The sequence below is a fragment of the Sulfitobacter sp. CB2047 genome, assembly GCF_000735125.2.
In the GTDB taxonomy this organism is placed as follows: Bacteria; Pseudomonadota; Alphaproteobacteria; order Rhodobacterales; family Rhodobacteraceae; genus Sulfitobacter; species Sulfitobacter pontiacus.
In genome coordinates this window covers 227,303-457,988 of the sequence record NZ_CP072613.1, presented here as the reverse complement: position 1 = coordinate 457,988, position 230,686 = coordinate 227,303, and the positions used below count along the sequence as shown (strand labels likewise).

The 230,686-nt window shown below is 59.0% G+C and carries 207 protein-coding genes, 4 tRNA genes, 3 rRNA genes and 2 pseudogenes (1 of these 216 only partly in view); 144 read left to right on the top strand and 72 right to left on the bottom strand.

Going from position 1 to position 230,686, the window contains the following annotated elements; all coding sequences use genetic code 11:
- Positions 1–68: 68 nt before the first annotated feature.
- From IV89_RS02180 to IV89_RS02165, 4 genes are all read right to left on the bottom strand, one after another.
- Positions 69–218 (bottom strand): hypothetical protein, encoded by a 150-nt coding sequence (locus IV89_RS02180; protein WP_005850628.1) that lies wholly within the window; start codon positions 216–218, stop codon positions 69–71.
- Positions 219–513: 295 nt separating this feature from the next.
- Positions 514–2,184: a sensor histidine kinase gene (locus tag IV89_RS02175; RefSeq protein WP_235183730.1), complete on the bottom strand. Its 1,671-nt coding sequence runs from the start codon at positions 2,182–2,184 to the stop codon at positions 514–516.
- 53 nt (positions 2,185–2,237) lie between these two features.
- The gene (locus IV89_RS02170; protein WP_005850631.1) at positions 2,238–2,795 is read right to left on the bottom strand and encodes an RNA polymerase sigma factor; all 558 of its coding nucleotides are present in this window, start codon (positions 2,793–2,795) and stop codon (positions 2,238–2,240) included.
- Entirely contained in the window at positions 2,792–2,947 is a 156-nt protein-coding gene (locus tag IV89_RS02165) for a NepR family anti-sigma factor (protein WP_005850632.1), read from the bottom strand. Before IV89_RS02165 ends, IV89_RS02170 begins: the two co-directional genes overlap by 4 nt.
- A gap of 108 nt (positions 2,948–3,055) precedes the next feature.
- Between IV89_RS02165 and IV89_RS02160 the strand changes: the two genes are divergently transcribed.
- The 3 genes from IV89_RS02160 (at position 3,056) to IV89_RS02150 (ending at position 4,691) form a co-directional block, all read left to right on the top strand.
- Positions 3,056–3,865 carry a response regulator gene (locus IV89_RS02160; RefSeq protein ID WP_005850634.1) on the top strand — a complete coding sequence of 270 codons (810 nt, stop codon included), beginning with the start codon at positions 3,056–3,058 and terminating at the stop codon, positions 3,863–3,865.
- A 146-nt stretch (positions 3,866–4,011) separates the two neighbouring features.
- Positions 4,012–4,314, top strand: coding sequence for a DUF883 domain-containing protein (locus IV89_RS02155; protein ID WP_235183729.1), 303 nt, complete (start codon positions 4,012–4,014; stop codon positions 4,312–4,314).
- An 11-nt stretch (positions 4,315–4,325) separates the two neighbouring features.
- A complete protein-coding gene (locus IV89_RS02150) occupies positions 4,326–4,691 on the top strand; it encodes a hypothetical protein (RefSeq protein WP_235183728.1) in 366 nt (121 codons plus the stop codon).
- Here the strand turns inward: IV89_RS02150 and IV89_RS02145 are convergent.
- Positions 4,654–5,010, bottom strand: a complete 357-nt coding sequence (locus IV89_RS02145; RefSeq protein ID WP_037942510.1) for a hypothetical protein — start codon at positions 5,008–5,010, stop codon at positions 4,654–4,656. The genes IV89_RS02150 and IV89_RS02145 overlap by 38 nt on opposite strands.
- Before the next feature lie 83 nt (positions 5,011–5,093).
- On the opposite strand from IV89_RS02145, the gene IV89_RS02140 reads away from it, so the two are divergent.
- Entirely contained in the window at positions 5,094–5,822 is a 729-nt protein-coding gene (locus tag IV89_RS02140; protein ID WP_005850638.1) for a Crp/Fnr family transcriptional regulator, read from the top strand.
- A gap of 3 nt (positions 5,823–5,825) precedes the next feature.
- Here IV89_RS02140 and IV89_RS02135 read toward each other — a convergent pair whose 3' ends face one another.
- Both IV89_RS02135 and IV89_RS02130 read right to left on the bottom strand, forming a co-directional pair.
- A complete protein-coding gene (locus tag IV89_RS02135) occupies positions 5,826–6,752 on the bottom strand; it encodes a YihY/virulence factor BrkB family protein (RefSeq protein WP_005850639.1) in 927 nt (308 codons plus the stop codon).
- A gap of 53 nt (positions 6,753–6,805) precedes the next feature.
- On the bottom strand, positions 6,806–7,657 hold the full coding sequence (locus IV89_RS02130) for a formate/nitrite transporter family protein (protein ID WP_009825653.1): 852 nt from the start codon (positions 7,655–7,657) through the stop codon (positions 6,806–6,808).
- Positions 7,658–7,777: 120 nt separating this feature from the next.
- On the opposite strand from IV89_RS02130, the gene IV89_RS02125 reads away from it, so the two are divergent.
- Positions 7,778–9,028 carry an aminotransferase class V-fold PLP-dependent enzyme gene (locus tag IV89_RS02125; protein ID WP_037942508.1) on the top strand — a complete coding sequence of 417 codons (1,251 nt, stop codon included), beginning with the start codon at positions 7,778–7,780 and terminating at the stop codon, positions 9,026–9,028.
- Positions 9,029–9,128: 100 nt separating this feature from the next.
- On the top strand, positions 9,129–10,409 hold the full coding sequence (locus tag IV89_RS02120; RefSeq protein WP_037942506.1) for an acetylornithine deacetylase/succinyl-diaminopimelate desuccinylase family protein: 1,281 nt from the start codon (positions 9,129–9,131) through the stop codon (positions 10,407–10,409).
- Between the two features lie 5 nt (positions 10,410–10,414).
- On the opposite strand, the gene IV89_RS02115 is transcribed toward IV89_RS02120, so the two are convergent.
- Complete coding sequence (locus IV89_RS02115) at positions 10,415–11,686, bottom strand: Hsp70 family protein (protein ID WP_051843884.1); 1,272 nt, start codon at positions 11,684–11,686, stop codon at positions 10,415–10,417.
- A gap of 142 nt (positions 11,687–11,828) precedes the next feature.
- On the opposite strand from IV89_RS02115, the gene IV89_RS02110 reads away from it, so the two are divergent.
- Positions 11,829–13,307, top strand: coding sequence for an ABC transporter substrate-binding protein (locus IV89_RS02110; protein ID WP_037942504.1), 1,479 nt, complete (start codon positions 11,829–11,831; stop codon positions 13,305–13,307).
- Between the two features lie 70 nt (positions 13,308–13,377).
- Here IV89_RS02110 and IV89_RS02105 read toward each other — a convergent pair whose 3' ends face one another.
- Entirely contained in the window at positions 13,378–15,129 is a 1,752-nt protein-coding gene (locus IV89_RS02105) for an ATP-binding cassette domain-containing protein (RefSeq protein WP_037942867.1), read from the bottom strand.
- 122 nt (positions 15,130–15,251) lie between these two features.
- Positions 15,252–16,460, bottom strand: a complete 1,209-nt coding sequence (locus tag IV89_RS02100; RefSeq protein ID WP_235183727.1) for an O-antigen ligase family protein — start codon at positions 16,458–16,460, stop codon at positions 15,252–15,254.
- Between the two features lie 305 nt (positions 16,461–16,765).
- Between IV89_RS02100 and IV89_RS02095 the strand changes: the two genes are divergently transcribed.
- Positions 16,766–18,808, top strand: coding sequence for a hypothetical protein (locus IV89_RS02095; protein ID WP_240558214.1), 2,043 nt, complete (start codon positions 16,766–16,768; stop codon positions 18,806–18,808).
- Here IV89_RS02095 and IV89_RS02090 read toward each other — a convergent pair.
- The 4 genes from IV89_RS02090 to IV89_RS02075 are packed head-to-tail and all read right to left on the bottom strand — an operon-like array spanning position 18,780 to position 23,648.
- On the bottom strand, positions 18,780–19,871 hold the full coding sequence (locus IV89_RS02090) for an acyltransferase (protein WP_037942501.1): 1,092 nt from the start codon (positions 19,869–19,871) through the stop codon (positions 18,780–18,782). The two genes, IV89_RS02095 and IV89_RS02090, sit on opposite strands and share 29 nt — an antisense overlap.
- Before the next feature lie 57 nt (positions 19,872–19,928).
- Positions 19,929–21,338, bottom strand: a complete 1,410-nt coding sequence (locus IV89_RS02085) for an oligosaccharide flippase family protein (RefSeq protein WP_235183725.1) — start codon at positions 21,336–21,338, stop codon at positions 19,929–19,931.
- Positions 21,339–21,365: 27 nt separating this feature from the next.
- The gene (locus IV89_RS02080) at positions 21,366–22,283 is read right to left on the bottom strand and encodes a glycosyltransferase family A protein (RefSeq protein ID WP_037942498.1); all 918 of its coding nucleotides are present in this window, start codon (positions 22,281–22,283) and stop codon (positions 21,366–21,368) included.
- A 48-nt stretch (positions 22,284–22,331) separates the two neighbouring features.
- Positions 22,332–23,648, bottom strand: a complete 1,317-nt coding sequence (locus IV89_RS02075; RefSeq protein WP_235183724.1) for an HlyD family type I secretion periplasmic adaptor subunit — start codon at positions 23,646–23,648, stop codon at positions 22,332–22,334.
- Positions 23,649–24,217: 569 nt separating this feature from the next.
- Between IV89_RS02075 and IV89_RS02070 the strand changes: the two genes are divergently transcribed.
- Entirely contained in the window at positions 24,218–27,487 is a 3,270-nt protein-coding gene (locus tag IV89_RS02070) for a Hint domain-containing protein (protein WP_037942496.1), read from the top strand.
- A gap of 98 nt (positions 27,488–27,585) precedes the next feature.
- On the opposite strand, the gene IV89_RS02065 is transcribed toward IV89_RS02070, so the two are convergent.
- Positions 27,586–28,029 carry a hypothetical protein gene (locus IV89_RS02065; protein WP_037942494.1) on the bottom strand — a complete coding sequence of 148 codons (444 nt, stop codon included), beginning with the start codon at positions 28,027–28,029 and terminating at the stop codon, positions 27,586–27,588.
- Between the two features lie 172 nt (positions 28,030–28,201).
- Between IV89_RS02065 and IV89_RS02060 the strand changes: the two genes are divergently transcribed.
- The 4 genes from IV89_RS02060 (at position 28,202) to IV89_RS02045 (ending at position 32,608) form a co-directional block, all read left to right on the top strand.
- Complete coding sequence (locus tag IV89_RS02060; RefSeq protein ID WP_037942865.1) at positions 28,202–29,149, top strand: ABC transporter permease; 948 nt, start codon at positions 28,202–28,204, stop codon at positions 29,147–29,149.
- On the top strand, positions 29,146–29,961 hold the full coding sequence (locus tag IV89_RS02055) for an ABC transporter permease (protein ID WP_037942493.1): 816 nt from the start codon (positions 29,146–29,148) through the stop codon (positions 29,959–29,961). The genes IV89_RS02060 and IV89_RS02055 overlap by 4 nt, the downstream gene beginning before the upstream one ends.
- The gene (locus IV89_RS02050; protein WP_037942490.1) at positions 29,958–31,544 is read left to right on the top strand and encodes an ABC transporter ATP-binding protein; all 1,587 of its coding nucleotides are present in this window, start codon (positions 29,958–29,960) and stop codon (positions 31,542–31,544) included. The genes IV89_RS02055 and IV89_RS02050 overlap by 4 nt, the downstream gene beginning before the upstream one ends.
- 68 nt (positions 31,545–31,612) lie before the next feature.
- The gene (locus IV89_RS02045; protein ID WP_037942487.1) at positions 31,613–32,608 is read left to right on the top strand and encodes a P1 family peptidase; all 996 of its coding nucleotides are present in this window, start codon (positions 31,613–31,615) and stop codon (positions 32,606–32,608) included.
- 62 nt (positions 32,609–32,670) lie between these two features.
- On the opposite strand, the gene IV89_RS02040 is transcribed toward IV89_RS02045, so the two are convergent.
- The 4 genes from IV89_RS02040 to IV89_RS02025 form a co-directional block, all read right to left on the bottom strand.
- On the bottom strand, positions 32,671–33,153 hold the full coding sequence (locus tag IV89_RS02040) for a hypothetical protein (protein WP_005850674.1): 483 nt from the start codon (positions 33,151–33,153) through the stop codon (positions 32,671–32,673).
- 91 nt (positions 33,154–33,244) lie between these two features.
- Positions 33,245–33,949: a fumarylacetoacetate hydrolase family protein gene (locus IV89_RS02035; protein ID WP_037942484.1), complete on the bottom strand. Its 705-nt coding sequence runs from the start codon at positions 33,947–33,949 to the stop codon at positions 33,245–33,247.
- A gap of 159 nt (positions 33,950–34,108) precedes the next feature.
- Positions 34,109–35,620 carry a heme biosynthesis HemY N-terminal domain-containing protein gene (locus tag IV89_RS02030; protein ID WP_037942483.1) on the bottom strand — a complete coding sequence of 504 codons (1,512 nt, stop codon included), beginning with the start codon at positions 35,618–35,620 and terminating at the stop codon, positions 34,109–34,111.
- Between the two features lie 12 nt (positions 35,621–35,632).
- A complete protein-coding gene (locus tag IV89_RS02025) occupies positions 35,633–36,532 on the bottom strand; it encodes a mitofilin family membrane protein (protein ID WP_037942864.1) in 900 nt (299 codons plus the stop codon).
- Between IV89_RS02025 and IV89_RS02020 the strand changes: the two genes are divergently transcribed.
- Positions 36,513–37,235 carry a hypothetical protein gene (locus tag IV89_RS02020; RefSeq protein WP_235183723.1) on the top strand — a complete coding sequence of 241 codons (723 nt, stop codon included), beginning with the start codon at positions 36,513–36,515 and terminating at the stop codon, positions 37,233–37,235. The genes IV89_RS02025 and IV89_RS02020 overlap by 20 nt on opposite strands.
- On the opposite strand, the gene IV89_RS02015 is transcribed toward IV89_RS02020, so the two are convergent.
- Positions 37,227–37,928, bottom strand: a complete 702-nt coding sequence (locus IV89_RS02015) for a uroporphyrinogen-III synthase (RefSeq protein ID WP_235183722.1) — start codon at positions 37,926–37,928, stop codon at positions 37,227–37,229. The two genes, IV89_RS02020 and IV89_RS02015, sit on opposite strands and share 9 nt — an antisense overlap.
- 80 nt (positions 37,929–38,008) lie before the next feature.
- Here IV89_RS02015 and tsaD point away from each other — a divergent pair, with 80 nt between their 5' ends.
- The 4 genes from tsaD to IV89_RS01995 are packed head-to-tail and all read left to right on the top strand — an operon-like array spanning position 38,009 to position 40,737.
- On the top strand, positions 38,009–39,094 hold the full coding sequence (gene tsaD, locus IV89_RS02010) for a tRNA (adenosine(37)-N6)-threonylcarbamoyltransferase complex transferase subunit TsaD (RefSeq protein ID WP_037942479.1): 1,086 nt from the start codon (positions 38,009–38,011) through the stop codon (positions 39,092–39,094).
- Positions 39,091–40,044, top strand: a complete 954-nt coding sequence (locus tag IV89_RS02005; protein WP_037942477.1) for an NAD(P)H-dependent glycerol-3-phosphate dehydrogenase — start codon at positions 39,091–39,093, stop codon at positions 40,042–40,044. Before tsaD ends, IV89_RS02005 begins: the two co-directional genes overlap by 4 nt.
- A gap of 1 nt (position 40,045) precedes the next feature.
- Positions 40,046–40,318 (top strand): YciI family protein, encoded by a 273-nt coding sequence (locus tag IV89_RS02000; RefSeq protein WP_005850688.1) that lies wholly within the window; start codon positions 40,046–40,048, stop codon positions 40,316–40,318.
- On the top strand, positions 40,318–40,737 hold the full coding sequence (locus IV89_RS01995; RefSeq protein ID WP_037942475.1) for an EVE domain-containing protein: 420 nt from the start codon (positions 40,318–40,320) through the stop codon (positions 40,735–40,737). The genes IV89_RS02000 and IV89_RS01995 overlap by 1 nt, the downstream gene beginning before the upstream one ends.
- A gap of 86 nt (positions 40,738–40,823) precedes the next feature.
- On the opposite strand, the gene IV89_RS01990 is transcribed toward IV89_RS01995, so the two are convergent.
- Complete coding sequence (locus IV89_RS01990) at positions 40,824–41,165, bottom strand: DUF2853 family protein (protein WP_005850691.1); 342 nt, start codon at positions 41,163–41,165, stop codon at positions 40,824–40,826.
- A gap of 187 nt (positions 41,166–41,352) precedes the next feature.
- Here IV89_RS01990 and IV89_RS01985 point away from each other — a divergent pair, with 187 nt between their 5' ends.
- Entirely contained in the window at positions 41,353–42,702 is a 1,350-nt protein-coding gene (locus IV89_RS01985) for a cytochrome c peroxidase (protein WP_037942474.1), read from the top strand.
- On the opposite strand, the gene IV89_RS01980 is transcribed toward IV89_RS01985, so the two are convergent.
- Entirely contained in the window at positions 42,703–44,202 is a 1,500-nt protein-coding gene (locus tag IV89_RS01980; protein ID WP_037942473.1) for a CRTAC1 family protein, read from the bottom strand.
- An 11-nt stretch (positions 44,203–44,213) separates the two neighbouring features.
- Entirely contained in the window at positions 44,214–45,440 is a 1,227-nt protein-coding gene (locus IV89_RS01975) for an ROK family protein (RefSeq protein ID WP_037942862.1), read from the bottom strand.
- Positions 45,441–45,702: 262 nt separating this feature from the next.
- Here IV89_RS01975 and xylF point away from each other — a divergent pair, with 262 nt between their 5' ends.
- The 6 genes from xylF (at position 45,703) to IV89_RS01945 (ending at position 52,406) form a co-directional block, all read left to right on the top strand.
- Positions 45,703–46,725, top strand: coding sequence for a D-xylose ABC transporter substrate-binding protein (gene xylF, locus IV89_RS01970; RefSeq protein ID WP_037942471.1), 1,023 nt, complete (start codon positions 45,703–45,705; stop codon positions 46,723–46,725).
- A 118-nt stretch (positions 46,726–46,843) separates the two neighbouring features.
- Positions 46,844–48,163: a sugar ABC transporter permease gene (locus IV89_RS01965; RefSeq protein ID WP_037942469.1), complete on the top strand. Its 1,320-nt coding sequence runs from the start codon at positions 46,844–46,846 to the stop codon at positions 48,161–48,163.
- Positions 48,160–48,903: an ATP-binding cassette domain-containing protein gene (locus IV89_RS01960; RefSeq protein WP_005850705.1), complete on the top strand. Its 744-nt coding sequence runs from the start codon at positions 48,160–48,162 to the stop codon at positions 48,901–48,903. The genes IV89_RS01965 and IV89_RS01960 overlap by 4 nt, the downstream gene beginning before the upstream one ends.
- A 21-nt stretch (positions 48,904–48,924) precedes the next feature.
- Positions 48,925–50,358, top strand: a complete 1,434-nt coding sequence (gene xylB / locus IV89_RS01955; RefSeq protein WP_037942467.1) for a xylulokinase — start codon at positions 48,925–48,927, stop codon at positions 50,356–50,358.
- A gap of 19 nt (positions 50,359–50,377) precedes the next feature.
- Positions 50,378–51,676, top strand: a complete 1,299-nt coding sequence (gene xylA, locus IV89_RS01950) for a xylose isomerase (protein WP_037942465.1) — start codon at positions 50,378–50,380, stop codon at positions 51,674–51,676.
- A gap of 52 nt (positions 51,677–51,728) precedes the next feature.
- Entirely contained in the window at positions 51,729–52,406 is a 678-nt protein-coding gene (locus tag IV89_RS01945; RefSeq protein WP_037942463.1) for a DUF1045 domain-containing protein, read from the top strand.
- A gap of 63 nt (positions 52,407–52,469) precedes the next feature.
- Here the strand turns inward: IV89_RS01945 and ahcY are convergent, their stop codons facing one another.
- Positions 52,470–53,858 (bottom strand): adenosylhomocysteinase, encoded by a 1,389-nt coding sequence (ahcY, locus tag IV89_RS01940; RefSeq protein WP_005850713.1) that lies wholly within the window; start codon positions 53,856–53,858, stop codon positions 52,470–52,472.
- A 108-nt stretch (positions 53,859–53,966) separates the two neighbouring features.
- A complete protein-coding gene (locus tag IV89_RS01935) occupies positions 53,967–54,269 on the bottom strand; it encodes a hypothetical protein (protein ID WP_005850714.1) in 303 nt (100 codons plus the stop codon).
- A gap of 71 nt (positions 54,270–54,340) precedes the next feature.
- Between IV89_RS01935 and IV89_RS01930 the strand changes: the two genes are divergently transcribed.
- Together IV89_RS01930 and IV89_RS01925 are read left to right on the top strand one after the other, a co-directional pair.
- The gene (locus IV89_RS01930) at positions 54,341–54,934 is read left to right on the top strand and encodes an HD family hydrolase (protein WP_037942460.1); all 594 of its coding nucleotides are present in this window, start codon (positions 54,341–54,343) and stop codon (positions 54,932–54,934) included.
- Positions 54,934–55,419: a GNAT family N-acetyltransferase gene (locus IV89_RS01925; protein WP_037942458.1), complete on the top strand. Its 486-nt coding sequence runs from the start codon at positions 54,934–54,936 to the stop codon at positions 55,417–55,419. Before IV89_RS01930 ends, IV89_RS01925 begins: the two co-directional genes overlap by 1 nt.
- A gap of 4 nt (positions 55,420–55,423) precedes the next feature.
- Here the strand turns inward: IV89_RS01925 and IV89_RS01920 are convergent, their stop codons facing one another.
- On the bottom strand, positions 55,424–55,978 hold the full coding sequence (locus IV89_RS01920) for an ActR/PrrA/RegA family redox response regulator transcription factor (protein ID WP_037942457.1): 555 nt from the start codon (positions 55,976–55,978) through the stop codon (positions 55,424–55,426).
- A gap of 75 nt (positions 55,979–56,053) precedes the next feature.
- Entirely contained in the window at positions 56,054–56,674 is a 621-nt protein-coding gene (locus IV89_RS01915) for an SCO family protein (protein WP_181358622.1), read from the bottom strand.
- A 99-nt stretch (positions 56,675–56,773) separates the two neighbouring features.
- Between IV89_RS01915 and IV89_RS01910 the strand changes: the two genes are divergently transcribed.
- From IV89_RS01910 to trxA, 8 genes are all read left to right on the top strand, one after another.
- Positions 56,774–58,171 (top strand): ActS/PrrB/RegB family redox-sensitive histidine kinase, encoded by a 1,398-nt coding sequence (locus IV89_RS01910; RefSeq protein ID WP_037942455.1) that lies wholly within the window; start codon positions 56,774–56,776, stop codon positions 58,169–58,171.
- A gap of 133 nt (positions 58,172–58,304) precedes the next feature.
- Complete coding sequence (locus IV89_RS01905; RefSeq protein WP_037942454.1) at positions 58,305–59,816, top strand: PAS-domain containing protein; 1,512 nt, start codon at positions 58,305–58,307, stop codon at positions 59,814–59,816.
- 51 nt (positions 59,817–59,867) lie between these two features.
- Positions 59,868–60,338, top strand: a complete 471-nt coding sequence (gene tsaE, locus IV89_RS01900; protein WP_005850727.1) for a tRNA (adenosine(37)-N6)-threonylcarbamoyltransferase complex ATPase subunit type 1 TsaE — start codon at positions 59,868–59,870, stop codon at positions 60,336–60,338.
- Positions 60,326–61,339: a phosphotransferase gene (locus tag IV89_RS01895; RefSeq protein WP_037942453.1), complete on the top strand. Its 1,014-nt coding sequence runs from the start codon at positions 60,326–60,328 to the stop codon at positions 61,337–61,339. The genes tsaE and IV89_RS01895 overlap by 13 nt, the downstream gene beginning before the upstream one ends.
- On the top strand, positions 61,315–62,007 hold the full coding sequence (locus tag IV89_RS01890; protein WP_037942451.1) for a nucleotidyltransferase family protein: 693 nt from the start codon (positions 61,315–61,317) through the stop codon (positions 62,005–62,007). Before IV89_RS01895 ends, IV89_RS01890 begins: the two co-directional genes overlap by 25 nt.
- Positions 62,000–64,963 (top strand): double-strand break repair protein AddB, encoded by a 2,964-nt coding sequence (gene addB / locus IV89_RS01885; protein WP_037942449.1) that lies wholly within the window; start codon positions 62,000–62,002, stop codon positions 64,961–64,963. Before IV89_RS01890 ends, addB begins: the two co-directional genes overlap by 8 nt.
- Positions 64,960–68,337 carry a double-strand break repair helicase AddA gene (gene addA / locus IV89_RS01880; RefSeq protein ID WP_037942447.1) on the top strand — a complete coding sequence of 1,126 codons (3,378 nt, stop codon included), beginning with the start codon at positions 64,960–64,962 and terminating at the stop codon, positions 68,335–68,337. The genes addB and addA overlap by 4 nt, the downstream gene beginning before the upstream one ends.
- Positions 68,338–68,374: 37 nt before the next feature.
- Positions 68,375–68,695: a thioredoxin gene (trxA, locus tag IV89_RS01875; RefSeq protein WP_005850739.1), complete on the top strand. Its 321-nt coding sequence runs from the start codon at positions 68,375–68,377 to the stop codon at positions 68,693–68,695.
- Between the two features lie 36 nt (positions 68,696–68,731).
- On the opposite strand, the gene IV89_RS01870 is transcribed toward trxA, so the two are convergent.
- Positions 68,732–69,697, bottom strand: coding sequence for a phosphotransferase (locus IV89_RS01870; protein WP_037942446.1), 966 nt, complete (start codon positions 69,695–69,697; stop codon positions 68,732–68,734).
- 74 nt (positions 69,698–69,771) lie between these two features.
- Between IV89_RS01870 and hslV the strand changes: the two genes are divergently transcribed.
- Genes hslV through IV89_RS01855 form a run of 3 tightly spaced genes read left to right on the top strand, consistent with a single transcriptional unit; the run spans position 69,772 to position 72,901 of the window.
- The gene (hslV, locus tag IV89_RS01865; RefSeq protein ID WP_005850743.1) at positions 69,772–70,329 is read left to right on the top strand and encodes an ATP-dependent protease subunit HslV; all 558 of its coding nucleotides are present in this window, start codon (positions 69,772–69,774) and stop codon (positions 70,327–70,329) included.
- Complete coding sequence (gene hslU / locus IV89_RS01860; protein WP_037942445.1) at positions 70,326–71,633, top strand: ATP-dependent protease ATPase subunit HslU; 1,308 nt, start codon at positions 70,326–70,328, stop codon at positions 71,631–71,633. The genes hslV and hslU overlap by 4 nt, the downstream gene beginning before the upstream one ends.
- A 38-nt stretch (positions 71,634–71,671) precedes the next feature.
- Entirely contained in the window at positions 71,672–72,901 is a 1,230-nt protein-coding gene (locus IV89_RS01855) for an MFS transporter (protein WP_037942444.1), read from the top strand.
- Here the strand turns inward: IV89_RS01855 and IV89_RS01850 are convergent.
- The 3 genes from IV89_RS01850 to IV89_RS01840 are packed head-to-tail and all read right to left on the bottom strand — an operon-like array spanning position 72,898 to position 75,187.
- Positions 72,898–73,497 carry a Smr/MutS family protein gene (locus tag IV89_RS01850; RefSeq protein WP_005850748.1) on the bottom strand — a complete coding sequence of 200 codons (600 nt, stop codon included), beginning with the start codon at positions 73,495–73,497 and terminating at the stop codon, positions 72,898–72,900. The two genes, IV89_RS01855 and IV89_RS01850, sit on opposite strands and share 4 nt — an antisense overlap.
- A complete protein-coding gene (locus IV89_RS01845; protein ID WP_037942861.1) occupies positions 73,494–74,489 on the bottom strand; it encodes an MltA domain-containing protein in 996 nt (331 codons plus the stop codon). The genes IV89_RS01850 and IV89_RS01845 overlap by 4 nt, the downstream gene beginning before the upstream one ends.
- A gap of 38 nt (positions 74,490–74,527) precedes the next feature.
- Entirely contained in the window at positions 74,528–75,187 is a 660-nt protein-coding gene (locus IV89_RS01840) for a Tim44/TimA family putative adaptor protein (RefSeq protein ID WP_005850752.1), read from the bottom strand.
- A gap of 102 nt (positions 75,188–75,289) precedes the next feature.
- Between IV89_RS01840 and IV89_RS01835 the strand changes: the two genes are divergently transcribed.
- Positions 75,290–75,784, top strand: a complete 495-nt coding sequence (locus tag IV89_RS01835; RefSeq protein WP_009825706.1) for an FxsA family protein — start codon at positions 75,290–75,292, stop codon at positions 75,782–75,784.
- Between the two features lie 117 nt (positions 75,785–75,901).
- A complete protein-coding gene (secB, locus tag IV89_RS01830) occupies positions 75,902–76,393 on the top strand; it encodes a protein-export chaperone SecB (protein ID WP_005850756.1) in 492 nt (163 codons plus the stop codon).
- On the opposite strand, the gene dnaQ is transcribed toward secB, so the two are convergent.
- The 4 genes from dnaQ to IV89_RS01810 are packed head-to-tail and all read right to left on the bottom strand — an operon-like array spanning position 76,390 to position 79,088.
- Entirely contained in the window at positions 76,390–77,076 is a 687-nt protein-coding gene (gene dnaQ / locus IV89_RS01825) for a DNA polymerase III subunit epsilon (RefSeq protein ID WP_037942441.1), read from the bottom strand. The two genes, secB and dnaQ, sit on opposite strands and share 4 nt — an antisense overlap.
- Positions 77,069–77,659, bottom strand: coding sequence for a dephospho-CoA kinase (gene coaE / locus IV89_RS01820; RefSeq protein WP_005850759.1), 591 nt, complete (start codon positions 77,657–77,659; stop codon positions 77,069–77,071). Before coaE ends, dnaQ begins: the two co-directional genes overlap by 8 nt.
- Positions 77,659–78,492, bottom strand: a complete 834-nt coding sequence (locus tag IV89_RS01815) for a shikimate dehydrogenase (RefSeq protein ID WP_037942438.1) — start codon at positions 78,490–78,492, stop codon at positions 77,659–77,661. Before IV89_RS01815 ends, coaE begins: the two co-directional genes overlap by 1 nt.
- A complete protein-coding gene (locus IV89_RS01810) occupies positions 78,489–79,088 on the bottom strand; it encodes a Maf family nucleotide pyrophosphatase (protein ID WP_037942436.1) in 600 nt (199 codons plus the stop codon). Before IV89_RS01810 ends, IV89_RS01815 begins: the two co-directional genes overlap by 4 nt.
- A gap of 404 nt (positions 79,089–79,492) precedes the next feature.
- Between IV89_RS01810 and IV89_RS01805 the strand changes: the two genes are divergently transcribed.
- From IV89_RS01805 to IV89_RS01775, 7 genes are all read left to right on the top strand, one after another.
- Positions 79,493–79,942, top strand: a complete 450-nt coding sequence (locus tag IV89_RS01805; RefSeq protein WP_037942434.1) for a CopD family protein — start codon at positions 79,493–79,495, stop codon at positions 79,940–79,942.
- Between the two features lie 123 nt (positions 79,943–80,065).
- Positions 80,066–81,337, top strand: a complete 1,272-nt coding sequence (rho, locus tag IV89_RS01800) for a transcription termination factor Rho (protein ID WP_005850767.1) — start codon at positions 80,066–80,068, stop codon at positions 81,335–81,337.
- 30 nt (positions 81,338–81,367) lie between these two features.
- Positions 81,368–82,654, top strand: coding sequence for a tRNA uridine-5-carboxymethylaminomethyl(34) synthesis GTPase MnmE (gene mnmE / locus IV89_RS01795; RefSeq protein WP_037942431.1), 1,287 nt, complete (start codon positions 81,368–81,370; stop codon positions 82,652–82,654).
- A 14-nt stretch (positions 82,655–82,668) separates the two neighbouring features.
- Entirely contained in the window at positions 82,669–84,531 is a 1,863-nt protein-coding gene (gene mnmG, locus IV89_RS01790) for a tRNA uridine-5-carboxymethylaminomethyl(34) synthesis enzyme MnmG (RefSeq protein ID WP_037942429.1), read from the top strand.
- Positions 84,528–85,136: a 16S rRNA (guanine(527)-N(7))-methyltransferase RsmG gene (gene rsmG / locus IV89_RS01785; RefSeq protein ID WP_037942426.1), complete on the top strand. Its 609-nt coding sequence runs from the start codon at positions 84,528–84,530 to the stop codon at positions 85,134–85,136. The genes mnmG and rsmG overlap by 4 nt, the downstream gene beginning before the upstream one ends.
- Positions 85,129–85,929, top strand: coding sequence for a ParA family protein (locus tag IV89_RS01780; RefSeq protein ID WP_005850775.1), 801 nt, complete (start codon positions 85,129–85,131; stop codon positions 85,927–85,929). The genes rsmG and IV89_RS01780 overlap by 8 nt, the downstream gene beginning before the upstream one ends.
- A 15-nt stretch (positions 85,930–85,944) precedes the next feature.
- Entirely contained in the window at positions 85,945–86,832 is an 888-nt protein-coding gene (locus tag IV89_RS01775; protein WP_037942423.1) for a ParB/RepB/Spo0J family partition protein, read from the top strand.
- Here the strand turns inward: IV89_RS01775 and hemW are convergent.
- Genes hemW through rph form a run of 3 tightly spaced genes read right to left on the bottom strand, consistent with a single transcriptional unit; the run spans position 86,829 to position 89,300 of the window.
- Entirely contained in the window at positions 86,829–87,986 is a 1,158-nt protein-coding gene (gene hemW / locus IV89_RS01770; RefSeq protein ID WP_037942420.1) for a radical SAM family heme chaperone HemW, read from the bottom strand. The two genes, IV89_RS01775 and hemW, sit on opposite strands and share 4 nt — an antisense overlap.
- The gene (gene rdgB, locus IV89_RS01765; RefSeq protein ID WP_037942418.1) at positions 87,979–88,590 is read right to left on the bottom strand and encodes an RdgB/HAM1 family non-canonical purine NTP pyrophosphatase; all 612 of its coding nucleotides are present in this window, start codon (positions 88,588–88,590) and stop codon (positions 87,979–87,981) included. Before rdgB ends, hemW begins: the two co-directional genes overlap by 8 nt.
- Entirely contained in the window at positions 88,587–89,300 is a 714-nt protein-coding gene (gene rph / locus IV89_RS01760; RefSeq protein WP_037942417.1) for a ribonuclease PH, read from the bottom strand. Before rph ends, rdgB begins: the two co-directional genes overlap by 4 nt.
- Positions 89,301–89,430: 130 nt before the next feature.
- Here rph and hrcA point away from each other — a divergent pair, with 130 nt between their 5' ends.
- Together hrcA and IV89_RS01750 are read left to right on the top strand one after the other, a co-directional pair.
- Positions 89,431–90,465, top strand: a complete 1,035-nt coding sequence (gene hrcA / locus IV89_RS01755) for a heat-inducible transcriptional repressor HrcA (RefSeq protein ID WP_005850786.1) — start codon at positions 89,431–89,433, stop codon at positions 90,463–90,465.
- Positions 90,466–90,474: 9 nt separating this feature from the next.
- Entirely contained in the window at positions 90,475–91,038 is a 564-nt protein-coding gene (locus IV89_RS01750) for a nucleotide exchange factor GrpE (protein ID WP_005850788.1), read from the top strand.
- Positions 91,039–91,100: 62 nt separating this feature from the next.
- On the opposite strand, the gene mutS is transcribed toward IV89_RS01750, so the two are convergent.
- The gene (gene mutS, locus IV89_RS01745; protein ID WP_037942414.1) at positions 91,101–93,722 is read right to left on the bottom strand and encodes a DNA mismatch repair protein MutS; all 2,622 of its coding nucleotides are present in this window, start codon (positions 93,720–93,722) and stop codon (positions 91,101–91,103) included.
- A 201-nt stretch (positions 93,723–93,923) separates the two neighbouring features.
- Here mutS and IV89_RS01740 point away from each other — a divergent pair, with 201 nt between their 5' ends.
- Together IV89_RS01740 and IV89_RS01735 are read left to right on the top strand one after the other, a co-directional pair.
- Complete coding sequence (locus IV89_RS01740; RefSeq protein ID WP_037942411.1) at positions 93,924–96,182, top strand: NADP-dependent malic enzyme; 2,259 nt, start codon at positions 93,924–93,926, stop codon at positions 96,180–96,182.
- Positions 96,179–97,057 carry a ribokinase gene (locus IV89_RS01735; RefSeq protein ID WP_037942409.1) on the top strand — a complete coding sequence of 293 codons (879 nt, stop codon included), beginning with the start codon at positions 96,179–96,181 and terminating at the stop codon, positions 97,055–97,057. Before IV89_RS01740 ends, IV89_RS01735 begins: the two co-directional genes overlap by 4 nt.
- A gap of 26 nt (positions 97,058–97,083) precedes the next feature.
- Here the strand turns inward: IV89_RS01735 and msrA are convergent, their stop codons facing one another.
- Positions 97,084–97,749 carry a peptide-methionine (S)-S-oxide reductase MsrA gene (msrA, locus tag IV89_RS01730; protein WP_037942406.1) on the bottom strand — a complete coding sequence of 222 codons (666 nt, stop codon included), beginning with the start codon at positions 97,747–97,749 and terminating at the stop codon, positions 97,084–97,086.
- A 152-nt stretch (positions 97,750–97,901) separates the two neighbouring features.
- Here msrA and IV89_RS01725 point away from each other — a divergent pair, with 152 nt between their 5' ends.
- The 3 genes from IV89_RS01725 (at position 97,902) to IV89_RS01715 (ending at position 100,005) form a co-directional block, all read left to right on the top strand.
- Positions 97,902–98,810, top strand: a complete 909-nt coding sequence (locus IV89_RS01725) for a D-amino acid aminotransferase (RefSeq protein ID WP_037942404.1) — start codon at positions 97,902–97,904, stop codon at positions 98,808–98,810.
- Positions 98,810–99,502: a hypothetical protein gene (locus IV89_RS01720; RefSeq protein ID WP_037942401.1), complete on the top strand. Its 693-nt coding sequence runs from the start codon at positions 98,810–98,812 to the stop codon at positions 99,500–99,502. Before IV89_RS01725 ends, IV89_RS01720 begins: the two co-directional genes overlap by 1 nt.
- An 89-nt stretch (positions 99,503–99,591) precedes the next feature.
- Positions 99,592–100,005: a hypothetical protein gene (locus tag IV89_RS01715; RefSeq protein ID WP_005850801.1), complete on the top strand. Its 414-nt coding sequence runs from the start codon at positions 99,592–99,594 to the stop codon at positions 100,003–100,005.
- A gap of 59 nt (positions 100,006–100,064) precedes the next feature.
- On the opposite strand, the gene IV89_RS01710 is transcribed toward IV89_RS01715, so the two are convergent.
- The gene (locus tag IV89_RS01710) at positions 100,065–101,285 is read right to left on the bottom strand and encodes an argininosuccinate synthase (protein ID WP_005850804.1); all 1,221 of its coding nucleotides are present in this window, start codon (positions 101,283–101,285) and stop codon (positions 100,065–100,067) included.
- A 125-nt stretch (positions 101,286–101,410) separates the two neighbouring features.
- On the opposite strand from IV89_RS01710, the gene ilvA reads away from it, so the two are divergent.
- Positions 101,411–102,643, top strand: coding sequence for a threonine ammonia-lyase IlvA (gene ilvA / locus IV89_RS01705; protein WP_037942860.1), 1,233 nt, complete (start codon positions 101,411–101,413; stop codon positions 102,641–102,643).
- Here the strand turns inward: ilvA and IV89_RS01700 are convergent.
- Entirely contained in the window at positions 102,606–103,214 is a 609-nt protein-coding gene (locus tag IV89_RS01700; protein ID WP_235183721.1) for an Hpt domain-containing protein, read from the bottom strand. The two genes, ilvA and IV89_RS01700, sit on opposite strands and share 38 nt — an antisense overlap.
- Here IV89_RS01700 and IV89_RS01695 point away from each other — a divergent pair.
- Positions 103,116–104,363 (top strand): annotated as a pseudogene (locus IV89_RS01695) (SpoIIE family protein phosphatase); the annotation flags it as partial. The gene IV89_RS01700 and the pseudogene IV89_RS01695 sit on opposite strands and share 99 nt — an antisense overlap.
- 11 nt (positions 104,364–104,374) lie before the next feature.
- On the opposite strand, the gene IV89_RS01690 reads toward IV89_RS01695, so the two are convergent.
- Positions 104,375–104,821, bottom strand: coding sequence for an NUDIX domain-containing protein (locus tag IV89_RS01690; protein WP_081858756.1), 447 nt, complete (start codon positions 104,819–104,821; stop codon positions 104,375–104,377).
- A gap of 78 nt (positions 104,822–104,899) precedes the next feature.
- On the opposite strand from IV89_RS01690, the gene IV89_RS01685 reads away from it, so the two are divergent.
- From IV89_RS01685 to IV89_RS01650, 8 genes are all read left to right on the top strand, one after another.
- Entirely contained in the window at positions 104,900–105,886 is a 987-nt protein-coding gene (locus tag IV89_RS01685; protein ID WP_037942394.1) for an Hsp33 family molecular chaperone HslO, read from the top strand.
- Positions 105,876–106,472 (top strand): CoA pyrophosphatase, encoded by a 597-nt coding sequence (locus IV89_RS01680; protein ID WP_009825734.1) that lies wholly within the window; start codon positions 105,876–105,878, stop codon positions 106,470–106,472. Before IV89_RS01685 ends, IV89_RS01680 begins: the two co-directional genes overlap by 11 nt.
- Positions 106,451–107,635: a CCA tRNA nucleotidyltransferase gene (locus tag IV89_RS01675; RefSeq protein WP_037942393.1), complete on the top strand. Its 1,185-nt coding sequence runs from the start codon at positions 106,451–106,453 to the stop codon at positions 107,633–107,635. The genes IV89_RS01680 and IV89_RS01675 overlap by 22 nt, the downstream gene beginning before the upstream one ends.
- A gap of 69 nt (positions 107,636–107,704) precedes the next feature.
- Positions 107,705–109,546 carry an ABC transporter ATP-binding protein gene (locus IV89_RS01670; RefSeq protein ID WP_037942390.1) on the top strand — a complete coding sequence of 614 codons (1,842 nt, stop codon included), beginning with the start codon at positions 107,705–107,707 and terminating at the stop codon, positions 109,544–109,546.
- Positions 109,546–111,372: an ABC transporter ATP-binding protein gene (locus IV89_RS01665; protein ID WP_037942388.1), complete on the top strand. Its 1,827-nt coding sequence runs from the start codon at positions 109,546–109,548 to the stop codon at positions 111,370–111,372. Before IV89_RS01670 ends, IV89_RS01665 begins: the two co-directional genes overlap by 1 nt.
- A gap of 38 nt (positions 111,373–111,410) precedes the next feature.
- Positions 111,411–112,649: a class I SAM-dependent RNA methyltransferase gene (locus IV89_RS01660; protein ID WP_037942387.1), complete on the top strand. Its 1,239-nt coding sequence runs from the start codon at positions 111,411–111,413 to the stop codon at positions 112,647–112,649.
- 9 nt (positions 112,650–112,658) lie between these two features.
- Complete coding sequence (locus tag IV89_RS01655; protein WP_009825739.1) at positions 112,659–113,450, top strand: ion transporter; 792 nt, start codon at positions 112,659–112,661, stop codon at positions 113,448–113,450.
- Positions 113,451–113,535: 85 nt separating this feature from the next.
- On the top strand, positions 113,536–114,033 hold the full coding sequence (locus tag IV89_RS01650) for a L,D-transpeptidase family protein (protein WP_005850826.1): 498 nt from the start codon (positions 113,536–113,538) through the stop codon (positions 114,031–114,033).
- Positions 114,034–114,065: 32 nt separating this feature from the next.
- On the opposite strand, the gene IV89_RS01645 is transcribed toward IV89_RS01650, so the two are convergent.
- The gene (locus IV89_RS01645; protein ID WP_037942386.1) at positions 114,066–114,575 is read right to left on the bottom strand and encodes a CAP domain-containing protein; all 510 of its coding nucleotides are present in this window, start codon (positions 114,573–114,575) and stop codon (positions 114,066–114,068) included.
- A gap of 171 nt (positions 114,576–114,746) precedes the next feature.
- Here IV89_RS01645 and IV89_RS01640 point away from each other — a divergent pair, with 171 nt between their 5' ends.
- A complete protein-coding gene (locus tag IV89_RS01640; RefSeq protein ID WP_037942384.1) occupies positions 114,747–115,352 on the top strand; it encodes a L,D-transpeptidase in 606 nt (201 codons plus the stop codon).
- 140 nt (positions 115,353–115,492) lie between these two features.
- Positions 115,493–115,675, top strand: coding sequence for a hypothetical protein (locus IV89_RS01635; RefSeq protein ID WP_005850832.1), 183 nt, complete (start codon positions 115,493–115,495; stop codon positions 115,673–115,675).
- A gap of 154 nt (positions 115,676–115,829) precedes the next feature.
- On the opposite strand, the gene hemH is transcribed toward IV89_RS01635, so the two are convergent.
- Positions 115,830–116,876: a ferrochelatase gene (gene hemH, locus IV89_RS01630; protein ID WP_037942382.1), complete on the bottom strand. Its 1,047-nt coding sequence runs from the start codon at positions 116,874–116,876 to the stop codon at positions 115,830–115,832.
- Between the two features lie 52 nt (positions 116,877–116,928).
- Complete coding sequence (locus tag IV89_RS01625; protein ID WP_037942380.1) at positions 116,929–117,747, bottom strand: hypothetical protein; 819 nt, start codon at positions 117,745–117,747, stop codon at positions 116,929–116,931.
- Positions 117,748–117,764: 17 nt separating this feature from the next.
- Between IV89_RS01625 and IV89_RS01620 the strand changes: the two genes are divergently transcribed.
- The 4 genes from IV89_RS01620 to IV89_RS01605 are packed head-to-tail and all read left to right on the top strand — an operon-like array spanning position 117,765 to position 120,064.
- Complete coding sequence (locus IV89_RS01620) at positions 117,765–118,493, top strand: ComF family protein (RefSeq protein ID WP_037942379.1); 729 nt, start codon at positions 117,765–117,767, stop codon at positions 118,491–118,493.
- A 36-nt stretch (positions 118,494–118,529) separates the two neighbouring features.
- Positions 118,530–118,787 carry a glutaredoxin 3 gene (gene grxC, locus IV89_RS01615; RefSeq protein WP_005850844.1) on the top strand — a complete coding sequence of 86 codons (258 nt, stop codon included), beginning with the start codon at positions 118,530–118,532 and terminating at the stop codon, positions 118,785–118,787.
- On the top strand, positions 118,787–119,617 hold the full coding sequence (locus tag IV89_RS01610) for a carbon-nitrogen hydrolase family protein (protein ID WP_037942377.1): 831 nt from the start codon (positions 118,787–118,789) through the stop codon (positions 119,615–119,617). Before grxC ends, IV89_RS01610 begins: the two co-directional genes overlap by 1 nt.
- A 9-nt stretch (positions 119,618–119,626) precedes the next feature.
- Positions 119,627–120,064, top strand: a complete 438-nt coding sequence (locus tag IV89_RS01605) for a MarR family transcriptional regulator (RefSeq protein WP_005850847.1) — start codon at positions 119,627–119,629, stop codon at positions 120,062–120,064.
- A 12-nt stretch (positions 120,065–120,076) separates the two neighbouring features.
- Here IV89_RS01605 and ubiG read toward each other — a convergent pair whose 3' ends face one another.
- Positions 120,077–120,823: a bifunctional 2-polyprenyl-6-hydroxyphenol methylase/3-demethylubiquinol 3-O-methyltransferase UbiG gene (gene ubiG / locus IV89_RS01600; RefSeq protein WP_009825745.1), complete on the bottom strand. Its 747-nt coding sequence runs from the start codon at positions 120,821–120,823 to the stop codon at positions 120,077–120,079.
- A gap of 48 nt (positions 120,824–120,871) precedes the next feature.
- Between ubiG and pip the strand changes: the two genes are divergently transcribed.
- From pip to infB, 6 genes are all read left to right on the top strand, one after another.
- Positions 120,872–121,843 (top strand): prolyl aminopeptidase, encoded by a 972-nt coding sequence (gene pip / locus IV89_RS01595; RefSeq protein WP_037942374.1) that lies wholly within the window; start codon positions 120,872–120,874, stop codon positions 121,841–121,843.
- Complete coding sequence (locus tag IV89_RS01590; RefSeq protein ID WP_037942372.1) at positions 121,840–122,688, top strand: ABC transporter substrate-binding protein; 849 nt, start codon at positions 121,840–121,842, stop codon at positions 122,686–122,688. Before pip ends, IV89_RS01590 begins: the two co-directional genes overlap by 4 nt.
- A gap of 162 nt (positions 122,689–122,850) precedes the next feature.
- Positions 122,851–123,429, top strand: a complete 579-nt coding sequence (rimP, locus tag IV89_RS01585; RefSeq protein ID WP_005850854.1) for a ribosome maturation factor RimP — start codon at positions 122,851–122,853, stop codon at positions 123,427–123,429.
- A complete protein-coding gene (gene nusA / locus IV89_RS01580; protein WP_037942370.1) occupies positions 123,430–125,058 on the top strand; it encodes a transcription termination factor NusA in 1,629 nt (542 codons plus the stop codon).
- A gap of 22 nt (positions 125,059–125,080) precedes the next feature.
- Complete coding sequence (locus IV89_RS01575) at positions 125,081–125,701, top strand: RNA-binding protein (RefSeq protein ID WP_005850857.1); 621 nt, start codon at positions 125,081–125,083, stop codon at positions 125,699–125,701.
- Between the two features lie 9 nt (positions 125,702–125,710).
- Positions 125,711–128,194, top strand: coding sequence for a translation initiation factor IF-2 (gene infB, locus IV89_RS01570; protein WP_005850858.1), 2,484 nt, complete (start codon positions 125,711–125,713; stop codon positions 128,192–128,194).
- A 1-nt stretch (position 128,195) separates the two neighbouring features.
- Here infB and IV89_RS01565 read toward each other — a convergent pair whose 3' ends face one another.
- The 6 genes from IV89_RS01565 to IV89_RS01545 form a co-directional block, all read right to left on the bottom strand.
- Positions 128,196–129,002: a metallophosphoesterase gene (locus tag IV89_RS01565; protein ID WP_037942368.1), complete on the bottom strand. Its 807-nt coding sequence runs from the start codon at positions 129,000–129,002 to the stop codon at positions 128,196–128,198.
- Positions 128,999–129,922 carry a diacylglycerol kinase family protein gene (locus IV89_RS01560; RefSeq protein ID WP_037942367.1) on the bottom strand — a complete coding sequence of 308 codons (924 nt, stop codon included), beginning with the start codon at positions 129,920–129,922 and terminating at the stop codon, positions 128,999–129,001. Before IV89_RS01560 ends, IV89_RS01565 begins: the two co-directional genes overlap by 4 nt.
- A gap of 74 nt (positions 129,923–129,996) precedes the next feature.
- A complete protein-coding gene (locus tag IV89_RS18625) occupies positions 129,997–130,131 on the bottom strand; it encodes a hypothetical protein (protein ID WP_005850863.1) in 135 nt (44 codons plus the stop codon).
- Positions 130,132–130,257: 126 nt separating this feature from the next.
- A complete protein-coding gene (gene mutT, locus IV89_RS01555) occupies positions 130,258–130,656 on the bottom strand; it encodes an 8-oxo-dGTP diphosphatase MutT (RefSeq protein WP_005850865.1) in 399 nt (132 codons plus the stop codon).
- The gene (gene argJ / locus IV89_RS01550; RefSeq protein ID WP_037942365.1) at positions 130,653–131,879 is read right to left on the bottom strand and encodes a bifunctional glutamate N-acetyltransferase/amino-acid acetyltransferase ArgJ; all 1,227 of its coding nucleotides are present in this window, start codon (positions 131,877–131,879) and stop codon (positions 130,653–130,655) included. The genes mutT and argJ overlap by 4 nt, the downstream gene beginning before the upstream one ends.
- Before the next feature lie 3 nt (positions 131,880–131,882).
- On the bottom strand, positions 131,883–132,761 hold the full coding sequence (locus IV89_RS01545) for a peptidylprolyl isomerase (RefSeq protein ID WP_037942362.1): 879 nt from the start codon (positions 132,759–132,761) through the stop codon (positions 131,883–131,885).
- Positions 132,762–132,937: 176 nt separating this feature from the next.
- On the opposite strand from IV89_RS01545, the gene secA reads away from it, so the two are divergent.
- The gene (secA, locus tag IV89_RS01540; RefSeq protein WP_037942361.1) at positions 132,938–135,667 is read left to right on the top strand and encodes a preprotein translocase subunit SecA; all 2,730 of its coding nucleotides are present in this window, start codon (positions 132,938–132,940) and stop codon (positions 135,665–135,667) included.
- A gap of 110 nt (positions 135,668–135,777) precedes the next feature.
- Positions 135,778–136,047: a hypothetical protein gene (locus tag IV89_RS01535; protein WP_005850873.1), complete on the top strand. Its 270-nt coding sequence runs from the start codon at positions 135,778–135,780 to the stop codon at positions 136,045–136,047.
- A 35-nt stretch (positions 136,048–136,082) separates the two neighbouring features.
- On the opposite strand, the gene IV89_RS01530 is transcribed toward IV89_RS01535, so the two are convergent.
- Together IV89_RS01530 and IV89_RS01525 are read right to left on the bottom strand one after the other, a co-directional pair.
- Positions 136,083–136,751, bottom strand: coding sequence for a sugar transferase (locus IV89_RS01530; protein WP_037942358.1), 669 nt, complete (start codon positions 136,749–136,751; stop codon positions 136,083–136,085).
- A 102-nt stretch (positions 136,752–136,853) separates the two neighbouring features.
- Positions 136,854–137,588 (bottom strand): metallophosphoesterase, encoded by a 735-nt coding sequence (locus IV89_RS01525; protein ID WP_037942357.1) that lies wholly within the window; start codon positions 137,586–137,588, stop codon positions 136,854–136,856.
- Positions 137,589–137,732: 144 nt separating this feature from the next.
- Between IV89_RS01525 and IV89_RS01520 the strand changes: the two genes are divergently transcribed.
- The 7 genes from IV89_RS01520 (at position 137,733) to IV89_RS01490 (ending at position 145,644) form a co-directional block, all read left to right on the top strand.
- Positions 137,733–139,850 (top strand): YjbH domain-containing protein, encoded by a 2,118-nt coding sequence (locus IV89_RS01520; RefSeq protein WP_081858754.1) that lies wholly within the window; start codon positions 137,733–137,735, stop codon positions 139,848–139,850.
- The gene (locus IV89_RS01515; RefSeq protein ID WP_037942354.1) at positions 139,847–140,506 is read left to right on the top strand and encodes a YjbF family lipoprotein; all 660 of its coding nucleotides are present in this window, start codon (positions 139,847–139,849) and stop codon (positions 140,504–140,506) included. Before IV89_RS01520 ends, IV89_RS01515 begins: the two co-directional genes overlap by 4 nt.
- A 172-nt stretch (positions 140,507–140,678) precedes the next feature.
- A complete protein-coding gene (locus tag IV89_RS01510) occupies positions 140,679–141,923 on the top strand; it encodes a polysaccharide biosynthesis/export family protein (protein ID WP_037942352.1) in 1,245 nt (414 codons plus the stop codon).
- 166 nt (positions 141,924–142,089) lie between these two features.
- Positions 142,090–143,040, top strand: coding sequence for a glycosyltransferase family 2 protein (locus IV89_RS01505; RefSeq protein WP_037942349.1), 951 nt, complete (start codon positions 142,090–142,092; stop codon positions 143,038–143,040).
- A complete protein-coding gene (locus IV89_RS01500) occupies positions 143,040–143,444 on the top strand; it encodes a GtrA family protein (protein ID WP_037942347.1) in 405 nt (134 codons plus the stop codon). Before IV89_RS01505 ends, IV89_RS01500 begins: the two co-directional genes overlap by 1 nt.
- On the top strand, positions 143,441–144,214 hold the full coding sequence (locus tag IV89_RS01495) for a methyltransferase domain-containing protein (protein WP_037942343.1): 774 nt from the start codon (positions 143,441–143,443) through the stop codon (positions 144,212–144,214). Before IV89_RS01500 ends, IV89_RS01495 begins: the two co-directional genes overlap by 4 nt.
- A 26-nt stretch (positions 144,215–144,240) precedes the next feature.
- Positions 144,241–145,644: a hypothetical protein gene (locus tag IV89_RS01490; RefSeq protein ID WP_235183719.1), complete on the top strand. Its 1,404-nt coding sequence runs from the start codon at positions 144,241–144,243 to the stop codon at positions 145,642–145,644.
- Here IV89_RS01490 and idi read toward each other — a convergent pair.
- Positions 145,641–146,159 (bottom strand): isopentenyl-diphosphate delta-isomerase, encoded by a 519-nt coding sequence (gene idi / locus IV89_RS01485; RefSeq protein ID WP_037942340.1) that lies wholly within the window; start codon positions 146,157–146,159, stop codon positions 145,641–145,643. The two genes, IV89_RS01490 and idi, sit on opposite strands and share 4 nt — an antisense overlap.
- Before the next feature lie 241 nt (positions 146,160–146,400).
- On the opposite strand from idi, the gene IV89_RS01480 reads away from it, so the two are divergent.
- On the top strand, positions 146,401–147,792 hold the full coding sequence (locus tag IV89_RS01480; RefSeq protein WP_037942339.1) for a DUF2793 domain-containing protein: 1,392 nt from the start codon (positions 146,401–146,403) through the stop codon (positions 147,790–147,792).
- A gap of 114 nt (positions 147,793–147,906) precedes the next feature.
- A complete protein-coding gene (locus IV89_RS01475) occupies positions 147,907–150,396 on the top strand; it encodes a hypothetical protein (RefSeq protein ID WP_037942337.1) in 2,490 nt (829 codons plus the stop codon).
- 25 nt (positions 150,397–150,421) lie between these two features.
- On the opposite strand, the gene IV89_RS01470 is transcribed toward IV89_RS01475, so the two are convergent.
- From IV89_RS01470 to IV89_RS01455, 4 genes are read right to left on the bottom strand one after another with little or no spacing between them, the layout of a single operon-like run.
- A complete protein-coding gene (locus tag IV89_RS01470; RefSeq protein WP_009825770.1) occupies positions 150,422–151,186 on the bottom strand; it encodes an ABC transporter permease in 765 nt (254 codons plus the stop codon).
- Positions 151,187–151,215: 29 nt separating this feature from the next.
- Positions 151,216–152,118: a sulfotransferase gene (locus tag IV89_RS01465; protein ID WP_037942333.1), complete on the bottom strand. Its 903-nt coding sequence runs from the start codon at positions 152,116–152,118 to the stop codon at positions 151,216–151,218.
- A gap of 24 nt (positions 152,119–152,142) precedes the next feature.
- Positions 152,143–152,799 (bottom strand): ABC transporter ATP-binding protein, encoded by a 657-nt coding sequence (locus IV89_RS01460; RefSeq protein WP_005850904.1) that lies wholly within the window; start codon positions 152,797–152,799, stop codon positions 152,143–152,145.
- An 8-nt stretch (positions 152,800–152,807) separates the two neighbouring features.
- A complete protein-coding gene (locus tag IV89_RS01455; RefSeq protein WP_051843873.1) occupies positions 152,808–154,139 on the bottom strand; it encodes a capsule biosynthesis protein in 1,332 nt (443 codons plus the stop codon).
- Positions 154,140–154,230: 91 nt separating this feature from the next.
- Here IV89_RS01455 and IV89_RS01450 point away from each other — a divergent pair, with 91 nt between their 5' ends.
- Complete coding sequence (locus IV89_RS01450) at positions 154,231–155,154, top strand: glycosyltransferase family 2 protein (RefSeq protein WP_037942332.1); 924 nt, start codon at positions 154,231–154,233, stop codon at positions 155,152–155,154.
- 7 nt (positions 155,155–155,161) lie between these two features.
- Here the strand turns inward: IV89_RS01450 and IV89_RS01445 are convergent, their stop codons facing one another.
- The 3 genes from IV89_RS01445 to IV89_RS01435 are packed head-to-tail and all read right to left on the bottom strand — an operon-like array spanning position 155,162 to position 159,074.
- Positions 155,162–155,923, bottom strand: a complete 762-nt coding sequence (locus IV89_RS01445; protein ID WP_081858753.1) for a sulfotransferase family 2 domain-containing protein — start codon at positions 155,921–155,923, stop codon at positions 155,162–155,164.
- Entirely contained in the window at positions 155,920–156,654 is a 735-nt protein-coding gene (locus IV89_RS01440) for a CatB-related O-acetyltransferase (protein ID WP_037942327.1), read from the bottom strand. The genes IV89_RS01445 and IV89_RS01440 overlap by 4 nt, the downstream gene beginning before the upstream one ends.
- On the bottom strand, positions 156,651–159,074 hold the full coding sequence (locus IV89_RS01435) for a glycosyltransferase (RefSeq protein WP_107277657.1): 2,424 nt from the start codon (positions 159,072–159,074) through the stop codon (positions 156,651–156,653). Before IV89_RS01435 ends, IV89_RS01440 begins: the two co-directional genes overlap by 4 nt.
- A gap of 197 nt (positions 159,075–159,271) precedes the next feature.
- On the opposite strand from IV89_RS01435, the gene IV89_RS01430 reads away from it, so the two are divergent.
- Together IV89_RS01430 and IV89_RS01425 are read left to right on the top strand one after the other, a co-directional pair.
- Positions 159,272–159,901, top strand: a complete 630-nt coding sequence (locus tag IV89_RS01430) for an acyltransferase (protein ID WP_037942323.1) — start codon at positions 159,272–159,274, stop codon at positions 159,899–159,901.
- A 135-nt stretch (positions 159,902–160,036) separates the two neighbouring features.
- A tRNA-Arg gene (locus tag IV89_RS01425) sits at positions 160,037–160,113 on the top strand.
- A 16-nt stretch (positions 160,114–160,129) separates the two neighbouring features.
- Here the strand turns inward: IV89_RS01425 and selD are convergent.
- A complete protein-coding gene (gene selD / locus IV89_RS01420; protein ID WP_037942321.1) occupies positions 160,130–162,298 on the bottom strand; it encodes a selenide, water dikinase SelD in 2,169 nt (722 codons plus the stop codon).
- Positions 162,299–162,448: 150 nt separating this feature from the next.
- On the opposite strand from selD, the gene IV89_RS01415 reads away from it, so the two are divergent.
- The 17 genes from IV89_RS01415 to IV89_RS01335 all read left to right on the top strand — a co-directional run bounded on the left by IV89_RS01415 (position 162,449) and on the right by IV89_RS01335 (position 184,547).
- Positions 162,449–163,678, top strand: coding sequence for a DNA repair exonuclease (locus IV89_RS01415; protein ID WP_235183718.1), 1,230 nt, complete (start codon positions 162,449–162,451; stop codon positions 163,676–163,678).
- On the top strand, positions 163,675–167,112 hold the full coding sequence (locus IV89_RS01410; protein WP_037942320.1) for a YhaN family protein: 3,438 nt from the start codon (positions 163,675–163,677) through the stop codon (positions 167,110–167,112). The genes IV89_RS01415 and IV89_RS01410 overlap by 4 nt, the downstream gene beginning before the upstream one ends.
- 643 nt (positions 167,113–167,755) lie before the next feature.
- A 16S ribosomal RNA gene (locus IV89_RS01405) occupies positions 167,756–169,215 on the top strand.
- A 246-nt stretch (positions 169,216–169,461) separates the two neighbouring features.
- Positions 169,462–169,537, top strand: a tRNA-Ala gene (locus IV89_RS01400).
- Between the two features lie 100 nt (positions 169,538–169,637).
- Positions 169,638–169,714, top strand: a tRNA-Ile gene (locus tag IV89_RS01395).
- Between the two features lie 603 nt (positions 169,715–170,317).
- Positions 170,318–173,183 (top strand): 23S ribosomal RNA (locus IV89_RS01390).
- Between the two features lie 183 nt (positions 173,184–173,366).
- Positions 173,367–173,481: ribosomal RNA gene (rrf, locus tag IV89_RS01385) — 5S ribosomal RNA — on the top strand.
- Together the 16S, 23S and 5S rRNA genes with 3 tRNA genes alongside form the textbook arrangement of a ribosomal RNA operon.
- Before the next feature lie 69 nt (positions 173,482–173,550).
- Positions 173,551–173,627, top strand: a tRNA-Met gene (locus tag IV89_RS01380).
- A gap of 141 nt (positions 173,628–173,768) precedes the next feature.
- Positions 173,769–174,347, top strand: coding sequence for a hypothetical protein (locus IV89_RS01375; protein WP_037942240.1), 579 nt, complete (start codon positions 173,769–173,771; stop codon positions 174,345–174,347).
- Positions 174,319–175,761 (top strand): DNA polymerase Y family protein, encoded by a 1,443-nt coding sequence (locus tag IV89_RS01370; protein WP_235183714.1) that lies wholly within the window; start codon positions 174,319–174,321, stop codon positions 175,759–175,761. The genes IV89_RS01375 and IV89_RS01370 overlap by 29 nt, the downstream gene beginning before the upstream one ends.
- Complete coding sequence (locus tag IV89_RS01365; protein ID WP_081858751.1) at positions 175,758–179,021, top strand: error-prone DNA polymerase; 3,264 nt, start codon at positions 175,758–175,760, stop codon at positions 179,019–179,021. The genes IV89_RS01370 and IV89_RS01365 overlap by 4 nt, the downstream gene beginning before the upstream one ends.
- 197 nt (positions 179,022–179,218) lie before the next feature.
- On the top strand, positions 179,219–180,208 hold the full coding sequence (locus IV89_RS01360) for a DctP family TRAP transporter solute-binding subunit (protein ID WP_009824080.1): 990 nt from the start codon (positions 179,219–179,221) through the stop codon (positions 180,206–180,208).
- A gap of 14 nt (positions 180,209–180,222) precedes the next feature.
- The gene (locus IV89_RS01355; protein ID WP_005848253.1) at positions 180,223–180,579 is read left to right on the top strand and encodes a cupin domain-containing protein; all 357 of its coding nucleotides are present in this window, start codon (positions 180,223–180,225) and stop codon (positions 180,577–180,579) included.
- Complete coding sequence (locus tag IV89_RS01350) at positions 180,576–181,049, top strand: TRAP transporter small permease (RefSeq protein ID WP_009824081.1); 474 nt, start codon at positions 180,576–180,578, stop codon at positions 181,047–181,049. The genes IV89_RS01355 and IV89_RS01350 overlap by 4 nt, the downstream gene beginning before the upstream one ends.
- Complete coding sequence (locus IV89_RS01345) at positions 181,046–182,329, top strand: TRAP transporter large permease (protein ID WP_037942236.1); 1,284 nt, start codon at positions 181,046–181,048, stop codon at positions 182,327–182,329. The genes IV89_RS01350 and IV89_RS01345 overlap by 4 nt, the downstream gene beginning before the upstream one ends.
- A 29-nt stretch (positions 182,330–182,358) precedes the next feature.
- A complete protein-coding gene (locus tag IV89_RS01340) occupies positions 182,359–183,603 on the top strand; it encodes a Zn-dependent hydrolase (RefSeq protein WP_037942234.1) in 1,245 nt (414 codons plus the stop codon).
- Positions 183,600–184,547, top strand: a complete 948-nt coding sequence (locus tag IV89_RS01335; RefSeq protein WP_037942233.1) for an ornithine cyclodeaminase family protein — start codon at positions 183,600–183,602, stop codon at positions 184,545–184,547. The genes IV89_RS01340 and IV89_RS01335 overlap by 4 nt, the downstream gene beginning before the upstream one ends.
- Here IV89_RS01335 and IV89_RS01330 read toward each other — a convergent pair.
- Positions 184,529–185,461: a LysR family transcriptional regulator gene (locus IV89_RS01330; protein ID WP_037942232.1), complete on the bottom strand. Its 933-nt coding sequence runs from the start codon at positions 185,459–185,461 to the stop codon at positions 184,529–184,531. The two genes, IV89_RS01335 and IV89_RS01330, sit on opposite strands and share 19 nt — an antisense overlap.
- A gap of 167 nt (positions 185,462–185,628) precedes the next feature.
- On the opposite strand from IV89_RS01330, the gene IV89_RS01325 reads away from it, so the two are divergent.
- The 10 genes and pseudogenes from IV89_RS01325 (at position 185,629) to IV89_RS01280 (ending at position 193,706) form a co-directional block, all read left to right on the top strand.
- A complete protein-coding gene (locus tag IV89_RS01325; protein ID WP_081858750.1) occupies positions 185,629–185,973 on the top strand; it encodes a RidA family protein in 345 nt (114 codons plus the stop codon).
- A 106-nt stretch (positions 185,974–186,079) separates the two neighbouring features.
- Positions 186,080–186,694 carry an RraA family protein gene (locus IV89_RS01320; protein ID WP_037942230.1) on the top strand — a complete coding sequence of 205 codons (615 nt, stop codon included), beginning with the start codon at positions 186,080–186,082 and terminating at the stop codon, positions 186,692–186,694.
- A gap of 54 nt (positions 186,695–186,748) precedes the next feature.
- Positions 186,749–188,281, top strand: coding sequence for an ABC transporter substrate-binding protein (locus IV89_RS01315; RefSeq protein ID WP_051843867.1), 1,533 nt, complete (start codon positions 186,749–186,751; stop codon positions 188,279–188,281).
- A 70-nt stretch (positions 188,282–188,351) separates the two neighbouring features.
- On the top strand, positions 188,352–189,272 hold the full coding sequence (locus IV89_RS01310; RefSeq protein WP_037942226.1) for an ABC transporter permease: 921 nt from the start codon (positions 188,352–188,354) through the stop codon (positions 189,270–189,272).
- The gene (locus IV89_RS01305; protein WP_037942224.1) at positions 189,272–190,144 is read left to right on the top strand and encodes an ABC transporter permease; all 873 of its coding nucleotides are present in this window, start codon (positions 189,272–189,274) and stop codon (positions 190,142–190,144) included. The genes IV89_RS01310 and IV89_RS01305 overlap by 1 nt, the downstream gene beginning before the upstream one ends.
- Before the next feature lie 5 nt (positions 190,145–190,149).
- Complete coding sequence (locus tag IV89_RS01300) at positions 190,150–191,124, top strand: ABC transporter ATP-binding protein (protein WP_037942222.1); 975 nt, start codon at positions 190,150–190,152, stop codon at positions 191,122–191,124.
- Positions 191,121–192,071, top strand: coding sequence for an oligopeptide/dipeptide ABC transporter ATP-binding protein (locus IV89_RS01295; RefSeq protein WP_037942220.1), 951 nt, complete (start codon positions 191,121–191,123; stop codon positions 192,069–192,071). Before IV89_RS01300 ends, IV89_RS01295 begins: the two co-directional genes overlap by 4 nt.
- A gap of 140 nt (positions 192,072–192,211) precedes the next feature.
- Positions 192,212–192,463: pseudogene (locus IV89_RS01290) on the top strand (transposase); the annotation flags it as partial.
- A 227-nt stretch (positions 192,464–192,690) separates the two neighbouring features.
- Positions 192,691–193,161 (top strand): transposase, encoded by a 471-nt coding sequence (locus IV89_RS01285; RefSeq protein ID WP_308811047.1) that lies wholly within the window; start codon positions 192,691–192,693, stop codon positions 193,159–193,161.
- 284 nt (positions 193,162–193,445) lie between these two features.
- Positions 193,446–193,706 (top strand): hypothetical protein, encoded by a 261-nt coding sequence (locus IV89_RS01280; RefSeq protein WP_235183713.1) that lies wholly within the window; start codon positions 193,446–193,448, stop codon positions 193,704–193,706.
- A gap of 173 nt (positions 193,707–193,879) precedes the next feature.
- Here the strand turns inward: IV89_RS01280 and IV89_RS01275 are convergent, their stop codons facing one another.
- From IV89_RS01275 to IV89_RS01260, 4 genes are all read right to left on the bottom strand, one after another.
- Positions 193,880–194,473, bottom strand: coding sequence for a TetR/AcrR family transcriptional regulator (locus tag IV89_RS01275; protein ID WP_051843862.1), 594 nt, complete (start codon positions 194,471–194,473; stop codon positions 193,880–193,882).
- A gap of 27 nt (positions 194,474–194,500) precedes the next feature.
- Positions 194,501–196,240 (bottom strand): aldehyde dehydrogenase family protein, encoded by a 1,740-nt coding sequence (locus IV89_RS01270; RefSeq protein ID WP_037942216.1) that lies wholly within the window; start codon positions 196,238–196,240, stop codon positions 194,501–194,503.
- Positions 196,237–197,859, bottom strand: a complete 1,623-nt coding sequence (locus tag IV89_RS01265; protein WP_037942214.1) for a long-chain fatty acid--CoA ligase — start codon at positions 197,857–197,859, stop codon at positions 196,237–196,239. Before IV89_RS01265 ends, IV89_RS01270 begins: the two co-directional genes overlap by 4 nt.
- Positions 197,860–197,935: 76 nt before the next feature.
- Positions 197,936–199,663, bottom strand: coding sequence for a GMC family oxidoreductase N-terminal domain-containing protein (locus IV89_RS01260; RefSeq protein ID WP_235183712.1), 1,728 nt, complete (start codon positions 199,661–199,663; stop codon positions 197,936–197,938).
- Between the two features lie 452 nt (positions 199,664–200,115).
- On the opposite strand from IV89_RS01260, the gene IV89_RS01255 reads away from it, so the two are divergent.
- Positions 200,116–200,256 carry a hypothetical protein gene (locus IV89_RS01255; protein ID WP_160171649.1) on the top strand — a complete coding sequence of 47 codons (141 nt, stop codon included), beginning with the start codon at positions 200,116–200,118 and terminating at the stop codon, positions 200,254–200,256.
- Between the two features lie 319 nt (positions 200,257–200,575).
- Here IV89_RS01255 and IV89_RS01250 read toward each other — a convergent pair whose 3' ends face one another.
- Positions 200,576–200,890: a putative quinol monooxygenase gene (locus IV89_RS01250; RefSeq protein ID WP_037942212.1), complete on the bottom strand. Its 315-nt coding sequence runs from the start codon at positions 200,888–200,890 to the stop codon at positions 200,576–200,578.
- A gap of 336 nt (positions 200,891–201,226) precedes the next feature.
- Between IV89_RS01250 and IV89_RS01245 the strand changes: the two genes are divergently transcribed.
- The 6 genes from IV89_RS01245 (at position 201,227) to IV89_RS01220 (ending at position 208,210) form a co-directional block, all read left to right on the top strand.
- Positions 201,227–202,753: an acyl-CoA synthetase gene (locus IV89_RS01245; protein WP_037942210.1), complete on the top strand. Its 1,527-nt coding sequence runs from the start codon at positions 201,227–201,229 to the stop codon at positions 202,751–202,753.
- 73 nt (positions 202,754–202,826) lie between these two features.
- Complete coding sequence (locus IV89_RS01240; RefSeq protein WP_235183711.1) at positions 202,827–204,017, top strand: acyl-CoA dehydrogenase family protein; 1,191 nt, start codon at positions 202,827–202,829, stop codon at positions 204,015–204,017.
- A 52-nt stretch (positions 204,018–204,069) separates the two neighbouring features.
- Positions 204,070–205,047, top strand: a complete 978-nt coding sequence (locus IV89_RS01235) for a nitronate monooxygenase family protein (protein WP_037942205.1) — start codon at positions 204,070–204,072, stop codon at positions 205,045–205,047.
- Between the two features lie 31 nt (positions 205,048–205,078).
- A complete protein-coding gene (locus tag IV89_RS01230) occupies positions 205,079–205,816 on the top strand; it encodes an enoyl-CoA hydratase/isomerase family protein (protein WP_037942204.1) in 738 nt (245 codons plus the stop codon).
- Between the two features lie 42 nt (positions 205,817–205,858).
- A complete protein-coding gene (locus IV89_RS01225) occupies positions 205,859–207,064 on the top strand; it encodes an acyl-CoA dehydrogenase family protein (RefSeq protein WP_037942202.1) in 1,206 nt (401 codons plus the stop codon).
- Positions 207,065–207,076: 12 nt separating this feature from the next.
- Positions 207,077–208,210 carry an acyl-CoA dehydrogenase gene (locus IV89_RS01220; RefSeq protein WP_037942201.1) on the top strand — a complete coding sequence of 378 codons (1,134 nt, stop codon included), beginning with the start codon at positions 207,077–207,079 and terminating at the stop codon, positions 208,208–208,210.
- A 40-nt stretch (positions 208,211–208,250) separates the two neighbouring features.
- Here the strand turns inward: IV89_RS01220 and IV89_RS01215 are convergent, their stop codons facing one another.
- Positions 208,251–208,895, bottom strand: a complete 645-nt coding sequence (locus tag IV89_RS01215) for a TetR family transcriptional regulator (protein WP_037942199.1) — start codon at positions 208,893–208,895, stop codon at positions 208,251–208,253.
- A 398-nt stretch (positions 208,896–209,293) separates the two neighbouring features.
- Between IV89_RS01215 and IV89_RS01210 the strand changes: the two genes are divergently transcribed.
- The 18 genes from IV89_RS01210 to IV89_RS01125 all read left to right on the top strand — a co-directional run bounded on the left by IV89_RS01210 (position 209,294) and on the right by IV89_RS01125 (position 228,094).
- Entirely contained in the window at positions 209,294–210,862 is a 1,569-nt protein-coding gene (locus IV89_RS01210; protein WP_081858749.1) for a long-chain-fatty-acid--CoA ligase, read from the top strand.
- Positions 210,859–211,869: a phosphotransferase family protein gene (locus IV89_RS01205; protein ID WP_235183710.1), complete on the top strand. Its 1,011-nt coding sequence runs from the start codon at positions 210,859–210,861 to the stop codon at positions 211,867–211,869. Before IV89_RS01210 ends, IV89_RS01205 begins: the two co-directional genes overlap by 4 nt.
- Positions 211,866–212,261, top strand: a complete 396-nt coding sequence (locus IV89_RS01200) for a DUF6285 domain-containing protein (RefSeq protein WP_181358620.1) — start codon at positions 211,866–211,868, stop codon at positions 212,259–212,261. Before IV89_RS01205 ends, IV89_RS01200 begins: the two co-directional genes overlap by 4 nt.
- A gap of 46 nt (positions 212,262–212,307) precedes the next feature.
- Positions 212,308–213,639 carry an acyl-CoA dehydrogenase family protein gene (locus tag IV89_RS01195; RefSeq protein ID WP_037942191.1) on the top strand — a complete coding sequence of 444 codons (1,332 nt, stop codon included), beginning with the start codon at positions 212,308–212,310 and terminating at the stop codon, positions 213,637–213,639.
- Positions 213,639–214,490, top strand: coding sequence for a crotonase/enoyl-CoA hydratase family protein (locus IV89_RS01190; protein ID WP_037942189.1), 852 nt, complete (start codon positions 213,639–213,641; stop codon positions 214,488–214,490). Before IV89_RS01195 ends, IV89_RS01190 begins: the two co-directional genes overlap by 1 nt.
- A 36-nt stretch (positions 214,491–214,526) precedes the next feature.
- A complete protein-coding gene (locus IV89_RS01185) occupies positions 214,527–215,318 on the top strand; it encodes an enoyl-CoA hydratase-related protein (RefSeq protein ID WP_037942186.1) in 792 nt (263 codons plus the stop codon).
- Between the two features lie 38 nt (positions 215,319–215,356).
- Entirely contained in the window at positions 215,357–216,517 is a 1,161-nt protein-coding gene (locus tag IV89_RS01180) for an acetyl-CoA C-acetyltransferase (protein ID WP_037942185.1), read from the top strand.
- A 133-nt stretch (positions 216,518–216,650) separates the two neighbouring features.
- Positions 216,651–217,808: a C4-dicarboxylate TRAP transporter substrate-binding protein gene (locus IV89_RS01175; RefSeq protein WP_037942183.1), complete on the top strand. Its 1,158-nt coding sequence runs from the start codon at positions 216,651–216,653 to the stop codon at positions 217,806–217,808.
- Positions 217,809–217,883: 75 nt separating this feature from the next.
- Positions 217,884–218,432 (top strand): TRAP transporter small permease, encoded by a 549-nt coding sequence (locus IV89_RS01170; RefSeq protein ID WP_005848320.1) that lies wholly within the window; start codon positions 217,884–217,886, stop codon positions 218,430–218,432.
- On the top strand, positions 218,425–219,729 hold the full coding sequence (locus tag IV89_RS01165) for a TRAP transporter large permease (protein ID WP_005848322.1): 1,305 nt from the start codon (positions 218,425–218,427) through the stop codon (positions 219,727–219,729). The genes IV89_RS01170 and IV89_RS01165 overlap by 8 nt, the downstream gene beginning before the upstream one ends.
- A 233-nt stretch (positions 219,730–219,962) precedes the next feature.
- Positions 219,963–221,210, top strand: coding sequence for an acetyl-CoA C-acetyltransferase (locus IV89_RS01160; RefSeq protein ID WP_037942181.1), 1,248 nt, complete (start codon positions 219,963–219,965; stop codon positions 221,208–221,210).
- Positions 221,211–221,298: 88 nt separating this feature from the next.
- Positions 221,299–222,060 carry an SDR family oxidoreductase gene (locus IV89_RS01155; RefSeq protein ID WP_037942180.1) on the top strand — a complete coding sequence of 254 codons (762 nt, stop codon included), beginning with the start codon at positions 221,299–221,301 and terminating at the stop codon, positions 222,058–222,060.
- Positions 222,061–222,081: 21 nt separating this feature from the next.
- Positions 222,082–222,861 (top strand): SDR family NAD(P)-dependent oxidoreductase, encoded by a 780-nt coding sequence (locus tag IV89_RS01150; RefSeq protein ID WP_037942179.1) that lies wholly within the window; start codon positions 222,082–222,084, stop codon positions 222,859–222,861.
- Positions 222,862–222,967: 106 nt separating this feature from the next.
- Complete coding sequence (locus IV89_RS01145) at positions 222,968–223,792, top strand: enoyl-CoA hydratase-related protein (RefSeq protein WP_051843860.1); 825 nt, start codon at positions 222,968–222,970, stop codon at positions 223,790–223,792.
- Between the two features lie 51 nt (positions 223,793–223,843).
- The gene (locus tag IV89_RS01140; RefSeq protein WP_005848330.1) at positions 223,844–225,001 is read left to right on the top strand and encodes an acyl-CoA dehydrogenase family protein; all 1,158 of its coding nucleotides are present in this window, start codon (positions 223,844–223,846) and stop codon (positions 224,999–225,001) included.
- 9 nt (positions 225,002–225,010) lie between these two features.
- On the top strand, positions 225,011–226,099 hold the full coding sequence (locus IV89_RS01135) for a CaiB/BaiF CoA-transferase family protein (RefSeq protein WP_037942178.1): 1,089 nt from the start codon (positions 225,011–225,013) through the stop codon (positions 226,097–226,099).
- Positions 226,100–226,138: 39 nt separating this feature from the next.
- A complete protein-coding gene (locus IV89_RS01130) occupies positions 226,139–226,909 on the top strand; it encodes an SDR family NAD(P)-dependent oxidoreductase (protein WP_081858748.1) in 771 nt (256 codons plus the stop codon).
- A 156-nt stretch (positions 226,910–227,065) separates the two neighbouring features.
- Positions 227,066–228,094, top strand: a complete 1,029-nt coding sequence (locus tag IV89_RS01125; protein ID WP_037942260.1) for a phosphotransferase family protein — start codon at positions 227,066–227,068, stop codon at positions 228,092–228,094.
- Positions 228,095–228,276: 182 nt separating this feature from the next.
- On the opposite strand, the gene IV89_RS01120 is transcribed toward IV89_RS01125, so the two are convergent.
- Positions 228,277–228,915, bottom strand: a complete 639-nt coding sequence (locus tag IV89_RS01120; RefSeq protein WP_037942176.1) for a TetR/AcrR family transcriptional regulator — start codon at positions 228,913–228,915, stop codon at positions 228,277–228,279.
- A gap of 127 nt (positions 228,916–229,042) precedes the next feature.
- Between IV89_RS01120 and IV89_RS01115 the strand changes: the two genes are divergently transcribed.
- Both IV89_RS01115 and IV89_RS01110 read left to right on the top strand, forming a co-directional pair.
- Complete coding sequence (locus IV89_RS01115; RefSeq protein WP_200875463.1) at positions 229,043–229,984, top strand: phosphotransferase family protein; 942 nt, start codon at positions 229,043–229,045, stop codon at positions 229,982–229,984.
- A 60-nt stretch (positions 229,985–230,044) separates the two neighbouring features.
- Positions 230,045–230,686, top strand: the 5' portion of a protein-coding gene (locus tag IV89_RS01110) for an SDR family oxidoreductase (RefSeq protein ID WP_037942173.1). Its footprint extends 93 nt past the window's final position; only the first 642 of its 735 coding nucleotides appear in the window; it begins with the start codon at positions 230,045–230,047; its stop codon lies beyond the right edge, outside the window.

Here is a 230,686-nt window from a genome sequence, read left to right as displayed (position 1 = left end):
GGATGGCCCGCACTAAACCTTTGATTTTCGTTTTCTTGACGTGCGGATGGCCCGCACTAAACCTTTGATTATCGTTCGTCGTCGCGCCGGGAATGGCTATGCAATGACGATCTTTGGCGCTTTTTCTCTTCGCTGCCCCGTTGCGTGGTCAGCGAAACGATAGCGATTGCAGCCAAAGCGAGAATCAAAAATGAAGCGATAAACAAATCTGTCGTCATTGATGCCTCCTGTTCGCTTGTGTGGCTCGTTCAGGAGACTAACAGCCCACGGGTCACATGGTTCCACAGGCTGGAGGGCGCAATTGCTGCATTGCAGAGTTTGCGCGGCGCTTTGCTGAGACGGCGAATGTCGCCTGACATACGCGATCGGGACCACATCCATCGCGAAACCACCGAAAGTCCCATGAATCCCGCAGGTTGCACCCCAACAGGCCCCGCTGGCTGGGACGCGAAGGATTCACCGCCGACATACCGAAAATAAATTTAATTTTACCGAGTTTTCTGCGCCGAACCCTCAGTAATCGTAGACTTCTTTCGCCTGCAGCGGCACGTGGAATTCAACGCTCAGCGTATAGGTGCCCTCTTCATCGATGATCTCTACCTGCCCGTTCAACTGACGCGAGAACGCGTTGATCAACCGGGAGCCAAGGCCGGTCCCTGCTTCGGGATCAATATTGCCGGTGGTGTTCTTAACAAACAGCAATGCCATTTCCGGCTGGGTATGAGACAGGCTCACCTCGATATGTCCCTTTGCCTTGCCGTCGGCGGCGACATATTTCAGCGCATTGGTAATCGCCTCGGACACCAGCAACGTCAGCGGTGCGGCGTCGTCGGGGTCAAGCTGAACCGCCTCGTAGTTTTGCGACACCGTCACGCCAGAGCCGGACGGCAGACCTACGCTAAGGAGCTGGTTCACGATCTCATGCATGAGCGCGCCACCGTCGACGCGGGTCAGGTTGTCGTTCTGGTAAAGGCTTTTGTGCACCGTCGCGAGGCTGAGGATCCGGTCCTGCAAACGCTGCAGCACGCGTTTCGCATCCGATGTGGTCGCCTGACGGATCTGCATATTCATGATAGAAGAGATCAGCTGAAGGTTATTCTTCACCCGATGATGCACTTCTTTCAGCAGAATATTCTTTTGGCGCAGGTTGTCTTCTAGCGACGCTTCATCCCGCAGGATAGATTCCGCCATACCGACAAAAGCATGCTCCATATTCACGATCTCGGTCGGGACGACACCCCCCAAGGGCGTGCGCGGCAAGGTTCTGTTCAACGCGAAATGGCGCATCTGCCGACCAAGTTTGCGGATGTGTTTAATGGCCAGACGGTTCAGCGCCCAGAAGGCCACGACAAGGCTTGCCAGCCACATCGCCACCGGCAGCACGAAACTAAGCGTTGTCATCGCCCCCGCCTGAAGCAGCGGGGAATCCTCGGGCCAGACGCTCATGGCGTAGGCAACACCGGGGACGATGGGCAAAACGGCATAGACGCGGTCCTGCCCTTGCTGGTTGGTGTCATGGAAGACGCGACCAGACTGGCCCACATACCATTTCAACGCGGCAAAGGAGGGCAGCTCTTGCTCGGCCGCTTCAACACCATTTTTGGTCGTCAGGATGTCGCCCTGCGCGTTAAAGGTCAGCATCGCGATCGGCTGCGACCCTGTCTCGGGCACCGGTGCGTCGTTAAAAACCTTTTCGGGAATGGACAGGTTGATAAAGCCGATCAGCTCTTCTTCCACCTTAAGCGGGTTGGTGACGATCAGCACCGGTTCCTTGCTTTGTGCCGGCGTGCTGGTGACATTCGCCATGCGACTTTTGTGTTCGATCATCTTTTGAAATACAGGCCGGTCCGACACGTTTCCCGAAACGCCTGTCGACACGCAGTCCATCCGCCCGTCGTTTTGGATGAAGCTTGCGACTGTATAAAGGTCGGAGGATCGCTGATATTCCCGCATGAAGGCGCTGCATGACACATTGTCAGACTTGATCAGTTTGACCACGGACGCCAAAGCCGCCGCTGCGCCGAACGCTTCCTGAATGGTGCCGCTTTCCTTCGCCGACGCTTGCTCTGTAATGGCAAGCAGCGACAGTTCGGCATTCTCGAGGTTCTGCTCCGCAATCTCTCGCGTTTGCACAACGGCGATCAAACCGATGGGCAGCAACGCAAGCGATAGGAAAAGCAGCACGCGAAACGCGAGGCCCCGAAAGATATTTGTGGACAGAAACCCCGACGTCACGATCAGAAAGAAGACACTTTAGATGCCGAGATAACCGACATCGTCGCATCATCCGTCATTTCGAGGCTTTCGTCATCGCGCAGGCCCATCAGCTCAGCCAGTCGCGCACGGGCACGGTTCGTCCGACTTTTGATCGTACCGACGGCAACGCCACACATCTCGGCGGCTTCCTCGTAGGAAAAGCCTGATGCACCGACCAGCAGCAATGCTTCGCGCTGTTCGTCTTTCAGCAAACCCAGAGCTTTGCGGAAATCGGTCATTTGCATATGCCCGTCATGCGCCGGCTTTTCGGCAAGGCTTTCGGTGAACACACCATCCACATCAGCGACCTCGCGGTTGGCTTTACGACGGGAAGAATAATAGGTGTTCCGCAAAATTGTGAAGAGCCAGGCGCGCATATTTGTGCCGACTTCAAATTTTTCGATGTTGGTCCAGGCTTTGACCAGAGTATCCTGAACCATGTCATCCGCGACGGCACCGTTCCGGGTCAGGCTGATGGCAAAGGCGCGCATGGCGGGCAAATGCTCCACCAGTTGGTCGCGGGGATCAGAATTGCTCATCCTTTTTTACCAGCGTTTTTATCCTGTTCTTTCAACTGATTAAGCAGGTCTTTAAATTTATCGGGAATCCCTTCTTCCATCGTCTCGTCATAAACGCGGCGAAGATTTTCGTCGATAAAGCGCTCACGCTCGTCGTTTTGGCCTGATTGCATGAACAAGTTTCCTGCCTTCTTTAAATACTGTATTTATACATATGACACGGAACCAAACACAGCGTTAGGGGGTTTGGTTCCAGAAATATTTTAAAAGGACGACAATAAATGACGGATGTCACCGAAACACCAAGTGTCAGCGATGCGTTGGGTGAATGCCTTCCTTACCTGCGTCGCTACGCGCGCGCACTGACCGGCAGCCAGAACAGCGGCGACGCTTTTGCAGCTGCCTCGCTCGAAGCGATTTTGACGGACCGGTCGGTTCTGGATGGTGTAGACACCCGCACAGGTGTGTTCCGCGTTTTGTACGGCATCTGGGCCAGCGCCGGTGCGCCTGTCGAGGAAGGTGAAAGCGGCCCCCGCGCCAAGGCGCAAAAGCACCTCGCCAAACTGACCAACCACAGCCGCGAAGCGTTGCTGCTGCACACGATCGAAGGGTTCTCCTTTAAAGAAGTCGGCCAGATCATCGGTGTTGAAGAAGGCGAAGCCAGCGAGCTGGTGCAAATTGCCCGCCGCGAAATGGCAGATAGCGTGACCGGTTCGGTCATGATCATCGAGGACGAGGCGATCATCGCGATGGACATCGAATCTATCGTCGCCGAAATGGGCCACCGTGTGACCGGTGTTGCGCGCACGCGTGACGAAGCTGTCAAACTGGGCAAGGCGGATGTGCCCGACCTGATCCTCGCGGATATCCAGCTGGCCGATAACTCCTCCGGTATCGATGCCGTGAACGACCTGCTGCGCGATCTGGGTAACCGTCCGGTGATCTTCATCACCGCATTCCCCGAGCGCCTGCTGACTGGCGACAAGCCCGAACCCGCGTTCCTGATCTCCAAGCCCTACACGGTGGATCAGGTTGTATCGGCTGTTTCGCAAGCGATGTTCTTCTCGTCGACAGAAACGCTGCACAGCTAAACCGGCATATACGCAAACAATCGAGGCCGCGGTGGTTCCACCGTGGCCTTTTTTTATCGATCCTGTGGGACGCAAGCCACGCCTTTAAGGAACTTATATCTACAGGGCGCGTTTGGTTGGTGAACACATGAATAATGGAGACCACCATGGCCAAGGACGTAACCAACACAAGCAACCTGTCTGTCGATGATATCTCGGTCCAGCTGGCCGTTTTGAAAGACGACATCGCGTCGCTGACAAGCACGATGGCCGATCTGACCAAAGCCAAAAGCGCCGAAGCCGCCAACCAGGCGAAATCCACTGCGCAGGATCTGGCGAACTCCGGCCGTGACAAGGCATTGGAAGCGCAGCAAACAGCCGAAGACTTTGTACGCACACAACCAGCCGCCGCATTGGGTATCGCTGCCGGTGTCGGCTTTATCGCCGGTCTGTTCGCGACACGCCGCTAATGTTCGAATATGTGACGGATAGGGTTGCCCAGAAGGCAACCCGAACGGCGCAAACTGCCGCCATCGGCTTTGGCGCAATGCTCTGCCTGATTGTTGGCGGGGCGTTTCTTGCAGTCGCCGCGTGGCTGTTCTTGCTTACCATCACCACACCGCTGGTAGCCTGTCTGATTATGGGCAGCTTGTTTTTCGGTATGGGCCTCGTATTGATTGCAGCCCTGTCGATCCGGGCCCGTGCAATCCGGCGTCAGAAACGTGAAGCCGCCTTACGCGCACAGGCGATGCAACAGGCGCAAGCCACCGGCGGCGTCGGCGGAATCGCCGCGATCATCACGGCTTTCGTCAACGGTCTGAACGCAGGGAAGCAAGCGCGTCGCTAATGCCTTGTACCATGGTGTCATTGGTGAAAGGCCGGTCTACGACGGAATAGATGTAGGTGTCGGGAATGCTTTGACCTTCGCCGTATAGAACATAGGCGACATCTTTCGTGGGCAGGTCTGCGGCAAAGAGTTCCGACAGGTCATTCGACGTGCCGGACACAAGTGCCACGGCCTGAGACGAACAGCTGCGCAGTTCAGAGACAAAAGCGGAAAGGGTTTCGGACACAGACAATGCGGCGTCACCGAATGCCTGTTCCAGCATGTCGATCACATCCGCCCGAACGATCGGGTCAGTATCGAATACGAAAAAAGGAATCACATCGCGCCTTTCTAATCCCGCAAAGGTAGCAACATTTCCAAAGCGCCGCGTTAAACTATGACATACGAGTTAGGAATTTTTTCATGGGTATCGATTGCCGCTATTGTCCGCTTCACAAAAAGGACGCCTTTGTCACCATGACAAGGGAAGAGCTTGAGTTCATGCAGAAATTCAAGGTCGGTGAGCTTAGCGTCGACCCCGGCACGACAATCCTCATGCAGGGGTCCAACTCCCCCCAACTCTATACGGTGCTGTCCGGCATGGGCATCCGGCATAAGTCGCTGGATAATGGTGAACGCCAGGTCATTAACTTTGTCTTCCCCGGCGATTTCATGGGGCTTCAGGCCGGTATGCTTGGCGAAATGGGCCACAGCGTAGAGGCACGAACACATATGCGCATGTGCGTGTTCAACCGCTCGGATTTCTGGACCTTCTTCCGCAGCAATCCCAGCCGCGCGTTCGATATCACATGGCTCGCCGCGATAGAGGAGCATTTCCTTGGCGAAACGCTTGCCACTGTCGGCCAACGCACCGCGCTGCAAGCGGTGTCATGGGCAATGCTCAAGTTCTTTGAACGCGGGATGGGGCTGGGGTTGGTGACAAATAACACAATGACCCTGCCCTTCACGCAACGCGATCTGGCGGATGCTTTGGGTCTATCGCTTGTTCATACCAACAAAACCCTCGCGAAGCTGCGTGACCAGCAACTCGCGTCTTGGTCGGATCAGGTGCTGCAGGTCAACGACCTCGACAAGCTCGCCGACGTCGCCGAGACAGAGCGCAGCAAACCGGCCAAACGCCCCTTGATGTAGGCGCTATTCCTCGCTCACACTGACCAGATTATCCGCAACATAGGCCCCGCGTTTGCCAAGCGGCCGGTCACGGCCAATGGTGCTGTCAGGGCGTGTGCGCAGCTCAACCTGCGCGTTCCACGACGCCCCCATCAGCACCAGAAAACTGCTGATCCACAGCCAGACCAGCATGGCGATCACAGCGCCAATAGACCCGTAGACCTGATTGTAATTGCCGAAGTTCGCAACGTAATAGCTGAACCCGATCGACACCACCGCCCATGAAAACACCGCGAAAACGGCCCCCCATGTCAGCCAGCCGATGCGCGCCGCACGACGGTTCGGGCCAAAGCGGTACAGCACGCCAACACCAGCCAATAGCACCAAAATCGCGATGCTCCAGCGGATGATCTCGGCGACGAAATAGCCGAATACCCCCAGGGGGATGAACGACAGCACAATCGGTGCGATCACCACAGTGATCAGCGCAATCAGCCCCACCATCACCAAGGTAAAGGTCAGCATCAGCGCCCGCAGATAGTGTCGCGCGGCGTTGCGATTGCGTTCACTATACACGCTGTTCAGGCCGATCATCATCGCGCCCACACCTGCCCGCGCCGACCACATCGCCACCAGAACCGAAGCCGCACCAGCCCACCCCAGTTTGCCGGTGCTGGTTGTGACCAACGACACCACCTGATCATTGAGAATATCATAGACGTCATCGGGCAGCAGACCGCGCATGTCTTCCAGCTGGGCGATGACAACCACAGGGTCAGAGATCAGGCTCAGGATCGTGACCAGCGCGGCAAGGGCGGGAAACAGCGACAACATCGCATAAAAAGCGACCCCCGCCGCAATCAGCGAGACGTTCTTTTCAGAGATATCAACCAGCGCCGCTTTCAGCGCATCCCAGTACAGCTTTACGGTGCCCACCGATTTCTGTGTCAAAACCCTTGATCCTCGTTCCCCACGGCTGCGGCCCCTGCCACATCACATTTACGCTACTTTTCCTCTTCTACCTCATCGCGCACCTGACCCCAAGCGACGAGGGTAAAGATGATCGTTCCGCCAACAATGTTGCCCGCAAGCACCGGTAAGAAGAACTCGAACACCGCCGCCATCAGGCCAAGCTGGCCATCCAGTATCATCACCGCCATCTCGACCGACCCCGCAACGATATGCGCGAAATCCCCCGCGGCGATAAGCCAAGTGAACACAAGGATCAGGAAGAACGACGTCTCATCCGCCTGAGGCATCATCCAGACGATAAGCGCGACGATGACCCCCGCCGGAATGGCCCGCCAGAACCCCTGATAGGCGCCCATGCTGGTTGCGTGATGCGACAGGTCCAGAATGGCGGGCAGCACCTCGGGCGAAATCGCGGGCGTCCAGAGAAACAGCATCGCCGCGGCAAAGGCCCCCACCACATTCGCCGCCAGCACGATCCCCCACAGGCGGAACATACACATCAGCGAATGCCAGGTCTTGGCCCGCATGATCGGCAAAACGGTGGTGATGGTGTTTTCGGTAAACAGCTGCATCCGCCCCATGATCACCGCCAGAAAACCCAGCGAATAGCCCAGGTTCTCGATCAGGAAACGATGCGCGGTATCGGGCAGATAGGTCCGGAACACGGCCTCGCCCAGGACCGACAGGCTGATCATCACCCCCGCCGCGATCCCCGACCAGATCAACGACCGCTTGCTGCGCGCCAGCTCTTCCTCGCCCTCACGGCGGATCACTTCGTAGATCAGCTTGGGCGACAACGCCGTCGCTTCGCTGACCGATTTCTCCTCGGCTTGTGCGTCCTGTGGTTTCTTACGCGAAACCCTGCGTTGAATAAGAGGGGCCATTCCTGCGCTCCTGAAAACTACGAACAAATGGGGCCGAGCCCGCAAAATCTGATTGTGATCCAGCATCAAACTAGCGCAGAAACTGCATAAGCACAGAAAGTAACGCAGCAGGGCCGCATAATGTTCACAGAAAACCCGAAACTCATGACGGCAATCCGCGACCGCTTTGCCCATGTTGACAGCTGCCCGTTCCAGGGACCGCGCGTGTTTTTCGAAAACGCCGGCGGCGCGCTGACATTGAACGCGGTCGTCGAGACCTCGACCAAATTCGCCGCCATCCCCGACAATCAGGGGCGTGACAACCCAGCGTCCCATGCGCTGGTCGATATCATCAAACAGGCCCGCGCCGATATGGCGTTGTTCTTCAACGCGCCTGACGGGCAGTTCTTTGTCGGCGAAAGCGGAACAGAGCTGTCGTTCCGCCTGATCCGGACAGCCGTCATGGGCAGCGCCCCCGGTGCCGTTATAGGCTCCACCGTGGAACACCCCGCATCGCGCAGCGCGGCGCAACATTGGGCCGATGTGGCGGGCAAACCCTATATCAGCGTGCCCCACGATAACGCGACAGGTCAGGTAACGCCCGACGCCTACGCCGCTTTGATGACCCCCGAGGTACGGGTCGCCACGATCCTGCACACCTCCCCCGTGACGGGGATCGCCAATGATGTGGCGGGCATCAGCGCCGCGATCCGCGCCATCGCCCCCGACGCCTATATCTTTGTCGACGGCATCCAGCACGCCAGCCATGGGCATATCGACATCGCCAGCTATGACATCGACGGCTATGTCATCTCTCCGTACAAACTGTTCTCGCGCCACGGCTATGGCATTGCCTGGGCGTCAGAGCGTCTTACCGCGCTGCCGATCGAGACACTGGCGAACGGTCCCGCCGGGAATTGGGAAATGGGCACCCGTGACACGGGTGCCTATGCGACATTCTCGGATGTGGTGCGCTATTTCGACTGGCTCGGCAGCCAGGTGTCAGACGCCACAGCCCCCCGCGCGCGGATAGAGGCCGCCGCCGCTGCGATCCACGACCACGAACAACAGCTGACCAATGCGCTGCTGTTCGGCACGGGAAACCTCGCCGGATTGGCCGATCTGGCGGGGGTCACGATCCTGGGCGGCACCGACAACCCCGACCGCGAGGGGCTTGTGTCCTTCACGCTCGACACCCTGCCAGCGGCGGATATCGTGGCCCAACTCAACGCCCAAGGCATCCGGACCCATGTGCGCAAGGCGGATCACTACTCCGGCAACATCCTGACCCCGCTCGGGCTTGATGCCGCGGTGCGTGTGTCGCTTTGCCATTACAACTCCATGGACGAAGTTCGCGCCCTGCTCACGGCGATGAAAGACATCGCCGCATAAATGCCCGGTTGCGGCTTCATTTTGCAAAATAAACTCGAATCCGACGGGGCAACTGCAGACTTCGCTTGCCATATATGAACGCCCGTTCAAACATGGCGGTATGACAAGCACTCTCTCTACCGCCATTATCGCCAAGCGTGACGATCTGATCGCGCTGACCCAAGATCTGATCCGCATCCCGACGCTCAACCCGCCGGGTCAGGACTATCGGCTGATCTGCGAATACCTTGATACCCGCCTGCGCAAGCACGGGTTCGAGACGCAGCTGATCCGCGCCTTTGGCACCCCCGGCGATAGCGAGAAATACCCCCGTTGGAACATCATCGCCCGCCGCGAAGGGCGCAGGGCGGGCGAATGTGTCCACTTCAACAGCCACACCGATGTGGTCGAGGTCGGGGCCGGCTGGACGTTTGATCCATTCGGGGCCGAAATCTCGGACGGCAAGATTTACGGACGCGGCACCTGCGATATGAAAGGCGGGCTGGCGGCCTCTATCATCGCGGCCGAGACCTTTATCGAACAGCATCCCAATTTCAGCGGCGCAATCGAAATCTCCGGCACAGCGGACGAGGAATCCGGCGGCTACGGCGGTGTCGCCTATCTGGCCGAGCACGGGCATTTCAACCCGGACCGCGTTCAACATGTGATCATCCCCGAACCGCTGCAAAAAGACCGTATCTGTCTGGGGCATCGGGGCGGCTGGTGGGCCGAGATCGAAACCAAGGGCGAGATCGCCCATGGCTCCATGCCGTTTCTGGGCGATTGCGCCGTGCGCCACATGGGCGCAGTGCTCTCCGAGTTCGAAAACAAGCTGTTCCCCGCCATGGCCGCCCGTCACACAGACATGCCCGTGGTCCCCGAAGGGGCGCGTAGTTCAACCATGAACATCAATTCGATCCACGGTGGGCAAAAGGAAAACGACCCGGATTTCGACGGGCTACCGGCCCATTGCGTGCCAGACAGCTGCCGCATCACCATTGACCGGCGCTTTTTGCTGGAAGAACCGCTGGATCAGGTGCGCGGCGAAGTGCGCGCCCTGCTGGAAGGTCTGCGCGAAACGCGGGTCGATTTTGACTACGAGCTGACAGAGCTGAATTCGGTCCTGCCGTCGATGACCGACCGCGATGCGCCGGTCGTGCAAACTGTCGCCCATGCGATCGAGGATATCATGGGCAAAGCGCCTGAATACGTCGCCTCCCCCGGGTCATACGACCAGAAACACATCGACCGGATCGGCAAGCTCAAGAATTGCATCGCCTATGGCCCCGGCCTGCTAGAGCTGGCGCATAAGCCGGATGAATATATCGGCATCGACGATATGGTCGATAGCGCCTGCGTGATGGGGGCCGCGCTGGAGACGCTGCTACTTCCGAAAGACTAAGGCCCTCAGCCGTCAGCAAAGGCGTGTGGCGCGGCGATTGCCAGACCGTCGACGATCGCGGTCATCGCGGCCCCGCGGTGCAGTTCGGCCTGCGGAAATGCATCGCGCATGGCGCGGTCGATCACGCCCATCAGGCTGGACCCGCCGACAAAGATCAGCTTGGTCACGGCGTCGGGTTTTACCTCCGCCTGCGCCGTCAGATCAGTCGCAACCTGCGCGATCTCCGCTGCCATCTGCGCCAAACTTGCCGCCATCATCGCCGGTGGCAGTGGGACCGTCAGCCCGCGCTCCACGATCTTGAGGTCGATCTGCGGCGGGGCGCTGGCATCGGGGTCATTCGCCGCGATCTTGCCGGCCTCTACCGCGAAGGCCATATCGTGGCCCAGCTCATCCTCCAACACACGCTGCAGTCGGTTCAGCAGCTTCGGCTCTACCGCGTATTTCGCCAGATCCTCGACCGCGCGACGCTGTTCGCGGGTGTAAAGGAACGGGATTTTCTGCCACGTCGCCAAATCGGCAAAAACCGCATGAGGGGCGGCGTGGGTTTCATCCCCGAACACATGTTTGATCTGGCTGCCCATCCCCAGATGCGGCATCACATGCTGAAGGCTCAGCTCGCGGTCAAAGTCGGTCCCGCCAATGCGCACCCCTTTGCTGGCGAGGATATGAATGCCCGCGTCACCTTCCTGCCGGAAAAGGGTAAAATCAGACGTACCGCCCCCGATATCGACGATCAGCCCCAGATCGCCGGGTTCAAGCACAGCACGATTGGCTAGGGCCGCAGCCTCGGGTTCGGGCATGAAGCGGACCTGTTTGAACCCGGCTTGCATATAGCATTCGGTCAAATCCACCAACGCCTGCGCGTCCCGCGCCGGATCGGCGCTGTGGAACATCACAGGTCGCCCTGACAGCGCCCGATCAAACTGCTGGCCGGTGGCGCGCTCTGCCTTCGTCTTCAGCTCGGCCAGAAAGCGCGCCACGATGGCGATGAAATCCATGCGTTTGCCCAACAGAACCCGACTTTCGCGCATCAAGGGCGTGCCCAGCAGACTTTTGAGCGCACGCATATAGCGCCCGTCCTCCCCGCCGATCAGCGCCTCTTGGGCACCGCGACCATAGATGATCCGCTTTTCCTCATTATCGAAAAACAGCGCGGTCGGCAGCGTGTTCTGCCCCGCCTCGACGTTAATCAAATGCGGCACACCGTCTACTGCATAGCCCACGGCAGAGTTGGACGTTCCGAAATCGATACCCAAAGTGGGTGACATCGTAGCCATGGCGCGCCCCTTCAAAACCTCAAAAAACGGCGCATAAACCGCGCACAGGCTGGGTACAACCGATAATTGCGACAGCATCCCGACGCTGGTCAAACCTGACAGAACTGGTTAACATTTTCCTTATTGCCAACAGGAGACACCCATGGCCCATCTTCGCAAACTTATTCTAGGCACCTGCGCTGCCGCGCTGATGGCCACCGGCGTCGCCGCGAAAAACGACATCACCGTCGCGATGCAACTTGAGCCACCGCATCTGGACCCGACCAGCGCTGCGGCAGGGGCCATTGATCAGGTGCTCTATTCCAACGTTTTCGAAGGGCTGACCCGCTTTATGGGCGACGGATCGGTCGTGCCCGGGCTGGCGCAATCGTGGGAAATCTCTGACGATGGCCTGACCTATACGTTCAAACTGCAAAGCGGCGTGACCTTTCACGACGGAACGACGATGGATGCCGCCGACGTCAAATTCTCGCTTGACCGGATCAATGCCGAAGACAGCGCAAATGCCCAAAAGGCGCTGTTCGGCGCGATCTCGGAGGTGACAGTCGTCGACCCGTCGACCGTCGAAATCAAACTGTCAGAGCCGGACGGCAACCTGTTGTTCAACCTCGCCTGGGGCGACGCGGTGATCGTGGCACCCGAAAGCATCGACAATATCAAGCAACTGCCCATCGGCACCGGCGCGTTCAAATTCACCAGCTGGACCCAGGGCGACAATATCCGCATCGAGAAGAACCCGAACTACTGGGGGACCCCGGCCGCGCTGGATATCGCCACGTTCAAATTCATCTCTGACCCGACCGCCGCTTTCGCGTCGATGATGGCCGAAGATGTTGATGTATTCGCCGGCTTCCCCGCGCCCGAGAACCTGCCGCAATTCGAAGCGGACCCGCGGTTTCAAGTGCTTGTCGGTTCTACCGAGGGCGAAACTATTCTGGCGATGAACAATAAACAGCCGCCGTTTGATGACCCCAAGGTCCGCGCCGCCGTCGCCCATGTCATTGATCGCCAAGCCATTATTGACGGTGCGATGTTCGGATACGGCACGCCCATCGGTACGCATTTCGCGCCCCATAACCCGGCCTATGTCGATCAAACCGCGCTGAGCCTGCATGACATCGAAAAATCCAAAGCTTTACTGGCCGAAGCCGGCTTTGCCGACGGGTTCGAGACCACGCTGGACCTGCCGCCCCCCTCCTACGCCCGCCGCGGCGGAGAGATCATCGCCGCGCAGCTGGCCGAGGTTGGTATCACCGCCAAGATCAATAATGTCGAGTGGGCCCAATGGCTTGAAACTGTGTTCAAGGGAAAGAACTTCGGCATGACAATCGTAAGTCATACCGAACCGATGGATATCGGCATCTATGCCAACCCTGATTACTATTTCCAATATGACAATCCTGATTTTCAGGCTTTGATGACCAAGCTGAACACGACAACCGACCCGGAAGCACGCAACGCGTTGCTGGGCGAGGCGCAGACCATGATCGCCCAAGATCACGTCAACGGTTTCCTGTTCCAGCTGGCGTCACTGTCCGTTGCAAAGGCAGGTCTGACCGGCCTTTGGCGCAATGCCCCGACGCAGGCTGTCGACCTTACCGGTGTTTCCTGGGCCGAATAGGGCGACATTTGAAGAAAGCGATAGAAGGGGACTTGGGCCGTGCGCAATGCCCCTTTTTTATACCATAAGGTTACCCCCCGCTCGCCCGTGTTGTGCCATTGCCCGAGATCGGCAGCGTCTGAACCTTCGCCGCCACCCGCGTAGGGAAAGCGCGCCCGAAGATATCACTGGTCAAGCCGAACTGCCTTATCCGCCCCTCGGACAATACTAGCACTTTGTTCAACGCCGAAATTGCACAGGGCTGGCGCGCCGTGATCACCACCGTGCTACCCCGATCACGCATATGGCGTGCGACCTCTGCCACGATCTGTTCAGCATCGGGACAGCTGAAAAGCGACCGCAGCGGATCATCCATCACAACCAGCGCCGGATTGCAGACCAACGCCCGCGCCAGCCCGATCTGCTGTATCTGCCCTTGGGTTAACGAGGATCCCCCACCGCCGCGCACAACACTCATATACCCATCCGGAAGAGCCATAATGGCGTGGTGAACACGGGCCAGCTTTGCAGCGGCGATCACCTGTGCATCAGTGGTATCGGAGCGAAATCTGGAAATGTTGTCGAAAATCGTCGCGGGTAGAAGATCAATGGTATCGGGCAAATAGCCGATCGCAGGGCCAATCTGCGCGGAAGGCCATCGGGCCAGATTAACGGCATCAAACCGAACCTCACCGGTTGTAGGAGCCGCAACGCCAACGGCCAGTTTTGCCAATATGCTTTTGCCCGCATTTGGCCCGCCGAGCACGCACAGCCCATCCCCCGGTGACAGGTCAAAAGAGACATCCTTCAGCCCGTTTTCCGCCCGCCCCTCGATCCCGTGGGAAACAGCGGTGAAAGAAATCCGGCCCTTTGGTTCAGGCAATGCAACCCCCTCGCGTGCCGGGATATTCTGTGAAAAATGGCGGTGCAGATGGCGGTGCGCGGACCAACCGGATGCAATCCCCTGCCAGCCGCTGATCATCTGGTCGATAGGGGCCAGAACGCGCCCCGCCAAGATCGAAGCGGCCATAATCATCCCCGCCGAGATTTGGCCCTGAATGACCAATATGGCCCCGACTGTCAGGATCGAGGACTGCAACATCAGGCGGAACGATTTGCTGAATGATGCCAGCGCATCCGGCGGGGCATGCAGGCGCTGGTGCCACGCCAGACTGCTGCGCTGAAGCCCGCGCCAATATGTGGCAAGATCAACTTGCATACGCATGGCGCGCAGCGGCTCCGCCAGACGGCGACTGTGATAGGACATATCAGCGAGGATATGATCCTGATTTGCCGAGATGCTGATCGTGTTGCGCGTCAAATAGCGGCCCGTTGCCATCACGGCACAAGCCAACGCCACGCCGCCCAGAACCATCGCCCCCAACCAAGGATGAATGATGTATAGGGCCAACAAAAAGATCGGCACAAACGGCATATCACAGACACTTATGAACGCGGGACTAGACAGCAGACGTCTAAGGTGCCCCAGTTGTTGCAGGGGCTCCTGTGCGCTTGCCGGTACGTTGTTCTTTTCATCATTGCTGACCCAAGCCGCGAAACACTCAGCCCCAAGTGCCAGGTCCAAACGCACCGAAAGACGGGCCAAAAGCCGTTGCCGGATCAGGTCAAAAAGCCCGAAGAAACAATAGAGAAGCAGCACAATCCCGAAGAGCCCCATCAGCGTGACCACTGACCCGCTAGGCAAAACGCGGTCATATATCTGGATCATGTAAATCGATCCTGTGAGCAGCAGGATGTTGATCAACCCACTGACCACAAAAAGCAGCACAATCCCCCCAAGCTGTGATCGCAACGCGGCGGCATAGATGTTGTGCGTCTGCACGTTGCACTTCCCCCAAACCAATCAGTCGTCATGGCCGACATCCCCTTGCGGCCTGACTTCTGTGGTAGGGTGATTTCCTTTACAAAGTGGAAAAATCGGCAAATCCGAAAAGGATCAATATTTCAAATTGTACGTTCACTCTGCGGGGATCGCGGCTTCGCATCCAACATCCACAGTCCTGCCCCAAATATGAAGAATACGAAGCCATAGATGCTGCCCCAAATGTGCACCGTCGACAGCGTGAGGGTGAGCCCAGTAAAGCAGAGTATCCAGCCTAGCCGTAACGCCGCTAGGGTCCGATCCATGGTGAAATCTTTGCGCCCGACACGCCAGAGCGCATAGCCATAGCCGACTGTCAAAAAAGTAAACGCCGGCAATCCGAAACGCATCGCGATAAATAGCCAAAAATTGTCGATACTCGAGGTGTGCATCCAAACCGGCCTGATCCAATCGTTTAGCCCAAGTCCAAATACAGGCGCGCTCCAGACATTGGTCATGCCCCATTGGAAAATAGCAGACCGCCAGTAGGCGCTTTCGGCAGAAAATGTCGCATAGCTCATGAAAACTTGGATCGGGGTTCGATTGGAAAGCAAATCGATCACGACGTAAAAAATAACAAAACAAGTTGAGAGGATTAGCCATCGTCGCCCGATCCTGCGACATAGGAAGCTCCAGAAAATCAGCCCTATCTGCACGATTGCCGCCAGTAGCGCGCCGCTGGACAGCGATAGGAAACAGCTGGCGCAAATCACCGTCATAATCACAGACCGCAGACCCAAGCTGTGCCGTCCCGCCAGCCCAATAAAGTACAGGGACGTCGCGATTGTACAAAACAAGCCCCAGTGGATTGGATGCTCGAACGAAAGTTGCACCCGCTCCAGTCCCATGCGGCGATCAATCGCCAGATCCACCGGGGTCGTAAGCCCGGTCATCTTCCACAATTCAATGGGAACAGATGTCCCGCTTTGCGACTCTATCAAGGCCAGAGGGAAGCATAGCACGATCAGTCCTGTGAGGATCTTAACCACTGCGGCAAAGCTGTGTCTGTCTCGGATAAAGGCGCGCCCGATCAAATATCCGCCTAGAAACTCGACTCCGATTGAGCCTGCATTCTGGGTGGCTTCCACCGGGTTGTTGACCGCTAAGGCCAGCGAAACCCATAGAAAATGCATAAAGAACAGAACGTCTGTCAACAAAACACGCCCGTAGTGGCCGCAAAACAGGCGGAGACTTAGCGGAATAATCAGCACTGCTAATAGCGCCTTGGTCCCGGTCATATAGACCGACCCTAAATTGAAGCCGACGGGCACCAGCAGGAGCCCGAAATACACGAGCACAACCCGTGATACGGGCCGTTGATGGTATAGCCGTATGCGCTTGAGAGAGCGGTGCTGGTCCGTCGCGTATATATGGTTCACGTCCAAATCATATCTGTCCTTTCGTAAGAGGAATCGGCGGTACGACCACCATTGGGCTGAACATTTAATATTGCGTGAAGATTAACCCGCCCTCCGCCTCTTTCCCTGCGAATGCAACGGTTCAGCGAGGTTGATATGTATCGATGCCTACGAATTCTGATCGCAAGGTATGGACTATGCAGATGACACTCGGGCTGGGCATGAAACTGGGGCAAACGATGGCGGGGGCGCTGCCGCTAAAGATTTCGCCCGTCACGGAAATTCTTGCAGATGGTTGGCGGGCCGAGCACCGAGATATACCGTCGTTTTCCACCACTTCCGAGGCGCGGAATGTGACCGTGAACCGGCGCGGTTTTGATACGGCGGCGACGGCTGTCAGCAGGGCTTCGGTTGTGCAACTCACCAGCCGTGTCAGGCAGCCCTACCCAGATCATTCAAATTTGACTGACAAGACCGTCGCGTGTTCAGACTTCGTTTACGCGGGCGATACTATCAACGGTGCAATCAATCACAGCACAAGGCCAGCGCCCCGGCCTATTGCCATGTGGTTAAACCATGACCGTGAGAGGGTAGAAGATGATGCACATATACTAAGGCTGGCAGTTGCCCACGCATATGCCCAACAGGGGCAACCCGTCGCGGCGGTGCGGTTCATCGTCCGCGATACGCTTGGCAACGAAGCATCGCAGCTTGTGTCGTCGCAAAGCAGTCTTGGATTTGACGCGTCGGGGCTCCATGTTTCGCATTATGCAGCGACGGTTGATCTATCAGGCTTGGCCCAGGGGGATTTATTGACTGTAGATGCCACCATCTACCCATGGGTGGGGGAAGCCTTTTCCATCAGTGCCGACGCCGATGAATATCCGTCCCCCAACCTGACGACGCTTCGGATGCTGAACGACACGAGCGGCGGGTATGGGGCATGTTATGCCCAAGTCGATGGAACCACGGGCGACGATGCGACGGGTCTGGCTGCGTCTGCGCGCGCAGATGCCATTGCCGCCCCATTCGCGACAATCGCGGCCGCGGCCAACGCGATCAAGGAATTTAATGCCGCGCATTTTGGGCGGGTGGATGATGCGGGCGGTGGCACGATTTTACTCCCAGAGGGGGCGCATATCCTAACGCCTTTCAAGGCTGCCGGTCGCTCGGCACAGCTGCCCTTGTGTATCAGGGCTGAAGACCCGTCCAAACGGGATACCACGATCTTAACCGACGGTGGGGTCAATCGGTTCAACGGCATACCAACGCACCTCAAGATTTGTGATGTCACTTTGCAGAAAGGCGGGGCGAACACGGTGTTTCTGGACAGTGGCGCGGAGTCGGCAGACAATCTTTTGATAACAAAGAACTGTCTTTGGGACGCTAACGGTTTCGGCAGCTACGGCGCTTGGGTTTACCGGGTGGGGCGCTTTGTACAAATCAACTGCTCCGTCGTGCCCAACGAAGATCCACACCAGGGCAATTCCTTTTCGACCGAAGCAATCATGGTCACCGCGATCGGCTGCAAAAGCTGTGCCGGAACAATCACCTATCAGGCGCTCGGCTGTTCGGGGCTTGACGAATTCACACTCCGAGCACCGATTGGCAACCGGCCTGCCATGACCGGCACGTTTTTAGGGTGGAACACATTCAGCAATGGCAGCGCGACCAATGCAATCGTTTCCGTAAGCGCCGAGATCGGCGCGCGGGGCTTTGCGTTTGTAGGGAACATCGTGGAAAGCTGGGGGAGCTCCACAAATGCGGCGCTGCGATTGAACGCTGACAGCGATACAAATGCAGCCCAAAACATCGTTGTGCACAACAACACCATCGCGGGAGAACGTGCGAATTTGCTGTATCTGGACGGCACCGAGAACGTGGCGAAGTCGGGCTCTTTTCGGAACAATCTGTTCCACCGCATCAATACCAAAAGCGATGTATTTTCCGGCGAAACCTCCCTTACCGGCAACTGGCCAGCGCGGTACAAGGTTGGATGGTCGCATAATGTCGCAATCGCAGGGTCAAGTAATGAACCCGGCTATGGCCCGTCCTCGTGGCTGGGGGAACTGCCGTCGATCGGTGAGGTTTCACATATCGCCGCGCCTTGGGTCGACGACCGCTCTCACACCGGCAGCAACACAGGCAGCGGTGACTACCGCCCCGACGCACTGTCCGATCTGCCCAAAATATCACCCGCGCAGGCCCCCTATGGCAGCGACCTTGTGGGAAATACATTGGGCGATAGCGGCTTTATCGGCGCGGTGCTATCCTCCGCGTGATCAAAGACCCGCGCTGCCCCTCCCGCGCGAAGGTCAGCGCGGGTCGTTCAATCCAGTGCCAGGACGATACCGCGCAAAGCAACGTCAACGGCAAGGCCAGCGCAATGTTCAGCGCTGGCATCATGTCCCCCCACACCCAAACCACCAGCCCCTGCAGCGGCATCGCGTAAATATATATTCCGTATGAATAGTCTCCGACCCTATTGAACATCAGCAGGGGGCCTACCTTGCAATACCCTGCCCAGAGGCTGGTGTAGGTCACAGCCAGTGCAAGCATTGGAAAAGCGAAAACCGTAGCGTGCACGGCCCATGTCAGGACGATCAACCCAAGGACGAAGGGCCACCGCAAGGGGATATAATCGCGCCAGATCCAGCAGGACGCCCCGAAAACAAAGGGCAAGGACAGCAGCCGCGTTTGCTGTAGGCGCGGATGAATGAGGTCGCCGAGATACGGCGCGATTCCCCACGCGATCAGGTAAAGCGCCAACAGCACCGCCATCACCCGCCGGCGGGACAGGGCCCCGACAAGGCCGACGAACAGGATAAGCGCATAGCAGGCGACCTCATGCGCGAGCGTCCAAATCGACCCCTCTACGGTGGGATAGGGGTTCGTCGTGAACACGCCCGGCAAGGTATATTGCGGTTTAAACAAGAGTATATTTTGCACGATAAACTGCACCGTATCGGGATGAGACAGGTACGTACCCGCGTCTAACCGGCTGACCAGCGGCCCCATGATCAGCGCCACGATCAAGATGGACACGGCCAACCCCGGCAGCAGACGCGCGGCCCGCGCCATGACAAAGGACAAGGCAGACCCCTGCCGGTCGTAGCTGCCCGCGATGAAAAAGCCGGACAGGCCAAAGAACACAAAAACCGCCAGCTCCCCCAGCGAATAGCCAAGCGCTGTTTTCAAAGGCTCAACCGTGCCGCGCCCAAGCGCGAGCGGCCACGCGTGAGAGACCAACACCGCCACCGCCGCCAGAAAGCGAATGAGGTTAAAGTGGTTGTCCCGCCCGATGGCAAGCTCGGACAGGCGGGGCGGCTTGGCGCGTCTCTTCATGGTGAACGGCTGCCGTTGCTTTGGCCGCGGCATGTCACTTGTGCGGTCAAAGTCTTCTTATCGGTGCTGTATCGCCTTGGACTCCATCCCATCGGGTGCTCCTTTTGTGAAAATAATTCTGCGGACGTCAGGCAGCGCCATCGCCAGACCGGCCAGCAACAGACCGAAGCCTGCGGCCCGAACCCCCGTCGGTTGGTCCTGCGTGAAAACCGCCCAAGCCAATACCGCGACCATACAGATCAGCGGCGGGGCCAATGGCCGGAGCGGCACCCGTTGCACGCGGTGCATCCAAAGCAGCGCAATCATCAGCCCCGCGGCTTCGCCCAGTCCTGCGATATGCACCACATGGGGCAGGCTTGCGCCTTGCATAACGCTCCATGCCGCGAGGGGTAGGAACGTGATGCGCAACAGGTCCGTCAAAAGCTCGGTCTTGCGATACCCTTCGCCCAGCGCGACAATCGCACATCCGCCTTTGACCACCCGCAACGCCTGAACCGCCGTCAAGAGCGTCAGCAGGGGCAGCACAGCGCGGTATTTATCGCCCAGCACATGGTGTACGATGGAACCGCCAAGCAGGCAGACTGCCGTGACCATCACTGCGGCCAGCACGATATGGCTTTGGATCGTGGTGATCGCCCGGGCCCGAAATTCCGGGCGCGCGGCGCTAGCTGAAAGGCGGGGCAGAAACAGGCTCATCGTGCTACGCATCAGGACCAGCGACGGGGTCAGTGTCAGCGATACGGCCATGGAAAACAGGGCCAGCGCCTCTAGCCCCAGAAGACGCCCGACGATGGCGCGTTCGCCATTGAACACCAGAAACATCACCGCGCCGCTTGCCATGAGGGGCCAGCCGAACCGCATGCTTTGGACCATAATGGTCCGATCAAACCGCAGTCGATAAGGGCGTTTCGCAACTGCGTGAGACATGAGCGTGCCCAGCGCCATATGCACCAACACGGCAAAAAGCATGATGCGGAAGTCATCGAACATCCGCGATAGGGGCAGCAGCGCGGCCAAGGACCCCAGCGGCGGCAACAGCGCGATCCATATCGCGGCGCGATGTTTGTAGTGGCGGGCCTGGCGATAGACGTCCAGATGCATCCCCCCCTGTAACAGCGGCACCACAGAGATCAGCTGAAACGCCCATGTCAGCTGCTCCACCCCAAAGGAGCGGGCCAGAAGCGGCGCGAGAAGGAACAGCGCCACCGCCCCGATCATGCCACGTATCAGCGCCACACCATGCAGCGCGCTATGAAAATCCGCGTCATCCCCCTTGGGCGCATTGACGATCTGTTGTTGAAAGCCAAGCGCGGTCAGCATCTCTATCATGGCAAGCGCGAGCACGAGGCTTGTGCCGATCCCGAAATCTTCGAGGCTGATCAGACGCGACACCACCACCGTGCGCAGCAGCAAGATCGCGGCGGCGCAGGCGTTGCCGGACAGCAGAAAGCCAAAGGACCGGATCACGGGCCACCCCATGTCGCGCATCTGATGTCAGGGCAGGTCAATGCGGTTCCACCGGTGCAAAAGCCGTTCGGGGTCATGGCCCCGTAGCAGCGACAGCATCCGTCGCGCGCGGTAAAGCCGGATAGACGTCAGTCCGATCAACGCCATCACACGGTTGCACGCGCCCTTGATGCGGGGGCTGGTCGCGACCTCTGCCACAGCGCAGAGCGGAGACGGAATAAGCAGCAGCGCCTTTATCGCCCACCGGATCCGGCCGCCAGGGCCGGTACATCGCGCCCAGTCATGGGCAAGCTGCCTGTCCCATTTCAGCCGCAGGCCCGTCGCCGTATGCGGCGGGTGATAGACAAGCAGATCGGCGGCGAAGCCTATGCGATATCCGGCAAAGATGGCGCGCTGGCCCCAGTCGCGGTCCTCGGCATGGTGGAGGCCCTTGAACGGGCCGACCGCGTCGAACACCTTGCGATGCACGATCAGATTTCCCGTCCCCGTGAACCCCTGCTGCGCGATGTAGCGGTCCATCCGATAAGCAAAAACCGCTTGATATGCGGTCGCGGGGTCCAGCCTGCGCCCTTTACGATCGATACGGACATCACCGCCAAGGATCCTATGGGGGTCGCGCGCCATATGCGCGGCAATATGCGCCAGCCAATGCGCGTCGGGCAGGCAATCGGCGTCGAGAAAGGCAAGCACATCGCCCTGTGCCCGCGCCGCGCCAAAGTTACGTGCGGGGCCGGGGCCGGGGATCGGCTGGTGGATCAGGGATACCCATGGGTAATCGTTAACAACTCCTTGCGGTGACCGGGCGGAGCCATTGTCGACGACGATCACCTCGGCTGGCTTCCGCGTTCCGGCGTCCAGCGCGGCAAGGCAACGCGCAAGGGCGTTGTGTTGGTTGAGATGGGGGATCACGACAGTGATGCCGGGCGGGGCGGACGGTGTGTTCATCCCCTCTTAAGACGGGAAGATGGTAAAGATTTCGCTAACGTCGAGGTCTCAGGAGCCGCGGAACCCCCGGCGCAGCTGGCTGCTGATAGGCTCTGCCAGATAACTCAACACGGTCCTGTCTTTGGTCTTCAAAAACGCCTCTATCGGCATGCCGGGGACCAAACGGACGGAGGCTGGCAGACGGTCCAGCTCGGTACGGGGGATATCCAGAATGACCCGATAAAAGCTGTCGCCATTGCGCGGGTCCACCACCACTTGCGGAGAGATGCTGTAAACGCTGCCGGTCAGTTGCGGGGTCGTGTGCGGGTCAAAGGCGGTGAGCACGAGGGTGGCGGGCTGATCATAGCGTACCAGATTGATCGAGCGCGGATCGACCTGCACCTCGAATTCGAACTTTGACTGCTGCGGCACGATATCCATCAAGATCGCACCCGCCCCGACAACCGCGCCAACGGTCGTGGCGCGCAGTTCGTGCACCATCCCGTCGACGGGAGCCCGAAGGGCAATACGGTCAAGCTGCGCTTGGCGGGTGAGGATCGATAGGGTCAGTTCCTGAACTTCGGCAGTGACCTCGCGCAGTTGCAACGCGACCTGTTCCTGAAACCGGCGATCGGCTTGCAGGCTTTCCAGCTTGAGCGTCCAGCGTTGGTGGATCAACCGCGCCAGATCCGCCCGCCGCGCGGCAAGGTCACCGCGCAAACCGGCCCGCGTGGACTGTAGTTGCGACAAACGGACCTGCGGGGCCAGCCCCTTTTCAACCAAGCGCGTGAGGCTGCGCAGCTCTGTCGTGAGGATGGCAAGTTGTTGTTCCAGCGCAGAGATTTGACCGTTGAGGCCGGTGGCCTGGGTTTCGACATCGGCAAGATCACTGGCCATACGGGCGCGCATTCCCGCGCGCATCTGGGCCCGCGCCTCGAATATTGCGGCCTGCCCTGCCTGCGCTTGCGTCATATCCAGCGCGCCGATTTTTGCTGGCAGATCAATGGCATCGAAACGGGGGGCGGGGCTTTCGTCACGCTCTGCCTCCAGACGGGCGCGCAGGCCCGCTGCCTCGGCCAGACGGGCGCGCGCCATGCGCAGGTCAATTTGCAAGATCGTGGCATCAAATCGCGCCAAGACCTGCCCCGCCTTGACGATATCCCCGTTCTGAACCGGCAATTCCGCCAACACGCCGCCATCCACCGTCTGGATCACCTTGGGCTTACCCGCCACATCGATCTGCCCCGTCGCGATCACCGCCCCCGAAATCTGTGTTGTCGCGGCCCATCCCCCAAGCAGCGCAAACAAGCAGAACATCGCGGCCATCGCGGCACCGGTAATGTGCCAAAGGCCGGTCTTGGGCTCAGGGGGGGCATGATGTGGCACGGAAAGCTCCTTTGGTTGATGAACCCGGCGGGGATGCTGGGGTGCATTCACCTTCGACAGAGGCTTGAGGCGCTGCGGCGGCATTCATGCGGCGGAATTGAGGCGCGGAGTCTGCATGGCCGCGCGGTACACGGTCAGGGGCGCCCTGTTGCCCGATGGGTTTAAACCAAGACAGAGGTCAGCCCCGAGGGGGGGGAGACAGATAAACTCGATTATTTTCAGTAGACTAGGGCAAAACCTCTGCGGTCAACCTTCAGCAAGCCCCCTCTATGGCCGCTGCAAGTTCACGCCGCTTTTACCGTGCACTTCGGTCACACCTCTAAATACCCGGCATTTTAAACCATTTGATCACATCGCGGCGCATAGGCCCTGCCCCCGCGTTTCCGCGCTGTGCGCTTGGCGTTGAACCTTACCAGACTGTGTATTGTTTCGATCAAAAGCATAGAAACATGGCCACATTGTTTTTGTTTCCGGTCAAAGTGACGCCACATTGTCCCCGTACCCACAACAATACACAGGACGCGGGCCACAAGCCTGCCACCGGTTCAAAGATGTTGAGGGCTGTAACAATGGCAACCAGATTTAACGTTTTCTACCTTGGGAATGTCGGTCGTATCGATACGACCGAGGGAAACCAGATCAGCGAAAACGCAAGCTCGCTGGAGGGGGAAACCTTTGGGGGTGCCAACAGCCCGCTTTACAACAACATCAAATCCTTCTCTCCGGGGGCGCGGGGGTATGGAAATACTGCCCGCGGCACATACTCTACTGATAACAGTGGGGAAAACGGGTCTGATACCTTCCGCATCGACGATGGCAACAGCCAGAACTTTGACGCCATCGCGTCCTATGCCGCGACGCTGACCTACGCCGATGGTTCCCAGGCGACCGTGACGGCGATTGTCTTCCAATCCACCAACGGCGACCTGTTTCTTGCGCCGGCTGCCAGCTCCTCCGATTACCAATCCGCGCTTGAGGCGGGGCCCATCGACTCCATCACGTTCAACACTGTCTCATCAAACGAGTCGATGATGTACGCCAGCCGCGTCGATGCCGACTATGTTGCGCCGGATGGCACCGTTGATGGGACGTCGGGTGATGATTCCATGCGTGTGGGATCGACGGACGCGCAAGCGGACGAGGTGGACAACAGCGGCAACGCGGTAAAGCTGGGCGCAGGCAACGACAAAATCTCGGCCGGGTCGGGCGATGACACGATTTTGGGCGGCGCGGGAAATGACTATATCGCAGGCAATGACGGCGACGACCGCATCCACGGCGACGCCGACACCACCGAAGAAACCACGTTTTCCTGGGCCAACCAGAACATCGAGGACGGCGTTAGCGTCACGGGTGGCATCACCGGGGTCACCTCGTCCGGCAATATCCAGGTCACGATGTCCGTGGATCAGGGGGAGAACTTCCGCTCTGCCACGATGGAGCGGAACGACCCGCTGTATGACTACAACGAACTAAGCGACAGTTCGTCGATCCGTATCCTTGGCGGTGCGGCGGGGTCGGACCCGAATACCGCGAAGATGAGCATCGACTTCTCGTCGCTGGACAGCGGCGTGTCGGACGAGGTGAGCAATGTCACCTTCGGTATTTTCGACATCGATCAGGCCTATGGCTTCGTGGATGAAGTCATCGTGCGGGCCTATGACGCCGACGGCAATCTTATCCCTGTCAATCTGACGGCGGGCAATAGCGATACGCTGGATGTGAACGACGAAACCGGCCGTGCCATCAGCACGGATGCGGGGCGGGGCACGACCAATGCCAAGACGGGTTTCCTGCAGGTCGATATCGCGGGCCCCGTTTCGCGGATCGAGATCGAGTATAACAACCACGACCCCGATGATACCGGCCACGCGATCCGTGTTGGCGACCTCAAGATGTCGACCATCAGCGCGACCGATGCGGGCAATGATACGCTGGACGGTGGGGCTGGCAACGATACGATCTATGGCGACGGTGGGAATGATAGCCTTTCTGGTGGGGCGGACAATGACAGCCTGTCCGGCGGCAGCGGTGACGACCGGATCGAGGGTGGCACCGGCCACGATACGATCGCGGGCGGCACTGGCAATGATGCCATGTCGGGCGGGGATGACGCCGATCTGTTTGTCATGGAAGATGATTTCGGCACCGACAAAATCGCCGGTGGCGAAGGCGGCAAGGACTATGATGTCGTCACCTTCGACGCGCTAAGCAAAGGTGTCTCTGTCACCTATACCGGCACAGAGGCGGGCACCGCGACCGAAGGGCCCAACAGCGTTTCCTTCACCGAGATTGAAAAGCTGGTTCTGACCAATTCATCGGATTATGTGGATGCCAGCATTGGCGGAGTTGCGGTTGATACCGGTGCAGGCGATGACACGATCAAGGTTGGTGATGGTGCCTATGACATCGACGCCGGGACGGGCGACGACCGGATCATCCGCGAGGCGGGCACCACAGCGGACGACGCGAACTCCGTCATCGACGCGGGCGATGGCATCGATACCTATGTCGCGGGCAGCGGGCTGGGGGCGGATCACACCGTCGATCTTGCCGCCAGCCGGCTGGACCACGCAGGGAACGACCGTGGCGATCTGCTGAACTTTGAAAACGTCGCGCTCGAGAACTCTGCCGCGTCGGTCAAGGGCGACAGCAAAGACAACACCATCACCGCGCGCGGGACACAGGACAACAGCTTGTCCGGCGGCGACGGCGATGATTCAATCGACGGCGGCGGTGGCAATGACAATCTGCATGGCGACGCTGGCCGCGATACCCTGATCGGGGGCGACGGCAATGATACGCTGGACGGCGGTCAGGGCGACGACCAGCTGACAGGCGGCGACGGCGATGACGTATTCGTCTACTCCGGCGGTCACGACACGATCACCGATTTCAACGCGGGCAATACCGGCCCGCTGGATGACGACGACACCACCAATAATGACTTCATTGATCTAAGCGGCTATTACGACAAGATTTTCGATCTGCGCGCTGACTATGAAGACAATGGCATTCTGGATCAGTCCAACTTCGAGACCACGGATTACACCTATAATTCCAAGTTCGAGGATGGGTCGCTCAAGTTCATCGGCGTGCAGGCGCAGCACTTTACCTATGACAACACCGGCGTTGTCTGCTTTGGCAAAGGCACCGCCATCCGCACGCCGCGCGGGGATGTCTTGGTCGAAGACCTGCGTGTCGGCGATCTTGTCACCACAATGGACAACGGCCCGCAGAAAATACGCTGGATCAACACGCGGTCTTACGATGCCGGACAAATGCAAAAGGGATCACATCTGCATCCCGTGCTGATCAAACGTGGCACTTTCGGTGCCGAACGGGATCTCTTGGTCTCGCAGCAACATGGTGTTTTGGTCGGCCAGAGCGGCGATAGCTTTGCCCGCGCCAAACATCTTGCCGACGCGGCCAAAGGCGTGCGCATCGCCAAGGGCAAGAAATCGGTCACCTACGTTCACCTGATGTTCGACGACCATCAGGTGATCTTTGCCGAGAACGTCCCGTCGGAAAGCTTCTACCCCGGCCCGATGGCGCTGGACCAGATGAGCAAACCGCATCGCGCGGCATTCTCCAAGGTACTTCCCGCCTTGGGCACAGGGCGCGTCAACCGCGAAGAAGTCGCCAAGGTCTATGGCCCCACAGCACGCGTGTTCCTGAAAAAGAAACAGGTGTTGAACCAGCACGGCTTGCCTGCGCGCGGCAAGGGCAAGGCCCCCTCGCGCCTGATCCTGCAAGCAAGCGCTGATCTGGCCCGGCAACAGGCGACCAAGGCAATTCGGACCCGTAACACAGTGACAACGGCAGAAGCCCGCGCCTGACCCTAAAACGCGGTATAGTCAGTGTATCGTAGGGTGTATCGCACGAAAAAGGCGGGCGCATTTCTGCACCCGCCCGCAAAACCCTAAAGGGTTAAGTCTTATTTGTCGCCTGGCAGACCAGCAGCGGCCTCACCTACGGTGGCGTCAAGGTTCTGGTTACATACAACCATGAACTGTTCCATCGCGGCTTCGTCCATTGGCTCTGCTGTCATGTTGGATTCAGCAGTGTTACCACCGGTTGGTGCGTTGGCCGAGTTTTCGTCAACGATCGAGTCTGTTTCGGATTCGTCGTCAGTCGCTTCGGCAGCTGTTACTGTAGTTGTTGTGTCTTCGTCACGTTCGCTACCACCGATGGAACCGCCGTTCGCACCGTCGTCAATCTCTGCGATCGCAGCGGAAGCCACCATCATTTGGTCGTCTTTCGACAGCTCGTTAAATTCGGCGCATGTCATCGAAGGGCTGGCATGTGCGGCAGCAAATGCTGGTGCGGATACGGTACCCATAAGGGCGGCGATGGCGAGTGTTTTAAATGTATTGGTCATTGTTAAGCTCCTAATTTCTCGTTTCTGCATACCCAACCCCGGGCAGCGCGAATTGGTTCCCATGTCACAAAACTAATCGCTTCACCAAAAAGAGAGCGACGGGTAACCCGCTCGCCTTAAAAAGGTTTTTCTGCGCTGGACGCTGTTGATTTGCGCGCCTACCTTCGGCCGCATGATCCAGTACACGCTCAAACGTTTGCTTTCGCTCTGTATCAGCCTGGCTGTTGCGTCGCTGGTGATCTTTACCGTTATCGAAGTTGCCCCCGGTGACCCGGCCTCTTTTATGCTGGGGATGAATGCGCAGCCTGAAACGCTTGCCGCTTTGCGCAGTGAACTTGGGCTCGATGCATCGAAACCGGCGCGCTATCTGGCTTGGGTCGGCGGGCTGCTGCAGGGGGATTTCGGCACCTCCTATACCTACCGCACCCCCGTGTCCGAGATGATCGCCGCGCGGCTTTGGGTGTCCCTGCCGCTGGCGCTGTACGCGCTAGGGCTGTCCACGTTGATCGCCTTTCCCGCCGGGATCTATGCAGCGGCGCGGCGTGGCAAAGCCGGTGATATGGGGGTGATGGGGGCCACACAACTGGGGGTCGCGGTGCCCAATTTCTGGTTCGCGATGATCCTTGTGCTGATATTCGCCATCAACCTGCGCTGGTTCGCCGCCGGCGGTTTTATCGGCTGGGATCAGGGTGTGCTGACGGGGCTGCACGCCCTGACCCTGCCCGCCATCGCACTGGCCCTGCCCCAGGCGGCCATTCTGGCGCGGGTCATGCGGTCTGCGCTGCTGGATGTCTTGGGCGAAGACTATATGCGCAGCGCCCGCGCCAAAGGGCTGACCGAAAGACAAGCGCTGTGGCGGCACGGGTTACGCAATGCGCTGATCCCTGTGCTGACGATCATCGGGCTGCAGTTTTCGTTCCTGCTGGCGGGGTCGATCATCATTGAACAGGTGTTCTATCTGCCGGGGCTTGGACGGCTGGTGTTTCAATCCATTTCGGCGCGGGATCTGATCGTGGTGGAATCCGTGGTCATGCTGCTGGTCTTCTCGGTCATTGTGGTGAACTTCCTTGTGGATCTGGCCTATGCGGCGGTTGACCCGCGTCTGAGGGCGCGCGCATGAACCGGAACCTGATCCTTGGCGCGCTGCTGACCTCGGTCTTTCTGCTGTCCGCGCTTGTATCCTTTGTCTGGACGCCGTTTTCCCATACGGCGATGGATATCCCGAACAAGCTGCAAGGGGTCGGCGGCGCGCATCTGCTGGGCACCGATCACTTTGGCCGCGATATCCTGAGCATGATCATGGTCGGCGCGCGCACCTCTATCGCCGTGGCGCTGGTGGCGGTGGGCATCGGCATGGGCCTTGGCGTGCCGCTTGGTCTGTGGGCGGCAGCCAAACGCGGGTCGCTGGTGGACGAGATCATCATGCGCGGCAACGATCTGGTCTTTGCCTTCCCTTCACTGGTGATCGCGATCCTGATCACGGCGATCTTCGGGGCCAGCGCGGTGAACGCGATCATCGCCATCGGCATCTTCAACATTCCCGTCTTTGCGCGCATCACCCGTGGTGCCGCGCTTAGCCTGTGGGAGCGCGAGTTCATCCTCGCCGCGCGGGTCGCTGGTAAATCGGCGGCGCGGATCTCGGTCGAACATATCCTGCCCAATGTGACCAATCTGTTGATCGTGCAGGGGACGATCCAGTTCAGCCTCGGCATTCTGGCCGAGGCAGGGCTGTCCTATGTCGGGCTGGGCGCGCAGCCGCCGACGCCCTCTTGGGGCCGGATGCTGGCAGATGCGCAGACCATGGTCAGCATCGCACCGCATATGGCGCTGGTGCCGGGGTTCGCGATCATTCTGACGGTGCTGGGGCTGAACCTGATGGGCGACGGGCTGCGCGATGCGCTGGACCCGCGGTTGCGGGTGCGCCGGATATGAGCTTGCTTAGCATCACCAACCTGTCGGTGGCGATCCACCGGTTCAATATCCTGCAGGGTGTGACCCTCTCTGTCGACGCCGGAGAGATCGTGGCCGTCACCGGCGAAAGCGGCTCGGGCAAATCCATGACCGCGCTGGCGGCGATGCAACTGCTGCCCAAGGGGACGCAGGCGCGCGGTCATATCATGCTGGGCGATCAAGACCTGCTGGCCCTGCCTGAAGCCGAGCTTTGCGCGATCCGCGGCAATGACATCGGCATGGTGTTTCAGGAACCGATGACGGCGCTGAACCCGGTGCAGACCATCGGCCATCAAGTGGCGGAAACCATCCGTATCCACGACAAAACCGTGTCACGTCACGCCGCGGCCCGCCAAGCCGCCGAGACGCTTGAGCGGGTCGGCCTGCCAAATGACCGCTTTCCCCTGTCCAGCTACCCGCACGAGCTGTCGGGCGGGCAACGCCAACGGGTGGTGATCGCGATGGCGATCGCGCTGCGGCCGCGCTTGCTGATCGCCGATGAACCGACCACCGCGCTGGATGTCACGACCCAGGCGCAGATCCTTGATCTGCTGAAATCGCTAGCGCGGGATGACGGGATGGGGCTGCTGATGATCACCCATGATCTGGCGGTGGTCGCCGATATGGCCGACCGCATCATCGTCATGCGCAAGGGAGAGATCGTCGAACAGGGGCACACAAAGGCCCTGCTGCACACCATGCGCCACCCCTATACGCGGATGCTGTTTGCCGCCTCGACCCATGCGGTCGCCCTGCCTGCTGCCCCGCCTCCGCAACCGCTGCTAAAGGTGGAAAACGTGAGCCGCGATTACGCCCTGCCACGCAAGACGCTGTTCGGCAAACCGGGTCGGTTCCGCGCCGTCGATAACGTGTCCTTCACCCTGCAACGGGGCGAACGCCTGGGCCTCGTCGGTGAAAGCGGCTGCGGGAAATCGACCCTGACGCGGGCGCTTTTGGGTCTGGAACCGGTGCAATCGGGCAGTATCACGCTGGACGGTGCAGCGGTCTATAGCGGCAGCAAACCCGATCTTGCCGTACGGCGCAAAATGCAGGTGGTGTTCCAGGATCCCTTCGGCAGCTTCAACCCGCGCCACCGCGTGGACCGGTTGATCACCGAACCGTTCCACCTGCTGCCCGACCCGCCCAAGGGCCGCGCCCTCAGCGATGCCATCGCCGATGCGCTGACCGCCGTGGGGCTGTCGCCGGAAGATGCGACCAAATACATCCACGAATTTTCAGGCGGGCAGCGCCAGCGCATTGCCATCGCCCGCGCCCTGATCGTCCGCCCCGACCTCATCCTCTTTGACGAGGCGGTGAGCGCGCTCGATGTCTCGGTTCGGGCGCAGATCCTTGATCTTCTGGCCGCGCTTTGCAGCGCCTATGACCTGACCTATCTCTTTATCTCCCATGATCTGTCCGTGGTGCGCACGGTCACGGATCGGGTGCTGGTCATGAAATCGGGGCAGATCGTTGAACAAGGCACCACCGCCGACGTCTTTGATCGCCCGCAACACCCTTACACGCAAAAGCTCCTCGCCGCCGCGCCCCGTTTGCCGGATCTGTGATGCCCCTGCTTCATTTTGCCAAATAAACTCCCCGCGGAGCGTCCCGCACCAACCAAAGGCCCTGCCCTATGAAACCCGGACCCAGAAACCTGATCACCGATGTGCCCGGCCTTCGGGTGGGAAACGCGCAGGACGATGCGCTGAAATCCGGCACGACGGTGCTGCTGGCGGATGACCCCTTTACCGCCTCTGTCCATGTGATGGGCGGTGCCCCCGGCACGCGCGAGACGGATCTGCTCGCCCCCGATAAATCGGTCGCCGCGGTGGATGCGTTGGTGCTGTCGGGCGGGTCGGCCTATGGGCTGGATGCCTGTTCGGGCGTGGTGGACGGGCTGCGCGCGGCGGGGCGCGGGTTTCGGCTGGGCGATGCGACGATCCCGCTGGTGCCGGGGGCGATCCTGTTTGACCTGCTGAACGGCGGTGACAAGACCTGGGCAGAGAACCCCTACCGCGCCTTGGGCCGTGCGGCCTATGACGCCGCGGCTGAAGATTTCACGCTCGGCACCATCGGTGCGGGCACCGGCGCGCTGAGCGCGATGGTGAAAGGCGGGCTGGGGTCCGCGTCACTGCAACTGCCGGATGGCACAATGGTCGGCGCGTTGGTCGCGGCCAATCCGGTGGGGGCCGTCACCACGCCGGGTGACCGTCACTTCTACGCCGCCCCCTTCGAGGTGGATGCAGAGTTCGGCGGCATGGGCCCTGACCCGGCGACGGGGCTAGGGATGACGATGGAAAGCCGCAAGATGGCGTCGATGTCCCCGCGCGAAAATACGACGATCGCGATTGTCGCGACGGATGCGACCCTGACAAAGGCGCAATGCCAGCGGATGTCCGTTGCGGCCCATGACGGGATCGGGCGGGCTACGGTGCCTGCGCACACCCCCTATGACGGTGATCTGGTCTTTGGCCTGAGCACCGGCGCGCATGAGGTTGCCGAGAGCATTCTGCCGCTGATCGGCCATGCCGCGTCACTGTGTCTGGCGCGGGCAATTGCGCGGGCGGCCTATCACGCGACGCCGGCGGCGGGCGATCTGCTGCCCTGCTGGTCTGATCTGAACAGCTAAGGGCATAAAAAAGCCCGCGCTCCCCTCTGGAAACGCGGGCCAATCAGGCGGGTTAGAGCCGCTTATTCGGTTTTCTCGGCCTCTGCATCGTCGGCCATGGGCGCGTCTGCTGCGGCCTCGGCTTCGGGAGAGAACGTCGCGAGATAGGCCGCAACATCTTCGCCGCCTTTGCGCATTCTGAACGACATTTTCGAACGGGCTTTCTTGTCATCCAGTGTGGTGCGCAGGAAATCGGTGGGGTTCTGCAGGTATTCGGCCATATTGGCTTCGTCCCAGACCAGACCGGCTTCGCCAGCGGCAACCAGATCATCGCCATAGCGATAGTCTTCGACGGTGCCGGCCTGCTTGCCGATGATCCCGTAAAGGTTCGGACCGACCTTGCCGCCCCGCTGGAAGGTTTCGCCAGCGTCGTCCACGATCATGTGGCAGGCTTTGCATTTGCCGAACTGCTTTTCGCCGGCGTCTGCGTCACCCATGCTATGGCTGTCTGCCAGGGCCGGAACCGCGATCACGGTGGCCAGTAGAGCGCTATAGAGATGTTTCATTGCGATTTCCCATATGTATGAATCATCCTATAACCTAGGGGGCGCCCCCGTGATTTCAACGGGCGCTTTTGTCGCGGGGCGATGCTGGGGCTCAGACGCGCGGGCCTATCGTCACCTCAAGCGTCGCGATCCCGTCAACGCCGCCGGTCACGACATCCCCTTCAACAAGGGCGGCGACGCCGGCCGGTGTGCCCGTCATGATGATATCCCCCGGGGCCAGCGCCATAGATTGCGACAAGATCGCCACATGTTCGCGCACTGACCAGATCAGATCGGCCAGATCGGCGTCCTGCCGCACCTCACCGTTCACGGCAAGCCAGATGCGCCCCTGTTCCACAGACGGTACATCGGCGATGGGTTTCAGCGCGGCAATCGGGGCGGAGTTGTCAAAGGCCTTGCCCCAATCCCATGGCCGACCGGCTTTCTTCGCCTCTGCCTGCAGGTCACGGCGGGTCAGGTCGATCCCGACCGAAGCCCCCCAGACGTGATCCATCACGTCGGCTTCCGCGATGTTGCGCCCGCCTTTGCCAATGGCGATCACCAGCTCGATCTCGTGGTGCAGATCCTCTGTCTGGGGCGGATAGGGGATGGTGCATGGCGTATCCAGCGCCGCATCGGCGGGTTTGGTGAAAAAGAACGGAGCCTCACGCGTCGGATCTTTGCCCATCTCGCGGGCGTGCGCCTCGTAGTTGCGACCCACGCAGAAGATGCGGCGCATGGGAAAACGGGCGTCGGTGCCCTGCACAGCCAGACTGGCCTGCGGCGCGGGGGGGAATACAAAATCATCAGCGGGCATGGGGCATATCCTTTGCAATAGTCGTGTCACAGACATACGCCCCTGCGGCGGCCCCGTCATCCGATAAGACACCAAAAGGCAGGTTAGACATAAGCTGCAACGCAAAAGGCCGACACAATACGTGCCGGCCTTTGTTTTCGTTCACCTTTGGGCCCTGCGCTATTTCTCGGGCTGGGTCGCTGGTTTTTCAACCGGATCGACGGTGCCTGCGGGGGTGTCGTCGATCAGCTCTGCATCCTCGATATCGGCGCGGGTGGCGACAGGCGGCTTGGCATCCGCGCCCGAGTTATCCTCTAGTGCGCCGACGATCAGCGGCAGCATCTGCACACCGCCGGGCATGGCAACTTCGGACATGGGCGGGGTTTTCCACGCCAGCGTATCGAAGCTGTGGCAGTTTTCGCAGATCGGCTTCCAGCTCGCGTGGATATGTTGGCAGTTGTCACAAATCCACTGAGGGCCGCGCGATACGGTCAGCGCCCGTGCCAGCCAACCTTTGACGATGGTATCAGAGGCCCCCTCGCCCCGTTCGATGGCCGCCATCAAGGTGACCGAACGTGCGGTCGGGTCGGTTTCGACCAGATCCCCCAAGGACCGGCGCGCTTGCGGGAAATCTTCGGCGGCGATGTTCAGCTCTGCCAGAAGCATCTTGGTCTCGGGGTGGTCGGGCTGCACGCGGGTCAGCGTGGTAAACCGCTTGAGCCGCTCTTTCGGGGTCTCGTCCGGCTGGATCGCGGCGAAGGCACCGGCCAGATCGGGGTGCGGTTGTACGTCCCACGCTTTTTTCAGCACGCGGGCCGCATATTTCGGTTTGCCCTGATCGATATAACCATGTGCCGCCATCACGGCTGCGGGGATCAGATCGGGGGACAGGCGGTTCGCCTCGATCGCGGCCTCGCGGGCTTCGATGCTGTTCCCTTCGGCAATGACGTCTTTCGCCTCGGACAGGGCGAGCACGGCATCGCGACGTTTATGCACATCACGCGGCATCTGGCCGTTCTTGAGCTTGGTGTTCAGCGTTTGGCGCGCACCGGCCCAATCTTCTTTCTCGGCCTGTAGTTTCAGCAGCACATCACCGGTTTCGGCGTGTTTCGGTTTGATGGCAAAGGCTTTCTCGGCCAGCTTCAGCGCGGTTTCCGTGTCGCCTTCGGCCAGCTTCTGTTTCATGATCCCGCGCACACCGACAAAACGGGTGCGTTCGTTGGTGACCAGCTTGCGATAAGTCTCTTCCGCCTTGCGACGGTCGCCCGCCATTTCCGCAGCCTGCGCGATCAGCAAATTGGTCAGGTCAGGACGTTCAAGGTATTTATCCGCCTTTGCGGCCTTGGCCATCGCCAGACGCCCTTCGCCGCTGGCCAGCGCCATAAGCCCTTCGGAGAGCGCCTCGTAGCCTTTGCGTTCGCGGTTCCGGTCGAAATAGCGCGACAGCGCGGTTTCGTCGCCGTTCAGGAAATGCCAGACCGCAACCAGCAGCGCAAAGATCTTGAGCATGATCCAGACCGCGACAACCAGCAGGACCACGGCGATCACGGATTGCAGCGGGCCAAAGCTGTATTCGGTGCCCATCACGGTGACCTGCAACCCGCCCGAGCTTTCCAGCAAGAACGATGCGCCCCAAGTGATGGCGGCAATCACCGCAACGAACACAACGATCTTTATCAGTGACCAAAGCATAAATCAGGTTCCTCAGTTCGCCGTCAGGCGTTGTGTCAATGTCTGTACGGCGTCTTGGGCGTCGTGGCGCGCTTGCGCATCAGAGAGCCATTCAGACAGGGGCTCTTGGGCTTCGGGCGGCAGGGCTTTCACCTCTGCCAGCGCGTCGGCCAGACGCCCGTCGCGCATTGCGGCTTCGGCGCGGGACAGGATCGCGTCGGGGTCATCCCCGTCACGCGGTGCAACCGACCGCGCCCCCAACTGCTGCTTGAAGAAGCCGCCAATGCCGCCCCCGTCCACGTCAGGCGAGGCCGCACGTGCCGCGGCAAGCGATGCCCGTGCCGCATCGGGGAAACGGTCCTGAAGATTGGCCGCGGTGACAACGCCCGTCGCCGCCGTATCGGCAAGGGCCGGCGGGACATCCTGAATACCATTGGCTTGCAGATCGGCGATCTCTGCCTCGAAGGGCTGGCCCGTTGTGACGGCAGAGACGATCCGGCCCAAGGCGGATTGCAACGTCGCGGCCTGTGCGGCTTGCGCCGTCGCTTCTTCAACGCTGAGCGCATTGTCGAGCAGACGTTGAATTTCATCGCGCTGCGTCTCGACCGAGGATTGCAGCGCCGCCAGTTCCTCTTCAAAGGCTGACGTATCGACGGGGGCCGGAGCCTCTGCCGCGGGGCGGTTGCCCAGATCATCCACACGGGTGGCCAGTTCGGCCACCAGCGCCTGAACCTCTTGCAGGGCGGCGTCATCGGTGGGCGCGGGGGCCGGGTCTGTCTCTTCCAGCGCCTTGATCCGTGCTTCTTGCGCGGCGATCGTGTCGGTCAGGTTTGATTGCGACGTGTCCGCAGGGCGCAGGCCCGCCTGTTCCAGCAGATCATATTCCGCCACGGCAAAGCCGATCCCGCCCGCGATGATCCCGCCGAACAGCATCGGCCAAAAGACACTACCGCGCTTTTCAGGCTCTGCCACAGGCGTGACGGGGGGCGGCGTCTTGGTCGGCGTGGCCGGTTTCGCTGATGTGGTCGATGCGGTTGACGTCGCGGGCTTGGACGCGGGTGTCGCCGGTTTATCAGAGGCCGTGTCCGGCTTTACATCTTTCGCATCGGGCTTTGTATCGGATTTCGCGTCGCTCGGCTTCGTCTCGGGTTTGGCAGACGTCGAGGCGGTCGCGGGCGTAGCTGCCTTGGCCGCTGTATCACTGCCCCCCGTTTTCACGGCGGGTGTCGTTGCTTCTTTGGCGTCGCTTGCTTTCGAGGCGGTCGATGCGGTGTCGGTGGTTTTCACGCTTTCGGGTTTGGCACTCGCTTTGTCATCGCTTGCTTTACCCGTCGCGGTTTTGTCGGCGCTCGCCGCGCTTGCAGCGGATGTCTTGGCCGCAGGCTTGGGCTTGGCCGTTGATGGCTTCGCCGTTGACCCAGCCGGTTTTGTCGCGGTGGACGATCCGGTTTTCTTGGCTGTGGTCTTCGGCTTGGCGGCGGCAGCAGACGCCCTTGATGTCGAAGATGTCTTCGGGGTGTCGTCACCTGAACTGGGTGTTTTCGCTTTCGCCACGCTTAAAAACCTTTCCGATTCTGACCTGATATCAGACGTATTGCACAACCTTAGACGGCATCTAGGTCGACCTTCAAGCTAACCTGTTCCAATCCACCGCAGTTTCAAGCGTAAAACGCAGTGACGTGGCGGTTGGTTCTGGGGCGATGAGTATCTGCTGAACCACTGTGCGGTCCAGCGCCTCGGCCACGGCGGGGCTCAGCGCGATGATGGTAGCCCGCCGCGTTTCACATGCCTGATCGGCGAATTGCGCGGCGGTGCGCGGGGAAAACAGCGGCACGATCGACGGGCCATCTGCCAGCGCGGCTTGGGCGTCACGCGTCAGAGGCAGCGCCCGCTGGTCATAAAGCACCACAGCGCGTGTCGGCAGACCGGCCTGCGTTAACCGTTCGGCAATATCCCCGCGCTGATGCGTGCCGCGCAAATGCAGCAGGGGCGCCGCGGGGCGATGTGCCTTGATCATCGGGAGCAAATGCGCAGCATCGGGGGCGTGACACGCAACATGCCAGCCCTTGGCCGCAGCCGCCTGCGCCGTCGCCTCGCCCACACAATAGGCCGGCAGGGTGCCGCCCTTCGGGCCATGCGCCACGCCATTGGCCGAGGTAAAGATCACCCCGCCGATGCCGCCCAGATCAACAGGTACGGCGGTCGGTCGGATTTGCAGTAACGGGCTGGTCACCAACCGCACCCGCGACAGCAGCGCAGCCGGCAGGCTGGCCGCAAACGCCGCGCAGGCGGGCGCGGGGCGGGTCAGGATCAACGCTGGTTTTGTCATCTGACGCTTGGGCCCCAAGGATTGTTCCACCTGCCCCAAGGTGTTACTTGGCCCCTGTCACCCTTGCAACGGAAACAGCCATGTTACTTCTTGGATTGGAAAGCAGCTGCGATGATACCGCCGCCGCGCTGGTGCGTCAGCTGCCGGGGCAACGCGCCCTCGTGCTGTCCTCCGTCGTTGTGGGGCAGACCGAGCTTCATGCCTCTTTCGGCGGTGTCGTCCCCGAAATCGCCGCCCGCGCCCACGCAGAAAAGCTTGACCTTTGTGTCGAAAAGGCGCTGGCCGAGGCCGCGCTGACCTTGGCGGATGTTGACGGTTTCGCCGTGACCGCGGGACCGGGGCTGATCGGCGGCGTGCTGTCGGGCGTGATGTGCGCGAAGGGGCTGTCAGCCGCGACGGGCAAGCCGCTTTATGGCGTGAACCATCTGGCGGGCCATGCGCTGACGCCACGGCTGACCGATGATGTGCCCTATCCCTACCTGATGTTGCTGGTGTCCGGCGGGCATTGCCAGTTCCTGCTGGTGCATGGGCCGGACCGGTTTGAACGCTTGGGCGGCACCATCGACGACGCCCCGGGCGAGGCTTTTGACAAGGTGGCGCGCCTGATCTCACTGCCGCAGCCGGGGGGCCCCGCGATTGAACAAGCGGCCAAGGCGGGCGACCCCAAACGCTTTGCCCTGCCGCGCCCGCTGCTGGATCGGCCCGATTGCGACATGTCTTTTTCGGGGTTGAAGACGGCGGTGCTGCGCACGCGGGACAAGGTGATCGACGAAAAAGGCGGGTTGAGCGTTCAGGATCAGGCCGATCTGGCTGCCGGTTTTCAGGCAGCCGTTACCGATGTACTGGCCGAAAAGACCCGCCGCGCCTTGCGGAAATATCTGGACCATGCCCCTGATGTGCGCACCCTTTGTGTGGCGGGTGGTGTGGCCGCGAACAAGGCAATAGGCCGCGGGTTAGAGACTGTTGCAGCCGAAGTAGACTGCGCCTTTATCGCGCCGCCGCTGTCGCTGTGCACCGATAATGCCGCGATGATCGCCTTTGCCGCGATCGAGCAAAGCCAGCTGCGCGCGCCCGATGATCTGACCCTGTCGGCCCGCCCGCGTTGGCCGCTGGACACAAGCCAGCCCGCCATGTTGGGCAGCGGCAAAAAAGGAGCGAAAGCATGAGCATTGCCGTTCTGGGGGCCGGTGCCTTTGGCACTGCGTTGGCGATCTCTTTGGCGGGTAAGGGCGCGGTGACGCTATGGGCGCGGGATGCACAGGGCATGGGGCAAAGCCGCGAAAACACCGCCCGCCTGCCCGGTTGCCCGCTGCCCGAGGGCCTGTTCGTGACCGAGGATCTGGCAGAGGCCGCCAAGGCGCAGACCTTGCTCGCCGCTGTTCCGATGCAAAAACTGCGCGGGTTTCTGCGCGATCACGCTGCCGCGCTGGACGGCAAGACCATCGTCGCCTGTTGCAAGGGGATCGAGCTGAACACCGGCCTTGGCCCTGTCGCCGTGATCCGCGAGGTGCTGCCCCATGCGACCGCCGCGATCCTCACGGGGCCAAGCTTTGCCGCGGATATTGCACGGGGGCTTCCCACGGCACTGACCCTTGCTTGCGCCGATAAAACCACCTGCGCGACCCTACAACAGAGCCTAACAACGGCAAACCTGCGTCTTTACCGCACCTCTGATACCGTGGGTGCGGAACTGGGGGGCGCGTTGAAAAACGTGGTGGCCATCGCCTGCGGTGCCGCAATCGGCGCGGGCCTGGGCGAAAGCGCCCGCGCCGCCGTGATGACCCGTGGCTTTGCCGAAATGCAGCGGCTTGCCGCGCATCACCACGCGGATCCGGTGACCTTGGCGGGCCTGTCCGGTTTTGGCGATCTGACGCTGACCTGCACCTCGACCCAATCGCGGAACTACCGGCTGGGGCTGGCCCTGGGCCGGGGGGAGCCCTTTGACAGCGCCACCACCGTCGAAGGTGCCGCCACCGCGCGGGCGGTCGATGCGCTGGCCCATGACAACGGGCTGGATCTGCCGATCACCGCCGCCGTTGCAGGTCTGGTCGAGAACCGCTTAGATGTAGCAAGCGCGATGAAAGCGCTTTTGACCCGCCCTTTAAAGGAAGAATAACATGCTGGTTGCCCTTATTGCCAAAGACAAAGCTGGCGCGCTTTCCGTGCGTCAGGAAAACCGCCCCGCCCATGTGGAGTATCTGAAATCCACGGGCGTCGTTGCCCAGGCCGGTCCGCTGCTGGATGATGCCGGCGATATGATCGGGTCTTTGGTCATTCTGGATGTCGCCGACAAAGCCGCGGCACAGGATTGGGCCGACAATGACCCCTATGCCAAGGCCGGGTTGTTCGCCGATGTGCAACTGATCCCGTGGAACCGGGTGATCGGATAATGGCCTACTGGCTGTTCAAATCCGAACCCTCGACCTGGGGCTGGCCGGATCAGGTCGCCAAGGGGGACGCGGGCGAGGAATGGGACGGCGTGCGCAACTATCAGGCGCGCAACTTCATGCGCGAGATGGCGGTTGGCGATCTGGGGTTCTTCTACCATTCGCAAGGCGAGCGCGCGATTGTCGGCATTGTCGAGGTCTGCGCCGCCGCGCATCCCGATAGCTCGACCGAGGACGCACGCTGGGAATGTGTCGATATCAAAGCCGTGCGCCCGTTTGAAAAACCGGTGACGCTGGACGATATCAAGGCCGATGGCCGGTTCGATGATATGCCGCTGGTCAAAAGCCCGCGGCTGTCTGTCCAGCCTGTCACAGCAGAGCAATGGAGCGCGATCTGCGCCTTGGGAAACACCAAACCCTAGAGCCTACTATACGCTTTAGACACGCGCTTTAGACATAAAAACGCCCGCTGAACCAAGCGGGCGTTTTCAGTTCGACAGCGTCAGGTTTACGCGTAAACGGATTCTTTGCCGAAGTGTTTGGTCAGCATATAGTAGACCACCGCGCGGTATTTGTTCCGCTCGGATTTGCCGTAAGTCTCTACGGCCTTGTGGATACCGTCCATCAGCTCGGGGCTATCCGAGAGACCAAGCTTTTTGATGAGGAAGTTGTTCTTGACCAGCTCAAGCTCGCTTTCCTGCGACGCGGCGATGGTCTGCGCGTCAGCGTTATAGATCGACGGACCGCAACCGATGGTCACTTTCGTCAGCAGGTCCATATCTGGCGTCATGCCGCATTTCGTTTGCAGATCGTCGGCATATTTCGCGATCCATTCATCTCTTTTGCCCATTCGTGGTCTCCAACCGTTGATTTGACCGATGTTTCCGGCCTTGTTTCAGACCCTAAAGCGGTTTTGACGCGCGCAAAAGAAATTTTTCCCGCCTGCGTTGGTCTGTGCGGTTTTCGGCATGTCTTGATTGCGGATCGCCCCGCGTCAAACGCTTGTACCGAAGCGGTTTTTCCGCAAAACTGCGAGGATGAAGACCGCCCTCGCCACCGCTTTCGCCCTTTGTCTTGCGCCGTTTCCTGGCGCCGCGGGTCCGCTGCCCGACCCCGTTGATCCGGCCAGCTTTGCGCCCGTTGATCTGGACGAGGCGATCCTCGGGCAATTGCTGTTTTACGATCCGATCCTGTCGGGCAACCGCAATATCGCCTGCGCCACCTGTCACCATCCTGATTTTGCCACCAGCGATGGCGTGTCACTGGGTCTGGGCGAAGGTGGGGTCGGGCTGGGGCTGGAACGGCGCGGGGATCCCGACAACATGCCGCCCCACCGCATCCCGCGCAATTCGCCTGCCTTGTTCAATCTGGGCGCAAAGGAATTCACCGTGCTGTTCCACGATGGCCGGATCGAGGTTGACGCCGACATGCCGTCCGGTTTCCGCACGCCGCTGGACGACGATATGCTTGACGGTTTTGCGTCATTGCTGTCGGCGCAAACCATGTTTCCGGTGCTCAGCCCCGACGAGATGGCCGGCCAGAACATGGAGAATGACGTTGCCAAAGCCGTGCGTCAGGGTCTGATCACGGCGCAGGGCGGGGCGTGGGATATTCTGGCGCGACGGGTGGCGGGTCTGCCCGACTATGCGCAGCGGTTCCAATCGGTCTATGATCATATCACCACGCCCGACGACATCGGATTTACCGATATTTCAAACGCGATTGCCGTCTTTGTGGCCCATGAATGGCGGTCAGACAGCTCTGCCTTTGATGCCTATCTGCGCGATCGGTCAGCCCCGTTGGACGCCGATGCGCAAAAGGGCATGGCGCTGTTTTATGGCGAGGCGGGCTGTAGCACCTGCCACGCGGGGGCGTTCCAGACCGACCATAGTTTTCACGCGATGGGGGCACCGCAGCTTGGCCCCGGCAAGGCGGCCGTGTTTGAAACCCACACCCGCGATACGGGGCGCATGGGGGTGACCGGCAATGGGGCCGATGCCTATGCCTTTCGCACGCCGTCCCTGCGCAATGTGATGCAGACCGGCCCTTGGGGGCATGCGGGCGGGCACAGCCAGATAGAGAAGTTCTTGCGCGATCATATGGATCCGGCCCGCGCGGCGAAACGCTTTGCCCCCGGCGCGGCTGACAGGAACGGGGTGCGCCTGCCGCCGCTGGACGGGGATGACTGGCGCGAGATGGACGACCCCGCCGCCCGCGATGCCATCACCCAAGCCGCGATGATCCGCGCGCCCAAAGGGCTGAATCCCGGTGATATCGCCGCGTTAGTGTCTTTCTTGCGCAGTCTGGATGACCCGCAGGCGCTGTCGGGGCGCTTGGGTATCCCTGACACGGTGCCAAGTGGTCTGGCCGTGGGCGGTGCGCCCTGATCAATCGGGCTGCGTGACCGTGATCTGATCGCCTGCTGTCACGCGCATGGGGTCGCTTTGCGTGCCGTCTGGCCAGCGGACCTGCACCGTTGCTTCTGCAGCGTCGCCGATGCCGAAATGCTGCGGTGCCAGCACCGCCCCCGCATGACCGCCGCCAAGGGTGATCTGCTGGCTTTGCACGGCGTCGCCCACCGTCACGATCACCCGCGCCCCCACGGCAAAGCGATTGCCGCCCGCGCCCCGCACCGCGATGCGCACAAAGCGGCCTGCCTCGGGCGTCACATTGCGATACATACGCATCGGCGCGCGCCGGTTCACCACGGCAAGATCCAGCAGCCCGTCGCCATCAAAATCCGCTAGGGCCGCCCCCCGTGACCGCGCGATATCGGCCACACCTGCGGTGTCACCAACCTCGGTAAAGCGGCCATCGGCCCCTTGGATCAACAGGTTATTCGGATCGCGCATCGCCATGCCGGGCATCTGGTCGACATTACCCTTGGCGATAAACAGATCGGCGCGGCCATCGTTGTTCACATCGGCGAAACTGGCGTGCCATCCGGTAGACGGGCGGCCATCGCCGGGCACATAGGGGCGCTGCGCATAGGTGCCGATGTCATAGGGCGCGCCGCGATAGCTGCCGTCGGCTTGCGCCACCTGCATCAGCTGGTCCCCCATAGAGGTGAGCATCAGCTCGTCTCGTTGGTCGCCGGTCAGGTCACGGCTGGCGATCCCCATCCCCCAAAGCGAGACTTTGGCCCAGCCATCCGCTTCGGTCAGGAACCGCTGTTCAGCGATATCCCACATCTGCTCCGCCCCGCCGGAGACATAATAGTGTCTATCATTGGAGATTCGCAGCGATTTGAGCCCGCGCGCATCCTCTGCGGCAAGCATCGAGAGGGCGCAATACCCCGGCGACAGCTCTTGCGCGGTATATCGGGGCGCGGTGCCGCCCTTGGGCCTGAGCAGCGTGTTGGTATCACAGGCGCCAAACGGCCCGTCGGGATTGGCGCGGTCAACATAATGGCCGATAGCAAGCGTGGGAAAGGATGCGCCATCCTCCCACCAGGCGGTGAAGGCGGTGGTCCATTGATCGGTTTGCGGGATGCCCCATGCCTCTGTCACATCGGTGAACTGGCAGTCCGCGCCGCCCTGAAGCACGCGGTCCGGCCCAACGCGCATGACATATAGATCAAGCAGCCCGTCACCGTTCATATCGACAGGATAGGCCCCCGTGGCCCCCGTAATCTCGGGGTCGATCACAGCCCGTTCAAAGGCGATTTCCCCCGAGTCAGAGACGTTTTTGAGCAGCAATAGCGGTGCAGTGCCACCTGCGGCGATCAGATCGGGCAGCCCGTCGCCCGAACAGTCAAACGCCGACACACCGCCGCCGACAAAATGTTCCCACCCGCCGGTATAATGGTGGTCGGGCAGGCCCGCGCTGATGTCCTGAAACAACGGATCGGCATGGGCAGCAGAGGCAAAAACACAGGCTGCCGCCATCAAACGATGGATCACGCAGCATTCTCCCCCAGCAGGGCGTCGGTCACATCGGACAAGGCCAATGCGGCGGCCCCTTTCGCCCAGACGGACCCGCCCCAAGCGTGGATATCGACAGGGGTCGGCGCGCGGCCTGCGGGTAGGATCATAGAGTTCATCTCGTTTAGCACATCGTCAACGTTCAGATAGTCATAGCGCATCCGTTCGCCGCTGAGAATGATCCGTTCGGGGTCAAACAACTGCACGATATTGGCAAGCCCGACGCTCAGGAACCGTCCGGCGCGGTTAAAGATCGCCAGCGCGGCCTCGTTGCCTGCGTTCGCTTCGTCATACAGGGTTTCGATCATCGACACGGCAGAGCTTTCGGCGCGCGGGTCGCGTTCAAACGCGGTGCCTGCCTCGCGGATAATGGCGTAATCGGCGACATAGGCCTCAAGACAGCCGCGCTGCCCGCAACGGCACAGGGCGCCGTCCAGCTGCACCTTGGTGTGGCCCAGCTCCATCCCCGGGCCAAGGGCGCCGCGGAACAGCCGGTTGTTCAGCACCAGCCCCATGCCGACGCCGCGTTCAATGGTCACCACGGCAAAGTTCGAAATCCCCCGACCGGCCCCGAACCACAGTTCGGCCAGCGTCAGCAGGTTGGTGTCATTGTCCAAGGACACAGGCAGCCCCAGCGTTTTCGACAGCAGATCGCGCAGCGGCATATCCGTGTCCAGCATCACCGGCGACCATTTCACGATCCCGAGGCTCGCATCCACCAGCCCGGGCAGGCCGATTCCCACGGCGCTGATGTCGGACATCACGCGCCCCGATTTCTGCAACAGCCTGTCCATGAGGGAACTGACTTCGGTCAACATATCTTCGGTAGACTGCCGCAGCGACGCACTGGCGACATGGGCCTCGGCGATGATCGTGCCGGCAAGGTCCAGCAATACCGCGGTATGGCGTTCGTCCGACAGCTTCATGCCCACGACGAAACGGCTTTGCGGGGCGACCCGCAGGGCAATGGGCGGGCGGCCACGGCTGGGGCCGCGCTGGCTGTCCTCTACCTCTTGCAGCAGACCGCGCGCGATCAGATCAGAGGTGATGGTGGTCACCGACCCGGGGCTGATGTTGAGCTTGCGCGCCACATCCATGCGCGGCATCTGCCCGTTCGCGCGGACCTGTTCAAACACCTGTTGGCGCAGCGGGCGTGTATCATCCTGCGGCAAGGCCAGCAGCGGGCCACAGCCTGTAGACACAAGTTTTGACCCCTCCGACCCAAGGTCGCGAATTAGTTCGCTCGCCAAACTTTATCCTCCCGATGTATTTTGAAATTCCCCTGCAACAGGTTAATCCCTCTGTCTCCCACAGGAAATAAGCCGTGTTTTGCCGATCTGTGTCAAATTCTTTGTGTCATAATGTAAAATTTATTTTGACAACTGAATTAAAGTGCGCAACCTCATACTACGACGTCACCGATGCCACCAAGGACATCGGATCATTTCATCTGGGAGGAAAGAAATGCGTAAACTCTTTATGGCAGCGGCCGTCGCCACTGCTGGCTTCACTCAGACCGCAGCAGCCGAGGATATCACCGTCGGCGTGAGCTGGTCGAACTTCCAAGAAGAGCGCTGGAAAACAGACGAGGCCGCGATCAAGGCCGCGCTGGACGCTGCCGGTGCGAAATATGTTAGCGCCGATGCGCAATCGTCGTCGGCCAAGCAGTTGTCGGATGTGGAAAGCCTGATCGCCCAAGGCGTTGATGCGCTGATCATCCTTGCCCAAGACAGCCAGGCCATCGGCCCCGCAATCACCGCAGCCGCGGACGAAGGTATTCCGGTTGTGGGCTATGACCGCCTGATCGAAGACCCCCGCGCCTTTTACCTGACCTTCGACAACGTCGAGGTGGGCCGTATGCAAGCGCGTGCCGTGCTGGAAGCGATGCCAAAGGGCAACTATGTGATGATCAAGGGCTCGCCCACCGATCCGAACGCCGACTTTCTGCGCGGCGGCCAGCAAGAAGTGCTGCAATCCGCGATTGATGCGGGTGATATCACCATCGTTGCCGAAGCCTATACCGACGGCTGGCTGCCCGCCAACGCACAGCGCAACATGGAGCAGATCCTGACCGCGCAAGACAACAACGTTGATGCGGTTGTTGCCTCCAATGACGGGACAGCAGGCGGCGCCGTTGCCGCGCTGACCGCGCAAGGCATGGAAGGCACGCCCGTATCCGGCCAGGACGGCGACCACGCGGCGCTGAACCGTGTTGCCAAGGGCACGCAGACCGTCAGCGTCTGGAAAGACGCCCGTGATCTGGGCAAGAACGCTGCCGAAATCGCTGTTGCCCTTGCCGGCGGCACCGAGATGGCAGACGTGGACGGCGCGCAGGAATGGACATCCCCTGCGGGCACAGCCCTGTCGGCCAAGTTTCTGGCCCCCGTGCCTGTCACCATCGACAACCTGAACGCGGTTCTGGACGCAGGCTGGATTTCGAAAGAAGCCCTGTGCCAAGGCGTGACAGACGTCGCGGCCTGTAACTAAGACCAAAACGCACACCCCGCCCCCTGATGCGGGGTGTGCCACCCGTTTGCTTCAGCCCGGCTGCCGCGCTTTGCGGCCCCGCTGATTGACATTGCGACCCAATCCGGAAGCCAATCACATGACAGATACGACCACCGAAACCGGGGCAGATGTACATCCGTCGCCGACAGCGCCCAAGCGCTCTTTTCTTAGCCAGCTCGAAATCGATACCCGTCTGTTAGGGATGATCGGTGCGTTCATTCTGGTCTGCCTCGTGTTCAACGTGCTGACCGACGGGCGCTTTCTGACGCCGCGCAATATTTTCAACCTCACGATCCAGACGGTCAGCGTTGCCATTATGGCGACCGGTATGGTCTTCGTGATCGTGACCCGCCACATCGACCTGTCGGTCGGCGCGATGCTGGCCACCTGCTCTGCCGCGATGGCGATGACCCAGACCGATATCCTGCCGCGTATGCTGGGCATGGGGCTGGGGCACCCGATGATCCCCTGGATCGCCATCGTCGTCGGCCTGCTGTTTGGCACCATCATCGGCGCGTTTCAGGGCTGGCTGATCGGGTTCCTCACGATCCCCGCCTTCATCGTGACCCTTGGCGGGCTGCTGATCTGGCGCAACGTGGCGTGGTATATGACCGACGGTCAGACCATCGGGCCGCTGGATGAAACCTTCCGCAAGTTCGGCGGAATCAACGGAACCCTGGGCGAGACATGGTCTTGGGTCGTCGGGCTGATCGCCGTGGTTCTGGCGCTTTGGGCGCTGTGGTCGTCACGCCGCAACAAGGTCACCCACGGGTTTCACGTGAAACCGGTTTGGGCCGAGGTACTGGTCGGTCTGATCATCGCCGTGGGCATTCTGGGCTTTGTCGCCATCCTGAACGCCTACGAGGTTCCGACCGCGCGTCTGATGCGCGAGTTCAAGGCCCGTGGCGATGTGATGCCCGAAGGCTATACCGCGTCATATGGTATCCCCTATTCGGTGTTGCTGCTGATCGCGCTGGCGATTGGCATGACCGTGATGGCCAAACGCACGCGGCTGGGGCGCTATATCTTTGCCACGGGCGGTAACCCCGACGCGGCAGAGCTGTCGGGCATCAACACCCGTCTGCTGACGGTCAAGGTCTTTGCCCTGATGGGGGCCTTGGTGGCGCTGTCCGCGGTTGTTGCCTCTGCCCGTTTGACCAACCACTCGAACGACATTGGCACTTTGGACGAACTGCGTGTCATCGCGGCAGCTGTCATTGGCGGCACGGCTCTGGCGGGCGGTATAGGGACGATCCACGGGGCCATTCTGGGTGCCTTGATCATGCAATCGCTGCAATCGGGCATGGCTATGGTGGGCGTTGACGCTCCGCTGCAAAACATCGTCGTCGGTGCGGTTCTTGTCTTCGCCGTCTGGATCGACATCGTCTATCGCCGCCGTATGGGAGGGAAATCATGACACCGCTTGTAGAGCTCAAGAATATCTCGCTGTCCTTCGGGGGGGTGCGTGCCGTCGACAACGTGTCGCTGGACCTGTATCCGGGCGAGGTCGTCGGCCTGTTGGGGCACAATGGCGCGGGGAAATCCACGCTGATCAAGATCCTTGCCGGTGCCTATCAGATGGACGAGGGCGAAATCTGGATCGAGGGCAAGAAAGCCAGCATCCATTCGCCCCGTGACGCCCGCCGCCACAACATCGAGACCATCTACCAGACACTGGCGCTGGCCGATAACCTTGATGCGCCCAGCAACCTGTTTCTGGGGCGCGAACTGACCAATAAATTCGGCCTCGTGGATGATGCGCGGATGGAGGCAGAGACCCGCAAGATCATGGCGCGTCTCAACCCCAATTTTAAGAAGATAAGCGAGCCTGTCTCGGCGCTTTCGGGCGGTCAACGGCAATCGGTTGCGATTGCCCGCGCGGTCTATTTCAACGCCAAGATCCTGATCATGGACGAACCGACCGCCGCTCTTGGGGTGCATGAAAGCAAGATGGTTGCCGATCTGATCAAAGAGCTGAAGGCCCAAGGGCTTGGCATCTTCCTGATCAGCCACGATACCCGCGAGATGCTTGAGCTGTGCGACCGTGTGTCGGTGATGAAAAACGGCGCGTTGATCGGCACCGAAAAGGTCGGCGACGTGACCGAGGATGACATCCTGAGCATGATCATCATGGGCAAGGCGCGCGACGCCGCATAGGCGCTGACAAAGGGGAAAACCATGTTTCTGGGGCTTGATCTGGGCACCTCTGGGCTGAAAGCCTTGCTGGTGGACGACGCGGAAAACATCATCGCGGAAAGCGTGGCGCCCTTGCAGGTGTCGCGCCCCCACGATGGCTGGGTCGAACAGGATCCGCGTGATTGGTTCACCGCCTGCGCCGATGCGATTGCGGGGCTGGGGGTTGATCTGGCCGCCGTGCAGGGCATCGGGCTTAGCGGACATATGCATGGCGCGACCCTGCTGGATGCCGCGGGCACGCCGCTACGCCCCTGTATGCTGTGGAACGACACCCGCGCCGCAGCACAGGCCGCCGCGATGGATGCTGACCCCCTCTGGCGTGCGGTCACGGGCAACATCGTGTTCCCCGGTTTCACCGCGCCCAAAGTGGAATGGGTGCGCGACCATGAACCTGATATTTTCGCCCGCATTGACAAGGTGCTACTGCCCAAGGACGCGCTGCGCTTCTGGCTGACCGGCGACGCGGTGTCAGAGATGTCGGATGCCGCAGGCACAAGCTGGCTGGATACCGGCGCGCGCGACTGGTCCGACGCTTTGCTGGAAAGGTCCGGCCTGACGCGGGAACAGATGCCATCACTGGTCGAAGGATCGCAGGTGTCAGGGCACCTAAGCGGCTCTATCGCCGCGCAACTGGGCCTACCTGCGGGGATCCCCGTTGCGGGGGGCGGCGGCGATAATGCTGCCTCGGCCATCGGGATGGGTGTGGTGAAGCCGGGTCAGGCGTTCGTCTCGCTTGGCACCTCGGGCGTGCTGTTTGCCGCGACGCCCGGCTATGCCGCAGCACCTGAAAGCGCGCTGCACAGCTTTTGCCACGCACTGCCGGACCTGTGGCACCAGATGGGGGTGATCCTGTCGGCCACGGATTCGCTTAATTGGCTGGCTGGTGTGTTGAACGAGGACGCGCGGACGCTCACCTCTGATCTGGGCGCGCTACAGGCCCCCGGTCGCACGATCTTTATGCCCTATCTGGGGGGCGAGCGGACGCCCCATAACGACGCCAATATCCGGGGCGGTTTCCTGCATCTGGCCCATAACACCGACCGCGCCGCCATGACCCGCGCGGTGTTGGAAGGGGTGACCCACGCCCTACGCGACAGTTTCGACGCGATGCGGCACACCGGTACCCACATCGACAGCCTGATCGCCGTCGGCGGCGGGTCTAATTCCGACTACTGGCTGTCGGCCATTGCAACGTCGCTGAACATGCCGATCCAGCTGCCCGCCGCGGGTGACTTTGGCGGTGCCCTTGGGGCTGCGCGCTTGGGTCGTATGGCCGCCACCGGCGCCGGGGCCGAGATCGCCGTGCCGCCCCCCATTTCCCGCGTGATAGAGCCTGTTCCGGCCCTGGTAGACGCCTTTTCAGAGGCCCACGCCCGATATTCAGACACGTATAGCGCCGTAAAACATTTGCGCTAAGACAAGAAGGACCATCCCCATGACCAGCTTTTTCGACGGCATCCCGACGATCTCTTACGACCCGCAAGCGGACCATGATTTCGCCTATCGCAGCTATAATCCCGACGAGATGCTGATGGGCAAGACGATGGCAGAGCATCTGCGCTTTGCCGTCGCCTATTGGCACAGTTTCGCATGGGAAGGCGGCGACCCTTTTGGCGGCCAGACCTTCCTGCGCCCGTGGTTCGGCACCACGATGGACGCCGCCCGCGCCAAGGCTGACACCGCGTTTGATATGTTCAAGATCCTCGGTCAGCCGTATTTCTGCTTCCACGACGCCGATGTCCGTCCCGAGGGCGATACCTTTGCCGAAAGCACCGCGCGGCTGCACGAGATCACCGATTACTTTGGCGAAAAGATGGAGCAGACGGGCACCAAGCTGCTGTGGGGCACGGCCAACCTGTTTTCCAACCGCCGCTATATGTCGGGTGCTGCCACCAACCCCGACCCCGATATCTTTGCCTATGCCGCCGCGACGGTGAAGGAATGTATCGACGTGACCCACAAGCTGGGCGGCGAGAACTATGTGCTGTGGGGCGGGCGCGAAGGCTATGAAACGCTGCTGAACACCGACCTGAAACGCGAACGCGAACAGGCGGGGCGTTTCTTGCAGATGTCCGTCGAATACGCCCGCAAGATCGGCTTCAACGGCGCCATCCTGATCGAGCCTAAACCGCAGGAACCGACCAAACACCAGTATGATTACGACGTGGCCACCGTCTATGGTTTCCTCAAGGATTACGGGCTTGAGAACGAGGTGAAGGTGAACATCGAACAGGGTCACGCCATTCTTGCCGGGCATTCGTTTGAACACGAATTGGCGATGGCCTCGGCGCTTGGGATTTTCGGGTCGATCGACATGAACCGCAACGATTACCAATCAGGCTGGGACACCGACCAATTCCCCAATTCCGTCCCCGAAGTCGCGCTGGCCTATTACGAAGTGCTGAAAGCGGGCGGTTTCACCACCGGCGGCACCAACTTTGACGCCAAACTGCGCCGCCAGTCGCTGGACGCCGAAGATCTGATTTTGGCCCATGTCGGTGCGATGGATGTCTGTGCCAAAGGCCTGAAAGCCGCCGCCGCGATGCTGGAGGATGGCAAGCTCGAAGCGGCGCGTGACGCGCGCTATGCCGGTTGGGGCTCTGAACGCGGCCAAGGCTTGCTGAGCAGCGATCTGGAGACGATCAACGCACAGGTCAAAGCCGATGCGCTGAACCCGCAGCCCGCCTCGGGCCGTCAGGAAGCGCTGGAAAATCTGGTTAACCGCTATCTTTAAGCTGTTACATGGCGCTGTTAGGGGTCTAGGCTGACCGATAAGGGGGCCCAAGATGTTCAAACGCTACGCCATTTACTATACGCCGCCGCCGGGGGATTTCGCCCGGCGGGGCGCGGCTTGGTTGGGTTGGGATGTGCAGGCAGGCGAAGCTGTGGCACATCCCGATATCGCGGGGCTTGATGTTGCCAAGCTGACCCAGAGACCACGCAAATACGGGCTACACGGGACCGTCAAAGCGCCGTTCTTTCTGGCCGATGCGACCAGCGCGGCACAGCTGACCGATGGCCTCGCCGCCTTTTGCAAAGGGCAAGCGCCGGTGCAGTTGGATGGGCTGACCCTGTCGCAGATCGGGCGGTTTCTGGCGCTGGTGCCGCAGGGCGACACGACCGCGCTTGGCAGTCTTGCGGCCTCTGCCAATGTGGTGCTGGACGCCTTCCGCGCGCCGCTGTCGGATGCGGAGTTCACGCGCAAGAACGCCCCTTACCTGACCGATCAGCAGCGGATTTACCTCAAAACCTACGGATACCCCCATATTATGGAGTATTTCCGCTTTCACATCACCCTCACTGGGCCGCTTGCGCCCGATCAGATCGACCCCGTGAAAACGGCTCTGCACCGCTATTTAGTGTCAGATACCCCTGCCCCCTTCACCATCGATAGTCTGACGCTTTGTGGCGAGGACGCACAGGGGCGGTTTCACGAGGTCGAACGCTTCACATTTGGCACCTGACCCACGAAAAACGCCGCCCTGCATTCCTGCGAGGCGGCGTTTTGTCAGACGGTATGCACCGGCTTAGTAGCGGTAGTGTTCGGGCTTGAACGGGCCTTCGGGTGTGACGCCGATGTAAGCGGCTTGTTCGCTGCTCAGCTGGGTCAGTTTCACGCCGATACGATCAAGGTGCAAACGGGCGACTTTTTCGTCCAGATGCTTGGGCAGGATATAGACCTTGTTCTCGTATTTGCCGGTGTTTTCCCACAGTTCGATCTGCGCCAGCACCTGGTTGGTGAAGGACGCGGACATGACGAAGGACGGGTGACCGGTCGCGTTGCCAAGGTTCAGCAGACGGCCTTCGGACAGCAGGATCAGACGGTTGCCCGAAGGCATCTCGATCATGTCGACCTGTTCCTTGATGTTGGTCCACTTGTGGTTCTTCAGCGCGGCAACCTGGATTTCATTGTCAAAGTGGCCGATGTTGCCGACGATCGCCATGTCCTTCATCTCGCGCATATGCTCGATGCGGATCACATCCTTGTTGCCGGTGGTGGTGATGAAGATGTCGGCGGTGTCCAGCACGTCTTCCAGCAGGACAACCTCGAACCCGTCCATCGCCGCTTGCAGCGCGCAGATCGGGTCGGCTTCGGTCACTTTCACGCGGGCACCGGCACCGGCCAGCGATGCGGCAGAGCCTTTGCCAACGTCGCCATAGCCACAGACGACAGCGACCTTACCGGCCATCATCACATCTGTCGCGCGGCGGATACCGTCGACCAGCGATTCACGGCAGCCGTACTTATTGTCGAACTTGGACTTGGTGACGCTGTCGTTGACGTTGATCGCGGGGAAGGGCAGCTGGCCTTGCTTCACCAGATCATACAGACGGTGGACGCCTGTGGTGGTTTCCTCGGACACGCCCTTGATCTGGTCGCGCATCTTGGTGAACCAACCGGGAGATTGCTCCATCCGCTTTTGGATCTGCGCCTTGATCGCGACTTCTTCTTCCGACGATGGCACGGGGATCACATCTTCGCCAGCTTCGGCACGGGCGCCCAGCAAGATGTACAGCGTCGCATCGCCGCCATCATCAAGGATCAGGTTCGGGCCGTCGGGGAACTGGAAGGATTTATCCAGGTAATCCCAATGCTCTTCCAGCGATTGCCCCTTGATCGCGAAAACAGGCGTACCGCCTTCGGCAATCGCCGCCGCCGCGTGATCCTGGGTCGAGAAGATGTTGCACGACGCCCAACGGACATCGGCCCCCAATGCGACAAGCGTTTCGATCAGCACGGCGGTCTGGATCGTCATGTGCAGCGAGCCGACGATGCGCGAACCGGACAGCGGTTTGCTGTCGCCGTATTCCGCGCGCAAGGCCATCAGGCCGGGCATTTCGGTTTCTGCGATATCAAGTTCCTTGCGGCCATAGGCGGCAAGGCTAATGTCTTTAACGATGTAATCGTTGGCCATCGGGGCATCCCTTTTCAAAAGATCGGCTATGTATCGTATATTTGAAAAGGGCCGTAGCACTTTGATGCGGTGATCTCAACGGTGGCGGTCAAGCGCCACACGAAACGGTTACTCTGCCGAGGCGACGATCATCTCGTCCGTGGTCATCCCCGCCATCCAGTTTGCGCCCTGCGCGGTGACGCAGGCCATTCCGTTCGACAGGGTCTTTACAGCAGACCATGTGCCTGTGTCATCCGAGGCCCAGATTTGGACCGCGCCGTCGTCCTGGCCTTCAACCGGCGTTTCGCCGTACCAATCCACCAGCGACGCCTTCAGCTCTTGCGCGGGCATGCAGACATCGCTTGCCATTGCGGGTGCGGCCACGGTCCCGAGGCCAAGTGCGAGTGTGAGAGCAGAAATAACAGGTTTCATGATCGTCTCCTTCGTGGGAAGAACACGGCGAAACCCGCAAATGTTCCACGTGTCAAAGGCAGATCAATAGAATGGCGCAGCAATCCCGTGCATGGCAACGTATGTTATCCGGCCGCAGGCTTGACCTGCTGGACCCGACGCCGGTCGATATAGAGATCGAGGATATCGCCCACGGGCTGGCCTTTGTCGCGCGGTGGAACGGGCAAACGCGGGGGGATTTTGCCTATTCCGTGGCCGAACATTCGCTGCTGGTCGAGACGATTTATGGCCGGATGAACCCCAAGGCCCCGCCAAAGTGGCGGTTGGCCGCGCTGCTGCATGATGCACCGGAATATGTGATCGGCGATATGATATCTCCGGTGAAGGCGGCGGTCGGGCCGGAATATGGCGCGCTGGATGACCGGCTGATGTCCGCGATCCATATCCGCTTTGGGCTGCCTGCGGCGCTGCCGAAATCGGTCAAGCAGCAGATCAAGCGCGCCGATAAGGTCAGCGCCTGGATGGAGGCGACGCAGATCGCCGGTTTCTCGGAGGCAGAGGCGTCCAAGTTCTTTGGCCGGCCCAACCCCGCTCTGATGGAGGGGCTGTCGATCGTGCTGCGCCCGCCGGTGGACACGCGCAATGACTTCACCGCGCGGCATCTGGATTTGCTGGGCGCGCTGTGATGGTCAAGGTCCGCCCGCCAATCGCGCTGGATGCCGGCAATATGGCGCAGCTGCTGAACGAGATCATCACCATCGGGGGCACCACCGCGATGACCCGCCCTGTCACCGGCAAGGATCTGACCGAATGGATGGCCAGCAACGCCGATCAAAGCGCGTGGCATGTGGCGCTGGACGATCAGGAAAACGTCGTGGGGTTCCAGTGGATCAGCCCGCACCCCGATCTGCCGCCCGAGGCCTGCGACATCGCGAGCTTTGTGCAGGTTGGTCGTACCGGTCTGGGCATCGGGTCCGCGCTGTTTGATGCCACCGCGCAGGCAGCGGCACGGCTGGGGTATGTCTGGATCAACGCCACGATCCGCGCCGACAACCACGGCGGGCTGACCTATTACCAAAGCCGCGGGTTTCGCGACTGGCACTATGACGAAGGGGTCTCGCTTGCCTCGGGTCAGGTCGTGGACAAGATCAGCAAACGCTACGACGTGTAGCGCGTTACTGCGGGGACCGTTTTGCCAGGATGCGCTGCAAGGTCCGGCGGTGCATGTTCAGCCGCCGCGCCGTTTCGGACACGTTTCTATCGCACAGCTCGTAGACACGCTGGATATGTTCCCACCGCACACGATCCGCGCTCATGGGGTTTTCCGGTGGCGGCGGCATGTCATCGCCCGTGGCCAGCAGAGCGTTCACGATGTCATTGGCATCAGCGGGTTTTGACAGATAATCCGTCGCACCGATCTTGACCGCGGCGACGGCGGTGGCGATGGCACCGTAGCCGGTCAGCACCACAACCCGCGCATCGGGGCGTTTGTCGCGCAGCACCTCGACCACATCCAGCCCGTTGCCGTCCTGCAACCGCAGATCGACCACCGCATAGGCCGCGGGCCGCGCGGTGGCGATCGCCACACCGGCGGCGACGGAACCGGCGGTTTCTACGTCAAAGCCGCGCTTCTCCATCGCCTTGGCAAGACGTCGCAGAAACGGTTCGTCATCATCCACCAGAAGGAGGGACCGATCCTCGCCGAGATCAAGCGCATTTTCCTGAACCATATCATGCTCCGCTGGTTGAATGTTGTACCGGGACTTTATCCAGATATGTGGCGGTGGCCTAGCTTGGTCAAACTTTTACTGATGTTCCACAAAGCAGGCGACCTTGTCGGCCAGCTGCTCTGGCGGGACATCGCGGCGGAAGAAATCGACGAAACCTTCGCCCGGCATCACCAGATAGCTAAAGGTCGAATGGTCCACGAGGTAGTCTTCCCCTTCATCCTCATGCGCCTTGTAATAGGTGCGATAGGCATCGCTTGCCGCTTTGACCTGTGCGGGCGATCCGGTCAGCCCGATCATCTTGGGGTGCATGTTGGCGGCGAAATCTCCAACAACTTCAGGGGTATCGCGGGCAGGATCGACGGAAATGAACACCGGCGTCACGGACATACCACGCGCCTCCAGCTCATCCACGGCGCGGGCGTTGCGGTCCACATCCAGCGGGCAGACGTCCGGGCAGAAGGTGTAGCCAAAGTAAACGAGGCTGGGTTCGGTGATCACATCCGCGTCCGTCACGGTCTGGCCTTGGGCATTCACCAGCTCGAATGGCCCGCCCAATTCGGCACCACCGGCCACGGCAGAGTTCTTGCACTGCGCGTATTTGTCGCTGTCGCCATCGGTCCGGTATACCAGCATCAGGGATACCGCCAGAAACGCCAGCACGACCAACACCGCGCCAATTGCCAACACTCTTCTCATATTCATTCTCCTGCGCGGTTAGGCGCTCTTGATCCCGGTCGGACACAGACCTACGCTTTCCCTTTATCAACGCAAACGACATTTTGAAAAGGTGCGCCGATGACGCAGGCCGCTAACATTCCCGTGGGTAGAGGCCTGGGCAAGGGCGCGCGTGCCAACTGGATCCGCCTGCGCACAATGATCGTGCTGCGGTGGGTGGCGATTGCGGGGCAACTGACGGCGATCACCGTCGCGCAACGCATCTTTGGCCTGCAGCTGGAACTGGGGTTGTGCTATTTCGCGATTGGCGTGTCAGTGATCGGCAATCTGATCGCCATTCTGGTGTTTCCCGAAAACAAGCGTCTGTCTGAATATGAAAACCTGCTGATGGTGCTGTTCGATCTGGTGCAGCTGGCCTTTCTGCTGTTCCTGACGGGCGGGCTGCATAATCCGTTTTCGCTGTTGTTGCTGGGGCCGGTGACCATCTCTGCCACGGCGCTTAGCCTGCGGTCGACCATCGTACTTTGTGGCACAGCCATTGGGCTGGCGACGGGGCTGGCGCTGTTTCACCTACCGTTGATCACACAAGATGGGGGCGTGCTTGAGCTGCCGGGCATCTTTATCTTCGGTATCTGGATCGCACTGGTGATCGCGATTGTGTTTTCTACCGCCTATTCCCGCCGCGTCACCACCGAGATCCATTCGATGGCCGACGCCTTGGCCGCCACCCAGATGGCGCTGGCGCGCGAACAGAAGCTGACCGACCTTGGCGGCGTGGTGGCCGCTGCCGCCCATGAACTGGGCACGCCCCTTGCCACGATCAAACTGGCCAGCAGCGAGCTGTGGAATGAACTGCAAGACCAGCCCGATCTGGCCGAGGATGCCGCGTTGATCCGCGATCAGGCCGACCGGTGCCGCGATATTCTGCGCGACATGGGGCGGGCGGGTAAAGACGATCTGCATCTGCGCCAAGCCCCCTTGATGACGGTGCTTGAAGAAGCCGCCGAACCGCACCGGATGCGCGGCAAGAGTTTTACCTTTACCCTCGGGCCAGATGCCGGGGACGCCGCCGACCAGCCCGCGATCCTGCGCCGGCCAGAGGTTATCCACGGCCTGCGCAACCTGATGCAGAACGCGGTGGATTTCGCCGCCACAACAGTCTGGGTAGAGGCGAACTGGTCTGACACGGTGATCTCGGTCCGGATATTTGACGATGGTACGGGCTTTCCTCCGCATATCCTTGGCCGCATCGGTGACCCTTTCATGCGGCGGCGCCCCTCGGACCGCAGCAACGCGCGGCGCCCCGAATACGAAGGCATGGGGCTGGGGCTGTTCATCGCCAAGACCTTGCTTGAACGCTCGGGTGCGGAGCTTCGCTTTGCCAACGGGCCGGACAGCGCCCCCAAGACGGACACGCCCGTCGGTGCGGTGGTCAAGGTCACATGGCCCCGCGAAAAGCTGGATGCGCATCACGGCGAAACCCCCCTGCCCACCGGAGAGAACACACGCTTCACGTGATCCCTGCGGCAGCGGCGTGGGGGGCACCAAAGATGATCTCGGCGATTTTCCGCGGCCATTCACACGGCGGTTAATAAACTGTTAACTATTTGGGCGCTTAACTGAGTGGAACCCTAAAGAATTGAGTCCCGCCGTGGCTTCCACCTTCGACATTGCGCTCGTGATCTTTGCCATTCTTTCGAGTGGCTATATCGCCTATCTCTGGCTCGATAACGCAGAGACCGCCGACAAGGCCGATCCGCGGGGGGAGCCCGAGCTGTCCTATCTTTTTGACCATGGGGTGTTGCAGCACGCCTCTGGCACGACAGCGCAGTTTTGCCCGCTAGAGGCGGGGTTTCACGAATGGTCCGACTTGCATCACAACGTGTCAGGTCGCTTTGCGATGTTCCCCGACAAACCCCCTTCGACGCCCGAAGGCCAGTTGATCGTCCCGGCCACCGACCCCAAGATTCACACGCTGATCCGCATCACCTGGGAAAAGCACCTGTGCCGCGTGGTGGTGCTGGACCCCAATGATATGGGCGTGGATCTGCGGTCAGAGGCGGAGGTCACGCTGACGCGGCTACGCTCTACCGTGTCGGTGCCGCTTTGGCATACAGACCATGCAAACCGACTGCTTTGGTACAACGATGCCTATCACGAGTTGTTTAACGCCTGTCACCCCGGTCAGGCGATTGAAACCCAGCGGTTGTTTCCCAGCGATTTCAGCAACGCGACCCACCGTCTGTCCTTGCGCGACCGGACCACAGGGGTGAAAGACTGGTACGCGGTCACCCACAGCCAATCGCGTAGCATCAACTGCTATGAGGCGACCTGCATCACCACATTGGTCCGCGCCGAAGAGGCGCAGCGCAATTTCGTGCAAACCTTGACCAAAACCTTTGCGCAGCTGTCCATCGGGCTCGCGATATTTGACCGCAAAAGCCAGTTGGTGCTGTTTAACCCGGCGTTAATCGACCTGACCGGATTGGGAGCGCAGTTCCTGAGCGCCCGCCCCGCGATCCAGACCTTCTTCGACAAGCTGCGCGAGGCGCGCAAAATCCCCGAGCCCAAGGATTATGCCACCTGGCGCACCACCGTGTCCGAGCTGATCAGCGCCGCCCATGATGGCCGCTATGAAGAGATATGGTCGCTTGAGTCAGGGCAGACCTTTCGGGTCAAGGGCCGGCCGCACCCCGACGGGGCCACGGCCTTTCTGATAGAGGATATCAGCGCCCAGGTCAGCCTGACCCGCACCTTCAGGGCAGAGCTGGAACAGGGGCAGGCGATGCTTGATACGCTGGACGATGCCATCGTCGTCTTTTCGTCGTCGGGTATTCTGACCTTCTCTAACACCGCGTATAATGACCTTTGGGGTGTCGATCCCGACATGACCTTTGCCGATATCTCTATCCACGACGCCATTCAGGGCTGGCACCGCCGGTCCGCCCCCAATCTGCTGTGGCAGGAGATAGAGGATTTCGTCACCAACCGCGAAGATCGCATGAAGTGGAGCATGCCGCTGTATCTTGCCAACGGGACAGAGCTGACCTGCCTGTTTTCCCCCATAGTGGACGGGGCCACGCTGATCCGGTTTCATCAGCCGAAAAAGCCGGTGGCAGAGATTGAAAACCCCGAAGCCGAGAAACCGCCACAAGACGCCTGACGCCCCGCTTTCGCCTTGCGGCGCACCACCGCGCCCAAGTAACCTTGGCGCATGGCATCACACGCACTTGATCTTACGCTGCATGACGCAGACCAAACCGCCCGATTGGCCGTGACCCTTGGGCGCGCGCTCACTGCGGGCGACGTTGTTTTACTGACCGGCGACGTTGGCGCGGGCAAGACGCATTTCGCGCGGGCGCTGATCCAGTCGCTGCTGGCGGTGCCCGAAGACGTGCCCTCGCCCACCTTCACGCTGGTGCAGACCTATGACGCCCCCGCCGCCGCGATCTGGCATGCGGATCTGTATCGTCTGACCTCTGTCTACGAGATCGAAGAGCTGGGGCTGACCGATGCGTTCAGCGATGCCATCTGCCTTGTGGAATGGCCCGACAGGCTGGGCGATCTGCGCCCCGAAGATGCGCTTGATCTGACGTTGACGGTCACCGGCGACGACACACGGCGGCTCTCTGCCACGTGGAACGACGATAAATGGCCCGAAAAGCTGGGGGCATGGCGCAAATGAACGACCGTATGACTGCTATGGACCGCTTTCTTGCCGATGCGGGGTGGGCACAGGCGCGGCGCGATCTGCTGGCCGGGGACGCATCGAACCGCCGCTATGACCGTCTGATCCTTGATGATGGCCGCACCGCCGTGCTGATGGACGCCCCCGCCGACAAGGGCGAAGACGTGCGCCCCTTTGTCCGCATCGCCGAGTGGCTGCGCGCCCAAGGGGCCAGCGCGCCCGAGATCTACGCGCAAGACGCAGGCAACGGCTTTCTGCTGATCGAGGATCTGGGCGATGACCTGTTTGCGCGGCTGATGGTCCAATCGCCCGCGATGACGCGGCAGCTTTATACCGCCGCGACGGACTGTCTGCTGGACCTGCACAAGGCCCCGCCCCCCGATCTGCCGCTCTGCGATGCCGATTGGCTGACAGAGGCGGCGCAGATGGTGTTTGACTGGTACGCCCCCGACAGCGGTGCCGCGGCGGAGTTTAACACCCTCTTCACCCCGCTGGCCCGCGCGCTGGACAATAGCCCCCGTGTGATCATCCTGCGCGATTACCACGCTGAAAATCTGTTGTGGCGGCCCGAGCGGACGGGCTCTGCCCGCGTGGGGCTGCTGGATTTTCAAGACGCGCTGCAGGGCCACCCCGCCTATGATCTGGTGTCGATCCTGCAAGATGCGCGGCGCGATGTGACCCCGCAGATCGAGACGGCGATGATCGTCCATTACATCCGGCAAAGCGGACAGGATGATGCCGCCTTCCGCAGCGCCTATGCCTTGCTTGGCCTGCAACGCAACCTGCGGATCTTGGGAATCTTTGCACGGCTGTGCCTGCGCGACGGCAAGGCGCATTATGTCGATTTCATCCCCCGCGTTTGGGGCTATGTGCAGCGTAACCTTGATGATCCGGCGCTTGCACCCTTGGCCGATGTGCTGCGTCCCGCCCTCCCCGCGCCGACCCCCGATTTTCTGAAGGATTTGAAAGCCAGATGCGCCACGCCCCCGATGCCGTGATGATGTTTGCCGCCGGCTTCGGCACGCGGATGCAACATCTGACCAAAGACCAGCCCAAGCCGATGATCCCTGTCGCGGGCAAGCCGTTGATCGACCACGCGCTTGATCTGGCGCGCGGTGTCGCGCCGCGGCGGATCGTCGTGAACCTGCACTATAAGCCCGACCCGCTGCTGGATCATCTGGCGGGGCGCGACGTGCAGACGATTGTGGAACAGCCCGATATTCTGGAAACCGGTGGCGGGCTGCGCAATGCGTTGCCGCTTTTGGGCGACGGGCCCGTGTTTACCATGAACACCGATGCGATCTGGGCGGGCCCCAACCCGCTGTCCTTGCTGGCGGACGCATGGGACCCCGACAGGATGGATGCGCTGCTGATGGGCGTGCCGGTGACGCAGGCCGTGGGGCATGGGGGCGACGGAGACTTTACAATGGGCACCGACGGCGCGTTGAAACGCGGGCCGGGGGTTGTCTATGGCGGGGTGCAGATCATCAAAACCGACCTGTTAGAGACGATTTCAGAGCGTGCATTCTCGCTCAACCTCTTGTGGGACGTGATGCTGGACCGCGGGCGGATGTATGGGCTGTCCTATCCCGGCGGCTGGTGCGATGTCGGCCACCCCGGCGGGATCACCCTTGCCGAAGACATGCTGGACGCCGCCGATGTTTGAACCGCAGGACGCACCGCGCGTTTTCGGGTTGGCCCCCGGCGTCGACTTTCCCAAGGAACTGGTGCGGGGTTTGCTTTCGCGGCTGGAAGGGCAACCCGCCCATGCCATCGGGCGGATCGATCTGGTGGTGAACACCCGCCGGATGCAGCGGCGTTTGCGCGATATTTTTGACGCGGGCCCGCCCAGCCTGCTGCCGCGCATCCATCTGATCGACAACCTTGATACCCTTGGCAGCGGCGTTGACCTGCCGCGCCCCGGTCCGGCTCTACGCCGCCGGTTAGAGTTGATTACACTGGTGTCAAAGCTGCTGGATCAAGCGCCTGAACTGGCCCCGCGCGCGTCGCTTTATGACCTGTCGGACAGTCTGGCGCAGTTGATCGACGAAATGCAGGGCGAAGGCGTGCCGGTCGAGGCCGTGACCGAGCTGGATGTCAGCGACCAATCGGGCCATTGGGAACGCGCGAAACAGTTCCTCGCCATCGCGCATCAGTATCTGGGGGAAAGCGTCACCCGCCCCGATCCGCGTGCGCGGCAACGTCAGGTCGCACAGCGCCTGATCGCAGAGTGGGAGCAGAACCCGCCCCGGCATCCGGTGATCGTCGCGGGCTCTACCGGATCACGGGGCACCTCTGCCCTGCTGATGGAGGCGGTGGCAAAGCTGCCGCAAGGCGCGCTTGTGCTTCCGGGTTTCTGTTTCGACATGCCGCAAGCGGTCTGGACCGATCTGGGCGAGGATCAGGAAAAGATCTCTCAGGATCATCCGCAATACCGGTTCCGCGACCTGCTGCGCCAGCTCGAGATGTCGCGCAGCAAGATCGATGCCTGGACCGACACGCCGCCGCCCTCTGCCGCGCGCAATGCGTTGGTGTCGCTGTCCCTGCGCCCTGCCCCTGTGACCCACGTCTGGCTGACCGAAGGGCCGAAACTGCCCGATCTGCATCAGGCCACCGAAGGGTTAACCCTGATACAGGCCCCCACCCCACGTGCCGAAGCGCTTGCGATTGCGCTGCGCCTGCGCCAAGCAGTCGAGGACGGTAAAACCGCCGCGCTGATCACCCCGGACCGGATGCTGTCGCGTCAGGTGACCTCGGCGCTGGACCGGTGGAACATCCTGCCCGACGACAGCGCGGGCCTGCCGCTGCATCTGTCGCCTCCGGGTCGGTTCTTGCGTCACGTGGGCGATCTGTTCCTGCGCAAGCTGGATTCCGAAGCCTTGCTAACCCTGCTGAAACACCCGCTAACCCACAGCGGCGGGGATCGCAATTTTCACCAGCTCAACACCCAACGGCTGGAACTGCAACTGCGCCGCGACGGGCTGCCCTATCCGGATGCGGAAGGTGTGTTGAAACTGGCGCGCAAGACGGTATCGCGGTCGAAAGACCCCGCGCAAATGGATGTTTGGGCCGATTGGGTCGGCACCCATCTGACCGATTGCGAACTCACCGGCGACCGGCCGCTAGAGGAATGGGTCGCCCTGCATATGGCGCTGGCCGATGCCATCGCCGACGGTGCCACGCCAAGCCAGCCCAACGGGTTGTGGCAGCACCACGCGGGCGAAGAGGCGGCGAAGGTGATGAACGACCTTGCCGAAAACGCGCCCTATGGGGGCGAGATGTCGGCAGCGGATTATACCGATCTGGTGGGTGCCCTGCTGCAACAGGGCGAAATCCGCGACCGCGACGCGCCGCATCCCAACGTCATGATCTGGGGCACGCTCGAGGCCCGCGTGCAAGGCGCCGATCTGGTGATCCTTGGCGGGCTGAACGACAGCACTTGGCCCGAAGCTCCGCCGCCCGACCCTTGGCTGAACCGCCAGATGCGCCTGAAAGCCGGTTTGCTGCTGCCCGAACGGCGGATCGGCCTGTCGGCCCATGACTATCAACAATCCATTGCCGCGCCCGAGGTCTGTTTGACCCGCGCAATCCGCTCGGACGAGGCGGAAACCGTGCCTTCGCGCTGGCTCAACCGCTTGGGCAACCTGCTGAACGGTTTGCCCGCGCAGGGCGGTGATGCGGCGTGGACGGCGATGATCAAACGCGGCGACCACTGGCTGGATCAGGCCCGCGCGCTGGAAACCGTGACCCGTGTGCCCCCCGCGCCGCGCCCGTCGCCGCGCCCGCCCCGTGCCGCACGCCCCCACGCGCTGTCGGTAACAGAGATCAAGCGCCTGATCCGCGACCCCTATGCGATCTATGCCAAACACAGCCTGAAACTGCGTGCGCTGAACCCGCTGGTGCAATCGCCAGACGCGCCTGTGCGCGGCATCATCGTGCACGAGATCATGGAACGCTTCATCAAATCGGTGACAGCGGAGCCTGCGCTTTTGACGAAAAGCCATTTGTTAGAGACGGCCCGCACCGTGTTAGAGGCCGAAGCCCCCTGGCCCGCCGCGCGCGTCATGTGGCTGACCAAGATCGAACGGATTGCCGATTGGTTCATCGAAAACGAGCTGCATCGACAAAGCTATTCCACCCCCGCCGCTTTTGAAAAAGCCGCCAAGGGCAGTCACGCGTTCCCCGATCTGGGCTTTACCCTTATGGGATTTGCCGACCGGATCGACCGGACGGAAGATGGCGATATTCTGATCTATGACTACAAGACCGGCACGCCGCCCAGTGTGGCCGAGCAGAAAGCATTTGATAAGCAGTTGCTGCTTGAAGCCGCGATGGTCGAGGAAGGCGGTTTCAAGGAAATCGGCCCCGCCCCCGTTGCCCAAGCCGCCTATATCGGGCTTGGCAGCAAACCGGTGGAACGCCCAGCGCCGCTTGAGGATGAACCCCCGCACGAGGTGCTGGCCAAGTTGCACGCGCTGATCACCAGCTACCTGTCGGATGAACAAGGCTTTACCGCGCGCCGGATGGTTAAAACCACGGATTTTGCGGGCGATTATGACCAGTTGGCCCGGTTTGGCGAATGGGATGCCACAACCGAACCCACGCCGGAGGATCTGACATGACCGCCCCCTTTGACGACGCCACCCGCGCGCAGATCGACGCGGCGCGGCCCGATGCCTCTACGTGGTTGGGGGCGAATGCGGGGTCGGGTAAGACCCGCGTGCTGACCGACCGCGTGGCGCGGCTGTTGCTGAACGGGGTCGAACCGCAGCATATCCTGTGTCTGACCTACACCAAGGCCGCCGCGTCAGAGATGCAGAACCGGCTGTTCAAGCGGCTCGGTGCCTGGGCCATGCTGACCGACGCCGATCTGCGTCATTCACTGTCGGAGCTGGGGGTCGAGGATGGCTTTACCCCCGAAAAGCTGCGCATGGCCCGCACCCTGTTTGCCCGCGCCATCGAAACCCCCGGCGGGCTGAAAATCCAGACGATCCATTCGTTCTGTGCGTCTCTATTACGGCGCTTTCCACTAGAAGCAGGGGTGAGCCCGCAGTTCACCGAGATCGAAGACCGCGCCGCCGATCTGCTGCGGGCCGAGATCGTGGACACCATGGCCGAGGGGCAGGATGCCGCGCTGATCACCACGCTGGCGCGGATGTACACGGGCGAGGATTTCAGCAAGCTTACCCGCAGTATCGTCGGGCAGCGCGAAGGCTTTGCCACTGTGCTGTCATGGGAAGATGTGCTGGCGCTGTTCGATCAGCCCGCCGACCTGACCGAGGAGAAGATCACAACTTCGGTGTTTCTGGGATCAGAGGCGATGATCCTTGAACAGATGATCCCGCCGATGCGGGCCAAGGGCGGGCTGGACGGCAAAGCGGCGGAAAAGCTGGCGACGATCCAGACAATGAATATCTCTGCCCTGCCCGTTCTGGAAGACGTGATGCTGACCGGTGCGGGTGCCAAGGAACCCTTTACCGCCAAGGTCGGCACCCTGCCCACGAAACCGACGCAAAAGCTGCTGTTTGATTTGATGCCGCAGGTCGATGACTTGATGCGGCGGGTCGAAGATGCCCGTGACGCGCGGCTGGCGCTGCGGGCGGCGCAGAAGACCCATGTGCTGCATCAATTCGCACATCGTTTCCTTGAAATCTACGCCCACGAGAAACAGAAACGCGGCTGGCTCGACTTTGATGATCTGATCCTCAAGGCGCGGGCGCTGCTGACCAACCCTGCGGTCGCGGCTTGGGTGCTTTATCGGATCGACGGTGGCATTGATCATATTCTGGTGGACGAAGCGCAGGATACCAGCCCGCGCCAATGGGATGTGATCGAACGGCTGGCCGATGAATTCTACAGCGGCGACGGTGCCCGAGAAGAGGAAGACCGCACGCTGTTCGTTGTGGGCGATAAAAAACAGTCGATCTATTCCTTTCAGGGGGCCGACCCGCGCGAGTTTGATCACAAACAGGATCTGTTCGAACAGAAAATCACCCAAGCGGGTCAGATCTTTCAACGGCGCAGCCTTGAATATTCGTTCCGATCGTCCTCGGCGATCCTGCACCTGGTGGATACAACGCTCGCCCCGCATACGGATGCAGGGTTTCAGGCGGATGCGGCGCATAAGGCGTTCAAATCCGCCCTGCCCGGCCGTGTTGATCTTTGGCCTGTGGTTGAGAAAACCGATGAACCTGATGACCGTGAATGGTCCGATCCTGTCGATCAGAAGTCGGCGCATCACCATACGGTCGTTCTGGCCGATCAGGTCGCGTCGCAGATCAAGGAGCTGATCGAGGGCGAACATTATCTTCCCGTCGATACCGATACCCCCGGCACCTTTGCGCGGCGGCGTATTCGGGCGGGTGACTTTTTGATCCTTGTGCAGCGGCGCAGTGATCTGTTCTCGGAAATCATCCGCGCGTGCAAAACCGCCGGTGTGCCGATTGCGGGCGCGGACCGGCTCAAGGTCGGGGCCGAACTGGCGGTCAAGGATCTGGCGGCGCTGCTGAGCTTTCTTGCCACGCCCGAAGACAGCCTGTCGCTGGCAACGGCGCTGAAATCGCCTCTGTTCGGGTGGACAGAGCAGATGTTGTTCACCCTGTCCCACTACCGCAAGGAAGATCACCTGTGGCAGGCGTTGCGCAGCAGCGATGCCTACCCCGAAACCGTTGCGATCCTCCGAGATTTGCGGGCGCAGGTCGATTTCCTGCGGCCCTATGACCTGATCGAACGTATCCTGACCCGCCATGACGGGCGCCGTAAGCTGCTGGCGCGGCTGGGGTCAGAGGCAGAGGACGGGATCAACGCCATGCTCTCGCAGGCGCTATCGTATGAACGCGGCGCAATCCCCAGCCTCACGGGGTTTCTGGTGTGGATGCAGACCGACGACCTTGAGATCAAGCGCCAGATCGACAATGCCTCGGATCAGGTGCGGGTGATGACCGTGCACGGGGCAAAGGGGCTAGAGGCACCGATTGTGATCCTGCCGGACACGGGCAAACGCCCTTTGGTGATCCGCGATGAGATCATCAAGATCGGTGACACGCCTGTGTGGAAACTGTCCGAAGGGGATATGCCCGCTGCCATGCGCGGCGCGCTGGACGACCGCAAGGCGCGCGAGATGGCCGAACGGCTGCGGCTGCTCTATGTGGCGATGACGCGGGCCGAGAAATGGCTGATCGTGGCCGCGGCGGGAGAGCTGCCCAAGGATGGCAACAGCTGGTATCAGATGGTCGGCGCCGCGATGGGTCAGGCCGGTGCCAAGCCGGTTGGCAGCTCGGGCGGGATGCGGTTTGAACATGGCGACTGGGATGCGCTGCCAGTGATCGACACCGCCCCCAAAACCCATACGACGCCAGTGTTAGAGCCTGCTTTTAACACGCCCCTTACCGATATTCCGCTACGCGCCAAAACGCTGGCCCCCTCTGATCTGGGCGGTGCCAAGGCCCTGCCCGGCGATGATGGCCAATCGGAAGATGCGGCGAAATCCTACGGCAATCTGGTGCATAAGATGCTGGAAACCCTGCCCATGATGCACAGCGACCGCTGGAACGGTGTGCTGCACACGCTGGCGCAGGGGTATGACGAAACCGTCGCCCAAGCCGCCTTGAGAGAGGCGATCGCCGTCTTGGATACGCCCGAATTGGCGCATGTCTTTGGCAAGGACGCCTTGGCAGAGGTACCGATCACCGCGCCCTTGGGCACCGAACGGCTGCACGGGACAATCGACCGGCTGCTGGTGTCGGATACGGATGTATTGCTGGTGGATTACAAAACCAACCGCGTGGTGCCCGATACGCCTGATCGCTGCCCCGAAGGCCTGTTGCGCCAGATGGGGGCCTATGCCGCCGCGCTGGCGCAGGTGTTTCCCGATCACCGCATCCGCACCGCTATTTTATGGACCCGTACCGCCACGCTGACGGAACTGCCCGACGCGCTGATCACAAACGCCCTATCGCGGGTGCGCGATCTTGACGGGACGCATGGGGCTACATAGGTTCCCACTCTAACCAACCCCGTGCAGGAGCAGCAACATGGCAACCGTCGCAGTCACAGACGCAACATTCGACGCAGAAGTTAAGAATTCCGATATCCCCGTTGTGGTGGATTTCTGGGCTGAGTGGTGCGGCCCCTGTAAGCAGATCGGCCCCGCGCTCGAGGAACTTTCCTCCGAGATGGACGGCAAGGTAAAGATCGTCAAAGTCAACGTTGACGAGAACCCGAACAGCCCCGCCCAGATGGGTGTCCGTGGCATCCCTGCCCTGTTCATCTTCAAGAACGGCGAAGTCGTATCGAACCTGGCCGGCGCCCGCCCCAAGGCCGCGCTGCAAGGCTGGATCGAAGAGTCGATCTAAGCTGCCGCACCCGCAGCAAGCACATTCAATGGCGCGTCAGGCAAAGGCTTGGCGCGCTATTTTTTTGATCCGCTCGAACCGCATGACATTGGCGATAGATCCATGTTCTTGGATCCGGTTCCAGTCGGTCAGGATCTGCACCCGCGTCAGGAAGTGCACCGTGGGATCATCGGGCGGCACCAGCGTGTACCCTTCAAAGAACGCATCCCAGGCGGCGGGGGGAACGCAATGGCCTTTGGGCAAGGCATCAAGGTCGCCGACCATCTGGGTATAGCTTTGCAGCAGCCGCGCGATGTCATAGCCCACGGGCGACGGTGTGGTCGCTGAAAAATCGAACGCTGCCGTCTCGTCGGGCGCCATCACCAGATTATACCCGTTCAGGTCGCCGTGTTTCGCCGCGATCTGGCCCGCGTGCCCTTGGGCCTGCGGCGCGTAGTCCGCGATACGGCCCACATAGGCCGCAAATCGTTGCTTGCCGTTGATCCGACGTGCACCGCTTTCAACACGCGCCACCAGACGGTGCAGGTGATTGACCATGAACCGCGGCTGAAACGGATGGGTGCCCTGCAAAGTGGCCCCGTGAAACGCCGCCAGCCAGCCGCCCGCCCGTCGCAGCAAGGGGGCGTGATCCTCTGTCTGCCGGCACAGGTCCAGAAACGTGTCGCCCTTGGCAAAGCGCATAAGATAGGCCTGCTGGCCCGCCTCCGCCGCGAGGATCTGCGGCACGCTATAGCCGGGCACGCCGTCGAGTGCATCACAGGCCGCCTGATGGGCCGCAAGCATCGCGGTGAACCTGTCGGTATCCCACGGACGGGCCACGTGTTTGAGCACGACAGAGCCCCCGTCACGCCCGTCATAGCGCTGCACGATCTGGCGCTGACTGCTGTCATCCTTGATCCACTCGGCCCCGCAGGTACAGGTTTCGGGCGCAATCCCCGCCTTGGCCGCTAATCCCTCAAATATCTGAAATCCCTTGGTTTTCAGGTCGTCTACCGGTGGCATTCAAATCCTTTCGGGACATTAGCCTTGCGAAACAGCGGCGGGGTTTTCATATAGGTTTGAACTATGGAGGCTACATGTCAAAGCAAGAATTCCCCGGCTGGCACGGGACCACCATCATCGGTGTGAAGAAAGACGGCGAAGTCGTGATCGCGGGCGACGGTCAGGTCAGCCTTGGCCAAACCGTGATCAAAGGAACCGCACGCAAGGTGCGCCGGCTTAGCCCTGGCGGGTTTGACGTTGTGGCGGGCTTTGCCGGATCGACTGCCGATGCTTTCACGCTGCTGGAACGGCTTGAAGCCAAGCTTGAAGCCACGCCCGGGCAGTTGGCGCGCGCCAGTGTCGAGCTTGCCAAAGACTGGCGCACCGACAAATACCTGCAAAAGCTCGAAGCGATGCTGATCGTTTCAGACGGGCGCGAGCTGCTGGTGATCACCGGCGCGGGTGACGTGCTGGAGCCTGAACATTCTGTTGCGGCCATCGGGTCGGGCGGGAACTACGCGCTGGCCGCGGCGCGCGGCATGATGGACAGCGACCGCGACGCTGAAACCGTCGCGCGGGATGCGATGAAGATCGCGTCGGACATCTGCGTTTATACCAATGGTAACCTCACGGTGGAGAAAATCACACAATGACCGATCTGACCCCCCGCGAAATCGTCTCTGAACTTGACCGTTTTATCATCGGCCAGAACGACGCCAAACGCGCCGTTGCCGTGGCGCTTCGCAACCGCTGGCGCCGCAAGCAGTTGGGCGATGATCTGCGCGACGAAGTCTACCCCAAGAACATCCTGATGATCGGGCCCACCGGCGTGGGCAAGACCGAGATCAGCCGCCGCTTGGCAAAACTGGCGCGGGCCCCTTTCCTCAAGGTCGAGGCGACGAAATTCACCGAAGTCGGCTATGTCGGCCGCGATGTGGAACAGATCATCCGTGATCTGGTAGACAGCGCCATCGTCATGACCCGCGAATACATGCGCGAGGACGTGAAGGTCAGCGCGCATAAGGCCGCCGAAGAACGCGTTGTTGACGCGATTGCGGGCAAGGACGCCCGCGAAGGCACCCGCGATATGTTCCGCAAGAAGCTGAAAGCGGGCGAGCTGGACGATACGATGATCGAGCTTGAAGTCGCCGATACCTCTAGCCCGTTTCCGGCTATGGATATCCCCGGACAACCCGGCGGCGGTATGGGGATGATGAACCTTGGCGATCTGTTTGGCAAAGCCATGGGCGGTCGGACGGTCAAGAAACGTCTGTCTGTCGCCGAAAGCTACGAGGTGCTGATCAGCGAAGAGGCCGACAAGCTGCTGGATGACGAAACCGTCAACCGCGCCGCGATCGAGGCGGTAGAGCAGAACGGCATCGTCTTTCTGGACGAGATCGACAAGGTGTGCGCCCGCTCTGACGCGCGTGGCGGCGATGTCAGCCGTGAAGGCGTGCAGCGTGACCTGCTGCCCCTGATCGAAGGCACCACCGTATCTACCAAACACGGGCCGGTGAAGACGGATCACATCCTGTTTATCGCCTCGGGCGCCTTCCATATTGCCAAGCCGTCCGACCTGTTGCCCGAATTGCAGGGCCGCTTGCCCATCCGCGTCGAGCTGCGCGCGCTGACGGAGGATGATTTCGTTCGCATCCTGACCGAGACCGACAATGCGCTGACGCTGCAATATACGGCGTTGATGGGCACCGAAGAGGTCGAGGTCACATTCACCGACGAAGGTATCAAGGCGCTGGCCAAGATCGCCGCCGACGTGAACCAGTCGATCGAGAATATCGGCGCGCGGCGGCTTTACACCGTGATGGAGCGTGTCTTTGAAGAGCTGTCGTTCAGCGCGCCGGATCGCACCGGCGAAAAGATCACTGTCGACGGCGATTTCGTCGAACAGAATCTCGGCGAACTGACACGATCCACCGATCTGTCACGCTACGTTCTTTAGGGCTTTTCAATCTGCCATGCGCCTGAGAATGATGGCGCATGGCATACTTCAGATTTATCCGCGCCAATTGGGTGTTCTTGTTGGCGGGTTTCCTGCTGACATTTACCTCGGCCTATGGGCAGACCTATTTCATCTCGCTTTTCGCGGGCGAGATTAAGGGCAGTTTCGGGCTGTCTGACGGTCAATGGGGCGGGATCTATACGATCGGCACGACGCTCTCGGCGATCACGATGGTCTGGGCGGGTGTGCTGACAGACCGGTTTCGGGTGCGTCGGCTGTCATTCTGGGTGATGGTCGCGCTGGCGGGCGCCTGTCTGGCGATGGCCGCCGTGCCGAACTGGATCGCGCTGATCTTTGTCATCTATGCGCTGCGTCTGACCGGGCAGGGGATGATGTCTCAGCTTGGGGCCGTGGCGATGGTGCGCTGGTTCGAAGCCGCACGGGGCAAGGCGCTGTCGCTATCGTCTATGGGCTTTGCAGCGGGTCAGGCGATTTTGCCTGTCGTCTTCGTCGCCCTTTTCGCAAGCTTTCACTGGCGCAGCCTTTGGGTGCTGGCCGCCGCTTTGGTGCTGATCACCATGCCGGTGATGCTGCTGCTGCTGCGGCAAGAGCGTACGCCGCAATCCATGGCGCAAAGCACGCAATCGGCGGGGATGGACGGGCAGCACTGGACCCGGATGCAGATGATCCGCCACGGGTTGTTCTGGCTGATGATCCCGCTGGTGATCGGTCCTCCGGCTTGGGGGACGGCGCTGTTCTTTCAGCAGGTCCATCTGACAGAGGTGAAGGGCTGGACGCTGGTCAGCTTTGTCGCGCTGATGCCGCTTTATACGGTGACATCCGTGATCGCGACCTTTGTGTCGGGCTGGGCAATCGACCGGTTCGGCGTGACGCGGGTCACGCCGGTGCAAATGCTGCCTTTTGCGCTGTCTTTCGCCGTTCTCGCCTTTGCCGATACGATTGCGATGGCGGGTGTCGGGTTGATGATCTTTGGCGTGGGGCAGGGGATGCAGGCGACCGCGACCTCTGTTTTCTGGGCCGAATTCTATGGCACGCGCTATATCGGGTCGATCAAGGCCGTGGGCGCCGCGCTGATGGTGTTCGGGTCGGCCATCGGGCCGGGTGTGACGGGGCTGTTCATTGATCTGGGCGTTGATTTCCCGCAGCAGATGATCCCGATTGCGATCTACTATGCCGTGGCCGCGATCATGGCGACGGTCGGGGTGTTGCGCTATCGCAAGCGGTTGGTCGCGCCTGCCACGGCCTAACGGTGACGCCGCAGATAGACGTAATAGGCACCGCCGCCGCCGTGGCTGATATGTGCCTGACTGACCTGAAGCACGGCTGACGACAGCGGCGGCATCGACAGCCATTGCGGCACCTGATGGCGCAGCACGCCGTGGCGCACGGGGATCGGGCCGCCTTCGTCCCGCATCTTGCCTTTGCCGGTGATCACCAAGACAAGGCGCCGCCCCTTGGCATGCGAGCCCAGAATGAACTTGGTCAGCGCAGGATGAGCGCGGTCCAGCGTCATGCCGTGCAGGTCGATCCGCCCCTCGGGGCGCATCTTGCCCCGCTTGAGCTTGCCAAACGCCTTTGAATCCATCTGCACCGGTGCCTGACGCAGCTGATCGGGCAGGGAGGGCATCAGATCATGGGTGTTTCGCCGCGGCTTGGGATCGGGCTTGCCCATGACGACAGAGCTGCGCTTGCGGATTTGCGGCGGCGTTGGCGTGGGGCCGTGGATCGGGGAGGTTCCGTCGATCTCGGCGCGGAACAGCTTGTCAACGTCGAGCTTTTCCGTCCGCTCTGTCACCTTTTTCCAAAGCGATAGATCATCCTTATCCAGACGCTTGCGGCTCATAGCAGCGGCTCCGGCAAAAGCGCATAGGCGCGCTGGATCGGCATCAGGACCATCATCCGCCCCGGATCACGCAGCTTGCCCGCGGCACGCCCCGCCTTGTCGCCGGTGCCAAAGAACACATCCGCCCGTTGCGCGCCCTTGATCGCCGACCCGGTATCCTGCGCGATCATCAAGCGGTGCATCGGTTCCTTGCCCTCTTTTTCGATCCAGACAGGGGCGCCGAGCGGTACAAACTTGGGGTCCACTGCAACGGTGCGCAGGGTGGTCACCGACCGGTTCATCGCGCCAAGCGGCCCCTGATCGGCGGGCACCTGATTGACCTCGCGAAAGAATACATAAGACGGGTTGTGGTACAGCAGCTCGCGCCCGTCATCTGGGTTACGACGGACCCAGTTCTTGATCACCTCTGCGCTGACCTGATGCGGGTCATAGACGCCGCGGCGCACCAGTTCGACGCCGATCGACCGGTACGGGTGGCCGTTCGCACCACGGTAGCCCACGCGCAGATAATTCCCATCGGGCAGCCTGATCCGGCCAGAGCCTTGGATTTGCAGAAAGAAAAGTTCGACCGGGTCGTCAACATAGGCGATTTCAAGGCCGCGGCCCTTCATCACGTCGGTATCCAGAATATCGCGGCGGGTCAGCCACGGGTTGTTCGCCTTCGCCTCTGGCGGCATGGCATAGACCGGATAGCGGTAGCGGTCGGAGGGATAGAGATCGCCGTCAAGTTCAGGTTCGAAATAGCCCGTGAACATCGCCTCGTTTCCGTCCTCGATCAACACAGGCCGGAACAGAAGTTCAAAGAACTGGCGCGGGTCGGGGTCGGATTTGGCATAGGCGCAGATGTTGCGCCAATCGACATCCTTCATATCACCGCAGGTATTCAGAAACGCGCGAAGGGCGGCGGCGTGGTCGTCGGTTTCCCAACCCTCAAGCTGGTCGAATGACAGGATCGAATAGGACACATCTGTCGCAGAAGCGGGCGGCGCCATCAGGCCCGCCCACAGCAATGCACCCGCACAGGCACGCTTTAACCGTCTGTAGAAACGAGCAGCCAATTTGGATCATCCGAGCCCATGACACGGGCAAACACCCATGTGTCTTTTTGACGATTGACCTCTGTCGTGCTGCCTTCGACGATTTCACCATCGCGGTCTTTCACGACCGACGTCAGCTCGGCCACGAAACGGATCGTCAGCTCTGCCTCGTTGGTGGTCTTGTCCATCGTGGCGTTCTCAAGCTCCATCTCGCGGATGCCGATAAAGTGGCTTTCCACGGTCAGGCCCTGATCTTCGCGCGCGGCAACGCCTTCGACAAAGCTTTCGTAGATGTCTTCCGAAAGGAAAGGTTTGATCTCGTCCAGATTACCGTGTTCGTAGCCCATCACGATCATCTCGTAGGCGCCGCGGGCGCCGCCCAGAAAGTCGCTGACCCCAAAGGACGGCTCGACACGCTTCATCTCGGCCAGTGCGAGCGCGGTATCGGACCCTTCGGGCGCGTGATCGGTGATATCCAGATCGGGGCCACCTTCGATGACTTCGAACGCGGGGCCGCTGGGGCGTTCGGGTTTCTCGCTGACCTCGGCCGGTTTTTCAAAACCGGTGCGTGTGCCAAGCACATTCTTGAGCCGCAGGATCAGGAACACGGCAATAGCGGCCAGTACCAGAAGCTGTATCATGGGCGAATTCATAGGTACCTCGTGCTGAGAAACATGGAAACGTCGGTCTAGTGCCCCTATGTAGGGTGTGAACCGGGCCAAGTCCACTCTGGCCCATAGGAAAGGACGCATGCCATGTGGCTGTTTTTGGCTTTTATTGCCGTACCGTTGATAGAAATAACGTTGTTCATTCAGGTGGGTGGGGCAATTGGCCTCGGCTGGACGCTGGCGATTGTTGTTTCTACCGCGATCATCGGCACCTATCTGATGCGCGCACAGGGTGCGCTGGCGCTTGGCCAGATCAAATCGTCCCTGTCCGAAGTCCGTGATCCGACCGAACCGCTGGTGCATGGCGCGATGATCCTTTTTGCCGGGGCGTTGCTGCTGACACCGGGGTTTTTCACCGATGCCCTGGGCTTTGCCCTGCTGATCCCCGGCGTGCGTACCGCTGCGTTCAAAGCCGCACGCAGCAAGGTCAACGTGAGCAGCGTCCATATGGGCGGCACCTCGGGGCCACGGCGCCCGCAGCCCCATCGTCCGATGCAGGGGGATGTGATCGATGGCGAATACCACGAGCTGTCGGAACAGGACCGCGGGCCCAAACGCCCCTCTGGCTGGACGGATCACTGACGACGGGGCATTGACTGCGGGCCACCGACTTCAGGCCATTTGAAGCGGGCCATTGAGCGCGGCAAGGCGATCTGATAAGCCCGACTAAATGAGTTTATTGTCTTAAGGAGCCTTTGAATGGCTGAAGAAGAAGCAACACAACCGACCCAGGCCGCACAGCCGCAGATGCGCATTCTGGGTCAGTTCATCCGTGATATGTCCTTTGAAAACATCATGGCGCAAAAAGGCGCGCCGACAGATGTGCAGCCCGACGTTCAGGTTCAGGTCAATCTGGATGCGAAAAAGCGGTCGGCCGAGAACCAGTATGAATCCGCGATCAAGCTTCAGGTCACGTCAAAAGCCAAAGGCGGCGACGCGACGCTGTTCCTGCTGGAAATCGACTATGTCGGTATCTTCCACGTTGAAAACGTGCCCGAAGACCAGATGCACCCGTTCTTGCTGATTGAATGCCCGCGCATGATCTTCCCGTTCCTGCGCCGCGTTGTCAGCGATGTGACCCGCGACGGTGGCTTCCCGCCGCTGAACCTCGAAAACATCGACTTTGTTGCGCTGTATCGCAACGAGATCGCGCGCCGTCAGGCCGAGAATACGCAAAAAGCGGACGCCTAAAGCGTCTTCCAGACAGCGCTGTCGCCCAGTTTATCGACAAATTCGGTATGGGCGGCGGCCTCTTGCGGGGTAATCCGCGAGGGCAGGGGCGTCGGGCGCGGTTTTGGCGTCCAATCGGGGGTGGTGTCGCCCTCATTCTTTTCCGGTTTGGTCGACAGGCCGAAGTCCGGTTGCCGCCCGCCGATCAGCTCTAGATAGACATCCGCCAGAATTTCACTGTCAAGCAAAGCACCGTGGAGCGTCCGCGACGTGTTATCGATGCCAAAGCGGCGGCATAGCGCATCCAGCGACGCGGGCGAGCCCGGAAAGCGTTTGCGCGCGATGGCCAGCGTATCAAGCGCCTGTTCCCACGGGATTTGGGGCAGCCCCATCCATTTCAGTTCCGCGTTCAGAAACTTGATATCGAAGGCGGCGTTGTGGATCACCAGCTTTGAATCACCGATGAAATCCAGAAAATCCTGCCCGATCTGCGCAAACTTGGGTTTGTCGCGCAAAAACTCGTCGCCCAGCCCGTGCACTTCGAAGGCTTCGGCGGGCATGCTGCGTTCGGGATTGATATATTGGTGATAGGTATTGCCGGTCGCCACGTGACCCATCAGTTCAACCGCACCGATTTCAACGATCCTATCGCCGCTTTCAGGGTCGAATCCGGTGGTCTCCGTATCCAGTACGATTTCACGCATGGGACAGCTTTCCTTTGATATCCTCGATGACAGCCTCCACCTGCGCGCGGGCGTGGGGCAGGGTGTCTGTTTCAATCACATAATCGGCCAAAGCGCATTTTTCATCGTTTGGCATCTGTTTGGCGCGGATGTTTTCGAACTGTTCCAGCGTCATCGTCCCGCGCGCCATCACGCGCTTTTGCTGGATGTCAGCCGAGACCGTGACACAGGCCACCGCATCCATGCGTTTGTCACCACCGGTTTCAAAAATCAACGGGATGTCGAGCACGACGATCTTGGCCTTTGTTTCCGCCAGAAAGGCCGCCCGATCTTCACCGACCAGCGGATGCACGATGCTTTCGATCGTTTTCAATACGGTGGGGTCCGCATCAATCAGGCTTTTGAGTGCGGGCCGCGACACTTCGCCCGCAACCACCGCATCGGGTAGCGTTTCCTGGAAGGCCGCGACGGCGGCCCCCCCCTTGGCATAGAGCCGATGCACGGCGGCATCCGCGTCCCAGACGGCGCAGCCAAGATCAGCGAACATTTGTGCGGTGGTCGATTTCCCCATACCGATCGACCCGGTCAGACCCAGAAGAAACATCAGCGCAGCGCCGCCAGACGTGTTTCATGGTCCACCGTCGGTCGCGCGCCAAACCACCGTTCGAACCCCGGCACTGCCTGATGCAAAAGCATGCCTAACCCGTCAACAGTGACGCATCCCGCCGCCTCTGCGGTTGCCAGAAGCGTGGTTTTCAACGGCGCATAGACCAGATCCGTGACCACCGTATCGGCGCGCAACCCATCAAGCGGCACGCGCAGCTCGGATTTTCCGATCATCCCCAACGACGTGGTGTTCACCACCAAGGACGCATGGCTGACCATCGTACCCGCCTGCGACCAGTCGTAGACCGTCACGCGGTTACCAAAGACCGACCGCAACCGTTCGGCCCGCACACGGGTGCGATTGGCGAGCAGGATTTCGGGCACGCCAGCGTCCAGTAGCGAAGAGATGACGGCCCGCGCGGCACCACCGGCACCAAAGATACAGGCGGGGCCATTACCCGGCACCCAATCCGGCGCGCCTGCCTTGAGGTTTTCGATAAACCCGTAACCGTCCGTATTATCGCCCTGAATTTTGCCGTCTGCGCGGAAGGTGATCGTATTCACGGCCCCAATCATCGCGGCGCGGTCTGTGATGATATCTGCGATCTCGATCACCGCTTCCTTATGGGGGATCGTGACATTGGCCCCGATGAACCCCATTTTCGGCATCGCCTCAAGCACTTGGCGCAGATCTTCGGGTTCGACGTGAAGGGGGATATAGGCCCCCTTCAGCCCAAGCGTTTTCAGCCAGTGCCCGTGGATCTGTGGGGATTTTGAATGGGCGATCGGCGATCCGATCACACCTGCCAGCGGTATTTTAGCCAAGCTCATGCGGATAGATCCCCCCGTAGCGTCAGATAATTCAACAGTTCAAGCAGGGGTAACCCTAGGACATTAAAGTAATCCCCTTCAATGCCGCTGAACAGCCTGACGCCTTCCTCTTCTAGTTTATAGGCGCCGACCGCATGTTGGATACTGTCCCAGTTCCGCGCGACATACTTCTCTATATAGCTGTCGGACGCGTCGCGCATGCGCAGCCGCACCTGACCCACGTGACGCCAGATCGGTTTGCCATCCTCGACGATCACTGCGGCGGATAGCAAGCTATGGCGATCGCCGCGCAGGGATTTCAGCTGGGCAATCGCCTCGTCTGGCGTGGTGGGTTTTGACAGTAGCGTCCCGCGATGGTCGAGCACCTGATCACAGCCCATCACCAAGGCGCCCGGGGTCTTGTCGCTGACTTTGCGGGCTTTCATCTCGGCCAATGTATCGGCGATGTCGCGGGGGGGCGCCTGCTCTGCCAGCAGGGCCGACTTAATCATTTGTTCATCAATTCGCGCCACGCTCACCTCATGGGGGACGCAGGCCTGTTGCAGCAGCTGTGACCGGATCGACGACCCGGAGGCGAGGATGAAACGTTGGGGCATGGGGATAAACCTGTGTGCGACGCTAGGAAGTTCTTAGGGATTTTTCCCCCGAATGGCGAGAGTGCGCGAAAGCGTCGGGAAAACCCCTGCCTGCCAGAGGGAAATTCCAGCTTTATACGGGGCGGCATAAGGATAAATCGCAAACCCCCTGAACGGAGTTAATCCCAAGCTTATCCACAAAGCTACACAGTTTATCCCCTGAAAATTTTTTATTTAAGTATTTGAAAAAGGGTGAATTTATCCGCGCGGCGCCGAGTTATCATCGAGACGGGATTCACAACATGCACAGGTGGATAAATCGAGGTACAAAACAGTAATCCACAGAAAATGAACCCCCTACTTACATCATCATCTTTCTTCTTTTCTTATTTATATTAGTAAGAAGGCACCAACCGGAGTGTGACATGACCGACTTGCTTGCCATCGCCTATCCTTGGGTAAAATCGCTTCATGTTATCTCGGTCATTTCGTGGATGGCGGCGCTGTTCTATCTGCCGCGGCTTCTCGTGCATCATACAGAGCAGGTGGGCCAAAGCGGCCAGACCCACGATCTTTTCAAGATGATGGAGTTCAAGCTTGCCACCGTGATCATGCGCCCCGCGATGATCGGCACCTGGATTTTCGGGCTGGCGCTGGTGTTCACACCGGGCATCGTCGACTGGGCCGCTGTGTGGCCCTGGACGAAGGGGGCAAGCGTATTTGCGATGACGGGGTTCCACGGGTGGCTTGTCGGGCGTGTGAAGGCCTTTGCAGCGGGGGAGAACCGGCTGAGCGGTAAACGTTACCGGATCATGAATGAAGTGCCGACGCTGCTGATGATCATCATTGTAGTCTCGGTCGTCGTGAAATTCTAAGCTGATTGACGAAACCCGCCATTCTGAGTATGTGTTTCCTGCACCCCGTCCGGGGACCGTATACATCTGCCCATTTTTATGACACGACCCGCCCGCATTCCGGGATCGGAACAGGATATTTCCATGACAACTGAAACACTTAACCTTGCCGATCTAAAGGCGCAGACGCCCAAGAATCTTCTGGCGATGGCCGAAGAGCTTGAGATCGAAAACGCATCGACCATGCGTAAAGGCGAAATGATGTTCCAGATCCTGCGCGAACGAGCGGATGAAGGCTGGGAAATCTCGGGCGATGGTGTGCTGGAAGTGTTGCAGGACGGGTTTGGCTTCCTGCGGTCGCCCGAAGCGAACTATCTGCCGGGCCCCGACGATATTTACGTCTCGCCCGAGATGATCCGCCAGCACTCGCTGCGCACCGGCGACACAATCGAAGGTCTGATCAAAGCGCCAGATGATGCGGAGCGGTATTTCGCGCTGACAGATGTCACCAAGATCAACTTTGAAGAGCCGGAAAAAGCGCGCCACAAGGTCGCCTTTGAAAACCTGACGCCGCTTTACCCTGATGAACGTCTGACAATGGAAGTCGATGATCCGACGATCAAGGACCGGTCCTCGCGTATCATCGATCTGGTATCGCCCATCGGTAAGGGCCAGCGCTGCTTGATCGTGGCGCCGCCACGGACCGGTAAAACGGTTCTGCTGCAAAACATCGCGAATTCGATCGAACAGAACCACCCCGAGTGCTACTTGATCGTCCTGCTGATTGACGAACGCCCCGAAGAAGTCACTGATATGCAGCGTAGTGTCAAAGGTGAGGTTGTTTCTTCGACCTTCGACGAGCCTGCAACACGTCACGTGGCCGTGTCGGAAATGGTCATCGAAAAGGCGAAACGTCTGGTCGAGCATAAGCGCGACGTTGTGATCTTGCTGGATTCGATCACCCGTCTGGGCCGCGCCTTCAACACGGTTGTGCCGTCGTCGGGTAAGGTTCTGACCGGTGGTGTTGATGCCAACGCGCTGCAACGCCCCAAACGTTTCTTCGGCGCCGCACGGAACATCGAAGAGGGGGGGTCGCTGACCATTATCGCCACCGCTCTGATCGACACCGGCAGCCGTATGGACGAGGTGATCTTTGAAGAATTCAAAGGGACCGGTAACTCTGAAATCGTGCTGGATCGCAAGATTGCGGACAAGCGCGTCTTCCCTGCGATCGATATTCTGAAGTCCGGTACGCGGAAAGAGGATCTGCTGGTCGACAAAAACGATCTGCAAAAGACCTTTGTGTTGCGTCGTATTCTGAACCCGATGGGCACGACGGATGCGATTGAATTCCTGATCGGGAAGTTGAAGCAAACCAAGACAAACTCCGATTTCTTCGACTCAATGAATAGCTAAATATTCACTTAAATCAGTGGGTTAAATGATATGGATACGATATTCGCCCAAGCCACAGCGCAGGGGCGGGCCGGTGTTTGCGTCATTCGTATCTCGGGCCCGCAGGCGTTTTTTATCGCTGAAACCATCGCGCAGCCATTGCCCGCCCCGCGGGTTGCCGCCGTGCGCGCAATTACTGACGCCGATGGGCAGGTCATTGATCGTGCGCTTGTCCTGACCTTCGAATGCCCGAACAGCTTTACCGGCGAAGACACGGTCGAGCTTCACTTGCATGGCAGCATCGCAGTGTTGCGTGCGGTGCTGGCGCTGCTCTCTGGTTTTGACGGCACGCGCCTTGCCGAGCCGGGCGAATTTACCCGCCGTGCGATGGAGAATGGCAAGCTGGACCTCACACAGGTTGAAGGCTTAGGTGACCTCATCGAGGCAGAGACCGAAGCGCAGCGAAAACAAGCCTTGCGCGTTTTGTCCGGTCACTTGGGTCAAAAGGTCGATATCTGGCGCGAAAAACTGATCCGCGCGGCCGCTCTGCTTGAGGTGACCATCGATTTCGCGGATGAAGACGTTCCCGTCGACGTCTCGCCCGAGGTTACGGAACTGCTGAATGCGGTGAACGCCGATATTCTGGCTGAAATCGCCGGTACGCATACGGCGGAACGTATCCGAACGGGTTTTGAGGTCGCGATCATCGGCCGGCCCAACGCCGGAAAGTCTACTTTGTTGAACGCATTGGCGGGGCGCGATGCGGCGATCACCTCTGCCGTGGCGGGTACGACCCGAGATGTGATCGAGGTCCGGATGGACCTTGGTGGCCTGCCGGTGACCTTGCTGGATACGGCGGGCTTGCGCGAAGGGGCAGACGAGGTCGAAGCCATCGGGATCGACCGTGCGAAAACCCGCGGCGAGCAAGCTGACCTGCGCGTGTTTTTGGTTGAAGAGGGTGAGGAACTGCCTGTCGCCGCAGTTGCGGATGATATCGTCCTACGCCCAAAGGCTGACTTACGCGATAGCGCGGACGACGCTATATCTGGTGTGACGGGGCAAGGCGTACCGCAGCTGATAGAAAAAATACAGGCCATCCTTGGCGCGCGAAGTCTGAATGCCGGCCTTGCAACGCACGAACGTCACCGCGTTGCATTGCAGAAATCAGCCGAGGGATTAGCTGCTGCGATGTTGGTTCTGGATCACGGCCCCGATCAATATGATATAGCATCAGAAGAACTGCGCCATTCGATTCGCGCACTTGAGGCGCTGGTAGGCCGAATTGACGTTGAGAACCTGCTGGATGTAATCTTTTCGAGCTTTTGCTTGGGAAAATAGATGGAGTGTTTCACGTGAAACATTTTGACGTGATAGTTATCGGTGGCGGCCATGCCGGAGCCGAAGCGGCCCACGCATCCGCGCGTATGGGCGCGAATACTGCTTTGATCACGATGTCGCGCGATGGGATCGGGGTGATGTCCTGCAATCCGGCTATCGGTGGACTGGGTAAGGGGCATTTGGTGCGCGAGATTGACGCGCTCGATGGTGTTATGGGTCGTGTCGCGGATAAAGCCGGCATCCAGTTCCGTCTTTTGAATCGCCGCAAGGGGCCCGCTGTGCAAGGCCCGCGGGCGCAAGCTGACCGTGCTATCTATCGGAAAGAAATGCTGGCCGAGACCGAACGCCAGGAGAATCTGACCATCGTAGAGGGTGAGGTGACCGACTTCATTCTCGATAATGGTAAGGTTTCTGGTGCCGTTCTTGCCGATGGTGAACAGATCGCTGCGGCTGCGGTTGTTTTGACGACTGGGACTTTCTTGCGCGGGGTCATCCATATTGGGGATGTGTCGCGCTCCGGCGGTCGGATGGGCGATAAAGCCTCCGTCGACCTGGCAAACCGCATTGATTCGTTCAACTTGCCACTCGGGCGTCTGAAGACGGGAACGCCACCGCGTTTGGACGGGCGGACGATTGACTGGGAGAAGCTGGAATCGCAACCCGGGGATGATGAGCCTGTCTTGTTCTCTTTCTTGTCAGAGGCGACGTCGGCCCCGCAAATCTCCTGCGGTATTACGCATACCAATGAAAAAACGCATCAAATTATTCGCGATAACCTGTCGCGCTCCGCGATGTACGGGGGGCATATCGACGGGGTAGGACCCCGATACTGCCCGTCGATCGAAGATAAAGTCGTTCGCTTCGCTGACAAAACCTCGCACCAAGTTTTCCTGGAGCCTGAGGGCGCCGATGACCACACCATCTACCCCAATGGTATTTCGACCTCGCTGCCTGAGGATGTTCAGCTTGCCTATGTGCGGTCGATGGTTGGGTTGGAAAATGTAGAAATCATCCAGCCCGGTTATGCGATTGAATATGACTATGTCGACCCCCGCGCCCTTGATCTGGCCCTTTCCGTGAGGACTGTGCCTGGCCTATATCTCGCTGGTCAGATCAACGGTACCACCGGCTATGAAGAAGCTGCAGCACAAGGTTTGGTTGCCGGATTGAACGCGGCGCTTTCAGCACAGGGTAAAGAGCCGGTGACGTTCAGCCGCGCCGATAGCTATATTGGCGTGATGATTGATGACCTGACCACCCGGGGTGTGACAGAGCCCTATCGCATGTTCACCTCTCGCGCCGAATTCCGTTTGTCGCTTCGTGCTGATAATGCTGACCAGCGCCTCACGCCTTTGGCGATCGCCTTGGGCTGCGTATCGCAAGAGCGGGTTGCGCACTTTAACGCCAAAATGGCCAAGATCGACGCGGCGATGGCAGAGCTCACGAAAACGCCCTATGCATCAAAGGCGATCGAGGCGGCAGGGATCAAGGTTAGCCAGGACGGAACGAAGCGGACCGGTTTCCAACTGTTGGCATTTCCGGATGTGACATTCGAGCAGATCGTTTTGATTAATCCAGAGCTTGAAACGGTAGAACCCGAAATTCGCCGTCAGGTCGAGCGGGATGCGCTATATGCAAACTATATCGCGCGTCAGCAACGGGATATCGACCTCCTCCAGAAGGATGAGGCGCATGTTATTCCCGCGAATTTTGATTATGAAGCCATCGACGGACTGTCAAATGAGCTTACCTCGAAGCTGTCGCTGACACGCCCGACCAACCTCGCACAGGCGGCCCGAATTGACGGTATGACGCCCTCCGCCTTGACGCTGCTTCTGTCTCACCTCAAGCGCGGCAGCCAGAAGAAGTCTGCATGATGGGCGCTTTTGAGGAGGATGTTTCACGTGAAACATTGGAGAAGCTTCAGCGTTTCTCGCAACTGGTCGAGAAATGGACCGCGAAGATTAATCTGATTTCCAAGCCGAGCGTCCCCGAGATGTGGGAGCGCCACATTCTCGATTCACTACAAATCTATTCCCACGCGCCCAATGCGGACCATTGGGTAGATCTTGGAAGCGGTGGCGGTTTTCCGGCAATTGTCGTGGCGCTGATGTCGCAGCAAGAGAAGCGTGCGACGAAATTTACCTTGGTCGAAAGCGACCAGCGTAAATGCGCGTTCCTGAGAACAGCCATTCGGGAGCTTGAGCTGAACGCAACGGTGGCGAACGCGCGGATTGAAGAGATTGAACCCTTGGAAGCAGACGTACTAAGCGCGCGCGCCCTGTCCGACTTGACTGCTTTGCTCGGCTTTGCAGATCGTCATCTTTCACCTTCTGGCACTGCGCTTTTCCCGAAGGGGGAGAACTGGCGCGCAGAGGATGCCGCCGCGAAAGAGACCTGGGCATATACCTGCGACGCGATCCAGAGCCAGACGAACCCATCCGCCGCAATTCTTAAGATCAAGGAAATCAAACATGTCTGATCTGTCTCGACCTTCGGGGCCCAAAATTATTGCGATTGCGAACCAGAAGGGTGGAGTGGGTAAGACCACGACGACGATCAACCTCGCGGCGGCTTTGGTTGAGCAGAAGCAGCGCGTTCTGGTGATTGACCTTGATCCGCAGGGCAACGCGTCAACTGGTCTGGGCATTGAACTGGATGATCGGGAATTTACGACCTACGAGCTTTTGCTTGAGGATATCGACCTTGATCAAGTGATTATGACGACCGAGACAGAAGGCCTGCATATCGTTGCCGCCACTGTCGATCTCAGTTCCGCAGATATGGAATTGATCGCTAATGAAAAGCGTAGTTTTCTTTTGCACGACGCCCTGCGGCAGACGCAGATGGACAGCTACGCCTTCGACTACATTCTGATTGATTGCCCGCCATCGCTGAACTTGCTGACGGTGAACGCGATGATCGCGGCGCATTCTGTGCTTGTCCCGCTGCAAAGCGAGTTTTTCGCGCTTGAAGGATTGTCGCAGCTGATGCTGACCATCCGCGAAGTGCGCCAAAGCGGGAACAAAGATCTGCGGATCGAAGGAATTTTGCTGACGATGTATGATCAGCGGAACAACCTGTCGCAACAGGTTGAGCAGGACGCCCGAAGCAATCTGGGCGAACTGGTATATAGAACCGTTATTCCGCGCAACGTACGGGTCAGTGAGGCACCCAGTTACGCGATGCCGGTTCTAAGTTACGATAGCGGGTCGAAAGGTGCCAAAGCGTACCGCGATCTGGCGAAAGAAGTACTGGCAAATAGTGCCGTATAAATAAGGGGTCAGGCAATGGCAGATAAAGACAAACGGCGCGGATTGGGTCGAGGATTGTCGGCTTTGATGGCGGACGTAGCGGAGACACAAACGGTGGCATCAGAAGGCGCGGCGGAACAGTATGTTCCTATTGAAAAGATTTCTCCCAATCCGGAGCAGCCGCGCAAGCGGTTTGATCCGCAGGATTTGGATGATCTTGCAAACTCTATCCGCGAAAAGGGCGTTATCCAGCCGCTGATCGTACGCCGCCGCGATGATGGGACGTTCGAAATTGTCGCGGGTGAACGCCGATGGCGCGCGTCGCAGATGGCGCAGCTGCATGAACTTCCGATCATCGTGCGCGAGTTCACCGATGTTGAAGTTCTCGAAGTTGCGATTATCGAGAACATCCAGCGGGCGGACCTCAATTCGATCGAGGAAGCGGCGGGTTATCGTCAGCTGATGGACCGTTTTGGCCACACGCAAGAGAAGATGGCGGAAGCCTTGGGCAAAAGCCGCAGTCATATCGCGAACTTGCTGCGCTTGCTAAACTTGCCCGAAAATGTTCTGGAAATGGTGCGTCAGGGGGACCTGACAGCGGGTCACGCCCGGACCTTGGTGCCGTCGAAGAACCCTGAAAAGCTGGCCAAACAGATTATCGCCGGTGGCTTGTCGGTGCGCGCGGCCGAGGCGCTGATCAAGAAAGAGCAGCAAGCTGAGAATGAGGGGCCAAACAAGCGGGCGGCGAAATCCTCGAGCGAAAAAGACGCGGATACCCGCGCGCTTGAAGGGGATCTGTCAGCGAACCTTGGTTTGAAGGTAACCCTGAACCACAAGCCGGGGCAGGAGGTGGGCCAGATGGTGTTGCATTACACGACGATGGACGAGCTGGACGAGCTTTGCCAACGTCTGTCGGCTTCTTAATCTGACAAAAGCTCGGCCAGGATCGCGTTTAGCACCATAAAGCCCTGATCCGTTACATAAAGCTGGTCTTTATCCCTAGAAATCATCCCGATGTCCTGCATCTGGGTGATTTTTTTTGTCGAAAGCGGTGCGCCGGAAAGCGCCTCGTACCGGCGCAGGTCCACGCCTTCTTTCAGACGAAGCCCCATCATCAGAAACTCGCTCCCCTGATCTTCGGTCGTCAAAAGCTCGCGGGGCTTTTCGGTGGCACCGCTGGCAGCAGCGGCAAGCCAGCGTTTGGGGTTACTAAAACACTCGGTCGCAAAGCGATTGCCGTTTTGGGTCAGGCGCCCGTGGGCCCCCGGACCGATGCCAAGATAATCACCGTAGCGCCAGTAGATCAGGTTGTGCCGCGATTGCGCCCCGTCGCGGGCGTGGTTTGATACCTCGTAAGAGGGCATGCCCATCTCGCCGCAAATATCCTGAGTGGCCGCATACATATCGGCACCCAGATCATCGCTGGGCAGTCCGCGTAGTTTTCCCACCGCATAGCGATCGCCAAATGCGGTGCCTTGTTCGATGGTCAGTTGATACAGCGACATATGGTCTATCGCTAGGGATAGGGCCTGTTTCAGTTCGGTCTGCCAGTCGGCCAAACCCTGGTTCTGGCGACCATAGATCAGATCAAAACTGACGCGTTCAAAGGTGTTGCGGGCGATGTCAAAAGCGGCAAGCCCTTCGTCAACCGTATGGATGCGGCCCAGACGTTTCAGGTCCGCATCATTCAAGGCCTGTATCCCCATTGAAATGCGGTTGACGCCCGCCTGACGGAAGGCTGAAAAACGGTCGGCTTCAACCGAACCGGGGTTCGCCTCGAGCGTGATTTCCAGATCATTGGCCGTGGGCCACAGTCGACGGATCGCGGCGATGACATCAGCGACGACATCCGGGTCCATCAGACTTGGGGTGCCGCCGCCGAAAAAGACGGCGTTCAAGACGCGCCCTTGGGTTTCGGCGGCGCCGCGTTCAAGCTCCGCCAGATAGGCATCGCGCCAGGCCCGTTGGTTGATTGTGCGACTAACATGGCTGTTAAAATCACAATAGGGGCACTTCGCCTCGCAAAACGGCCAATGGATATAAAGGCCAAAGCCCCCCTGGCGCCAATCCTCAGTCAAAGCAGGCAGAGATCAGTTTGGCGAAAGCGTCCGCACGGTGGCTGATTGCGTTCTTGGCGTCGGCGGACATTTCGCCAAAGGTCTGTTCGTGCCCGTCGGGTTGGAACATCGGGTCATAGCCGTGACCGACGTCGCCGCGGATCGGCCAGACAAGCGTGCCGTTCACGCGGCCTTCGAAAATCTCTTCATGTCCGTCGGGCCAGACCAAAACCAGTGTCGCGCAGAACCGCGCGCGGCGCGGGTGGGGGGCGTTTGCCTCTTCCAGCAACCTATGGGTCTTGGTCATCGCCATGACGAAATCGCGGCCGTTGGGCGTTTCGGACCAATCGGCGGTATAGACGCCGGGGGCATTGTCCAGCGCTTCGACCTCGATCCCGGAGTCATCTGCAAGCGCGGGAAGGCCCGTTGCCGCCACCGCCGCACGTGCTTTGATGCGGGCGTTGCCGATGAAAGTGTTTTCGGTTTCCTCCGGCTCGCCCAGATTCATCTCGGCGGCACCTTTGACGGTGACGCCGAAGGGGGCGAAAAGCTCGGTCATTTCCTGCAGCTTGCCAGCGTTGTGGGTGGCGACCAGAATCTGGTCGCCGGTGAATTTACGGGTCATGCGGTGGCTGCCTTCTGCTTCTCGACCAGCTCTGCCACGCCTTTTTCGGCGAGGTCCATCAGCTGGTTCATCTGGTCGCGCGAATAGGTGGAGCCTTCGGCGCTCATCTGGATCTCGATCAGTTTGCCGCTGCCGGTCATAATAAAGTTACCGTCGACGCCTGCTTCGGAATCCTCGGGGTAATCAAGGTCAAGCACCGGCTGGCCCGCATAGATGCCGCAGCTGATCGCGGCGACCGGATCGACCAGCGGGTCGCTGACCACGTCGCCCGCCTTCATCAGCTTGTTCACCGCCAGTTTCAACGCGACCCAACCCCCCGTGATAGAGGCACAACGCGTGCCGCCGTCGGCCTGCAGTACGTCACAGTCGATGGTGATCTGACGTTCGCCCAAGGCACTGCGATCCACGCCGGCGCGCAGAGCGCGACCGATAAGGCGTTGAATTTCAACGGTACGGCCCCCTTGTTTGCCCATGGCCGCCTCGCGGCGCATACGGGTGTTGGTGGCACGGGGCAGCATGCCGTATTCTGCCGTGACCCAGCCCAGACCGGAACCCTTGATAAAGGGCGGCACGCGGTCCTCGATCGTGGCGGTACACAGCACGTGGGTGTCGCCCATCTTGATCAGGGCCGATCCTTCGGCGTGTTTGGTGAATCCCGTTTCAATCGATACGGCACGCAGTTCGTCAAGTTTCCGACCAGAGGGGCGCATAGGTATTTCCTTTTCCATTTGCCATTGGGGATAACTCTGCGTTGCGGCGCGATGCAACCCCGATTGACGTTTGCCCCCTGTCGCACATACTTCTCCCACTATGGACAAAACACCTACAGTTTTAGACGAGATGAACGACCGTTCGCGCGAGGTGTTCCGCCGCGTGGTCGAAGGCTATCTGGCGAATGGCGATCCCGTGGGGTCGCGCACGCTGACCCGTGATTTCAGCGAAAAGGTCAGTGCGGCGACGATCCGTAATGTGATGCAGGATCTTGAATATATGGGCCTGCTCGGCAGCCCCCATGTCAGCGCCGGTCGTATCCCGACGCAGATGGGGCTGCGCATGTTCGTCGACGGCATGATCGAGATCGGCGATCCAACCGAGACGGACCGTGAAAAGATCGACGCGACCGTTGGCAGCAACAACGCCGATGTCAGCGGCATTCTTGATCGGGTGGGGTCGGCGCTGTCCGGCGTGACCCAGGGCGCCTCGCTTGTGCTGACGCCCAAGCACGAGGCGCCGATCAAGCATATCGAATTTGTTTCACTGTCTCACGATAGGGCGCTGGTCGTTCTAGTCTTTTCCGACGGTCACGTGGAGAACCGATTGTTCACACCGCCGCCGGGCCAGACCCCCAGCAGCATGCGTGAAGCCGCGAATTTCCTGAATGCGCTGGTCGAGGGGAAAACCATCTCGGAATTGCAGCGCACCATCGCGCATGAGATCAGCCAGCGGCGCCAGCAGATCGACGTTCTTGCGCAGCAGCTTGTAGAAAGCGGTCTGGCGCTGTGGCAGGGCGAAGGGGAATCCCCCGAGCGGTTGATCGTGCGCGGACGGTCGAATCTGATCAACACCGAAGGCGAGGCCGAGAACGTCGAATTGATCCGCCAGCTGTTTGACGACCTTGAACGCAAGCGGGATATCGCGGAATTCCTCGAATTGGCCGACGCGGGCGACGGTGTGCGCATTTTTATTGGTTCTGAGAATAAACTTTTTTCACTTTCGGGTTCCTCTCTGGTCGTTTCCCCTTATATGAACGCTGATCGTAAGGTGATCGGGGCGGTCGGTGTGATCGGCCCCACGCGCCTTAATTATGGACGTATCGTGCCGATTGTGAATTACACGGCGCAGCTGGTTGGAAAGCTGATTTCGAACCGCAGCTAGAGGTGAATTATGGCAGAGCCGAAAGAGAACGAATTTCTGGATGATATCGATGACGCAGAGGCCGAAGCCTATGCCGACGAGATGTCCGAAATTGACGACGAAGCGCTGGAACTGGACGAATTGCGTGCCGAGCGTGACCAGCTGAAAGACCGTTTCATGCGGGCCCTGGCCGACGCAGAGAACGCGCGCAAACGGTCTGACAAGGACCGTCGCGAGGCGGAAAACTATGGCGGGTCGAAACTGGCGCGCGACATGCTGCCGGTCTACGACAATATGAAACGCGCCCTGGAAGCCGCTACAGAAGAGCAGCGCACCATTTCCGGCCCGTTGCTGGAAGGGATCGAACTGACGATGCGCGAGTTGCTGAGCGTGTTCAAGAAGCACGGCATCGAAGTCATCTCGCCCGCAGTGGGTGACAAGTTCGATCCGCAGCATCATCAGGCGATGTTCGAGGCACCCGTGCCAGACACCAAAGCAGGCGATATCATCCAAGTGGCCGCCGAAGGTTTCATGTTGCACGACCGTCTGCTGCGTCCGGCGCAGGTCGGCGTCTCCTCTACCCCCGCAGGGTAAACGCCCGGGATAGAGCGGCCCTTCGGGGAGGATTTAACACCATTTGGAAGCGATGGAGGCGGTCAGGTTTTGGCCGCCTCTTTCAATTTATAGAGCAGGTCGAGCGCTTCACGTGGAGAGAGCTCGTCGGGGATAATCTCGGCCAGCGTTTCTTCAAGCTTGGAGCTTTGTTTTGGTTGAGGCGCAGGTGCCGGTGCCACGGCAAACAGGGGCAGGTCGTCAATCAGGGTTTTCTGCGTCGCGCCGCCTTCGCGTTCGCCCTTTTCCAACGCTTCAAGCACGACGCGTGCGCGCGCGATGACGGAAGGCGGCAAGCCGGCCAATTGCGCGACCTGCACACCGTAGGACCGATCGGCGGCGCCTTTGCGGACCTCGTGCAGGAAGATCACCTCTCCGTCCCATTCCTTGACCGCGACGGTGGCGTTATCGACCCCGCCCAGCTTGTTCGAAAGCGCGGTCATTTCATGGTAGTGCGTCGCGAACAAAGCGCGAGAGCGGTTGATATCATGCAGGTGTTCCAGCGTGGCCCAGGCGATGGACAAGCCGTCATAGGTCGCCGTGCCGCGCCCGATTTCATCCAGGATCACAAGCGCGCGATCGTCCGCCTGATTGAGGATCGCGGCGGTTTCGACCATTTCGACCATAAACGTGGAACGGCCTCGTGCCAGATCGTCAGAGGCGCCGACACGGCTGAAAATCTGGCTGATCAGGCCGATGTGCGCGGTGGCGGCAGGCACGTAGCTGCCCATTTGCGCCATCAGGGCGATGATCGCATTCTGCCGCAGGAAGGTCGATTTACCCGCCATGTTAGGGCCGGTCAGCAGCCAGATATTCGCGTTGTCGCCATCGGCGGACAGGGTGCAATCATTGGCGATAAAGGGGCTGCCGGATTGCTGGGCCAAGGCGCGTTCCACGACCGGATGGCGGCCCCCCTGAATGTCGAAGGCACGTGAATTATCGACGCGGGGTTTCACCCAGTTTTCGGACTGCGCCAGATCGGCGAGACCGCTGGCCAGATCAATCTCGGCCAATCCAGCCGAGGCGACACCGATCGGGCCGGAGTGATCCAGAATCGCGCGTTTCAACGTTTCATAGAGCCGCTTTTCAATCTCCAGTGCGTGGTTGCCCGCGTTGAGGATCTTTGTCTCCATCTCTGACAGTTCCACGGTTGTGAAACGGACCTGATTGGCGGTGGTCTGACGGTGGATAAAGGTATCGGACAGCGGCGCCGACAGCATTTTCTCGGCGTGGGTCGCTGTGACTTCGGCGAAATACCCAAGCACGTTGTTGTGTTTGATCTTCAACGTCGAGATACCGGTGAGCGAGATGAAATCCTGCTGCATCTGGGCAATGACGCTGCGGCCTTCGTCCCGCAGGGTGCGCACCTCGTCCAGCTCTGCGTCATACCCCGGCGCGATAAAGCCGCCGTCGCGGGCCAGCAGGGGTGGTTCGGCGATCAGCGCATCGTCGAGCAGATCAATCAGGCTGTCATGGCCGGTCAGCCCTTTGGCAGCCTGGGCCAGCAGATCGGGCAGGGCGGCGGCTTGCATCTTGTCGGCCAGATGGCTGGCTTCGGTCAGGCCGTTGCGGATGGCGGCAAGGTCACGGGGGCCGCCACGGTCCAGCGACAGGCGCGACAGGGCGCGGTCCAGATCAGGGACGTTGCGCAGATGCTGGCGGATGTCATTGCGGATCGACGGTGTGTCATAGGCAAAGCTGATCGCGTCCAGACGGGATTGAATCGTCTCTAACACACGGGAAGGTGACGAAATACGCCGTTCCAGCAGCCGGGCGCCACCGGCGGTCACTGTCTTGTCCATAACGGACAACAGCGTACCGGCGCGACCACCGGTCAGCGCGTGTGTCAGTTCAAGATTGCGACGTGTGGCAGCGTCGATCTGCACGCTGCGGGCCTCGGCCTCTTTCTGCGGCGGGCGCAGGAGGGGGAGTTTGCCCTTCTGTGTAATTTCGAGATAGTCGATGATCGCGCCCATGGCCGAGATATCGGCCCGCTCAAAACTGCCGAAGGCGTCGAGCGACCCGATGCCGAACAGATCGCAGACCCGTTTTTCGGCGCTGCTGCTGTCAAAGGCAGAGCGCGCGATAGGGGTCAGCGCGATGTCGAAATCAGAGACTAATTCGCGTAAATCAGCCTCTTTCGCTTCTGACACGATCAGCTCTGACGGGGACAGACGGGCCAGTTCGGGGCCAAGCCGCGACAGGGTCAGGGGCATCACGTGAAACGCACCGGTCGAAATATCGACCCAGGCCAGCGCATGACCGTCGCGGACCTCTGCAAATGCGGCCAGATAGTTGTGGCGCCGCGCTTCGAGCAGAGATTCCTCGGTCAATGTGCCGGGCGTGACCAGCCGCACGACATCGCGTTTGACCACGGATTTATAGCCGCGTTTCTTCGCCTCTGCCGGGCTTTCCATCTGTTCGCAGACCGCCACGCGGAAGCCCTTGCGGATCAGCGTCAGCAAATACCCTTCGGCGGCATGCACCGGAACGCCGCACATGGGGATGTCTTCGCCCCCGTGTTTGCCGCGTTTGGTCAGCGCGATATCCAGCGCTTCAGCGGCATGGACGGCATCGTCAAAGAACATCTCGTAGAAATCGCCCATGCGGTAGAACAGCAGCGCTTCGGCGTACTGGGATTTAAGCTCTAGATATTGCGCCATCATTGGCGTGATTTTTTCTTCGGTCACCCTGCGCCCCCGGTTCGAGTTAACGTTGTGTACAAAACCGCGCCCCCGGACGAAAGGGCGGACCGGCGTTGCACGCGAGGCGTCGCCGCGACGTCGTGCAAACCGTGAGCGCCATCATGATTGTGTGAGGGGCCGATCGGCGATATCAAGCGGGAAACCATGAGGAAAGCCGTTCTAGTGACCAAAAACCGCATCACGTCCGAAGAGGCGCTCGCCTTTCACCTTGAACCCACGCCGGGCAAGTTCGAAATCACCGCAACCGTCCCGATGACGACCCAGCGGGATCTGAGCCTCGCCTATTCCCCCGGTGTTGCCGTTCCCTGTGAAGCGATCGCCGAAAATCCCGAACTGGCATATGACTATACCAACAAGGGCAATATGGTTGCGGTGATTTCCAACGGCACTGCCGTTTTGGGCCTGGGCAACCTTGGTGCGCTGGCGTCGAAACCGGTGATGGAGGGCAAGTCGGTGCTGTTCAAACGGTTCGCCGACGTGAATTCGATCGACGTCGAGCTGGATACCGAAGACCCCGAGGCATTCATCAACGCGGTCAAGCTGATGGGGCCGACGTTCGGCGGGATCAACCTTGAGGATATCAAGGCGCCGGAATGTTTCATCATCGAACAGCGTCTGAAAGAAGAGATGGATATTCCCGTCTTTCACGACGACCAGCACGGCACCGCGGTGATCTGTGCTGCCGGTCTGCTGAACGCTTTGCGCATTTCGGGCAAGAAGATCGAAGATGTGCAGATCGTGTTGAACGGTGCGGGGGCGGCGGGGATCGCCTGTCTTGAACTGCTCAAGGCGATGGGGGCCAAGCACAACAACTGTATCATGTGCGATACAAAAGGTGTGATCTATCAGGGCCGTACCGAGGGTATGAACCAGTGGAAGTCGGCACATGCCGCGCAGACCGAGCTGCGCTCGCTGGAAGAGGCGATGAAGAACGCGGATGTGTTCCTGGGTGTGTCGGTCAAAGGGGCCGTGACGCCCGCGATGGTCGCCAGCATGGCGGATAATCCGGTGATCTTCGCGATGGCGAACCCCGATCCTGAAATCACGCCGGAGGAAGCGCACGAGGTACGCCCCGATGCGATTGTCGCCACGGGCCGCAGCGATTACCCCAATCAGGTTAACAACGTTTTGGGCTTTCCCTACCTGTTCCGCGGGGCGCTTGATATCCACGCCCGCGCCATCAACGACGAGATGAAGATCGCCTGCGCCCACGCTTTGGCCGATCTGGCACGCGAGGATGTGCCGGACGAAGTGGCGCTGGCCTATGGCAAGAACCTGAGCTTTGGTCGGGATTATATCATCCCGACGCCGTTCGATCCGCGTCTGATCCATCGTATTCCGCCTGCTGTTGCACGTGCAGGTATGGACACCGGCGCCGCGCGGCGCCCGATCATCGATATGGACGCCTACGAGCTGAGCCTGAAGTCGCGGATGGACCCGACGGCGAATATCCTGCGCGGGATCAATGCCCGTGCGCGGGCCAATCAGGCGCGGATGATCTTTGCAGAAGGGGATGACCCCAAGGTTCTGCGGGCGGCGGTGATGTATCAACGCTCCGGTCTGGGCAAGGCGCTGGTGGTCGGACGTGCTGACGACGTAAAGGCCAAGCTGACGGCGGCGGGGATGGAGGATGCCTACCGCGAGCTTGAGGTCGTGAATGCGGCCAATACCCAGCACCTGGAGACGTATAAATCATTCCTTTACAATCGCTTGCAGCGCAAAGGGTCGGATAGCAAGGATATCCACCGTCTGGCCGCCCGTGACCGCCACGTCTTTGCCGCCTTGATGTTGGCGCACGGGCATGGCGATGGTCTGGTGACCGGTGCAACCCGCAAATCCGCCCATGTGCTTGAACGGCTGAACCACGTGTTCGATGCCAATGCAAAACACGGCGCCGTCGGGATCACTGCGCTGCTGCACAAGGGGCGGATTGTGTTCATCGGCGATACGCTGGTGCATGAATGGCCGAACGAAGAAGACCTTGCGAATATTGCTGAAAAAGGGGCCAAGGTCGCCCGTCACATGGGGCTTGAGCCGCGGGTTGCCTTCGTCAGCTTCTCTACCTTTGGCTATCCGGTTTCCGAGCGCGCAGAAAAGATGCAGCGTGCCCCAGATGTGCTGGACGCACGCGGGGTCGATTTCGAATACGAAGGCGAAATGACCGTCGATGTGGCGCTGAATGCGGAAAGCCAAAAGAACTATCCGTTCTCGCGGCTGACAGGGCCTGCGAATATCCTCGTCGTGCCGGCGCGGCATTCGGCCAGTATCTCGGTCAAATTGATGCAGGAAATGGCTGGCGCCACAGTAATCGGCCCGATCCTGACGGGGTTGGACAAGTCGATCCAGATCTGTTCGACCACATCCACCGCGAATGACATCCTGAACATGGCTATTCTGGCGGCCTGCAAGGTTGGCGAATGATCTGGAACCTCGGCTCTATCAACGCGGATAATTTCTACTATCTGCGGCATCTGCCGGCGCCGGGGGAAACGATTGCAGCGCATGATTTCCGGCAAGGGTTGGGCGGGAAGGGGGCCAATATGTCGGTCGCCGCCGCCCGCGCCGGAACGCGCGTTATGCATATCGGCGCCGTGGGGCCGGATGGTAAATGGACCGTGGACCGCTTGCTGGAATACGGCGTCGAAACGCAGCATATCAGCATGATCGACACGGCCACCGGTCACGCGAATATCTGTGTGGCCGAGGATGGCGAAAACTCTATCGTGTTGTTCTCAGGGGCCAATCACAAGATCACCACCCAGATGATCGGGGCCGCCCTGGCAGAGGCATCGCCCGGTGACTTTCTGCTGATGCAGAACGAAACCCTGGGCCAACGCTTTGCCGCGCAGACCGCGCATACTCTGGGCCTGCGCGTCGCCTATGCCGCCGCGCCCTTTGATGCTGAAATCGTGGCGCAGGTTCTGCCCGACATTGATCTGCTGGTGTTGAACGAGGTCGAGGCAGAGGCGCTTGAAAAAACCACAGGCGTCCGCGTCGACGCGCTGCCGATCGACGATATTATCGTGACCTTGGGCGCTGAGGGGTGCAAATGGGTCTCTAACAAGGCGAAAACGGTGCAAAGCTTTCCGGCCTATCCGGTCAAAGCCATCGATACCACGGGCGCGGGCGACACGTTTACCGGCTATTTGATCGCTGCCTTGGACCGCAAACTGTCGATGCCGGATGCGATTGCGCTGGCAATGCAAGCTGGCGCCTTGATGGTCACGCGGCAAGGGACAGCGGATGTGATCCCGGACCTCAAAGACATCCAGGATCACGGTTTTGACGAAGATTAACGCTCGCAATTAACGCGGGGTTAGCGTTATTTCGCAAAGGGCGCAGCGCTGCCCCAAAGTTGTTTCACGCGCTGGTCGCGCCCACAGCCGTTGCGATAGCGCTTGTAGGCGACGGATTTCTTCACGCCCAAGCCGACGCTGGTAAAGGCCAGACGTTCATCGCTTTTGTAGTAATCCTGATGGTAGGCATCGGCGGGGTAGAACGCGGCTTTGCCCAAGATCGGGGTTACGACGTTCTTGCCCAAAGCGGCCTGCGCATCGGCCTTGGCCTTTTCTGCAGCGGCCTTCTGCCCGTTACCGTCGGCAAAAATCGCGGTGCGGTAGCTATCGCCGCGGTCGCAGAATTGCCCGCCCGCGTCCGTCGGATCAACCGACCGGAAGAACATCGACAGCAACTGGTCTGCAGACACAACCGCCGGATCATACTGGATCTGCGCTGCTTCATAGTGCCCGGTGCCGCCGGCGACGACCTGTTTATAGGTGGGGTTTTTCACGCTTCCGCCCGCAAAACCCGATACGACCTCTTTCACGCCCTTAACGCTTTCAAAATCCGCTTCAACGCACCAAAAGCAGCCGCCCGCGACCAAAAGCGTCTCTGTTCCGGCGGCTTTTGCGGTTGTCGCCTGTGCTGCAAAGCCCAGACCAATGGCAGCGCTTAACGCGATCATGCGCATATTTGTGGCAAATCCCATGGAATACTCTCCTTTGTTTTGCCTGACGGTGACCGCAATGCTTGCGCGACGCAACTCAGGTGCCCGTGATGTCACAGCCAAGTGATGTCGGTTTCACCCTTGGCCCCGCGGCACGAAGTTCTTAGCGTCAGCCCCAAAGAAGGAGCAATTTGATGCAAACCCACGTCACCACGCACCAAGCCGAAGAAGATGCCCGCAATGAAGACATTTTGATCTATTTAAACGGTCAGATTGTCCCCAAGGCACAGGCCGTGGTCAGCGTCTATGACAGCGGTTTCATGCTGGGCGACGGCATCTGGGAAGGGCTGCGGCTGTATGATGGTACATGGGCCTTTCTAGACGATCACTTTGACCGCCTGTTCGAGGCGTCCAAAGCCATTGACCTTGATATCGGGATGACGCGCGACGCCTTGATTTCAGCCTTGTTAGAGACGCAAAAAGCCAATGGTATGACCACTGATGCCCACGCGCGTCTGATGATCACACGGGGGCCGAAAACGCGGCCCTTCCAGCACCCGTCGCTGTCGCAATCGGGCCCCACCATCACGATCATTATGGAACACTCGCGCCCGAATATGCCGCGCCCGATCCGGCTGGCCACAGTACCGCATCTGCGCGGGCTGCCGATGACGCAGGACCCAAAGCTGAATAGTCATTCCAAATTGAACTGTATTCTTGCGTGTATTGCCGCGGAAAAAGCGGGTGCCGACGAAGGGCTGATGCTCGATATCAACGGTTTCGTGAATACAACAAACGCCTGTAACTTTTTCATCGTCCGCAAAGGGGAGGTTTGGACCAGCACCGGCGATTACTGCATGAATGGAATCACCCGTCAGAAGGTCATCAACCTGTGCCGCGCCAATGATATCCCGTGTTTCGAAAGGAATTATTCATTGGTCGACACCTATGGTGCCGACGAAGCCTTCTTGACCGGCACATTCGGGGCGCAAACACCTGTCGCGATGATCGACGGCCGCCAGATTGGCACGGGCGACATGGGGCCGGTAACAAAAAAGCTGCGCCGCTTGTACAAAGACCTGATCGCAAAGGAATGTGCCTGATGCGTATCGCAATGTGGTCCGGCCCGCGCAATCTGAGCACGGCGATGATGTATAGCTTCGGAAACCGGGCCAATTTCACCGCGATGGATGAACCGTTCTATGCGCCGTATCTTAAGGCCACCAGCGCCGATCATCCGATGAAAGATGAAATTATCGCGGGCCATGAATGCGACCCCCTGAGCGTCGCAGCGCGCTGCGCAGAGCCGGGCACGCCGCATCGCTATATGAAACACATGCCCCATCATATGATTGACGGGTTTCCAATGGATTGGGCAGAGGGCTGCGTGCATGTCCACCTGATACGCCACCCCGCCCGCGTGATCGCGAGCTATACCGCGAAACGAGAAGCGCCGAATTTTAGTGATATCGGCTATGGCCAACAGACCGCGCTGTACGATCAAATCGGTGGGCTGGTCATCGATTCCGCTGATATTCGCGCGAACCCCGAAGGCATGCTGCGTAAGCTGTGTGATGCCATCAACCTGCCCTTCGATCCGGCAATGCTATCCTGGGCGGCGGGCCCACGTGCCGAAGATGGCATCTGGGCATCACATTGGTATGGTGCCGTGCACAAAAGCACCGGTTTTGCAGGGGCAGAGGGGCCGTTGCCCAGGCTTGAACCTGCCGCAGAAGCGCTGTGTGCCAAAGCACTTCCTCATTATCAGAAGCTTTATGATCAACGGCTTAGGTGATTTCGGGTAAAAATCTTCGATTTATCGAAACTAAATCATCTCATGTTGCGTGAATTATCAGGAAGAACCACGCAACAAGGAGATTTAACATGAAGATGTTTACAGCAACCGCTCTGGCTCTCACGCTTGCCACGGGTACAGCCTTCGCCGCCGCACACAGCAACGCGATGGTCGAAGCGATGGATCAAGATGTATCCAACGGTGTGGTCAGCGCCGATAAGGTGATGGCAACTGAAAACGGCTGGATGGTCGTTCACCGCACAGATGCGGAGATGAAACCCGGCCCCGTTGTCGGCTACGCGCCTCTGCGTGCCGGTGAAAACGTCGACGTTGCCGCCATTCTGCAAGAAGAAGTGAAATCCGGCGATATGTTGATGCTCATGGTCCACTCCGAAGAGGGCGGCATGAAAACCGGCGGCTTTGAATACACATTGGGTGCCAAAGAAGACGGCCCGATCAAGCCAGACGGTAAATTGGTGATGACGGTTATTACTGCAGAGTAAACCGTTCTAACCCAAGAGAAGGCCCGGACAGAATATCCCCCTGTCCGGGCCTTCTTTGTTTACCCTTTGAGGCGCTTATCGCGTGCGGCCAAGAGCTTGAGGCGCAGCGCGTTCAGCTGAATGAAGCCCGCTGCGTCTTTTTGATCATAGGCACCAGCGTCATCTTCAAATGTCACGTGGGCTTCGGAATACAGCGAATGATCCGACCAGCGGCCGACGGTACGCACGTGGCCTTTGTACAATTTCAGTCGAACTGTACCGGTTACATGGGTTTGTGAGGCATCAATCGCCGCTTGCAGCATGGTGCGCTCGGGGCTGTACCAGAAACCGTTATAGATCAGCTCCGCATAGCGCGGCATTAGCTCGTCCTTCAGGTGCATCGCCCCACGGTCGAGAGTGATTGATTCGATCCCGCGGTGTGCTTCAAGCAGCAAGGTGCCGCCCGGCGTTTCGTAAATACCGCGGGATTTCATCCCGACAAAACGACCCTCGACAAGGTCAAGGCGCCCGCAGCCATGTTTGCCGCCAAGTTCGTTCAATTTAGCCAGAAGTGTCGCGGGCGACATGGCTTCGCCGTTGATGCTTACCGCATCGCCACGTTCAAACCCGATTTCCACATACTCGGGCGTATCTGGTGCTTGCTCTGGCGAGACGGTGCGCTGGTACACATAGTCGGGCGCGTCCACGGCCGGATCCTCCAACACTTTGCCTTCCGAAGAGGTGTGCAGCAGGTTCGCATCCACGCTAAACGGCGCTTCGCCACGTTTGTCCTTCGCCACGGGGATCTGATGTTTTTCGGCAAATTCGATCAATTTAGTCCGGCTGGACAGGTCCCATTCCCGCCATGGCGCGATCACCTTGATGTCGGGGTTCAACGCATAGGCCGCCAATTCGAAGCGAACCTGATCGTTGCCCTTGCCTGTCGCGCCGTGCGCAACGGCATCGGCGCCGGTTTCGGCGGCGATTTCAACAAGGCGTTTGGAAATCAGAGGGCGCGCGATGGAGGTGCCCAACAGATATAGGCCTTCGTAGACCGCATTGGCGCGGAACATGGGGAAGACGAAATCGCGCACGAATTCTTCACGCACGTCTTCCACGTAAATCTCGGATGCGCCCATCATTTCAGCTTTGGCGCGGGCGGGCTCAAGCTCTTCGCCTTGGCCGAGGTCAGCGGTAAAGGTAACCACCTCGCAGCCATATTCGGTTTGCAGCCATTTCAGGATGATCGAGGTATCAAGCCCACCAGAATAGGCGAGCACAACTTTTTTGGGCGCGGACATGATGTTTCCTTTTCGGTTTGCACCGCGAAGTACCTGTTTTTCAAGGCGTGAGCAAGATTGAAGGCTGCGTTGACCGCGTCACCTGGGAATCGTATCGACAAGTATTCAACGGGAAGGTCGATGAGATGACAGATATGTTCAAAACTGCAGCACGCAGCGCAGCGCAACAGATGCGAGAGGTGTTTCCCGCCACCCCCTTGATGCGTAACGAACATCTGTCAGAAAAATATGACGCTGACATATGGTTGAAACGCGAAGACCTAAGCCCCGTTAGATCATATAAGTTGCGTGGAGCGTTCAACGCGATGCGCAAAGTGATCCCCGAGAAGTCTGTTTTCGTTTGTGCAAGCGCGGGCAACCACGCCCAAGGTGTTGCATTTATGTGCAGTCATTTCGGTGTGAAAGGTGTGATTTTCATGCCCGTCACGACGCCTCAACAGAAAATTCAGAAAACCAAGATGTTCGGTGGGCTTCAGGTCGAGGTTCGCTTGATCGGCGATTACTTTGACAAAACACTCGCCGCGGCGCAGCAGTATTGCGTGGAAGAGGGTGCGCATTTTCTGTCTCCTTTCGATGATGAAGATGTCATTGAGGGGCAAGCCTCCGTTGCGGTTGAAATAGAGGAGCAGCTAGGGCGCGTGCCCGACCACATTCTGCTTCCCGTTGGTGGCGGCGGTCTTTCGTCCGGCGTTTACAGCTATTTTCAAAATGCATGCCGGTATAGCTTTGTTGAACCTGAAGGGGCCCCTAGCTTGGCCAAAGCTTTGGCCGCGGGTGCACCGGTGGATGTGTCTCCTATCAATAGTTTCGTCGATGGGGCCGCGGTCGCAAAAATTGGCCAACGTAACTTTGCACGGTTGGATCGTGTCGCAGAGAGTGATGTGATACATCTGGCCGAAGACCGCATCTGCGTCACGATCATCGAAATGCTGAATGTTGAAGGCATCGTGTTAGAACCTGCTGGTGCCCTTTCTATTGAGGCGCTGGGCGAAGTAGCTGACCAGATCAAGGGCAAGACCATTGTATGCGTAGCATCCGGCGGTAACTTCGATTTTGAGCGTCTGCCAGAGGTGAAAGAGCGGGCGCAGCGGTACTCCGGCGTCAAAAAATATTTTATTCTGAGGATGCCGCAGCGCCCTGGTGCACTGAAAGAATTCTTGAGCATTCTCGGCCCGGACGATGACATCTGTCGGTTTGAATACCTGAAGAAGTCTGCGCGAAACTTCGGCTCTGTCCTGATCGGAATTGAAACACGCAGCCCTGACAGTTTTGGGCCGTTCTTGGCGCAACTGAAGGACGCAGGATTTACCTATACGGACATCACGAATGACGAAACCTTGGCTCAATTTGTTCTATAGGCGCAATGCAGGTCCCCGTGTTCGATAGGAAATGTTCTTTCGATTTTTCATAGCTGGTAAGGATCTCCTTCCAAATAGATGTGATTTGATGGCTGCCGGCAAAATTGCCTTCGGCCTGCGCGCATTGTTCTGACAATTCGACAAACCCCACGCTTAATGCGCTGCCCTTCACAAAGTGAAGTATATCGCGAAACTGATCGGTCGTTACGTCCATCGTTAGCTGAGCATTGGCTTCTTCCACCTCCTTAAAAAACACGCACATAATTGTGCTGAAGTCGTCGCGCCCAACAGCGGTTTGCAAGGTCGCGACCTGTTCCCAGTCAATCACTGATTCGCCCTCTTTCTCCGGCCAATGTGGGGCAAAATTCTTAACAAAGCGTGCAGGGCGATCATCACTTAAAAACTTTTGGGCTTCACCGAATCTTAATCTGTCGTTGGCTAGGCTCGGGGTGAAGTTGTCGAAAGCTTGTGTATGTTGCAGAACAAGATTGAAAAAATTGCCCGACCAAAGACGCCGCAGCGGTTTCGCGCGATCAAAACAGCTATGGTTGTCGACGATAGCGCGCTGCAACGGCGAATCTTGATGGCGACACTGTCGCGATGGGGATTCGACGTACAGGAAGCGGCCTCTGCTGAAGAGGCATTGGCGGTCTGCGAACAAAATCTACCGGATCTGATCATCAGCGATTGGATTATGCCAGGTATGTCGGGGCTGCAATTTTGCGAGGCGTTTCGCAAACTTTCGAAGGGCAGCTACGGGTACTTCATTTTACTGACGGCAAAATCTGATAAATCCGAGGTGGTTAAAGGGTTGGACAGCGGTGCGGACGATTTTGTCAGCAAGCCAGTCAACGTTGACGAGCTACGCGCGCGAATTATGGCCGGCGAACGCATTTTGACGATGCAGCGTGAATTATCGTCGAAAAACCGTGTCATTAGTGAAGCTTTGGACGCGTTGCAAAACGTACATGACGCATTGGATCGGGACCTAGACGAGGCGCGAAAGTTTCAGAAATCCCTTTTGCAGGAAGCCTACTGCGCCTTCGATGCGGGTGCCGTGTCTTTGATGCTCAGGTCTAGCGGGCATGTAGGGGGCGATCTGGTGGGATATTTCACAGCGGGAAATAGCATCGGGATCTACGGGCTAGATGTGTCCGGTCACGGGGTGAGCTCGGCTCTGATGGCCGCCCGTTTGGCCGGTATATTTTCCGCCGTCGCACCTGAGCAAAACCTGGCATTGGCACGCCAATCTGACGGGACGTATAAAACGCGCCCGCCCGACCAAGTAATCGCCGAGCTGAACAGCCTAGTGCTCTCTGACATGGAATCGGAGCAGTATTTCACACTTTTTCTGGCGGAAATTGAACTTGATACCGGCAGGATCAGGGCAACCCAGGCCGGCCACCCGCACCCCTTCATTCAGCGACGCAACAGCAGGTTGGAAAACTTCGGGAGAGGCGGGCTGCCCGTAGGGCTGATTGCCGATGCGCAATATGAAACAGTCGCGAGCCAGCTTTACCCTGGCGACCGTCTGATCGTGCTTTCCGACGGGGTGACGGAATGTCCTGACCCGATTGGGCAAATGCTGGACGATAATGGTTTAAATCAGCTTCTACATGATCTGCACCCCATCAGGGGGCCGCTTTTCTTTGACGCGCTCACGTCGCGGCTAGAAGATCATGCGGGGACGGCTGACTTTCCTGATGATGTTTCCGGCATCTGCTTCGAATTTCAGGACCTGGCCGCCAGAAACCGTTCAAGAAAGTGCCGATCCCCATCGTTGCCTAGCACCGAAACGGCCTCTTCCCCCGACAGAACAACTGTTGCGTGGTCAGGCTCTATCGGGGGGGCAATATGACGGACGGGATGGGCGACATAGACATGGCAAATTTTCTCGGCCCAGATGTCATACTCCGGCATATAGACGTGTCGCCGGAATGCGCCCAACCGCCGGGGGCGCGCAATGGTCCAGCCAATCTCTTCCATTACCTCGCGGTGGAGCGTTTGGAGAGGCGATTCACCGGGGTCAATGCCACCGCCTGGCAACTGAATATCAACATGTGGCCTAAGCTGGGCGGTCATCAAAAAGCGACCCTTGAGGGGCAAAATCGCATAGGCTCCGGGGCGCGACGTGTATGTTTTTCCCGGAATGGGCGGTTCCCCAACGCGTCGCATCATATGACTCCCCCTTTTCGCACGGCTTGTTGCCCTTATATAGACGCGGTATGCCAACCGTCTGCCGGTAAGGAAAGTCAAATGACCCAAGGAAACAAAATCGCGTGGGACGACACCGTTCTACCCTTTCAACTCGATGCCTCTGATATTCGGGGGCGCGTCGCGCGTCTGGATGGCGTGCTGGAAGGGATTTTGCGTCAGCATGACTATCCCGACAAGGTAGAAGCGTTGGTCGCCGAAATGGCCTTGCTTACGGCGCTGATCGGGCAAACCATTAAGCTGCGTTGGAAATTGCAACTGCAGGTCCAATCCAAAGGGCCCGTGCGCATGATTGCGACAGACTACTACGGCCCGACGGAGGATGGTGAACCCGCGCGCATCCGCGCTTACGCCAGCTATGATGCCGACCGGATCACCGATGGGCCGGCCTTTGATCAGGTTGGCGAGGGGTATTTTGCCATTATGATCGATCAGGGCAACGGGATGACCCCCTACCAGGGGATTACGCCGCTTACCGGTAAATCGCTGTCCGAATGTGCAGAGGCGTATTTCGCGCAGTCCGAACAGCTGCCCACACGGTTTGAGCTGAGCTTTGGCAAATCCACCTCCCCGGGGGAGGATGAGCATTGGCGCGCCGGCGGTGTTATGCTGCAACATATGCCCAAAGCCTCGCCCTTTGCCGCGCAAGGGGAAGGTAGCGGCGAGGTGCTGCAAGCCACTGATCTGGTCGACGGTGAAGAGGGGGATAACTGGCGCCGCGTCAACGTCTTGCTGGATACGGTAGACGAGCTTGAACTGATTGGGCCGAGCCTGCCGCCGACAGATCTTTTGAAACGTCTGTTTCACGAAGAGATGCCGCGAGTCTTCGACGCGCAGGCGGTCCGCTTTGGCTGCACCTGCTCCGAAGATCGTGTGCGACAAAGCCTGTCGATCTATTCGGCGGGGGATATCGAAACGATGACGACAGACGACGGCCGCGTCACGGCCGACTGCCAGTTCTGTGGCGCGCATTATGATCTGGACCCGAAAACAGTCGGGTTCGAGGCAGAAGACAACAGTGGCAGCTGATCAGCTCGCCCATTTTCGGAAGGCGCTGGCGCAAACTGGTGTCACGTCTTCCGATTTTGACCTTAACAAAGGGTCTACGCCACCGGCAAACCGGACATTGCGGCCAGCTGGCGTTTTGGCCCCGATCGTTGAACGGGGCGGGCGGTTGGAACTTATCCTGACCAAACGGTCGTCCGCGCTAAAGCACCATCCGGGGCAAATCGCCTTCCCGGGCGGCAAGCAGGATGGCGGTGATGCGGATGTCGTTGCCGCAGCCCTACGCGAGGCACGGGAAGAAATCGGCCTGCCCTCGGATCTGGTTGACGTCTTGGGTACGCTGCCCGCACATGAGACAGTTACCAACTTTCTGGTGACGCCCGTCATTGCCTTCGTGAAAAAAGACTTTGAAATTATCCCCGAGCCCGGCGAAGTTGAGGAAGTCTTTACCGTTCCACTTGATCATGTGCTCAACGCCGAAAATTACGTGGTCCAGTCGCGCCGATGGCAGGGGCAGCGACGGTATTATTACACGGTTCCTTATGGGCCCTATTACATTTGGGGGGCAACCGCGCGTATGTTGCGGGCATGGACAGAACGTATGATGTGACCCTTCCCGCCAGCACGCGCTGGCTTTCCGACCCCGATGCCCAAGCCGTATGCGATGCGGTGACGGACGGCGGGCATGCGATCTATTTTGTCGGGGGCTGTGTGCGGAACGCGCTTTTGGGCGTGGCGGATAGCGATGTCGACATGTCGACCAATGCATTGCCCGAACGCGTCATGGCTCTTGCCGCGCGCGCTGGGCTGAAAGCCGTACCGACGGGCGTGGAACATGGAACTGTCACCGTGGTCAGCGGCGGTAAGGGGTTCGAGGTGACGACCTTCCGCCGGGACGTGGAAACGGACGGGCGACGTGCGGTTGTCGCTTTTTCGGACAGTATCCTCGACGATGCGTTGCGCCGTGATTTTACGATGAACGCGCTTTACGCGGATGCGCAGGGGCGGGTGATCGACCCGCTTGAAGGTCTTGTTGATTTGCGCGCCCGGCGGGTGAGGTTTATCGAGGATGCCGCCCAACGTATCCGCGAAGATTACCTGCGCACGTTGCGCTATTTCCGGTTTTGCGCGTGGTATGCGGACCCGGTCGAGGGCTTCGATCCGGAGGCTTTGGCCGCGATTGCAGCGCATACCGACGGGTTGGAAAGCCTGTCGGCAGAGCGGATCGGGGCAGAGCTTACGAAGCTGTTAACCGCGCCGGACCCTGCGCCAGCGGTCGCGGCGATGCGCCAAACCGGCGTTTTGGGGACAATTCTGCCGGGGAGCGATGATCGCTGGCTCGGGATGGTCGTGCATTTCGAACAGCTGTTGCAGATGTCTGTGGACTGGCGAACGCGGCTGGCCGCGCTTGGCGGTGAGGATATCGACCAGCGCCTGAGGTTGAGCAAGGCAGACGCGAAACACCTGCATCGGCTGAAAGAGGCGGCATATGGCGCAGAGACGGTGGCCGCGATTGCCCATATCGACGGCGGCGATATGGCGCGCGCGGTTGTTGTGCTGCGTGCGTACCTGTCTGAAACGCCACCCGATGCGGCAGTGCTTGATCGTATCGCGCAGGCCGAAGCTGCCGTATTTCCCGTGCAAGCCGCTGATTTGATGCCGGAATACACCGGACCTGCTTTGGGCAGGCGGCTGGCCGAGCTTAGGGCGGTCTGGATCGCTTCGGGGTTTGCGGCGACGCGCGACAGTTTGTTGGACACGCCAGAAAGCTGACGCAACCTGTGGTCTTTTCGGCGCGGCTCTTTCTATAGTGGCGGCGAACACGCGCCCTACAGGTGAATTATGTTTCGATTTTTCGAAAATCTTGTCGATCCCTATGCGGATTACGCCGAGCAAGACACGCCGCCCACGCGGCTGTGGCCCTTTTTCCGCAACTACAGCGCGCCGTTCAAAACGGTGTTCTGGGTCACGGGTGTGCTTTCCGTTGTCGTCGCAGCGATCGAGATCGGGTTGATCTACTATATGGGCCGTCTTGTCGATCTGATGGACGGCAGCCCGGCCGAGGTATGGCGTAGCTATGGGACGGAGTTTATCGTCGTCGCGCTGCTTATCCTGATCGCGCGGCCTGCTGTGCAGGCGGTTCATGTGTTACTCCTGAACAACGCTGTGTTGCCAAATTACGGCACGCTTTTCCGTTGGCGCGGACACCGGCAGGTACTGCGGCAATCAGTCGGCTGGTTCGAGGATGACTTTGCCGGGCGCATCGCCAACCGCATCATGCAAACGCCCCCCGCTGCGGGGGAGGTCGTGTTTCAGGTCTTTGACGCGATTTCATATGCGCTGGCCTATCTCATCGGCGCAGCGATTTTGTTAACCACGTCGGACTGGCAACTGCTGATCCCCTTGGTCGCGTGGTTCGCGCTTTATGCTGTGCTGACCCAATGGACGATCAAGCGTGTGGCGGTTGCGTCGCAAGCCGCGTCGGATGCCCGCTCAGAGGTGACGGGCCGCGTGGTCGACAGTTACAGCAACATTCATTCGGTCAAGATGTTTGCCCACCATGACCGCGAGATTGAATATGCCAAGGGCGCCATCGAGAAGGCGCGCGTCACTTTTCAAAAGGAAATGCGGATATTCACCATCATGGATATCTGTCTGGTCAGCTTGAACGGTTTGTTAATCGTCGGGGTCGTAGGCTGGGCGTTCTATCTGTGGTCAACCGGCAACGCGACGGTGGGCGTGGTGACCGCTGCGACGGCGCTGACGCTGCGGTTGAACTCCATGACCGCCTGGATCATGTGGGCGCTATCGACGTTCTTCCAGCAGCTTGGCGTCGTGGCCGAGGGGCTAGAAACGATTGGGCAGCCAATCACCTTGGTTGACGACAGCGATGCCAAGCCGCTGGCCCTGACCGACGGGCGGGTGGAAATGCGCGGGCTGACCCATCATTATGGCCGTGGTTCGGGCGGGTTGGATCAGGTGGATATCACCGTGCAGCCGGGGGAAAAGATCGGCCTGATCGGGCGGTCGGGCGCGGGCAAATCGACCTTGGTCAAGCTGCTGCTGCGGTTTTACGACCCCGAAGGCGGACGTATTCTGATTGACGGGCAGGATATCACCACCGTCCGGCAGGACAGCCTGCGGCAAGCGATCGGGATGGTACAGCAGGACAATGCCCTGCTGCATCGATCGATCCGCGAGAACATTCTCTACGGTCGTCCCACTGCGACGGAGGCAGAGGTGATCGCCGCAGCGAAACAGGCCCAAGCCCATGACTTTATTCAGGGTTTGAACGATCAGGGCGGGCGGTCCGGCTATGACGCGCAGGTTGGCGAGCGGGGGGTAAAGCTGTCGGGCGGGCAGCGGCAACGCATCGCGCTGGCGCGGGTCATCCTCAAGAACGCGCCGATCCTTTTGCTGGACGAAGCGACGAGCGCGCTTGATAGCGAGGTAGAAGCCGCGATCCAGCAGACCCTGTACGGCATGATGGAGGGCAAGACCGTCATCGCCATCGCGCATCGCCTGTCCACCATCGCTGAAATGGACCGTATTCTGGTCATGGACGGGGGCCGTATCGTCGAAGAGGGCACACATGAGGTGCTTTTAGCACAAGGCGGGCTATATGCAGATTTCTGGAACCGGCAATCCGGCGGGTTCCTTCGCACAGAAGAGCCGACATCGTAATGCCTTTGACATGGATCGACCCGTTTTCCCCCGCCAAGACAGAGCCGCCGCGCCGTCTGGCGGCCTTTTTTCGTTGGGCGTTGAAGGGCAGCGGCCCTGCGCTTGGCGTCGCGGGCGTGCTATCGATTTTCGCCGGCGTGATAGAGGTGATGGCCGCCCTGGTTCTTGGGTGGGTCGTGGATGCGGCGCTTGCCGCCGAGGCGGGGGCCGTATTCTCGGATCATACGGGGCTGCTCTTGGCGGGACTGGCGTTCTTTTTGCTGCTGCGTCCGGCGCTGTTCGGCGTCAGTTCGTATATGCAGTCGATCGTGGTCGCGCCGAATGTGTTCAACCTCGTGCTGTCGCGCTTGCATCGCTACACGCTGGGGCAGGCGGTCACGTTTTTCGACAATGATTTCGCGGGCCGGATTTCGCAAAAGGAAATGCAGACCAGCCGCGCGCTGACCGATGTCGTGACCGAGGTGCTGCATACGGTGCTCTTCGCCGCCGCGTCCTTTGTCGGTGCGGTGATGCTGCTTGGCACGGTAGACTGGCGCATCGCTGCGGGGCTGGTGCTTTGGATGGTGGGCTATGTTTTCCTGATCCGCCACTTCATGCCGCGGGTCCGCAAACATTCCAAAGCGCGGGCAGGCGCGCGCGCGATGGTGACGGGGCAAGTGGTCGATACGATCACCAACATCAAAACCGTCAAGCTCTTCGCCCATGCCGATCACGAGGACCGCGCCGCCTTGGGGGCGATGCGCAAGTTTCTGGATACGAGCCTCGATTTCGGGCGGGTCAGCGTCTCTTTCCGGTTCTGGCTGATGACGATTGCGGGATTTTTGCCGGTGCTGCTGGTGGGGGGTGCGCTTTGGTATTGGTCGCTGGGTCTGGTGACGGCGGGTGATATTGCGGCGACGGGGGCGGTGTCGCTTCGGCTGGCGCAGATGACGGGCTGGGTCAGTTTCACGCTGATGGCGCTTTATGCGAATGTGGGCGAGGTTGAAGACGGGATGCGCACGCTGGCCGCGCCGCAGCAGCTGCGCGATGCAGACAACGCGGCAGAGCTGGTGGTGCGCGAAGGGGCGATCCGCTTTGACGGGCTGCGCTTTACCTATGGCCGCGATACGGGCGGTATCGAAGAGCTGAGCCTATCGATCAAACCGGGAGAGAAGCTGGGCATCGTCGGCGCATCGGGGGCGGGGAAATCGACGTTGGTGTCGCTTTTGCTGCGGCTCTATACGGCGGAACAGGGTCACATTTCGATTGATGGGCAGGATGTCTCATTGGTCACCAAGCAAAGCTTGCGGCGTCAGATCGGGATGGTCACGCAGGAGACGGCGATGTTCAACCGGTCGGCGTTCGACAACATCCGCTATGGCAAACCCGACGCGACAGAGGCAGAGGTCATCGCCGCCGCACGCAAGGCCGAGGCGCATGAGTTCATCGAGAAGATGCAGGACCACACGGGCCGCAGCGGCTATGACGCGCATCTGGGGGAACGGGGGGTGAAGCTGTCGGGCGGGCAACGTCAGCGTATTGCGCTGGCCCGCGCGATCCTCAAGGACGCGCCGATCCTGATATTGGACGAAGCGACAAGCGCGCTGGATAGCGAGGTCGAAGCCGCGATCCAAAGCGCGCTGACCCGCGTGATGGATGGCAAGACCGTGATGGCCATCGCCCACCGTCTGTCGACCCTGACCGAGATGGACCGCATCGCCGTGATGGACGCGGGCCGCATCGTAGAGATCGGCACCCATGAGGCGCTGCTTGCCAAAGACGGGCTTTATGCCCGCTACTGGCGGCGGCAGTCGGGCGGGTTTTTGGATATGAAGGCCGCAGAATAAGGCTTTTGCTGCGCCCGGCTTCGCGGTAAGCCCTGCGCATGACAGAATATACAATCCAGCGACTTGGCCACCTGGGCGACGGCATTGCGCCCGGCCCTTTATTTGCCCCGATGACCCTGCCGGGCGAGGTGGTGACAGGCACGCCTGACGGTCAGACCCTGACCGACATCCGTATCGTCACCCCGTCAGAGAACCGGGTGTCGGCGCCGTGTCGCCACTTCAAGGCCTGTGGCGGCTGCCAGTTGCAGCATGCGTCGGATGACTATGTCGCGGATTTCAAGCTGGGCGTGGTCAAGGCGTCGCTGGATGCCCACGGGATAGAGACTGTTTTTAAGCAACTGCAAACCTCGCCCGCGCAATCGCGCCGTCGGGCCACCTTTGCGGCGAAACGCACCAAAAAGGGCGCGATGGCCGGTTTCCACGGGCGCGGGTCTGATGTGGTGATCGAAATTCCCGGGTGCCAGCTGCTGGACCCTGCGGTGATGGGCGCGCTGCCGATTGCCGAAAAGCTTGCCGTGATCGGTACAAGCCGCAAGGCCGCACTGGCTGTAACGGTGACCGCGTCGCGCGGGGGGCTCGATATCTCGGTCCAGAACGGGAAAGAGCTGGACGGCCCCTTGCGGCAAGAACTGGCGCATCTGTGCGACAGTCTGGGGCTGGCGCGGCTGACCTGGGACGGCGAGGTGATCGCGATGCGCACGCCGCCCGTACAGCGTTTCGGTGCGGCCAAGGTGACACCTCCGCCCGGTGCCTTCCTGCAAGCCACCCCGCACGGAGAGGCGGCGCTGGTCACCGCCGTGCGCGAGGCTGTCGGTGAGGCGCGTCATGTGATTGACCTGTTTGCCGGCTGCGGCACGTTCAGCCTGCCCCTGGCCGATCAGGCAGAGGTACACGCCGTCGAAGGTGACGCCGCCATGACCGCCTCGCTGGATCACGGGTGGCGCATGTCGACAGGGCTCAAACCCGTCACGACAGAGGCGCGCGACCTGTTCCGCCGACCCTTGCTGCCGGACGAGCTGGCCAAGACCGACGCCGTGGTCATCGACCCGCCGCGCGCGGGAGCCGAGGCCCAGATCGCCGAGATCGTCAAAGCGATGCCGCCGGTGCTGGCCTATGTGTCGTGTAACCCCGTCACCTTCGCGCGGGACGCCGCCGTGCTGATTGCCGCCGGTTATACGTTGAATTGGGTGCAAGTCGTTGATCAATTCCGCTGGTCATCCCATGTGGAGCTGGCAGCGCAGTTCACTGCGCCGGAAGTACAACGCAAACGTAAATAACGCAGATCTATGGTGGGCACGGTAAACATGCGGGAACGTCTGGGAAGATGGGTCGAAGGGCGGGCCGTCAGCAATTTCATCATCGGTGTGATCGTGTTCAACGCCGCCCTGCTGGGGATGGAGACAGCCCCCGCCCTGATGGAGAGATACGGCACGCTGATCCTGTTTCTGGATCGCGTCTGCCTGTTCATTTTCATCGCCGAGATCACGCTCAAGATCATTGCGCGCGGGGTCGGGTTCTTCCGCAACGGGTGGAACGTCTTTGACTTTACGGTCGTTGCCATCGCGCTGGTGCCCGCGGTGCAGGGGCTGTCTGTCTTGCGGGCGCTGCGTATCCTGCGGGTTTTGCGGGTGCTGTCCGTCGCCCCGCGTCTGCGCCGCGTTGTCGAAGGGTTTATCACCGCGTTGCCCGGTATGGGGTCGGTGTTCCTGCTGATGACGATCATCTTTTACATCGGGTCCGTGATCGCGACCAAATTGTTCAGCGACCAGTTCCCCGAATGGTTCGGGTCATTGCCCGCCAGCGCCTATAGCCTGTTCCAGATCATGACGCTGGAAAGCTGGTCGATGGGGATCGTCCGCCCGGTGATGGAGGTCTACCCCTATGCCTGGGTCTTCTTCGTGCCGTTTATTCTGGTCACGACCTTCGCCGTGGTGAACTTGTTGGTAGGTCTGATCGTGAACTCGATGCAGGACGCGCATAACGAGGAAGAGACCGTGCGCACCGATGCCTACCGGCTTGAGGTGATGGAAAAGCTGGAAGCGATCGAAAAGAAGCTGGCAGAGCACAGCCGCCAGTAACGGCTTTTTGACCGCATCGATATTTGCTACATGATAGGGCATCCACATAAGGCCGAAAAGGTCGCGGGAACGAGGCATAGTGAACATGAAACGCAGAAACCTGATTCTGGGTGGCACCGCGCTGGTCGCGCTTGGGGCCTGCAGCAGCAGTAAATTCAAACGGTACAACGGGCCGCAGGTCACCTATGTGATTGTCAACAAGGGCGACCGCCGGATGTATCTGATGCACCACGACAAGGTGCTGGAATCATACGATATCAAACTGGGGTTCGCGCCTGTGGGCCACAAGGTGTACGAAGGTGACGGACGCACGCCCGAAGGGATCTATATGATCGACCGGCGCAATCCGAACAGCCGGTTCCACCTGTCGATCGGCATCAACTACCCCAATGAAATGGACCGCGCCCGCGCGGAAGCTTTGGGCAAAAGCCCCGGTGGCGATATCTTTATCCACGGTCAAAAGACCGCCAAGGACAAGAATCGCACCGATTGGACGTGGGGATGTATCTCTGTCTCGAACGACGAGATGGAGGAGATCTATGCGATGGTCGGGGATAACACCCCGATCGCACTGAACCCCTGATGTCTAGCTAAAAGCGGGGGTGACCTTGGCGGTCACTTCCCCATCACCATGGTCCACCAGATCTTGCCGTTGTTTTCCTGGTGCCAGGAAAAGCCCATGTTCAAAGCGTCCTTCGACATGATGATGCGGCGGGTGTCCGGCTTCTCCATCCACGCGGCAAGTGTTTCGAGCTCGGTCTCGTAGGTTTCCGAGATGACTTCGCCGACCAGCGCGCCAGTATATCCTACACGTTGGATACGATCGACAGGGGACGACCCGTCAGACCCGAAGTGCCAGGGGCGGTTCTGCACCGCCATATCCCGCGCATGGGTCGCGGCGGCGGCGTTCAGTTGCGCGTCCAGTTGAACCGGTGCCAGACCGGAGGCACCGCGCAGCGCGTTCACGGAATCAAGCATACGGAATTGCAGCTTGCCGGTATCGTTGCGCCCGATCTTATAGACGGTAGGGCCGGGGCGACCGTCGGATGCAAGCGGGGTCGGTGCAGGGGTACAGGCCGCCAGCGCCACGGTCAGGGAAATAAGGATTGAAAACAGACGGATCATGGCGCAGCTCCACGCAATTGGGTTTGTCGTGCCATACAGCTTGATGCGTTGCAGATCAAACGCACATGAGCGTGAGCGCGCCTGTTAACGCTTGTTTGATTTGAAACTGCGACTTTCGAGCCATATACGACAGTATTATACTAGGTTGTAACTACCTTCAGGAGACATCTGATGTCTGATAAGAAATTTACCCTTTCGTCGCGCCGTGCTTTCCTTGCTGGCAGCGCCGCAATGCTGGCAACGCCCGCGCTGGCGCAAAGCAGCGTGAACAGCGAAGCGACCACAGAGACGGAGCGTGATCTGACCGAGACGGTGCGTCGCAACACCTCCAGCTTCCGCACGCTGGATTGGCAGCCTTACTTCAGCGACACCAAGAACGGGGCCATTCTTGTCGATATCGACAGCCGCGCGGTGCATTACTGGTCCGAGGATCAGTCGATCTACAAGCTTTACCCCTCAAGCGTACCGCTGACCGAGGAACTGACCCGCCGTGGGCGTACCAGCGTGATCCAGAAGGTCGTCGGCCCCACATGGCGTCCGACCCCGTCGATGCTGGAACGCAACCCAGAGTGGCCAGCGGTGATCGGGCCGGGCCCTGACAACCCCTTGGGCACCCACGCGCTGTACCTGAGCTGGACGTACTACCGTATCCATGGCACGCATGACACACGCAAGATCGGGCGTCGTTCGTCGAATGGCTGCATTGGCCTGTACAATGAACATATTGCTGAACTTTTTGGCATGGCGAACGTCGGCACCCAAGTGTTGCTTATTTGACAACTTTTTAGCGATTGTGGTGCTCAAAAGCTGAATCCGGGTTTGCAATTGCCCGCTGATGCTGTTTAGAAAGTTTTACGAGGTAAGTCTTGGGCGCGTGCTATCACACTGTGAAGTACGCCTTTTCTGGAGGTTATGTTATGAAGAAACTCGTTCTCGCCGCTGCTCTGACAGCTGCTGCATCGAATGCATTTGCTGGTTCGCTGGCAGAGCCAATCATCGAAGCACCCGTCATCGTTGAAGAGTCCACCTCTTCTTCCTCGGGCATCCTGATTCCTCTGCTGCTGCTGGCCGTTGTTGCTGCTGCAGTTGCTTCCGACTAATTCGGTCGAAGTTTCAGTTAGAAAAAGGCGGTGTTCTACACCGCCTTTTTTTATGTCTGCCGTTTGGCGTCAGATGACAAGCGGACAAAAGAAAAGCGCCTGTAACGACAGGCGCTTTCTTTGTTTTCAGGTCCAACCCGCGCGATGCTAGGGCTTAGTCGATCCAGCCTTGCAGGTTTTCCTCGATCACATTGGACAGCGCCTTGATGTGCAAGTCGTCGTCATTGAGGCAGGGGATGTAGTGAAACTCCTCCCCGCCCGCGTGTTCAAAGCTTTCCTTGATCTCTTCGTTGATCTCTTCCAGCGTTTCGATGCAATCGGCTGAAAAGGCAGGGGCGCAGACCGCGATCTTTTTGTTACCGGCTTCGGCCTGCCGCGCGACCTCTTCCACCGTATAGGGCTGCAACCATTCTTCGGGGCCGAATTTCGACTGGAAGGTCGTCATGATCTGGGTGTCGTCCCAGCCCAGCCGTTCCTTCAGCAGGCGCGTCGTTTTCTGGCATTGGCAGTGGTAGGGATCGCCCTCCATCAAGTAGCGCAGCGGGACACCGTGATAGGAACACAGCAGCTTGTCGGGCTTTGTCTCCATCTTGGCGTAGGCCTTCTCGATCGAGGTGGCGAGCGCTTCGATATAATCGGGGCGGTCGAAATAGGGTTCAACCGTGCGTGCGGCGGGCTGCCATTTCTCTTTGGCGAGCGCGGCGAAAAACGCGTCATTCGCGGTGGCAGATGTGGCACCGGCGTATTGCGGGTACAGCGGAAAGAACAGGATCTTCTGGCAGCCCGCAGCGGTCATCGCCGCCACCTTGGATTGGGTCGACGGGTTGCCGTAGCGCATGCAGTAATCGACCATGACTGCGTCACCATACCGCGCCTGCATCGCGTCTTTTATCTTCGCGGTTTGCTGTTTGGTGATGGTCATCAGCGGGCTTTCCCCCGCCTCGTGGTTCCAGATCGACTTATACGCGGCACCGCTGGTGAAGGGGCGTTTCGACAGGATCACCAGCTGAAGCAGCGGTTGCCATTTCCACGGGCTATAGTCGATCACGCGGCGATCCGACAGAAATTCCGATAGATAACGGCGCATTGACCAGTAATCATAGTTGTCCGGCGTGCCGAGGTTCGCCAGCAGGATACCCACCTTGGGGGTGGGCACGGTGGGGTGGTCAGGCTGTGCATGGGCTGGGCGCTGCTGCGTCATCTGGCATTCCTTTTCTGCGTTTAGCGCTGAGATAAACGGTTATGGTCGCGCGTCAATCGCGCAGCGGCGTTTCTGCCGTGGCCAGCGCATCGGCCAAGCGCTGCTGCGCAGAGCCGGGTCGCAGGGGTTTGGGCTGGCTGTCCGCCGGTGCCCAGCCCGCCAGAAAGACCAGCTCAAAGCTTGCTTTGATGCGCCCCTCTGGCGTGGCGTAGTGGTCGCGGTAAAGCTGCCCCGCCGCGTCAAAGATCGCTCGGCTACTGGGGCGGCGCAGGCGGCTGGTCAGCGCGTTGGCCTCTCCCATGGCGCGCAGGTCGCGCATCAGGTGCCAGATATCGCTGTATTCTGTCGTCAGCGTCACGGAATCCGCCACCGGCAGCGCAAGCCCCGCCCGTTGCAGCAGCCCGCCGATATCACGCAACTCGGCCATAGGGGCGATCCGCGGCGACAGCCCGCCGGTGATCGACGCCTCGGCCTGACCCAGGCAGGCGCGCAGCTCGTGCAGGGTCTGCCCGCCGAAACCAACGCTTAGGAACAGCCCGTCGGGTTGCAGGGCACGGCGTGACTGGATGATTTGACCCACCGGATCATTCGCCCAATGCATCCCCATCGCATGGACCACCAGATCATGCGCGCCCTGGGTCAGCGCAAGCGTATCGGTGTCCTCCACCAGCGTCGCGGAGGGGTGCAGCGCGCCCCAGACCTGCGGGAAGCCGGTGACAATCGCTGCTGACGTAAAGGTTCTGTTAACCAGCGACAGCCGATCATCGACCTCTTCAAGCGCGGCGCGGTGCAGGAACAGGGCGTCATCGGTGGCGCGGCTGCGGTTGCGGGTCAGCGCCGCGCGATCGGTCAGGGTGTGTGAAGCGTTCATGAAAGGATAATAAGATCATGCGAGACCAGTTACAAACCGCTGTTGCGCTGATTTATCCGCCGTCCTGTCTGGCTTGCGGGGCGTGGGTGGCTGCACATGGGGGGCTGTGCGGTCCGTGCTGGCGCGACACGGGGTTCATTGAAGGTGTGGTCTGCGAAACCTGCGGTATTCCCTTGCTAGGCGATCTGTCCGAGACAGACGTGCGCTGCGACGCGTGCCTTGCCGCGCCGCCGCCGTGGGACCACGGGCGCGCAGCCCTTTTGTACCGAGATACCGGCCGCCGACTGGTGCTGGCGCTGAAACACGGCGACCGTCAGGACATCGCCAAACCCGCAGGACACTGGATGGCGCGGGTGATCGCGCCCTTCGTCACGCCTGACACTTTGGTGGTGCCCGTGCCGCTGCATTACGCGCGGCTGTGGAAGCGGCGGTTCAACCAATCGGCCCTGCTGGCCCGTGCGCTTGCCCGTGAACACAAGCTTGGGTGGTGTCCTGACGCGCTGCGCCGCGTCCGACGCACTGCCGCGCTAGAGGGGAAGGGACGCCGCGAACGCTTCGCCCATCTGGATGGCGCGATCACCGCCCATCCCCGCCGTGCCGACCTGCTGCGCGACCGTCCGGTGCTGTTGGTGGATGACGTGATGACATCGGGCGCGACATTACAGGCGTCGGCGCGGGCCTGTCTGGAGGCACGTGCAGGGCCAATCTGCGTTGTGACACTGGCAAGAGTGGCAAAAGATACTTAAGTCTTGATCCAACCCATTTGTTGAAAGGACATCAACATGCAACCTGTTGAGATCTATACCTCCCCGCTGTGCGGCTTTTGCCATGCCGCCAAACGTTTGCTGAATGAAAAAGGCGTGAGCTTTGCCGAGGTCGACGTGCTTGCCCAGCCAGAGCGTAAGTCCGAGATGATCGAGCGTGCGAATGGCGGGCGCACTGTGCCGCAGATCTTTATCGGCGACACCCATGTCGGCGGCTGTGACGACCTTTACGCGCTTGAGCGTGCGGGCAAGCTGGACGCTCTGTTGGCCTCCTGATGCAGGCGGCGCTGATCCAGCTGAACGTCAGCGATACACCGGCCCGCAATCTGGCGGGCACGGTACAGATGGTGCGCGATGCTGCGGCGCAGGGGGCGGCGTTTGTCCTCACGCCAGAGGTCACGAACTGCGTCTCGACCAGCCGCGACCACCAGCGCAGCGTTTTGCAGCACGAAGACGATGACATCACCCTCGCCGCCCTGCGGGATGTGGCGCGAGAGGCGGGCATCTGGCTGCTGATCGGGTCGCTTGGGCTGAAAACGCGGGATGCGGACGGGCGCTTTGCCAACCGGTCGTTCCTGATTGATCCGAAGGGGCAGATCAAAGCCCGCTACGACAAGATCCATATGTTCGACGTGGATATCGACGCGGGCGAAAGCTACCGCGAATCGGCGGGCTACCGCCCCGGCGATCAGGCGGTTGTGGCGCAGACGCCTTTCGCCAAAATCGGGATGAGCATCTGCTATGACATGCGCTTTCCCAAGCTCTACCAAGCGCTGGCGGATGCGGGGGCCACGATCCTGACCATGCCCGCCGCGTTTTCGCCCGTGACCGGTGCCGCGCATTGGCACATGTTGCTGCGAGCCCGCGCGATCGAGACAGGGTGTTTCGTGTTGGCCCCCGCGCAGACCGGCACCCATGCCAGCGACAGCCACAAGACTCGCGACACCTACGGCCATTCGCTGGTTGTTGCCCCGTGGGGCGAGGTGCTGCTGGATGCGGGCACCGCGCCGGGCATTTATCCGTTCACGCTGGACATGGCGCGTGTACAAGAGGCACGTACCCGCGTACCCAGTCTTGCCAACCGGCGGGATTTCAAGGCACCTTAGTAACGGCTTATGACGGAAAATCGAAACTCACTTGCGATCACGTTGATCAGCGAATTGCTGTCGGCTGATCAACGGATGCGCAACCGGCTGACCCGGGCGCTGCCCAAAGGCATGGAGATTTCGCATTTTTCGGTGCTGAACAATCTGGCTTGGCATGACGGCGAAAAGACCCCCGCGCAGCTGGCCGAGACGTTCAATGTCACCCGTGGCGCGATGACGAATACGCTGAATAAACTGGTCTGGGCGGGCTATGTGCATATCCGCCCCGACTGGGACGATGCGCGGCGCAAAATGGTGGCGATCAGCCCAGCAGGGCGCAACGCGCGAGATCATGCGATCCGGCAAATTTCGCCGTTGATCAATGACGTGGCCGATGATCTGGGCGAGGCGCAGGTGCGTGCTACGCTCGATACCCTGCGCGCCCTGCGGCGCCAGCTGGAAGGCTGACGCCGGTTTGGGTCACTCTGGCTTCAGGCTGGCGGTGACGTAGTTCACGCTCAGGTCACGATCGGACAGACGCCACGACCATGTGATCGGGTTAAACACGAAGCCCTTGCGATCCACCGCCGTCAGGCCCGCCTTGTGCAGCAGGTCAAAGAGTTCATCCGGGGTGATGAATTTCGACCATTCATGGGTGCCCTTGGGCAGCCAGCGCATCACGTGCTCTGCCCCGACAATCGCCATCATGAAAGACTTGGGGTTGCGGTTCAGCGTCGAACAGATGTGCAGCCCGCCGGGTTTCAGCAGGGTGCGGCAGGCGATCAGATAATCGATGGGAGAGGCGACATGTTCGACCACCTCCATGTTCAGCACCACGTCGAATTGTTCGCCCGCTTCGGCCAGCGCCTCGGCGGTGGTGTGGCGGTAGTCGATCTCGAGCCCCGATTGCTGCGCATGGACCTGCGCGACAGGGATGTTGCCCGCCGCGGCATCGGCACCGACCACGGTCGCACCCAACCGCGCCATCGGTTCCGACAGCAGCCCGCCGCCGCAACCGATGTCCAGAATCCGCAGCCCGCGAAACGGTTCGGGCGATTTCAGGTCACGGTCGAACTCTCCGGCGATTTGGGCAGTGATGTAATCGAGCCGGCAGGGGTTGAGCATATGCAGCGGCTTGAACTTGCCGTTCTCGTCCCACCATTCGGCGGCCATGGCCTGAAACTTTTCGATCTCGGCGGGGTCAACAGTGCTTTGAGGCGCTTGCATTCTGATCTCTCTGTGCTCTTTTGGGTCCAATGACTATATAGGGCTGTAATGGACAAAATCCCGGACCAAAAGCGCGCAGTGCAATATCTTCACCCGCCGATCGACCCGTTCGATCAGCGGATGATGGATGTGGGCGATGGTCATTCGATCTATGTCGAACAATGCGGCAACCCCGATGGCATCCCCGTGGTGGTCCTGCATGGCGGCCCCGGCGGCGGGTGCAGCCCGTCGATGCGGCGCTATTTCGATCCGGCAAAATATCACGTGATCCTGTTTGACCAACGCGGGTGCGGGCGGTCCAAGCCTTTTGCGTCGGTCATCAATAACACCACATGGGATCTGGTCGCGGATATCGAACGCATCCGCAAAGCGCTTGGCATCGAGAAATGGATCGCTTTTGGTGGCAGCTGGGGCGCGACGCTGGCGTTGATCTATGCCGAAACCCACCCCGAGAGGGTGCGCAACATCATCCTGCGCGGCGTTTTCATGATGACGCAGGCGGAGCTTGACTGGTTCTATGGCGGCGGCGCGGGCAAGTTCTGGCCCGATCTTTGGGCGCGGTTTACCGGCCTGATCCCCGAAACCGAGCACGGCGATCTGATCGCGGCCTATCACCGGCGGCTGTTCTGCGGTGACCGCATGACCGAGGTGAAATACGGCAAGGCCTGGGCCGCGTGGGAAAACGCGCTGGCCTCGATCCATGCGTCGGGCGGGTCGTATGAGGGACCGGGGGAATATTCGCGCACCTTCGCCCGGCTTGAGAATCACTATTTCACCAACGCCGGATTTCTTGAGTTTGATGGCCAGATCCTTGCGCATGTGGACCGCATTGCCCATATCCCCGGCGTGATTGTGCAAGGCCGCTACGATATGATTTGCCCCCCCTCCAGCGCGTATGAACTGGCGCAGGCTTGGCCCAATGCCGAGCTGAAGATGGTGCGCAACGCCGGTCACGCGCTGTCCGAACCCGGCATCAGCGCCGAACTGGTGCGCACGATGGACAGGATTGCCGCGCAATGACCCGCTCTTTGATGGATCGCCGTGCTTTATTTGCCTCGGGTGCTGCGGCGGCCTTGCTGGCGGCGACAGGTGTGTCGGCGGCGTCCATGCCCAAAGCGGGCGGGCGGTTGCGGATGGCGCTGTCGGGGGCGGCGCGCAGCGATACTTGGGGGCAGGGCGATGGACTGTTCATGCAGGTGGCGCGGCAGGGGCTGATCTTTGATACGCTGACCGAAATCGCCGCTGACGGCACCCTGCGCGGAGAGCTGGCAACAGCCTGGCAGGGCATCGCCGACGGGCGCGTCTGGCTGGTCGATCTGCGCAAGGATGTGCTGTTTCACGATCAACATCCCATGACCGCGCGCGATGTTGTCGCGTCCCTCGCGCTGGACGGTGTGGTAGAGGCGACAGGCCCCCATCAGCTGCGCATCACGATGGATGCGCCCGCGATGGACTTGCCCTTTACGCTGGCGGACCCGCGTCATGTGATCCGCGCCGCCCACGCGATGGACGACGGCATTGGCACCGGCCTGTACCGTCTGCGAAGATTTACGCCGGGTCAGCAGGTTTTGGCCGAACGTGTGGCGGATCACTACAAAGGGCGCAGCGCCGGCTGGTTCGATACGGTTGAACTGGTGTCCATTCCCGCGCAGCAGGTTCGTGCGCAGGCGATGGCTGAATATCTGGTCGAAGCGGCAGACCTGAATGATGGCGAAGCCCTTCAATCCTATGATGATATTGCCTTGCTGCCCCATGCACGCGGGGTGACCCATGCGGTGTCACGCAGCATCGCCATGCCCCTGCGCACGGGCCAGCATCGCCCGTTGGACAACCTGCGCGCCGCCGAACGCTGGTGGCTGGCCTAAGCAGGGCAGGCACACGGGGCTTGCAGTTTCACATATACGGGCGTATATGACGTCTCAACAGCGGCGCATCGGGGTCCACACCTGAGGCTCCACCGATCTTGAACACGGGCCGCGCGCCCGTTTTTTTGTGCCTGCTCGAAACTGCAGGATGATAGTGAGATTATGAACAACGACCTGATTGCAAAAGCAGCCATTGATCGCCGCATGGCCGAGATCATCACACCGGTGATCGAGGATATGGGGTTTGAACTGGTGCGCGTTCGCCTGATGTCGGGCAAGTCGACGACGTTGCAGGTGATGGCAGACCGTCCCGATGGCGGTATCGAGGTGGACGAGCTGGCCCTGATCAGCCAATCCATCAGCGCTGTCATGGATGTCGAGGATCCGATCCTTGATGAATACACCCTTGAAGTGTCGAGCCCAGGCATCGACCGCCCGCTGACGCGGCTCAAGGATTTCGAGATGTTCGAGGGCTATGAGGCCAAGATCGAGACCGGCGAACTGATCGACGGCCGCCGCCGCTTCAAGGGCGAGCTGGCAGGCGTCGAGGATGACGAGGTGCTGATCAACGTCGAGGAAGGCACCATCGGGCTCAAGTTCGATTGGCTGACCGACGCCAAACTGGTTCTGACCGACGATCTGATCAAAGAAATGCTGCGCCAACGCAAAGCGTCCGGTGCGATTGACGAAACCAAATTCGATGACATCGAGACCGAAGGGTCCACCGAGGGAGACGACTAAATGGCCATTACATCTGCCAACCAGCTGGAACTGCTGCAAACCGCCGAGGCTGTGGCCCGCGAAAAGATGATCGACCCCAATCTCGTGGTTGAAGCGATGGAAGAATCGCTCGCTCGGGCGGCGAAGTCGCGCTACGGCGCTGAGATGGACATTCGCGTTTCCATCGACCGCAAGACCGGTCGCGCGACCTTTACCCGTGTGCGTACGGTTGTGGCCGATGACGAGCTTGAGAACTATCAGGCGGAGTTCACGGTAGAGCAAGCCAAACAGTATATGGCCAACCCTGAAATCGGTCAGGAATTCAGCGAAGAAGTCCCACCGGTTGAAATGGGCCGTATCGCCGCACAATCCGCCAAGCAGGTGATCTTGCAGAAGGTCCGCGAAGCGGAGCGTGACCGCCAGTACGAAGAATTCAAAGACCGCGCCGGCACGATCATCAACGGTCTGGTCAAGCGCGAGGAATATGGCAACGTTATCGTCGATGTGGGCGCTGGCGAAGCGATCCTGCGTCGCAACGAGAAAATCGGCCGCGAAAGCTATCGCCCGAACGACCGTATCCGCGTGTACATCAAGGATGTGCGCCGCGAACAGCGTGGCCCGCAGATCTTCCTGAGCCGCACCGCGCCCGAATTCATGGCCGAGCTGTTCAAGATGGAAGTGCCTGAAATCTATGACGGCATCATCGAGATCAAGGCCGTTGCCCGTGACCCCGGTTCGCGCGCGAAAATCGCTGTCATCTCTTATGATGGCTCCATCGACCCTGTGGGGGCCTGCGTTGGTATGCGCGGCAGCCGCGTTCAGGCCGTTGTGAACGAGCTTCAGGGCGAAAAGATCGACATCATCCCGTGGAACGAAGACCAGCCGACGTTCTTGGTGAACGCGTTGCAGCCTGCTGAAGTCTCCAAGGTTGTTCTGGACGAGGAAGCGGGCAAAATCGAAGTCGTCGTTCCCGAAGAACAACTGTCGTTGGCGATTGGCCGTCGTGGTCAGAACGTGCGTCTGGCGTCGCAGCTGACCGGTCTGGACATCGACATCATGACCGAAGAGCAAGAGAGCCAGCGCCGTCAGGCCGAGTTCGAACTGCGCACCAAGCTGTTCATGGACAATCTGGATCTGGACGAATTCTTTGCCCAGCTTCTGGTTTCCGAAGGGTTCACCAACCTTGAAGAAGTCGCCTATGTCGAGGTGGACGAGCTACTGGTCATCGACGGTGTGGACGAAGACACCGCAAGCGAACTGCAAGCCCGCGCCCGTGACGTGATCGAAGCGCAGAACAAAGCGGCGCTTGATGCGGCGCGCGCCTTGGGTGTGGACGACACGCTTATTGAATTCGACGGTCTGACACCCCAAATGATTGAGGCACTGGCCAAAGACGACGTTAAAACGCTCGAAGATTTCGCGACTTGCGCGGATTGGGAGCTGGCCGGCGGCTGGACTACCGTGAATGGCGAACGCACCAAGGATGAAGGGACACTTGAACCTTTCGATCTGTCGCTGGAAGATGCGCAAAAGCTGATCATGACCGCGCGCGTCCTGCTGGGGTGGGTCGATCCTGCGGAGCTTGAAGCGGATGATGTCGACGAAGAATTCGATGCCGACATCGACACGGACGAGGAGGCCGAGGCCTGATCGCGGGGCCTTGGGGAACGATATGACACGTGGTGGCGTTTCTAAAGACCGGCAAGACGGTCCCGAACGAAAGTGTATCGCCACTGGCGAGGCGCAGCCCAAAAACGGGCTGATCCGCTTTGTCATTGGTCCCGACATGCATGTTTTCCCGGATATCATGGGGAAACTGCCCGGTCGGGGGATGTATGTGTCAGCGGATCGGGCCGCGTTGGAAAAAGCGGCCAAGAAGGGTCTGTTCGCCCGCTCGGCCAAGCAACCTGTCAAGGTTGCGGATGATTTGGTGGATGAAGTTGAAAAGCAACTTGTCCGCCGTGTGGTTGACCTGATTTCGTTGCAACGCAAGGCGGGCAAGGCCGTTGCGGGCTACGAAAAAGTCAAAGGTTGGCTGCAAATGGAAGAAGCCGAAGTGTTGATCCAGGCAGTAGATGGATCGGGCCGCGGCAAATCGAAACTAAGCACGCCGCATTACGGCCATTACATTGGCTGGCTGACGGCAGACGAATTGGGTTTGGCTTTCGGACGCCAAACTGTGATACATGGGGCGCTCGCCTCTGGTGGTCTTACCTCTCGTGTTGTAGAGGAGGCTCAGCGGTTAAAAGGCGTGCGCATAAACGAGGGTGGCAACGGTCACCCGAAAGGATAGACGAGCTTCATGAGCGATAGTGACGGCAAAAAGACATTGGGCCTGCGGGGAGCGTCTTCGCGTCCCGGCAACGTAAAGCAAAGCTTTAGCCACGGGCGGACGAAAAACGTCGTGGTCGAGACCAAGCGCAAGCGCGTTGTGGTGCCCAAACCTGCTGGCGCAAAAGCCGGCGGCGGTAGCAATCCATCGCTCGGGGATCCCTCCAAGCGTCCGGCAGGGATCACCGATTCCGAAATGGAACGCCGGCTTAAGGCGGTTCAGGCTGCCCGCGCCCGCGAGGCGGAAGAAGCCGAAGCACGCGCAGCCGAGGAAAAGGCCCGCGCGGAAGACCGCGAGCGTCGTCGTGCCGAGATCGAGGCGAAAGAAGCCGAAGAGCGCGAGCGCGAGGAAAGCCTGAAGGCGAAAGCCGAAGAGGACGAGCGCCGCAAGAAAGAAGCGGAAGCCGCAGCAGCCGCTGCCGCAGCCCCCGCAGCGGCCCCTGCTGCGCCGCGTTCGCCGAACATCAAATCCGGCGCACCGACCCCCGCGGCCCGCAAGAAAGAAGGCGACCGCGAGGAAACCAACAAGCGCAACAAGGGTGGCGACGATAGCCGTCGTTCCGGCAAGCTGACGCTGAATCAGGCTTTGTCCGGTGGCGAAGGTGGCCGTCAACGTTCCATGGCGCAGATGAAACGCAAACAGGAACGCCAGCGCCAGAAGGCAATGGGCGGTTCGGTTGAGCGTGAAAAGGTCGTGCGCAACGTCAACCTGCCTCCGGCGATCGTGGTTTCCGAACTGGCGAACCGGATGGCCGAACGCGTTGGCGCTGTCGTCAAAGCATTGATGACAAACGGCATGATGGTCACGCAGAACGAAACCATCGACGCTGACACAGCCGAGCTGATCATCGAGGAATTCGGCCACAAAGTGGTGCGCGTTTCCGACGCTGACGTTGAAGACGTGATCAAGGAAGCCGAAGACGATCCGAAAGATCTGGTCTCGCGTCCTCCGGTCATCACGATCATGGGCCACGTTGACCACGGTAAGACATCGCTGCTTGACGCGATCCGCAAAGCCAAGGTTCAGTCCGGCGAAGCGGGCGGTATCACGCAGCACATCGGTGCCTATCAGGTCACAACCGACAACGGTCAGGTTCTGAGCTTCCTCGATACACCGGGCCACGCGGCCTTTACCTCGATGCGGTCACGCGGTGCGCAGGTCACCGACATCGTCGTTCTGGTGGTCGCGGCGGATGATGCTGTGATGCCTCAGACGATCGAAGCGATTAACCACGCGAAAGCGGCCAAGGTGCCGATGATCGTGGCGATCAACAAGATCGACAAGTACGAAGCGAACCCTGACAAAGTCCGTACGGACCTGCTGCAGCACGAGGTCATCGTTGAAAAGATGTCCGGTGAAACACAGGACGTCGAAGTATCGGCAACCACGGGTCAAGGTCTGGACGAACTGCTGGAAGCCATCGCGCTGCAAGCGGAACTGCTGGAACTGAAAGCGAACCCGAACCGCGCCGCGGTCGGTGCCGTGATCGAAGCGCAGCTTGACGTGGGCCGCGGCCCCGTTGCGACTGTTCTTGTTCAGAACGGTACGCTGCGTCAGGGCGACATCTTTGTTGTGGGCGAGCAGTACGGTAAGGTCCGTGCGCTGATCAACGATCAGGGCGAGCGCGTGAAAGAGGCAGGCCCATCCGTGCCGGTAGAGGTGCTTGGCCTGAACGGGACACCGGGTGCGGGCGACGTTCTGAACGTCACCGACACCGAAGCGCAGGCGCGCGAAATTGCGGAATACCGTGAAAAAGCCGCCAAAGATAAACGCGCTGCGGCTGGTGCTGCCACGACGCTGGAACAGCTGATGGCGAACGCCAAGGTGAATGAAACCATTAGCGAACTGCCTTTGTTGATCAAAGCAGACGTTCAGGGTTCTGCCGAAGCGATCGTTCAAGCGATGGAAAAAATTGGCAACGACGAAGTCCGCGTGCGCGTCCTTCACTCGGGCGTAGGTGCGATCACCGACACCGATGTTGGTCTTGCCGAAGCCTCCAACGCGCCGATCATCGGCTTCAACGTGCGTGCAAACGCCTCGGCCCGTGCCTCGGCCAACCAGAAGGGTGTCGAGATCCGGTATTACTCGGTCATCTATGACATGGTTGATGATGTGAAAGCTGCCGCAAGTGGCCTGCTGAGCAACGAGATCCGCGAACACTTCATCGGCTATGCGTCGATCAAAGAGGTGTTCAAAGTGACTGGCGTTGGCAAGGTTGCGGGCTGTCTGGTGACCGAAGGCAAAGCAAGCCGCGCCGCTGGTGTGCGTCTGCTGCGCGACGATGTCGTGATCCACGAAGGCACGCTGAAAACGCTCAAGCGCTTCAAGGACGAAGTTGCCGAAGTACCGTCAGGCCAGGAATGTGGTATGGCGTTCGAGAACTACGAAGACATCCGTCCGGGCGACGTTATCGAAATCTTCACACGTGAAGAAGTCGTACGCACGCTGGACTAAGTTACACTTCGTCCGATATCTGATGATCAGAAGCCCGGTTAAATGTCCGGGCTTCTGTCGTTTCAAAGACCCGTTTATCTTCGTTAAAGCTCAGCCGGTCGACACAGACCTGATCGTCCGAGATTTTCACAAGGTTGAAATCATTCGGCTCTCCGCGCACGCGCGACGACAGGCTGGTCCCCGCATGCAACTGGATCGCCGTGGTGCCGCCGGATTCGACGGTAAAATTCTCTGCGTGCCACGTGTGAAGGTGCCCCGACAGGATCAGGTTCGCCCCGCAAGACAGCAGCTTTTCCAGCGCGATCTCGGCACCGGGTATGGGCTTTTTCTTGGTGTGATTGGGATGCTCTAGCGGGTGATGCACCACTAACACGCGGGCTTTGCGCGCGGCGGTGTCGTCCATCGCCTTGCAGGCATGCGCGATACGCCCTGCCGTCAGCTTTCCCGTCTGCCACGAAAAGCGATCGACCGAGTTGATGCCGATGACGACCATATCGTCGTCTTCATACCGAGGCGTCAGATCGGCGTTGATCCATTTGCGATACCGCCGCCACGGCATGAAAAACCGCTGGAACGGGCGGTCAAGCAGGACATCATGGTTCCCCGGCACACCCAAGACAGGCGCGTTGATCCGCTGGATAAAGTTATGCGCTTCCTCGAACTGGCTCCGCCGCGCGCGCTGCGTGAAATCGCCCGAGATGGCGACCATATCGGGGTTCAGTTCGTTCACACAAGAGAGCAGCGGTTCCAGCAGGTCGGGTCGATCCTTGCCGAAGTGTAAATCTGAGAGATGTACCAATGTGCTCATCTGACGGCCTCGTTGAATTCGGCAGGAACGATCAGTTGCAGGGCCTCGCGCTGCATGTGCAGTTTGAACGGGCCCTTCATGCGGCTTAGCTCTCCGTCGCGGGCAACGGGGCGTGATTTATGCGGCATCTCAAGCGTGATCTCGTTCCCGCAGTGCATTTGATAGTCGGTTTCACGTTTCGCGACCCCAAGGGCCAGCGCGGCGGCGTGTTTGAACAGCCCCCAGCGGTTCGTATCGGGGGCAACCAGCAGCACCATGCCGCCCTTGGCGATACAGTCTTCGCCGCTCAGCCCCATTTGATTCAGCTGAAAGGCGTTGCTGATCGCAAAGACCAGCGGTGTCCTATGTTTAAAAGATTTGCCATCGATCGTCACCGTCAGCCTCAGCGGCGCGCGGAGTGTTGCCAGCGCTTTGACCACCGACCAATAGGCCGCAACACGGCTGCGACCCCAGCGGTCATAGATGCCTTCGCGGGTTTTCAGAATGGCGGCATAGGCCCCGATGCTGGCGTTGTTCAGAAACGCGTTGCCATTGATCTTGGCGATGTCCGTGGGGCGCAGGACACCCTTGGCGATGACATCCACGGCTTCGTCAACGGTTTCGGGTAGGTTCAGCGATCGGGCGAAATAGTTGAAGGTGCCCGCGGGGATAATCCCCATCTGGTTGCGCACATGCGCCAAGCCCGAGGCGACGCCGCTGATCGTTCCATCGCCGCCTGACGCGACGATGGTGGCATCGGGGTTCGCTTCGGCAGTGGATTGCGCCACCTGTCCCAAATCCGCGCCATTGGGCGAGAATTCAACGAAGCTGACGGGAATGTCGTGGTGTTGAAACCTGTCTGAAATCCGGGACTTACGCTCTGTCCCGTCTTGGCGGCCGGAGCCCTTGTTCAGAATAACGATAACACGTTGAGGCTTCATGATTGATCCATCCTTGATGACCTAAGCAAACGCTTGGGGCAGGGGGATGGTTCAGATGTTTTGCGTGTGCCTGATCAGTTCCGGCGCTGGATTGGCTTGCCGGTATAGATCGCGTCATCAACCTTAACCGATACGCGGCCGTCGGGCATGTCGCGGACGAAAATACCCTGGACGGATACGGTGGAACCGATGGTGATTGTGCGAAGCATTGCTTCCTCCCAGAAGAACCTGAAGTTGCATCTTTATAAGCGACAATTTGCCTGAGTCTAGCAACAAAAAAGTCAAGGATGCAGCATTCACGCGCGTAAAGAAACAGCTGCGAGGTCGCGCTGGCCCTAAAGCCAGTCGCGCAGGATCGGAATCAGGGGAATGTCCGCAGGGGGCATCGGATAATCTTTCAGCGCATTGGCACGGACCCATTTCAGGGTCTGCCCCTCGCGCGCCTGCGGTGTGCCATTCCATTTGCGGCAGGCAAACAGCGGCATCAGCAGGTGGAAATCATCGTAGGCATGGCTGGCAAAGGTCAGCGGGGCAAGGCAGGACGCCCATGTGTCGATGCCAAGTTCTTCTTGCAGCTCGCGGATCAGGGCGGCTTCGGGGGTTTCGCCGGCTTCGACCTTGCCGCCCGGAAACTCCCACAAACCGGCCATGGATTTGCCGGGCGGGCGCTGTGCCAAAAGCACACGCCCGTCCACGTCGATCAGGGCTACCGCCGAGACAAGGATAACCTTCACGAACGATAGTCCGCGTTGATCTCGATATAGCCGTGGGTCAGGTCGCAGGTCCAAACCGTTGCTTTGCCGTCGCCAAGGCCCAGATCAACGCCGATGGTGATGTTCTGGCCCTTCATATGCGCCGCCGCTGCCTCTTCCGAGTAGTCGGGGCTGCGCCAGCCGTCTTTGGCCACCTCGATATCGCCAAAGCGGATCGACAGCCGATCCCGATCAGCAGCGGCCCCTGATTTACCGACGGCCATTACCACGCGGCCCCAGTTCGGGTCCTCGCCCGCGATGGCGGTCTTGATGAGGGGGGAATTCGCGATGGCCATGCCGTGGATCTTGGCGTCGTCATCCGTAGCGGCACCGGTCACGGCGATCTCGACGAATTTGGTCGCCCCTTCGCCGTCTTGCACAACCTGATGCGCGAGGTTCAGCATGACGCCGTGCAGCGCTTCCGAGAACGCATCGCTTTCGCTGGCATCCACGCCCGACGCGCCAGTAGCGGCCAGGATCAAACTGTCGGAGGTCGATGTGTCGCTATCCACGGTGATGCAGTTAAAGGTGCTATCGGTATGGGTCGACAGCATTTTTTGCAGCGCCGGTTGGCTGACAACCGCATCGGTGAAGATATAGACCAGCATCGTCGCCATATCTGGCGCGATCATGCCCGATCCCTTCGCAATCCCCGCGATAGAGACTGTTTCACCGTCAATCTCGACCTCGGCACGGGCCCCTTTGGGGAAGGTGTCCGTGGTCATGATCGCCTTGGCCGCATCGGAAATGCCCTTGTCGGACAACGCGCCCTTAAGGTCCGCCAGAACAGCCGTGATCCGGTCGTGGGGCAGCGGTTCGCCGATCACACCTGTCGATGAGGTGAAAACACGCGATTGGGGAATGTTGCAGACATCAGCAACCGCAGAGGTAATTGCTTCGACCGCGGTGACGCCGCCCTTGCCGGTGAAGGCATTGGCGTTGCCAGAGTTGACCAGGATTGCGGCACCGGTGTCTGATGTCGCGCCGATCTTGGCCTGACAATCCAGAACCGGCGCGGCGCGGGTGGCAGAGCGTGTAAACGCCCCCGCCACCGTCGAGCCCGGGGCCAATTCGGCCAGCATCACATCGGTGCGGCCTTGATACCGTACCCCCGCCGCGATGGTGGCGAAACGCACACCATCGATGACAGGAAGATCAGGGAAGTGATCGGGTGCCAGCGGGGATACAGCGGTGATTTTGCCCATTTGTTACTCCAGCAGGCCGAGGTTGGTCAGAACCGAAGGGTCGATTGTGTCAGCCGCCGAGCGGTCAACATCTGCGGCTTCGGTGGTCTTTTCGATCAGGGTCTGTGCTTTCACCTGACGGACCTGGGTTTCCAGCTCGTCCTTCACGTCTTCGAGCTTGGGCGCTTCTTTCTGGCGCTTGTCGTCCAGTTTGATCACGTGCCAGCCGAACTGGGTTTCAACGGGTTCAGACACAGCGCCGACTTCAAGCTCGGCAACGGCGGTTTCAAACGCGGGCACCATCATGCCGGGCCCGAACCAACCCAAAGTACCGCCCGCAGGACCGGATGGACCGGTGGATTTTTCTTTCGCCAGCTCGGCAAAATCCGCGCCTTCATCCAGCTCTTTCTTGACGGCTTGGGCTTCTTCTTCTGTTTCTACCAGAATATGCGACGCGCTGAATTCCTCGGTCGGTTCCGCATCGGCGTAGGCTTCGTCATAGGCGGCTTGCAGCTCTTCCTCGGTGACGTCCTGGGCCATTGCTCTCTCGATCACTTCGCCCGCGATCAGCTGGCGACGTTCGTTTTCAAGCGCCATCTCGATCCGCTTTGGCACTTCGCCGTCAAAGTCTTGCGACAAGGCGGTTTGCTGCACAAGCTGATCCAGAATGCCCTTGAACAGGACTTCGGGGGGAAGCTGTTGATATTGTTCGGGCAGGGTGGCGCGGGCAATGATCATGCTGCCAATCGTGATGTCGGTGCCATTGACCGTGGCAACCACGGTTTCAGCGGTGACGTCTGTCTGCGCATCCGTTTTTTCGGCAGTGTCGTCCTGCGCAACAGCGGGCAGGGCGAGCGAAGCTGCCACCACGAATGGTGCCAGAAAAGTGAGAGGTTTTTGCATGTATCTGTCCTTGGTTTGGCAGCCACAAGGGGCTGCTACATTGACACGGTTTAGTGCGGCCCTTACATCGCCCTATGGGCGCGGCCTTGGCGCACGTTCAGTCTTGTATCTAGGGGCTGTCCGGCGGCTCGGCAAGCAGATGGACGCCTTGGAACATAACTTCGGCAGGAGATTGCATGCTGGGCATCGGAACACTCGCCAAAAAAGTCTTTGGGACCCCAAACGACCGTAAAATCAAGGCGACCCGCCCGCTGGTTGAAAAGATCAACGCGCTGGAAGAAGAATTCTTGGCTTTGACCGACGACGGTCTGAAGCAAAAAACGGAAGAGCTGCGCAAGCGGGCGATTGACGGCGAAAGCCTTGATGATCTGCTGCCGGAAGCTTTTGCGAACTGCCGTGAAGGCGCACGCCGGACCTTGGGTCTGCGCGCTTTTGACACGCAGTTGATGTCGGCGATTTTCCTGCATCAGGGCAATATCTCCGAGCAGAAAACCGGTGAGGGTAAAACCCTGACCGCGACGCTGGCCGCTTACCTCAATGCGCTGACCGGCAAGGGTGTGCATGTGGTCACGGTGAACGAATACCTCGTGAAACGGGACGCCGACTGGATGGGCAAGGTCTTTGCCTCGCTGGGGCTGACCACGGGCGCTGCGGTGTCCGGCATGACCGAGGAAGACAAACGCGCCGCCTATGATTGCGACGTGACCTACGCCACGAACAACGAGCTGGGCTTTGATTATCTGCGCGATAACATGAAGTCTGAGCTGAGCCAGATTTTCCAGAAACAGCACAACTTTGCCATCGTGGATGAAGTCGACAGTATTCTGATCGACGAGGCGCGGACGCCGCTGATTATCTCTGGCCCGTCGCAAGACCGCTCCGAGATGTATAAAATCGTCGACGATGTGATCCCGCTGCTGCAGGAAAGCCACTACGAGCTGGACGAGAAAACCCGCAACGTGACCTTTACCGACGAAGGGAACGAGTTCCTCGAGCAAGAGCTGCACAGCCGCGGCCTGCTGGAAGAAGGGTTAACGATGTATGACCCCGAAAGCACCACCATCGTGCACCATGTGAACCAAGGTTTGCGGGCGCATAAGCTGTTCCAGCGCGACAAGGATTACATCGTGCGCGACGGCGAGGTGATGCTGATCGACGAATTCACCGGGCGTATGATGTCCGGCCGTCGGCTGTCCGACGGGTTGCATCAGGCGATCGAAGCGAAGGAAGGCTGCCAGATCCAGCCCGAGAACGTGACGCTGGCCTCGGTCACCTTCCAGAACTACTTCCGCCTATATGACAAGCTGGCGGGCATGACGGGTACTGCCGAAACCGAAGCCGAAGAATTCGCCGAGATTTACGGGCTGGGTGTTGTCGTTGTCCCGACCAACGTGCCGGTTGCACGTGTGGACGAAGACGATCAGGTCTATCGTTCGGCGCTGGAAAAATATCAGGCGATGATCGAAAAGGTCAAAGAAGCCAATGCGATAGGCCAGCCGGTTCTGGTGGGTACCACCTCTATCGAGAAATCCGAAATGCTGAGCCAGATGCTGACCGAAGCGGGCATCAAGCATAACGTTCTGAACGCGCGCCAGCACGAGCAGGAAGCGCAGATCGTGGCGGATGCGGGCAAGTTCGGCGCGGTGACCATCGCGACAAACATGGCCGGTCGCGGCACCGACATTCAGCTGGGCGGCAACGTCGAGCTGAAGGTGATTGAAGCGCTGGACGCTGATCCTGATGCCGATCCCGTTGCGATCCGTGAAAAGATCGAAGCGGAACACGCTGACGAGAAGAAAAAAGTGCTCGACGCAGGGGGCCTTTATGTTCTGGCGTCCGAGCGTCACGAAAGCCGCCGGATCGATAACCAGCTGCGCGGCCGTTCGGGCCGTCAGGGGGACCCCGGCCGGTCGTCCTTCTACCTGTCTCTCGAAGACGATCTGATGCGTATTTTCGGCTCTGAACGGCTTGAGAAAGTGTTGACGACGCTTGGCCTGAAAGAGGGCGAAGCGATTGTACACCCTTGGGTCAACAAGTCGTTGGAGCGCGCGCAGGCCAAGGTCGAAGGGCGCAACTTTGACATTCGCAAACAGCTGTTGAAGTTCGACGATGTGATGAACGACCAGCGGAAGGTCATCTTTGGCCAGCGCCGCGACATCATGGAAGCTGCCGACCTGCAAGAGATCACCGCCGACATGCGCGAGCAGGTGATCGACGATTTGATCGACCAGTTCATGCCGCCAAAAACATATGCAGATCAGTGGGATACACAAGGTTTCCAGGCCGCGGTTGCGGATCAGCTGAACCTGGATGTGCCCGTTGCAGCATGGTGTGAGGAAGAGGGCGTCGACGATGAGGTCATCCGCGAACGTCTTGTCGAAGCCAGCGAAAACATGATGGCCCAGAAGGCTGAACAATTCGGCCCCGAGAACATGCGCAACATCGAAAAGCAGGTGTTGTTGCAGGCGATTGACGGCAAGTGGCGTGATCACCTTCTGACGCTAGAACATCTGCGGTCGGTCGTCGGTTTCCGCGGCTATGCGCAGCGTGATCCGTTGAACGAATACAAGAACGAATCCTTCCAACTGTTTGAAAGCATGCTGGACAGCCTGCGGACCGAAGTGACCCAGAAGCTGGGTCAGATCCGTCCGATGACAGAGGAAGAGCAGCAGCAAATCCTGTCGCAAATGCAGGAACGTCAGGCCGCGGCGCAGGTTAACGCAGCGCAGGCGGCGGAAGAGAACAGCGAAGCGCCGGCTTCGACCGCCGCTGCCGCGTCCGGTTCGACCGCTGTGGCGGGGTTCGATGAGAATGATCCAAGCACGTGGGGCACCCCTGCGCGCAATGATGAATGCCCCTGTGGGTCGGGCAAAAAGTTCAAGCATTGCCACGGCAAGCTTGCGTAAATGATCTTCCCCAAGGCTGGTTGCTGGCCTTGGGGGTGCTCCGCACGGTGGGGTAAGATTTAGGTAGGATCGGTAGACCAAGCTGCGCTTTTCACCAAACGGAGAGCGACATGCCAATTACCGACAATTTCAACGACTATACCGCAGGATTGACCGGCCCTATTTGCGGGGCCTTTGATATTGTGCCCGACGATACCGCCGACCTGCCGCAGATCACCCGTGGCTTTATGGTCGGTGGGGCCGGTGATGTCGCGGTGACGCTGAAAAGCGGGGATGCAATCACTCTGCCCGGTTTGATGGCGGGGGTCGTCTACCCGTTTCGCATCTCAAAAGTGCGCGACAGCGGCACCACCGCAACGGGGATCAAAGGGTTGGTCTAGCGCCTTGTCACCGCGTTAACTGTTGTTGCGCCCCGTCAGTATCCGGTGGGGCGCAACAGGACGGGCAGAGTGCGCGCGATGATCTTGAGATCGCCCATAAAGCTTGGCTGGCGGGCATAGCGTTCATCAAGCGAAGCGCGTTCGGCAAACAGCAGGATGCCGCGCCCCGACACCTGCCAAAGCCCTGTGACCCCCGGGCGCACCCGTTGGTAAGCGTGGCGGGCATCACCGTAGCTGTGCAGCTCCGCCCGGGTGACGGGGCGCGGCCCGACCAAAGACATATCGCCGCGTAGTACGTTCCAGATCTGGGGCAGTTCATCCAGACCGGTGCGACGCAGGAAATGGCCGCCGGGGATCACGCGCGGATCTTTGGTCAGCTTTTGGTACAACGCCCATTCCAGCGCGCGATCAGGTCGCGCCAATAGAATCGCCGGCAGCGCGGCCTGTGCATCAGGGACCATCGTTCTGATTTTCCAACAGCGGAAAACCTTGCCGGCGCGCCCAATCCTCGGGTGGGCATAAAGGCCGCCCTGACCCGTGGATGCCACCAGACAGTATAAAACGATAATCACCGGCAGGATCAGCGGCAGCAACGCGAGGCTGACCGCAAGGTCGAACACCCGTTTCCCGCCACGTTCGTAAAGTGGTGCCCGACGTGCATGGACATCACTGCCCTGCCGTATCCCGATATCGATAAACGCCATCGTCACCTCTTACCCATAGCAACCAAACACCGGCGCATGTGCCGATGTGTCAGCTAAAGCAGAGGTATCCTAAGGTGTCGTTAAAATCGGGATGCCGTCAGATCAGAGGTAGTTAAATTCGACCTCGCCATTGTTGATCGTCGCGGCGGTGAGCTTGTCCGTCGCGTAGGCACCGGTGTCGATCGACACCACGCCGCCTTTGATCATCGGCGTGTCGACGATTGTGTGCCCATGTACGACCCAGATGCCGTCACGGCGGCGTTTGCGCCCGAAATCCTCATGCCCCCAAAGCAACGTCCGGCTTTCCTGATCCTTGATAGGGATCAGTGGGTTAGCGGCGGCGTGGACAAAGGCGACATTGCCCGACACCCAAGAGGTTGGAAGGTTGATCACCCAGTCGAGCAAGGCCTCGCCCATAGCGTCTTGCAGGGCGTCGCGGGCGCGTTCAAGATCGTCACCAGAGGAGGTTTGCGACACGCCCGAGACGCCAAAGCTCGACAAAGTCTGGAGCCCGCCGTACCGGAGCCAGCGCGGACCATTCTCTTTCGGATTGTCAATAAACTTTAGCATCATCTGTTCGTGGTTGCCCATCAGCGTGATGATATCGGGCTGTTCATGCAGCGCCCGCAGTACCTGCGCGCTTTGTTCGCCGCGGTCGACAAGGTCGCCGACGCAGATCACCTGTGTGCCGGCCGGAGGTTCGGGCAGTCTTTCAAGCAGATCAAAACGCCCGTGAATATCTCCGATCGCAATCACGGGTACATCCGGTGTGATCGGATCGAAATGAGGTTCGGGCTCGGGGTCAGGTTGACGGCGTTTAAACCAACGGTTCAGCATAGGTCTTGGCGTATCCTCTGTGTTGCAAAACTGGCGCAACGAAATGGTAAATCCGTTGATTGGACGGCACACAAAGTGTAGTCCTTCCTAAACTTCTCTACGGTCCCGGTATTCGCAACAATTAATTAATAGGTAGGTTAGCAGATGCAAGGGCGCTCGAGGAAACTAGCTTGTTCGATGCTAGCCGGGGCGTTTTGCGTCACTAGTCTTGCCGAAGGTTCAGCGCAATCTTTATCGACCTACGGCACACCCGGGTTGGTTGAAATGCCGACGGCCCGCGTGTTGAAGGACGGCGATCTGGCCTTCACGGCAAGCACGTTTGGCCCCAACTACCGGTATTCAGCAACGTTCCAGGTCTTGCCGCGTCTTTATGGGACATTCCGGTATTCGCAGATTAAGAATATCAGTACCAATGCGTTCTTGGACGGCGATACTTTCGATCGCAGCTTTGATGTGCATTACCAGATTTGGGATGAAACCGACGTACGCCCTGCTTTCGCCGTGGGGATGCGTGACTTTCTGGGCACCGGTATCCTGAGCAGTGAATATTTTGTGGCCACCAAAAGCTTCGGGTCGAAGCTGGAGGTCACCGGCGGTCTGGGCTGGGGGCGGCTTGCGGGGCGGAACTCATTCTCGAATCCGTTCAGTATTTTGTCTGACCGGTTTGACACACGGACGCGCGACGCCAACACGGGCGGCCAGCTAGAAACAGGGAACTGGTTCCGCGGGCCGACGTCGGTCTTCGCGGGCGTGCAGTGGAATGTGTCGGACCAGATGACGCTATTCGCCGAATACTCCCCCGATGAATATACGCGGGAATCGGTGAACACGGGCATCGACGTGTCTTCGCCCCTCAACGTGGGGTTGGAGTATCGTTTCAACAACGGTGTGCACCTCAAGGGGTTTGTCGTCGGGGGGCATGAGGTCGGCGCGCAGCTGAGCTATGTCATCAACCCCAAGAAACCGTCCGTACCCGGCGGGTTGGAGCAGGCACCGCGCACCATCGGCGCGCGCAACCGGCTGGCGATTGCGGAGTGGAACAACTCTGCTGCCGGGGGCGGGCGTGATGCGGTCGAGACCGTTTTGCAGCGTGTGCTGGCGGAAGACGGGCTGGAACTGCAAGGCTTCACCATGTCGGGCAACCGCGCGACCGTGCGCGTGGAAAACACCCGTTTCGACAATGAGGCCCAAGCGGCAGGGCGCACGGCGCGGGCCATGGCGGTGACGCTACCCCCCGCGATCGAAGAGTTCACGGTCGTGTTTCTGGAGCGCGGTGTGCCGCTGAACCAGATCGTGACGCAAAGATCCGATCTGGAAGAGCTGCAGTTTGATTACGATGGTGCCTGGCGCAGTCTGGCACGGGCGCGTCTGGAAGACGGGCACGATCAGGGCCGCGAAGGCGAGTTGGCGGATGTCTATCCGGTCTTTGACACGTCGATCGGGCCATATCTCGCCACATCCTTTTTCGACCCTAACAGCCCGATTAGGGCCGATTTCGGCGTCCAGCTAAAGATGGATTACCGGCCACGTCCGGGGCTGACCTTTGGGGGTCGTTTCCGCTATCCGCTGGTGGGCAATATCGACAAATCGTTCCGCGTGTCGAATTCCGTGATCGAGCCGGTCCGCTCTAATGCTATACGCTATGCAAAGGAATCTGAGCTTGAGGTGAACAGCCTCACGGCGGAGTATTTGTTCCGCCCGGGGAAAAACCTGTTCGGTCGTGTTTCTGCAGGGTATCTGGAAGGGATGTTTGGCGGCGTGTCGACCGAGGTGCTTTGGTATCCGATGGATAGCCGGCTCGCACTTGGTGCAGAGCTGAACTATGTCAAACAACGTGATTTCGACATGCTGTTCGGGTTTCAGGACTATGACGTCGTGACCGGCCATGCCTCTGCCTATTATGATCTGGGCAATGGGTTCTTCGGGCAGCTGGACGTTGGTCGCTACCTCGCGGGTGACTATGGCGCGACGTTCTCTTTGGATCGTGAATTCAACAACGGGTTCAAGGTTGGCGGGTATTTCACGCTCACGGATGTGTCCTTTGATGATTTTGGGGAAGGGTCTTTCGACAAGGGCCTGCGGTTCGAAGTGCCACTTTCGTGGCTGACCGGACGGCCGTCGCGGACGAAAGTCCAGCAAACAATCAAGCCGATTACACGTGACGGTGGGGCGCGTCTTGCTGTCGCCAACCGTTTGCACGGGGTCGTGCGCGACTATCGCGGCAAAGAGCTTCGGGACAGCTGGGGGAGATACCTGCGATGATCTTACGTGCGTTGACCCTTGGTCTGTGTCTGGCGGGCCTCACAGCCTGTAGCGCCAGTCAGAACCTTCTGGCGCGTGGTGTTGCCGTTGCTGTGGACGACGATTCAGTCGTGCCCAAAACCGCGCAAGGGTTTCCCCCGCGTTTTGCCGCGCTGGTGCAGGATACCACGACCCCCGCCTTGCTGCTGACCGTCGAGAACCGTGCGCAAACCGGCCGCATGCTGCGCGAGGCGCGTGTGAACGGTGTCGATACCTGGCTGAGTTCGGATTTAACGGCGCTGATGCTGGAAGACGGGATGCTGCAAGGGACACGCGGCCTTGGGTCTGAACTCTTCGCCGCTGATGTGTCGGAGCCCAAGGCGCTGATCCTGTCCGGACGGCGCGGTTATTCAGACCGGTTGCACAGCAATCTGACGGGACTGGATGAGATTTCTACCCGCGCGTATCGCTGTCTGGTGGAGCCGCAGGGCAGCGCGACGCTCGCGCTTGAGATCGGCACCGTGCCGACGCGGGTTGTAACCGAGGATTGTAAAAGTCTGGACCAGTCGTTTCGGAATACGTATTGGGTCAGTGTAAAGAGCGGTGCCATTGTACAGGCGCGGCAATGGGCGGGCGATGAGGTCGGGTATTTGATGACCAAGGCCGCCGCCCGTTAAGGTTAACAGGGGCCGAACCTGTCTGGGGGCGAGGTGTCACATGATGAATGGGAGTATTAAAGTGCGATACCTATTGGTAGCTGTTTTGGGCCTGACCCTTGCAAGCTGTGGTACGGTTTACCGAACACCTGAAGTTGTAGAGGGCGTCGCTGGCGGCACCAATGTACGGGTGATGAACCTCACTGCTGAATCCGTCATTCAGGCGAATAGGTCCGCCTATGCGCCACGGAGCCTGCCCGATGTGTTTTCCCGCACCGCAGGCTCTGGCTCGGGGCTGCGTGGAACCGGGGCGCTGCCATCGCCCACGCTCGACGTTCAGACCCGCCCTAACGCGCTTGAGCTGCGCCTGCCGCCCCCGGTTGATCCCGGTCCCTACGAGATCGGTATCGGTGATGTGGTGCTGCTGGCCACGCCGCGTGCCGCCGGATCGGTTGAACAGTTGACCGGGCTGCTGGCCGCACAAAACGCGCGCCAAGGCTATACGGTGCAGGATGACGGATCGATCAACATTCCCGATGTGGGCCGTGTACGTATTGCCGGTTTGACCATTGAAGACGCCGAAGCGGCCTTGTTCCAGCGTCTGGTCGAGAACCAGATTGACCCGACTTTCAGCCTCGAGATTTCCGAGTTCAACTCGCGCCGTGTGTCCATCGGGGGCGCCGTGTCGCAGCCGACCGTTGTGCCGGTAACGCTGACGCCGCTCTATCTGGAAGAAGCCTTGGCTGCGGCTGGCGGGATCACGGTCGAGGATCAGGACTATGCCTCGATCCGTTTGTACCGTGATGGTACGCTGTATCAGATCCCGCTGTCGCAGCTTTATTCCCGCGCGAGCCTGACCAAGACCCGTCTGCTGCCCGGCGATGCGATCTTTGTTGATACGGAATATGAACTGGCGCGTGCGCAGGAATATTTCGCGCAGCAGATTACTTTGGTTCAGGCGCGTCAGGCGGCCCGTGCCTCGGCATTGCAAGAGCTACAGCTTGAGGTGTCCCTACGTCGTGCGAGCTTGGAAGAGGCCCGTAGCAATTATCAGGCACGCCGTGACCTTGGTGCCGATGATCGCGACTATGTCTATCTGGCGGGGGAAGTCGGGACGCAGTCGCGCTTTGCCTTGCCGTACGAGCGTAAGGCAAGTCTGGCAGATGCCTTGTATGATGCGGGTGGTGTAGCGTCGTCGACCGGCGATGTGTCCCAGGTCTATGTGTTGCGCGCATCCTCTGACCCGCGCGAACTGGGGGCCATTACCGCGTGGCATCTGGATGCCCGCAACGCCGCGAATTTCGCGCTGGCCCCGCGGTTCGAGCTGCGCCCTGATGACATCATCTTTATCGCGCAGCAGCCCGTTACTAAATGGAGCCGCGCTGTTTCGCAGATCCTGCCGCAGATCCTGAGTGTGGGGAACGCGGTCAGCAATTGATCTGACCGCCATTGATGACCAAAGGCCGGGCAGAAATGTCCGGCCTTTTCCGTTTCAAAGGGTCTGTCTAACGGCCAGAGGTTTCGCAAATTGAACCCATCGGTGCCCTATTTCAGCCACATCGCCTTATTACCCCTGAACGGGTCAATTATTCAGGCGGTGTAATATGTATCTTTCTGTTGTGATCCCTTGCATGAACGAAGAAGCCTCGATCCCGGGGCTGGTATCGCGGCTGACGCAGGCGATCGCGCCGTGGAAAGATCGGGCCGAGATTATTCTGGTGGATGATGGATCCACCGATGCCACGTGGAAAGCGATCGAGGCCGCGCAAGCCGGCTGTGCGCAACTGGTGGGTATCAAGCTTTCGGCCAATCGCGGGCATCAAATCGCGCTGACCGCCGGGCTTGAGGCGGCACAGGGCGAACGCATTTTTATGCTGGATGCCGATTTGCAAGATCCGCCGGAATTGCTGGTCGATATGATGTTCATGATGGATCGCGGGTTTGACGTGGTTTACGGCCGTCGTAGCGAGCGCCAAGGCGAGACCATGTTCAAGAAGGCCACGGCGCATCTGTTCTACCGCTTCCTCAATGCCATGTCCGATGTCCCGATCCCGCAGGACACGGGCGATTTCCGTTTGGTCAACCGCCGCTCGCTGGATGCGGTGCTGGCGATGCCGGAAAAGGCCCGTTTTATTCGGGGGATGTTCGCTTGGGCAGGCTTTAAACAGGTGGGTATTGAATATGTCCGCGCACCACGCGCCTTGGGCGAAACCAAATACCCCTTCCGCGCCATGATGCGCTTTGCCATCGACGCGATGACCGCCTTTTCGACGAAGCCGTTGAAACTTGCGACGCGTCTGTCTTTTGTCAGCTTGTTCATGGCTGCGTTGATGGCCGTTTATGTGATCTATTCGCTGGTCGTGTATCAGACGGCACCGGGTTGGGCGTCGGTGGTGCTCGCGGTTAGCTTCTTCTCGGGGGCGCAGCTTTTGACGCTGGGTATTCTGGGGGAGTATATCGGTCGCCTTTACGTCGAGGCCAAGGATCGCCCGCTCTATTTTGTCAGCGATGATACGCGCGATATGGTCCCCGATGTGAAACGGTTGCGTGCCTGATGCGTGTTTTTGACTATAAGTGCGCCCGCTTTGGGGTTGTCGGCATTATGACGGCATTATCCTACGTGGCGATGTATCCGGCGTTTCTGGCGGCGGGGGTGCCACAACCGGCAGCTAATGCGCTGGCGTTTTTTCTGGCGATCGTGCTGCAGTACATTGGTCATGCCTTGTTCACCTTTGAACGGCGGCTGATCAATCGCAGCCAGATCACAAAATTCGCCATCATGGTTGGCTGCGGTTTTGGCATGTCGATGCTTGTCACGGGCCCTCTGGCAGAGGCCTTGGGGATGCCGGCCTGGGCGGCGGCGCTGGCCGTTGCGCTGTATCTACCGGTGCAGAACTATATTTTGATGACCCTATGGGTGTTCGCCTTGCCGCACCCCAAGACGGAGTACATGTCATGAGCCATATCTACAGTGATACATTTTTCGACTACATCAACCAAAGTGCGCGTGCCTCGGCAAAACCGTTTGTGTCATTGCTGTTTCCTTTGCTGAAGCCCACGACGGTGATCGATCTGGGCAGTGGGCGCGGTGTTTGGATGGATGAATGGCGCAAAGGTGGCGCGGAGGACGTGCTGGCCGTAGACGGGGACTATGTAGACCGGGCGCAATTGGCAGTCGCGCCAGAGCAGTTCATGGCCGCCGATCTGACACAGCCGGTAAAGACGGGCCGCCGCTTTGATCTGGCGCAGAGCCTTGAGGTCGGAGAGCATCTGCCCACCGAAGCCTCGGAGGTTCTGGTCGATAGTCTCACGCGGGCATCTGATCGTGTGTTGTTTTCCGCTGCGGTCACCGGACAGGGGGGCGAGTTTCACGTGAATGAACAGCCATTGTCCTTCTGGCAGGATATTTTCGCGGCCAAAGGCTATGTCGCCTATGATTGCGTGCGCCCTGCATTGAAAGACAACAAGGATATCGCGCCCTGGTATCGTTACAACGCGATCCTTTATGTGAATGAGGCCGGGCGCGCGGGTTTGCCGAAAGAGATCCTCGCGACCCAAGTGCCTGCGGGGCAAAAGCTCCGCAACGCGGGTAGCCTTGGCTGGCGGTTGCGTTTGGCTGTGGTCAAGACCCTGCCGCGCGGCGTTGTCACAGCCATTGCGCAAGCGCGGGCGATGGTACTTGCCCTGCGGGCGCGCCGTGCCAAGACCCTGGGTCGCGCGGCTGTATGACGGCGGCGGTCGGGCGGCAGTTGGCGATGCGGGCCGAATCTGAACGGCTGCAGCTGGCACCGGTCTTCCTGATCACACTGGTGGCGGCGTTTTTGCTGACGGGGCAAAATCTGCTGGATCCGATGATCCGCCATGATGACTATCCCGCCCTTTTCGCGGATGCGCCCGCCTTTTGGAACAAGACCCTGCACGAGGGGCGGTGGCTGAACTACATCTGGCACCTGCGCGAGGTGGTAACGCCTGCCTGGCTGAACTTTGCCCTGTATCAGAGCCTATGGGCGGCGTTTGTCGCTGCGTTTGCCGTTGCGGCGATGGGGCCCGGTGCGCAGCGCTGGTTTACTGTTGTGCTGGCCCTGCTGCTGGTGGTCTGCCCGTCCGAGATGCTGATCTCGCTCTGGTTCAATACGCTCATCCCCGGGTTGGCTGTTGTGGCGCTGTTTGCGGTGCTGGCCTGTTACCTGTCCAGCCCGCAGTTGCGCTGGCTATTGCCGATTTTCGTGATCGCCAGCTTTATGGCCTATACGACCTATCCGCTGCTGCTGCTGGCGATTTGCATTGCGCGCACGCGGGAGCGGTCAATCCGCGATCTGGCGGGGCTGATGGCGCTGTTTTGCGCAAGCTTCGTTGTCGCGGTGCTAACGGTCTATACGTTGAACTGGCAGGTTCACGGTGTGTTTGGCGTGCCTGTGGCCGATTGGCGTGAACCGACCGCGGGGGACGGGATTGGCGGGATAATCGCCAACCTGCCGAAGCTGGGGGAAACATTTACGCTGTTCCTCAACCGGACCGGCATCGGGTATCCGCCGCTGATCGGGCTTATTCCTTTCGTCTATATCCTTGCCCTGAATGTGCTGCGCAAGCGCGCGCCGCTTGAGGCTTTGTACCTTGCGGCTGGTATGGCGATCGGGCTTGCGCTGACAGTGGTTCAGGCGCTGAAACTGGGGGTGATCGTTCCGCCGCGCGCGTTTATCTTCTTTTGGGTTTTCTTTGCGCTGACCGCGGTGCGTGCGGTTCAGATATTGAGCGAGGATGAGGGTCTATACGGCCGTTTAGGGCGCAATCTATTGCTGTTGATCATCGGTGTGTGGTTCATCCAGCTGTTTCTGGCCTATGGGCAGTCCAATGATTGGCGTAGTGATACCAAACTCTGGGCGCAGGAGGTGCGGGCGACGGAGGGGCCGGTCTATGTCTATGGCGACTCGTCGAAAATTGCCGCTGGGCTAAAGGCCGGCATACAATCTTACAAAGCGCTGCCGTTCCGGCTGAAACAGTTGACCGGAAAGACGGCGGTCGCCTGTGACGAGGTGCCTGATACCTGCCCGTCCCGACCAGATATGACTGCCAGTGATGCCGAGGTGCACTTGCTGCGCGAAGGGAATGCGCTGTTCATGCTGTTTACGCCAGAACCAGAGGACGAGACTGAGGATTAAGCGGTAAAGATGCTGTCCATGTGTTCGGCCAGATAGATGCGCAGCCAGGGGGTAAAACGCTCTGGCATGGTTTGGGTCTGGCGGGTGAGGTCGGAGAGGTCGACCCAGGCGGTGTCCATCACTTCGGCGGGGTTCGGGGTCACATCGGTGAGCGCGACGGCTTCGGCGACGTAAATCTCTACCAGCTCGTGTTCGGTCAGGCCGCCCCCCACATCGGCGCGGTATTCGACCTGCTCGCGATGGTCGAGCCTTAGGCCGCTGATCCCTAGCTCTTCGTCCAGTCGCCGTTTGGCGCAGGTGAGCGCGGGTTCCTCCCAGAACGGATGGGTACAGCAGGCGTTCGCCCAAAGACCGGGGGTGTGATATTTGCCAAGCGCCCGTCGCTGGATCAGGGTTTCGCGTCCGCGCATGACGAAAACCGAGATAGCCTTATGGCGCAGACCGCGCTGGTGGACCTCAAGCTTTTCGACGGGGGTAAGCTTGCCGTTGACCCAGGCGGGGATCATCGTGGTCATGTGGCTGCCCCATTCGGGTGGCGTTGTGGCGATGTCATATCCGGCTGCCCCGCTCCTTGCGGCCCGCTGGCCCTCTGCGCTAGGCGGTCTTGTAGCGGGTCGGTTTTGGATTGTCAGCCGCTGGTTGCGAAATGACGGATAAGGGCAGTTTCGCGATACCGCGCGCGGTGGTGCAGGCTCGCGTTAACCTGTCTGCGGCAGGGTGAGCCCTGATCACCATCTACCGAACAGGAGCCACCATATGACCGATACATCCCCCGTTCTCGCCCTTCCGTATATTCAACCGTCGCAAGCGCAAAAGCATGTGACCCATAACGAGGCGCTGCGGCTTTTGGATGCGATTGTGCAACTGTCGGTCCTGTCTTTCACCGAAACTACGCCGCCCGCGACCGCAGGCGAGGGGGATCGGTATCTAGTGGCCTCAAACGCTGTGGGGGATTGGGCGGGGCATGACCAAGAAGTGGCAGTGTTCGTGGATGGGGCGTGGCAGTTTATCGCGCCGATGCCGGGCTGGGTGGCATCTGTGGCCCCCGGCCAAACCCAAGTGGTTTACGACGGCGCGCGCTGGGCGGTGCCGGGGTTGCAAGATGTGCCTCGGCTTGGTGTCGGGGCGGCGCCGGATGCGTATAACCGGTTGGTTGTGGCGTCGGATGCGGTGCTGTTCAACAATGCCGGGGCGGGGCATCAGGTGAAGATCAACAAGGCAGCCGAAGGGGACACGGCCAGTCTGCTGTTCCAGACCGCCTTCGGGGGGCGGGCCGAGATGGGGACCTCGGGGAGCGATGATTTCGCCATCAAGGTCAGCGCAGACGGCGCGAATTGGGCGGAAGCTTTGCGCATTGAAGCGGCGAGCGGGCGTGTGACCGCCCCAGTCTCGGGTTGGCGAGAGCGGCTGACTGCCCCCCGCATTTACTATGTGGACCCATTTCAGGGTGGCGACGGGCAAAGTGGGCGGGGCACGGGGGCGGCTGCCTTTGCGTCGCTAGGCCGTGCGATGGAGGAAGTCGCCCGTTTGGACAGCGCAGGCCACGCCGTCACGGTTCAGTTGGCGGATGGCAGCTATGATCTGGGCGCTTCGCCAGTCGCGGTAAGCGCGGCATTGGGGGGAGGTCTGGTTGAGCTTGTCGGGAATACCGGCGACCCCGACGCGGTCACGATGACGGCGACAGGATCGGTGATCGAGCTGGTTTCGGGGCGTCTGAGATTGCGAGGTATTAGGATAGAGACCACCGGTGCCGACCCGGCGATCCGGGTGTTGCCGGAAGCGGTGTTAGAGGTTGATGAGGTCATCTTTGGCACGGCGGGGGGACATCTGGATATCGTCGGCGGGCGCGTCGAGGGTGCGGGTTCGTATGTTATCGACGGCGATGCCGCGTATCATCTGCGTCTGTCGCAGGGGGCTGTGCTGGCGCGGGGGATGCAGACGGTGACGCTGACGAATACGCCCGACTTTGCCACTGCGTTTGTGAGTTGCGAGATGGCCGGGCAGGCGGATTTCAGCGGGCATGGTTTCACCGGCACAGCCACGGGCAAACGTTTTGACGTGAGCAGCAACGCTGTGGTGCAAAGTGGCGGGACCGTGCTGCCGGGTGATATTGCGGGCACGACGCAAAGCGGTGGTCTATACCTTTGATCTGCGAAACCCTGACAATTGTATGAAAGGGCCACATTGCCGCCTTAAATGCTGAAGCTGCCGTTAAGGAATTCGGCCCATCTTTATCCCCGGAACATGTAGGGGAATAAACCGATGGAGCTTGAGCACAAAACCACATTGTCGCCGCGGAAGGATATGGCGCTGACCGGGGTGACGGATATGGCGGTTGTCCAATCCTCTGGCGGGGCGGTGCTGTACACGACCTCGCGCTTTGGTGGCGGTGACTTGCTGGCCTATCGCATTGATGCGGAAGGGGGGCTTCGGTTTGTGGACAGTCGGGCCATCGCCGGGGACACGCGGGCCGGGGTCACCAGCAGGCTGGAGGTCGTAGACGGTGCGCTATTGCTCACGGGGGCGGATAACGCCGCGCTCACCCGCGTTGCGTTAACAGATGATGGGCGCTTTGGTAATGTTTCTGCCGTGACCGGTGGTGCCGTGCCTGCCCAGTTACTGGCCGTTGAGACGCTGGATTTAAGCGGGCAGAGCCATCTATACGGGCTGGTGCGGGGGGCGGATAGCATCGGGTCGTGGCGCATGGGCGACAATGGGGCGCTGACGCGCATATCGGGCGACAGTGGCGTCGCGTCAGAGGCAGGTCTGACCGGGCTGAGCGTCGGGTATGTCGGAAGCACGCCGTATCTGCTGGCGTCCTCGGCGCGGGACGACGCATTTATTTCGTTCAAATTGGATGGGAATGGTATCCCGCGAGAAGTCTCTCGTATCGCGGCGGAGGATGGCGTGGGGATCGGCAGGCCAAGCGCGACAGCCTTTGTAGAGGTTGGGGGGCATGGATTTGCGATATTGGCCGCGGCGGGAAGCGCGAGTTTGAGCGTCGCGATGTTGGGGGAAAATGGTGGGTTAACCTTAACGGATCACGTCCTCGACACGCGGGACACGCGATTTGACGGGGTGCATGTGATCGAGACCGCAACACATCGCGGCCGCGCCTATGTGGCGGCGGCGGGCGGAGATGACGGTGTTTCGGTCTTCGAATTGATGGACGATGGCCGGTTGATGCATCTGGTGTCGATCGAAGACACGGAAGGGAGCACGCTTGACGCGGTGTCGGCGCTTAACTTTTCGGTACAAGGAGATTTACTGCACCTCGCCGTCGCCTCGGGTGCCGAAGCGGGGCTGAGCATCTTTACGGTGGATATTTCTGACCGGGTTGCGGCGGCAACAGGGGGTGATCAAGCTGACACGCTGACAGGCGGCACGGGGGGCGATTTGCTATCCGGCGGGGATGGCGCGGACCATATCGCCGGGCGCGCAGGGGATGATATTTTGCGAGACGGCGGCGGCCGTGATCTGTTGACCGGCGGCTCCGGCCGCGATCTTTTTGTCCTTTCCGCAGATGGGGAGGCCGATACGATTGCCGATTTCGACAGCGCGCAGGACAGTATTGATCTGTCGGCCTGGCCGTTCCTGAGACATGGGTCTCAGTTGACCATATCTTCGACCAAAGACGGTGCGGTTCTGTCCTTTGGTGAGGAGCGGCTAGAGATAAAAACATCGAACGGACAGTCCCTTAGCGAGGAGGAGGTTCAAGCGCTCGATCTGATTGGGCAGTCGCGTTTCATGCCGGATTGGACCCTGCCAGAGGAAGCTGATACGCCATCCCTCCCCACCGCACCGACCCCGTTGGTTCTGGTTGGCACGCCCCAGTCGGATGTGCTGGAAGGGGATGCGGCCGATGATCATATCAGTGGGCGCGCGGATGGCGACAGGCTGATCGGCGCAGGCGGCAATGATACGATTCTTGGCGAAGCTGGGGCCGACACGATCTATGGTAACGGCGGAAGCGATCTGATTGACGGTGGGACCGAGGGGGATCAGATCTGGGGCGGTATCGGCTGGGACACTTTGCGCGGTAGTGATGGGGACGACGCCCTGTGGGGCGGCGACGGGTATGACGCGCTTGGCGGTGGCGATGGGAACGACACGTTAACCGGCAATAACGGTGCGGATCGGCTCTATGGGGATAGGGACGATGACCATCTGATCGGCGGGTTAAATGCCGATAGCCTGTGGGGCGGTGCCGGCAAAGACCGTTTGGAGGGTAGCGCCGGTGCGGATCAACTGCTTGGCGGCAGCGGGAATGATCAGCTTTTCGGAAATGCGGGGGCAGATTTTCTGCAGGGGGACAGCGGGAATGACCGTCTTGCCGGGGGGATCAACAACGATACGGTTAACGGTGGGTCCGGGAACGATACGCTGTCGGGCGACAATGGTGCCGACCAGCTGATCGGCGGAGACGGCGATGATTTGATCAAAGGCAATGCCGGTCACGATACGCTTGATGGCGGCGCGGGAAACGACGTGCTGTCCGGTGGGATCGGGGCGGATCGGTTTATCTATGGTGCAGGCCAAGACACTATCCTGAGCTTTCAAAACGAAATTGACACTCTTTCGCTGGATTCTGCCCTTTGGGGTGGGGGAAGTTTATCGATGAGCCAACTTCAGTCGTTCGCACGCAAAGGGGCCGAGGGGCATATCGTGCTGGATTTTGGCAGCGGCAAAACACTGGACCTGTTGGGCGTCGAAAACCTATCTATCCTAAACGGCGACTTCGAAAGCTTTTAAAGTTTAAACTGCCACGCTGGGATCGTTACCGTTCCAGAATGTCACGGTGATAGCGCCTTAATAATACAAGGCCAAAAAGACCCAGTATCGCGGCAACGGCGTAAACATAGGCTGAGGAGACATAGGGTACGTCGTAGTTATGATAAAATCCGGACCTGACGCGGCCGACCACGTGGATCAGTGGATTGAACCAAAGATAGCCGCGGTAGGGTTCGGGTATCGTTTCATATAAAAAGATGACGCCGGACAGTAGCAAAAGCGGCCGCGTGCAAATCCCGTAGACACGTTGCCAGACCTGAAACATTGACATCATAAAACAGTTGAATACCCCCACGCCCAGTGAAAGCGCGGCAATCATAGTCAGAGCTGACACGATGTCTGATGCATTTATTGCGGCCCGCGTATCAAACAGAAAAATGATCCCACTCAGTACGATAAAGCCTACAAGAAGTTGAGTGAGAAAATTGAGGATGAACCGCCCCAAGATGGCGTCGACGAAAGTCACGCGCGGGTAGGCTAGTAGCTGTTTCGAATAGTTGATCGCCTGCGCGACCTTGTTGCTGAGATCGACGAACATCAAAAAGGGCAGCAATCCTGTAGCGTAGAAGATTGGAAAATTGTTTCCGAGGGGGGGCATACGAAACCCGATCGAGAATATTGCGGTCAACAGCGCGATCCCGAGAACGGGTTCAGCCAATGCCCAAATATACCCACCCGGGGACCGGCCATAGCTGGTCCCGATTTCGCGAAGTATCAGCGCGACGATAATGCGCGGCGTCGCAAAGACCATTGTTCTTCGTCGGCGTGCGACCCGACCTATCATCCTGGTACCCTCTGCGCGCTGTTGACCTGCCATCGTGCGGGCGTCGCTGCGCCAAAACGATTTATAATGAAGTCATACTGTAGGGCAAAGGCCTCTCTAAAACTGTGTTTTAGGTGCTCTGGCAACATGGCGTGGCGACCAGAATTACTGCGAAGATCAGCTTTGGGTGAAATCGGCGAAATACCTAAGAACATGCAGATATCGCGCATGGTATGAGCGTGAAAAAGGTCTTCGTAAAATACATATTTAATTCGATGTGGAGGGATCACCGCTTCCAGCTCGCTCATCGTGCGCCGATAGTTCGCCCGCTCTAACTTAGGCAGCCGTTTACTGTCGATCAAATGCTGCGCGCGCGCCTCGCAAGCCGTTTGAAAGTCGGCTACCTGGGCGGCATCCGCGCTAACGGCCATTCTGATTTGGGACCACATACGATCAATCGGATCCCTCAAAATAAAAATGAAACAACTTTCGCCAAGGCTCCCCATTTCAGAGAAGTCCTTTGCGTCCAGTATCGCATAAGCCGGGGTGATGTCGCAGATCACAGGCTGGCCGCTAAATCCCTGAGTAAGATAGGAAAGATAAGCCTCGTGATGTTCAGGCGCATCCGTGTAGATGGACAAAAGGTCAGCCAATTCGCTGAGGACCCTAAGGTTGCGCCGGTTCTTGGGGCCGCGTTCTGACACCAGTTCCCTTGCCAAGGTTTTCGCCGTGTTCATACGTAGGTCAAAAACCTGGTCAGACTTACCCGCGATCACATTGAAATAATGAAGTTCCTTATTGCGCGAAAAATGAATCTGACTGCTGGTGCGCAAGGTTTCATAAAGCCAAGTCGTGCCGGCTTTCTGAGCCCCGATGCAATAGGCAAGCTTGGTGTTTTCCGGCAGAAGAGATGGAGTCATACGGTACGCCTTGGGATGAGCTGATCATTTCCCCATGTTGTATTCGTGATGTGCTATCGCATCGTTAATGTCGGCAAAATATTCTAGATTTCCGGACTCTAGAACAGCGCCTGCAGTGCATAGTTCTCGTAGCATGCCATTGGAGTGGCTTACAAATATTGCACCAGATCGGGACAGGCGGTCCATAAAAATGGAACGACTTTTCTGTTTGAACCGAGCATCTCCGACAGCGGTGATTTCGTCAATCAAATAGGTGTCAAACTGCAGCCCCATGGAAACGCCGAAAGCCAGACGCGACTTCATACCGGCGGAGTATGTTCGGAATGGAAGGTGAAAGTGAACCCCAAGCTCTGAAAAATCGGCGACGTAGTCGACCAGTGCAGACGTGTCTGCACCATAAATCCGTGCAACGAAGCGTGTGTTTTGTGCCCCCGTCATGTCGGGGTGGAACGACCCAGCAAAGCCAACTGGGAAGGATACACTGCCATCAGAGATGACCTCGCCCGATGTAGGGTCAGTTGCCCCCGCAATGATCTTGAGCAGCGTAGATTTTCCAGCGCCGTTCCGCCCTAGCAGCCCGACAGAAATACCAGTTGGAAAAATAACGTTAATATTTGAAGCGACTGTCTTCCGTCGCCCCCGCACATGATAGGTTTTGGTCAAATTTCGAAAGACAATCATCGGCGATCCTAGTGCCGATCTCGTAAGGAGTGCCAAACCAGCATAATGAGCGCCCACAGGGCGAAGCTAGATGCGAATGTGACGCCTAGAAGAAAAGGGCGATTTGGATAAATCGAAGTCTCTGCAAGTGTCGGAGGGATATGCGCCGCCAAGTATTTTGATCTTTTTCGCCCCTCTGCAACCGCTGTATCAAAGGCGGCTTGGCTGGCGGTATAAGACTGTTCAGCAAATTCCAAATCGACCTTTAGGCTTTCAAACTGCCCGAAAAGATCCGCGAAACCAATGGAGTGCGTTGCACCCTGCTTGGCGTTCAATTTTTGATGCTCCTGCGAGATACGCGCTGCTATTATGTCGCGCCTTCGTTGCGCTTGCTTCAAGCGGGGATCGGTTGGTGTGCTGGTTTGTTGAAGCATGTCGATGCTAATCAACGTTTCCGTCATTTCTGCTTCTAAAGATGCCAATAACCCAGTTTGAATTTGAAGCGGTGTATCGGGGCTCACCAATTGGTTCCTCATGCGGAATTCGGCCAGCGTAAGCCGCGTTTTTTTGAGGCGCTGCGCTGCGCGCGCCAAGTTTTCTTCAGCATGTTGGGTAGCATCCTCGCGCGCTATCGCGGAAAGTTCATGTATCAGTTGTGCGCTTTCAGCATAGATTTCTTGGACAATGGCCCGCGCGTCTTCGGGAGCAAATGCTTGCACCTTAACCTCGATCAGACCGGTGCTACTATCGCTATATACATTGACCATGCGACCCCAGTATTTGGTCAGATCCTCGATCGTACCAGGGGCGTGGTAGCCGAAGACCGGATCAGAGTTTGTTGCGGGGGGCGACCATATTTTTCGCAAGTTCAGAGACTTATCGATTTTCTCCACTAAGTGCTGACTTTGAATGAATTGATACAGAACTTCTTCGTCCGCGGCACCGGACCCCGAGAGATTTGCAACCCCACCCAAGAGTTCGACCGGCGAGCTCATATCCTCGCTATGGACAGCAAATCCTGCGATAGAGGTATAGCGATCTGCAGCGCGCTCCCAAAGGTACCATGACACGAACAGGCTGGTTCCGAGAACGATGATGATAAAGCTGACAAACGAAAGCCGATGACGTAGGTGAAGGCGCGCTTGCGGCACAGGCGGGACGATCGACGTGACTGGCAGTGTCAGAATGGTCGCTTGAGAGGCGGTTTCTCGTTTTGTTTCCCGCGCCGCAACGGCAAGCGCTCTATCATGCCTTTTTTTTTCGATGCGTCGCAAAGCTTCCTCACGCTCGCGCAGTTTTTGTTGTTTGCGCGCCGCGTGCGTATGGTGCGTGGTCGTTGATTGGGCAGGATTATGGGTCATGATCTCAGTGCCTAATTCAATAGTCCTCACAGTTTATTAATTCGCGCGAAGTAGTTCAGAGAAAGTCGATTAAACTACGAAGGACTTTGGGATGGCGGAACCGCATGTTCACATTTTAATGGGGACGAAGAACGGTGGCATGTTTTTGGCAGATCAGCTGGCCTCAATCCGCGGGCAATCGCATCAGGATTGGAGCCTTTGGGCAAGCGATGACGGCTCGACCGATGGCACCTGGGAGGCGCTTGAAAATTTCAAAGCGGAAACTCCGCACCATGATATTCACTTGCTCAAAGGGCCCCAGAGGGGCGTTGCCGCCAATTATTATAAATTGTTGAAAAACCACGAGTTAGATGGGAAGTGGGTGGCGTTTTCCGATCAGGATGATGTCTGGCTGCCTCACAAACTATCCCGTGCTGTCGCGCTCGTCGGGCGGCTGGGTGGTAGATGTGTTTACAGTAGTAGAAGTTACTATGTGGACCAAACGGGGGGGCGGTTGGGAACGTCCCCGACGCTGAATCGCCCTTATCGGTTTGGAAATGCAATCGTACAGAATGTTTTGCGCGGGAATACGATTGTGATTCCACCTATCGTCACCAACTATCTGCGTAGCATTTTAAGTACTACCGACGTTGCGGAAACTCCTTTTCATGATTGGTGGATGTATCAAGCGATCACGGGCGCCGGGTTTGGTATTCTTCATGATCAGAAACCTGGGGTATTATACAGGCAACACGGTGAAAATCTTGTGGGCGCGCCTGTTCGTCATTTACGGCGCAGGGCTCGATGCATGGCGGATGGTACGTTGGTGAATTGGATCGATGCAAATGCGGCCGCGATGTACCGAATTGCTCCCGTTCTGACGGCGGCCGCTCGCGAGCAATTACTGAGGTTTCTCGATTGGCGATCCCAAAGTCATACTAAGGGTCGCGCGGCACTTACTTCGCTCGGGATCTACCGGCAAACACAGGCGGGGGATCTAGCCCTGCGCGCGCTTGCACAACTCAAACGGTTCTGAATCGGTGTTAACTTAACAAACCCTCGTCATTGAGGCGATCAAGCAGGGCTATGTCAGCCTCAGCAAACGCAGCCAGTCTTTCCTGTGCTGGTTTATCGTTGATCAGAGTCATTAGATCTTGCCAACGGCTTGTCTGAACGCCTTTTGGCCCAACATTGATGCGCGTTTTTACAATCGAAGGACGATGCCCCGTTAGGTTTTGAATGTCATTCTCAAGCAGATTTAAACTGCTTATGCGATAAACTCTATCTAGTTTCCGCGCGCCGCCTATCGCTTGACCAACAAGCATATCTTTCGAGAAATGGCAGACCTCGGCCGCCCCGCGAACTTTCCCGGTGGCGAGATAGCTACAGTAAAAATTGTCGTAGTGATCCTTAATGAACTGTTGCCAAGCGGGACTTCCGCCAAAGAAATATGCGGCGGGGGAGCAATTTTTTACTTTGTACAACCCCATATGCCCAGGCGACGAGAGTAGGCTGTCCGTGAGGCGCGAGGCCTTATTTCTTAAATAAAAATAGAAAGAAGCGATCCTTTCAAATGGATCGCGAAGTACCGTGAACGCAAAGGCATCTGTCTGGGTCTCACGAAGGCGGCACCAATCTAGGTGACCCGAGTAAAGGTCATACCCGTTGGGGAATTGACCGTCTGAAGAAGCTTGGTGGTGAACGCGAACAGGAGAGGTTCGAGCGCTGCTATAAATTTTAGTGAGCTCCGAGTGAACAGATTGGCCCGCGGTTTTGGGTATGTGTAAAAATGCGACTTTTTTCACTGAATGGTTTCCGATCTCAGATCCAGCGTCGGGGGTGCGAAAGGCGCGACATCTTTGAGCATTGAGTTTATCCCTCTACAGAATTCCAGCACATCCGACGGATCAAGGTGGTCCATTTGCCACGGCGCAAACTGCCACCAGCGGCACTTTAACATGAGACTGATGAAGTTCGGCGGTAGGCGCATTCGTTTGAGAGTGGCCGGATTCCCCGCGACGACTGAATAAGGGGCAATGTCACGGGTCACGACCGAATGCGCACCGATTATTGCGCCGTCGCCAATGGTGACCCCGGCGGCGATATACGCCCCGTGCCCGATCCATACATCATTTCCAATTGTAGTGATTTTTACCTTGGTGGGAGGCTTGCTGTGAGCTGTCCTATAATTGTGGTAATGTTCGGCTGCCTCAAAACCGTCGCCAAGTTCGAATACCCGGTCCCCAAGATAGAAAGCGGGGCTTGTGGATACCCAGTCCAACGGGTGGTTTTGCCGACCTATTTGGACGGATTCGCCGAATGAACAATATCGGCCGATGCGTGCGGCAAAACAGTATCCCGAGACTTGATACGAGAACGTTCCCATCTCTAACGAGTGTTCATACTGTGTCCATTTCAGGCTCCCCGGGGCTTCGAGCACGGTATGTCTGGGCAAGTTGATCGACGTAGCACCCCGGTTCAGTACTTCGATGCCATTGTTTCGCAAAAATTTTAGGGGAACTGAGATCTGGCTCATGAGGCCACCGCCCAGGTTTTGGTGATGTGATTTTTAATGTGAGACAGCAGAATATCCGCCAAATCCTGTTGGGTTGAGTAGGGAATAGGGAAACCGTTTTCAGCTTTCGTAACCGCCTCGCCCTGAGCACCAATTGCGAACGCATGGGTGGGCAAACCGGATGTCAGAGCTTCGTGCGTGGTAAACGAGAATGTCTCCGGCCACACGGAAGGTATTAACCAATCTGTCACGCCGTATCGGGCGGCAATTTTGCCCAGATCTGATATGGTATATCTTCCATGGATAGGCACCGAGGGGGGGAGGGGAATGGCGGGATCGAAATTCCCGACGATGACCAGACCGACACCTTGCGCATCTATCGCATCAGCGGTTCGGCTGATGATCTGTGCGCCTTTCTGAACACCAATGTCGCCCAATACACCGATCACCGGGCGCTTTGGGCTGAGGGGCCGAGGGATACGGGGCACGGCGTCTGAAATACTATGCGGTGTAACTTGAATTTTATTGGCGCAGTTGGGGAATGCTGCGCGCACAATTTCTTTGCTATTTTTAGAAAATACCACGATCTCTTGGGATGCGGTCAGGAGTTTTCCCCACTCGCTTTGCCATCGAATCATGCTTATCGGTGCACATTTGGTTGCTGGGGCATTTAGGTGAGGTGGGGGTAGGCCATCGTACACTCCTTGATCGTTCAGAAGAGTGTAGTTGGGCGAGATTGCGAAGTAGTCATGAAAGAGAAACTCTATCACCTGTTGGCCGGTTTGGCTCAATTCTAGAACTGCACTTGGAATAGTCAGCGGATCTTGATCCCCAACCGCGCAGGAATAGATTAATCGTCGCCGTTTTATGGGGTGTAGAAGTTGTTTGACGTAGTCGAGGTTGTTGGTCCCGCCGGCGATTATTCCGTCATGGCAATGCAATTCGATTTGCCATCGCATGGCACCGCCGACCCTGATTACGACAGCGGCGCGGCCCAACGCGTGATGTTTTGATTTCATCCGATGTTGCAGATACGATTCAGCACCGCCACCCATACTGTGTGCGATGTATATCGAGACCGGATACGTGTCTTGTGCCCCGAGCCAAGCCAATGCCAAGGCGAGGCGGGGCGATTTCAATGGGTCAGAGGCAATGAACTGCTGCACATCTCTATCGTATTCGGGATAACGTTTTGAAATTAGAGCGTTGTTTTTCGCGATAAGACGCGTCTTCTCTTCCGATCCGAAACTTTGTCCACCGCGATGCTCTACGAAAAGGTTAACGGCGCAATAATGCTGTCCGCCCGCTGCTCTGATGCGCTGGCACCAATCGACCTCTTCGCCGTATCCCCGACCAAAACTGACATCCAATTGCGGTTCAGTTCTGAGATAGCTGGGATTGATCGCCATGCAAAATCCCACCCCGGTCGGCGTGGCCACGCGATAGCTTTTCGAGTTAAGCTGCGCGGCGGTCACATCTATAAGATCCCCCTGTCCGGCGGCAAGTTTTTGGGGCGCACATATGAGGGGGGCGGTGAAAATTTCCGCGTCGTTGGACATTGGGGTTACAGTTGCGGCGCGTGGATATTCAGCGAGGGGGCGGATAAGGCGGCTCGCCCAGTTCGCCGGGACTAAGGCGTCAGAATTCAGTAAAATAACCGTGTCGTGCCAGCGTTGTGCATAGCGCAAGCCTTTGTTTACGCTTTTTACAAACCCAAGGTTTTGATCATTCTCAAGCAGTGTCGCACGGTCATTGTGGGCCAAGGACCACGCGCGCAGCAACGGTAGAATCCGTTTATCGGTTGAGCAATCTTCGATCAGAACAATGCGCCACTGAAGATCGGTATTGTCGACGACGCGCCGCAGCGCCTCTTTCAGTAGGTCATGCGCGTTGAATACCGGCAGTATTATCGTCACCGATGCCGTTGTGACGGGAGGCGCATTGGCGCGGAAAAGGTCAGGGTCAAGTTCGCGCGCATAGTGGATGGGGCATAGCCCCAGCCCGCGTTTGATCCGCGTGCGAAAAGCGGGGTCTCGTCTGACGCGCCAGCCGGCATAGGCAGGCAACTGCAGCACCAGCGCGATGACGAATTTGATTACCAATCGCGCTTGAATCCACCAAAGGTGAGGGAGTTCTAGACTTCGCGCAATTGTCCAGGTGCCATTGCGGACACGGTGAAATTCGACCCCAAACCGCCCGATTTCTTGCAAGCCTGTCGGGCCAAGCGGCGTGGTCAGGTCGAACCCGACCCGTCGCGGGCCACCATAGGCTTCGGCCACGTCGTCACGGATCAAGTCGGCTTTAGCGCTTACTTTGACGCCGTTCATATGCAGCACGATATCATCCGCGAACGTCCAGCCCGCCAGCCTCAAGTTCCCGTCATTTACGGCAAATACATCAACGGCACCCACCGTGGCACCGGACGGATCCGTGATGTGCATTGGACGCCCCACGGCCCTTAGGTGGGCGGCGATATAGCGGGCAAAGAGAGCTTTGAGCTGTTTATACAAAATCAATCATTTCGATTCTATGTTGCGTTGATAGATCTCTAGATCAGCACGCTCACTCTTAAGGGGAGGTTAAGTTTACTCAGCATTACAACAGAATTTTTGTTCGGATTTTACGGGAGGTGACATAGGTGAGCAAAACGCAACTTGGCGTTTTGGTGACGGATAATGGTCAGAACAATCAGGTAGATATATCGCCAACAGCCACCTGCGCCGAAGGGGTGCAGATTAATATATACGGGCGCAATAACCACGTGGTGATCGGCGAGGGTACTGTGATCTCCGGTGGCTTGATTGAGCTCAGGAATCACGAGAGCGCCGTCTATATTGGCGCAGATTGTCGTTTGGCGGGGTCATTTCGATGCCGCGCGCGTGATACGCATATTCGCATTGGCGATCGCACCACGATCATGATGGCGCATCTCAGTCTGCACGAAGCGGGCGCGATTACGATTGGCGAGGACTGCATGCTGTCCGGGGATATCACCATGGATGTCAGTGATATGCATTCGATCCTTGACGTAGAAACGGGGGAACGGGTCAACCCGCCCCAAGATATCGAAATCGGGGATCACGTCTGGTTGGCCCATGGTGTCAGGATCATGAAAGGCGCGCAGATAGGGCAGCATTCAGTGATCGGTAGCCGCTCCATGGTTCTTGGGGTTATCCCCGCACATAGCTTGGCCGTGGGCGCGCCGGCGCGTGTTGTGCGTGCCGGTATCACTTGGGATCGCCGACGGCTAAGCCCCAAAGATCAATAAGTATTGGGTCCCTGTGCGGAGCCATTGGTGATTTACACTATCGGAAGAGGAGATACTTGATGACAATATCATGGGGATTGCGGATAGATTTTGCTTTGCTCATCCCACGCAAACTAGCTATGAGATGACCTGAGTGGTCCCGTAGCTCAACTGGATAGAGCACCTGACTTCTAATCAGGATGTTGGGGGTTCGAGTCCTCCCGGGATCGCCAGGCGCACCGAGTGTAGCTACAGCACAGTGATTGGTCCTTCGCCGTCGGTCAAATGCCCGATAATACAGGATTTTTTACCTTCGGCGGCCATGTCTCTGATCGCAATCTTTGCCTCGGCCGGGGGGAGGGCAGCCAGCAAGCCGCCTGCGGTTTGAGGGTCGTGCAAAAGCGGGTCGCTGCGTCCTCGCGTGGGCGCGTTGTCGACGTTGGGGTGATACAGCGAGGAGTGCACGCCGCGATCTGATAGGTCTCGGGCACCGGAGTAGACGGGAATGGCACCCGCCGAGATTTCCGCGCTCAGGCGCGATGCGCGGCAGATGGCGGCGATGTGGCCCGCAAGGCCAAAGCCGGTGACATCTGTCATGGCATTGGCTCGACGCAGGTGGAAGGCTTGACGGTCCTGCGGTTCTGCCATCTCGTGCAGGGCCTGGGCGACGTCGGCTCCCCGTGCTGTGCCATCCATATGCGCAGCCATGATAATTCCTGATCCGATGGGCCGGGTCAGCACAAGGCAATCGCCGGCTTGAGCGCCCGACAGGGTGATTGGTGGCGCTTCGCGTGTGCCGGTGACGGTGAATCCGATGGTCATTTCGGCACCCATCGATGTGTGCCCCCCGACAATCGTCGCGCCCGCGTGGTCGAATATCGCACGGGCTGCGTCGGTGATTTCTTGCAGTGTCCGGGACTGAAGCGCCTGAGACATACGGGGTAGTACGATGCTGGAAAGGGCCACTTGGGGCTGCGCTCCCATGGCCCAAATGTCGCCCAAGGCGTGCACTGCTGCGATGCGCGTCATCAAGGCAGGGTCGTGGATCAAAGCGCGCAAGTGATCGGCGCTGATGACCTGAAAACCGCCACCGGGTTGCCTTAGCACCGCAGCATCATCGCCGAGGACAGAAAGAATGGCCGCATCCGTCGGACCTTGAAGCGACGATAGCCCGTCACGAAGCACTGTGTTTCCGACCTTAGCGCCACAGCCGCCACACAGGGGTTTCGCGGCCAGTATATCGCGGGCACCCTGCGCCAGCGTATCGGGCAAAGCTGGCGGTTGCATCGGCGGCAAATCGTCGAGTTTATCCATGAAGGCGCGGTCGATCCGGTCTTTCCAGTGCCATAACGCAGGCCCCGAGAATGCAAGATCGAATTTTTCCGCCAAAGCCGATTTTTCCCCAAGGGAGATAAGCTTTAGGTAACGTTTTTGTGGTTTGAAGGGCTTGCGGGGACCATTGGTGAGGGCGGCACGAAGGTTGTGATACAGGACGGGTGCTGCGCGAACGGCAAACACGCCAGCCTTGGGGCGTGGGGCAAAGGGCATTGCTGCGCAGTCACCGACGGCAAATACAGTTGGGTCACCGGGAAGTGACAGATCGGGCGTTGTTTCGATGAAGCCATCACGCAAGGGGAGGTCCGTTTGCGCCAGCCATTCATGCGGGAAAGCACCGGCAGCGCCGACCGTCAATTGAGAAGGGATTTTGTCGCCGCTGCCCAGAACGACATGATCGGCGGCGATTTCCGTGACGCGTATGCCGGTGCGTAGGGTGACCTTGGCGCCGCGAAGCTTGGCCTCGACCGTGTGGCGCGCGCGGTTGCCAAGGCCCGAAAGCGTCGGGTCGGACTGTAGCAAGGTGACCCGAGGCTCGATCCCCGCGCTGCGTACGGCATGGGCCATCGCGAGGGACAACTCGCAACCGGCGACACCGCCGCCGATCACGGCGATTTCGGGCTCTATGTCCCCGCTCGTCACCGCGGCAAGGAAATCGCGCCAGCGTTTGGCGTAGACATCAAGTGGCTTTGCACCGACAGCAAAGCCATCAAACCCCGGGATACCCATTTTAGCGGTGATCCCGATATCAAAGGAGGCAACATCATATGCAATAGGAGCGCGGTCTTCGACATGAACCAGACGGGCAGTGCGATCGATATCTGTGGCGTGAGACAGGATCAGACGCGCGCCCGCAAAGCGACACAGTCGCACGAGGTCAATCTCGAGTGTTTCACGTGAATAGTGGCCCGCGATATAGCCCGGCAGCATACCTGTATATGGGGCCGTGGGGCCGGGATTGATGACGGTTAACCGCGCGCCCGGTAGCGGGTTCATCCCCCATTTGCGTAGCACCAACGCATGGGCATGCCCGCCGCCGATCAGCACCAGGTCTTGGGTCAGCGGGATATCGTGTCGATGCATCGAATGACTTTCTATCAGGCGGGTGTGACAGTCTTAGCCCGCGGGATCAGTGGATCAAAGCCGCAAGACACAACTGCGGCCCGTTGCAACGGAATGTGAACTACGTGACAAAGACCGCAGCGTTTTCCGTGAACAAGGTGGCCTCCGTCCGTGACCCTTCGTATTCTGCACACTGCCGATCTTCACCTCGATTCACCGCTTCGTAGTTTGGCGATGAAGGATGACCGTCTGGCCGCGCAGGTGCGCGGTGCCAGCCGGCAAGCGCTTGAGACGATGGTGCAATATTGCATCGACGAGAGGGTCAGCGCTTTTCTGATCTCGGGCGATCTTTATGACGGGCAAGAACGTAGCGCGAAAACCGCCGCGTATCTCGCCGCGCAGATGCATCGTTTGGCGCAGGCTGACGTGCGGGTGTTCTATATCAAGGGGAACCATGACGCGGAAAACCCGATCGCGGGCGAGATCGACCTGCCGCCGAACGTGCATGTGTTCGACGGGCGGGGGGAGAAGGTACAGTTGGCGGACCACCCCGTCTATATTCACGGTGTCAGCTTTCGCGACCGTCACGCGCCGGAAAGCCTGCTGCCGAAGTATACCGTGCCAGAGGCAGGGGCGGTTAATATTGCGATGATGCATACCTCTCTCGCGGGGGCGGAGGGGCATGATCTTTATGCGCCTGTGTCGGTCGGCGAACTGGCGGGGGCTGGGTTTGATTATTGGGCGTTGGGGCATGTTCACAAACGCGCCGTGCACAGCGAAGACCCCTGGATCGTGATGCCGGGCATGCCGCAAGGGCGCGATATCGGGGAGGCGGGGCCAAAGTCCGCTAGCCTGCTGACGATCGAGGATGGCAAGATCTCGGTTTCGGAAGTGGCGACCTCGGTCGTGGAGTTCCGCCGCTGTGATTGCGATGTGACGGGGGCGGAGGCTGACGAAGATCTGCGCCGCAAACTGCGGTCGGTGTTTCAGGCACAGGCCGGGCGGGGCGCGGCGATCTTGCGGTTGCGGTTGACGGGGCAAACGGCGCTGGCGTGGCAGATACGCCAGTTGGCGGATATTTGGCGCGCCCAAGCCGACGAAATCGCGGATAGCATCGGTGATCTGTGGATCGAGAAGATGTCGGTGGATGTAACGGCTGTATCTGAGGATGCGGTGGATGGTGCTGTGGCCGAGGTACAGCAGTTGATGACGGACATCGCCAAGGAGCCCGCCACTCGGGACAGGTTGCAGCAAGAATTAAGCCAGATCCTTGGCCTATTGCCTGCTGACCAGCGCCGCGCCCTCGCTCCGGATGCAGAGGCGCAAGAGGCGTTGTTGCGGCAGCTGACCGACGAGGCGGTGTTGACCATGGCCGCGCAGATGCGAGGAGCGGGCGAATGATGCGGCTGCAGCAGCTTGCGCTGGACCGATTTGGTCACTTTACCGACCGCGTGCTGGATTTCGGCGCGCGCCCCGCAAGCGGATCGGACTTTCATATCGTCTTTGGCCGGAATGAAGCGGGCAAAACCACCCTGATGGAGGGGTATCTGCGGCTGCTTTACGGTTTTGCCGCGCGTGAACCCTATGCGTTCAAACACCCCCGCGCGAACCTGCGCGTCAGCGGTACCGTCGATATTGACGGGCAGATCCACCAGCTGTCCCGGTTGCCCAAACGCTCGGGCAATCTTGTGGACGGGGCGGGCCAACCTGTGCCGGATGCTTTGCTGTCTGCGGCGCTGCGCGGTGTGTCGCAAAAGGAATACCAAAGTCTGCTGTGTCTCGACGATGAAACAATCGAAGCCGGCGGCGAAGAGATTACCAAAAGCGAGGGGGATATCGGGAAGCTGCTGTTCTCTGCCGCGGCGGGTATCAGCGATCTGTCGCAGGTCTTGGGGCGGGTGGAGCAGGGCAATCGTGACCTTTATCTAAAAGGCGGTACAAAATCAGAGTTCGCGGCGCTGAAGGCTGCACATGCGGAACTGGTCCAGCAGATCAAGGATCATGACGTCAGCGCCGCCGCGTTTCGCGAGTTGCGTCTTGCGCGGGACGCCACCCAAACCGAAGAGCAGCGTCTGCGCGCCGCCAAGTCCGAGCTTTCCGTTCAGAAAACGCGGCTGGAGGCTATACTTGATGCGCATCCATTGGCGACAGAATGGAAAACCCTAGAGGCGCAGCTTACCCCTATCGCGCATTATCCCACGACGCTGGAGTTCGACAGCGAAGACTTGATTAAAATGATGACGAAACGGATCGCACTTGTTGCCGAAAGGGAACGGTCCGTCGCCGAAGTGCACGCATTGCGGGCCGCGCGAGACGAGGTCGCCGTCAACGGGGATGATTTGGCGCGGGGGGCTGATGTTGATGCGCTTGCCTTCAAGAAAAGTCAGGTTGAGGCGGGGCAATCCGACCTGCCCAAACGCGAAGCACAGTTGATGCAGGATACTGCTGATATGCGGGCGCGGCTTGATACTCTGGGGTTGCCCGCCGATGGCGCGCTTGCGCAATTCATCTTAAGCGATCCCGCCCTTGCGGCGCTCGAACAGGAGCGCGCCACTTTGGACGATGCGCGCAAGCATCTGCAAACCATTCTGGCGGAGGCAGAGGTCGCGCGCGACAAATACGATGACGCGGCACGGGCCCTGCGCGATACCGAAGAAGAGACCGCCGTCGACGCAGACGTCGAACGCCTGTTCATGCAGGCCGAAGCGGAGGATCTGGTCAGTCGATATCATGACGCGCTGCGCCGGCTCGCGGCGGATCGTCAGGGGGTGACCACTGCCTTGCGCGGGCTGGCGCGGCAAAATGTGGCGTTCGACGCGGTTCCGGCACTTCCGCTCAGCAGCCGGCGCGCGCAGGAATTGATGCAGGCCCATGGGGAAGCGCGGCTTGCCCTGCGCGCTGCCGTGCAGGCGGAAACCACAGCGGCTGATCGTCTGGCGGCTGCCGAGACAAAACATGCGATGGCCGCGTCGTCCCCAGACTTGATCAGCGATGATGCCGCCGCCAAAGGGCGACAAACCCGAGACGAGTTATGGGCGCTGCATAAAGATGTGTTGGACATGGCCTCTGCCTCTGCGTTCGAGGCTGCCATGCGGGCGGATGACGCGCAGACCTCATTACGCGCCGGGCAAAGCCAATCGCTGGCGGAAATGCGGCAGGCGGAACGACAGTTGATCGAGGCGCGGCAGGATCATGACAGGGCGCAGAATAAGCGTACCGAGACCGAGGTGGCGTTTGATAAGGTGACGGGTGAACTGCGGTCCCACCTCGACGCACTTGGCCTGCCCGAAACCCTTTCCGCCGAGGATTTTGTCGAATGGGTGCGCGACGCAGAGGCGGCGCAAACTGCAACCGAAACCTTAAAGTCATCTGAACAGGCCCACGCAGAGCTATTGCGCGCGGCAGAACAGATGCGCGACGATCTGGCGGCACGTTTGGAGGCAGGGGATGCGCCTTTGCGGACCGTCGTGCTCATGGCCAAAACCCAGATCGCGGCGTCGCGCGAGCATCAGAATGCGCAAAAGCTCGCACAGGCCACAGTGCGTCAGGCCACGGCAGAGCGGGATCGCCGAGCAGCCGCAGCGGACAAGGCACGCATGGCCGTGACCGAGGCGCGTGACCAGTGGCGCGGTGCCGTCGCAACACATCTTCCGGCGCTGCAGGCTGGCATAGACATGTGGAACGGGCTGACCGGCCTGCGCAGTATCCGAGAGGTCGACGCCCGCATGGCTGGTGTCCGACGTCAGATTGCGGGCATCAAACAGGATCGCGCCGGTTTCATCGCACAGTTGGATGCACTGGATAGCGGGGCAGACGCGCAGGAACAGCCCTTGGCGCGTTACGCCGCTTTGCAAACCGCGGTGGAGCGTGCCCGTCAGGCCCAAGCGCGTCGCAGCGATCTGGACGCCCGCCTTGCCGTTGCGGAGGACGCCGCGGCTGAGGCGCTGCGCGAGATTGCCGTGCTAGATGATCAGGCCCAACTTCTGGCCCGTGCGTTTGATGACCAGATAGACACCTCTACCCTTGATGCATTGCGTCAGGCGACGGCGACCGCGCAACAGGCAATTGCCCTGCGCCAGCAAAGTGCGGATTTGCGTACCCGCCTGCTCTCGATCCTGGGGGTTGATGCCTGGGAGCAGGCGCAGGAACGCCTCAGCGCCGCGCCCCTCGCACAGGCGCAAGTGGAGCTTGCCGAGCTCTGCGAAGACCTGTCGCGACTTGAAGCAGAGCTCGACAGCGCGATTGCTGCGCGCGCTCGGGCGCAAGCGACGCTGGATGCGGTTGGGGGGGATGGTGATATCGCAGCGCTCACCTCGCAAAAGCGCACGGTCGAAGAACAGATGCAGGCCGTGATGCTGCGCTATCTGACGGGGCGCTTTGGCCATACTTTGGCCGAGGATGCCATCCGCCGGTATCGCGACACCCACCGCAGCACGATGTTGGCCGCGACCGAACAGGCATTCAGCGATCTGACCCAAGGGGTATACAATACACTGACCACGCAGCCTGCCGCTCAGGGGGATGTGCTAATGGCCGTGCGGGCAGAGGATGGGGTGTCTAAGGAAGCCGCCGCAATGTCCAAAGGGACGCGGTTCCAGCTTTACCTTGCCCTGCGCGCGGCGGCCTACGAGCAAATGGCGTCGACAGGAACGGTGCTGCCGTTCTTCTGTGATGATGTGTTTGAAACCTTCGACGAAGACCGCACCCGCGCGGCCTGTCGATTGATGCAACGGGTCGGAAAGCGCGGGCAGGCCATCTATCTCACCCACCACCAGCATGTGGTCGATCTCGCCCAAGAGGCCTGCGGCACAGATGTGACCGTGCACCGGCTGTAACGCCCCATATGGATTCGCGATTATCCGGCCCGCGAGTCGGCGATTCCACTGCAATGCCCTACCTGTGGTTGGATCGAGGTACGAAAAGCTCCGTATAAGCGGAGAGAGATACCCTGAGGGGACTTGGTGCTCCAGTTTCTCGACGCTCAAAAAGTCAATAAAACAGGCGTTTGTGAAGGTTTTTTGACGAAAAGGATAAAATCCGAAAAAAGGGGTTGCGGGTATTTGGAACAAACCTTAGAACGCCCCTTACCGGAGACGCAGACATGCAGACACGGGGCGCTAGACGGGGACGACGGGTTACGGTTCGGGTCTTACGTAGCGGGAAAATTCTGAGGTAATTGAGGCGGGGCGCGCTGAAGGTTTACGGCGCATCTTGGTTTCTTTTGTCTCGACGCTCTTTGAAATTGATAGATATCTGAAGAGATATGTGGGCGGTTTGGTTCATTCGATGGATCAACGTCTGTATATCGCGCTCTTAGGCTTCGGCCGATGATGGAGTGTCAGCTTCACTGTTTGGACGGCTTTTCGTTACTTTGGTAACTTTAAGCACTTCAAACGGAGAAAACGCCTGTATCATTCAGTAAGTGATGCAGGTTTGATGTGCAGAGGTTCGACGTCAAGGATACGCAGTAATGCGTTTCAACTTGAGAGTTTGATCCTGGCTCAGAACGAACGCTGGCGGCAGGCCTAACACATGCAAGTCGAGCGCACCTTCGGGTGAGCGGCGGACGGGTTAGTAACGCGTGGGAACATACCCTTTTCTACGGAATAGCCTCGGGAAACTGAGAGTAATACCGTATAAGCCCTTCGGGGGAAAGATTTATCGGGAAAGGATTGGCCCGCGTTAGATTAGATAGTTGGTGGGGTAATGGCCTACCAAGTCTACGATCTATAGCTGGTTTTAGAGGATGATCAGCAACACTGGGACTGAGACACGGCCCAGACTCCTACGGGAGGCAGCAGTGGGGAATCTTAGACAATGGGCGCAAGCCTGATCTAGCCATGCCGCGTGTGTGATGAAGGTCTTAGGATCGTAAAGCACTTTCGCCAGGGATGATAATGACAGTACCTGGTAAAGAAACCCCGGCTAACTCCGTGCCAGCAGCCGCGGTAATACGGAGGGGGTTAGCGTTGTTCGGAATTACTGGGCGTAAAGCGTACGTAGGCGGATTGGAAAGTTGGGGGTGAAATCCCAGGGCTCAACCCTGGAACTGCCTCCAAAACTATCAGTCTAGAGTTCGAGAGAGGTGAGTGGAATTCCAAGTGTAGAGGTGAAATTCGTAGATATTTGGAGGAACACCAGTGGCGAAGGCGGCTCACTGGCTCGATACTGACGCTGAGGTACGAAAGTGTGGGGAGCAAACAGGATTAGATACCCTGGTAGTCCACACCGTAAACGATGAATGCCAGTCGTCGGGCAGTATACTGTTCGGTGACACACCTAACGGATTAAGCATTCCGCCTGGGGAGTACGGTCGCAAGATTAAAACTCAAAGGAATTGACGGGGGCCCGCACAAGCGGTGGAGCATGTGGTTTAATTCGAAGCAACGCGCAGAACCTTACCAACCCTTGACATCCTGTGCTAACCCGAGAGATCGGGCGTTCACTTCGGTGACGCAGTGACAGGTGCTGCATGGCTGTCGTCAGCTCGTGTCGTGAGATGTTCGGTTAAGTCCGGCAACGAGCGCAACCCACATCCTTAGTTGCCAGCAGTTCGGCTGGGCACTCTAAGGAAACTGCCCGTGATAAGCGGGAGGAAGGTGTGGATGACGTCAAGTCCTCATGGCCCTTACGGGTTGGGCTACACACGTGCTACAATGGCAGTGACAATGGGTTAATCCCAAAAAGCTGTCTCAGTTCGGATTGGGGTCTGCAACTCGACCCCATGAAGTCGGAATCGCTAGTAATCGCGTAACAGCATGACGCGGTGAATACGTTCCCGGGCCTTGTACACACCGCCCGTCACACCATGGGAGTTGGTTCTACCCGACGACGCTGCGCTAACCTTCGGGGGGCAGGCGGCCACGGTAGGATCAGCGACTGGGGTGAAGTCGTAACAAGGTAGCCGTAGGGGAACCTGCGGCTGGATCACCTCCTTTCTAAGGATGATCTTAGCAGCGAGAACTTGTTCTCACTCGTAGATCACTTAGCAGGTCAGTAAACAAAACTGGCCATATTCAAGGCATCGCAAGATGACCTTTCGGACCGAGCCGTCCTCATATCTCTTCAGCAAGCGTCTCACGCAGTGAGGCGCGAAGCCCCGACAGGGTGCCGCGCAGCGGTGTCCCGAGAGGGGCCGGGTTGCTTCATGCAGCCAACGTAACACGCAGCCCTCGGGCTACGCTGGGGCCTTAGCTCAGCTGGGAGAGCGCCTGATTTGCATTCAGGAGGTCAGGAGTTCGATCCTCCTAGGCTCCACCAAGCATACGGCCCTTGAATAACCGCTTGGGCTGGTCCCTCTCGGGACATTCCTTCGGAATGCCCTGCCGGGACGTCGCGGTTTTGCTTTGCAAAACACGCTGGGTCGGTAGCTCAGGTGGTTAGAGCGCACGCCTGATAAGCGTGAGGTCGGAGGTTCAAGTCCTCCTCGACCCACCAAGATCTTTGCCAGCTAAAGATCGTCGCCCAAACAGGGTTTTGCGCAGCAAAGCACGCGTTGGGCAAGCATACGATTTGACCATTAAGCACTGTACGCAGTTCTTAATCGTCCAATCGGACGGCGCGCAAGCGCATGGGTGACATTCCTTTGGAGTGCATCTGATTGACATCGTAAAGAGAGATACAGTTACTTTAAGAGTAATCTTGAAGTAACAAACAACACGATCTGATCGCACCGCGTTAGGTGATGATCTCGGTTGCTGCTCCTTTTGGAGCCGGCGTTTACTTGACTGTTTCCTCGGTCTTTTGAACGTATCGCGACTGAAAGCGACGTGTTGTCCAAGTCAAGTACACTAACCAGAGTAGTGACGCCTGCTTCCTGCACGGAAGGTAGGCTAGATGCACTACTCGCTGTCCACTCTGAGAGAGTGGGCGGGTAAAAGTATGCTTTTGATCTGGAATAAGGGAAGACAGTTTCTTACCAGCTTCTGTCTCCCGCGTTGGACTGCCTGCCTTATGCAGCGTCGTTAGTTTGTTGGTGTAAATAGCCCTCAAGTAGCGAAGCGGTAGGGCATATTAGGTAGTCTTTCTTTTTCTGGATCAAATCAAGCGCGAAAAGGGCGTTTGGTGAATGCCTTGGCAGTAAGAGGCGATGAAAGACGTGATACTCTGCGATAAGCCATGGGGAGCTGAGAATAAGCTTTGATCCATGGATTTCTGAATGGGGCAACCCACCTGATTGTTTATTGTTGTCCTACCGCTTTGCTACTTGAGGACGTAAGTTCGCAAGGTGCAGACGGTGGGTTCATCAGTAAGCAGAACCAGGTATTTATAGACTGAATACATAGGTTTATAAAAGCAAACCCGGGGAACTGAAACATCTAAGTACCCGGAGGAAAGGAAATCAATTGATACTCCCCTAGTAGCGGCGAGCGAACGGGGACCAGCCGAGCCATGAGTGTGGTTAGAATGCGTTGGAATGCGCAACCAAAGTGGGTGATAGTCCCGTATAAGAAGCATGATTGGACGTATTAAGTAGGGCGGAACACGTGAAATTCTGTCTGAAGATCGGAGGACCACCTTCGAAGGCTAAGTACTCCTTACTGACCGATAGTGAACCAGTACCGTGAGGGAAAGGTGAAAAGCACCCCGACGAGGGGAGTGAAACAGTACCTGAAACCGAACGCCTACAATCAGTTGGAGGGTCTTTACGGCCTGACAGCGTACCTTTTGTATAATGGGTCATCGACTTGGTCTCACAAGCAAGCTTAAGCCGTTAGGTGTAGGCGTAGCGAAAGCGAGTCTTAATAGGGCGTTGAGTTTGTGGGATCAGACCCGAAACCGAGTGATCTAGGCATGGCCAGGTTGAAGATAAGGTAACACTTATTGGAGGACCGAACCCACATCCGTTGAAAAGGATCGGGATGAGCTGTGCCTAGGGGTGAAAGGCCAATCAAACTCGGAGATAGCTGGTTCTCTGCGAAATCTATTTAGGTAGAGCGTCATCCGAATACCCTCGGGGGTAGAGCACTGGATGGGTAATGGGGCCCCACAGGCTTACTGATCCTAACCAAACTCCGAATACCGAGGAGTACTAGATGGCAGACACACAGCGGATGCTAACGTCCGTTGTGAAGAGGGAAACAACCCTGACCTACAGCTAAGGCCCCTAATTCATGGCTAAGTGGGAAAGCAGGTGAGACGACCAAAACAACCAGGAGGTTGGCTTAGAAGCAGCCATCCTTTAAAGATAGCGTAACAGCTCACTGGTCTAAATAAGTTGTCTTGCGGCGAAGATGTAACGGGGCTCAAGCCATGAGCCGAAGCTTAGGATGCATTAATTGCATGGTAGCAGAGCGTAGTGTGACATAGTTCCATGTCTCCTTAGCCCTTCGGGGTATTGGAGACGCGGAACTTTCTGTGAAGCCGGCGCGTGAGCGATCCGGTGGAGAGATCACTAGTGAGAATGATGACATGAGTAGCGACAAAGAGTGTGAGAGACACTCTCGCCGAAAATCCAAGGGTTCCTGCTTAAAGCTAATCTGAGCAGGGTAAGCCGACCCCTAAGGCGAGGCCGAAAGGCGTAGTCGATGGGAACCAGGTTAATATTCCTGGGCCAGATGGAAGTGACGGATCTCGAGGGTAGTTCATCCTTATCGGATTGAATGGGCTGCTTAGAGGTCCCTGGAAATAGCTCCATCGCTAGATCGTACCCTAAACCGACACAGGTGGATAGGTAGAGAATACCAAGGCGCTTGAGAGAACTATGTTGAAGGAACTCGGCAAAATACCTCCGTAAGTTCGCGAGAAGGAGGCCCGGTTCCTAGGCAACTAGGGGCTGGGGGCACAAACCAGGGGGTGGCGACTGTTTATTAAAAACACAGGGCTCTGCGAAGTCGTAAGACGACGTATAGGGTCTGACGCCTGCCCGGTGCCTGAAGGTTAAAAGGAGGAGTGAGAGCTCTGAATTGAAGCCCAGGTAAACGGCGGCCGTAACTATAACGGTCCTAAGGTAGCGAAATTCCTTGTCGGGTAAGTTCCGACCTGCACGAATGGCGTAACGACTTCCCCGCTGTCTCCAACATAGACTCAGCGAAATTGAATTACCGGTCAAGATGCCGGTTACCCGCGGTTAGACGGAAAGACCCCGTGCACCTTTACTACAACTTCACACTGGCATTAGGCCGAACATGTGCAGGATAGGTGGTGGGCTTTGAAACGTGGACGCCAGTCTGCGTGGAGCCTCCCTTGAGATACCACCCTTGTTCTGCTTGATGTCTAACCGCGGTCCGTTATCCGGATCCGGGACCCTGTGTGGTGGGTAGTTTGACTGGGGCGGTCGCCTCCTAAATCGTAACGGAGGCGCGCGAAGGTTGGCTCAGAGCGGTCGGAAATCGCTCGTTGAGTGCAATGGCAGAAGCCAGCCTGACTGCGAGACTGACAAGTCGAGCAGAGTCGAAAGACGGCCATAGTGATCCGGTGGTCCCAAGTGGGAGGGCCATCGCTCAACGGATAAAAGGTACGCCGGGGATAACAGGCTGATACTGCCCAAGAGTCCATATCGACGGCAGTGTTTGGCACCTCGATGTCGGCTCATCTCATCCTGGGGCTGGAGCAGGTCCCAAGGGTACGGCTGTTCGCCGTTTAAAGAGGTACGTGAGCTGGGTTTAGAACGTCGTGAGACAGTTCGGTCCCTATCTTCCGTGGGTGTAGGATACTTGAGAGGAGTTGCCCCTAGTACGAGAGGACCGGGGTGAACGATCCACTGGTGGACCAGTTGTTATGCCAATAGCAGTGCTGGGTAGCTATGATCGGACAGGATAACCGCTGAAGGCATCTAAGCGGGAAGCCCCCCTCAAAACAAGGTATCCCTGAGAGCCGAGATAGACCATCTCGTCGATAGGCCAGAGATGTAAGCGTAGTAATACGTTCAGTTGACTGGTACTAATTGCTCGATAGGCTTGATTTGATCCAGTAGAAGAAAGACTTCTTACTAGGACAAAAGCATACACATACAATCAGTCGTACTGACTTGGACAAATCCTTACCCAGAATGGTGAGGGGGCGGGAACGCGCATCCTTCGGATACGCTCTCTCCCGCTTGTTCCTCTTTTGCCAATGGCAAAAGCAGCAACATAGAGGTTTTACTCGGTTTGGTGGTCATAGCGTAAGCAAAACACCCGATCCCATCCCGAACTCGGCAGTTAAGTGCTACTGCGCCAATGGTACTGCGTCTTAAGACGTGGGAGAGTAGGTCACCGCCAAACCTAGCAAAACCTCTACGTATCTCTCAACGATGACAATTAATAAGCCAATACAATAACATTGGCACCCGGCGCGGGATGGAGCAGCCCGGTAGCTCGTCAGGCTCATAACCTGAAGGTCGTAGGTTCAAATCCTACTCCCGCAACCAAATCCAAAAATACGATATAAAAAAAACGCCGCATGTGGCGTATCGCCCAAGCGGGCGCTGGTCACGGCTGGATGAAAGTTCAGTGGCGGGTCAAGATGTCTTCAATGTGCATCTTTTGTTCCGTCTTGTATGATCTGAGCAATGGCCCACTTCGAATCTCACTTTCCGCTCAAGACTACCCGCACCCATGAGGTTTGCGGGGCGTCTGCCTATGCTTTTGCATATGCATTGGCCGGTCAGGTCTGTGGCGCGAATGGCGGGGCCGCGCTTTGGGTGCGTGAGGCATGGCACGGCACGCAGATCAATCCGGTGGGGGGCGCGGCTTATCTTGATCCATCACAACTGCTGATCGCGCAGGCGCCGCGTCATATCGATGTGCTCGCCTCGACCGAGGAGGCGTTGCGGTCGGGGCATGTGGCAGTGGTGATCGCAGAGCTCACACAGCCCATTGGGTTGACGGAAGGGCGGCGTTTGCAACTGGCTGCGCAAGAAGGCAACGCCACAGGGCTTTGCATTTTGCCCGAAGGGATGGGGAACAATGCCGCGCAGACCAGATGGCACTGCACCCCTGTTTTTGATGAGGGCAACACAGCCGAGGACTCGACTCTGCAAAATTGGAAACTTATAAAGAACAAAACAGGAACATTAGCGGCTTGGACTGTGAAGTGGAATGCGCAAACGCGTCGCATCAGTGTGGTTTCCCCGACTGCCCAGCGATAGGGTGCTGCGCGCGCGGACGCTTGAGGCCGCCAATAGCGATCGACCTTTCGCGCTGGTGCAACACGCGAAAAATACCGACCGCATCTACTGTTTGAATCAAGCGGCAGAGGCGCAGGGGTTGCATCGTGGCATGGGGTTGTCAGATGCCCGTGCCTATTGCCCCGAGCTTTATAGCGCAGCAGCCAATCCCCAAGAGGACGCGCGGTTTTTGCAATCACTTGCCCGGTGGAGCAAACGATACTGCCCTTGGGTGGGGGTGGATGGGAGGGATGGTTTGGTCCTGAACATCACCGGGTCAGTGCATCTGTTTGGCGGTGAGGCGGAAATGCTGGATGATATGCGTCACCGACTTGCGCGTGCGGGGCTGAACGGGCGTATCGCGGCGGCCGATACCCGCGGGGCAGCTTGGGCGCGCACGCATTATGCCCGCAAGCCCGATGCGGATATCACTGCATTGCCCGTTGCTGCGCTGCGTCTTGACGAGAAAACTGACACGGCGTTGCAGCGGCTTGGCCTGCGGAAAATATCGGACCTATTGGCTTTGCCCCGCATGACAATCGCGCGTCGTTTCGGGCCGAATGTCATGTTGCGCCTGGATCAGGCAATGGGCGCCCAGGACGAGACGATCACACCGATTGGCGAGGCACCACACTATGCTGTGCGTATGACATTGCCCGAGCCGATCGGGCTGAGCGCTGATGTGATGGCGGGCACGAAAAGGTTGCTGGATCAGCTTTGCGACAAGTTGAAACGCCAGGCCATGGGGGCACGGCGATTGCAGTTAACGATGCGGCGGGTGGATCAGGGCGCGCAGCAAATCGAACTGCGTCTCGCGGCGCCAATGCGCGATGCAATGCGTATTTTGCCCTTATTTGACCGGGGGATCCGGACTGCGGATGCGGGTTTTGGCATCGACCAGTTACGGCTTGAAGCGACGCAGGTCGAAAACCTTGCCGACGCACAAATCACCGCGGCCACGGCTGCGCGCCCTGACGGGCTGGAGGATCTGATCACCCGTCTTGGTAACCGGATCGGGCTTGAAAACATTCAACGTTTTCTACCGGCAGACAGTCATATCCCCGAGCGGAGCTTTCAAATCGTACCAGCGGCCTACAGTACCGCCACGGGATCATGGTCCACTCTGCGGCCGCGCCCTTTGTGCCTGTTCCCGCCGGAACCTATCGCAGCCAGTGGGGCACGCCCGCCCGCACAGTTTCGCTGGCGCCGGATGTCGCTGACCACGGGGCGGGCGACAGGGCCTGAACGTATCGCCCCTGAATGGTGGCTACCCGATGACAACTGGCGGTCAGGTGTGCGGGATTATTGGAAAGTGGACACAACGCAGGGCCGGCGATTGTGGTTGTTTTATACGCCGCAAAACCCGAACTGGTTTGTGCAGGGTGAATTTCCATGAAGGCGCGAAACCCGTCTCTGGATCCCGGCTATGCGGAACTGTGTTGCACGTCTAACTTTACGTTCCTGCGGGGGGCATCCCACCCAGAGGAATTGGTCTCTCGGGCGGCCCAGTTGGGGCTGAACGCCTTGGCCATCACAGACCATAATTCGCTGGCCGGGGTTGTTCGGGCCTATTCCGCTCTGAAAGAGCTTCGTCGCGAGTTGGGGGCTGATGCGCCCTTGCCAAGGCTTGTTATCGGGGCGCGGCTGATCTTGCGCGATAGCGATACCCATTGGGTCGCATTGCCCCACGACCGTGAAGCCTATGCGCGGTTGACGCGGTTACTGACCCTTGGCAAACGACGTGCCCCCAAAGGGGCCTGCTATCTGGACCTGCCCGATCTGGTTCAAGGCTGTGCGGGCATGAGCTTGATTGCCGTGCCGCAAGCGTCCCTAAAAGCCAGCCAGCCCGATATTGCGACGCTGAAAAAGCACTTTCCTGCGGATGTCTTTATCGGTGTCGCGCCGCGCTATGATGGCAGTGATCAACGCTATTTTGATGCCTGCGCCACCCTCGCGCATCGCACCGCAGCGCCGATGGTGGCCGTGGGGGATGTGTTGATGCACCACGGTGCGCGACGGCAGTTGGCTGATGTTCTGACCTGCCTGCGCCACAATATTACGATCGATCAAATCGGTACGCGTGCCTTACCCAACGCTGAAAAACGCCTCAAGCCCGAAGCTGACATGAAGCGCCTGTTCGCCCGTCACCCGGCGGCCTTGCGCCGCACGACACAGATCGCGGCAAAGTCCAGCTTTTGCCTGTCCGAACTCAGCTATGATTATCCGGACGAGATCGCAGACAATGAAACGCCCCAAGACCGTTTGGCGCGGTTGGCGTCCGAGGGGCTGAAGGTCCGCTATCCCAAGGGGGCACCCGCGCGGGCCATTGCGCAAATGGAAAAAGAACTGGCGTTGGTCAAGACGCTCGATTTTCCGGCCTATTTCCTCACGGTGCATGACATCGTTCAATTCGCGCGCTCCAAGGGGATCTTGTGTCAAGGGCGGGGGTCCGCGGCCAATTCGATCTTGTGCTATCTGTTGGGCATCACCGACGTCAGCCCCGAGACGATTACCATGGTGGTGGAACGCTTTGTGTCAGAACATCGCGGAGAGCCGCCGGATATCGACGTTGATTTCGAACATGAACGCCGCGAAGAGGTCATCCAGCATATCTACGCCAAATACGGCCGGCACCGCGCCGGGCTTTGCGCCACGGTGATCCATTTCCGCTCGCGCGCGGCGATCTCCGAGGTGGGCAAGGTTATGGGCTTGTCCAAGGATGTCACGGCCAATCTCTCGGGGCAAATCTGGGGCACCAGCAATGGCGGGCCGGACCCCGAGCGCGTTAAACAACTGGGGCTTGATCTATCGGACCCGCGTCTGGCGCTGACCATCAAGCTGATTGGTGAAATCATCGGGTTTCCGCGACATCTGAGCCAGCATGTCGGCGGGTTTGTCATCACCAAGGGGCGATTGGATGAGCTTTGCCCTATCGAAAACGCCGCGATGGATGACCGCACGATCATCGAGTGGGACAAGGATGATATCGACGCTCTGAATATTCTGAAGGTCGATATCCTGTCGCTTGGGATGCTCACCTGTATCCGCAAAAGCTTTGATCTGATCGCGCAACATGGGGGCAAAAAATACAGCATCGCCAGCATACCCCAAGATGATGCGCAAACCTATGACATGCTGTGCGTTGCGGACGCCATTGGTGTGTTTCAGGTGGAAAGCCGCGCGCAGATGAACTTTCTGCCGCGGATGAAGCCCCGTGAATTATATGATTTGGTGATCGAGGTGGCGATTGTGCGCCCCGGCCCCATCCAGGGCGGCATGGTACACCCCTATATCAATCGCAGGCAGGGGAACGAAGCCGTGGTTTTCCCCTCGAAAGAGCTGGAAGACGTACTGGGCAAAACGCTTGGCGTGCCATTGTTCCAGGAACAAGCCATGCAGATCGCTGTGGTCGCAGCCGGGTTCCTGCCAAGCGAGGCAGACCAGCTGCGCCGTTCTATGGCGACCTTCAGGCGGATGGGGACGATTGGCCAACTTCGCGATAAATTCATCAATGGCATGTTGGCGCGGGGCTATGAAAAAGCTTTCGCCGAGAATTGCTTTTCCCAGATCGAGGGTTTTGGCGAATACGGTTTCCCTGAAAGCCATGCCGCTGCTTTTGCAATGCTTGCCTATGTATCTGCCTGGCTGAAATGCCACCATCCGGCAGCCTTTGCCTGCGGGTTGCTGAATGCGCAGCCTATGGGGTTTTATGCGCCCGCCCAGATCGTGCGCGATGCCCGCGAGCATCACATCGAAGTGCGCCCCGTCTGCGTCAACACAAGCGAATGGGACAACACGCTTGAAAAGCGCAGCGATGGGGCACTGGCTTTGCGATTGGGGTTTCGCCAGATCAAAGGCTTTCGTGAAGAGGATGCAGGGTGGATCGTTGCCGCGCGTGGCAATGGCTACCCCGATCCCGAAGCTTTGTGGTTAAGGGCAGGGCTTTCGCCCGCGGTTCTGGAACGTTTGGCCGAAGCCGACGCCTATGCGGGGCTTGGCTTGGGACGACGCGACGCCTTGTGGGCGGTAAAAGCGATCAAAGGCAACGCGCCCTTGCCGTTGTTCAATGATACGATCGAGGGCGAGGGCATTGCCGAACAGCCCGTCACCTTGCCCGCCATGCATTTAGGGCAGGAAGTGGTCGAGGATTACGTGGCCATGCGCCTGTCGCTGAAAGCCCACCCGATGGAACTGTTGCGCCCGGCCATGACGGGGCTGACACCTCATGACGCGCTGCCCGAGGTGCCTTTGGGGCCTATGGCACAAAGGCCCATTTCTGTCTGCGGTCTGGTGATCACGCGGCAACGGCCCGGTACGGCGTCGGGTGTCGTTTTCCTGACGCTTGAGGATGAAACAGGTGTGTCAAATGTGGTGGTCTGGAAAAAGGTCTATGCACAATTCCGCCGCGCGGTGATGACGGGGCGCTTGCTGCGCATCACCGGCCATGTACAACGCGAAGGTATCGTCGTGCATGTGATTGCGCATAGCATCGAAGACGTCTCGCACTATCTCAGCCGTCTCGGCCACCCGATGGATGATGCGGTAGGCATCACGCAACCCCAAGCCGACGACGCACCAAGATCCCGCACCCAACCCCGTGCCATGCACCCCCGCGATCAGGCCAAGCGCTTGTTCCCAAGCAGGGATTTCCACTAGTCGTGCGCTGAGCAGGGCGACCCATGAGCGGGTGCGCATGATGTGGGCAAGCCTTCACGCCGCGCGAAAGTGCAGCCCTGTGGTCAGACCGTTGAGCATTCAAGAAAGCTTTTTCAATTATAGGCCCAGCCTATTTGCGTAGAAACGGCGATCCGTATTTCTTCTGTTCCAAATAATGCACAACAGGAGAGTCCAAAATGAAATCCCCCACCACATTGATCAAAGGCGGCCTGCTGGCGGCCAGCCTTATGGCCTTTGCGCCGCTTGCGGCCCTGGCTGATGACGTGTCGATCCGTCTGGGCCACGTTCTGCCGGAAAGCCACAGCTGGCACGTTGCCGCCACTGGTTTCGCCGAAGAGGTCAACAACCGCACAGAAGGTCGCGTTTCGATCAAGGTTTTCCCCTCCGGGCAGCTTGGCAGCGAAAAGGAAGTGATCGAGGGGCTGCAATTCGGGTCGGTGCAGGCCGGGCTGATCGGTTCCGGGTCGTTCCAGGGGATCGAGCCGCGCATGGGCATCATCGAGATGCCCTATGCCTGGGGCGCGCGCGATCAGGCCTTTGCCGCGCTGGACGGCGATCTGGGCGTCGCGCTGGCCGATATGCTTGATGGCAAGGGGATCAAGGTTCTGGGCTGGTGGGAAAACGGTTTCCGCAACATCACCAACAACGTCCGCCCCGTCGAAAAGCCCGAAGACCTCGCCGGTCTGAAAATCCGTGTCACGCCCGACAAAGTGCGCTTGGCAACATTCGAAGGTCTGGGGGCAGAACCGGCCCCCCTGTCGTTTGGTGAGCTATACTCCGCGCTGCAACAGGGGTTGTTTGATGCGCAGGAAAACCCGCTGGCAATCATCTATTCCGCGTCCTTCTTCGAAGTGCAGAAATACGTCTCGCTGTCTGAACACATCTGGGGCGCTGCCACGCTGACCATGTCGAAATCCGTCTGGGACAAGATCTCTCCCGAGGATCAGGCCATCGTCACGGAAGCCGCCACATCCTGGGGCCTGAAACAGCGCGACATGGTTGCCGCCGCCAATGACAAGCTGATCGCCCAACTGGAAGCAGAAGGCATGCAGTTCAACGAGGTCGACAAAGCCGCCTTTATCGAAGCGGTCGAACCGATCTGGGAAAGCCAGAAGGACGTTTACGGCGAAGAGCTTCTGACCATCCTGGACCAGTACCGCAAATGACTTTGCGGCCTGAAATGACACAAGTTGCATCGGTCGAGCCGGTGCAACTTTACGACTTCACACAAAAGGTGCTGTTTTCCCCGGCTCAACGTGGCGAGGGCTTTATCAAGCTTTCGGTGACCACCGGTAAGAAAGGCGCGAAGTCTACCGCGCACAGCCATCCCCGCGACGAGGTGACGCTGACGCTGAAGGGCGAGGCGATCCTGCGGGCAGGGGGCGAGGAATACCACATGACCGAAGGCACCGCCATGCGCCTGCCACCGGGGCTTGACCACACGGTCGAGGTAATTTCGGACGAATGGGTCGTCGTCGCGGCCTATTGTGACGAATGCATGCTCTGCCGCGGCCCAGAAGGATTTTTGAAACCATGACTTTCGGGAACGGGTCGCTGCGGGCGGCCATTCTTATCGACCGCGCGGCCCGCTGGGTTGGTGCGGCGCTGGTGGCGGGGTTTGCGGCGATGGTCGTCTATGTCGTGATCTCGCGCTACCTGTTCTCATCGACCCCTCGCTGGGCCGAGGAATTGCCCCGCATGGCGCTGGTCTGGCTGACCTTTGTGGGGGCCATTTCGGGCTTTGTGCGTGGCACGCATTTCCGTGCGGGGTTGCTTGACCTGGTGACCATGCCCGCACCGCTGCGCCGGGTTTTTGCCGTTCTGGCATGGCTGGCGAGCTTTGTTTTTCTTGCGGTGTTCATCTGGACCGGCTGGAAGCTGACCCAGATCACATGGGCGCATCAGACCACAGCGCTCTCGCTGCCGGTGGGGCTGTTTTACCTGTCCCTCCCCGTTTGCTGCGGCGTGGCACTGCTGGGCCTGATCCTGAAAGGGGGCCGCACATGAGCCTCGCGCTTGCATTGCTTCTTGTCGTCTTCGTCCTCTTGGTGCTGCTGGATGCGCCCATTGCCGTGGCGCTTGGTCTGTCGTCGATGTTTTATTTGCTGATCGCCGATGCCGCGCCCCTGATCGTTGTGGCGCAGCGCGCGGTGGCGGGGATCAACAGCTTTACACTGCTGGCGATTCCGCTGTTCCTGCTGGCGGGTCTGCTGATGGTCCACGGCGGGCTTGCACCGCGGATCATTGCGCTGTGTTCGGCCCTTATCGGGCGGCGCACAGGCGGGTTGGCGATGGTGATGATTATCGCCTGCATGATGTTCGGGTCGCTTTCCGGCTCCGGCGTGGCCGACGTGGTGGCCATTGGTACGATGATGCTGCCCGCGATGAAGGATCAGGGCTACGCCCCCGGCTTTTCAGCCTCTGCCTTGGGCTGTGCTGGTTCGCTTGGTACCGTCATCCCGCCCTCGATCGTGCTGATTGTCTACGGCACCGCCACCAACAGTTCGATCGGCCAGCTTTTCGTGGCTGCGATCATCCCCGGCATCCTGCTGGGTCTCGGCCTCATGCTGGTGGCGTGGTGGATTTCGCGTCGCAACGGATGGCAAGGCGGAGAGCCTTTTTCCTGGGCTGAGCTGGGACGTGCCGCCAAGGGCTCGATCCTGGCGATGCTGGCACCGATCATCATCGTGGGGGGCATTCGTCTTGGCATCTTCACCCCGACCGAAGCTGCGGGCATCGGCGTGGCCTACGCGCTTTTCATCGGCATTTTCGTCTACCGCGCGCTGTCACTTTCCACCCTGATGCGACTGTTGCGGGAAACCACCGAGATGACAGGCGTGATCTTGCTGGTGATCGCTTCGGCCTCGGTCTTTGGCTGGATCCTCGCGGCCGAGCAAGTGCCGCAGATGGCGGTCAACGGTATCACGCAGGCCACGCAAAGCGGCACTGTCGCCTTGTTGATGATGATGGCGGTCCTGTTGATCCTTGGCACTTTCATGGAAAGCATCGCGATCATCCTGATCCTTGCGCCGGTGTTCCTGCCGATCCTTGGCCACTATGGCATCGATCCGGTTTACTTCGGCATCCTGTTGACCATCAACCTCGCCATTGGTGCCAATACGCCCCCGTTGGGGATCGACCTCATGGCCGCCTGTCGGGTTGGTGAAATCCCGCTCAGCGCGTCGTTCAAATACTTGATCCCGTTCCTTGGCGTGATGGTCGGCGTGCTGCTGCTTCTCGTCCTCTTCCCTGCACTGATTACCGAACTTCCGGGCATCCTGTTTTGATCCCGGCCCTCGAAAGAAAGAAGGTTTCCATGTCGATTACCCCCGATACCCGTGTCGATCTTGACCGTTTCTGGTCCACCATCGAAGCCTCCGGCGAGATCGGTAAAGGCCGCCCCGGCGGGCTGTCGCGCCTGACGCTTGGCGATGCCGACCGGGACATGCGCGATCTGTTCCGGTCCTGGTGTGAAGAGGCCGGTTTGACTGTTGAAGTGGATGCCGCCGGCAATATCTTTGGCCGTCGCGACGGCAGCGACAACGATCTGCCGCCGATCCTGATTGGCAGTCACCTTGACACCCAGATCAATGGCGGGCGGTTCGATGGGATCGCCGGCGTGCTGGCCGGGCTCGAGGTGATCCGCTGCCTGAACGATGCGGGCCATGTCACGAAACGCCCCGTCGTCGTCGTCGACTGGACCAACGAGGAAGGCGCGCGGTTCTCTCCTCCGATGGTCGCCTCGGGCTGTTTCGTTGGGAAATATGACATCGACTGGGTGCATGATCTGATCGGCGATGATGGCGCGCGCTTCGGTGATGAGCTTGAGCGGATCGGCTATAACGGCGAACGCGTTTGCAAGGCCGGCGAGATCGACGCCTATTTCGAGCTGCATATTGAACAAGGGCCGATCCTTGACGCCGAGAAGCGGCAGGTCGGCATTGTCACCGGCGGCTATCCGGTGCGCGGGATGCGGGCGTCGTTCAAGGGGCAGACCTCGCACACCGGACCAACGCCGATGGACCTGCGCAAGAACGCGCTGGCGGCGGGGGCGCGCTGGCTGACCGCGGTGGATGACATCGGCTGGGATTTTGCAGTGCATGACGGCAAGGCCACCGCCGCGCGGTTGACTGCTTGGCCCAACAAGCCGGGGATCCTGTCCGACACAGCCGAAGCCGTTTGTGACGTGCGCCACCCCGATCCCATCACCACCCGCGCCATGGCCGAAAAGATGCGCCGGGCCCTGTTCGAATCCGCCGCACGGTGTGGGTGTGAGGCCGTGATCGAGGATGAATGGGAATGGGGCGGCGACATCTTTGACCACGAGATGATCGACGGCATCCGCGACGAGGCTATCCGCATGGGCTTCAACTGGCGTGATATCGAAAGCCAGGCAGGTCACGACGCCTATTTCCTTGCCACCCATTGCCCGACAGCGATGATCTTTACCCCTTGTGAAAACGGCATCACCCACAACAACGAAGAAAACTGCACACCAGAGGATTTCGTCGCCGGGCTAAATATTCTGCTGCATGCCGTCGTCAAACGGGCGGATCGATGAGCGCATTGATCGGACACGAGGCGCTTGAAACCGCGCTGGATTGGCCCGATCTGATCGGCCAGTTGCGCGAGTGGTATCGCGGCAAGGCGGTGCAGGCACCGGACCGGCAGGTTCTGACGATTGAGCAGCCGGACGGCACCGAGGCATCTTTGCTGATCATGCCCGCCTGGGTTCCCGGTGAAAGCATTGGCGTCAAGGTGGTGACCTTCTTTCCCGAAAACGCTGCCAAGGGCCGCCCGACGATCAATGCAGGCTACCTGCTGTTCGATGGGGAAACCGGGCAAATGCAGGCCGCGCTGGATGGTGATACACTGACCGCGCGGCGCACGGCGGCGGCGTCGGCACTGGCGGCGGATCTACTGGCGCGCAAGGATGCGCGTGATTTATTGATCGTCGGTACGGGGCAGCTTTCCCTCGCCGTCGCAGCGGCACATTGCGCGGTGCGGGGCTACACCTCGGTTTCAATCTGGGGGCGCAGCGGTGACAAGGCTGCGGCGATTGCCACAGCGCTTGCGGAGCAGGGCCTGCCCGCTCGGGCCGTAGACGACCTTGAAACAGCGTGTCGCGCGGCGGATGTGATCAGCACGGTCACGGCCTCGACCAGGCCCATCATTCAGGGGGACTGGCTCAAACACGGCAGCCACCTTGACCTGATTGGCGCATTTAAGGGCGACATGCGAGAAAGCGACGATCAGGCGATCCTGCAGGCCGAGGTTTTTGTCGATCTGCGGGCAGGGGCATCGCTTGCGGGGGATCTGTCGCAGCCATTGGAAGCGGGGCAGATCACGCCAGAGCATATTCGCGCCGACCTAGCGGAATTGTGTCAGGGTGGCCATCCCGGCCGCAGCGATGACGGTGCCCGCACCGTTTTCAAATCCGCGGGCATGGCGCTTCAGGATCTGGCAGCGGCGACGATGGCAAGCGATCACACCATATTGGGGTAAATCGCCAGCAGCTCCTGCGCGATATCCACAAATTTCTGCTCCGAGGGAGATAGCTTTTCTCTCGGGGCGTGCACCAGATAGACGTCGGCCCCAATCGTTTCATCTGTGATCTTGATGGGCCACAGGTCGCCGCGCCTGATGTCGTCCTGCGCGGCCATGAGGGGCAGGATGCCAATGCCCATGCCGGCCACGATCATTCTTCGGACCTCTTCGATGTTGGTGCTTAGCCCGTTGATGCGATTGCCAAGCCGTGTGCCTTCGCGCAGGACCGACATCGGCTCCAGCCCCATGCCTTCGGTGGCGCAGGCAAAGCTGATAAAGGGCTCGCGCTGAAGATCGCGGAGCGCGACGCTTTCCTGCCCGAACAGCGGATGCTCGGCCCCACAGAAGACACAGAACTCTTCGCGAAACAGACGGATCGAGGGCAGGTTGACCAAGGGGGCGGCCAATAGGCAGAACCCGATCGTGCCACGCCCCTGCTGGATCGAACGCACGATCGCCTGACTGTTCTGGACCTCACTTTGGAAGGCCACGGAAGGGTATCGCTGATGATAAAGCCGCAACAATTCGTCCATCATCGGTGACATCAGATTGCTGATAATCTGATAGCGGACTTGCCCGCGTTCCTCTTCTTCGGCGTCGCGGACCAAAAGATTGATCCGTTCGGTACTGTGAAAGATCTCGCGGCATTCCTGAAAAATCTTGTCGCCACGCGTTGTCAGTTCGAAGTGGCGGCTGTCGCGAAAGACAAGCTGGCACCCCAGTTGCGCTTCGAGCTTTTGCAACGCATTGCTCACCGAAGGCTGGCTTAGGCCCAGCCGTTTTGCGGCCTTCGTGATGCTTTCCTCCTTCGCAATCATGTAAAACATGCGCAGAAGGTTCCAGTTCAGATCGGATTGCGGCAAAGCGTTCATGCGGATGATTCGTTTCTTGCTTGGGTCTGAGTAGAGTTTCCTATTTTTCATCCCCTATCACATAGTCAACGCGAATGCCTAAAATTGACTGTGACTATGGTGTGCAACTGTGCGCCTGGGGCAGGTTCGGCTAAGCTTGCCACTCATTTCATCAGAAAGCACAAAACATGACCATCACTCGTTTGCACCCCGGCCCCCGCATGAGCCAGGCCGTCGTTCACAATAACACCGTTTACCTTGCCGGTCAGGTCGGCAGCGCCGGCGCCGATGTCGCGACCCAGACCCAAGATTGTCTGGACGCGATCGACCGCCTGCTGGCAGAGGCAGGCAGCGATAAATCCAAGCTGCTGCAGGTCACCATCTGGCTTGCTGACATGGCCGATTTCCAGGATATGAACGCAGTCTATGATGCGTGGATTGACCCTGCGAACCCGGCGGCGCGCGCATGCGGTGAGGCCAAGTTGGCGACACCGGACTACAAGGTAGAATTTCTCGTGACCGCCGCGATCTGATCGCCGCTTTCTAGCCGGAGATTATGCGAGCCATAATCTCCGGCTATTTGACCCTGCCGCTCTCCCGTCGCCATCCTTTTTTACACATCAGGCGACAGGACAGGGCATGACATTTCAAATCGACCTTTCGGACATCGAAACAGCGACGCTGGGGCATTTTCTTGAATCCGGTTTCATGTCTCCCGCGCTACAGGGGCTGTTGCCGCATCGAACTGTTTTTGGCCCCGCGCTGACCGTGCGCATGCTTGGCGATGATGGCGCAATGCTGACCGAGGCGCTGTCCGCTGCACAACCCGGACAGGTCATCGTTATCGACCGTTGTGGTGATCTGCGCCATGCCTGTTGGGGGGCAGTCACGACCGCTGCCGCCAAGGCACGCGGCGTGGTGGGGGCGGTGATCGACGGCTTTGTCACCGACCGCTCCGCCATAGAGCAAGAAGACTTTCCAGTCTGGTGCCGTGGACGGTCCCCCATCACGACCAAGCCGCGTGGGCTTGGCGGCGACTTCAACGTGACCGTGGGGTGTGGCGGCGTCTCGGTCCGGCCCGGCGACATTATTCTGGCCGACGAAAACGGGGTTGCCGTACTGGACAAAGATCAGGCTGAAACCCACGCCGCGCGCGCCCGAAAAATGCAGGCGGACGAGATTACAATCCTCGAACGGCTACGTGCTGGCGAAACACTGGCTGACATAACGCGGGGCGCAAAGCAGCCCGCATAGAACCGGATAACCGGCGCAAAACACCTTTCCTTCACTCAACCAACAGAGAGATCCATGACACAGACATTCTCCATAAAGGGCCTCACCACATTGGCCGTCCTTGCTGCCAGCACAGCGCTGACACTGGGCACACCCGCGGTCGCCGACAAGGCGTTCAATACGCTTAACGTCGCTTTCGCCGCCGAGCCAGAGCCGCTGGATACCTATAAAATCGCCGGTCGTCAGGGCCTGATCCTCGCGCGGCACATCTATGACGGGTTGCTCTACAAGAACCTCGACACCGGAGAGATCGTCCCCGCGCTGGCGGAATCCTGGGAGTTTACCGGCCCGCTGACGATGGAGTTCACCCTGCGCCAAGGGGTCAAATTCCACAACGGTGCCGATTTCACCGCTGATGACGTGGTTGAAACGCTCAACACCGTGATTACCCCGGAATACGGCACCCGCTATTCGATCTCGGTTGACTGGATCGACAGTGTCGAGAAGCTGGATGATTATAAAGTCCGCATTAATATGTCCAAGCCCTTTGCCGGTGCGGTAGAGATGCTGGCGGATGCACTGCCGATCTATCCGCACGCCTTCTTTGCGGAAAACGGGTCTGCGGGTATGGCCGCAACGCCGATCGGCACCGGTCCCTACAAGCTGGTGAGCCAGGAGCCGGGCATCCGCTACGAGATGGAGCGCTTTGAGGATCACTATGAAGGCAGCCCTAAATCCGGTGCCACCATCGACAAGATCTCTGTGCGCACCATACCCGAGATGAACACACAATACGCCGAACTGATGTCGGGGTCGCTGGACTGGATCTGGCGTATTCCGCCGGATCAGGCGTCGCGTCTTGAAGGCCGTGTGCAGATCATCAGCGCGCCGATCATGCGCATCGGCTATGTCGGTTTCGCCCCCGAGGCGATGGATGGCGACACGCCGATTGCGGACAAACGTGTACGTCAGGCGCTTATCCACGCCACAAACCGCGGCGCGATTGTCGACGCTTTCGCAGGCGGCGCGTCCGAGGTTCTCAATACCCCATGCAACCCGGCGCAATTCGGCTGTGAACAGGATGTCACCGCCTATGAATACGACCCGGAGAAAGCCAAGGCGCTGTTGGCCGAAGCCGGATATGAGGACGGTTTCGAGATGGAAATGGTCTTCGCCGCCATGCCGCGCCCGACTGCCGAAGCCGTGGCCGCCGATCTTGCCAATGTCGGCGTGACGCTTGAACTGAACGAACAACAGTACGCGTCGGGCATCGGCAAGTGGCGCGCCAAGGAGCTACCGGCGTTCTTCTCGAACTGGGGCAGCTATGGCATCGGCGACACCGCATTCATCCTGTCGAATTTCTTTGGCGGCGGCGCGGATGACCTTGTGCAAGACGCCGAACTGGCAACCTGGCTGACCGAGGCTGATACGTCATCGGACCGCGATGTGCGCGCCAAGAACTACTCTATGGCCGTCAAGAAGATCGCCGAGGAAGCCTATTGGATGCCGATGTATAACTTCAACGTCAACTATGGCCTGTCCAACGACCTGAACTTCACGCCGCACCCGGATGAGTTCGCCCGTTGGTGGGGTGCCAGCTGGAAGTAAGCTGACCCTGTCAACGTCACGGGCCGGACAGTCCTCTCCCCGCTGTCCGGCCCCCATAACGGAAAGACCTATGCTCTCTTTCATCTCTAAACGTCTGCTTGTGGCGCTCTTGGTCTGTCTGACCGTGTCCGCGCTGAGCTTTGGCTTGATGTTCGTGTCGGGCGACCCTGCGATTGCCATCGCGGGCGCGGGTGGCCGTGCCGAGGATGCCGAAGCGATCCGGCAGGCCTATGGCTTTGACCGACCCTTGGTTGTGCAATACCTGGACTGGATCGGCAGCGCCTTGACCGGAAATCTGGGGCAGAGCATCTATTTCAATGTGCCGGTGACAGAGATCATCGGCAACCGTGCCGGCGTCACACTGGCGCTCGGCTTCATCTCGTTCCTCGTCGCTTTGGTGGTCGCCGTGCCTTTGGGAGTCGCCGCGGCGCTCAGACCGAACGGCTGGATCGACCGCCTTGCGCTGGTGATCGCCGTGTCCGGACAGGCAATCCCGAGCTTCTGGTTGGGGTTGATGGCTATCGTGGTCTTTGGGGTCTGGCATGGCTGGGTCCCCATTTCAGGCGCTGACACATGGCAGGGATACATCCTGCCCGTGATCGTGCTGAGCTACTACGCTATCCCCGAACTCATGCGCATCACACGCTCGGGCATGATCGACGTGCTGGCCACGGATTACGTCCGGGCGGCCAAGGCCAAGGGCCTGCCGATGCATCTTGTGATTTCGCGCCATGCCTTGCGCAATGCGGTGCTGCCGCTTGTATCACTGGCAGCGGTTCAACTGGGCCAGCTTCTATCCGGCTCCATCGTGATCGAAAGCGTCTTTGCGCTGAACGGTCTGGGACGGCTGGCGTGGGAATCTCTTCTGCGCAGCGACCTGCCGGTGGTGCAGGCGATCATCCTGATCCTGTCGCTGCTTTACGTGCTGCTGACCATGCTGGCCGATATTCTGAACGCGGTGCTGGATCCGCGCCTAAGGGGGGGCTCCTGATGTCCGACGTCACTATCGAAACGGCCCGCCCGTCTGTCTGGCGAAAGATGCGCGGCAATACCGGTGCGTTGATCGGGGGCACGCTTTTGGCAGTTATCATCCTGATCGCTTTGCTTGCGCCGCTGCTGGCCCCGCATGACCCAATCGCGCAGGATTTGAGCCGCCGACTGCTGCCGCCCTTCTGGCATGATCGCGCGGTGCCGGAACACCTGCTCGGGACCGATCACCTTGGGCGCGATTACCTATCTCGGATGATCTACGGCGCGCGGGTGTCGCTGGGGGTCGGGCTTGGGGTGATCCTTGTGTCCGGTGCCATCGGGATCACGCTTGGCCTGATCGCGGGCTATTTCGGGGGCTGGATCGATATGGTTATCAGCTTCGCCATCACGACACGGCTATCACTGCCCATCGTGCTGGTCGCACTGGCGGCGGTGGCACTGGGCGGCGCGTCGCTGACCACGCTGATCACCGTTCTGGGGCTGCTTCTGTGGGACCGGTTCGCGGTGGTAACGCGCGCCGCCGCTCAAAGCTTGCGACATCAGGAATTCATCATGGGCCTGCGATCCATCGGCGCGAGCCGCATGCGCATCCTGTTTCTCGAAATCTTACCCAATATGCGCGCCACGATCCTTGTCGTCGTCTCGCTTGAGGTCGCAAACGTCATCCTGCTCGAGGCGGCACTGTCCTTCCTTGGGTTGGGGGTGCGCCCGCCGACGCCAAGCTGGGGGCTGATGATCTCGGAAGGACGCGACAATATCCTCTTTGATCCATGGTTGATCGCACTGCCCGGATCGGCGCTCTGCCTGCTGGTGCTGGCGGTGAACCTGTTCGGCGATGGTATGCGCGATATAACAGGGCCTGCACGAAAGTGACTGAAATGATGCTTGATATTCGAAACCTGAAGGTGTCGATCCCCACCGACCGAGGCATGTTGAACGCGGTTCGGGGTGTCGACCTGCAAATCGCTGAAGGAGAGACCCTCTGCCTTGTCGGCGAGTCGGGTTGTGGCAAGTCGCTCACCGCGACGTCTATCATGGGGCTGCTGCCGCGCTACGCTAAGGTCACGAGTGACCGGTTCGACATGGCAGGGCAGGATCTGACGACCAAGACCGATGCCAAGCTGGCGAAGCTGCGCGGCCGCGATGTGGCGATGATCTTTCAAGACCCGACCAGCGCGCTAAATCCGACGCTTACCATCGGACGGCAGTTGACCGAGGGCGTCATGCGCCACGAAAACTTGACCCGAAAAGAGGCTGACGCCCGCGCAATCGAGATGCTTGACCGGGTGGGGATCGCCAATCCGGCGGCACGGCTGACGCAATATCCGCACGGGTTCTCTGGTGGGCAACGCCAGCGCATCATGATCGCCTCGGCGCTGATGGGACGACCCAAGCTTTTGATCGCGGACGAGCCGACGACGGCGCTGGATGTGACCATTCAGGCGCAGATCCTGACGCTTCTGGGGCAATTGCAGGCCGATCTTGGTCTGTCACTCTTGCTGATTACCCATGATCTGGGCGTGGTGGCGGCTATCGCGAACGATGTTGCGGTGATGTATGCAGGGCGCATTGTCGAACGCGCGCCCGCCGCCGATCTTTTTGCTACGCCGCGCCACCCCTATACCAAAGGGCTGCTTGCCGCGATCCCGGTGCCGGGTGTCACCGAACGGGGCAGCGCATTGCCCGCCATTCCGGGGCGCGTCCCGGGGTTGATCGGCACGATGGCGGGCTGCGCCTTTCGCGACCGCTGCGCCATTGCCGGACCTGAATGCGCTGTCGATCCAGTGCCGCGCATAAGCGCCGGGGGGGCGCAGTTCATTGAATGCGCCAAGGCATCACAGGTGGCCGCATGACCGCAGCGACGCCGATGATCCGCATGACCGATATCCGCAAAACCTACCGCTTGCGCCGTGGCATGTTCGCCCCGACCGAAGAATTGGTGGCCGTGAATGACCTGTCGCTCGAGGTCGCCGAAGGCGAAACGCTTGGCCTTGTCGGTGAATCCGGTTGCGGCAAGAGCACAGCGGTCAGCATCATGCTGGGCTTGTTGCAGCCCGATCGCGGTGAGGTCGAGATCGCGGGCCAGAAGATCGACACCATGCCCGTGGCGGACCGTGTGCGGTTGATCCAGCCCGTGTTTCAGAACCCCAATGCCGCGCTTAACCCGGTTAAACGTATCCAGACGCTGGTTGGCCAGCCGCTGCGACTGCATGGCGGCACGCATGTCGATGCAGAGGTCAAGCGGATGCTTGATCTGGTCGGGCTGCCATCACGGCTCGCCGATGCCTATCCCGGGGAGCTTTCTGGCGGGCAAAGGCAGCGGGTCGCCATCGCGCGTGCGCTGATCCTCGCACCGCGTGTCTTGATCTGTGACGAGCCGACCTCGGCGCTTGATGTCTCGGTGCAGGCGCAGATCATTAACCTGTTGCTATCGCTGAAGAAAGAACTGGGCCTTACCATGGTTTTTGTCAGCCACAATCTTGCGGTGGTCGAACATTTGGCCGACCACGTGGCTGTTATGTACCTCGGGCAGAAGATTGAAGAAGCCGCGACAGATGCGCTCTTCGAGGATGCCAGCCACCCCTACACCCGGGCACTGCTTGCCGCGACCCTGCTGCCAGACCCAGAGACGGGACTGCCTGAACAAAAGCTTGGCGCAGCAGCGGCGGACCCCTTTGCAGCGCGTCAGGGCTGTCATTTTGCGCCGCGCTGCCCTGAGATGAGGCAGAGCTGTACCGAGGGCCCGCAAAAGCTACGGAAACTGCGCGAAAGCTTGGTCAGATGCGAAAGAGCGGTGTGACCACCGCCTTTTCTCAAAGCTGCAAGACGCGGTACGTAGCCAAAAGTCGTTGCGCCTTTGCTTCTAAGGGCGCGACGATATTGAATAGCTCCTAGATTTGTAGACGCTTTCTTCCCTAACTTTGAGGCAAGGAGGCCGTTATGGGGAAGCCAAATTTCAGTGAAGATTTCAAGCGCGATGCCGTCCATCAGATACCAGTGCGGGGGTATGCCGTTCGCGAGGTTTCGGAGCGGTTGGGCGTCAGTACATATTCGCTCTACAAATGGATGAAGCTCTACGCAAAAGCTGCGTCACAGACATCATCTGTTGACCATGAAGCTGAGAACCGCAGGCTCAAGCGTGAGTTGGCGCGGATGACGGAGGAGCGTGACATCCTAAAAAACCGTTCAGGGTTGGGGCCCGCCTGCGCGCGGTAGAAACAGCCTGTGCTATCGTTGCTCTATGAAGGGCAGCGGCCGTTCGCTTATTGGTGGTCTGTCTTGGGTCAGAACCCCGTTAAAAAACGTGGTCCATGGGTTGATGCGAACTTGAGAGTGGTGACGCTGTTTTGCAGTGATCCCGGTTAGGAAGATGACAGATCTGCATAGCCCACGCCCTTCTGTAGCCAACAGGAGGATAGATGATGGCAAAGCAAAAGACCTGCAAGGCCCCAGCAATTGAGACTGTGAACGTCGGAGCTGCGGCAGTTGATATCGGTTCGCGTGAACACATGGCGGCCGTCAATCCGGATGTGACAGATACGGCAGTGCGTGCCTTCGGCACCTTCACCCATGACCTGCATGACCTTGCGGATTGGTTTAAGTCGCACGGGGTGACCAGCGTCGCGATGGAATCCACGGGCGTGTATTGGATCCCAGCCTACGAGATACTCGAACAGCATAGCTTCGAGGTTATACTGGTCAACGCCCGCTGCGCCAAGAACGTCCCAGGTCGGAAGACGGACGTCAGCGACGCAAGTTGGCTGCGGCAGTTGCATTCATATGGGCTCCTGCGGGGCAGCTTTCGACCAACGGCTGAGATTGCGACGTTACGCGCGTATCTGCGCCAACGAGAACGGCTGGTGGAATATGCAGCCGCGCACATCCATTGACCGGCAGGGTATCGCATAGCGATGTCCCGAGAGGGGAGCACATGCAGAAGGCTCTGATGGAGATGAACTTGCAGCTGCATCATGTGGTCTCTGATAGCGCCGGCGTTACGGGGATGAAGATCATCCGTGCGATTGTTGGGTAATCCCCCATTAAAAATGGGGGGATTACCGTCCGAGGCGTCGCGCAACGTACTGTTCGACCAGATGGCATACTATCTTGCGCAGCACCGGGTCGAGTTCGACAAGGATGTTGAAAAAGCGGTTTCCGCGCCAAAGAAGGCGGCATGAAGATTTTCGAACCTGATCAGGCTCTGACGGAAGCGCTGGCGGAATCTGTGACCGCGGACGAGGCCGTGCTGATCGAGAACGCCAAGAGCCGCGGTATTGAGAACCCCGAAGCGCTGCTGGCAGAATACAAGCGCATCGTTGATCGCTGGGCCGAGCTGCTGGCGGATGTGGACCACGGCGATACCGATGCATTGGCAGCATTGGCCAAAGCAGAGATCTACGACAAGTTGGACCGCGCAAACTACGGTATGAACTAACCCACATATACTATGTACAGTCCCAGGGTGCTGCCAAAGCGCCTCGGGGTTCCTACCGCCCTGCGACCTCATAGCGTTTTGATCAAAACGCTACCAGCAATGTAGACTGTCATTCGACAGCGCGCAAATGATCAGAAGACTGTTTGCAGCACATGATGCAGACGCAGGTGGGGTTACCCGGCAGCGGCTTTGAGCACCTCGGTCATTTCCCCCAACTCACGCGGGCGACCAGAAACGCTCAACTGCAGCAAATATCGAAAAGCGCCGTCGAAACGCAGATATAGAAGTTCCTTGGTTTTGCGCTCAGAGGCTATCGGATTCATCATCTCGATCAGCTGTTCTTCAATCTCGTCAACGACGGGAACGAAAGCTTGGTCAAATAGCGCTTGGTTTCGAATGTCGTACCAAAGCCGATGAAGCTCGGCTTCGGTACTGATCGTTTCTGCCAAAGCAGTACAGAACGCTGTCTTGATGCGATCTGGGTTGGAAATACCACTGACAGATGCAGAAATTGTTCTAGCAAACTCGCTTTTGTACTGTCGCACACAGTAGATCAGAAGCTCGTCCTTATCCTCAAAATAGTAGTGCAGACTGCCAAGCGACATTTCTGATTGCGACGCAATATCACGCAGGGTCGTACGGGCATAACCATAAAGCTTAAGCGCGCTGATCGCACTTTGCGCAATCTCGCGTTTGCGGTTCTCACGCTTGCGGGCCTTATTCGCTTTTCGGTCCGCAAGCCTACCTGTTTGGGTCATGTCGTTCATCGGGCACTCACATTTGTCCCTGCCGACCTAGCCCAAAAGGGCGTGAAAGAAAATACGCGGCAGCTTGAACCAGCTGGGTTTGTGCTGAAACCGGGTCAGCAAACGACCGATATGATGCTGACGCTTGTTTGACACAAACCAGGGCGGACGGGGCAGCAGGCTCATCCCGCCGGATAGCAGATTGCGCGGGAAGGGGCGGAACGGGGCCTCGATCACCGTGCGTTCAACGTTTTCAAGCATGAAGGTATTGTGGACGGTGCCCACACCAGACTGGACGTTTTGCAAGGTTGCGCCAGCAAAGCCGCCCCAGGGACAGGCAGTCACCAGAAAGGCAAGGCCGGACCATGCATTGATCGCAATCGCGCCATAGCGGAATTCGGCGATGATCTCTTCGAACCGTTTACGGCCCATGGCGCGGATCGTGGCAGGGTGGATGATGATATTGCCGCCCAATGTGCCATAGAGCGTGTCATTCGCCCATTTAATCGCTTCGATCAGATAGGTTTCGGCATCTTGTGCCTCGATGTGCATGACACCAAGCGCAGATGTGAAGACTTCGGTCTGGGCCAGCCAATCGCTATCACCCTCGGCCATATCGGCAAGATAAAGCGGAGCCACATCCGCCCCGCGATCCAGCATTTGCGGGTTTTCGGCGTGATCGACAAAAGCCTGTTGGCGATCTTCGGCACCGGGGTAGTAAGCGGCCCGTTTGGTGTATTTGGCCATCACATCGGCGACATTCCCCATCAACTCGGCTGTCTTATCCCAGCCTTTCGGCAAAATAAGGCTCTGCACCGCGACACAGTTAAAGCCACCGTTATGCAGTTTCATGGTGGCGATGTTCTCCGCTTGAAAGCGCAAGTCCGCCTTGGTCCACGGGCCTGGTACGACGATAGTGGGGCAAACGGCACCAAGCTCGGATGTCATGTGTCGGGTGTTTTTCGGCGTGTTGGCGGCCTTGTTCTTCTCGCCTTCCTCGCCTGGCCCCCAGACGATCAGATCATGGGTGGCGCGCGCACCGGTGATGTGGATTTCCTCCACCAGCGGATGCGTCGTAAGATAGGCCCCCGCCAGACCATCGCCACGATGGATACGTAGTGCGTCGCGGTCGATCAGCGGCTTCAGGGCGGCCTGCAAAGGTTCGGTCAGGTAGTCGTTGACGGGGTTCATTTTAAGCAAGACCACCTGGTTTTCCAGAAAGAGCTTCTGGAAAGCATCCAGCGGCGTGATCGCGGCGATATTGCCGGCGCCCAGAACCAGCGCGACCTTGCCAAGGCGTTGGTCTGCCGGAATATCATAGGCTGATGCAGCGTTGTTCTTGAGGTTGGCCGGAGTCACGCCTTTTTGCATCCAGACATCCGCACGCACGCCTGAAATCAGCAGCCGATCCCAGATCGAATGTGGCACAACGCGCACGGCGGTTTGGCCGCTTGGCAGGCTGCGTTTCTTTAGCCCGTCCAGAAAGGTTTTGCCTTCCATCTGCGACAGCGTATCGATCAGACCGTTGCAGCAGGACATGACGGCATAGGGGCCCGATGTCCATTCCTCCCCCAAGAGAGGGGAGCCTTGCGGGATGCCCTTGGCCTTACCCGCCGCATCGACCCATTCGTCGGCGACGCGCATCAGATTGTCTTTGACTGCCTGCAGAACCGCGATGCGGTCGTCCAGCGAGGTGCGCGCCCAACGGTCTTTCGCCGCGTCTAGGGCTTTTAGGTCGGCGTCATAGGCTGCTTGCAGATCGGGGGTGAAGTTACTTTGATGTTTCATGCGGCTCCCTCCAGAAGGACGTTCGCGTAGGTCTCGCGTAGTTTGAGTTTCACCACTTTGCCCGTGGCACCTAGGGGCAGTTCATCGACAAAGATCACCCGATCCGGCACCTGCCAGCTGGCGACTTTGCCGTCGTAGATTTTCAGAAGCTCCGCTTCGGAGACGTCACCGGATTTGACCGCGATCAGGATCGGACGCTCGTCCCATTTAGGGTGATGGGCAGCGATGGCGGCGGCATTTGCGATCGCCGGGTGACCGATTGCGATGTTTTCAAGCTCGACCGTAGAGATCCATTCGCCGCCGGATTTGATGATGTCTTTTGAACGGTCTCGGATCACCATGAAACCATCCGCGTCAATCGTGGCGACATCGCCAGTGTCGAACCACCCATCGGGGGTCAGCGCCGAGTCTTCTTTGTTAAAATAGCTGTGGACTACCCAAGGACCGCGCACCTGCAGGTCGCCCTGTGTTGCCCCGTCTTCGGGCAGTACATTACCGGACTCATCTACCAGCCGGATTTCTATCCCGTAAACAGAGCGGCCCTGGCCCACGCGAATGTTGGTTTGCGCTTCGGTCGACAGACCCTCGTGGCGCTGCAGCAGACGGTTGACCGTCGCGAGGGGGCTGGTCTCTGTCATGCCCCACGCTTGAATCAATTCAACATCATATTTGTCACGGAACGCCGTATACATCGACGGTGGCATCGGTGCGCCACCGACAATGGTGCGGGTCAGGCTTGGCAGTTTAGAGCCGGATTTCTCCAACGCTGCTAATAGCCCCATCCAAATTGTGGGCACGCCAAAGGCAGCAGTCACGTGTTGGGTGTCGATCAGGTTGGTCAGGCTGTCCCCATCCAGCCCCGGACCCGGCAGCACCAGTTTTGCACCAGCCGACGCCGCAGTATAGGGCACGCCCCACGCATTGACGTGGAACATTGGCACAACCGGCATCACCGTATCACAGGCCGAGATCGCAAGCCCGTCGGGCTGGTTGCCCACGAGCGCATGAAGCAAGGTCGACCGATGGGAATAAAGCACGCCTTTCGGGTTTCCCGTGGTTCCGGATGTGTAGCAAAGCGAAGAGGGCTGGCGTTCATCGAGTTCGGGCCAGACAAAATCCGGGTCTCCGTCTGCGATCAATTCATCATAGAATTGCAGCCCGTCAAGCATCTGGGCCGCCTCGTCGTCCCGTGGTCCCAGCAGAACGTAGTGCTCGACCGTATCAAACCGGTCCTTCAAGTTTGCCACAGCGGGCAGGAAGGTTCGGTCAAAGAACATCACCCGATCTTGCGCGTCATTGGCAATATAAACCATCTGGTCGGGATGCAGACGCGGATTGAGGGTATGGCAGACGAAGCCTGCACCCGAACTGCCAAAGTAAATCTCGAGGTGCCGCCGGTTATTCCATGCGATGGTGCCGCACCGGGTTTGCTGCGGCAGGCCCAGTTTGGTCAGTACCGAACCCAAGCGCCGCGCATTATTGCCAACCTCTTGCCAGCTTGTGACGTCTACTGCGCCTGAAGTTTCAACCGAGACAATTTCGGTGCGCCCGTGGCAGCGGGCTGCGTGATCGATAAGGGAAGAGATCAGCAACTGCTGGTCCATCATTTTGCCAAGCATAAAGTGGCTCCGTAATTTTAAGACGATATGGGGGCTCGCGACCTCGGTTGCCCGAGGTCGCGAGGGGTAAGCCAAGTTAGGCCCGGATTAGATCAGAGCACTTTTCGCCAATCATGATGGCGGCGGCGTTCGTGTTGCCATTGACGATCGTCGGCATGATAGACGCATCCGCGACGCGCAGCGCGTCGATCCCATGAACCTTTAGATCGGCACCGACCACAGCCATGTCATCGGACCCCATTTTACAGGTGCCCACAGGGTGATAGATCGTCTGGATATTGGCCCGCAAATAGGCTCGAATTTCGTCATCGGTTTGGACATCCACCCCCGGAAAGCGCTCTTCGCCACGGAAATCATCCAGCGCAGGGGAGCTCATGATCTTACGCGCGATCTTGACCCCCTCGACCAGAATTTCCAGATCTTGAGCTTCGGCAAGCGCATTCGGGTTGATCAGCGGCGCATCCTCTGGGTTGGCTGACGCGAGCGTGATTTCACCCACTGACTTCGTACCAACGAGGCTTGGCATGATGGTAAAGCCTTCGCTGTCCGTTGGATTGCCAGCACCGTCCGAGATGAACCAGGTCGGGGCAAAATGAAACTGTAGATCAGGGGCAGGGGCGTCCGGCATAACCGTCAGATATCCGCCTGCTTCGCCAATATTCGACGTGAGCATTCCCATGCCCTTGGCGAGCAGTTCGGCCTGCTCAGGCTCAGTCGCATGGGCGAGGGTTACGGGTTGCGTGCAGACATGGGCAACCGGTGCCATCAGGTGTTCCTGAAGGTTCTGACCAACACCGGGGAGGTCATGAACCACCTCGATCCCCAGCTCTGTCAGGGCGCTGCGTGATCCAATGCCCGACAGCATCAAAATCTGGGGTGAGCCGATCGAACCTGCCGACAGGATGACTTCAGCCTCCGCCATGACCTCATGCATCTCGTCGCCTGCTTTAAAGCGCACACCGACACAGCGGCCATTTTCGACAAGGAGCTTGTGCACATGGGCTTCGGCCTGAATCGCGAGATTGTCGCGCGTTAGGGCAGGGTGCAAGAAAGCGACGGCCGTCGAATTTCGCATCCCGTCTTTTTGCGTGACCTGATACAGGCCGAACCCTTCCTGCTCTGTGCCCGCATTGAAATCGGGCTGCGCTGGATAGCCCGCCTCTACAGCGGCATCGACCATCGCGAGCGTTACAGGGTTAGGGTCGCGCAGGTCCGCTACGTTCAGCGGGCCACCTGTGCCGTGATGATCATCGGCACCGCGTTCGTTATTTTCCGACCGCTTGAACAGCGGCAAGACATCTGCGTGGCTCCAGCCGGGGTTTTCTGCCCCCCAAGCATCATAACAGTCCGGATTGCCCCGCTTATAGATCATTGCATTGATCGAGCTTGACCCACCAAAAACTTTTCCTCGGGGCATATATAGTTGAATATCGGCGGAATGCTTTTGGGGCGTGCTGCGGTAAGCCCAGTCTAGCGGGGTCTGAAATAGATTGGGAAAGGCAGCAGGAATGTGGATGAACTGGTTTTCATCCGCAGGCCCTGCTTCAAGCACGAGCACGTTCTTGTCCGGGTCCTCCGACAGGCGCGCCGCAAGGGCGCAACCCGCAGAGCCGGCACCGATAATGATGTAATCATATTTTTCGGTAGCTTGCGCCTTGGCATGGCTGGCCCCTAGTGCAAGAGGTGCCGCAGCGGCCACCCCGAGTGCTGCGCTTTTGCGCATAAAGTCACGCCGCGAAATACGGCCTGCGTCAAATTCCTGTGCAACGGCTGCGTATCTTGTCTGGTTCTTTTCGCTGTTCATGATCGACTCCTCCCAAGTCATTTTCATCAAGGACTGCCCCTCCACAGGCGACCCTTGATGCTATTCGACATCTGAACAGACGAACTGGTCATTTGTCCAGTATTTTATGATTTACATCTCAGGGCGGGTAATTAGTTAACATTAACAGATAGTTGTGCAATCTAAGGCTGATGAAGTCATACCCCGTCAACTCTGCGATGTCGCGGATCTCTTAGAATTTCACACAACGAATTCCACAATTTCCGGCTTCGCGCATTATGCCGGTACGGCGCAAATCCGGTGTGCATCTTCAGGGGTTAGTGCCCCTAGGCTTGGTGTAATTCCGACGGTAGCGCGGGCTGAGTGGAGCCACGCGTTGCTTAGGCGGAGCCCGCGCGGTTTGCTGGGCGACCGTGGACGTTCTCCGGTAGGGTTTGGGTGCCACACCTAACCTACTAATCAAGAAGAACCCCATGACAAAGGACATCATATCAGAAACAGCCGCTTTGAAAGCGCTTCTTTCGGAGACTGCGGACCATCAAGTTCTGGCCGAGATGCTGGGTTTCGGTGTCGACCGGCTATTGGCCCTCGATGTCGACCATCTGCGAAAATAACATCATGGACCCGGTAAAAATCGCCGCCCTTTAAACCGGCTCAACATCCAGCCGAAGAACAAATTAGACCACCTGCTGGGACACTATCCGCATATAGGCATCGGTTAGCACTTCGTTGCGCCGGGAAGCCCCAGCAGAACGGATTCATTGAAAGCATCAAACTTCAGCACTCGGCGCTAAGGTTGAGGGGACTTGGGGCCTAGGTCAGTTGATGCGTGAGGGCCAAGCCTATCAATCTAGCGCATTCAACTAAATCCGCGCCGCAGGAACGTCTGGGGTACAGGGCGCTAAAATGGCGTGGCGTGGGCTGCGCCCATGATTATGCGGGCGACAGAATGTGGATTTTGCTATCGGCGACCATGTTCTTGGATTGTTTGCTATACTCTTTCATATGTGGTGCTGCAGCATGTGCTCCTAGCGCCTGCATGCTCTCCCATTGTTCAACGACAACAAATGTATCTGGCCCAAATTCCGCCTGCATTGGTCCTGCACTTTCTGCGTCGACTGTGGCCTCGTAGGCGATGCAGCCTGCTTCAGCTTTTACGGTAGGGACGTTCTTATTGAATAGATCCAGAAGTGCTTGGCGTTGTCCTGGCCGGGCTGTGATGACGGCAATAACGTGGATATTTGGCATAGGTAACCTTCTTTGGTTGGCGGGCGCTTTGGGTTTAGCTTCGAATTAATCGGGCACTTAGATGTGGCTTTGATGCTGTGAGTTCGAGTGCTGTTTCTTATGAATATTTGGTGTAAAATCCTAAACCTACAGCGGATGATAAAGCAATGCTTGAAATATATTAATTCAGCAGTTAATTAGTGCAAAGTTGGGGCGTTGGAGGAGGATTCTTCACCCGTCGATGTTCTATGATACCGTGCCTTGGGAGGGGATAATGGTTCACTGCAGCAGTCAAAGCGGCGCAAATCGTGAAGATGGCAAGATGCGCCGCGCACCGGAAAACGCTGTGGTTGCGTCATGAAGCATCCATCCTACACGGCCAAAACTGATCCTGATAAAATTGCCTATGAAATGGCAGGTAGCGGCGAAACCCTGAGTTTTGGGCAGCTGGACAAGCGATCCAACAAGGCCGCGCATGGTTTTCGGAAACTGCAAGTGGAAGCCGGCGAAAACATTGCGCTACTATTTGAAAACTGTCTGGATTTTGTTGTTCTCACATGGGCGGCTCAGCGGTCGGGGGTGTTCTACACCGCCATAAGCTGCCATCTGACTGCGAAGGAGATCAGTTATATCGTAGGCGATTGCGCAGCGAAAGTGCTGGTGCTCTCCTCCAAATATGCGGAGCTTTTTCCTGCAATCCAAAGTGCTTGTCCGGATGTTAGAATTTTTGTGAGCGGGAAATGCGACGATCCGGGAATGGACTGGAACGCCTTTGTGCGCCATATGCCCAGTGATCCGATCCAAGACGAGACGGTGGGCGCGGACCTGTTGTATTCGTCAGGTACGACGGGGAGGCCCAAGGGCGTGGTGCGCGAATTCACCCGCCAGCCAATCGAAACGGTCATACCGCCGCTGATGACGGTGCTGTGTGAAACGATGGCGAATATGAACGACCAAAGCGTCTATCTGTCTCCTGCCCCTCTGTATCATGCAGCCCCTTTGCGCACATCAATGATGGCGGTCATGCTGGGTGGCAAATCAATTATCATGGAGCGGTTCGACGCCAGCGAAATGCTTCGACCGATCGGTCGACACCGGGTGACACATACTCAGGTTGTGCCAACGATGTTTGTGCGGATGCTCCGTCTACCCCGTGCTGAGCGCGAGACGTATGACCTTTCCTCGCTAAAGGTGATTTTCCACGCGGCAGCACCTTGCCCGCAAGAGATTAAGCGACAGATGCTGGATTGGGTTGGTCCGATCCTGATCGAATATTACGCAGGTTCCGAGGCAAATGGGGTAACCGTATCGACTTCGGATGACTGGCTGAAGTATCCGGGCACCGTGGGGCGTTCCCTGATTGGTGACATACTTGTGGTCGATGAGAACGGCAGGGCGTTGCCTGCCGGAGAGATAGGCGATGTCTATTTCGACAGCGGTATCGAATTTTCCTATCGTGCAGATCCCGATAAGACTGCCAAGGCTTACTTGCGTCCCGGGTGTTCCACGCTGGGGGACGTCGGCCATGTGAACGAGGAAGGGTTTCTTTTTCTCACAGACCGTGCGTCGTACACGATTATTTCCGGTGGCGTGAACATCTATCCGCAAGAAACCGAAGATCTGCTTGCGTGCCATCCTGACGTTGCAGATGTCGCGGTGTTCGGCGTTCCCAATGAGGAAATGGGCGAAGAGGTAAAGGCGGTCGTGCAGCTTGAACATGGTGTCGCCCCGTCGGCGGCAAAGTCAGAGGAACTGATGGAATACTGCCGCTCTCATCTGTCCCGGATCAAAGCGCCGAAAAGTATCGACTTTCGCACCGACCTACCGCGAACACCGACAGGCAAGCTGACCAAACGAAAGCTCAAGGACGAATACTGGAACTGAGCGTTAAAGCTTGCTGGGGCAGCATATAACGCCCAGACTCACCGCTCTGATGACAAGAACTGGATCACCGAAAATGACTTTTACCCTCGATAACAGCCGGATGTCCGAACGGGCGTTGGAAATCGCCGACCGCGTAGAGGCTTTCGTTCGTGAAAAGATCGTTCCTTATGAAAAGGACGACCGCCGCAACAGCCACGGCCCGACGGAAGCGCTTGGCGACGAGATGAAGGAGGCGGCCCGACAGGCGGGGGTGATGACGCCCCATATCCTCGAGGACGGCACGCATCTGACCCACCTTGAAACAGCATGTGTGTTGATCCGGTCGGGCCTGTCGCCGCTCGGTCCGGTCGCTTGCAACGTGGGCGCGCCCGACGAGGGCAACATGTATCTGCTGGGCAAGGTCGGATCGGCCGAGATGAAAGAGCGGTTTTTAGCACCGATGGTCGAAGGCAAGATGCGATCCGCCTTTTTCATGACGGAGCCCGCTGCCGAAGGGGGTGCCGGGTCTGATCCGATGATGATGCAGACGACCTGCAAGATGGACGGGAACCACTGGGTTATCAACGGGCGCAAGACGCTGATCACCGGCGCTGATGGGGCGGGGCTTGGCATTGTCATGGCAAAATCCGAGGACGGGGCCTGCATGTTCCTTGTTGATCTGCCTGATCCCGCGATCCGGATTGAGCGGGTGCTGGACACCATTGACGATTCAATGATCGGCGGACATTCGGTCATCAACATCGACAATCTGCGGGTCCCTGCGAGCCAGATGCTGGGGGAAAGCGGTGAAGGTTTCCGCTATGCTCAGGTGCGTCTGTCGCCTGCGCGTCTGACCCATTGCATGCGCTGGCTTGGTGCGGCGATCCGCGCCAATGAGATCGCGAGCGACTATGCCAACCGGCGTATGGCTTTTGGCAAACCGCTGGTGGATCACGAGGGTGTCGGCTTTATGCTGGCCGAGAATATGATCGACCTAAAGCAGGCCGAGCAGATGGTTTACTGGTGCGCGGACGTGCTGGATACGGGCGAGTTGGGTACGGTCGAAAGTTCCATGACTAAGGTGGCTGTGTCCGAGGCGCTGATGCGGGTCGCGGACCGATGCGTTCAGGTAATGGGCGGGCAGGGCGTGACTGGCGATACGATCGTCGAACAGGTGTTCCGCGAAGTGCGCGCGTTCAGGATCTATGACGGCCCGACCGAAGTGCACAAATGGTCGCTGGCCAAAAAGGTCAAACGGGATTGGAAAAAGGCGCAGGGCGAATGAGCCCTGTCCGTTTCAGTTTGAATTCAACCATTATGAAAGCGGGGGTATTCTGATGGCTCTTCATACGCGGGTCACCGAAATGCTGGGGATTGAAACCCCGATTGTACAGGGTGGCATGATGTGGGTCGGCACCGCCGAGATGGCTGCCGCGGTTTCGAATGCCGGGGGGCTTGGCATATTGACTGCCCTGACCCAGTCGACGCCTGACGCCCTGGCCGCAGAGATCGAGCGCTGCAAAACCATGACGGACAAACCGTTTGGCGTGAACCTGACCGTGCTGCCATCGGTGAACCCGCCGCCTTATAGCGACTACCGCCGTGTAATCATCGAAGCGGGGGTCAAGATCGTGGAAACCGCAGGGGGGCGGCCACAGGAGCATGTGGAGGATTTCAAGGCCCATGGCATTACGATCCTGCATAAATGCACCTCGGTCCGTCACGCGCTTTCGGCGGTCAAGATGGGTGTCGATATCATCTCTATCGACGGGTTCGAATGTGCGGGCCATCCGGGCGAAGATGACGTGCCCGGTCTGGTTTTGATCCCTGCTGCCGCTGACCAGATTGATGTGCCTTTGCTGGCGTCAGGCGGATTCGGCGATGGCCGCGGGCTTGCCGCTGCTTTGGCCTTGGGGGCCGACGGGATCAATATGGGGACGCGGTTCTGTGCAACGGTAGAAGCGCCGATCCATGAGAAGGTTAAACAGTTTTTGGTGGCGAACGGGGAACGGGACACCAACCTGATTTTCCGGGGGTTCAAGAACACGGGCCGCGTTGCCAAAAACTCGGTCTCTGACATGGTGGTCGAGATCGGCTCGAAACCGGGTGCCGAATTTGGCGATGTCCAACCCTATGTCTCCGGTGTCAAAGGCCGCGAAGCTTTGATGTCTGGCGATCTCGACAGAGGATTGATCTGGGCGGGGCAGGTGCAAGGACTGATCAACGACGTCCCCACCTGCGAGGCATTGATCGCGCGGATCGTGGCGGACGCAGAATCCATCATCTCTACACGGCTTGCACGACTGGTTGCGTAAGGGTCGACGGTTTGAGAAAGGGAAGAGTGCATTGGCTGAATTGGTACTACGCGAGGACAAGGACGGTTGGACGGTTCTGACGCTGAACAGGCCGGAGAAGTTGAACTCTCTGACCGTCTCGCTGTTCAAGGAGCTGCGCCAGCATATTATTGATCTGCGGGATGACGACGCGGTCCGTTGCGTTGTCTTGCGCGGCGCGGGCAATTGTTTTTCGGCGGGCCATGACCTTGGCGATATTGCCGAGGGGGAGGATGTGCCGTCAGCCGGGTGGCACTCCGAGACCTTGCGGCTGATGGAAAAGCTGCCAAAGCCGGTGATCGCCGCGGTGCATGGGCATTGCTACACCGGCGCGCTCGAAGTGGCGCTGGCCGCCGATTTCATCGTCGCGGCGGATACAGCCCGTTTCGGTGATACCCACGCCAAATGGGCCCTGACTCCTGTCTGGGGGATGAGCCAGCGGCTCCCTCGGCGCGTGGGCATCGCCACGGCCAAGCGGTTGATGTTTACGGCGGACATGATCGACGCCGATGAAGCGGTGCGGATCGGGCTGGCCGAGTATGCGGTTCCGCTTGATCAGTTCGACGCCGAGATCGAAGGTTTGGTTGCCCGCATCATCGCCAATTCTCCGTTTTCCCATGCCGCGAACAAGCAATTGCTTGAAGCGACAGACATGCGCCCGATGGATGCGGGATTGCAGTGGGAAGTGATGGAGACTGCCGGCATCGGCCCGGACATGGCGGAGCGGATCGCCGCCTTCACCAAAAAGTAAATCCGGCGCGTTTCGGACGAATTTCTTCAGGAGGATTGCAGGATGACGACCCAGACCAAAGAGGAACTGGACGCGTTCCGGGAAGAGGTGGCAGCCTATCTGGACACGGCCCCCACCGACGCGATCCGCGAAGCCGGGCGTAAAACCACCAGCGCCTTTGCGCCTTTTGAGCATGGCGCGGCGTGGCAGGCCATTCTGAACGAAAAAGGCTGGGCCGCGCCCGATTGGCCCGAGAAATATGGTGGTACGGGCTGGTCCGCCGAGCAGCGCACCATTTTCGAGGAAGAATACCGCAAACGGGATTTACCCCCCTTGCTGCCGAACTCTCTCAAGATGGTGGGGCCGTTGTTGATCGACCTTGGCACCGAAGAGCAAAAGGCCAAATATCTGCCCCGGATCCTGTCGGGCGAGGATTACTGGACGCAAGGGTATTCGGAGCCGAACTCCGGTTCCGATCTGGCATCACTGAAATGTAGCGCGGTCGCGGATGGGGATGATTACATCATCAACGGCAGCAAGATCTGGACAACCTTCGCCCATAAATCGAACCGGATGTTCATGTTGGTGCGCACCAGCAGCGAGGGTAAGAAACAGCAGGGCATCACCTTTCTGCTGCTGGACAGAACCGACTTTCCCGGAATGGACATTCGCCCGATCAAGGGGCTGGATGGTCATGCGGAATTTTGCGAGGTGTTTTTCGACAATGTCCGAGTGCCGCAATCCGGTCGGGTCGGGGCAGAAAACGAAGGCTGGAGCGTTGCGAAACATCTGCTGAAACATGAACGCAACGGATCGGCCAACAGCCCCGTTCTGGTCCGCTATCTGAAACGGATCACCGAGGCGGCGCAGGATGAAACATCCCCCTTTGGCGGCAAGCTGTCTGACGACCCGGTGTTCCAGTGCGACCTGGGCGCATTGTACGCGGATGTCGCGACGCTCGCCCAGTTCGAGTGGCTGATCATGGGCGGTCACGAGATGGTCAACGATCCCGCGCTGCCTTCGATTGCCAAAACCATGAACTCTGAATTGATCCAACGTGTATCGGTGATGATGACGCGGGTGGCCGGATTGGAAGGTCTGTCCATGCAGCTTGAGGCGCTGACCGTGGGGTCGGGGGCGGATCCGATGGGAAGCGAGCTGGATCTGATCGCTATGCCGTTTTACCTCAACAGCCGTGCGACGACGATTTACGCGGGCACCAATGAGGTTCAGCGCGACTTGATCGCGCGCAGCTTGCAGATCGCTTGAAAGGGTACGTGGATGGATTTCTCTCAGACCGACGAACAGAAGATGCTGCAAGAGAGCGTGAAGCGCCTATTGGAGCGGAGCTATGATTTCGAGACCCGTCAGAAAATGCTGCAATCCGGCCGCCCGTGGTCTCCCGAGATTTGGCAGGCACTGGCCGATATGGGTATTCTTGGCTTGCCCTTTGCCGAAGAGGTTGGCGGGTTTGGTGGGTCGATGGCGGATGTCGTTGCTGTGGCTGAACCCTTTGGGGCGCATCTGCTGATCGAGCCTTATGTTTCTTCGATCCTGCTGGCGGGGTCTTGTCTGGCACAATCCGATATCCCTGCCGCGCAAGCGCAACTTTCCAAAATCATAACGGGTGAACAAACGGCAGCCTTCGCCCATGAAGAGGGGAAGGGGACCGCGGATCCGGCACTTGTTTCCTTGGCCGCAACCGAGGCAGCGGACGGATTCACCCTGAGCGGTGAAAAGCGGATGGTCCTTGGGGGCGCGCAGGCCGACGCGCTTGTCGTATCGGCACGAACGCGCGGCACGGCACCTGACAAGGATGGCCTATCTTTGTTTATGGTCGATCCAAAACAGCAAGGGGTCAGCATCGCATCTTTCGTCACTATTGATGGCCGCCACGCTGCGCATATCACCTTCGATGCGGTTCAAATCCCGTCCGACCGCAGGCTCGCCGAAGATGCCCATAGCGTGCTGCAAACAGTGACCTCTAGGGCAATCGTCGCGCTCTGCGCTGAAGCCGTGGGCGCTATGGGGGCCTTGCTGCGACTGACAAGCGAATATGCATCGACGCGCAAACAGTTCGGCACGCCTATCGCCACGTTTCAGACCATTTCGCACCGCTTGGCAGATATGAAGATCGCCTATGTAAAGGCCCGCTCCTGCCTGCTGTACACGACGGCGCTGATGGATGCCGGACAGGTAGGCGCGCAGGATATTTCGATCCTGAAAGGGCAGATTGGTGCCTTGGGCCGGGACATCGGCGAAGCGGCTATTCAGACCCATGGCGGCGTCGGTATGACGGACGAGGTCAGCATAGGTCACTTTCATAAGCGTATCCTGACAATCAATGCGCTGTTCGGAGATAGTGAGTATCACTTCCGTGCGGTCGGCAAATCTCTCGCCACTGCCAAAGCGTAGAAATGTGGTGCGGAGGTGTGGCTATCTCACCTCCGCGATATCAGCTACGCGCCATTAGGCCGCCCAAGATGACCGCGATCATCTGCTCCGTATAGGAGCGGCGTATGTCGTCATCAATTCTATCGACGCCGTGCATATAGTTCAGCACTTCTCGGGACGAAAATATCTGGTCACATGCCCCGATGACGATGAAGTAGAAGAACTTGTAGTCGACAGATTGGAACTCTCCTGCTGCCACACCTTCGGAAATCATCCGCTTGTAGGCACCGTGGATCGGTTCGATGTACGACTTTATCATGGTCCGTCTGACTTCTTCGGTTTCGTCGCGCATCGTCGCGGTCAGCAGGCGCTGCAAGTAAGGGTATTTGAAGTACATGTTGACGAGACCGGAGAGGTGGTACCGCATCTTCGCGGTCGGGCGCATGTCCATCTCGACCAAGGCTTCAAGCTGGGTGACTGCTTCCGCCAGATCTCGGTGAAGAAGGGCGCGCATCAAGCCGCTTTTGTTGCCAAAGTAATACTTCACCAAAGCAGAGTTCACCCCAGCCTTCGCCGCAATATCGATAATGGGCACCAGCAAGGTGTCCCGTTCACACATGAGCTCGCTTGCGGCGGTGAGCAAATCATCTCTTGTTGACGCACGTTCTTCGAGGGGTGCGGTGACTGCGGCTACCTTTGAATTCATTGCTCAACTAACTCCTGTAGGTAGAACCTTATTACTCAGTGCCGATCAGAATGTCACGGACGATTCGGTCGCACTTCAAGCCAAGAAGCCATTGAAGCTTGCCAGTCGCGCCTCCTTTGCGACGAGATCGGCTAGGTGATCGCATTAGGGTTTGTGATATTACTGTTCTTTATAGCGGTGGAGCATGGTTTCAAAAACCTCATTAACTACACAATTACCACTTTACAGGCGCAACTTAACTGCTTAGCTAATATGCCTATGTGATGTGCTTGGTCTGGGAGGTCGCTCATCACGATTGGTAATTAAGCGCGACGTTTTCGCATACCAAGAAGGCAGTGTCGCAGCGCGGTACCGTCCGCCGGGCCATGAGGATGTCGGTAACGTCGGGAGGAGACGAGATGATTGATCCAGAGGCAATGAGCTCGATTAGCGCGGTCGCACGAAGCGCTGCACAGCGCGCACCTGACAAGATCTGCAATCGGTTTGAAGGACGCGATACGACCTTCAAGGATTTTGATCGTCACGTCGATCAGGTTGCACACGGCTTGCACAGGGCTGACGCCAAAGTCGTCGCTTACCTTGGGAAAAACTGCGACCACGTCTTCGAGATTTTCATCGGTGCGACGCGCGTCGGTGGGATGTTCGCGCCCTTGAATTGGCGGCTTGCGCCTGCCGAGATCATCGAGATTTTACGCAAATACCCGCCACAGATGCTTTTCTTCGGGCCTGAGTTCTCGGAAGCGATCAAGGAAATCAACGCAGCACTTCCGGACATTCAGATCCTCGCTATGGAGGAGGGCGATGGACCTTGGGAAACATACGAGGCGTGGCGTGATGCTCAGTCGAGCGAACCTGTTGTTGACCGCGCTTCAACGCATGATCCGGCTATGGTTTTGTTTACATCCGGCACCACAGGTGTGCCGAAAGCCGTGCTACTGAGCCACAGTAACTTGCTACAGCCGAAACTGGACTCCCTGGCCGTCAAACATATCTATGACCACTGGGACGACGAGGATATCGGGTTTGTTGCGATGCCCTTGGCGCATATCGGCGGCATTGGTTTTTGGACAATCGCCTTTGTGAACTGCTGTACCAGCGTCATCCTCCGAGAGTTTGACCCTGTAGCGGCCCTTGATGCAATCCACACAGAGCGCGTTTCAAAGCTGTTCGTAGTGCCTGCTGCCTTGCAGATCGTCATCCAGCACCCAGAAGCAAAGCGCGTCGATTTTTCTTGCGTCAAAACCGTGATGTACGGTGCTGCGCCCATGCCCCTGCCGCTACTGAAAGAGGCCATCGAAGTCGTTGGTTGCCAGTTTATCCAATGTTACGGCATGACGGAGACGACGGGCACGATTGCGATACTTCCACCAGAGGACCACGTGCCCGAGGGATCCGAGCGGATGCGTAGCGCCGGACGGCCCGCGATGGGGTGTGAAATCGCTATTTTCGACCCAGACGGCAAGCCCGTCAAAGCTGGCGAGATCGGCGAAGTGGCCGTCCGGGCACCGGCAAATATGCTGGGATACTGGAAGAACCCGGAGGCGACGACCAAGACGCTGCGCGACGACGGTTGGCTGCTGTCGGGCGATGCGGGCTATCTTGACGAGGACGGCTACCTGTTCATCCACGACCGCATCAAGGACATGATCATTTCCGGCGGCGAAAATGTATACCCTGCCGAGGTGGAGAGCGCGCTATATGCGCATCCCTCCATCAGTGAGGCAGCGGTGATTGGCGTGCCTGACCCCAAGTGGGGCGAGGCCGTTCGGGCGGTTGTGACGCTCAAGCCCAATGCAACCCTTGACGAGAAAGAAGTGCTGGCTTGGATGCGCGGTAAGCTCGCTGCATTCAAATGTCCCAAGGCGATTGACGTCATCGACGTGATGCCGCGCAATGCGTCCGGCAAGCTGCTTAAGCGCGACCTGCGCGCGCCCTATTGGGAGGGCCGCGAGCGGCAGGTGAATTGAACGCAGCACAAGACATCTTGCATCCTCAGACGACCCTCGAGAACGGATTGGCGCGGCTGGTGCCCACCCTCGATCCTGCGGCGCAGGGTACCAAGGGGCTGCGGCGGCTATCGGGCGGGGCCAGCCAGGAAACCTGGTCTTTTCAGATGGATGGTGGGCAGGGGTACCACTTGATCTTGCGCCGCGAACCTGCCGCGGCGCGGTCGGGCGGCACCGGCATCGGCATGGCGGCCGAAGCCCGAGTGATCAAACGCGTGGCTGCAGCAGGCGTGCCCGCACCACAGATCGAACATGAGCTGACGCCAGATGACGGCATCGGTGCAGGCTTTGTCATGCTGCGCATCGACGGGGAGGCGCTGCCCCATCGCATCCTGCGCGACGACAGCTATACCCCGGCGCGGGCGAAGTTCGCCCGTCAGGCCGGTAAAATTCTGGCGAGAATTCACCAGAGCGACCCGACTGGCCTGCCCATTCCCGTGCTGTCTCCGCGCGAGGTGTTGGATGATCTTGGCCATCGACACCGCGCATTTGGTGCCGCGCGCCCTGTCTTTTCGCTTGCGCTGCGCTGGCTGGCCGAAAATGCGCCAGAGCCGCGCGCGCCAAAGTTGGTGCATGGGGATTTCCGCATGGGCAATCTGATGTTTGGCCCTGAAGGGATGCGCGGTGTTCTGGATTGGGAACTGGCGCATATCGGTGATCCGATGGCCGACATGGGTTGGCTCTGCATGGAAAGCTGGCGCTTTGGTAATGCCGATCCCGTTGGCGGTTTGGGCCGTCGCGAGGATTTGTTTGCAGGGTATGAAGCGGCAGGGGGTGATCCTGTCGATCCGGCTACGGTGCGGTGGTGGGAAATTCTGTCGGCGTTGCGGTGGGGTGTCATCATCGAAGAGATGGCCGCGTGGGTGCGCGAAGGTACTGACACCAGCGTGGAACGTCATGTGATCGCGCGGCGCGCCTCGGAAACAGAAGCGATATTGTTGCTTCATCTGCTGGAAGGGGCCGCATGATGCAGGACCAGCCAAGCCCCAACGCGATTTTGGCGGCCGTTGCTGCATGGCTGCGTGACACCGCTGCGGATGCACTGCCTGCGCATGCCCGGTTCGAGGCCAAGGTCGCGGCAGGCGCGGTTGAACTGGTCCGGCGCCAGATCGGGGCGGAACCGTCCGAAAGCGAGGAAGCCCGGATGCTGTCGGCGCTGGTGGGTGCCACGGGCGGGCTGGACGCGTTGACCGCGCGTCTTTGCGCACAGATCGAAAATGGCGAAACGGATCTATCGACGCCGGGGCTGTCGGACCTGTTGATCGCAACCACGCTGAACAAGATCGACATCGATCAACCGGAGTTTTCCGCGGCAGCCCGCTTGCGGGCATTGGCGCAGCGCAGGCGAGGGTTGCCGTAGCAGAGCCACCCGAGCCGCCGCCAATCGACACAAGGAACACCCGCAGATGAACTTTGATCTACCTTCTGAAATTACCGATCTTGTGACCCGCCTTGATACGTTTATCGAAGCAGAAATCGTACCGTTGCAGGCCGAGGACGATAACGAACGGTTTTTCGACCATCGCCGGGAATACGCGCGCACGGATTTTGAAAACGGCGGGCTGCCCCGGCCCGAGTGGGAAGCCTTGATGGCCGAGGCCGTCCGCCGCGCCGACAAGGCCGGGCTGTACCGCTTTTCCCTGCCTGCGGAATTCGGCGGGCAGGACGGCGGCAATCTGGCCATGGCCGTCGTGCGCGAGCATATGGCCGCCAAGGGGCTGGGGCTGTTCAACGACCTGCAGTCAGAGCATTCGGTAATTGGCAATTTTCCGGTCATCGTCATGCTACGCGATTTCGGGACAGAAGCGCAAAAGCAGACATTTATCTCGGGCGCGCTGAGCGGCGACATCCGCATGGCCTTCGGGTTGACCGAGGAAGCGCATGGGTCGGATGCCACGCATATGGAAACCCGTGCTGTGCGCGAGACCCGCGATGGCAAATCCGGCTGGCGCATTGACGGTGAAAAAATGTGGACCACAGGGATGCACACCGCGACCCATTGCGTCACCTTCGCGCGCACCTCTGGCGAGGATGGCGCGGCGGATGGGATCACCGCTTTCTTGGTTCCTGCCCAGACACCGGGGCTGAAGATCGAGGAATATCTCTGGACCTTCAACATGCCCACCGATCATCCGCGGATCAGTTTCAACGACGTCTGGGTGCCGGATGATTTGATGTTCGGGCCAGAGGGCGGCGGCTTGGCGCTGGCGCAGGCATTTGTGCATGAAAACCGCATTCGGCAGGCGGCGAGTTCGCTGGGGGTTGCGGTATATTGTATCGAGGAATCCGTGCGCTATGCCCGCGCCCGAAAACCATTTGGCAAAGAGCTGGCCGCAAATCAGGCGATCCAGTTCCCCTTGGTCGAATTGGCCACGCAGGCAGAAATGCTGCGCCAGCTCATCCGCAAGACAGCCTGGGAGATGGACCGCATGCCACACCCCGAGGTCGCCAAGAAACTGTCTGACAAGGTGAGCATGTGCAATTATCAGGCCAACCGGCTGTGTTGCGAGGCCGCGGACCGCGCCATGCAAATTCATGGCGGCATCGGATATTCTCGGCACAAACCGTTCGAACATATCTATCGCCATCATCGCCGCTACCGCATCACTGAAGGCGCAGAAGAGATCCAGATGCGAAAAGTCGGCGCATGGCTGTTCGGTTACCTTGGCCCCCGACGCGGCAACATTCCCGATCCGACGCCGCGCAGCGTTGCGGCCCCGCTAAAGGGAGAGAACTGATGGCTGTTGTACGCACTGATCTGACGGGCGGGGTCATGACGCTCACCCTTGATCGGCCGGAAAAGTTGAACGCCTTCACGATTGAGATGATGCAAGAGCTTATCGACGCCTTTGATGTGGCCGATGCAGATGACGCTGTGCGCGCTGTTGTGGTGACCGGGGCGGGCCGGGCATTTTGCGCCGGTGCGGATATTTCTGGCGGGACCAAAGGCTTTGTGGATGTGGAAAAGCGCAAGGTAGGCGACGGCATCGTGCGCGATGGCGGCGGTCTGTTGACCTTGCGCATCTTTGACAGCCTCAAACCTGTGATCGCCGCCGTCAACGGCGCGGCTGTCGGCGTTGGTGCCACGATGCAGTTGCCGATGGATATGCGGCTTGCCTCCGAGGATGCCAAATTCGGTTTCGTCTTTGGCCGCCGTGGCATTGTGCCAGAGGCCTGTTCATCATGGTTTCTGCCGCGTGTTGTCGGTATTTCCAAGGCGATGGAATGGAGCACGACGGGTCGCATCTTTGATGCGCAGGAAGCACTTTCCGCCGGATTGGTCCGCTCGGTCCACAAACCCGCCGATCTGCTTGGGGCCGCGCAGGAACTGGCCGAGGAAATAGGCGCAAACAACGCCCCGGTTTCTGTCGCGCTGACGCGTCAGATGATGTGGCGGATGTTGGGTGCCGATCACCCAATGCAGGCGCACCGCGTCGACAGCCTTGCGATTGAACTGCGAAGCGCCTCCGCCGATGCCGCAGAGGGTGTGCGCAGTTTCACGGAAAAGCGTCCGGCGGTTTTTCCCGACAAGGTCAGTACAGATTTGCCCGACATCTTTCCCGATTGGTCGGCGCCGAAATGGCAATAGCCAACCCGATCCCCGAAATTAAATGGAGCACCGCCAATGACAACTTCTACTCTTGATGACCGTCTCGCAGTCACCCGCGAGGGGCGTGTCAGCACGGTGCGCCTGAATGACCCCAAGACGTTGAATTCCATGGATACGCCGATGGCCCTGTCCCTGCGCGAAGTGTTGCGTGCCGAGGCCAAGGTTTCCGGTTGCATCATTCTGGCGGGCGGAGCGCGCGGATTTTGCTCTGGGGCCAACCTGTCCGGCGATCTTGCCCCCGGTGACGGGGAACTGGATGCAGGTCAAACACTAGAGGACGCCTTCAACCCCTTGGTTGAAACGATCCGGACCTTGCCAGTGCCTTTCATCACAGCGGTGCGCGGTGCAGCGGCGGGGGTAGGTGCGTCTCTCGCGATGGCCGGGGACATCATCGTTTGCGGTCGCGCGGCCTATTTTCTCGAGGCATTCGCGCGGATCGGGCTGGTTCCCGATGGCGGCGCAGCGTGGTTTTTGACGCGCTCGGTCGGACGGGTGCGGGCAATGGAATTGATGATGCTTGCAGAAAAACTACCGGCGGAAAAGGCGTTTGAGTGGGGCCTGATCACCAGGTTGTTCGAGGATGACGTTGTCGAGGCGGAAGCGATGAAGATTGCGCAAAAACTGGCGGACGGGCCAACCCGTGCACTGGCGCTGACCCGGCAATCTGCATGGGCAGCGGCGGATTCCAGTTTCACCGAAACCCTGCAATTGGAACGTGTTCTACAACGCGACGCGGGCAATCACCCCGATTTTGCCGAAGGTGTCGCGGCATTCATGGAAAAGCGTGCCGCGCGTTTCGGCGGCTAAGCAGGCGTTCTGCGCTCTACGTAAAGGAAGGTAATAAAATGACCGAAGCTTATATCTGTTCTGCATTGCGCACCCCTGGTGGCCGTCGTGGCGGCAAGGTGTCCGGGTGGCACCCCGTCGATCTGGCCGCGCGCGTTTTGGACGCCACGGTGCAGAATACCGGCATCGATCCCGCTGCCATTGAGGATGTTATCATGGGCTGCGTCGGTCAAAGCGGCGAACAAGGTCTGCACATCGGTCGCAACGCGGTGCTGGCCTCGTCCCTGCCCGAAAGCGTACCGGCGGTGTCGATCGACCGTCAATGCGGCTCTTCCCAGCAGTCGATCCAGTTTGCGGCGCAGGCCGTCATGTCCGGCACTCAGGACCTGGTGATTGCTGCGGGCGTTGAATCCATGTCGCGGGTACCGATGGGGACCACAGGCGTCTTCACGCGAAACTTCGAGCCCGGGTCGGCCAAGTCGCCGGGTCTTGACGCCAAATATCCCGGCGTGGCCTTTAGCCAGTTTTCCGGTGCCGAAGCGATTGCGCGCAAGCATAACTTCAGCCGCGAGGATCTTGATGCCTTTGCTTTGCTGAGCCATCAGCGCGCGGCAAAAGCGACCGAAGCAGGTGCATTCGATCAGGAGATCGTGCCCCTTGAGCTCGAGAATGGTGAAATGCACCGGACAGACGAGGGCATCCGTGCCGACGCCTCGATGGAGGCGCTGGCCGGCGTGAAGACGCTGAAAGAGGGCGGCGTGATCACCGCCGGCAACGCCAGCCAGATTTGCGACGGTGCCTCGGCGGTTCTGATTGCCAGTGCCGCGGCGGTCAAGGCCCACGGGCTGACCCCCCTCGCACGGATCAGGTCCATGACGGTAACGGGTGGCGATCCGGTAATCATGCTCGAAGAGCCGCTTTTCGCCACCGATCGCGCCTTGGCCCGCGCAGGGATGACGATCGACGAGATTGATCTTTACGAGGTCAACGAAGCCTTCGCCTCGATCCCTCTTGCTTGGCTCAAGCACACAGGTGCCGACCCTGATCGTTTGAACGTCAATGGCGGGGCCATTTCGCTAGGTCACCCATTGGGCGCTTCGGGCGCCAAGCTGATGGCGACATTGGTGCATGGATTGCGCGCCCGCGGAAAACGCTACGGGTTGCAGACCATGTGCGAGGGCGGTGGGCTGGCGAATGTCACCATCGTCGAAGCGCTTTAACCTAAATTCTGGCTGCGGTTCGTGGAGTATCTCAGCCGAATGACCGCTCCGCTGCGTGGCTTCGGAGCACAGACAGTCACCAACAAGTCGGGAGAAAACCGACGACTTACTGAAAATCAAAGGGAGAAGTTAAATGAAGTTTTCTAAGTTGTTCAAAAGCAGCGGGTCTGCTTTGGTTCTTGCAGCGGCATCAGTGGGCACATTCTCGACATCGGCCGAGGCACGCGATTTACGCTATGCGATCGGCTGGCCTCCAGGTGCGCTGCCGACAGAGGCGATCGAGACCTATGCTGATGCCGTCGAAGAGGCATCTGGCGGCGACGTCACGGTAAAAGTTTTCCCGCTGTCTTTGCTTAACTTTCTGGAGTCGACATCGGGTGTACGTGACGGGATTGCCGACATAACAACTGTTTTGACACCGTATTTCCTATCCGAATTCCCCAACACAAACTTCGTGACCGAGCTGGCTAGCTTTAGTGAAGTGGTGGAAGGCGACCCTGATCGGATGGCCTTTGCTTTCACCGGCGCGATCATGGAGTACGTCATGTTCAACTGTGGCGACTGCTTGAGCGAGTTTGCGGCCCAGAACCACGTTTACACAGCGGGTGCGGGGACACCCCCCTACATGCTGCAGTGCACAAAACCGGTCGTTTCGGCCGAGGATCTGAAGGGTGCTCGTATCCGCACGCCTGGTGCCTTCTGGAGCCGCTGGATCGAAGCGATGGGGGCCACGCCCGTCTCCATTTCGATCAACGAGACTTTCGAGGCGCTGAACCAGGGCGTCATTGACTGTACCGCATCATCAGCGTCGGAGCTGACGAACTTCAGCTTTATTGATGTGGCGACAGACATCACGACAAACCTGCCGGGGTCTTCCTTTGTATCAGGTCTTACCAATGTGAATGCCGATACATGGGCTGGCCTTGATGACGCAGGCAGAACCGCGATGTTGAAAGGGTCTGCCGTCGTGGCGGCGGAAATGAACTGGGCCTATTATGGTGAGGCACGAGACAACATTGCCAAGGCCAAGGAACAGGGGATCACTTTCCACGAGGCAGAAGCAAGTCTGCGCACGCAAAGCGTTGAGTGGATCAACGAAGACATCTCGAACGTCGTTGACATCTACGCCGAGCGTGGCGTTACGGGCGGTGAAGAAAGTGTCTCGAAGGTGCGTGAGCTCATGACCAAATGGGTTGGTTTGGTGAAAGACGTGCAGGATGCTGATGCACTGTCCGATCTTTACTGGACCGAAGTTCTGTCGAAGGTCGATGTATCGACCTACGGGCAGTAAGCGATCTGCTGCACCGACGGTACGTCGTTTTCCGACGGTGCAGCAATCTTCATCCCACAGATAAGTGAGGCTCGAATGAAGCTTTTTCAACGCGTGCTCGAACCGTTGGTCTCGGTAATGGGACTGGTCGGCATCATCTGCGTAACGCTCATGATGTTGCACATTACGACCGATGTAATTTTACGGTTTGTTTTCAATTCGCCGATCAGAGGTACGATCACCATCGTTTCCCATTATTACATGGTGATACTTGGCTTTTGTTCGCTGGCGGTGGCTGAATCGCGCGATGCCCATGTTTCTGTCGAAGTCTTCACCGAGCTGATGCCGCGCAATGTTCAAAGCGGGCTGGCTGCGATGGCCGCGTTTCTGGCTGCGATTGTATTCGGGTTCGTCACGGTTCGTACCTGGATAGAAGCTATTCACAAAATGGAAATTAGCGCGGCAATCCAGCAAGGGTCGCTGACCATCCCTGTGTGGCCAAGTTATTTCGCGCTGCCTTTGGGCTGCGGATTGATGGCTGTAACCGCGCTTTGGCGTGCGCAAGCAATTGCCAGAGGCGCACAATCTACTTTTGGCCCTGACATGAATGGCGAATTGCCAGCGGAGGAGCTTGCAAATGGATGATATCGGTATTGGTCTCAGCGGTCTGGGGCTTTTGTTTGTCCTGATTGCCTTGCGCGTTCCTATCGGCGTTGCTTTGATCGGGGTAAGCTTTGGCGGGCTTTATGTTCTTTTGGGCTGGAGGGTTGCCTGGGGCGCGCTTGCGGTCATGCCCTATCAGTTTTCCGCAAACTGGGTGCTTAGCTCGGTCCCCATGTTCTTGCTCCTTGGGTTTATTTGTTATCATGCTGAGCTGACCCAAGGGATGTTCAGGGCCGCAAGGGTATGGACGTCTGCGCTCCCCGGTGGGCTTGCCATCGCGGCGGTCTTTGGTTCCGCAGGTTTTGCGGCAGTATGCGGGTCGTCGGTTGCTTGCGCCGCGGCAATGGGGCGTATTGCCGTGCCCGAGATGATGCGCGCGCGCTACAATGCCGAACTTGCGACAGGCACAGTTGCCGTCGCGGGCACCATCGGAGCCTTGATCCCGCCTTCGATCATTTTGATTTTGTATGGGGTCATCGCACAGGTATCAGTGCCGCAGTTGTTTCTGGGCGGCATCACAGCGGGGGTGATCTCGGCGATTGGTTACTGCGTGGTAATTCTGGTTCGTGTCAAAATTAATCCGGCTATGGCACCCGTAGGGGTTCGCGCCTCATGGGCAGAGCGCCTTTCGGCGCTCAAAGATACCTGGCCGATTGTCGTGGTCATGATCGGGATTTTTGGTGGGCTTTTCTCTGGTGCTTTCACCCCGACAGAGGCTGGCGCGATTGGCGCGTTCCTTTCATGCCTGGTGGGGCTGGCCCGCAGAACACTGAATTGGCGTCGCTTCCGGCTTGCCGTTGAGGAAACGATGATCACGACTGCTGCCTTGATCGTCATCGGCGTTGGCGCGACATTGCTGACAAGATTTCTGACCCTATCAGGTGCCGGAGATTACCTGTCAGACTCCATCATCGGATTGTCCGCCAATCCGGCCATGATCCTCTTTGGCATCATACTGGTCTATCTCATTCTTGGTATGTTTCTCGAGCCGATTGGCGCGATGCTGCTGACGATGCCGATTGTTCTGCCGATCGTGCAGGACGCCGATTGGTCACTGCTTTGGTTCGGGATCGTGCTCACCAAACTCCTGGAAATCGGGATGGTGACGCCGCCCATCGGGATGAACATTTTTGTCATCAAGGGTGTCGTCGGGAACATCGCCACAACAACCCAAATTTTCCGTGGCGTGATGTGGTTTATCCTCATGGACCTGGTGGTGCTGGCGGTGCTGGCAATCTGGCCTGAGATCACATTGTTCTTGCCCGAAATCATGAAGTGAGACGCACCGAGTTTCCTCGCAACACTTATTGTGTCGCCTCACTTTGTGAACGAGGCGGCGTTATAACTAACAGACTATTCGCGCAGTTAACTTAATTAACTACTTGACTAATTAATGTTGTGATGAGATGCCTGCAGTGAATGAATTTAACTGTCGGTTTAGGCGGCGGTGAACTGGGCGCGAAGCAAGCGGCAGGCGGCGAGCCAGCTGAACTTTAGAGAAGGAAACCCTCAATGGCTGAAGCATATATCATTGACGCTTGCCGCACCCCTCGCGGTGTTGGGAAGGTCGGGAAGGGCGCGCTCGCGCACCTGCATCCTCAACACTTGGGGGCCACTGTCCTAGCCGCGCTGCGGGATCGCAACGATCTGAACACAGCTGATGTGGATGACATTATTTGGGGTACGAGTACGCAAAAAGACAAGCAGGGCGGCGACCTTGGTCGCATGGCGGCGCTGGATGCGGGCTATGACGTCAAAGCGTCAGGCGTCACGCTTGACCGTTTCTGCGGCTCCGGGATCACCACGGTTTCGCTGGCTGCAGCCCAGATCATGTCAGGGATGGAGGATGTCGTCATCGCGGGCGGCACCGAAATGATGAGCTATACCGGGCAGATCGCTGACCCGAAGAAACCCTTTATGATGGACGCGGGCAACCTGAGCCTGCGCGCAAAGCACCCGCAGACCCAGCAGGGTTGCAGTGCAGACGCCATCGCGACGATTGAAGGCATTGATCGCGCTGCAGCAGATCAGCTGGCCGTGACGAGCCAAGAACGCGCTGCCAAAGCCATCGCCGAAGGGCGTTTCGACGGTTCTATCGTACCAGTGCGCGACCCCGAGACCGGCGAACTGGTTTTGGACAAGGAAGAATTCCCGCGCCCCGGCACCACGCTTGACTCTCTCTCAACCCTCAACACGGTTTTCGACAAGTTCATGGAGTTCCCGATTGACGACAAGGGGACGACCTACGGCGACATGATTTATGCGCGCTATCCTGAGTTGAAGGGCAAAATGCAGCACATTCACCATGCGGGGAATTCCTCTGGCGTTGTGGATGGCGCGGCGGCCCTTTTGCTGGCGTCCGAAGGCTATGTGAAAAAGACAGGCATGAAGCCGCGCGCGCGCATCGTGGCGACGGCGAACATTGGCGACGATCCGACGTTGATGTTGAACGCTCCTGTTCCGGCAGCGCGCAAGGTTCTGGAGAAAGCGGGTCTGACTACTGACGATATCGACGTTTATGAAATCAACGAAGCCTTTGCCGTGGTTGCGGAAAAGTTCATTCGGGATCTCAAGCTCGACCGTTCCAAGGTGAACATCAACGGCGGCGCGATGGCGCTCGGTCATCCTATCGGTGCGACCGGTTCCATTCTGATCGGTACTGCCTTGGATGAACTAGAGCGTTCTGGTGGTCGGTATGGCCTGATCACGATGTGTGCGGCCGGTGGCATGGCCCCCGCAATCATCATCGAGCGGGTGTAAGCCTTTATGCATGCAGAGGGCTGGTCATGATCGCCCTCTGCAAATTTTTGCTCCCTCGAAACGAGACGACCCCAAGAAGAAACCTAGAATGACCCCACCCTTAAGTATCGACTTGAGCCAAAACAGAGCGCTCGTCACAGGAGCATCGAGCGGCCTGGGCGCCCATTTCGCCTCTGTCCTTGCGGTGCAAGGGGCTGACCTGGTTCTCGCAGCACGACGCACAGACAAGCTGGAGGAGGTCGCAGCGCCATTGCGTGCGATGGGGCGCGATGTCCACGTTGTTCAAATGGATGTGGGCTCTCCCGAAGTGGTTCTGGCGGCGTTTGCGGATATGCCACCCTGTGACATCGTTATTAACAATTCGGGTATCGGTCAGAATTCTTGGCTTGCCGATATGGATGAAGACGAGTGGCAGCAGTTGATAGATGTCAACCTGAGCGGGGTCTGGCGTGTGTCCAAACAGGCTGTCGCAATGTTTCGCAAAGAGAAGACAGCCGGGGCCATTGTTAACATTGCGTCAATTACAGCATCGCGAACTGCGCTCAAATCAGGGGCGTATGCGGTAACCAAGGCCGGTGTTATTCATATGACCAAATCGCTTGCGATTGAGGTCGCGCTTGACGGCATTCGAGTCAATGCATTGGCACCGGGCTATTTCCAGACAGAGTTGAACGCGGATTTTCTGGGATCCGAAGCGGGGGACCGCATGGCTGCGCGCATTCCGCAACGCAGGTTTGGGGCTATGGAGGAATTGAATCTTCCATTGCTCATGCTGGCGGCCAGACAGAACAGCTACATGACCGGCGCGACCATAACCGTGGATGGCGGTCATAGCATCAACGCCCTTTGAGATAAATTACGGAGAACGCGAATGAAACTTGATAACTCAATCTCGGCAGTCATCACTGGGGGTGCCTCCGGACTGGGGCTTGCCACAGCGCGTGCGTTGGCTTCACATGGAGTCAAGGTGGCCTTGTTTGACCTGAACGAGGAAGCCGGCGAAGCAATTGCATCTGAATTGGGCGGCGTGTTTTGCAAGGTGAACGTGGCGGACGAAGCCAGCGTCGACGCTGGCTTTGAAAAGGCGCGGGCGGCAAACGGGCAGGAACGTATTCTCGTTAATTGCGCGGGCATCGGGAATGCGATCAAGACCGCTGGGCGGGATCGCAAAACTGGTGGTATTTCCCAGTTCCCGATCTCCGAATATCGCAAGATTATTGAGGTCAACCAGATCGGCACCTTCATCTGCACCGTGAAGGCCGCCGCGGGTATGATGACCCTCGACCCGGAGGACGGAGAGCGTGGCGCGATCATCTCGACCGCTTCCGTTGCGGCAGAGGACGGTCAGGTCGGCCAAGTCGCATATTCGGCGTCGAAAGCCGCGATTGTTGGTATGACTTTGCCAATCGCCCGTGACCTTTCGGCGGAGCATATTCGCGTTAATACAATCCTGCCCGGTCTCTTCGAGACGCCGCTTTTGATGAGCCTGCCCGAAAACGTTCGGCAATCCTTGGGGGCGATGGTGCCCAACCCTGCTCGCCTTGGTAAGCCGGAAGAATATGCCTCTCTGGCTCTCGAAATGGTGCGCAATCCCTACCTGAACGGCGAAGACATTCGCTTGGATGGTGCTATCAGGATGGCACCACGCTGATTGGCCGCTGAGACGTTGGGGGAGGGGGCGGTCCCTTCTGCCACATCACGGCACTGCAAAAGTCGACGTGGGAACCTGACTGCGCCGCGGGAAAATGGAGAATGGAATGACTGACGTAAAAACCAAGGATGCCAAGGATATCTGGGCGCGCGATTTCAACTATATCACGGTCAAACGTGACGGCCATGTCCTTGAAATTACGATTGATCGCGCGGATCGCTATAACGCCCTCCACGGCGGGGCGCATCAGGAATTGCACGATATCTTTGATGGATACGAGCAGGACCCGGATCTGTGGGTCGCCATCATCACCGGGGCCGGGGACAAAGCTTTTTGCTCGGGCAACGATCTGAAAGCCACAAGCGAAGGGCAGAATATTGAACCCGCCGGCAGCGGCTTTGGCGGTCTCACTGATCGCTGGGGCCGGGAAAAGCCGGTTATCGCGGCGGTGAATGGCGTGGCAATGGGCGGTGGATGCGAGATCGTTCTGGCATCCGATATTGCCGTGGCGGATGCCCATGCGAAATTCGCGCTGCCCGAGGTGAAGGTTGGCCTGTTCGCAGCTGCGGGTGGCGTGCAACGTCTCACGCGCCAGATTGGTCGTAAAGCCGCGATGGAGCTGATCCTGACAGGCCGTGCGATTACAGCCGACCGTGCCTGTGAACTAGGCATCATTAACCGCGTTGCAGGTGAGGGTGAAACGGCGATGGATATCGCACGTGAAATCGCCAAGGAAATCACGCTGGTATCGCCGACTGCCGTCAGGGCGTCAAAGCGGGTGCTCAACGCCCTTGAAGAAGACATCGAGCGGCTGCCCGAAGCCTTCGCAGGCAACACGGTTGAATTTGACGTCGTGCTGAAATCGAACGACGGTAAAGAGGGCGTCAAAGCCTTTGTCGAAAAACGCGCGCCGAACTGGACGAATAGCTAAGCCGTTTGTGCCACCGATGCCCAGACCCATCAAAGCAACGAGGGATGTCCCATGATCAAAAGACGTATTTTTGAAGAAGAGCACGATATGTTTCGCGACAGTGTTCGCAAATGGATCGCGGCCGAGGTTGCCCCCCATGCTGAAAGCTGGCGTCAGAACAAACACGTTAGCAAGGAAGCTTGGAAATCCGCTGGGGACAACGGTTTTCTGGCGATGTTTGCCGATGAAAAATACGGCGGCATGGGCCTTGATGATTTCCGCTTTGACATGGTTCTCAACGAAGAACTGGGCAAGGTGGAGAGCTCTTTCTTTATCACGCTGCACAACCGCATCGTGGCACCCTATCTGCAAAAGTTCGGCACCGACGATCAGCGCGACCGGTACATGCCGGGGATCGTTTCGGGCGACACCATTCTTGCGATCGGCATGACCGAACCGGGATGCGGCTCGGATCTTGCGGCGATCAAAACCCGCGCCGAAAGGCAGGGGAACCATTGGGTCATCAACGGATCAAAAACCTACATCTCAAACGGTCAGATTGCTGGCCTCTACCTGATCGCCGCGAAAACGGACCCCGATAATCCGCGCTCTATCGGGCTGTTCTGGGTTCAAGAAGGGGCAGAAGGCTTCTCCAAGGGTCAGAACCTCAAGAAGATGGGGCTGCAAGCGCAGGATACGTCCGAGCTGTTCTTTGATAACGTCAAGGTGCCGGCATCGGATCTGGTTGGCGATGGGACAGATGGCTTCAAATTGATGATGACCAATCTGGCCGAAGAACGGCTGGTGGGGGCGGACGGCTATCTCGCCCGTGCGGAACGCGCTTTCGAGATCACGATGGAGTTCATCAAAGAGCGCAAAGCCTTCGGAAAACCGGTCGGCACCTTCCAGAACAGCCGCTTTGTCATGGCTGATGCGCGCACCAAACTCGATGTCGGCTGGGCCTACCTCGATCATTGTGCGATGGCCCATATAGATGGGGAATGCACAGCCGAAATGGCGGCGCAGGCCAAGTTGTTCACATCGGAGATCGAAGGCGAAATCATTGATGCCTGCCTGCAATTGCACGGCGGTGCTGGATATATGGAAGAGTATGAAATCTCTCGGCTTTATGTCGATGCGCGGATCAGCCGTATCTATGCTGGCACGTCCGAGATCATGCGTGAAATCATCGGTCGCGGCCTTGGGCTGGATGATCGTCAAAAAGGCTGAGGGTTAGTTATGTCGGGACCGCTGAAAGGCCTGGAAGTCATCGAAATGGCCGGGATCGGTCCCGGCCCTTTGGCGGGGCAGTTGCTGGCCGATCTGGGTGCGGATGTGATCGTCATCGACCGCGCCGAAGCGCCAGCTGACAAAACCGATGTCAACCGGCGCGGCAAGCGGTCCGTCTTTTTGGATCTGAAATCTGAAGAGGGGCGCAGTACCGCGCAGGCGCTGATCAATCGGGCTGGTATCGTCATCGAAGGTTTCCGGCCCGGCGTGATGGAACGGTTGGGGCTCGGGCCAGATGACCTTGACGAGACGGTGATTTTTGGCCGGATCACGGGCTGGGGGCAGGACGGTCCGCTTAGCCAATCGGCGGGTCATGACATCAATTACCTGGGCCTGACGGGTGCTTTGGCTGCAATGGGCACGGTTGATAACCCGCCGCCGCCGCCTTTGAATCTGGTCGCGGACTATGGCGGGGGCACGATGTTTCTGCTGCTTGGCATCCTTGCCGCCGTGTTCGAGCGGCAGACATCCGGCAAAGGTCAGGTGGTCGATGCAGCAATGGTCGATGGCGTAAGCGCGATGATGGGGCTTTTCCACACCTTCAAAGCGCGCGGCGCGTGGAGCGAAAACCGCGCGTCCAACCTGCTGGACGGGGGTGCGCCTTTCTATCGCTGCTACCGGACCAAGGATGATCTGTTCATGTCCGTCGGCCCGCTAGAGCCGCAGTTCTTTGCCCTGCTGCTGGAGAAGGCCGGGCTGCCCGCCGAGCATAGTGCCGATCAGAACGACCCTTCAAACTGGGCCGAGCGTGCCGAGCTTTACGCACAGGCTTTCGCGAGCAAGACACAGGCGGAGTGGTCCGGCATCTTTAGTGGCACCGATGCCTGTGTGGCCCCCGTGCTGAGCATGGATGAAGCGGCATCCCATCCTCATATGGCCGCGCGTCAAACGCTGGTCGAGGTGGATGGCGTTTTGCAGGCCGCTCCCGCGCCGCGTTTCTCGCGTAGCAAACCGACAGGGATCAATACGCCGAAGGCAATGGGCGGGGACACTGCGGCGATCCGCCGAGCGCTGCATGAGGCTCCGAAGTCCGAATGAACATCGCGGCGGGAAACTCTTGCCGCATGGAGGCTGCACATGTTTGATCTGACAGGAAAAGTCGCGTTGATCACCGGCGGCAACAGCGGAATTGGACTGGGCATGGCCGAGGGGCTTGCCAAATGCGGCTGCGATATTGCCATTTGGGGCAGAAGTGCTGACAAGAACGCTCAAGCGGTTGAAACGCTGTCGACCCATGGCACAAAGATCAGCGCATACATCTGCGATGTGACCAGTTCAGAGGCCGTGAATGACACATTCGCCGCCACTCTGAAACACCATGGTCGCGTCGATGGCTGCTTTGCCAATGCCGGATTTTCCACGCCCAGTTCGGGCTTTGACCAATCCGAGGATGCGCATTGGCAGCAAATGATCGATATCAACCTTAATGGTGCCTATTATGTCCTCCGCGCCGCGGCAGCTCATATGCGGGAGCGGGCCGAAGGCGGGGACAGGTTCGGACGTTTGGTCGGCACCTCCAGTATCGGTGCCTTGAACGGCATGCCCCGCAATCAGCATTATGCGGCTGCCAAGGGCGCATTGATCTCGATGATCCGATCGCTGGCGGTGGAATATGCCCGATACGGTGTGACCGCCCACAGCATTCTGCCGGGGTTTGTCGAAACACCGCTGACGGACGAAAGCTTTGCCTCGCAGGCGTTCGTCGACAAGGTGCTGCCCAGAATTCCTGCAAGGCGTCTGGGGCAGGGATCGGACTTCAGCGCGATTGCGGCCTATATCATGAGCGATGCCAGCGCATGGCATACCGGTCAGGATTTCATCATAGACGGCGGGTATATGGTGTTCTGAGCTGGCGTCATGGGCGTAAAGAACAACGAATAGAATTCGATCTACATCAAAAGCCCAAACCGGTGCCGTAATGGCATATCTGTGGATCGGCCAATTCGACCGCATTGCCGGTAGCATAAAGACAGAACGACGGGATTTTGGGATATGGGGGCGCGTATGGATACGGTAACAAAGGGTGCAATGGATTTCGAGCCGGAAGCGCTTGCCGATTTCCTTGCTGAAACTTTCGGAGGCAAGGCTCCGGTCACGATCGAGCGGATTGCGGGCGGGCAATCGAACCCGACGTATTTTGTCACCCGCGGGGACGTACGGCTGGTCTTGCGCAAACAACCGGGCGGCCCGATTTTGCGCGGGGCCCATGCCATTGATCGCGAGTACCGCGTGCTCGAGGCGCTGCACCCCCAAGGCGTCCCGGTGGCGCGTCCGATCCTGTATCATGCGGACCCTGATCTTTTGGGCACCCCGTTTTATCTGATGGAGCGGATCGAAGGGCGGGTTTTTGCGGATGGTGCCTTGGCGGCGGCAGACCAAGACGAGCGCCATGCCTTGTGGATGGGTTTGGCCGACGCGATGGCCGCCATGCACAACGTCCGCCCCGAAGCGGTAGGGCTGGAGGATTTTGGCAAACCTGGAAATTACTTTGCCCGGCAAATCGCGCGCTGGTCACGACAGTGGGAAGAAAGCCAGAGCGACCCGATCCCGGAGCTGGATGAATTGTCGGCCTGGCTTGTCGAACATCAACCGCAGGATGACGGACGGGTGAGCCTCGCCCACGGGGACTACCGGATGGGGAACGTCATTTTTCATCCGACCGAACCGCGTGTGGCCGCCATTCTGGATTGGGAGCTTTCTACGCTGGGGCATCCGCTTGCCGATCTCGGCTATTGCTGCATGGCCTGGCACACGGCACCCGAAGAATACGGCGGACTCCTTGGGCTGGACCTCGCGGCAGAAAACCTGCCGACCGAAGAGGCATTCGTGGAGCGCTACATGTCACACTGCCCCGACCTGCCACCGCTGACCTCGTTTCACAAGGCTTTCGCGTTGTTCCGGTTTTCGGTCATCTGGGTGGGCATCGCCGACCGCGTGCGTGCGGGCAATGCGGCGGGCGCGGACGGTGCGGACCCCGTACATCTTGCCAGATGTTTCGCGAGACGTGGTTTGGAAGTGATCGAGCGCGGCTGACGAGAACTCCATTAGGGGGCTGATGGCTAGCCCCCAATCTTAACGAGACATCTCGAACCTGACCGCAATTTGACTGCGGCGCTTTCGGTGGCGGGGACTTCGTGCGCTTTGACATCTTTGACACGTATCAACGCACTCGGGTCGGAAAACCCGTGTTATGCTATCTACATTGCTTGCAAGGATCACTCCATCTCAAGCATCCATGTGACTGTGGCTGCGAAATGCGCCAGCGTTGATGCGTCGCTCCAAGTGGCGTGGGCGCGGCTCGTGTCACCCAGCCTTGTCTCACGCGCGCTGAGCACTCCGCCCAAATAGGATTCCAGAAATATAAATCGTTGATTTTGTATGGTCCGGCTTTGCGACGGCATCAGCATACGCAGATGTTCCAGGCAACGCTGATAGCCTGAGTTCCAGCGGCCCTCTAGGGCGTCATCGAAGAGGGCCCTGTGGGACATGGTGAGCATGTGGAGAAAGCGGTTGTATGTGTCCGTTTCACCATCTGCTGCTAAATTGACAGAAGGATAGATAAGAATATCCACGATCTGCGAAATCCGCGTGGGGCCGCCGTCAGCTTCCAGAGCATCAAGCTGGGCGTTTCGGCGTGCGTCGATGATCTTGGCACCGTCCACGATAAGCTCGCGGATCAGCGCCTCTTTCGAGCCGAAGTGATACCCCACAGCGGCGGGGTTCTTTTGGCCAGCAGCTTTGGCGATGTCACGCACTGTAACGCCATCAATGCCCCGATTGGCAAAGAGGCGCTGTGCCTCGCCCTTGAGCCGTTCAACCGATGGGCTGGGCACCTTTGAAGACAGTCTGGTCATATCACGATCCTCTAGAGCACAGAAAATTATGGGTTGCAATAATTCAAATGATTAATACAAATGAATTATGATGAATCAAGCAAACACGGAAACGATCCCGGTCGACCTGCAAGCGCTCACAGCGTGGATGGACGATATCGGGTTGGAACGCGGCCCGCTGAGCAATCTGCAGCTTCTTGCAGGCGGGACGCAGAACATCTTGCTGCGCTTTGACCGGGGCGGCAGAGAGTTCGTGCTGCGCAGGCCGCCGCTGCATCTGCGCAAGAATTCCAATGAGACGATGAAGCGCGAGGCGCGTATTCTGGAGGCGCTCAGCGCGACTGACGTGCCGCACCCCAGGTTCATCGCAGGTTGTGACGATGAAGCCGTGCTTGGTGCCTGCTTTTATCTTATGGCTCCGGTTGAGGGCTTTAATCCTGCAAACGGATTGCCGCAGCTTCACGCCAGCGACCCGGCGATCCGCGCGCGCATGGGGTATTCCTATATCGAAGGGATGGCCGCACTCGGGGCGGTTGACTACAAGGCGGTAGGCTTGGAAGGATTTGGCAAGCCCGACGGGTTTCTGCAACGGCAGACAGGCCGGTGGATGAGCCAGCTGGAAGGCTACGCCGCTTTCGACGAATGGACTGGCTTCCAAGAACTGCCCGATGTCGAAAGGATTGTCTCTTGGCTTGAGGATAATCTCCCGCAAGATTTTACGAGCGGAATTTTTCATGGTGACTGCCATTTGGCAAACACGATGTTTGCCCCTGACAGTCCCGAGCTCGTCGCCTTTGTCGATTGGGAGCTGGCCAAGATTGGCGATCCCTTGATCGACCTTGGCTGGGTCATGGCCACTTGGGCTGATGAACATACGCCCGTGGTGGGCGATATCGAACCCTGGGATGGATTCCCGAGCCTCAATGAACTCATCGCACATTACGACAGGCATTCGACACGCAGTCTGGATGCGGTCGCCTGGTATGGGGTGCTCGCCTGTTTCAAGCTGGGGACACTCCTGGAGGGGACCCATGCACGCGCCAGTGCGGCAAGGCACCAAAGGAAACCGGCGATCACCTGCATGCGATGACGATTTCATTGTTCAATCGCGCCCACCGATTGATCACGAAGAACTGAGAAGGAAACTGTTATGAATGATTTGGACTTTTCGGGAAAGCGGGTGCTGGTCGTCGGCGGTTCTAGCGGGATCGGGAATGGCATTGCCCGCGGCTTTCGCGCGCGCGGGGCAGAGGTGCATGTCTGGGGCACACGCGCCTCGGCAGCGGATTACGCGGGCCAAGAAGGCTCTGATCTGGAAGGGCTGCATTACGCGCAGGTCAATGTGGCGGACTTCGACGAGTTTAACGCTTATGCGCCGCCCTTCGACAGTCTGGATGTGCTCGTCCAGTCTCAGGGCTTTGTCCGGTACAAGCAGGCGGAATATGCCAAGAAGGGCTGGGACGAGGTGATGGATATCAACATCAACTCGGTCATGCATACGGCGACCAAGTTCAAGCAAATGCTCAGCGCGGCCAAAGGCTCCATCGTGATTGTCAGTTCGGTCTCTGGCTTGCAGGCGAATATCGGCAACCCCGCCTATGCCGCCTCCAAGGCTGCGGCAATCAGCCTTACCAAAACGCTCGGCCAGTCCTGGGCGCGTGACGGGATCAGGGTGAACGGACTGGCCCCCGGACTGGTACCAACCAAGCTGACTGCCGTCACCACACAGAACAAGGATCGCGCGGAGGCATCTTTGCGCGCAATCCCGGTGCGCCGCTTGGGCACGCCGGAA

What these genes read in the sequence shown, in the direction of transcription:
- IV89_RS01915 (WP_181358622.1), bottom strand. Translation starts at nt 56,674, where the DNA reads ATGAGAAGAGTGTTGGCAATTGGCGCGGTGTTGGTCGTGCTGGCGTTT.
- IV89_RS02030 (WP_037942483.1), bottom strand. Translation starts at nt 35,620, where the DNA reads ATGCTTTGGTCACTGATAAAGATCGTTGTGTTCGTTGCGGTGATTGCC.
- IV89_RS01985 (WP_037942474.1), top strand. Translation starts at nt 41,353, where the DNA reads ATGAAGACCGCCCTCGCCACCGCTTTCGCCCTTTGTCTTGCGCCGTTT.
- IV89_RS01675 (WP_037942393.1), top strand. Translation starts at nt 106,451, where the DNA reads ATGGACAGAACGTATGATGTGACCCTTCCCGCCAGCACGCGCTGGCTT.
- IV89_RS01250 (WP_037942212.1), bottom strand. Translation starts at nt 200,890, where the DNA reads ATGCCAAATATCCACGTTATTGCCGTCATCACAGCCCGGCCAGGACAA.
- IV89_RS01135 (WP_037942178.1), top strand. Translation starts at nt 225,011, where the DNA reads ATGTCGGGACCGCTGAAAGGCCTGGAAGTCATCGAAATGGCCGGGATC.
- IV89_RS02000 (WP_005850688.1), top strand. Translation starts at nt 40,046, where the DNA reads ATGCTGGTTGCCCTTATTGCCAAAGACAAAGCTGGCGCGCTTTCCGTG.
- IV89_RS01575 (WP_005850857.1), top strand. Translation starts at nt 125,081, where the DNA reads ATGACACGTGGTGGCGTTTCTAAAGACCGGCAAGACGGTCCCGAACGA.
- IV89_RS01195 (WP_037942191.1), top strand. Translation starts at nt 212,308, where the DNA reads ATGAACTTTGATCTACCTTCTGAAATTACCGATCTTGTGACCCGCCTT.
- IV89_RS02180 (WP_005850628.1), bottom strand. Translation starts at nt 218, where the DNA reads ATGACGACAGATTTGTTTATCGCTTCATTTTTGATTCTCGCTTTGGCT.
- IV89_RS02165 (WP_005850632.1), bottom strand. Translation starts at nt 2,947, where the DNA reads ATGCAATCAGGCCAAAACGACGAGCGTGAGCGCTTTATCGACGAAAAT.
- IV89_RS02130 (WP_009825653.1), bottom strand. Translation starts at nt 7,657, where the DNA reads ATGGCCCCTCTTATTCAACGCAGGGTTTCGCGTAAGAAACCACAGGAC.
- IV89_RS01475 (WP_037942337.1), top strand. Translation starts at nt 147,907, where the DNA reads ATGGAGCTTGAGCACAAAACCACATTGTCGCCGCGGAAGGATATGGCG.
- rph (WP_037942417.1), bottom strand. Translation starts at nt 89,300, where the DNA reads ATGCGCCCCTCTGGTCGGAAACTTGACGAACTGCGTGCCGTATCGATT.
- IV89_RS01185 (WP_037942186.1), top strand. Translation starts at nt 214,527, where the DNA reads ATGACAACTTCTACTCTTGATGACCGTCTCGCAGTCACCCGCGAGGGG.
- hslU (WP_037942445.1), top strand. Translation starts at nt 70,326, where the DNA reads ATGACCGATCTGACCCCCCGCGAAATCGTCTCTGAACTTGACCGTTTT.
- IV89_RS01605 (WP_005850847.1), top strand. Translation starts at nt 119,627, where the DNA reads ATGACGGAAAATCGAAACTCACTTGCGATCACGTTGATCAGCGAATTG.
- IV89_RS01270 (WP_037942216.1), bottom strand. Translation starts at nt 196,240, where the DNA reads ATGAAACATCAAAGTAACTTCACCCCCGATCTGCAAGCAGCCTATGAC.
- IV89_RS01295 (WP_037942220.1), top strand. Translation starts at nt 191,121, where the DNA reads ATGACCGCAGCGACGCCGATGATCCGCATGACCGATATCCGCAAAACC.
- IV89_RS01235 (WP_037942205.1), top strand. Translation starts at nt 204,070, where the DNA reads ATGGCTCTTCATACGCGGGTCACCGAAATGCTGGGGATTGAAACCCCG.
- IV89_RS01640 (WP_037942384.1), top strand. Translation starts at nt 114,747, where the DNA reads ATGTCTGATAAGAAATTTACCCTTTCGTCGCGCCGTGCTTTCCTTGCT.
- IV89_RS01450 (WP_037942332.1), top strand. Translation starts at nt 154,231, where the DNA reads ATGGCGGAACCGCATGTTCACATTTTAATGGGGACGAAGAACGGTGGC.
- rsmG (WP_037942426.1), top strand. Translation starts at nt 84,528, where the DNA reads ATGATGGGCGCTTTTGAGGAGGATGTTTCACGTGAAACATTGGAGAAG.
- IV89_RS01780 (WP_005850775.1), top strand. Translation starts at nt 85,129, where the DNA reads ATGTCTGATCTGTCTCGACCTTCGGGGCCCAAAATTATTGCGATTGCG.
- IV89_RS01535 (WP_005850873.1), top strand. Translation starts at nt 135,778, where the DNA reads ATGCCAATTACCGACAATTTCAACGACTATACCGCAGGATTGACCGGC.
- tsaE (WP_005850727.1), top strand. Translation starts at nt 59,868, where the DNA reads ATGGCATCACACGCACTTGATCTTACGCTGCATGACGCAGACCAAACC.
- IV89_RS01190 (WP_037942189.1), top strand. Translation starts at nt 213,639, where the DNA reads ATGGCTGTTGTACGCACTGATCTGACGGGCGGGGTCATGACGCTCACC.
- IV89_RS01980 (WP_037942473.1), bottom strand. Translation starts at nt 44,202, where the DNA reads ATGGCGGCAGCCTGTGTTTTTGCCTCTGCTGCCCATGCCGATCCGTTG.
- idi (WP_037942340.1), bottom strand. Translation starts at nt 146,159, where the DNA reads ATGACCACGATGATCCCCGCCTGGGTCAACGGCAAGCTTACCCCCGTC.
- IV89_RS01125 (WP_037942260.1), top strand. Translation starts at nt 227,066, where the DNA reads ATGGATACGGTAACAAAGGGTGCAATGGATTTCGAGCCGGAAGCGCTT.
- coaE (WP_005850759.1), bottom strand. Translation starts at nt 77,659, where the DNA reads ATGTTTCTTCTGGGTCTGACCGGGTCGATCGGTATGGGGAAATCGACC.
- IV89_RS01670 (WP_037942390.1), top strand. Translation starts at nt 107,705, where the DNA reads ATGTTTCGATTTTTCGAAAATCTTGTCGATCCCTATGCGGATTACGCC.
- IV89_RS01275 (WP_051843862.1), bottom strand. Translation starts at nt 194,473, where the DNA reads ATGAACGACATGACCCAAACAGGTAGGCTTGCGGACCGAAAAGCGAAT.
- trxA (WP_005850739.1), top strand. Translation starts at nt 68,375, where the DNA reads ATGGCAACCGTCGCAGTCACAGACGCAACATTCGACGCAGAAGTTAAG.
- IV89_RS01255 (WP_160171649.1), top strand. Translation starts at nt 200,116, where the DNA reads ATGACAAAGGACATCATATCAGAAACAGCCGCTTTGAAAGCGCTTCTT.
- IV89_RS01245 (WP_037942210.1), top strand. Translation starts at nt 201,227, where the DNA reads ATGAAGCATCCATCCTACACGGCCAAAACTGATCCTGATAAAATTGCC.
- IV89_RS01345 (WP_037942236.1), top strand. Translation starts at nt 181,046, where the DNA reads ATGAGCCTCGCGCTTGCATTGCTTCTTGTCGTCTTCGTCCTCTTGGTG.
- IV89_RS01465 (WP_037942333.1), bottom strand. Translation starts at nt 152,118, where the DNA reads ATGACTCCATCTCTTCTGCCGGAAAACACCAAGCTTGCCTATTGCATC.
- IV89_RS01225 (WP_037942202.1), top strand. Translation starts at nt 205,859, where the DNA reads ATGACGACCCAGACCAAAGAGGAACTGGACGCGTTCCGGGAAGAGGTG.
- IV89_RS01365 (WP_081858751.1), top strand. Translation starts at nt 175,758, where the DNA reads ATGAAGGCGCGAAACCCGTCTCTGGATCCCGGCTATGCGGAACTGTGT.
- IV89_RS01935 (WP_005850714.1), bottom strand. Translation starts at nt 54,269, where the DNA reads ATGAAACCTGTTATTTCTGCTCTCACACTCGCACTTGGCCTCGGGACC.
- IV89_RS01725 (WP_037942404.1), top strand. Translation starts at nt 97,902, where the DNA reads ATGCAAACCCACGTCACCACGCACCAAGCCGAAGAAGATGCCCGCAAT.
- nusA (WP_037942370.1), top strand. Translation starts at nt 123,430, where the DNA reads ATGGCCATTACATCTGCCAACCAGCTGGAACTGCTGCAAACCGCCGAG.
- IV89_RS01930 (WP_037942460.1), top strand. Translation starts at nt 54,341, where the DNA reads ATGGCGCAGCAATCCCGTGCATGGCAACGTATGTTATCCGGCCGCAGG.
- IV89_RS01120 (WP_037942176.1), bottom strand. Translation starts at nt 228,915, where the DNA reads ATGACCAGACTGTCTTCAAAGGTGCCCAGCCCATCGGTTGAACGGCTC.
- IV89_RS01525 (WP_037942357.1), bottom strand. Translation starts at nt 137,588, where the DNA reads ATGCTGAACCGTTGGTTTAAACGCCGTCAACCTGACCCCGAGCCCGAA.
- IV89_RS01460 (WP_005850904.1), bottom strand. Translation starts at nt 152,799, where the DNA reads ATGATTGTCTTTCGAAATTTGACCAAAACCTATCATGTGCGGGGGCGA.
- ahcY (WP_005850713.1), bottom strand. Translation starts at nt 53,858, where the DNA reads ATGGCCAACGATTACATCGTTAAAGACATTAGCCTTGCCGCCTATGGC.
- mnmE (WP_037942431.1), top strand. Translation starts at nt 81,368, where the DNA reads ATGGATACGATATTCGCCCAAGCCACAGCGCAGGGGCGGGCCGGTGTT.
- IV89_RS01635 (WP_005850832.1), top strand. Translation starts at nt 115,493, where the DNA reads ATGAAGAAACTCGTTCTCGCCGCTGCTCTGACAGCTGCTGCATCGAAT.
- IV89_RS02055 (WP_037942493.1), top strand. Translation starts at nt 29,146, where the DNA reads ATGAACCGGAACCTGATCCTTGGCGCGCTGCTGACCTCGGTCTTTCTG.
- IV89_RS02125 (WP_037942508.1), top strand. Translation starts at nt 7,778, where the DNA reads ATGTTCACAGAAAACCCGAAACTCATGACGGCAATCCGCGACCGCTTT.
- hrcA (WP_005850786.1), top strand. Translation starts at nt 89,431, where the DNA reads ATGAACGACCGTTCGCGCGAGGTGTTCCGCCGCGTGGTCGAAGGCTAT.
- IV89_RS01960 (WP_005850705.1), top strand. Translation starts at nt 48,160, where the DNA reads ATGACACCGCTTGTAGAGCTCAAGAATATCTCGCTGTCCTTCGGGGGG.
- IV89_RS01340 (WP_037942234.1), top strand. Translation starts at nt 182,359, where the DNA reads ATGTCGATTACCCCCGATACCCGTGTCGATCTTGACCGTTTCTGGTCC.
- IV89_RS01910 (WP_037942455.1), top strand. Translation starts at nt 56,774, where the DNA reads ATGACGCAGGCCGCTAACATTCCCGTGGGTAGAGGCCTGGGCAAGGGC.
- IV89_RS01435 (WP_107277657.1), bottom strand. Translation starts at nt 159,074, where the DNA reads ATGCACATCACGGATCCGTCCGGTGCCACGGTGGGTGCCGTTGATGTA.
- IV89_RS01490 (WP_235183719.1), top strand. Translation starts at nt 144,241, where the DNA reads ATGCGGGCCGAATCTGAACGGCTGCAGCTGGCACCGGTCTTCCTGATC.
- IV89_RS01285 (WP_308811047.1), top strand. Translation starts at nt 192,691, where the DNA reads ATGATGGCAAAGCAAAAGACCTGCAAGGCCCCAGCAATTGAGACTGTG.
- IV89_RS01215 (WP_037942199.1), bottom strand. Translation starts at nt 208,895, where the DNA reads ATGAATTCAAAGGTAGCCGCAGTCACCGCACCCCTCGAAGAACGTGCG.
- IV89_RS01480 (WP_037942339.1), top strand. Translation starts at nt 146,401, where the DNA reads ATGACCGATACATCCCCCGTTCTCGCCCTTCCGTATATTCAACCGTCG.
- IV89_RS01840 (WP_005850752.1), bottom strand. Translation starts at nt 75,187, where the DNA reads ATGAATTCGCCCATGATACAGCTTCTGGTACTGGCCGCTATTGCCGTG.
- hemH (WP_037942382.1), bottom strand. Translation starts at nt 116,876, where the DNA reads ATGACGCAGCAGCGCCCAGCCCATGCACAGCCTGACCACCCCACCGTG.
- IV89_RS02090 (WP_037942501.1), bottom strand. Translation starts at nt 19,871, where the DNA reads ATGAAGAGACGCGCCAAGCCGCCCCGCCTGTCCGAGCTTGCCATCGGG.
- hslV (WP_005850743.1), top strand. Translation starts at nt 69,772, where the DNA reads ATGTCAAAGCAAGAATTCCCCGGCTGGCACGGGACCACCATCATCGGT.
- IV89_RS02080 (WP_037942498.1), bottom strand. Translation starts at nt 22,283, where the DNA reads ATGAACACACCGTCCGCCCCGCCCGGCATCACTGTCGTGATCCCCCAT.
- IV89_RS01545 (WP_037942362.1), bottom strand. Translation starts at nt 132,761, where the DNA reads ATGCAAAAACCTCTCACTTTTCTGGCACCATTCGTGGTGGCAGCTTCG.
- IV89_RS02070 (WP_037942496.1), top strand. Translation starts at nt 24,218, where the DNA reads ATGGCAACCAGATTTAACGTTTTCTACCTTGGGAATGTCGGTCGTATC.
- IV89_RS01560 (WP_037942367.1), bottom strand. Translation starts at nt 129,922, where the DNA reads ATGAAGCCTCAACGTGTTATCGTTATTCTGAACAAGGGCTCCGGCCGC.
- msrA (WP_037942406.1), bottom strand. Translation starts at nt 97,749, where the DNA reads ATGGGATTTGCCACAAATATGCGCATGATCGCGTTAAGCGCTGCCATT.
- IV89_RS01965 (WP_037942469.1), top strand. Translation starts at nt 46,844, where the DNA reads ATGACAGATACGACCACCGAAACCGGGGCAGATGTACATCCGTCGCCG.
- IV89_RS02020 (WP_235183723.1), top strand. Translation starts at nt 36,513, where the DNA reads ATGATCCCGCCGAACAGCATCGGCCAAAAGACACTACCGCGCTTTTCA.
- IV89_RS01810 (WP_037942436.1), bottom strand. Translation starts at nt 79,088, where the DNA reads ATGCCCCAACGTTTCATCCTCGCCTCCGGGTCGTCGATCCGGTCACAG.
- IV89_RS02060 (WP_037942865.1), top strand. Translation starts at nt 28,202, where the DNA reads ATGATCCAGTACACGCTCAAACGTTTGCTTTCGCTCTGTATCAGCCTG.
- IV89_RS01440 (WP_037942327.1), bottom strand. Translation starts at nt 156,654, where the DNA reads ATGAGCCAGATCTCAGTTCCCCTAAAATTTTTGCGAAACAATGGCATC.
- IV89_RS01165 (WP_005848322.1), top strand. Translation starts at nt 218,425, where the DNA reads ATGGATGATATCGGTATTGGTCTCAGCGGTCTGGGGCTTTTGTTTGTC.
- IV89_RS01510 (WP_037942352.1), top strand. Translation starts at nt 140,679, where the DNA reads ATGAACCTCACTGCTGAATCCGTCATTCAGGCGAATAGGTCCGCCTAT.
- secB (WP_005850756.1), top strand. Translation starts at nt 75,902, where the DNA reads ATGGCTGAAGAAGAAGCAACACAACCGACCCAGGCCGCACAGCCGCAG.
- IV89_RS01845 (WP_037942861.1), bottom strand. Translation starts at nt 74,489, where the DNA reads ATGGCGCCGCCCGCTTCTGCGACAGATGTGTCCTATTCGATCCTGTCA.
- IV89_RS02015 (WP_235183722.1), bottom strand. Translation starts at nt 37,928, where the DNA reads ATGACAAAACCAGCGTTGATCCTGACCCGCCCCGCGCCCGCCTGCGCG.
- IV89_RS01325 (WP_081858750.1), top strand. Translation starts at nt 185,629, where the DNA reads ATGACCATCACTCGTTTGCACCCCGGCCCCCGCATGAGCCAGGCCGTC.
- IV89_RS01355 (WP_005848253.1), top strand. Translation starts at nt 180,223, where the DNA reads ATGACACAAGTTGCATCGGTCGAGCCGGTGCAACTTTACGACTTCACA.
- IV89_RS01610 (WP_037942377.1), top strand. Translation starts at nt 118,787, where the DNA reads ATGCAGGCGGCGCTGATCCAGCTGAACGTCAGCGATACACCGGCCCGC.
- IV89_RS02025 (WP_037942864.1), bottom strand. Translation starts at nt 36,532, where the DNA reads ATGCTGTTCGGCGGGATCATCGCGGGCGGGATCGGCTTTGCCGTGGCG.
- IV89_RS01145 (WP_051843860.1), top strand. Translation starts at nt 222,968, where the DNA reads ATGACTGACGTAAAAACCAAGGATGCCAAGGATATCTGGGCGCGCGAT.
- mutS (WP_037942414.1), bottom strand. Translation starts at nt 93,722, where the DNA reads ATGATGGCGCAATATCTAGAGCTTAAATCCCAGTACGCCGAAGCGCTG.
- IV89_RS01775 (WP_037942423.1), top strand. Translation starts at nt 85,945, where the DNA reads ATGGCAGATAAAGACAAACGGCGCGGATTGGGTCGAGGATTGTCGGCT.
- IV89_RS01160 (WP_037942181.1), top strand. Translation starts at nt 219,963, where the DNA reads ATGGCTGAAGCATATATCATTGACGCTTGCCGCACCCCTCGCGGTGTT.
- IV89_RS01990 (WP_005850691.1), bottom strand. Translation starts at nt 41,165, where the DNA reads ATGGGCAAAAGAGATGAATGGATCGCGAAATATGCCGACGATCTGCAA.
- IV89_RS01805 (WP_037942434.1), top strand. Translation starts at nt 79,493, where the DNA reads ATGACCGACTTGCTTGCCATCGCCTATCCTTGGGTAAAATCGCTTCAT.
- rimP (WP_005850854.1), top strand. Translation starts at nt 122,851, where the DNA reads ATGAACAACGACCTGATTGCAAAAGCAGCCATTGATCGCCGCATGGCC.
- ilvA (WP_037942860.1), top strand. Translation starts at nt 101,411, where the DNA reads ATGACAGATATGTTCAAAACTGCAGCACGCAGCGCAGCGCAACAGATG.
- IV89_RS02160 (WP_005850634.1), top strand. Translation starts at nt 3,056, where the DNA reads ATGACGGATGTCACCGAAACACCAAGTGTCAGCGATGCGTTGGGTGAA.
- IV89_RS01305 (WP_037942224.1), top strand. Translation starts at nt 189,272, where the DNA reads ATGTCCGACGTCACTATCGAAACGGCCCGCCCGTCTGTCTGGCGAAAG.
- IV89_RS01300 (WP_037942222.1), top strand. Translation starts at nt 190,150, where the DNA reads ATGATGCTTGATATTCGAAACCTGAAGGTGTCGATCCCCACCGACCGA.
- rdgB (WP_037942418.1), bottom strand. Translation starts at nt 88,590, where the DNA reads ATGACCCGTAAATTCACCGGCGACCAGATTCTGGTCGCCACCCACAAC.
- IV89_RS01280 (WP_235183713.1), top strand. Translation starts at nt 193,446, where the DNA reads ATGAAGATTTTCGAACCTGATCAGGCTCTGACGGAAGCGCTGGCGGAA.
- IV89_RS01565 (WP_037942368.1), bottom strand. Translation starts at nt 129,002, where the DNA reads ATGAGCACATTGGTACATCTCTCAGATTTACACTTCGGCAAGGATCGA.
- IV89_RS01175 (WP_037942183.1), top strand. Translation starts at nt 216,651, where the DNA reads ATGAAGTTTTCTAAGTTGTTCAAAAGCAGCGGGTCTGCTTTGGTTCTT.
- IV89_RS01685 (WP_037942394.1), top strand. Translation starts at nt 104,900, where the DNA reads ATGACCCAAGGAAACAAAATCGCGTGGGACGACACCGTTCTACCCTTT.
- IV89_RS01655 (WP_009825739.1), top strand. Translation starts at nt 112,659, where the DNA reads ATGGTGGGCACGGTAAACATGCGGGAACGTCTGGGAAGATGGGTCGAA.
- IV89_RS01520 (WP_081858754.1), top strand. Translation starts at nt 137,733, where the DNA reads ATGCAAGGGCGCTCGAGGAAACTAGCTTGTTCGATGCTAGCCGGGGCG.
- IV89_RS02110 (WP_037942504.1), top strand. Translation starts at nt 11,829, where the DNA reads ATGGCCCATCTTCGCAAACTTATTCTAGGCACCTGCGCTGCCGCGCTG.
- grxC (WP_005850844.1), top strand. Translation starts at nt 118,530, where the DNA reads ATGCAACCTGTTGAGATCTATACCTCCCCGCTGTGCGGCTTTTGCCAT.
- xylA (WP_037942465.1), top strand. Translation starts at nt 50,378, where the DNA reads ATGACCAGCTTTTTCGACGGCATCCCGACGATCTCTTACGACCCGCAA.
- addA (WP_037942447.1), top strand. Translation starts at nt 64,960, where the DNA reads ATGACCGCCCCCTTTGACGACGCCACCCGCGCGCAGATCGACGCGGCG.
- IV89_RS01925 (WP_037942458.1), top strand. Translation starts at nt 54,934, where the DNA reads ATGGTCAAGGTCCGCCCGCCAATCGCGCTGGATGCCGGCAATATGGCG.
- xylB (WP_037942467.1), top strand. Translation starts at nt 48,925, where the DNA reads ATGTTTCTGGGGCTTGATCTGGGCACCTCTGGGCTGAAAGCCTTGCTG.
- pip (WP_037942374.1), top strand. Translation starts at nt 120,872, where the DNA reads ATGGACAAAATCCCGGACCAAAAGCGCGCAGTGCAATATCTTCACCCG.
- IV89_RS02050 (WP_037942490.1), top strand. Translation starts at nt 29,958, where the DNA reads ATGAGCTTGCTTAGCATCACCAACCTGTCGGTGGCGATCCACCGGTTC.
- IV89_RS01850 (WP_005850748.1), bottom strand. Translation starts at nt 73,497, where the DNA reads ATGAGCCGCAAGCGTCTGGATAAGGATGATCTATCGCTTTGGAAAAAG.
- IV89_RS01240 (WP_235183711.1), top strand. Translation starts at nt 202,827, where the DNA reads ATGACTTTTACCCTCGATAACAGCCGGATGTCCGAACGGGCGTTGGAA.
- IV89_RS01150 (WP_037942179.1), top strand. Translation starts at nt 222,082, where the DNA reads ATGAAACTTGATAACTCAATCTCGGCAGTCATCACTGGGGGTGCCTCC.
- IV89_RS01855 (WP_037942444.1), top strand. Translation starts at nt 71,672, where the DNA reads ATGGCATACTTCAGATTTATCCGCGCCAATTGGGTGTTCTTGTTGGCG.
- IV89_RS01660 (WP_037942387.1), top strand. Translation starts at nt 111,411, where the DNA reads ATGACAGAATATACAATCCAGCGACTTGGCCACCTGGGCGACGGCATT.
- IV89_RS01505 (WP_037942349.1), top strand. Translation starts at nt 142,090, where the DNA reads ATGTATCTTTCTGTTGTGATCCCTTGCATGAACGAAGAAGCCTCGATC.
- IV89_RS01140 (WP_005848330.1), top strand. Translation starts at nt 223,844, where the DNA reads ATGATCAAAAGACGTATTTTTGAAGAAGAGCACGATATGTTTCGCGAC.
- xylF (WP_037942471.1), top strand. Translation starts at nt 45,703, where the DNA reads ATGCGTAAACTCTTTATGGCAGCGGCCGTCGCCACTGCTGGCTTCACT.
- IV89_RS01710 (WP_005850804.1), bottom strand. Translation starts at nt 101,285, where the DNA reads ATGTCCGCGCCCAAAAAAGTTGTGCTCGCCTATTCTGGTGGGCTTGAT.
- infB (WP_005850858.1), top strand. Translation starts at nt 125,711, where the DNA reads ATGAGCGATAGTGACGGCAAAAAGACATTGGGCCTGCGGGGAGCGTCT.
- IV89_RS02045 (WP_037942487.1), top strand. Translation starts at nt 31,613, where the DNA reads ATGAAACCCGGACCCAGAAACCTGATCACCGATGTGCCCGGCCTTCGG.
- IV89_RS02115 (WP_051843884.1), bottom strand. Translation starts at nt 11,686, where the DNA reads ATGGCTACGATGTCACCCACTTTGGGTATCGATTTCGGAACGTCCAAC.
- IV89_RS01750 (WP_005850788.1), top strand. Translation starts at nt 90,475, where the DNA reads ATGGCAGAGCCGAAAGAGAACGAATTTCTGGATGATATCGATGACGCA.
- IV89_RS18625 (WP_005850863.1), bottom strand. Translation starts at nt 130,131, where the DNA reads ATGCTTCGCACAATCACCATCGGTTCCACCGTATCCGTCCAGGGTATT.
- IV89_RS01180 (WP_037942185.1), top strand. Translation starts at nt 215,357, where the DNA reads ATGACCGAAGCTTATATCTGTTCTGCATTGCGCACCCCTGGTGGCCGT.
- secA (WP_037942361.1), top strand. Translation starts at nt 132,938, where the DNA reads ATGCTGGGCATCGGAACACTCGCCAAAAAAGTCTTTGGGACCCCAAAC.
- IV89_RS01835 (WP_009825706.1), top strand. Translation starts at nt 75,290, where the DNA reads ATGTGGCTGTTTTTGGCTTTTATTGCCGTACCGTTGATAGAAATAACG.
- addB (WP_037942449.1), top strand. Translation starts at nt 62,000, where the DNA reads ATGTTTGAACCGCAGGACGCACCGCGCGTTTTCGGGTTGGCCCCCGGC.
- IV89_RS01995 (WP_037942475.1), top strand. Translation starts at nt 40,318, where the DNA reads ATGGCCTACTGGCTGTTCAAATCCGAACCCTCGACCTGGGGCTGGCCG.
- IV89_RS01625 (WP_037942380.1), bottom strand. Translation starts at nt 117,747, where the DNA reads ATGAACGCTTCACACACCCTGACCGATCGCGCGGCGCTGACCCGCAAC.
- dnaQ (WP_037942441.1), bottom strand. Translation starts at nt 77,076, where the DNA reads ATGCGTGAAATCGTACTGGATACGGAGACCACCGGATTCGACCCTGAA.
- IV89_RS01115 (WP_200875463.1), top strand. Translation starts at nt 229,043, where the DNA reads ATGGACGATATCGGGTTGGAACGCGGCCCGCTGAGCAATCTGCAGCTT.
- rho (WP_005850767.1), top strand. Translation starts at nt 80,066, where the DNA reads ATGACAACTGAAACACTTAACCTTGCCGATCTAAAGGCGCAGACGCCC.
- IV89_RS01130 (WP_081858748.1), top strand. Translation starts at nt 226,139, where the DNA reads ATGTTTGATCTGACAGGAAAAGTCGCGTTGATCACCGGCGGCAACAGC.
- IV89_RS01315 (WP_051843867.1), top strand. Translation starts at nt 186,749, where the DNA reads ATGACACAGACATTCTCCATAAAGGGCCTCACCACATTGGCCGTCCTT.
- IV89_RS02040 (WP_005850674.1), bottom strand. Translation starts at nt 33,153, where the DNA reads ATGAAACATCTCTATAGCGCTCTACTGGCCACCGTGATCGCGGTTCCG.
- IV89_RS01265 (WP_037942214.1), bottom strand. Translation starts at nt 197,859, where the DNA reads ATGCTTGGCAAAATGATGGACCAGCAGTTGCTGATCTCTTCCCTTATC.
- IV89_RS01170 (WP_005848320.1), top strand. Translation starts at nt 217,884, where the DNA reads ATGAAGCTTTTTCAACGCGTGCTCGAACCGTTGGTCTCGGTAATGGGA.
- IV89_RS02035 (WP_037942484.1), bottom strand. Translation starts at nt 33,949, where the DNA reads ATGCCCGCTGATGATTTTGTATTCCCCCCCGCGCCGCAGGCCAGTCTG.
- IV89_RS01330 (WP_037942232.1), bottom strand. Translation starts at nt 185,461, where the DNA reads ATGAACGCTTTGCCGCAATCCGATCTGAACTGGAACCTTCTGCGCATG.
- IV89_RS01665 (WP_037942388.1), top strand. Translation starts at nt 109,546, where the DNA reads ATGCCTTTGACATGGATCGACCCGTTTTCCCCCGCCAAGACAGAGCCG.
- IV89_RS02095 (WP_240558214.1), top strand. Translation starts at nt 16,766, where the DNA reads ATGGCGGGGGCGCTGCCGCTAAAGATTTCGCCCGTCACGGAAATTCTT.
- IV89_RS01590 (WP_037942372.1), top strand. Translation starts at nt 121,840, where the DNA reads ATGACCCGCTCTTTGATGGATCGCCGTGCTTTATTTGCCTCGGGTGCT.
- IV89_RS01530 (WP_037942358.1), bottom strand. Translation starts at nt 136,751, where the DNA reads ATGGCGTTTATCGATATCGGGATACGGCAGGGCAGTGATGTCCATGCA.
- IV89_RS01650 (WP_005850826.1), top strand. Translation starts at nt 113,536, where the DNA reads ATGAAACGCAGAAACCTGATTCTGGGTGGCACCGCGCTGGTCGCGCTT.
- IV89_RS01945 (WP_037942463.1), top strand. Translation starts at nt 51,729, where the DNA reads ATGTTCAAACGCTACGCCATTTACTATACGCCGCCGCCGGGGGATTTC.
- IV89_RS01920 (WP_037942457.1), bottom strand. Translation starts at nt 55,978, where the DNA reads ATGGTTCAGGAAAATGCGCTTGATCTCGGCGAGGATCGGTCCCTCCTT.
- IV89_RS01890 (WP_037942451.1), top strand. Translation starts at nt 61,315, where the DNA reads ATGCGCCACGCCCCCGATGCCGTGATGATGTTTGCCGCCGGCTTCGGC.
- IV89_RS01715 (WP_005850801.1), top strand. Translation starts at nt 99,592, where the DNA reads ATGAAGATGTTTACAGCAACCGCTCTGGCTCTCACGCTTGCCACGGGT.
- IV89_RS01375 (WP_037942240.1), top strand. Translation starts at nt 173,769, where the DNA reads ATGGCCCACTTCGAATCTCACTTTCCGCTCAAGACTACCCGCACCCAT.
- IV89_RS02140 (WP_005850638.1), top strand. Translation starts at nt 5,094, where the DNA reads ATGGGTATCGATTGCCGCTATTGTCCGCTTCACAAAAAGGACGCCTTT.
- IV89_RS01320 (WP_037942230.1), top strand. Translation starts at nt 186,080, where the DNA reads ATGACATTTCAAATCGACCTTTCGGACATCGAAACAGCGACGCTGGGG.
- IV89_RS02170 (WP_005850631.1), bottom strand. Translation starts at nt 2,795, where the DNA reads ATGAGCAATTCTGATCCCCGCGACCAACTGGTGGAGCATTTGCCCGCC.
- IV89_RS01515 (WP_037942354.1), top strand. Translation starts at nt 139,847, where the DNA reads ATGATCTTACGTGCGTTGACCCTTGGTCTGTGTCTGGCGGGCCTCACA.
- IV89_RS02120 (WP_037942506.1), top strand. Translation starts at nt 9,129, where the DNA reads ATGACAAGCACTCTCTCTACCGCCATTATCGCCAAGCGTGACGATCTG.
- tsaD (WP_037942479.1), top strand. Translation starts at nt 38,009, where the DNA reads ATGTTACTTCTTGGATTGGAAAGCAGCTGCGATGATACCGCCGCCGCG.
- IV89_RS01455 (WP_051843873.1), bottom strand. Translation starts at nt 154,139, where the DNA reads ATGACCCATAATCCTGCCCAATCAACGACCACGCACCATACGCACGCG.
- IV89_RS01260 (WP_235183712.1), bottom strand. Translation starts at nt 199,663, where the DNA reads ATGAACAGCGAAAAGAACCAGACAAGATACGCAGCCGTTGCACAGGAA.
- IV89_RS01735 (WP_037942409.1), top strand. Translation starts at nt 96,179, where the DNA reads ATGATCTGGAACCTCGGCTCTATCAACGCGGATAATTTCTACTATCTG.
- IV89_RS02065 (WP_037942494.1), bottom strand. Translation starts at nt 28,029, where the DNA reads ATGACCAATACATTTAAAACACTCGCCATCGCCGCCCTTATGGGTACC.
- IV89_RS01155 (WP_037942180.1), top strand. Translation starts at nt 221,299, where the DNA reads ATGACCCCACCCTTAAGTATCGACTTGAGCCAAAACAGAGCGCTCGTC.
- IV89_RS01335 (WP_037942233.1), top strand. Translation starts at nt 183,600, where the DNA reads ATGAGCGCATTGATCGGACACGAGGCGCTTGAAACCGCGCTGGATTGG.
- IV89_RS01350 (WP_009824081.1), top strand. Translation starts at nt 180,576, where the DNA reads ATGACTTTCGGGAACGGGTCGCTGCGGGCGGCCATTCTTATCGACCGC.
- IV89_RS01220 (WP_037942201.1), top strand. Translation starts at nt 207,077, where the DNA reads ATGGATTTCTCTCAGACCGACGAACAGAAGATGCTGCAAGAGAGCGTG.
- IV89_RS01870 (WP_037942446.1), bottom strand. Translation starts at nt 69,697, where the DNA reads ATGCCACCGGTAGACGACCTGAAAACCAAGGGATTTCAGATATTTGAG.
- IV89_RS01895 (WP_037942453.1), top strand. Translation starts at nt 60,326, where the DNA reads ATGGCGCAAATGAACGACCGTATGACTGCTATGGACCGCTTTCTTGCC.
- IV89_RS01690 (WP_081858756.1), bottom strand. Translation starts at nt 104,821, where the DNA reads ATGATGCGACGCGTTGGGGAACCGCCCATTCCGGGAAAAACATACACG.
- selD (WP_037942321.1), bottom strand. Translation starts at nt 162,298, where the DNA reads ATGCATCGACACGATATCCCGCTGACCCAAGACCTGGTGCTGATCGGC.
- IV89_RS01470 (WP_009825770.1), bottom strand. Translation starts at nt 151,186, where the DNA reads ATGGTCTTTGCGACGCCGCGCATTATCGTCGCGCTGATACTTCGCGAA.
- IV89_RS01210 (WP_081858749.1), top strand. Translation starts at nt 209,294, where the DNA reads ATGATTGATCCAGAGGCAATGAGCTCGATTAGCGCGGTCGCACGAAGC.
- IV89_RS02155 (WP_235183729.1), top strand. Translation starts at nt 4,012, where the DNA reads ATGGCCAAGGACGTAACCAACACAAGCAACCTGTCTGTCGATGATATC.
- IV89_RS01500 (WP_037942347.1), top strand. Translation starts at nt 143,040, where the DNA reads ATGCGTGTTTTTGACTATAAGTGCGCCCGCTTTGGGGTTGTCGGCATT.
- IV89_RS01720 (WP_037942401.1), top strand. Translation starts at nt 98,810, where the DNA reads ATGCGTATCGCAATGTGGTCCGGCCCGCGCAATCTGAGCACGGCGATG.
- IV89_RS01495 (WP_037942343.1), top strand. Translation starts at nt 143,441, where the DNA reads ATGAGCCATATCTACAGTGATACATTTTTCGACTACATCAACCAAAGT.
- ubiG (WP_009825745.1), bottom strand. Translation starts at nt 120,823, where the DNA reads ATGCAAGCGCCTCAAAGCACTGTTGACCCCGCCGAGATCGAAAAGTTT.
- IV89_RS01410 (WP_037942320.1), top strand. Translation starts at nt 163,675, where the DNA reads ATGATGCGGCTGCAGCAGCTTGCGCTGGACCGATTTGGTCACTTTACC.
- IV89_RS01815 (WP_037942438.1), bottom strand. Translation starts at nt 78,492, where the DNA reads ATGAGCTTGGCTAAAATACCGCTGGCAGGTGTGATCGGATCGCCGATC.
- IV89_RS01620 (WP_037942379.1), top strand. Translation starts at nt 117,765, where the DNA reads ATGCGAGACCAGTTACAAACCGCTGTTGCGCTGATTTATCCGCCGTCC.
- IV89_RS02005 (WP_037942477.1), top strand. Translation starts at nt 39,091, where the DNA reads ATGAGCATTGCCGTTCTGGGGGCCGGTGCCTTTGGCACTGCGTTGGCG.
- argJ (WP_037942365.1), bottom strand. Translation starts at nt 131,879, where the DNA reads ATGGGCAAAATCACCGCTGTATCCCCGCTGGCACCCGATCACTTCCCT.
- IV89_RS01200 (WP_181358620.1), top strand. Translation starts at nt 211,866, where the DNA reads ATGATGCAGGACCAGCCAAGCCCCAACGCGATTTTGGCGGCCGTTGCT.
- IV89_RS01310 (WP_037942226.1), top strand. Translation starts at nt 188,352, where the DNA reads ATGCTCTCTTTCATCTCTAAACGTCTGCTTGTGGCGCTCTTGGTCTGT.
- IV89_RS01360 (WP_009824080.1), top strand. Translation starts at nt 179,219, where the DNA reads ATGAAATCCCCCACCACATTGATCAAAGGCGGCCTGCTGGCGGCCAGC.
- IV89_RS01645 (WP_037942386.1), bottom strand. Translation starts at nt 114,575, where the DNA reads ATGATCCGTCTGTTTTCAATCCTTATTTCCCTGACCGTGGCGCTGGCG.